Source organism: Rhabdobacter roseus (genome assembly GCF_014202275.1).
In the GTDB taxonomy this organism is placed as follows: Bacteria; Bacteroidota; Bacteroidia; order Cytophagales; family Spirosomataceae; genus Rhabdobacter; species Rhabdobacter roseus.
The window spans coordinates 1-230,686 of record NZ_JACHGF010000008.1 but is presented as its reverse complement, the minus strand read 5'-3'; the positions used below and the strand labels follow the sequence as shown (position 1 = coordinate 230,686).

The window sequence follows — 230,686 nt, the reverse complement described above, 5'->3', positions numbered from 1 at the left end:
CACTGGATGGCACGCTCTGGGTAGATACCGACGGCAAACCCTACCTGGTTTATTGCTACGAATGGCTCCAGAACCTGAACGGTACCATCGAAAAAATGGAGCTAAAACCGGATCTGAGCGGCACGGTGGGTACCGCCAAGCTCTTGTTCCGGGCCAGCGACTCACCCTGAAGCCGGGAAAAAGACGAAAACGGCCAGGATCGTCCCAACAAGGTAACGGACGGGGCCTACCTCTTCAAGACCTACACGGGGCGGCTGGGTATGATCTGGACCAGTTGGATCTACGATGTATACGTGCAGGGCGTAGCCTACTCGGAAAGCGGTACGCTTGACGGCCCCTGGATACAGGAGAAAGACCCCATTACACCGCTTAACTTTGGGCACGGCATGTTGTTCCGCACCCTGGAGGGCAAGCTGCTGATGTCCATCCATAGCCACAAAAGCATCAACGGCCGCTACCGCCGCATCCCGCACCTGTTCGAAGCAGACCTGTCGGGCGATAAGCTGGTGGTCGGGAAGCCGTATGTACCTTGACGGGGTGTCAGATGGTTGTTCTTAGGGCGGGCCTATTGCCTTTGTCGGTGCGATGAAAGTACCCCTTAACCTCTTATACCCTTAATCTACTTACAGAACCGGGAGATACATGAAGCCTGAGTACTCCAACTTGGAAACTACAGTATTGGAAGTATAATTACCGAGCCCTTAGCCAAGGGAAGCTTAGGGATTGTATATAAATAAAAGAGAGAGAGAAAAAATACAAATAAAGCAGTAAAAACCATTCAATAAAGATAGAGCAATCATAAAACCTGGACTTTAACAATGGAACCCGGCAAAAACGAACAGAAACCAAGCGGACAAGGCTCCACACCCTTTGCTCAAACCTATTTTCACGGAACCAGGGCGGACTTACAAGTAGGCGACCTGATTGAAGTGGGATACAACTCAAACTACGGACAAAAGAAGCATGCAAAATACATTTTCCTAACGGCCACCCTGGACGCGGCTATCTGGGGGGCGGAATTGGCATTTGGGGACGGACGAGAAAGAATTTATTTAGTTGAACCCACGGGAGCTATCGAAGATGATCCTGACCTAACGGATAAAAAATTCCCCGGCAACCCAACAAAATCGTATCGTTCGACCCACCCGTTCAGAGTGGTTGGCGAAGTAACGAGCTGGCAAGGACATCCAATCGAGCATGTGAACATGATGAAAGAGCACCTTGAACGGCTCAAAGAACAGGGCATTAATTCGTTGAATGACGAGTAAACAAACAGTTCACTGCTTTGGAAATAGAAATACAACTATTGCAACCCAAAAACCGGCAAGAACTGGATGAACTCATTTCAGTTTTTGAGCGTGTGTTTGAAATGATCCATTTCACGCGGCCAAGTCAGGTACACTTAGAAACCCTATTGAATAAAGAAAACTTCATGGCGGTTACGGCAAAGTGCGAACAAAAAGTTATTGCAGGGCTCACCGTGTATGTGCTCGATCAATACTACTCAGAAAAGCCACTCGCCTATATTTACGACCTTGCTGTATTAAATGAATACCAAAGAATGGGCGTTGGACGAAAATTGATAGCGTTTATCAGGGAGCTTTGTAGACAAAAAGGATTTGAAGAAGTTTTTGTTCAGGCGGATAAAGTGGACGATTACGCTATTGACTTTTACCGCTCCACCCAACCGACAGATGAAGAACAGGTCGTGCATTTTTACTACAAGCTATAAAGCGATAAAATGAAATTTGAATAGTAAGAACAAGGCTGCGGCCACTGCGTGTAAGCGGCCGCAGCGGTTAAAATGATAAAATAGAAGGCTTGCGCGTTTATAGGTATGTAATTTAGTTCAGAAAGTATTCTCGCTCGGCATCTGCTCCTGGAAGGAGCGCCCCCCGCCTCAGCGCGTGTAAGGCGTACGGCATCTACTGCTTAATAAAATAGCTACAAACTGGCTCCCCCATCCTTATTGCTTCATGAAGTAACCTATAAAGTCTGGTAGGTAGCAAAATTCCTTCATTTAATTTGGGGAGAAGAGATAGCTATAGGGTACTTCCCGCTCTCATTCACTCAATAATAAGATACTATATACTAAACGGAGAGAGCATTTGAGCATCTATGCTCGTCGCACCGGTTCACCATATCCGAAACGATAACTTTGGCTTTCTGAAGTACTTTAGGTGTGATTATTGGGCAATGGCTAAACTGTTTTCTGTAAAATCTCCTACAACGGCGGGGATTAGCCCATAAATGACACTTCAACCTTCATTTTACACAGTTCATCCATAAGGCACAAACGCCATACATGCTTAAATCAGTACATTTATGACCGTTCTGAATAGATGACCTAGTTTATAAACTTCTCCGAAGCGGTGTCCGCTCTCAGAAGGAGAGATTGAGGAAGCGGACGCCTCGCGGGTGCAAAGCGCGCAAACGCTACATTACATGATGCAGCTACTGGCTTATTTACTCAGCAATAATACAAAAATTTATTGAAGGTTTGAAATAGTAAAACATGTAAAAACCTTGACGATTTGTTTGCATCTTGGACTTAAAAGGAACAAAAAAATGACCGCTATAAAGATTACAGAAACAAATTGGTATCCTGAAAAAAGATTGATTGTAACACGTATCAGTGGGAATCTGGATAAAAATGATATTGAACAATGGGAAAAAGGCTTTAAATATGTATTGGGCAAAGTTGAGAACAATACATTATTTAAAATCTTTGTGGATATGCATGGATTTAATGCGATGAGCCTTGACGCACATAAAAGATTTAGAAGCGTTATTCCTTTAACACTCGCTGACTATGGCTGGAAAACTGGTTATGTGGACTTATTTGAAGAAGAAGCCAAAGCTATACGTTACAAAAACACAAGGGGGATTCAATGTGTTGGAGCCGCCCATGCCCATCAAGATGAAACCAAAATGGCCTTGTACGAATCGAAATTTAGTAGCGAAAGAGAACATTTTTTTCTAGACCCTATGCAGGCAATGCAATGGATAGAAAATTTGGAAATAACCAAGGTGCATTCCTGATGCTTCTATGTTAGATAAGACGGGCCTCATAGGTAGCTTTTTTGGGCTAACCAAGTTTTTCTTTATTAGTATAACTTATTTAAAAAGAAATAAAAAATAGTTAAATCAATAACAAATCATGGCAAATAAACTCTTTCTCCTACTGACGATCTTTGTATACAGCATTATTGTCAGTCAGTCGTTTATGTATATCCTCGCGCTAAAGCATGTTCAGCTAAATCTAGATGCCAACTCATATACCGAAGTAAGAAAACTAATTGATGTGAGCATGGAAAGCAACTTTAAGTATGTAATTTATGCTGCTTTACTTTCAAACCTTATCCTTGTAATGTTGACAGTAAAAAATCCTGGTAGTTTATTATTTATAACGGCTGCTGTTGCTTTTGTCGCTTTAATTTTGGACACATTGATAGCAGTAAAAGGCAACATTCCAATTAATGAGGCAATTAATTCATGGTCATCAGGTAGTTACCCAACAAATTGGACAGAATACCGAACTAAATGGCTTCATTTTTTTAAATACCGCCAAATTATCAACATATCAGGCTTTGTTATTTTGTTGATTGGTGCGGTATTTGGGTCAAAGTACTAGGAGGTTTGGACGAAGGGGGAAATTCTCTACTATTTAAATTGACAGAACGTTAGACGGGAAGAGCTTTTATTGGCTAGATTTGTTGGTGATAACACCAACAAATCTAGCCCCCTTATTTTCCACAAATCCCTTTACTTCTTCAGCTCCTCGGCGGTGAAGGCTTTTTCGCGGGCGGCGAGCTTTTGACGGACAGTCGCGACCTCCTCCTTCGTGATGGGAGAGGCGTTGTTTTGCCAGGATTTCCGGATAAAGCTCAGGAGTTCGGCAATGTCTTCGTTGGGCAGCGTTTTGTCGTAGCCAATGCCCGGCATGTCGCCGTTGATCTCCGGCGACTCGTACCGGTGGCCACCTACCTCCACGGGACCGGTGAGCCCAAAAAGTACCACCGAAATCAGCGTTTCTTTATTGCCCGTCACCCACTCCGACTTGTTCAGTGGCGGCGCCAGGGCCTTCACGCCGTTGCCGTCGGCGCCGTGGCACATCTGGCAGCTGGAACTAAACATGGCAGCTCCTTTGGGGTAGGCGCGCGTGAGCACGGCCGGGTCGCGGTTGGCGAGGGTGTTTCGGATGTACGTAATGACTTGCTGCAGCCGACGGTCAAAGGCCTGGTTACTACCGGGCGTCGAGGCCAGTACTTCATTCTGGAAGGTACTTTCGCGATCTTGCAGGTTACTGATCACGGCGTCGGCCACGTAGCGGTCGTTGGGGTACTTGGCCACGAGTTTCTGCAACAGGTTGTCGGCCCCTTTTTCGTCAAAGGACCGCAGGGAGTACGCCAAAAAAGCCACGTAGGGAGCCGCCAGCGTATCGTTTTGGGCCAGGAGCTGGTTCAGAGCGGCGGTATACTGGGCGTGGTTGGCCGCACTCAGTACCGAGGGCAGTGCGCTCAGCGCCTGCATCCGGAGGGGCCAGGCAGGCTGCTGGAGCAACGCCAGTACCTCGTCGGTGCGGAGGGCGCTGAGGCCTTCCAGGGTCCAGAGGGCGTGAAGTACCTTCAGAGGATTTTCGGTTTCTTTCAGCGCCTGGCGCAGCAAAGGCACCGCTTCGGGGTACTTGCCGTCCACCAGCATCTGCTGCGCCTGGTCGCGCACCCAGCCGTTGGCGTGGCCCAGGCGGGCCACCAGCTCGGTGGGCGCGTTGGGGAGCGTCACAGCCTGGGGTACTTTCCCCTTCGGAACTACCTTATAGATACGCCCGTAGCTAAGTGGCTGGGTGAGGTTGCGCCGCCCGATCTCCTCCTTGAGGTAAGGCGTCAGGTAGGTTTTGTGCTGGATAATGCCCCGGTACATGTCCACCACGTAGAGCGCGCCGTCGGGGCCGTTGTAGAGGCTCACGGGCCGGAAGCGCTCGTCGGTACTGGCCAGAAATTCGCGGCCCGCGTAGGCCTGCTCGCCCTGGACCAGGTACCCGTTTTCGTCCAGAGTATTCCGCTTAATGAGGTTGGCCGAAGGCTCCGCCACGAAGACGTTGGAGCGGTAAGTAGCCGGAAACAAATCACCGCGGTACACCAAGGGCCCGCAGGCGGCCGTGAAGTTGCGCAGCCGCAGGCTGTCGTCCAAAGTACCCTTCATGTACCCCCGGTTAACACCCGGCGTGGGGCGCGCGGGGTATACCTTGTTGTCGCCCACTACCTTTTCGTTGTAGCCCGCCACGCCGCGCTGGTTGCGGTTGGTAGCGCCAAAGCCCGGCGCGAAGTAGTCGCCCAGCAGGTTTTGGGAGTTGTTGTTGTAATAAAGCCGTCCGTAGTCATCCTGCGAGATCCCCCACTGGCCGCGGCTGTGGGTGCGCTCGATCAGCCAGCGATCGCCCTGTTTGCGGTAGCGTTTGTTGGCTTTGGCATTATAGATCCAGTTGTCCAGGGCACGCAGCAGGCCGTTGGGCTGGTGCTCCACGTTGCCGCCCTCGGTGTAGGCGGGGTCTACCAGTACCCGTTTGCCGGGCCGGTCGTTCACGATCTCGTAGTACCACAGGTTGGTAGGCTCGCCCACGAGCAGGCCGTTTTCGATGAGGCAAATGGCCCGGGGCAGCACCAGCGAATCCAGAAAGACCGTCCGGCGGTCGGCCACGCCGTCGTGGTCGGTGTCGTCCAGAATCACGATCTTGCCGTTGGGAATGTCCTCACCCGCACCCAGGGTATCCTGCATGTAACCGTTCATTTCTACGACCCATATCCGCCCCTGCGCGTCAAAGGTGAGCGCCACGGGCGTATTTACCAGCGGCTCACTGGCCACTAGCTTTACCTCAAAGCCTTCTTCTACCTGCATTCGCCGCAGAGACTCCCGCGCCGAAAGTACCGGCGAAACGCTGAAATCCGGCGGCGCCAGGGCTTCTTCGACCTCGGCCGCACTGGGCTGGGTGCCAGGTTGCCGGGTCGTTTTACAATAAAATAAAACAGACGAAATAAGGAGCAAAAGCAATGGATAAAGTACCTTTTTCATTTTTTGTATAAGGACCGTCGGATGAAGTACCCGCCTGTTTTCTAACTGTTTAAAGAAAAGCTATTCGGTTAATAACGAAGGATCGATCGGTTTCATGCGTGTGGTGAGCCAATGGATGATCAGCCAGGCCAGCATGTAGGCGCAGCCGCAGATAATAAACAGGATGTTGTACCCGGCCCCGATGTTGTCGGCGGCCTTGTAGTAGTCCAGCAAGGTACCTACCAGCAGCGGAAAGAGCGTGGAACCAATGGAACCGGCCATCCCACCCACGCCCACCACCGAGCTGACGGCCCGCTTGGGCACCAGGTCCGACACGATGGTGAAAATATTGGCACTCCAGGCCTGGTGCGCTGCCGCCGCCAGGCTAATGATCCCGACCGCCACCCAAATGTCCGTGGCGAAGCGGGCCAGGATGATCGGCAGTACCGTAAACGCCACGATGAGCAAAGTTGTTTTGCGGGCTTTCAAAACCGGCCAACCGCGCTTGATGAGGTAGGACGACAGGTACCCGCCGCCAATGCTACCGAAGGTAGTGGCCGTATAGACCACCGCCAGGTGGAGGCTGGGCTTTTTGAGGTCCAGGTTGAACATGGTGGAAAAGTAGGACGGCAACCAGAACAGAAAAAACCACCAGATCGGGTCGGTAAGTACTTTACCCACAATAAAAACCCAGGTTTGGCGCAGGCCGAGGAGCTTACTCCACCGGATAGACCCCGCCGTAGCCGAGGTAGCGGCGTCGTGGTCGCTGTGGATGTAGTCGAACTCCTGGCGGGTAATTTTTTTGTGTCGGGAAGGAATCTCGTACAGCAGCCACCAGAAGATCAGCCACACAAAGCCCAGCGCCCCGGTGATGATAAACGCCTCTTGCCAGCCGTAGGCCCCCAGCAGCCAGGGTACCATCAGGGGCGCCGCTACCGCGCCGATGCTCGTGCCGGAGTTAAATATACCCGTAGCCAGGGCGCGTTCTTTTTTGGGAAACCACTCCGCTACGGCCTTTACCGCCGCCGGGAAGTTGCCCGCTTCGCCCAGTCCCAGCAAGCCCCGCACCACGCCAAACCCAAAGGTACTTTTGACCGCCGCGTGCAGCATGGCCGCCACGCTCCACACAATGATGGAAATGCTGTAGCCGAGCTTGGAGCCGATCCGGTCGATAAAATTACCGAAGATAATGTACCCCAGCGCGTAGCAGGCGGCAAAAACCGTCACGATGTTGGCGTAGTCGGTTTCGGTCCAGCCAAATTCCAGCTCCAGGGTAGGTTTCAGCAGACCGATGATTTGCCGGTCTACGTAGTTGATAGTGGTTGCAAAAAAAAGTAAAGCACAAATGACCCAACGGTAATTTCCAATTCCAGTATTCTTCATGAGTAGCGGTAAAATGCGTGCAGCGGGTTTAGGCGTTTTGATTCGTAGGTACTTTTTTTAAAAGACGGCGAATTTACTTTACGATTTTACAAAAAAGGAAAGTACCCCCTCAAAACATGATTTTTATTTTGACAAATATGAAAAATACAAAATTCAGAGAAAAGTAGATTTTAAAATTAGTCCGGATTTTTACCCCAACCTCCCCGTACTTTCCCGCCGGGCCGCGCGCTTCGATGCGCCTTATCGGGCAGCGAGGGTACTTATCGCGCCTTTTGGCGTACTATGTTTTTGACGTGCATTTGAAAAGCTCGCGCTTAGTACCGTACTTTAGAACGCATACGCCCTCTACTCCCCTACCCCCATGACGCAGGAAACCCATCTTCAGCGCACGCTCACCCCTACCCTGCTGTGGGGCCTGGGCGTTGGCTACGTGATCTCAGGTATGTACTTTGGCTGGAACCTCGGCCTGGCCGAAGGTGGCACGCTGGGTATGGCGGTGGCCACGGGCCTGGTGGTGGTCATGTACGTGTGCTTCACCCTCAGCTACGCCGAGCTCGCCTGCGCCATCCCCAAAGCGGGCGGCGCCTTCGACTACGCCGGGCGCGCCCTGGGGCCCAGCGGCGGCTTTCTGGCGGGCATGGCCCAAAACATCGAGTTTCTATTTGCGCCACCGGCCATTGCGGCGGGCATCGGGGCTTACCTGCACTTGTTTCTGCCGCAGTTTTCGACTACGAGCCTGGCGCTGGGCGTATACGTACTTTTTACGCTGCTCAACGTGCTAGGCACCCATCTGGCGGCTACCTTCGAGCTCTTCGTGACGGTGGTGGCCGTGGCGGGGCTGCTGCTTTTTGCGGGCATTGGCCTGCCCGAATTTTCCGTAGCCAATCTGCAAGCCAACGCCCTGCCCCACGGCTGGGGGGGTACTTTTGCGGCCATTCCTTTCGCCATCTGGTTTTTTCTCGGAATCGAAGGCCTGGCCAACGTCGCCGAAGAAAGCATTCATCCGCAGCGCGATCTTACGCGCGGTTTCCTGTCGGCCATGCTCACACTGGTGGTACTTTGCGGGCTCACCTTCGTAGCCGCCGTGGGCGTAGGTGGCTGGGAGGCCGTGGTGTACGATACCACCGGCCAACCCTCCGACTCGCCCCTGCCCCTGGCGCTCGGCAAGCTCCTGGGTGAGGAAAGTACCCTGTACACGCTCGTGATTGTGTTTGGGTTGTTCGGGCTGGTGGCTTCGTTTCACGGCCTGTTGCTGGCGGCCGGGCGCTCTACCTACGAGTTTTGCCGCATGGGCAACGGCCCCGCCTGGCTGGGCCGGGTGCAGCCCCGCTACCGTACCCCCGCCAACGCCCTGCTCGTAAACATGCTCATCGGCATGGTAGCGCTGGCTACCCAAAGTACGGCGGAGATCATCATTTTGTCGGCCTTTGGGGCACTTACCATGTACAGCCTGTCGGTCCTTTCGTTTTTTCGGCTGCGCCACCAAGAGCCTCGGCTCGAGCGGCCCTTCCGCACGCCGGGCTACCCGCTGGTACCGGCGCTGGCGCTGCTAATTGCGCTCGGCTCGCTGGTGGCGCTGACGGTTTTCAATCAGCGCTCAGCCTTACTTTTCGCGGGGGTGATGGCCGTCAGCTTTGGGGCTTATTGGATTTTGCGTAAATTGAAGGTCGGATAACGTTTATACCTTTCGGCCACCATGAACCTCATCATTGGCGCCGGGCCCTCGGGCCTGGCCATCGCCGGACAACTCGCTGCGCGCGGCCTCCCGTACCTGCTGCTCGAAAAAGGAACGCGGGTAGGCGAAGCCTGGCACGCCCACTACGACCGGCTTCACCTGCACACCGACCGCCGCTTTTCGGGCCTGCCACTGCGGCCCATTCCGGAGAAGTACCCGGTATTTGTGCCCAAAAACGACCTGCTCACCTACTGGGAAGACTACGCCCGGCACTACCAGATCAGCCCGCGCTTCGGCCAGGAAGTAACGCGCGTGTACCGACGGGCCGACCGCTGGTGGGTCGAAACCGCCATAAGTACCTACGAAGCCCAGCACGTGTTTGTGTGCACCGGCTACAACCGCGTGCCGCTGATCCCGCACTGGCCGGGGCAGGCTGCTTTTACCGGCTCCATAGTCCACAGCAGTACCTACCGCAACGCCCAACCCTACCGCGGCCAGCGGGTGCTGGTGGTAGGAATGGGCAACAGCGGCTCGGAAATAGCGCTGGACCTGAGCGAAAACGGTGTAGACACCTACCTCTCGCTGCGCAGCCCGGTGAATATCGTCACGCGGGACGTTGGCGGCAAGCCCACGCAGCTTTCGGCCATTGTGCTCAGTACCCTGCTGCCCAACTGGGCCTACGATCGGCTGTCGCGCTTTGTGCAGAAAAAAGTGATCGGCGACTTGTCGGCCTACGGCATCACTACGCCCGACTACGCCCCCACGAAGGGAATCCGGATGGGGCGCATTCCGGTGCTGGACATCGGCACCGTGGCGCAAATCCGGGCCGGGAAGATAAAAGTACGGCGAGCCATCGAGCATTTTACACCCACGGGTGTACAGCTGGTGGACGGTACCCGCCTGGAGCTGGACGCCGTGATCCTGGCCACGGGCTACCGCGCCCTGCTGGGGCAGATCATCGAAGGCATCGACGACATTCTGGACGAGCGCGGTCGGCCCGAAAAGCTGTGGTATGACGCCTTTCCGGGGCTGTACTTCCTGGGCTTCAAAACCCCACTAACGGGCATTTTGCGGGGAATCAAGCTGGACTCGGAGAAAATAGTGAAGCAGGTGGCCAAAAATTAATTACAAAATTCAAGCCCAAAAATGTTGCTAAATTAAGAGGTTCTTATTTATTTTTGTGACGATTTTCCGCCCGAAAACCCCTCTGTCTTTCGGATAAATCACTAGCTATAAAACTTATAACCCTGCTCAGTGTATGTCGGCTTTGTTAGAATCGAAGGAGCTCTATTTAGTACTTTTATTAGCCTCTAAATTTATCTGGCTGTATTTTTCGGGTAAGTACACCATTTCTTTTCTGGTTGAATTTTCTTCCACCCGCATGTTGGGCATCCGGGCCTCTTCGCTGCAGCCTTTGATTTGGGCCCTGCTCTGGGTTTGTTTCCTTTTTGCCTGCTAGGTACCCACAGCGGGTACTTTTAAGGTACCTCAAAAAAGCTTCCATTCCGTTGCCTCAATTGCATTGCGGCAATCCCCGGCCCTTTCTCCTGCACACCAACGGAGCCAGGCAAGGTACTTTTAAAGTACCCCCTACTCTTTGCCTCACACCCAAAGTACCTCCTGCTCTCAACGGAAAATCCCCCCATTTGCTCACTTCGGCTAGCCACAGTACCAATTCATCGAAATTAGTTACAAAAACAATCGAATAAGGGGTAGTTTTACAACGAATTCAGAACCTAATCCTTCTATCTGTTTACCCTAACTGCCCAATCATTCCGTGAAACAATTTTCCTACTTCATTTTACTCAGCGTTCTTTGTGGGCTACAAAGCTGTCTGCCCAAAGTAACTCCCGACCCTACGACGCCTACTTCCATCGAGGATTTGCGCGTCAGTGGTTCTTTTGACTACCGCTCCACCCGCGACATCCAGCTCAATGTAAAAAGTACCTCGGCACTGATTGCCGGCGAAAAGCTGCGGATTAACGTCTACGACAACTTCCCGACCATTGGTAGCCTGATCACCACGGGCTTTACCACCACCGATGGGAGCGCCAAGCTGGAGTTTCGGGTACCGGCGAGTCTGGAAACTATTTATGTAGAGAAAGTACGTTTTACGGGTGCCAGCACCGTCACCAAGGTAGCGGTGGCGTCCTATGTTTCGGCTGATTTTAAGCAAACTACCCCTTCGGTAAGCCTCCGTACCCAGGCGGGCTCGGGCATGAATTGCAGCGACAACTGCAAAACAACCGTAACCAACTCTACCAAGACCATCGAAGTCAACGCGGGTGAGGTCGTGTGTGTGACGGGTACTACCAACGCCAATATTTCGGTAAAGGGTGGGATTGTGAGCGTAGCGGGTACTTACAACGGAAGTATCACCATGAACGGCGGTACGCTCAAATTTTGTGCGACGTCAACGGACCTGAGCATCAGCGTCAACAACGACCAGTGCCAGGTGTACTTTCTGGAAAGTGCCAACGTAAAGTTAACCTCGCTGAGCGGCAACGCCAAGAGCGCCAAATTTTACAACTACTCCGAAGCCCTCACGCTGCTGGGCAATGCCTCGCTGGGGGGGTACTTTGAAAACAACGGCAGCCTTGTAGCCGAGCAAAACCTGAACCTCAACAGCAACTGCCAACTGGTAAACAACGGCCAGCTGCGCGTGAAGGGTACTTTGAACAACAGCAACTCGGTCATTAACAACAACTACATCCTGGTAGATGGCAAGTACCAGTCGAACGGCAGCGCCGTCAACTTCAACTACTGCCGCCTGGAAGTGGTGGATGAATTTACGGTCAATAAAAATTTCAAAAACTTTGGCTTCATCAAAGTACGTAACCAAACCCGCATCGACGGCGGCTCGAACCTGATCCAGTACGACGGAGCGCTACTCAGTACCAAAAACATGGTACTCAACGGCGAGATTCAGGGCGAAGCCGGTGCGAAGTCGATCGTAAAAGTGGAAGGCCAATCCGAAATCAACGGGGGTGCCTCGCTGATAGGGTACCTCAGCTACTGCGATGTCAATGGTATCGAAAAAAATAACTCCAAGATACCGGCCTCATTCTTTGGCTGCACGGGTACCTACCTCCCGGTTTCGAGCTGCAATCCCGAAGGCTTTGGCGAAGCCCCCAAGCCGCCCATCAAAGACCGTGACGGGGACACCATCGCTGACGAACTGGACGACTACCCCGACGACAAAGACCGGGCTACCAATACGTTCTATCCTTCCAGCAATACCTATAATTCCTACGCTTTCGAAGATCTATGGCCCGCCGCTGGCGACTACGACTTCAACGACCTGGTGGTTGACTTCCGCGTCACCAAAGTACTCAACGCCAGCAACAAGGTAGTGGATATGAAGTACAAGGTCGTCATTCGGGCCATCGGAGCATCCTACCTCAACGGCTTCGGCATCCAGCTCGACGACGTGTTTAGCAGTGAAGTAGCCAAAGTGAGCGGGCTGAAACTTTCCAAAGGTACCATCAACCTCACCAGTGCCAACCTGGAAGCGGGCCACAGCAAGGCGGTATTCATTGTCTACGACGACCCTACGCCGCTTATTAACCGCACCACGGGTTCGTTTTTCAATACCATCAAAGCAAATCCGCTAGGTACCTCTACCCCGCTGGAAGTAGTGCTGAACTTCAAAACGCCCCTGGAGCCCTCCAAGGTGACGCAGAACAAGATCAATCCGTTTATTTTCATCAACGGCGACCGCAAAAGGGAAGTACACTTGAGCGATTTTGCTCCTACCGCCCAGGCCGACGCGTCGCTGCTGGGTACTTTGAAAGACACCTCCAAACCTAGCGAAGGCCGCTACTACAAAAGCACCAACAACCTACCCTGGGCGCTGGAAGTATCCAACTCCTTTGCGTATCCAGTTGAGAAAGAATCCATCATGGGCGTTTACCTGAATTTTGCCAGCTGGGCCCTCAGCGGAGGTACTTCCCACACCGACTGGTACACGACCAACCCCGGCAACCGGGTTAACGAAAAAATTTACTAGCGTTCCTTCCTTCTATCCTACCCGCCACTTCCACCTGGGAGTGGCGGCGTAGCTTTAGAGGTACCTGGAACGAGCTCGCTAACTTCCCCTAAATCACGGGGCTATCCATCCATTTGATCCCGATATTTTTTATATTGCCCCGGCGCTGCACCCGAGCGCCTCCTACTGCCCCTACCCTATGACACACATGCCCAGGGGAGTCATCGATAAACTAGATGCTCTGCTCGAGGAAGATCTTGAAAATTTAATGTTGCCGCTGGAGCAAATCTGCCAGCGAGTGGGCCTGAGTCGCTCGCAGTTGCACCGCATCCTCAAAGAAAAAACGCAGCTCTCCCTGACGCTATACCTTCGGCAAAAAAAACTGGAAAAAGCCAAATCCCTGCTCACCAATACGGACGACTTACGCGTTTCGGAAGTGGCCTACCTGGTGGGGATCAACAGTCCGCAAAATTTCAGCAAGTACTTCACCGATGCCTTTGGGCTGAACCCTACCGAGTACCGCAAAGAGGTACTTAGCCGCCAAGAAACACCCCGGCCCGCCCCAACCCCGCAGGTATCCATCGCCGTGCTGCCTTTTGTCAACATGAGCAACGATGAGGAGCAGGAGTACTTTACCGACGGCGTAACCGAGGAAATCATCAACGTGCTTAGCCACGTTCCAAACCTAAAAGTAGCCGGGCGTACTTCTTCCTTTACTTTTAAGGGGAAGAATCAGGATATTAGGCTCATTGGTGAGCAGCTGAATGTGGATCATATTCTGGAAGGAAGCGTGCGGAAGTCCGATCAAAAGCTGCGCATTACGGCGCAGTTGATCAACGTAAAGGATGGGTACCATCTGTGGTCCGAACGATACGACCGAACGCTGAAGGATATTTTTGATATTCAGGATGAACTGGCCCTGGCCATTTTGAAAGAAATCAAAATTCAGCTGCTGGGCGAAGACAAGGAGACGGTACTGAAACGATATACCAACAACCACAGCGCGTACCAGCTGTACTTGCACGGGCGCTACTACCACAACAAATTTGACGGTGCCGACGCCTTTACCAAGGCCATTGGGTACTACCAGGCGGCCATTGACGTAGAGCCCACCTACGCCATCGCGTACGCTGGCATGGCTTCCTGCTACCTGTATATGTGGTTTTATCGCCACCTGCCGTCCGAGCAGTCCCTGCCGTCGATGAAGCTAGCCACCGAGCGGGCACTCCAGCTGGACGACGGCATCGCCGAGAGCTACCTGGCGACGGCCCGGATGCAGCTACTGTACGCCTGGGATTTCGAGCGGGCGGCGGCCTCGTTCAGAAAAGCTCTTGAATTTAGCTGGAATATCGGTGAGGTCTACGGACAATACGCTTTGTACTGGAGTATCCGGGAAAACCACGCCAAAGCGGAAGAGATGGCGGCCTTGTCTCTTTTGGAAGAGCCGTTCTCGCTAATCAACAATTACTACGCGGGCTACGTATACTGGGCGGCCGGTCATTTTGAACAAGCCATAGCCCAGGGCCAGCGGCTTATGGCCCTCGAGCCTGCCTTCTGGGGTGGGCACAGCATCGTGGGGCTAAACTTAATTACGTTAAAAAGATACGCCGAGGCCGCCCTCGCGCTCCAAACGGCGCTCGACCTCAATTACACGGGGCTTACGCTGAGTGCCTGCGGGGTGTTGTACGGGCTGTCGGGCGAGGACGCCAAGGCGCGCGGGATCATCGGGCAGTTGGAAGCGCTCCACCAGCAACAGCCCGTGGCCCACTACGACATAGGCATCGTTCATGCAGCCGCGGGTGATCTCACTACCGCCTGCGTGTATTTTGAGGCGGCCATCGAAAACCACGAACCACCCATGCTGTTTTTTAAGTCCATCGTGCGCGACTGGCTCGTAGGTTTCGAGGCCGATGAACGCTACAAAAAGCTCATCGCCCGCATCTTCCGCTAAGTCTTCTTTCTTTACCAACGAGTATTTAAATTCTTCAATTAAAGCATCTTATGTTTTAATGCTTGCTTGCGTGCAACAATAAACTACCGCTGCGCAACAATACGCCATTCCTTTGACCATATAGGCCAATTCCTGCAACAAGCGGCCCTCTACTTTTGATGTATCGTTTCGGATGTGAGATCAACCCCGGTTGAAATCCTCCTGGAAACGACCGGTTATGATTTTTCACCCCTAACGCATCAAAACTATGAAAACGCTCAAAAATTCCGGAATGGCCCTGATGGTAGCCTTAGTAGCCTCCGCCTCTGTATTGGCGCAAAACGAAACGAACCAGCCCTTGGAAAACCAAGCGGTCACCAGCGCCCCGATAAGCCACTACCAGCAACCGGTGGCCCAGCGCATCACGGGCCCCGATTCGTACGCCGACCTGCGCCGCAAGAAATTCGGACAGGGCACCAACTACCTCAACGTACATAAGCTGCCCGCTACTGCGCTCCTGAGCGCGATGCAAAAGCCCAAAGCAAACGAGCTCACAACCCACGGAAACCCACCGGCCGGTACCTTTGATTTCAGCATGTACCGGATTCAGCAATCCATGAGAATACAGCTGATGGTGGAGAAAAAAGCGGGCGAAAAGGTAGTTGTAAGGCTGCTGAACCAGCACGGCGACATACTGCACGAAGAACTGATAGGCCGCCTCACCCAGCGTTACGCCCGCAGCTTCGATTTCTCACAACTACAGGACGGCCAGTATTCGGTGCAGGTAAAAAACGGCAAAGAAGTGAAGCAAAAAGCCATCAACCTCAACACTACCCCGGCCGAAGCGACGCCCGCCCGCTCATTGCCTTTAACTAAATGCCAGGGATGACACCCGGCTTCCGGATACCAGGAGCCTAGCTACCAGGCATCCGGAAGCCCGCGGGGTGGCGCTCTTAAAGTACCTGGTGTTTCATCCCAACCACGTTCCGCCATTTCTTCTTCACCCGTACTTTATTTCCTTTTTTTTCATCAAACCCCAACTACTTCGTATGAAAACAATCATGAAGCCCGGCCTCGCGCTGTGGATGACCCTTTGCTCTTTTGGCTCTTTGGTCTACGGCCAGGCAGCCCCCACGTCACAGTTGCTCTACATTCACGAAGATCCGGTGTACCCCGGCATGGTAGACGCCTACGAAAACGTTTCGAAGGAGCTGCTGACCCAGCTTAAAAAGCACAAAATTGAGGATAACTACACGGTCATTCAAAGTGAAGATTTCAAGTACTTTACCATCGTACCCATTGAAAACATGGCCTCCCTCGACCGCGACCCGCTGGAACCCCTGGTAGAAAAAATGGGTAAAGAAGCCTTTCAGGAGCTATTTACGGCTTTTAATAAATGCTACCCCAGCCACCGCGATTACCTGCTGGTACGCAGCCAATCGCTCTCCTACATGCCCGAAGGGGTGGCCTTTATGCCGCAGGAAAAGCCCTACCGCAAGTACAGCTATTTTTACTATGCCCCCCACGAGCAGGACGCCGTAAGAGCGGTGGTTGAAAAAATTAAAAAGCTGTACGTAGAGAAAAGTTCGAAGCTATACTACAACATTTACATCAGCCGGTTCGGGGCGGGCGAGAACTACTTCCTGGTGGAAGAAGCCGCCAAGGACGCCCAGGAGTTCGTCCAGCTCCAAAGCCAGAATAATACCTTGCTGGCCGCGCAGTGGCCAGCCCTCTGGGCCGAGCTTACGAAAAAAATCATTCGCGTGGAAGAGAAAACGGCGCACCTCCGCTCCGACCTGTCTTATACGTATTCCAACTAACCCACGGGTCGCCTGGAGCGACCTTACCCCAACTACCCCCTAATCATGAGAAAGTCAATCCTACTCAGTACCCTGGCCGCCGCCCTACTTTTGGCTTCCTGTGAGCCCAAGGCCAAGCCAGAAACTCCCCCCCAAACCACCGCGCAACAGACAGCCCAGATCCTGACGGACATCGAGGACGTAGAAACCCAGTGGGCCGCCGCCCTGAACGCCAAAGATATTGACGCCCTCATGGCCCTGTACGCCGATGATGCCGTAAGCATGCCCGACGGCGCTCCCGCCCTGACGGGCAAAGCGGCCATCCGGGCCGCACAGGAGCAGGAATTTGCCGAAACCCAGGCGTACTCCCACGTGTATTTTGAAACCAAGGATGTTTTTTCGGAAGGAAATACGGTCACGGAGGTAGGTACTTCCACGTTTACCGACGCGGCGGGCACGGTGGTCCTGACGGGAAAGTACATGGTGGTATTTGAAAAACAAAGCGACAAGTACCTCTGCATCAGGGAAATTTATAACAAAGACAAAAACTAGGTACAGGTACCTACGGCCCCGGCTCACCGGATGATTTAAATACAAAGGAAACCCAAACTGCCAAGTACTTTCCAGCGGTAGCCGGGCCTTTTCGCCAAGTACCTCCACCTTTTTTCACCCCTGGCGAAACGACCTCCGCCGGGGGTACTTTGGTTTTCGCGGGTTTGACCAGACTACCTTCTGCGCACCAAAATGCGGTAGCTTGTGTATGTTTCGGCGCATTTTTTTACTTTTACACAATTCGTAGTCAGCCCGTTTCGGCGGCCGGGTGCGAATGGCTATCTTTCGTACTAAAACCGCTAATCCAGACCGAATGACCAAGACGACACCGAAGTTCATCTCCATTAGTGAGAATATCATCGAAAGGATCAAGTCCGGCGAATTGCAGCCCGGCGATCAAATCCCTTCTGAAAACGAGCTCATTAAGAACTTCAAGGTGAGTAACACCACGGCCCGGAAAAGCCTGCTTGACATCGAGTCTAAGGGCTGGGCGCGGCGCATCAAGGGCAAGGGTACTTTCGTGCTCAACCGCACCAGCGACCACCATCTCATTCGGACGCTCGGCTCCATCTACGCCACGCGGCGCGGCTTCCACGAAAGCCTCATTGCCGAAGGCTTCAAGCCCAAAAATCTGGTGTTGGAAAAGACCATTTTGCAGGATGGTATCTCGTCCGAGATTGGCGGCAAGCATTTTATCATCGACGGGCCGGTGCTGAAGATTCACCAGCTCCGCTACGCCGACGACGAGATCATCAAGGACGAGATCAAGTACATTTCGCTCACGCTCTGCCCGCGGATCAATAAAATGCCCACTGAGATTTCGTATTTTAAAGTATACGAAAGTACCTACCACCTCAAGATCGACGAGGTGAAGCAGACCCTGAGCGTGGAGATCATGCCGCCGCACGCCTCGGAAAACAACTTTGAGCTCACCGAAGCCACGGCCATGTTTATTCTGGACAGCGCGGTGGTGTGCCAGGGCCACGAGGTGGTGGAGGTGGAGCGCTCTTACTACCGCGGCGACAAATACAAGTTTGCGATCATCGCCAATCCCGACTACAACGACAGCACCACCGAAGGGTAGTTCAGGGGGTACTTTCCAAGGTACTTTCGCCCGAGGGAGGTACTTACGGAGGTACTTTCGTCAAGGCCCCACCAACCATTTCAGTAGTTCCTCCGCGATGATGGCGTGCCCGGCTTCGTTGGGATGATTCACGTGCGACATGTACGCTTTCAGCTTTCCGGCGCGGGCCACTTCTCGAAACCGCTCGTACGGATCGGCCAGGCCCGTGTGGTACTTAGCGGCCAGCGCCCGGGTCTGCTGTACGTGCGGCTCCAGCGCATTGGCGGGGTCGAGGAGGTCGAGGCGCTGGTCGGGCGAGGGCGTCAGCAGCACTACTTTCACCTGTTGGTCCAGCGCTTGTTTGACCATACTCTCCCAGGCGGCACTGGCTTTGTCCAACCCGGCGAAGCGGTCATTGAGGGCGTAATCGATAAACAGGACGTCGGGCCGGTGGCTCAGTACCTGCTCGGCAAAGCGCGCTTCGCCTTTAACGGCATTTTCGCCCCCAATGGCCGTCACGATCACGTTGATAACCGCATAGGGGTACTTTTCCTTGAGCTTTTTCAGCACCAAATTCGGGTACGACTCCAGCGTATGTACCTCGTGGTCGTGCCAGTACCCAGCCGGTACCGAGTGCCCGTGAAACACCAGGTTGATGGTCCGGTTTTTGGGCCAGACGGTCGTGAGCTCTTTTTTCACCTCGGCCAGGTACTTAGCGGGCTCGGCCACCTGGGCCCCGGCAGGTACCATCAGGCCCAGCGTGAGGAGCAGGATCAGGGGAAGTTTCATGGTTGATGTAGGGAAATAGTTTGCAACGTCACCGGCCCCAGCAGCCCCGATTTCTTCAGGGGTACTTCGCCCCAGGGCGTCAGCGATAGTAGCCCTGATGGTAGATAGGTACGACAAATCATTTTGACAGAATTAATCGTTAACTTTGATAAAAACAAAAATGCAATTACCCATGGAAATACTCACCATCGAGATCAAAGACCCAAAAGCTAAAAAGCTTATTGACGACTTAATTGATCTGGGAATCATTTCCCTTAAAGCCAATCCGCCCACCTGGCGCGACTTGTGGGACAAAATGGATAGCCAACTACCCCATTCCGAGCCCGAAATCACGGAGGAGGAAATCATGGCAGAAATAAAGGCTTACCGGCGCGAAAAACAAAATCAATAACTAGTAGATACTGCATGAAAATTGTAGTTGATACCAACGATTTTATCAGTGCCTTGATTGGTAAAAAACACCGGGACAAACTAAAACTGGTGTTAGATCATCCTGATATTGAACTATTTGCCGATCAAACACTACTTACAGAACTAAGCGAAGTAGCCTACCGGGAGAAATTCAGAAAGTACGTCACACCAACGGACATTGCCATTTTTCTGGATGTACTCAAAGCACGTATGACCATCATTGTTCCAACGACTGTGGTCACGGATAGTCCCGATCCAAACGACAACTATTTATTATCTCTAGCCATCGATGCCCAGGCTCAATACTTGATCACCGGCAACAAAAACGACCTATTAGCCCTCAGCCCTTACAGAGGTATCCAAATCCTGAGATTGCAGGCATTTATAGATCTGCTCTTCCCTTCATAGATACATCCCTTTTCTAATACCGAGCATCAACCCTATTCAGCCCGCGGCGAAAACGTTTTAACCCCCTGCAACGTCACCGGCCCCAGCAGTCCCGATTTCTTCAGGGGTACTTCGCCCCAGGGCGTCAGGTTTTTGTTGGCTTTCACGATGTTGGTTTTGGTGAATTGCGTGCCGGTGAGGGCGTCGCCGGTGAGGCGGTTCGACTCCGTATTGGCCACCTCCACCCGAAGCTGGTTGGTGCCCTCCCGAAGCAGCGCCGTGACGTCGAAGCGGTGCGGCGGCGCCCAGGAGGTACCTACCCGCTGGCCGTTTAGCCACAGCGTAGCGACCTCGGCTACGTCGCCCAGATCCAGGTAGGTACGTTGGCCCGGCGGGGTACTTTTCCCGTCAAACGTTTTCTGGTAGGTACCTGTGCCCGCAAAGTACTTGATGTCCGGCGCGTCGAAGTCGGTCCAGGATTGCAGCGTCGTGGCGGCCACGGAGTCAGCCGGGAAGCGCAGGCTCCAGGTACCTTCCAGCGGTTGTACGGTGGGGGTACTTTCCAGGCTTTCTTCCTGGTTTCCTTTTTTAAGTGTAACTACCCCTTTTTCCAAAAACTGAACCCCCTCCGGCGTATAGCGCAGCAACGGCGGATGCGCACCCGCGCCCCCAACGGCCGTGTAGTGCGCGGGTACTTTTTGTTTACTAAACACCACGAAGTACGCCTCAAAGGGAGCCAACGTCAGGGGTACCTGGATGTGTTTTTCGCGTTGGTCAAAAATAGAAACAGGTACCACCTGGCCCGACGTGGGGTCCCAGAGCTCAGGTACTTTACCGACCTGCCGGAAGCCTACCTCCCGCGACACCCAGGCGTCGGTCGTGTTGCGGACGAGGTAGAAATCGGCCTCGTGGGTGGCGTAGTGAATGTAGTCCAAAGTACCCTTGTCGGCATCCTGGTAACTAAAATCAGGCGGTACACTCAGCGAAGCCCGGATGTCATCGCCCGCCACGATGCCCCCTTTGGCCTGCAAGGCTTTGATTTTGGCGGCAGCCTGCGGGTTGGCGCGGTGGCCTTTGCCCAGGCTAAGTACCTGGTAGCGCCCCACGCCCGGCAGTACCCATTCGCCATTTTCGACGGTAAGGTCACGAAGCAGGATTTCCGTATTGACAATCTCGTAATCGTAGCCGTCGCCTACCTTGAAGCGCGTGTTTTTGGGCGGCACCAGGTTCGGGATGTCGTCGCCGTAGTAGTATAGCACGTCGGCCTGAAACTGCGCCTGCTGCAAAAGGTACGAAATACGCGCCAGGTAGTCGTTGAAGGGCTTCACCTGCGGCCACCACACGCGGCGGTCGTTGTAGTGGGTGCCCGCAAAGTAGGCAATCCCCGGAAAGCCCATCTCCCTGGGGTTGTGAGTGAAGCCGTGGATCACGAGGCGGTTCATGCCTTCGCAAAAGGCGCGGTCGGCAAAAACCTTCAGGTCGGCGGGGGCTTCCTGCCAGTCCCAGTAGCTGGTAAAAGCTTCCTCCTCCACAATCCCCCGCTTATAAATGTGCGAGGCGGCGGCGATTTCCTTCACGAGCCACACCATATCCACGCTGTCTTTGTCGTAGTAGGGGCGTTTGTACCAAAACTCACCCCGGGGTACATCCAGGGAGCCCAGCGCCTTCAGCGTCTCGACCGGGATGTGGTGCATGTGGCCCGGCCCGCCCGACTCCGAGATGATCTGCAAGCCGTGCTGGTTGCAGATTTCCTTGGCTTTGCGGTAATGATTCTGAATCATCAGCTCGGAGTAGGTTTTGGCAAAATCGTAGTTAAAGCGCTCGGTGGTGGGGGTGCTGAACACTTCCTGATCGTACACGGCCGGAAGGTACTTGTAGATGTCGTAGCCGTGCAGCTCCCGGAACTTGGCGGGCAGGGTGGGCGTCCAGGCAAAGTCCTTGGCCTCGTAGCTGGCCAGGTAGAGGTACTTCAGGGCGCTTGTTTTAAAATCCCCCACGAGCGGCTGGAGCCGGTCCAGGAAGTACGTGACATGCATGCGCGTAGCCGACGAATCGAAGTGGTCCAGGATGGGCCCGGCCGACCGCGGCGACGGGCGCAGCAATTGCTCGCCCGAGTTGGAGCACACGTAGCGGTAAATATCCCAAGTCCCCGCCGGAGCTTGCCACGAAAGCGTTTCGGTTTTAGGATTAAAGTAGTTTGAGATATTTTGAATGCCACTGGTATCGGCCAGGTTTCGGGCACCGGCCGGTACGGCGATCACGGCCACTTCTTCGTAGTAAGCAGGCTTGCCGTCAGGCCCGTATACAATGGCCCGCGGACGCCCCTGGCGGTCGGGCGGGATGGTCGGGAACGGCAGCGACAAGGTACCTTGGACAGTCGGCGTCAGGGTCGTTTTGGAGAAGTACAGCGTTTTGGCGGCGTGCTTAGGCTCCACCCAGCTACCTCCGGCGTTCCAGCTACTAGCCAGGTTGAAACCCACCTCCAGATCCAGCTTTTTGGCCTCCCGGAGCGCAAACGCAATGGCCCGCAGCGACGAGTCGCTCATGAAGGCGGGCCCGGCCGGAATGAGCTGATTGGGGTCGCTGGCGGGCGGCAGGCCAATCTCGAACAGATCCACGCCCCCCAGCCCGGCCTCCTTGATGGCATGCAGCTCTTCGCGGAGCCGCAGGGTGTCGGTGTAGCCATTGAGCCACCACCAGTATACCTTGGCGCGAGCCGTGCCCGTGGGGTTCAGGAAACCTTTCTTCAGCTCCGCCAACGAAGCCTTTTTCTCGGTCGACGTACGACTGCACGAGGCGACTACCAGTCCGGCCAGGGCCAGTACATACGCGCAGGAAAAGATCTTTTTTTTCAGGAATAAACTCATTGGACTGGCTGAATGGTTTGTAGCGTCACGGGCCCCAACAGCCCCGACCGGATAAGGGGCGTTTCGGTCCAGAGCAGCTCCCGGGAGCCCCGCTCTTTGACGTTGGTGTTGGTGTACTTTTGGGTACTTGTAAGGTCGCCGATGATGCGGTTGGCCCAGGTGTTGATCACCTCCACGCGCAGGCTATTCTCGCCGGGGCGCAGGTACGGCGTGAGGTCGAAGCGGTGCGGGCGGGTCCAGCTGATACCGAGCGGCTGGTCATTGAGCCACACTTCGGCTACTTTTTCTACCTCGCCCAGGTCCAGGTACACGCGCTCATTTTTAGCCGGAGGTACCGGGTAGCTGAACGTCTGGCGGTAGGTAGCTGCGCCCGAGTAGTGGCGAATGCGCTCGTCGGCGGAGGTAGTCCAGGAGATCAGTTTAGGGAAATCGGTCGTTTCGGGCCCACCCCAGGCTGGATCAAACGACACCTGCCAGGTACCTTCCAGCAGCTGCGCGCGCGGGGTACTTTGTACGCTCCTGGCTTGTCCGTTTTGGTATAGGGCAAAAGTACCTTGCTCCAGAAACTCCACCCCGGCGGGCGTATAGCGCAGCCGTGGTGGATGCGGCTGGCCCGCCACCGCGCTGTAAGGTACCTTCGGCTGGGCCTCGTTGGTAAACACCACAAAGTACGAGCCGTAGGGCGGCAGCGTAAGGGGTACCTGCGTGTGGGTACCTTGCGTCTGAAAAATCGGGATCGTCAGGATCTGGCCCGTCACGGGGTCCCAGAGCTGAGGTACCTTGCCCACCTGCCGAAACGAGCACAGCCGCGACACCCAGTCCGGCCGCGTATTACGGACAAAGTAAAAGTCCAATGCTCCGCTACGGTGGTGAATGTAGTCCAGCACGGGCTGACTGTGGCGCTGGTAGTCCAGGCGCTCCGACTGCTTGTCGGGGTAGTCGAAGTCGGGGGTACTTCCCAGCGCGGCCAGGATCTGCGGCACGGGCGCGCTGAAGATTTTTCCCTGCTTTATTTGCTCTTTGGTAAAAGTACCTCCCGGCTGCCAGAGCGCATCGGCCAGCGCCTGGCTGGTACCTGGCAGGGCCGTGGGCTTGGCACCGGTTATGATGGCCCCGGCCCGCGCCAGTTCTTCGAGCTTTTTCAGGAGTGCGGGATTTTTTCCCGTGATTTCCCCCAGCGCCAGTACCTTAAACTGCGCTCCGTAGGGCAGCGTCAGTAGGCCGTCCTTCACGCGAAGGTCCCGCAGCAGGATCTCGGTGTTGATCAGTTCGTAGTCGTAGCCCGCGCCCGCCGTGAAGCGGGTATTTTTGGGCGTACCAAAATTAGGTACCTGCTCGCCGTAGTAGTAGAGTACGTCGGCTACGAAGTCGGTTTCCTGAAGTACGTACGACACCCGCGCCAGGTAGTCGTTGAAGGGCTTGACTTTGGGCCACCAGGTGGTTTTGTCGTTGTAGTGGGTACCCGCGTAGTACACAATCCCCGGCGAGCCCATCCCCGGCGGATTGTGCGTAAAACCGTGGATGACGGGCCGGTTCATGCCTTCGCAAAAGGCGCGGTCGCCGATGGGCTTCATGTCGCCGGGGCCTTCCCACCAGTTCTGAAAACTCGTGAAGGCCTCCAGCTCGGTGATCTTGCGCTGGTAGGTATGCGAGGCCGCCGCAATTTCTTTTACCAACATTAACAAATCAATGCTATCGGGGGTGTTGTCGTAACGTGCATGGTTGATCCAAAACTCTCCCCGGGGTACATCCAGCGCGCCCAGGGCTTTGATGGCCTCCACGGGTACGTTGTGCAGCGGCGGCCCCGGTCCGCCCGACTCCGAAATCAGATTGAGCCCGTAGCTATTGGCAATTTCTTTGCCTTTTCGGTAATGATTATTGATCATGAGCTCCGAAATGGTGAGGTCAAAGTCGCGCTTGAACTGGGCCGCCACCGCCGGTTCAAAAGCGGTTTGGTCAAAAAGGTACGGCAGGAATTTATGTACGTCGTAGCCGTTGATTTTCCGGAACTCCGCCTCCAGCGTGGGCGTCCAGATGGTACCTGTGGCCTCGAAGCTCGCCAGGTAGAAGTTTTTCAGGGCGGTTTTGCGGAAATCGCCCAGCCGGGGCTGGAGGCGGTTGATGAAGTGCATGAAGTGCGCCCGCGTGGCGGAAGAATCGAAATGGTCGATGATGGGCCCCACCGAGTTGGGACTGGGTAGTTTGAGCTGCTCGCCCGAGCTGGAGCACACGTACCGCTGAATCTCCCACGCGCCCGCGGGTACTTGCCAGCGGAGTTCGTCGCGCGTGGCGTCGAGGTACCTGGATACGTCGATGATCCGGGTGGTGTCCAGAAAAGTACCCCCGCCTACCGGCACGGCCAGCACGGCAATCTCCTGCCGGTACACGGGCTTGCCGTCCGCGGCCCATTCCACCAGCCTGGCTTTGCCTTTGTCATCCACTTTAGGTACCTCGGGAAAAGGTACCTGGATCGTGGCATTGCTTCCGCCTTTCACGCGGGTTTTGGCTACGTACAAAGACTTGGACGAATGCTCCGCGCTGATCCAGCTTCCGCCCGCGTTCCAGCTACTGGCCAGGTTCAGCCCTACCTCCAGGCCCAGCCGCGTGGCTTCGTTGATGGCCAGTACGATATGGTTCAGCGACGAGTCGCCCATAAAAGCCGGACCGGCCGGTACCACGCCGTCGGGCCGGAAGCCGATCTCGAAAATATCTACCCCGCCCAGCCCGGCTTCCTTGATGGCCCGCAGCTCTTCGACGATCCGGGTGGAGTCGGTAAAGCCATTGAGCCACCACCAATACACCTTGGCGCGGGCCGTTCCCGTGGGGTTTTGGAAGCCCTCCTGGAGCGTTTTCAGGCTGTGGGTACCGTCGGTAGGAGCCGTTTGGGTACAGGAGGCCAGCCAACCTCCCAGCAGCAGCGCGCTCAGACCTATTTTAGCAAAAGGTACTTTCATGAGTTTCAGGGTTTAGGAAAAAGGTACTTGGGTTTCAAGGGGTACTTTGAAAGTACCTACCACGACACCACCAGGGTGCCCGTTACGTTCTCGACCACGAAGTGCTTGCCCAGCTTTTCGTCGCCCGGCTTGAAAGGTACCTGGCCGGTTTTCCAGGGGTAGCCCGCGTTGACGTAGGCATGAAACGTCTCGGCCGTCACGTGGTCTTCGGCGTAGATGCGCACGGTGGCGTTTTTGAGACCGGAGACCTGATAGCGCTTGGTGATGCCCTTCTGCCCCGAATGCAGCTCCTTGAACGACACCATGCCGTCGTTTTGCTCCACGAAGACGCGGCACTCACGGTTCCAGGCGGTGGGCAGTACGTAGGACGAGTGCCCGCGGTCGAGGCGCGTTTCCAGCCCGAGCAGCAGCGGCGCGCCCGGCGGCATCCGAAAGCGCAGCTTCACGGTACTGTTAGGTTGGTAGCCCGAAAAAACAAAGGCATTGTGGGAGCGCGCCACCGTCAGTACCGGATTTTTGACGCTCGGATCTTGCTTGTCTACGGCGATATGGATTCCAAACTCCTGCAACACGTAGCGAAGGTACAGCGGTCCTATAAAGACCTTGGTGGGGTCGTCGGGCGTGAGCAGGCGACCGCCCGTGAAGCTGCTGGAGTTGGTACCGCGCAGGTACACTACTTTGCCGCCGTTCCACTGCGGCTGGCTTCGCACCCAGGCGGCGTCGCGCAAGGTACCCTTCTGCTCCAGCTGCACGAGTAGCTTCGTGGCCGGGTCCCGGCGGTTCTGGAGGGTAGTACGCAGACCGCCGCCGTTGAAAAGCGCGCGGTGCGTCAGCACGGTTGGGTACGCTTGCTCGAGTACATCGGGCAGGTAGTTGGTTTTAATCTTAAAATCGCCTTCGAGTGGAGCGCTATTTTGTAGATTCAGAAATTGCATGAACGCTTCGCTGGAATGATCCACCGGACCGAACACGATGAGCTTACCGCCTTTTTCCACAAAGGTCATCAGCGCTTTCTCCAGCGCCGACTCCGCCTCGGGCGCAATCGTCATCAGCACCGACTCTTTGAATAATTCGGGTTTTTGCGCAAAAACGGTTTGGAAAGAGGTCGTAGAAATAACCGTATTCAATGGCAAACCGCTGTTGATCGCCTGCCGCACAAACCAGTCGCCGTAGTAGATCTCGGGCAGGCGGTCTTTGTGCTCGTGCGCCCAGGCGTGGTACTCGTCGAAGGGGTACACCCACACCAGCGGCCCCGGCGCGGTGGGCAGGTCGTAGCGGGCTTTCAGGATGTGGGGCGTCACTTCGTCGGGTACCTGGGTGGGCATGTTGCCGTACGAATCGTCGACGGTCAGGAAGTTCAGGTGTGTAGGTACCCCGATGTTCCCCTGGGCGTCGATTCTACTAACCGCCATCGGCAGGTAGATGTCGTGCGGTTCGCGGCCGTAGCGGTCGAGCCAGGGGCTGTTGAGCCACCAGGGGTCGTGGGTGTAGTACCGAAACGGAAAGCGGTTGTCGGGCAGCTCGGCCACGCGCGACATATAACCCACCATTTCCAGGCCAAAGTCGCCGTCGAGCGCCGCCCAGGGTGAGTTGGGTGGCGGCAGCATGTTGAAGTTGCCCCGGTAGATGTTCTTCAGGTCCACGGCGTCGCGGGCCAGGTCTGCCCCGACCGACAGGTTGGTACCCCGCGTCTGGATCTGGAAATCGGGGCATTCCTGCCGAAAAAGCCGCCAGAACGCCCCGATCTTGGCCGTGGCGTCGTCGAGTTTTTCTTGTTCAAAATTCTTGCCCGTAAAAATAGCGCCCGTCGCCGACCAGCCCTCAGCCCCAAAGCCAAAGCCGTTGCTGAACCAGATGTAGTCGAAGCCCAGGTCGGTCAGGAAATGCTGGCTCTGCCGCCCGAAGAAGGTACCAAAGGGGGTGTTGGCCGGAATGCCGCCCGGAAAACCCGCGTAGGCTTCTTGGTCGGCTTTCAGTACCGAGTAGCAGCTCACGAAGGTTTTGTGGCCCATGGCGTTGCCGCCCAGGATCTCAGGGTGTTTTTTGTACTTAAACTCCGACTTGGCAAATTCCGGCCCCGGATCAAAGGTAGCGCCCACCAGAATAGGCTTGCCCGTTACTTTACGCCCAGCCTCTTTTAGGGCCTGTACAATAAATTTCAGATCGCCGTAGTTGAACACCGGCGGATTTTCCAGGTACAAGTACGCGCGCTCGTGGATCGAGAGCTCCTCCGGTCCCGAGCCTACCTCGTGGTTGGTATTGGGGTTGCCGAGGTACCGGGCCCACTCCAGCGGCTGCTCCAAGGTACCTTTGTAGTCCAGGATTTCGGAGCCATCGCTGGTCCAGAGCATGACGGATACCGTATCGGTATGGCGCAGCAGCGAATGCCACTGCGTAAACAGCTCCGTGGCTACCTCCCGGATGTACGCCCTGTCATTTTTACGAAAGGGTTTGAGCGACGCCTCCAGCGTAATATTATTAAAATTTTTACCCTTCAAAGGCGAATCCACGGGCTGGGCAAATACGGGCAGGCCGAGCGCCAGCAGCAGCAGAACGGAAACGATACGGGGCAGTAGGTAAGGCAAACGCATAGGGAATAGGATGTTCGGGTAAAATATGAAGTACCTAAGGACGGCGGCACGGTGGCACAACCGCCCTCAGGTTGGGCTATTGAAGTACTTCCTTGGCATACAAAAGTACCTTTCGCTCATCATCTCCGCTGGTCAGTGGCCCGGATTCTGCACCAGGGCCGGATTTAGCTCAATTTCGGCCAGCGGAATCGGGAACAGCAGCTCGTATTCGGCCACCGAAAAGTTGAGGTTCTGGCTGGTGTAGAAGGCGTTAATGACTTCGCGGGCGCGGCCCGTGCGCAGCAGATCGAACCAGCGATGGCCTTCAAACGCAAACTCGACCCGCCGCTCGCGTTCGAGGGCCAGGCGAAGCTGCGATTGGCTCAGGCCCGTCAGGGCGGGCAAAGCGGCGCGTTGCCGCACCTGGTTGATATACGGCAGGGCGGCGGTGGTTTGCCCCAGCTCGTTGAGCGCCTCGGCGTACATCAGCAGCACGTCGGCGTAGCGAAGTACCGTGAAGGTGACACTCCCGTCCGAAAGCGCAATGGCGTTCCAGTCCACAAATTTCAGCGCGTGGCGGGCGTAGGTGCGGCCGCCGTTGATGAGCGCCACCGAGTCCCGCACCGACACCGCCTTGCGGGCGTCGCCGGGTTCGTAGGCATTGAGGAGGCTGAGCGTGGGCGTAATGCGGCCCGAGCCTTGCAGGTTGTTGGGAAAAATGGCCATGCTGGTAATGGCGGGCGTAAACAGCGCCGAGAAGTTATTGCCCAAATTCATACCCCGCACAAACTGGATCTCCAGGATGGACTCGGCGCGGTTGTTATTGCCCGCCGAAAACAAACTCCCGTAGCTGGGCACGAGCGAGTACTGGTTCACGTCGATCACCTCTTTGAGCTTGGCGGCGGCCTGCTCGTAGTTGCGCATGGTCAAATGTACCTTGCCGAGTAGCGCTTTTACCGTGGCCTGCGAAGCCTTAGTCTTGTCGGAATTCAGGGCCGTGGGCAGCAGGCTTTCGGCACTCGTCAGGTCGCTAAGGATGACCTGGTATACGTCCGCGGCGGGCTTCAGGGACAGGTCGGTGGCGTTGATTTGGCCCGGACTGGTAAATTCCTGGTCGGTCACGGGAGCACCTCCGTACAGCCGCACCAGGTAGAAATAGCTGAAGGCCCGCAGGAACTTTGTTTCCCCGATGATTTTATTTTTTACCGTTTCGTCAAACGACACCCCCTCGATCCGGCTCAAAATGGTATTGCATCGTGAAATGGTGTACAAGCAGGTATTCCAAATCCCCCGCACGGTTCCGTTGGTGGATGTAAGGCTATTCTGTTCAAACTGCATTTCGTCTACTGAGGGCGAAGACCAGTGGATCTCGGCATTGTCGGAGGTGAGCTCGGCCGCGTAGATAGCGGCACTATTGCTGTAGAGTCCGCGTATGTTGCTATAGGCCCCGAGCAGCGCTCGTTCAAAATCGTTTTGATTTTTATAGAAGCTGTTGTTATTGATCAGGTGCTCCGGGCTCAGCTCCAGGAAATCGCTGCACGATGACAAGGTACCTATCATCAGTAGTACCGCTATGATTTTATTTTTCATGATCGTATGATTTGAAGGTAGGTATCATCATTAGAAGGTTACGCGCAGGCCCGCCGTATAGGTACGTGGATTGGGGTAGGCAAAGAAGTCCACGCCCGTGCGGCCGATGTTATCCCCACCGGTGCTTCCTTCCGGATCGTAGCCGGGGTACTTGGTGAAGGTGAAGAGGTTGGTACCGTCGGCGTACACGGCCAGCCCCTGTAGCTTGAGCTTGTCGGTGACCGTCCGCGGGAACGCGTAGGAAAGGTTCACGTTCCGGATGCGCACAAACGAGCCGTCGAAGAGGTACTTGGTGGTACCCGCGCTGAAGCCGAAGGCGTAGTCGTTGCGGATGGCGCGGGAAATCACCCCGGCCCCGGGCTCTTCCGGTGAGCGCCAGCGGTCGGCTACCATCGCCAGCTGGTTTTGTACACCCGCCCCGTTGAGCGACACCTCTCCCCCCTGGAAGTACATGTCGTTGCCCTGCGAGCCGTAGATATTCACGCTCAGCGTCAGGTTTTTGAACGAGAAACGATTGCCCATCCCCCAGGTAAATTTGGGCCACGGATTGCCCACGATGGTGCGGTCGGCCTGGGTGATGGTCCCGTTGCCGTCGGCATCCTGGAAGCGGTAGTCGCCGGGCTGTACCCGCGGGTGCTGGATCGGGTTGGCCCGGATTTCCTCCTGCGTTTGGAATACCCCCAGAATATTCAGGAGCCGGAAGCTGGAAATGGGGTACCCTACCTGCGCCACCTGGTAGTCGGAGGTATTGATCCGGGCGTTTTCGGCGTTCAGGGCCAGTACCTTGTTGCGGTTAAAGCTCAGGTTGGCGTCGGTACTCCAGCGAAAACTACCCTTGGCGATGTTCTCGGTATTGAGGGTAAATTCCAGGCCTTTGTTTTCCAGCTCCCCGATGTTCTGCAGGGAGGTAGAGAAGCCCGAAGCCGCCGGGAGCGTGACCGTCAGCAGCAGGTCTTTCTTGTGCGTGCGGTAGGCATCAACCGTGAGCGAGACGCGGTTTTGGAACAGCGCCAGGTCCAGGCCCAGGTTGGTCTGGAACGATTTCTCCCAATTGAGCTGGTCGTTGGCCAGGCTGGAAGGCGTAATGCCCGACACCACCTGTCCGTTCACCACCGTGCGCGCAATACCTAGCAAGCCCTGGCTGGCGTAGTTGCCAATGAGGTTATTGCCGGAAATACCGTAGCTGGCTCTTATTTTTAAATCGCTCACCGCCGAAATCCCCTTCATGAAATTCTCTTCCGAAACCCGGTAGGCGGCAGACAGGGAAGGGAAAGTACCCCACTTGTTTTGCGCCCCGAAGCGGGAGCTGCCGTCGCGGCGAATGGTGGCCGTGAGCAGGTACTTATCGCCAAAGGAGTAGTTGATCCGGGCCAGCCACGAAAGCATGGACCACTCGCTCATGTAGTCGGTGCCGGTAGAAACTACCCCCGCCGCCAGGTAAGGTACATCGTCGGTCGGGAAGTCGGACGCCCCGGCCTGCAAAATATCGTCGGTGTTTTTCTGGGCCGTAAACCCTACCAGCGCGTCGAAGTCGTGCTTTTCATTCACCCGCCGCCGGTAGTTGAGCGTGTTTTCGTTCAGCCAGTTCAGGCTGTTGATCTTGGTGACGCCCGCAATGGCCGCACCCGTGCGGCTGGTGGCGATTCCGATTCTCGACGATTTCCAGAGCCGGGTCTGGTTGCTGTTGTAGTTCACGCCCACCGACGATTTCAGGACCAGCCCGTTGGCGATTTCGTATTCAACGTAGTTGTTCATGAATACGTTGGAATTTTTACGCTTGTCGGAAAACTCATCCGCGATCAGCAGCACGTGCTCCACGGGAATGCCCGTGGGGCTCGAAAATTCGGAGTAGTAGTTGCCGTTGGCGTCGTAGATCGGAATGGTGGGGTCACTCGCGACCGCCGCCGAGAGCAATCCCCGGTGCTGGAGGTGGCCTTCGGCCCGGGCAAAGTCGCCGTACGAATGCGTACCGGCCACGGAGGCACCCAGCTTCAGCCGGGGGGTCAGGTTTACGTCCAGGTTGGTACGAAGGTTGAATTTCTTAAAGGTAGAACCAATGATGATCCCGTCCTGATCCAGAAAACCACCCGACACGAAGTAGTTCATATCGCCTTTATTGCCCATGGCCGAGAGTTGGTAGTTTTGTATCACGGCCTTCCGGAAAATCACGTCCTGCCAGTCGGTACCGTAGCCTTCGTTGGCAAACTGGTCCAGGTTCCGGAATTCGGGCTTCACCTGCGTGGCCGTGCTGCGCACGCTGTTGGGGTCGGAGGCATTGCCCCCCGCAAACACCCAGGCGTTGTCGCGGCCGTCGGCCACAAACTGCGCGTATTGCCGGGGCGTCATCAGGTCCAGCTTTTTGGCCACTTCCTGAATACCCGTCGAATGCTCAAAGTTGATGCTGGACCGCCCCTGCCGCCCCCGCTTGGTGTTGATAATCACCACGCCGTTGGCCCCACGGGAGCCATAGATGGCCGTGGCCGAAGCGTCCTTAAGTACCTGAATGGACTCGATGTCGGCGGGATTGATGGTACTGAGCGGGTTCACGCGGTTGACCCCGCTGCTGTTGACGATGCCACTGGTGGAGTAGGAGCCCGAGCTGTAGTTGGTCAGGTCCGAGCCGCCGCCGCCGGAGCCAATGGCGTAGCCATCCACCACGTACAGCGGTTGGTTGCCCCCGGTGATGGAATTGACCCCGCGAATGAGCACGTTGACGTTGCCGCCCGGTGCGCCGGAGGTCTGGGTGATCTGCACCCCCGCTACTTTCCCCTGCATCATCTGGTCGAAGCTGTTGGCCGAAGGAATGGGTACCAGGTCTTTGGTCGTCAGGTTCACGATGGAGCCCGTGACGTCTTTCTTGCGCTGGGTACCGTAGCCCACCACCACCACGTCTTGCAGCTGCTGCTGGTCGGCCTTCAGGATCACGTTGAGGGTAGTTCGGTTTTCAACCCGGATCTCCTGGGCATCGTAACCGATAAAACTAAACACCAGCGTACCGTTAGAGGCTACGTCCAGCCGGAAGTTGCCGTTTACGTCCGTGGTCGTGCCGTTGGTGGTTCCTTTTTCGGTGATCGTCGCCCCAATCAGCGCCCCCCCGTCTTCTTCCGAAGTTACTCGGCCGCTCACCGTACTTTTCGTCTGGGCCGAAAGCTCCCCAACGCTTAGCAAAAGACTCAACAGGGCACAGATCAGATGCAGCGCCGACTGGTTCCTACATGTATGTTTCATGGGGTTAAGGATTTAGTATAAATAGTACGTGTATAAACTACGGGTTATTGAGCAATGATGACCGACTCCAGGTTGAGGTAGTTGGCTATTTTCTGGATGGTAGCGGCGTGGTGCCCTACCCCCAGTGCAAAGTGGTGCGTGGGCCCTTCTTTCATCCAGCGTTTGAGGAACGTCCGTACGTCGGGCTTGAAAAAGCCGCGCGTGTTGGTGTTGCCCGTGGGCGGTATGGCCCCTTCGATGGACTCCCCTTCGGCAATGATGAACTTGAACTTCCCGTCGTAGGTGGAGTTGATACTCAGCATCGTGATGGGCCCCTCCTTGATCTTGAACTCCACACCCGCCCCGAAGCCGGGCTTCCCGTGGTACTTTTTGAGGCTGCGCAGGACGGGTCTTCCTTCGGCAATGGCCACGTTGTGCGGACCGTCGTGGCCCACCAGCACAAAGTCTTCCACAAAGTCGACCGGATGGAACTCGGCGAAGCTACCGCCTATGCCTAAACGTTCCATAATCAGCATCGCAAAGCAGGTTTTCAGGTCCGACTCGCCGCACATCGGGAAGCCCGCGCCCGTCAGCAGTGAATTCCCCACAATGAGGTTGGACATCACGGTGCGCGTCACGCTGTTGTCCGGCCCTTCGTAGTAGTAGGCCAGACCGTCCAGGCCACGCTCGTGGATGAATTTTTCCAGCGCCACGGTCACCCGCGCCGCTACTTCCAAGTCGGTATCGCGGAGTTTTTCCGAAATCGGGTCCGAAACAGGATCGGGCGTGTCGAAAAAATCCAGGATGCGTTCTTTCACGGGTTCTATTTCTTCGGGCGTTGATTGCTCGTACTGCGTCACGATCTCGTGCGCCTCGCACTGTACGATGTGCGCCCCAAAGTGCGCCGTGAGCATGGTGGAGTCGGAGTGCATGTCCAGCATGGACTCGATGGGGTGCCCAATGTGGCCGATGCGGGCCGTTTTGAGGTCGTGCAGCACGGCCGCGATCCGGCAGTACTCTTCAATTTCTGCCTCGGCGGCCGCGTCATCGTGCAGGGTACCGATGATCATTTCGGGGACGGGCTTACCCATTCGTACCGCTACGCCTGCAAATTCGGGCAGAGCGCAGATGTCGTCGTTGTAGAGCTGCATGTAGGTCGAGGCCCGCGAGTAGTCCATGGCTTTGTCGGGTTGCAGTGCTACGAGTACTATCGGAATATTACTATTTTTGATCACTACACCGAAGGTATTGGAGGTAGCGTAGGTAAGCATATCGCAAAATACCAGGTCCAGATTAGCGGCATTGAGCCGGGGTACCAGCTCGTAGGCTTTCTGTACCGTATCTACCAGCCCAAAATCCACGATTTCGGCTTCGGCGTTTCGTTGAATCTTTTCGATAAAGACCGTCTGCTTGGCCAGCATGGCGTCCAGTAGCCCGTCGAACTGGCTCCAGTACTTAAAGTACCCTACCCCAAATACCCCAATCCGGGGGCGGGTGGTTTTTCGTTTCTGGAGGGTAGACTGACTTTCCGACGCCACTTCGTTCAGATACTCATTTTTCATTTTCGTAGATTTAGTTGTCAAGTTATCTATCTTAGTGCACTAAGTTTGAAACGCTAAAATTTTTTAAAGTACCCCTGTTACACCCGCAAAGGCCGCACGGTATCGCCGTCGCCGTCGATGGGTACTGGCTTGGTTTCGTCAAAAAAGGGTTTGATGGTAGGGATAAAAAGCAGCAGCACCACAAACGCCAGCGGGTACATGAGTCCGGAGGCAATCCAGAGCGGCTGGTACGAGTAGTTCTGGATGATGAGGCCCATGAGCGGGTTGAGGATCAGGCCCGAAACGGCACCCGCCGTGCCCGAAAGCCCCACCACGGTGGAGGTAGCGCGCTCGCCAAAAATATCCGAGATGGAGGTAATGTAGTTGGTGATCCAGAAGCCGTGCGCAAACATGAACCCCGCCATGAGCGCGATGGCCACCCCCACCGAGCCGACCCATTCGATGAGCGGCGCGACCAGCGTCAGGGCCGCCGCGATCCCCATCACGGTCTTGCGGGCTTTGCCCACCGAAAAGCCTCTTTTGATTAATCCATCAGAAAACCAACCGCCCAGAATATTGGCAATACCCAGCGCCAAAAACGGAATCCAGAACAAGCCCCCGATGCGCTCGAAGGACACGTTGCGGACCTCGCTGAGGTACTTGGGAATCCAGAACATCATGAAGTAAAATACGGGGTCGAGTAGGAAGCGGATCAGGATAAACACCCAGGTGTACTTGTTTTTGAGAATGGTCAGGAAAGGAATGCTGGCTTTTTTCTCTTCCGGAACCCTTACTTCAATGGGCGCCGGGGTACTTTTTTTCCAAGGGACGAGCAGCCACACCACCACCCACCCAATACCCACCAGGCCGGGAATGATGAAGCCGCCGCGCCAGCCGTAGGTACTGGCCAGCCAGATGGTGAGCGGCGGCGCTACCACGGCCCCGATGGCCGAACCGCCGATGGCGATGCCGTTGGCCAGGGCGCGTTCTTTTTTATCAAACCACTCGTACACGGCCTTGGCCGCGCCCGGAAAGCAACCGCCCTCGCCCATGCCCAGCAAAAACCGAAACGTGATCAGCTGCGTGAAGTTGGTCATGACACCGTGCAGGCTGTTGGCCACCGACCACAATCCTACCGACACCGCCAGGCCGGTGCGGCTGCCTACCTTGTCGATGAGCCGACCACCCAGCGTAAACATCAGCGCGTAGCTTACCAGAAAGCTGGTGTTCACCCAGCCGTACTGGACGTCCGAAATATGAAACTCCTCCTGGATTTTGATAATCGCAATGGAAAGTACCTGCCGGTCTAAAAAACTAAGACCGGTGGCGACAAACAGCAAACCAACGATAAACCAACGGGTAGAGGTGTTTTTCATTTCTTACTTAACGCACTAAGTTTAACACTACAAAACTAGATGGCTTTCAAACAAAAATCAAGACCTATGGTACTTTTTTTTTAATTTATAGAAATAAATCAAATTTAAGAAAGAAGCAAAGTACCTGACCAAGTACCCCTTCGGTGGCGAAAAAGTACCCCTCGGGGGCTTTTTTTCTTTCTTCGCATCGGCACGGTCCAGTTGGTCGTACCGGCCCAAATCCTAAAAAAGTACCTGGTTTCTGTGGAAGCTTTTTGCTAAAGCGGCGGGTTTTTTATAGACTTGTTTTTAAAACGGACCCTCCATGGCGCTCAACTATATTTTTATTGGCTTTTTTGCCATTGCTTTTCTGATTGCCCTGGCCAAGTTTTTCGTATCCGGCGACACCCAGACCCTCAAACTAGTCGTAGAAGGCATCTTGGATATGTCCAAAATTGCCGTCATGGACATTGCGCTACCGCTGGCAGGCGTCATGACCTTCTTCTTGGGCATTCTGAATGTAGGCGAGCGCGCGGGAGCCATCAACCTGCTGGCGCGCGCCATTGGCCCTTTTTTCCATAAACTCTTTCCGGAAGTACCCCGCGACCACCCCGCCAACGGCCAGATGATCATGAACTTCGCGGCCAACATGCTGGGCCTTGACAACGCCGCCACGCCGTTCGGGCTCAAAGCCATGCAGAGCTTGCAAGAGCTTAATCCCAGCAAGGATACCGCCTCCAACGCCCAGATCATGTTCCTGGTGCTGCATACCTCGGGGTTGCAGATCATCCCGCTCACCATCATTGCGCAGCGGGCCATTCTGGGCGCTACGAGCCCGTCCGACGTCTTCATTCCCTGCGTGGTAGGTACCTACGTCACCACCATCGCCAGTATGTTCATCACGGCGGCCTGGCAGCGCTCCAACCTCTTCAACCGCACGGTACTTTTAGGAGTGGGCGGCGTCACGGCCGTCATCGCGCTGGCGCTATGGTACCTCTCCCAACTACCCAAGGAGCAGATCGAAACCGTGTCCATCGTGACGGGCAACGCCATCCTGCTCCTCATCATCACCAGCTTCCTGGTGGGCGGCCTGTACCGGAAGGTCGACGTCTTCGGGGCTTTCATCGAGGGGGCCAAGGGCGGCTTCGAAACCTCCGTGAAGATCATCCCCTACCTGGTGGGGATGCTGGTAGCGATCAGCGCGTTCCGCAACTGCGGCGCCATGGACTACCTCGTGGGGGGCCTCAAGTACCTCTTTTCATTTTTTAGCTTCAATACCGACTTCACCGATGCCCTGCCCGTGGCGCTCATGAAGCCCCTCAGCGGCAGCGGCGCGCGCGCGCTCATGATCGACGCCATGAAGGAGTTCGGGCCCGACTCGTTCGTGGGGCGGCTGGTGTGTATTTTTCAAGGCTCAGCCGACACCACGCTCTACATTGTGGCGCTGTACTTTGGCTCGGTGGGCATCAAGAATACTCGCTACGCCATCACCGCGGGCCTCATCGCCGACCTCATCGGCGTGCTGGCGGGGATCTGGCTGGGGTACTTGTTTTTTCACTGAGTAAGTAACCCGGCTCGCTACTCGACGTTGCCCCGAACTTTAAGGCCGCTGGGTACGCGGTCGGGTACGGTCTTGTCGAAGTTATCGTCGTTGAGGGTACCTAAAAACTCCACGATGCGGGAAATATCCCTGAAATTGACCTTCAGCTCCTTCACGAGCGGGTCCATCTGGTCGGGCCTGACGTGCGGGTTGACGATTTTACCACCCGAAAGATCTTCGTAAAATTGAAGTACCTGCTCCAGGGTCGCGAATTTCCCGCTGTGCATGTAGGGGGCACTGTAGCGGAGGTTGCGCAGCGTGGGCGTCCGGAAGGCGTAGTCGTTCCGAATGCCCGCATCCGGCTCCCGGTTATTCGGCGAATCAGGTACCCCCAGCGTGTGGAGTTGATAGTCGGACAGCATGGGGCCCGCGTGGCACTTGGCGCAGCCCGCTTTCAAGAACAGCTGCAACCCCTCCTTCTCGCTGGTAGACAGCGCCGCGCTATCGCCCCGCAGGTACTGGTCGAACCGGGAATTGTTGGCTACCAAGGTACGTTCGTAGGCCGCCAGGGCTTTGGCTACGTTGGTGGCGTTGATGGGTTTCGGCTCACCCGCGAAGGCTTCCGTGAACAGCATTTCGTATTCAGCGATGCTTCGTATCCGCGCAAGTACCTCGTCCAGAATGGTTTCTTCCGCGTAGCCGTGGCCTCGCATTTCCTCCAGCGTCCGGATCGGCAGCAGCGCCTGCGCTTCCAGGCCTTTGGCGCGCAGATCCCAAAACATGGGGGCCAGCTCCGGCCGGTAGGTACCCTGGTTCTGGATGCCGTTGAAGGCGGCATTCAGGATACTCTGCGAATTGCGTTTGACAAACGGGATGTCGTTGGGTACCTTGAAGCGCCGCTTACTCCCGCTCCCCAGGCCGTTCACGCCGATGGACGTTTCCAAAAATTCGGCGTAGTTGAACTCCGGCTGGTGGCAGGTCGCGCAGGCCACGTCGCGGTTGCCGGACAGGATCGGGTCGTAAAACAGCAACCTTCCCAGCGTTACTTTGAAGGGGCTGCTGGGGTTGTCGGGCGGATCGGTGACGTACTGGGGCAAAGCCCCCAGCACCGCCAGGGTTTCGATGGGCTTTTTCTCCTTCTTTTGGGTACTTTGCGCTTCTTGCCGTCCGCACGCCAGTACGGCAAGTACCCCCAGAAATGATAAAAAGAAGAGAGTCAATGGCTTCATTCAAATAAAATCCAAGTACCTCGCAATCGGTAGGTAGCCGCCCCTACTCGCGAAAAATCCCAGCGCCGCGGCAACGAACCCCGACTCGATCTTGTCTATACTTAACTAAAGACGTTACTGTCCGTTTTTTCCTCATCTAGGGCGATAAAGATCCGGGCGAAGGTACCTATGTCTTTGTTACAGAATTAAGTACCTTTGAAAAAGTCATCAGCTTGCTTAGACCTCATTCGTGTTTTATCCGAGCTGGATTTTTAAAGTACCTACTCCCAGGCCAATTACCCACACTGGCAATTTGACGAAACACGTGAACTGAGCCATGGGCTTTTTTTTTGATGTCGCTAGTTCCTTCCCACGTATCTGACAACCCCCTCATTTATACTAAAAGAGATGATTGAATCAATCCTGAAGTACCTGCCATGTATGAAAACCCTACTTGCCGCCCTCTTCATACTGCTTTTTACAAACTGCCAGGCGCAGCCCGCAGAGCATTCCCTTCTAAAGGAACTCAAAGAAAAAGTGGTGGATAAAACCTACCCTAAGATCGACGCGATCGTCGTTAAACGCGGTGATACCATGATTATTGAAGACTATTTTAACGGATTCAAAAAAGACACTCCACACGACATGCGCTCGTCTTTCAAATCCATTACCAGTCTTTTGGCCGGCATCGCCATCGACAAAAAGCTGATGGCGCTGGATGACAATCTGGGGCGTTTTTTTCCGGAACTTAAAGACGAGGGCAAACGAAAAATCAGCGTTCGGAACTTATTAGAAATGCGGTCGGGATTAGGCTGCGAAGAGTTTTACGACATAGGCCCCGAATGCGAAGAGGAAATGGTTAAAACCCAGGACTGGGTAGCCTACTGCCTGGGGGTTGACCGCATCAGGGAGCCGGGATTAAACTGGTCTTATAATTCCAACGAGCCCATGCTTGTCGGCGAAATCATAGCGCGCGCCAGTGGAATGAGCGTGATGGATTTTGCCAAAGAGAACCTTTTTCAACCGCTCGGCATCAAAGATTACAAATGGACCGTTTCTCCCAAAGGCCAGGGCATGACGGCGGGCTCCTTTTACATGAAGCCCCTAGATATGCTCAAAATCATGGATTTGGTTAGAAACAAAGGCCGCTGGAAAGGTACACAAATCGTGAGTGCCGACTGGATAGAAGCTTCCACGAATGGCCAGATCGTGATTGATTTTTCGTTTACCCGCTATTCCAAAATTCCCAATGCCCAATACGAAAGTGCGCGGTATGGTTTCTTTTGGTACAAAGAGCAATTGAACTACAAAGACATCAGTACAGAAGTGCTCTTTGCTTCTGGCAACGGCGGACAATATATGATGTTGCTTCCTGAATACAACGTAACGGCGGTGTTTACTGGTAGCAATTACGGCAACTGGCGGGGTAAGCTCCCTTTCGAAATGCTGCTGAAGTACATTCTTCCCGCCCTTGAAAAAGAAAACAACAGGTAACACCGCAAGGCTGAAATTTACCGTTTTCGGCCAGGCCAGAACTACTCCCTGAACACTTTAACGGCCAGGTACTTTATACTTTATACTAAGTCCGTTCGGTAAAGTACCCCCTATTCACACCACTAGCTCCCGCAAAAAACGACTTCCTCTAGCCGCCGCCGAGCCCGGAAAAGGTACTTTGCCCGAACTGAAAGAGTGAATTCTTTAGAGGTAGCAAATGCTGGATAAACTGTAAATCAAGGTACTTGGTCAGGCTACGCTTCGAAGCGTAACCTGACCAAGTACCTGCGGCAGTGGATAAGGCTCTGCCCTAAATTTAAAGGCTCCGAAAGTACTGATAGAGCGAGGCCAGCTCTTTTTGCTCGTACTGGGCGGTCATTTTCCAGGGCATATTTTCGTTGTTCATCTGGTGTCCGGCGGGCGTTTTACCCGTACGGAGCGTTTGGATGAATTGTTCCTGCGTCCATTTTCCTATATGGCCCGCGCTGGTTAGGTCCGGCACCGGAGGCTGGCCCGGCACTACGGGCTCACCGCCTTTGAAGTCGGGGCGGTGGCAGCCGCTGCACGACACCGCCAGGTACTTGCCCATCGCTACGCCCTCGGTGGTGTCGGCCCGGGCGAGCATTGGCTGGGTATGATCGATCTTTTCTACCGAGAGCAGCGGGATTTTGTCAAAGTGGGTCAAAAGTACCCCCAGCGGACCCAGGCTATTGGCGGGCAGGGGGTTGTCTACGGCAGGTACCTGCTGGCAGTACGCAATCACCGCCCCCAGGTCTTCGGCCGACAGCAGCGTTGTTTCCTGCGAAGGCATCAGCAGCAGCGGTCGGCCCGTTTTGTCCACGCCGTGCCGCAGCGCCCGCACCCAATCATCGGTGGTATAATCCTGCGCCAGGCCGCCTTTTCCGGAGGTAATATTCGTGGCTACCAGGCGGCCCAGAGCGCCGTCGTCGTTCAGGACTTTCCCCGCCAAATCCTGCCCGTGGCAGTCCTGGCAGCCCTTGATCGCCACCAGGTGCCGCCCCCGCGCCAGGGTGGCGCTGTCGGACGGTACGTGTAGACGTTCGGTGGCGAAAGCGTACTTTTGGGTGGTGCGGTTGTGGACGCTGCGCTTTACCAGGAAGTACCCGCCCAGCAGCAGCGCTAGGACCGCCAGCAGCCCTAGTCCGATGTACTTAAAAATCTTACGTTTCATGGCTATTTGAGTAAAAAAGAACGGTCGGACGGCGTAAAGTACCAGCCCGGCCGTGAAGGGTACTTTATTTTTTTGTTCCAACCAGCTTGAGGTGCAGGTCGATGAGCGGCTCGATGTAGCTCTCGGCCGGTAGGGCGGGGTCGGTGGCGTAGGTCATGCCCCACTTGGTGCGGTCGATCTGGAGCTTGGCTTCGATGTCTATCTTGTCATCAACGAACTTAATTCTGGCAGGAAAAACCACGGGATTCGTTTTCCCCAGCAGGCTCAAAGTACCCCGCACCTGGTAGTTGGCTCCGGTTATGGCCCCGGCCTGGGTACCTGTATAAGGCGCTACTTCCAACAATTCGAAGGTAACATTGGGGTGCAGGGCCATGTTGAAGAAATCGGCACTTTGCAGGTGATGTACCAGCTGCTGCTTCACCTCTTCGGTAGGTAGGTTAAAATTGACGATGGACGAAACCGGCAGCCTAAAAGTACCCCCCGTCACTTGGCCGTCCCGCACTTCCAGGTTTTCGCTCTGCACGGCCATCGAGCCTTCGTTGAAGTACCCCGTCTTGAGGTGGCCTTTCCATTCGGCTACCGAGCGCTCGGCGTCCAGCGCGTAAGTAGTGGTAGCTACCTCTACCTTCCGATCGGTGCAGTTCCACACCAGGGGTACCAGGGCGAGCCATACAAGCATTTTCTTTTTCATAGCTAAAGTTTGTTTTTTGGGTGATTGAATTAAATTGTAGTGAACATTGATGCTGCAAAATTCAGGGAAAGAAGGCGAGTCTCACCTACGCCAAACGGAGGATGATCTACGCCAAACGGATTTTCGGGAAGTCTGAGTAACTAGGCGGGAGACAGGGTACTTAGGATCTGGCCTCAGCAACTAATCACGAAAAAAAGCCACTTATCATTTTATGCACCGCTGGAGGGGGTACTGTGCTTTATTTTTGGCACGAAATCTATTAGCGCCATTGAAATACCCCTTGACTTTTTTGCCATGCCCATCGTTCTGCACGCCTCAGACATTGCTTCTTTTCAGCCCCGGCCCAAGGCCCCATTTATAGCCAACAAGCCCGCCGCGGCTATCGACGAGGCCATGTACTTTCATCCATCGGTGGGGAGTATCTACTCCAAACCCCTCTTTACTCCCTACATGAAGGCAACTACCATGCGCTGTGAAACCCTCGATGACATGGAGCTACACAACGTGGAGACGCCCGATTCCGTGAACATCAACTTTTTTATGGCCGGGCATCTGGATACTCACTTTTCAGGATTGGGCCACGACCTCAACATGCGCCCCGGCTACCATAACCTGGTGTATTCTCCCAGCGGGCAGAGCATCAACTGGATCGGCCGGAAGCAAACCATGGAGATGCTACACATTAGCCTGGACAAAGATTTTTACCTTTCCTGCCTCAGTATTCAGGACGCCTGGAGCGAGCGCATCGCCAACGACCTCTCCCGCAGCCGCCCGTGCTCCGGTCGCCGGGAAACGTTGCCAAGTACCCCGCACATGCTGCGGCTGATCGACAGTATCCGGCATGACCAAACGGCCCGTCCTATCCAAAACCTGCTGGTGCAATCCAGGGTACTGGAACTGGTAGCGCTGCAAATGGAGCAGTTTGGCACGCCTACCCCCACGCACGAAGAGATGCGCCCCGACGAAGCCGAAAAACTACATGAACTGAGAAAGTACCTCGACGCAAATTTCCTTTCCGAGCTCAGCCTGACGCAGCTCAGCCGGATTTGCCTGCTGAATGAGTTCAAAGTAAAGCGGGGCTTTAAGCTGCTCTTTGGCACGACGGTCTTTAACTACCTGCGGAAGCTACGCATGGAGTACGCCGGGAATCTCCTGCGCCACGGCGGCTACTCCGTAGATGAAGTGGCGGCGGTGCTGGGCTATGAGCATGCGCAGCATTTTTCGGTGGCTTTCAAAAAATACACGGGCGTGAGCCCTTCGCAGTACCAGCGTTCGTCAAAAGCCCTTTCGGTAAGGCCGTAAAGTACCTTCCTACTCCTCTACCAGCACCAAAAACCGGCCGTACTGCACGGCCTTTTTCTGGCGGCTGACGCGGTTGTAGTTGTCGTCCGAGATCAGGACCAGCGTGCGCTGCCCGGCGGGTGTGCGCGGGCCCCAGCACATGCCTTCGAGGTTGTCGGGGTTGAAAGGTACCTGCCCGTAGTGCGCGTCCAACAGCGGGCGCAGCTCGGCCGCCACTTCCTTTTGGCCCCGCCGGGTACCCGTGAGGTAGAAGCGGTAAAGTACCACGGTATTTTTGAGAACCGGCTCGGCCAGGTTGGTACAGCGCTCCAGCACCAGGAAAGTCGAGTCCGTATCGCGCAGGATCTCCGAAATCCCGTTGCCGTTGCTGGGGCCCGCCGGGGCGCAGGAGTTGACGTCCAGCGGGTACCGCAGCGAGTCGAGTGGGGTACCTTTTTCGTCCCAGTGCAGCAGGTACACGGGCTCCCCAGTCTGCTCGGGCCGCTCCTGGCCGGGCCGCTCCTGGCCGGGCCGCTCCCGGATGGACCAGAGCGCGCCGTCCGGCTCCACGATGAGCGACTCGAAGCCGCGGTCGCGCAGGTAGGTACTTTGGATCGCGAGGGCGGAGAAAGTACCCTGGCCGTCCCGACGAAAAAACGATTCGTGCGGACTTTTGTCGTCTTCGACGGTAAAATACAAAGTACCTCCGCTGTACCGCACCGACTCCGCCGACTGGATGGGTAGTTTAGCCTTTTGCCCCGACCGCCAGTCGGGAAACCCGGAGGTACTTTCGGAGCTGAAGGTATAAAGGTAGCTGAAGCGGTCGCCCGCCGCGTTTTTCTCGCCATCCGTCACCAGGTACCACACCCGCGCCAGGCGGTCGTACTCCAGGCCGGAGATTCCCCCGAAGTCCGGATCATCCGCAAAACGTTCGTTGAGATCGGCCACCGACCCCGCCGGTAGGTAGGTAAAGGCAGGTACCTTGGGTTGAGCCAGCGCGCCAAAGCCGACTAAGCTCAACAACAGGATCAACGGCCACGAAACGGAGCAGCGCATAACTTTTGAGGTGGGTTAATACAATCAGTCTTTTTTCCTTCAACAGCCGGGCGGGGTACTTGCTCGCGCGCCAGGTACCGGCGGCAGGGTACTTTCGCGGCGGCTGTTGGTACTGCAATGATAAGCAGCTATTGGCAATCAACCCTTCATTTTGGATTAAATCGGCATTAAAACCCGGCTCTTCGGCAGTTTGGCATTCGCTACGCGGACAGAGAAAGTACTTTGATTACGTATTTTATAATAAAAATACAACTCGTAAAACTGGATTCTTGGAAAATTACCGAGAATAGCCGTAGCAAACAACTAACGACTTGTTGTACTTTTTAAATAAACATGGTACTTTTCAAATATTATCATAGGATCGTGGTAGGAACTTTTAGGTAGACTGGCCCAGCTATTGACTTAATATTAATATCTTATGTAAGTTTGTAGCGTCAATGAAGCAAAAAATAAGGTAGTTCTTAAAGCAACGCTTCTCCTGATCCAATTGAGTATTAATTATTAAAATTATACAATTTATTAACACACAATTAAATTTGAATTAATCATGAAAAAGACATTTTTAGCAGTAGCCCTTTTGTTGAGCGCATCAGCCGTCAACTTTGCCGTAGCCAACAACGACAAGAAAGCTTCCGAAGTACGGGAAGGCAGCAACCTGGAATTGAACCTGGAAACGCTGAACAACCTGAAGTTCAAGCTGTCGATCAATAACTTGCCTAACCGCTCGTACATCGCCATCAAAAATGCCGACGGCAACGTCCTTTACAGCGAATACGCGGGCAAATCGGAGCAATTCACGAAGGTATTTGATCTCTCCAACCTCCTGGATGGCAACTACACCTTCGTAGTAGATACCACCAATGGCCACGTAGAGAAGCCTTTCGAGATCAAAACCGAAGTAACGCGCGTAGTAACGGCGGTGAAATAAGGTACCTCTGGCATAGCCCTACTTTGGCGAGCCACTCCCCGCGAGTGGCTCGCTTTGTTTTGTTCCGCCCGTAAAGTACCCCCGAAAGTACCTGGCGGCAACCGGCAAGCCAAACAAAGTACCCTGGATCAATTTTTGTGCTGGTAGACTTTATTCACCAATCGTAAGTACACCATGGCATTTAGTTTTGATATTCCGTTAACGAGCAGCGCCGATACTTTTCTGGACCAGGCGCAGAAGAAAATCGAGGAGGCTAAGGGTGCTTTTCACCGGTCGGGCACGGGGGGTAGTTTCAAAGTACCCGCCGGGGTTAGCGACGTAGAGGGTAGTTTCCTGGTGGAGCAGGGTTCGCTGCGGGTAACCATCGCGAAAAAGCCTTTCTATGCCACCGAAAACATGATCAAGGAAGTAATGAAAAGGCACTTGCCGAGTTAAGAAGTTGTTTAAGTTAGTTTCTTTGAGCTGCAACTTTGTCTTTTCGGCTGCAACCGCTCGGCGGTCCGATTCGTTACTTTTTCAGTCCGTAGCCTCCGGCTATGCGCTGAAAAAGTGCCTCGTTTCGCTCGAAAATCCTTTGTTTCGCTATCAAATTAATAACTCAAACACCTTCTAAGCCAAACGCTTTTTAAAACCAGCGGTGTGGTTGGGTAGTTATAGCCGGGTACTTCCTTTCCGCCGGACGCATGGTGCATCCGGGGGGATTTAGGTACCTTTACGGCTATGGCTATCCAAACGCACCCAAGTACAATCACCAAATTCCGGGCGGGCGAAGCCCTGGTGCTCACCGACACCCTGGCCGTGGAAGAACCGCTGGGGATTGCTCTGCTGCACGGCCCCGCCCGGCAGCGCAAAAACCTCTCGGTCACCATGCGTACGCCCGGCCAGGACGAAGAGCTGGCGCTGGGCTTTTTGTTTACGGAGGGGATTATCCGGCGGTACGACGAGGTGCAGGAGCTTCGCCACGACGACCACCACCAGCTCACCGTGATCCTGCGCGAGGACGTCAGCCTGGACCTACCTACCCTGGAGCGCAATTTCTACACCAGTTCCAGCTGCGGCATTTGCAGCAAAGCGTCGGTAGACGCGGTACGTACCCTAAGTACCTTTTCGCTCCCGGCTGATGCCCCAAGTACCTGGACCGTAACGCCCGACTGGCTGCACCAACTCCCCGAACGCCTGCGGCAACAGCAGGCTCTTTTTGCCCAAACGGGCGGCATACACGCCGGGGCGCTCTTTGAGCCCGGCGGCTCCCTGCTCCTGCTCCGCGAAGATGTTGGTCGGCACAATGCCCTAGACAAGCTCGTGGGCAACGCCCTGCAAGCGGGGCAATTACCCTTACAAAATCAGGTACTTTTGCTCAGCGGCCGGGCCAGCTTCGAGCTCATCCAGAAGGCCGCGATGGCGGGCATTCGCTTCGTGGCGGCGGTGGGTGCGCCCTCGAGCCTGGCCGTGGAGCTGGCGCAGGAAATGGACCTCACCCTGGTGGGCTTTCTGCGGGAAGATCAGTTTAACGTGTACCACGGCCTCGAACGCATCCAACCCGCCCTAACGACCTAAACCCCATGGAAGAAACCAAGTACCCCAACCCCGAAAACCCGGAAAAATTAACCGGCCTGCGGCTGGAAAAACCCCGCCTGGTAGCGGCGGGCGTCAAGGCCGTGGCCGTAAGTCTGCGGCATATCGTGGAAGAAGCGGGCGTCGTGCGCGGCAACCAAGCCCTGCTCAAACTGAACCAGAAAGGCGGTTTTGACTGCCCCAGCTGCGCCTGGCCCGACCCCGACGGCCACCGCTCGCCCGTGGCCGAGTACTGCGAAAACGGGGCCAAGGCCGTGGCCGAAGAAGCCACCGAGCGGAGCATCGGGCTGGATTTCTTTGCCGAGCATTCGGTGTTTGAGCTGGCCGAACTTTCCGATCTGGAGATCGGCAAAAAGGGACGACTCGCCCACCCCATGTACCTGCCCAAAGGTAGTTCCTACTACCAGCCCATCAGTTGGGAAGGGGCCTTTGCCAAACTCGCTCAGCACCTCAACGCCCTCGACTCGCCCGACGAGGCCGTTTTTTATACCTCCGGCCGCACCAGCAACGAGGCGGCCTTTCTCTACCAGCTTTTTGTGCGGGAATACGGCACAAATAATCTGCCCGACTGCTCCAACCTTTGCCACGAATCTACGTCGGTGGCGCTGTCGGAAGCGCTGGGGATTGGGAAAGGTAGCATCAAGCTGGAGGATTTGTACGAAGCCGAGGTGATCATGATCATGGGGCAAAACCCCGGCACCAACCACCCCCGGATGCTCACGGCCCTCCAAAAAGCCAAGCGCAACGGGGCCACGATCATCTCGGTGAACCCGCTGCAGGAAGCGGGCCTGCTGGGCTTTAACAATCCGCAAACGGTGCGGGGGGTACTTAACCTCGACCACCAGCTCACGGATATTTTCCTGCAGGTACGTCCCAACGGCGACCTGGCTCTGCTGCAAGCGCTGGCCAAGCTCCTGCTCCAGGCCGAAGCCAAAGCACCCGGCTCGGTATTGGATCAGGAGTTTATCCGGAATAAAACCGCGGGCTACGAAGGGTACCTGGAGCACCTCCAACGACAAAACCTCGCCCCACTCGCCGAACAGAGCGGGGTACCTCTACCCAAAATCCACCAAGCTGCCGACGTACTGGCCCGAAAGAAAAAAATCATCATTTGCTGGGCCATGGGCCTCACCCAGCACGCCAACGCCGTCGACACCATTCGGGAGGTTGTCAACCTGCTTTTGCTCAAAGGCAGCATCGGCAAGCCGGGTGCAGGTACCTGCCCGGTGCGCGGCCACAGCAACGTCCAGGGCGACCGCACCGTGGGTATTTGGGAAAAAGTACGGCCCGAGTGGCGCGAAAACATCCGGAAGGTGTACGGCTTTGAGGTACCTGAGCGCCACGGCTACGACGTCGTGAACGCCATCCGGGCCATGCACGCGGGCCGGGCCAAGGTATTCCTGGCCATGGGCGGGAATTTTCTCTCGGCCACGCCCGACACACTCTATACCGCGCAGGCGCTCCGGCAGTGCCGCCTTACGGTACACGTATCCACCAAGCTCAACCGCAGCCACCTGGTCCACGGTGAGGAGGCGCTGATCCTGCCCACGTTGGGCCGCAGCGACCGCGACCTGACGGGCGGTGCCGAGCAGTTTGTAAGCTGCGAGAATTCCACGGGGGTGGTGCAGGCTTCGCGGGGGGTACTTACGCCCGTCTCCGACCAGCTCCTCAGCGAAGTAGCCATCGTGTGTCGGCTGGCGCAGGCCACCCTTGCCCACCGCACCAAGGTAGACTGGACGCTTTACGAGCAGCATTACGACCACATCCGCAACGACATCGCCCGCGTGATTCCGGGCTTTGAAAACTACAACGAAAAGGTACGCCGCCCGGCGGGCTTCTACCTCCCCAACCCGGCCCGCGAGGGTACTTTCAATACCCCGGCCGGCAAGGCGCTCTTCCACGTAGCCGAGGCCCACGCCCCCGCGCCCGCGCCCGGCGAGTACCTGCTGATGACCCTCCGCAGCCACGACCAGTTCAACACCACCATCTACGGCCTCGACGACCGCTACCGCGGCGTACACAACGAGCGGCGGGTGGTTTTTATGAACATCCAGAACATCCTGGAAGACGGCCTGCAGTCGGGCGAGGTCGTGGATCTGTACAACACGCACGGGGGCCGCGAGCGCGTGGCCCGTACCTTTGTGGTGGTGGCCTACGACATTCCCTACGGGTACCTGGCTACCTACTTCCCCGAAGCCAACGTGCTGGTACCCATCGACACCACCGCCCGCGGCAGCAATACGCCCGTGTTCAAGACCGTGGCCGTGAAGGTGCAGAAGGTTATAAGCTAACTTTCGGCTAGTTGTAGGAGTCTTAGAATATCATTTTTCTCTTTCTTCAAAAAGGAAAATCCCTGTGCGTTATGCTTTTGGTCGGTAATTGGTATATTTGACACCCAGCCGCAGGTACTTTGCTTATCGCTTTTACGCTACTACTAGTTACAAACGTATCAAAAACAATTGTAGTCGCTTGTAAACGATTGCAAAGGGTTCGGATACACAATTATTACAGGCAATTTAATAGACATCCAAAATCATAAAAATGACGAATAATATCTTTTTAAGTTGGTCAGGAACATTAAGCAACGCAGTTGCTTATGCTTTTCATCAATATCTTCCTGTAATTTTGCAGAATTCGGCATCTTTTTTTTCTCCTGAAAGCATTGCTAAAGATGCAGACTGGTTTAATAAGATTAAGACCGAACTTGTTAGTGTAAAAACCGGAATAATTTTTTTGACGAAGGAGAATATAAATTCAGAGTGGATAATACTCGAGGCTGGTGGCATTTTATCCAAAGGAAGTATTTGTGTTCTTCTTTGTGATCTTGACATTTCAGACTTGAAAGATAGCAAAAGTTTTTTCCAGTATCTGAACGTTACTAAGCTAAATAACAAACCGGACCTGCTGAAATTTTTTGTAACCTTAAAGAATGTAATTTCTCCTGATGTTAGCGATGATGTAATAAAATTGACGTTTGATAAATTTTATGAGGATTTGAAAGACGAAGTGGAAAATAATAGAACAAAGGCTATCAACATGACGCCAGAGACTTCCACGTTTGCAAAATTGACTGGAAGATGGAAATTGGAGTATAAAAAAATGGACGGTACTTTTAGGGGACAAGAGTTTCTGAGAATTGATGATAGCGGAAAGTATTATCTTTCCGTAGCTGGAGACGAGAAATATTATTTTCAATTAAATGTTCTTTCTTCAGACGCCTCAAGATTTGTATGGCAAAAAATACAGACGATTGATGAAAAACCATCAGAACTAGTTCATTCAATTGAAGACTTGACGCTTGAGAATGGTGTGCTTCTAAGAGGTTCAGATACTTCCGGGTTTAAATTAACGTATACAAAAATTGAGTAAAATTGCCTGTAACATCGGTTTACTGCTAGCCGGGTAGACGGGTAAAGTGGTGTTCAGCTTTCTAAGTAATTTTTATCACGGCAAGACGGTTTACGTTTCCAGACTCCCGTCCATCAGTAAGTCATGCCGTTAGCGGGCATAAAAAAACTCACCAAATAAAAAATCATTATGGTAGAACCTTACAAATTTTACTTTGAAGAATCTATTTATAAAGAGTACTCATATACGGAAGAAAATTTAGAAGAACTATATAAGCTCATTTACTTTTCTGGAAAAGTAGATAGTTATTGCCCATATTGTAAAAAGGAATCTATTTTCAAAGCATACCCTAAGTTTCCTGAAGCAAAAGATCAATCTCAATTTTCATATTCTAAAAACCTCTTAGGAAGCTTTGAAAAATTTAAGGAAGAAAAGGACATTAGCCATTTTCATAATTCTGAATTCACAATTTCATTTAAATGTGAAAGAATAGAATATAGCGATCATATAATCCGATTTTATATTAAATTTATAACTGAAGATTATATCAAATACAAATTCTTCAAAATTGGGCAATACCCAACCCTCGCTGAATTAAAAGATTATAAGACGCAACCATACAAAAAGGTATTAGGGAATGTAAAGTACTCTGAATTAAACAAAGGGATTGGTTTAGCAAGTCATGGAATTGGAATTGGATCGTTCGTTTATTTTAGAAGAATATTTGAACATCTAATTTTTGAAAGCTATGAGGCGAATAAAGAAATTATGGACGCAAGTATTGAAAAGGGCGATTTCACAAGACTTTCAATGGATAAGAAAATAAGTTTCTTAAAACCATTCTTGCCAAAATTTCTATTTGACAACAAAGATATTTATGGAATTCTAAGTACTGGAATTCATAAACTAGAGGAAAAAAAATGCTTAGAATTATATCCTACTATAGAACTTGGAATAAAACTCATTTTGGAAGAGAAGCTTGCAGAAATCAAGAAAACTGAAATGGAGAAGGAATACAAATTAAATAGGAGTAGATTATAACCCCATCTAACAAGTGATATGAGACTAGACTTGCTATCGCTGCGTCTGCTCCATATCACAAAACCTTTAGCCCGTAAATCTGCTTTGGATTATAAATAATTTAAATAAGGGGAAAGCCGCAAGGTACTTTACAAACCTATCCACTCGTCAAGAAGTGTTTTGTACCCCTAAATGGTAAAGGATTTTAACCTTGCTTCTGACATAGCCCACTCCCCTTTAGTTAGCTCACTCCCTGGCACCTGGGATCGCTGATCATTAGCATTTTAAACGCTGGGTGATTTAACCCCCATGGCATATTGGGGTTAGCCAGTATAACAATGCATCTGTTTATCTTTGCATTGCTACCAATACCACGCTTAACACCAATGCTTTCACGTTGTACATTAAAAGAACAGAAAATGCCAATAAATATTTACATATTGGATTCGGGAGAGAAATTGGATTGGCTTTGTGATGAAGCTTGGGATCTACCATTTCAGATTTATGCCCTTGAAACTTGGTTAATGCAAAAAGGCAAAGATTTAGAGCCCGGTAATTATGTTGCTGACATTGGCTTTGATATAAGAAAAGACGCTGCCGGTGGTGGTGGAGTTTTGAGCTCTGAATCAATGGCAATTATGGGAAAAATTGGAATGGATTTATATTTTTCGGAATATCCTTCAGTGCAATAATGCAAAATAAACATGAGCAGCGAGTATAAAATTGTATTCCCAAATCAGTGCCATAGGCACGACATGTTTATAGCTAAAACGGCTATCCAAACCGACCGCGTGGAGACTGTAAACTGAACTGTGTCACCTCCTTGTGAGGTAAAAATAACTAAATTCAAAAACGTTATCAGACACAGACATGGAAACAGACAAAAACTTTGATTTTGAAAAATTTAAGAAAGAGGCGATGCAGGGCCTGTCCGAGGGCAAAAAACAAGGCGGTGCCGATGGGGTTTTCCGCCCCATGATTAAATATCTGCTGGAATCTATGCTTGAAGGTGAACTGACTAATCACTTGGAAGAGAGCAAGGCATCCGGGGTGGCCAACCGCCGTAACGCGGGGTACCCCGTGGCGCAAGACCAAAAAGACGGTAAGGAACTGGGGCGACCGTCGCACGGTTTGACCATGTCGCAGCTTTACATTAAATTCAGGAACAGAATCCAGCCAGACAGAGAGCCATTTATTGGCCGCTGAAAGAAAATGACATCGTTCAATTTACACTCCAACTTGGAATTAAAATGTCCACTTATTATTTTCAGGATTAATGTCAACGTCGTAAGCATTTCCTAACACCAACTGTTTAACTTTCATCTTTGCTTTGAATTTTAAGTTGATTGGCTTTCTACCATTTGCCCAGCAAGATATATCTTTAGTGATTGTCTCTTTAGAACCGTTTTCGTAAATAATGGTAAGATGTATAGGAACTGCTAATGTACCGGGACTAGAAATATCAATCGAATAATTAAGTTTACGATTGTTTACATTACTTATAGCAAGGTCAGGAACATTTTTTTCAAAAAACCAATTATTCCAAAACCAATTTAAATTTATACCACTTCCAGCATTTATACTGTTGAAAAAATCAAAAGGTGTGGGGTGCTTTCCTGCCCACCTTGTGATGTATAATTGTAAAGCTTTCAGAAATTGAGATTCTCCAAGCATTTCCTGAAGATATAGATATGCCAAAGCAGGCTTTAAGTCTTTGTTCGCAAACCTAGCCTTGCCATATAATTGAGGGGTAGGTGTCATAACAGGCATATCTTCATCTGTGCCCGCAGATAGGTTTACAGGGCTGATGTCATAATTTAAAGGAATAGTTGAATCGATAAGAGGATGGAACATAAATTCTGTTAATGTCGCCAAGCCTTCATCCATAAAAGAATACTTTGTTTCGTTATTGGCTACATAAAAAGGGAATAATGAATGAAAAACTTCATGTGCTGTAAGTTCCATGGCATCAGCCGGATCTTTGAAAGGTAAAATGTTTACCATCATAGGATATTCCATTGCATCCAACCCTTCAAATACAGTCAGGTGAGAATATGGGAATGGTATCTTAGGAAAATAATAACTGATAAGCTCCACTGTTTTTCGTGCATAAGAAATAACAGGTAAAAAAGCTTCATGATTGGGATTAAATACAGCATCAACCCCGGCACGTCTTTTTGATGTGGAATCTACTATTACACTGGTGGATTTCCATTCATAATGATTACTTATGCAAAATGAAAAATCAATAACGTTTTTAGCATCAAAAATCCAAGTATTTACAGAATCCTTGTTTTTATTTGTAACATGTCCATTTTGTAAATCTCCGGTTGTAATTATGTTTATAATACTGTCACTTTGTTGAGCAAGTTCAAGTCTATATACTATTTCATTAGTAAAAACTTCATGCTTATTTTTAAGTTCTCCTGTTGCCCAAACCTGATAATAGTCAGGAACTGTAATCTCAACATGAAAATCCCCAAAATCATTATAAAATTCTTCTTTACCTAAATATGGATGTTCACTCCAACCATCTATATCATCATATACGGCAACTCTTGGAAAAAAATACGCGATAAAGAACGCTCCGGTATCTATTTGACCAGTTCTGATAAAAGATCCTGCGTTTAAGATATAACTATAATTTACAGTAATATGTACTTTTTGCTTTGGCAAAATGATTTTATTATCAACATACATATTTGTCCCTATTATTTTATACCTGGCGCTATCAAAATATTCGTTATCAATTATAAAGGACTCGATTTGAACTCCGGCTCCTAAATCTTTAAGAGCAATATACATATTACGAATAGCATCCGTTTTATACAAGTTTGGATACAATTTAAACACAAGTTGAGCTAAAGTATCATTGCTGTTGTTAGTGTATTCAATATCTACTGTGCCATTTAATAATCGGGTGGCAGAATCAAATTTTATTTTAATATTATAATCACCGGTGTTTTGCCAGTATAATTTACCGGGAGCACCGCTTATATCTCTTGTACCTACCCTATAGGCTTCTTTTACATTTTTAGTAATTGGCAGATCCTGCCCAAAAGAACTATTTGAGAAAACTAATAAGATAATAAAAATTTGTAATAGTATATTTTTCAAGGTTGATGGGTTTTCAGGCATCAGCGAAGCTTCAATTGATAACTGTTGACAATTACACACTAACCGACATATTCAACACCCCATTTATACAATTCATTAATAATTGGCTCTAACTTTTCCCCTTTTGTTGTTAAGGTGTATTCAACGGTTGGCGGAACGGTTGCAAAAACTTCTCTGACAACAATTCCATTTGCTTCCATATTCTTCAATTCTTTGACCAACATTCGGGTATTTATGTTTGGTATAATCCTTTCTAATTCGCTAAACCGCTTTTTGCCTGTAAATAAAGCATAGATAATGGACATAGACCATTTTCCGCCTATTACACCTAAAATTTCTTGAAGCGTGCATTTTTCTTCGGGCTTTTGTAATTTTTTTTTGCTTAAAGACATAGATTCTGCTCAAAACTTTACTTAGTGTTACTACTATACATTGATGTACCTACTTGCAAATGTAAAGTATTTAATTTTGCTTTGCAACTCACTTTTAAAAAAATAGTATGGACAATTCATTAAAAGGACAAGTTGCCTTAGTAACAGGCGGAACAAAGGGCATAGGCAAAGCCATTGTTGACAAATTAAGCAATGCAGGTGTGCAAGTAATTGTAACGGCACGAACTGCAGCAAAAGAAATCACAAACGGGCAGCATTTCATTTCGGCAGACCTTACCCAACGCGAAAGTGCAGAAACTCTCGCAAAAGAAATTTTGGGAAAATATGGCAGAATAGACATTATTGTAAACAATGCAGGCGCTAATTTAAGTCCCGGTGGCGGTTTCAGTGCTCTTTCGGACGAACATTGGATCAACGATTGGCAACTGAATTTTATGTCTGTTGTTCGTATTAACAAAGCGTTATTACCGACAATGATTGAACAGAAAAGCGGTGTAATCATCAACATTTCTACGGGTGCTGCAAAACAACCGATTTGGGAAATGACAATGTCTTATTCTTCTGCAAAAGCAGCGTTGAATGTTTACAGCAAAGCATTGGCAAACGAAGTTGGCTCTAAAGGCATACGAGTAAATGTTGTTTCACCGGGCGTTGTAAAAACACCGCTAATGTTGGAATTTATTGACAACATCGCAGAGTCGTCAAATATTACCTCAGACGAAGCATTTAAAGCTGTAATGGACAAAGTGGGTGTTCCATTAGGCAGAATGGCTGAACCCGAAGAAGTTGCTAACCTTGTTGCATTTCTTGTTTCTACCGAAGCAAAATACATCAACGGAACAAACTATTCGGTGGACGGTGGAGCTTTGCCAACAATCTAACAAGTAGACAGAAAAAACGGCTGGTAACAACTAGGTTTTCGTGCGGCTTGCAAAGCCAAGCATGAAACCGCTGTTGCACTGCCTGCCCCGATTATTTCGGGGAAACCAGTGAGGTTCTTATGGGGATTGAATCGGAATTTTTGGAGGCAAACGAGGAATCCATTTAGATTGAATAGTGCACCCTGCTATCAGATTCAGCATTGAGTCTAAAAAATCAGCTAATTTCCAGCCCTGTTTTGGATTGGCTTTGTGATGAAGCATGGGATCTGCCATCTCAAATTGATGCCCTTGAGACTTGGTTAATGCAAAAAGGCAAAGATTTAGAGCCTAGTAATTATGTTGCTGACATTGGTTTTGATATAAGAAAAGAGGCTACAGGTGGTGGTGGGGTTTTGAGCTCTAAATCAATGGCCATTATGGGGCAAATTGGAATGGATGTATATTTTTCGGAATATCCTTCAGCGCAATAACGCAAAATAAACATGAACAGCAAGTATAGAATTCTATTTCCAAATCAGTGCCGTAGGCACGACATGTTTATAGCTAAAACGGCCATCTAAATCCGCCCTCGTGCCGTTAGCTACTTAACCCACAGCTTGTTACGTACCTAACGGCACGAGGGTTCCCTCCCTGAGCCCTCTTCCCTATAAACATTCAACCGCTACGCGGCCATGAAGGCGTGTTAGTGGTATGTACGTTCGTTTGTAAACACTTCTGAATCGTAAAATAAATACAATAAAAGGTACCTTAAGGCTAAACTTATAAAGTCTGGATCATTTGCTTCAGACGTACTTGATCCGAAGGCCTAGGGGCATTGACCGAAAATAATCGGCCGCTTTTGTTGAGTAAAATGTACTTGGGAATACCCTTGTCGGCCCCGAAAAAGTGGGTAAACACATGGGTTGTCCAATGAGAACTACCCCTATCAAGCAGGTATTGCCCCGACATAACGCCGTATTTCTTGCTGGCTTTGATCCATTTCTCTTGGTTATCATCTAAAGAAATATAGATTCTCCGGACGGGTAGTCCCTCCCAGTTTACCGCCCGAGCTGCCTCCATTTCTCCGATGCACGGCCCGCACCAACTCGCCCAAAAATCAAGGTAGATGCCTTTTCCGGGTACTGTGTTCGAGTCCAAGATTTCCCTAAAAGTCAGCACATTTCCTTCGGGGTCATAAAACTTCTGGTTTTCGATATAATCCGGAAGCTGGTCTGAGTAGGAGCTGAACCTAGCATAGGCGTCTTTCGTCAGGTGCTGCACCAGGCTGTCTTTTAAACGGGAGGCAGCATAGGTTTGATAGAACTCTTCCAAAACGGGCCTCGCATAAAATTCTTTGGCATTGGCCCTAAATTGCTCCAATAGCATAGTCATCAGTACTGGCTGCTGGTATTCAGTAGGAAAGTACCTTGCTAAGGAGTCGGCGTAGGCCCTGATTTCCCGGTCACTTTTAAATTTTCTATTTTGATACTGGAATAACTCGCTTAAGAATCCCCAGTATTGACGAGGAATGACCGGCGTACTGCAAAGCGGGAACCTATCCATAGGAATAGCCGACAAGAAGCCTTTCTCAAATTCCAGGGAATCTTTTTTTTGGTTGTAGTAGCTCAGGAGACTTTGCCAATAGACATATTGGTACTTATCCTTAAAAAAAGCGGCACTCTCCGGGGTTAGTTGTAGCCGTTCAACGGCCTGGAGCCTTCTTCGATGAAGTTCTTGAAACTCAGATTTAAACTTGATTGGATCGTTTCCGTTGAACGTAGTTTCATTCAAATGGCCCAGCTGCGAGATGACCTCCGACACCCGGTAGTTGTCGCTACGGGCTCCGCTTGCCGACCTGATATACATTAGATCGGTTTCCAGATAAACGCTGTCTCCCGGGGTAATAAACACCTCCGATTCAGAACCAAGCAGGCAAGCGTTTATTGGTTTGTTCAAATAGAGGGTCATAGAAAAGGTACTATCCAGCGCATTCGTATTTCCCGAAGCCAGGTGTATCATTTCTTCCAAAGAAAAGATATACCTGGTTAGCGAGATTTGTTTTAATAACGGCATCTCCTCGGCTACAAGATGCTTAAACATTGCTGGCCTACCCAAGTATTTACCCGAAATATGGGTGGCAATCAAAGGCTCGTCAGCTTGTTCTGCGCGCTGGCAAGAAACAGTCAGTGTCATCAGTAGGGTCGGGACACACAAGATCCCGACGGTGAAACGTCGTAGCAGAGCAAAAGAAGAAAATAGCTTTGGGTATAGAGCCATCTTTTGTTTTATAAAATGAATATTCCCGTTTTTGCAAACTACCTCTCTGACTTAACCACCCATGCTACGCTACTACTGGATTATTAATGAAGCGTCCAAGTAAATATACTCCCTATTTTCCAACCAAAAAAGGGTAGCGAACCCGCAGGCCCGCTACCCTTTTTCTAGCTCGATCCCACGTACCTGGGATCGCTGATCCTTAGCGTTTCAAACGCTGGGTGATTCAACCCCAAGGACTTAGTGAAGTTAGCCTGTCCCCTACTTCGCCGAAAACTTGAACATGGTACTGGACGTATACGTCTCGTCGGGGCGCAGCACCACCGACGGAAACTGCCGCTGGTTGGGGGAGTCGGGGTAGTGCTGGGTTTCGAGGCAGAAGCCGAAGCGTTTGCTGTAGGTAGCGCCTTTGCCGCTTAGGGAGCCATCCAGGAAATTGCCCGTGTAAAACTGCACGCCGGGCTCCGACGTATATACTTCCATGATACGGCCGCTCTGGGGCTCCCGCACGGTAGCGAAGCGCAGTAGGGCCTGGTCGGCGCGGTTGATGGCCCAGCAGTGGTCGTAGCCGCCGCCATTTTTGATCTGCTCGTGGTCGGTCTGGTCGATGCGCTGGCCGATGGGCGTCGGTTTGGTGAAATCGAAGGGGGTACCTTCCACCGCCATGAGCTTGCCCGTGGGGATGAGCCGGGTATTGACCGGCACGATGCTATCCGCCTGGAGCATGAGCTCGTGCGCCAGTATATCGCGTTTCAGGCCCGTGAGGTTAAAGTAGGAATGGTTGGTCAGGTTAACGATGGTGGGCTTGTCGGTCGTAGCCTTGTAGTCGATCCGGAGCGAATTGTCGTTTTGGAGCGTGTAAACCACTTCCACGTTTAAAGTACCCGGAAAGCCTTCGTCCATGTCAGGACTCACGTGCGTGAGCCGCAGACCTACCGTGGTGTCAGCCCGGATTTCTTCGGCATTCCAGAGTGCCTTATCAAAGCCTTTTTTGCCGCCGTGCAGGCTGTTGGGACCATTGTTGGCCGCCAGGCTATACGATTTCCCGTCCAACGTAAAGCGCGCCTGCCCAATGCGGTTGCCGTAGCGGCCTACCAGCGCGCCAAAAAACGGGTGCCCTTTGAGGTAGTCGGCCAGTGAGTCGAAACCCAAAACGACATCTTCGTAGTTATCCTCGCGGTCGGGGGCGGTCAGGTGGGTAATGATCCCTCCGTAGTTGGTAATTTTCACGGTCATGCCGTTGCTGTTGGTCAGCGTGTAGAGGTCGGCCGTTTGCCCGTCTTCCAGTTTTCCGAAGGGGGTCTTTACAATGGTAGCTTCCATAGTTTGGGTTTTTTCTTTACTTTGACACCCAACCAGAGATGAGCCAAGCAGCGCGGCAAAGAAGAGAGCGTTTTTCATAAGAATTAAAAGAAAAGGTTAGGACTTGGATGGCATAAAGGTATTAAAGTATTTCGCCGGTACCGTCGGTGATTCGGACCCGATAGCAGGGCAACGGAATGCCGTAGGCCTGAAAGTAGGCTTTTTTCTGGTAGGTTTCAAATTCTTCCACCGCATCCGCCCGCACCAGGTTGATCGTACAGCCACCAAAGCCCCCGCCCATCATGCGGGCACCGAGGACGTTCGAATCGGCGCGGGTTTGCTCTACCAGAAAATCCAATTCCTCACAGCTTACCTCGTACTCGTGCTGGAGGCCATCGTGGGTTTGGTACATCTTGGCCCCAAAACCCACCAAATCGCCCCGGAGCAGCAACTCGCAAGCTTCCTGTACACGCCGAATCTCCTCGGTCATGTACTTGCAGCGGCGGTAGATTACCTCGCCCAGTTCCTCGCGGTGGGCTTCCACCAGGGCCGGAGTAGCATCGCGCAGGCTTTGGATGTCGGGCTGGTACTTTTGTAGAATCGCTACGCCGGCTTCGCACTCCTGCCGCCGGGTATTGTACTCGGAGCTGGCCAGCGAGTGCTTCACGGACGTGTCGCAAAGTACCAGCAGGTATTCGTTCATGGCAAAGGGAAAGTACTCGTACTCCAGCGAGCGGCAGTCCAGCCGGATCACCGATTCGGCCTTTCCAAATACCGACGCAAACTGATCCATGATGCCGCAGTTGACCCCCACGTACTCGTTTTCGGCGCGTTGGGCCATTTTTACGATGGCGAGTCGATCCAACCCCAGCACAAACAGCTCATTAAGCGCAAAAAGCAAACAACACTCCAGCGCCGCCGACGACGACATGCCCGCACCTACCGGCAGATCACTGCCAAACGCAGCCTGAAACCCGCCGATGCGGTAGCCGTTTTTTTGGAGCTGATCCAATATCCCCAGCTGGTAGTACGGCCAGCTGTCGGCGGGCTTGGCGAGGTCGTGGAGGTCAAAGGCGTAGGTAGCTCCCAGGTCCACGGCGTGCAGGATCACGCGCGCGTCGGAGCGCGGACTCAGCGCAAAGTACACGGCTTTATCCACGCTGGCGGGTAGCACAAAGCCCTGGTTGTAGTCGGTATGTTCACCAATCAGATTAATGCGGCCCGGCGAGCGGAACAAGCGGGTCGCGGCTTGTCCGAAGTGTTCTGCGTAGGCCTCCCGGATGCGGTCGGCGGTACTTATCTCTATTTTCTCCATCATCATACTCATCAAACAAAAGTAATAGCCCCCCCTTCATTCACCTACCGGCTGGCGGGTTATTTCGCAAACGTAAAGTACCTTTTGCCCTAAGTACACCTAGGTATCCCTAAGGTACCTAGCTTAGTACCCTCGTTGCAGGTCCACGGCGCTTTCTAGGGTTTCGCCTTGCGAAAAGCGATTTACGTTCCGGATAAACAACGCTACTTTCCCGTCGTTCTCACGCGCCTGGCCACCGCCGGTATGCTGGGTCAGGACTACGCGCGGCATCTGCCACAGGGGGCTGTCGGCGGGGAGTGGCTCTACTTCGGTGACGTCCAGTACGGCGCCGTAGAGGTGGCCTGATTCCAGCGCCCGCCGGAGGGCGGCTTCATCGGTGGTGTTGCCCCGGCCTACGTTGGCGTAGACACTGCCCTTTTTCATGGCCGAGAGGAACTCTTCATCCACCAGGCGCTGGGCTGTGCCGGGCAGGGTATTAAAAACGACATCGGTGGTAGCCAGCTCCGCGAGCAGCTCCTCCCGGCTGTGGAGCTCGGCCTCGGGCGAGGTACGGGCCATGCTTTTGACTTCGCAATTAAAGCCTTCCAGGATTTTCCGAACGGCCGTGCCGATGGTACCTACACCCAGCACCACGGCCTTTTGCTGGTTGAGCGTGTAGAGCTGGGGGCGCAGGCTTGCGCCTACCCATTCGGCCTTTTCTTTGAGCAACGTGAGGGTATCCAGCCCCCGGTAGAGCGCCAGTACCCCGCCCACGATGGTCTCGGCGCAGGGCCGCGCAAACCAGTCGCCCATGTTGGCTACCCGTACCTTTTCGTCCAGCTGTACTTCTTTATACTGATCAAACCCCGCCGAATCCAGCTGCCAGAATTGCAGCGAGGCCGGTACCTGCTCAAACCAATCAGCGGGCGGATTGCCCAGAATGAGCTCCGCTTTTTCGAAAGCCTGCCGGGCTTCGTCCTCCGCTTCGGCCCGAAACGTCAAAATATGGTCGGCGGCCAGCGCCTCCCGCAGTCGCTCGATGGAGGCTTCGCCCAGCGCTGAATGTATGTACGCGTTCATGGTGGTAAAAATAAAGTACGTAAGAGCGGCTTTTAATTACACTTGCGTGCAACCTGATGACGATTCATTCGGGGCCAAAGATAGAGGAAAGATGCTTTGGCGGCTGATTATTTTACTAAATAGGGCCTCGCTCCTTTCGAAAATCCTACGGAATATCGCCCAGGCCTTCCCAAAAAGAAAGTCCAGCGCCGAGCGCTGGACTTTCGTATCAAGGTACTTTGAGGCAGGTACCTACTTCTTTTTGGCCTTGGCCGCGGGCTTCCCTTTGGCTACGGGCTCGGCGCTCAGGTCTTTGACGCGGATATTCCGAAACCGCAGGTAGTTGCCGTGGCCCAGGAAGCCAATGTGGCCCGTTTCGCGCTTCAGACCGGGGTGGTCACGCTGGTCGAGGGTACCGTTCTTGCTGGCTTCGGCCAGGTCGCCGTCCAGGATCACGGTCCCGTTCAGGATCACTTTTATTTTTGATCCTTGCACGATCACCTCCTCGTAGTTCCACTCGCCGACGGGCTTCAGGTACCCCCGCTTGGCCGGAATCACCCCGTACACCGAGCCGTGGTACTGGTGCTCCTTGAGGTTGCGGTAGATGTCGGCACCGTCGTCCAGGATCTGGATTTCCATGCCCACGTAGGCGGCATCGCCTTCGAGCGGTGCCCGGATACCCAGGCCGTTGTTGGCTCCCGGCGTGAGCTGAAACTCAAAGCGGAACGCAAAGTCGCTGTATTGGTCTTTGGTGTACAGATTTCCTTTTCCGCCTTTATCAGGATAAAGGACCAGGTCGCCGTCTTCGGTCACGTAATCGGTGGTGTTGCCGATCCACTCGTGCATGTTCGTGCCGTCGAAAAGTACCTTGAAGCCCTCCTTCTTTTCCGCTTCGGACAGCTCGAAAGGCTTCGGCCGGGGTAGTTCGCGCACGTAAATATCGCGGTAAGCCACCAAGGTACCGTGCGCCTGGAGCTCCAGCTGCTCCTCGGGAAAGATGGGGAGTTTGCGGTCCCAGTAGTTTTCCAGGATCACGTTGTCTACCACCAGCTCGCCGTTGAGCTTCACCGTCACGCGGTCGCCCTGCATCTTGATGTAGAACGTATTCCAGTCGCCGATGGCGTTGTCGGCCAGTTTGAGGGGTTTGCTGGGATGCTTTTGGTTGTTGTAAAGCCCACCCGAGCCCACCTGCGCACCAACGTCCACCCGCGACGTATCCCAGACCTGCACCTGCGGGGTACCTCGCAGGTAGATCCCTGCGTCGCCCTTGGGCTCGATTTTCCAGTCGACGTACATTTCAAAATCGCCGTACTTTTTCACGGTACAGAGGTTGTCACCTTTGCCACTGAATACCAGCTCTCCGTCCTTGGCAAACCAGCCCGTCCGCATTTTTTCGTCGGCTTTGGCCTGCTTGGCGGCCAGCGTATCCGGGTGCATGGTGGCCCGTTTGATGGGATTATCTACCAGCCCTTTCCAGCCAGTAAGGTCCTGGCCGTTAAACAACGACACGAAACCCTCGCCCGACGGCATATCGGCCAGATGCTTCCGGACGGCCTCCTTCTGGTACTCGCTGTCCTGCCCCTTCAGCAGGGCGCTGGCTTTGTTCAGTAAGTCCCGCACGGCGTCGCCCTGGTAGGCTTTGTTGGCCAGGGCAATGCTCGTCACGGCCTGGGCGGCGGCGGCCTGCACGGGTACTTCATCCAGGTACTTGCCGGCCAGGATCAGCGCGTTGAAGGTTTTGTATTTAATTAATTCTTTTAAAATCAACTCTTTTTGCGCGGGTGTTTGGGCAAGCGTCATCGCTTTGCGCAGCATCAGTACTTTATTCTCCGGCGTGGCCGAAAATTTCCCGACGCTTTGCACGTAGCCCCGCAGGGCCAGGTCCACGTAGGCGCTGTTGGTACTTTGGGAGGCCAGGGTGTATAGCTCCGGCCCGGCGCTGGCATCCGCCCAAGCCGCCAGTGAAGTCAGGGCCGCTTTTTGGGAGGCTTCGTCGCCGGTATTGAAGGTACTCACCACGGCATTCAGCGCTTTTTTGCCGCCAATGCCCCCCAGCACGCGCAGGTACCTGGCCTTTTGAGCGGCGTTGGCCGCGTTCATCTTTTCAAGTACCTGGGCCGTTTGCCGGGCTTCGTCACCGGTACCTTTGAGGGCCGCCACGAGGGCATCCTGCACGGCTTCTACTTCTTTCCCGTCGGTGGTGGTGTGCAGGAGGTTGAACAGCGGCGGCAGGTCGTTCGCGGTGGCGATGGGCTTCAGCGCCGCAAAGGCCGCCTGACGCACGGCCAGGTCGGCACTACCCAGCCGATCCAGCACCAGGTTCATGGAGGTACTGGCCGCGCGGGCTGCCAGTACGTCGAGCAGGGCGGCTTGCGCCGGGGCGGGCATGGCGGGCAGCGCGGTGGCAACCTGCTCGGTTACACCCGGTCCTTTTAGGGTAAGCAGAGTCTGGCGTACGGCTGCTACCTCGTCGGGCTTGCCTTTTTGCATCGTAGCCAGTAGGGGCTTCAGCGCGTTGGCTTGGCCCAAGGTACCTGCCGCCCGGATGGCCGCCAGCCTCACGCCAGCATCTTTGCTGTTGAGGGCCTTAAGTACCGCCGGTAGCGCCTCCGTGGCGTTGGCCCGGCCCAGCATGGCGATGATCTCCGCCTGCACCTCGGGCTTGGCTTTGTTCAATTTCTTCACCCAAAGCGCCGTTGTCGCGGCGTTGATCGAGGGCTGAGCCCACTTCAGCGCCGCCGCCCGGTAGGCCGCTTCGGGAGCATCCATCGCCTCGATGAGCGTAGGTACTCCGGCTTCGCCCTGGCTGTCGGTGAGGAGCTTGAGCGCCGCCGTGCGGGTAGGCACCTGAGCCGCGCCGGAGGTACTTTTCAGCAACGCCTGGGCCGCTTTCGTGACGGCGGCCTTATCGCCGGCTTGCAGGCGGGCCTGGAGATAACGTATATAGGAAGCCGTAGCGTTGGTGGGGTCGTAGCCGTAGGCAGCTTTTTGGGCGGCCGTGGCCAGGGTACTTTCCGACGAAGGTACCCCCAGGCTGGCCAGCGTGTAGAGTGCTACTTTCCGTACCTGCTGGTCCGAAGTACCCGCCACGAGTGCCTCCACCACCGGCGCGGCCTCGGCGTAGCGGCTGTCGCCCAGGGCTTCCAGCAGATGTACCTGACAAGTACCCGTGGCTTTGGTCAGGCTTTGGGTCAGGGCTTTCCCCGCCTCGGGCGTAGCGATTCGGGCCAGCGCCCGCGCGGCCGAACCGCACAGGTCTTTGTCGCCCAGGTAGGTACTTAGGACCGGCACCGACTCCGCCTTACCTACCTGCTGAAGCTGAAAAATGAGGAAGTTCTTGCTGGCGGCATCGCTCACCTTCGCCAGGGCCTGGCCGTAGGCCGTAGCGGCCAGTTTTCGCCAGTCTTCCCGGCCCGGCTGCGTGACGTAGTACGTAAAGCCGCCCAGGGCGTACTCAATACGGGCGTTGTCGCCCTGGCCGGGCGGGCGAAGCCGGGAGGCCAGTAGCACGAGGCCATCCTGGCCCAGCGCGGCCATGTCCTCCATGTTTTTTTGGAGCTGCTGGCTATTCGGGGTCGGTACCTTCACCAGCAGGTCGGTAACCCGGTCGGCCAGGGCCTGCGGACGAGCCTGCTGGGCCAGCGCCTGGGTCAGGGCGAGGCAAAGTACCAGGATTGAAAGATAAATTCGTTTCATAATGTTGGTATCAAAATAAGATCGTCGGATTGCTCATGAATGTAAAAGTACCCTGGGGGTGGTTTTAAAAAGGCACCTTCGCTAGAGGGTCCAGGGGCCGCGCATGGGCTGGTCAATGAGGCGGTTGGCCCCTTCGTCGTCCACAAATACCTGCCGCACGGGGTCAAACTTCAGCGAGCGTCCCAGCCGCAGGGCCGTCAGTCCCATATTCACGAGCGTGCAGGAGCGGTGGCCGTTTTCTTCGTTGAGCGCAAATTTCTGCCGCTTTTTTACCGCCTCCACAAAGTCCGTCACCTGGGGTTCGGGATCGGGGAAGGCGGCCAGTTTCCGCTCCAGGTCCGGAATATCCGACCGGAAGTTGGGATAAAGCTTGCCTTTGGGGCCCTCGATGTAGGGTAATTTATCGTCTTTGGCTTCGCCATCCAGCACAATCTTACAGCCGTCGGCGTAGGTGTACTCGATGCGCCGCCAGGTACCTACGGCGTCGGTATGCTGCTGCGGGGCGTCGATCTCCACGCTGATCGGACTGGTGTCGTCTTTGCCCAGAAAGTACTGGATGGGGTCGAGGTAATGCTGGCCCATGTCGCCCAGGCCACCGCCGTCGTAGTCCCAGTAGCCCCGGAAGGTGTTGTGCACCCGGTGCGCGTTGTAGGGTTTGTAGGGCGCGGGGCCGAGCCACATCTCGTAGTCGAGCTCGGCGGGTACGGGCTCGGGGGCCAGGTCGGTTTTGCCTACCCAGTAAAACTTCCAGTCGAAGCCCGTGTGGCGGCTCACGGTCACTTTCAGCGGCCAGCCCAGCAGCCCGCTTTCCACCAGCTTCTTGATGGGCTTCACGGGGGTACCCATGCCGTAAAAATTGGTATCGAACCGAAACCAGGTATTGAGTCGAAAAATCCGTCCGTGCTGCTGCACGGCCTCCACCAGGCGCTTGCCTTCGCCGATGGTGCGCGTCATGGGCTTTTCGCACCACACGTCCTTGCCCGCCCGCGCCGCGTCGGCCGCGATGATGCCGTGCCAGTGCGGGGGCGTCGCTACGTGCACGATGTCCACCTCGGGTAGCTGGATGAGTTCGCGGTAGTCGGTGAAGGTTTTGGGACCGGGGCCCGTGATGTCGAGGGCTTTCTGAATGTGGCGTTTATCCACGTCGCACACGGCCACCACCTTGGTACCGGCGTAGGGAATGTGCCCACGCCCCATGCCGCCTACGCCAATGATCCCCTTCGTGAGCTGGTCGGAGGGCGCCAGGTACCCTTGGCCCAGCACGTGTCGGGGTACGATCGTGAAAGCCGCCAGCGCAGCCGCGGTACCTTTGATGAATTCGCGCCGGGTGGGTTGGTTTTTCGTTTTTTCTTGCATAAAAAATAAATCAAACTGGTAGGTTAGGAAGGCGTGTCCGGTATCGTACCCGCAGGTACCTTGCAATATCCGTAGATTCCGTTTTAATTTAAAAAATATAAAAACAAAGAGGCTTTCTTTTCGGGAAAGCCTCTTGGTCGGGTAGGTACCTTTATCTCCGGGTCCGGAGGTACTTGGGCTACTTCGTCAGTTTCAGATCGGCCACTACGGGCAGGTGATCCGAGGCGTATTGTTCGTCGATGACGCGGGTCGAAACGACCTGGAAGCGATCGGCGGGTTTTACCATAATAAAATCAATGGTGCGGTTGGGATTCCGCACCGGAATGGTAGCCTGGCAGTCCTGCTGGCAGCTGCGCACAAAGTGCTCGTCCAGGTAATTGATCACCGCACTGCCCGGCTGGGCGTTGAAGTCGCCGCCCAGAATCATGGGGTAAGGGGCATCCTTGAAACGCTCCACGATGATCCGCGCCTGCGACAGCCGGTTTTGCTCCTTCAGGTCCAGGTGGGTACTGCCAAAAAGTACCTTGCGACCGCCGGGTAGTTGCACCGTTACCACCGCAATGGTACGGGGCTCGCCGCCAATGGCGGGATCGATCGGCAGGGCGTACCGCACCGAGTCCACGATGGGGTACTTGGAAAGCACCGCCACGCCGTAGTCGCCGCCCCGGTAGTCGATGCCCTTCGAGAAATAGTAGTACATGCCCGTGAGCCGGGCCAACTCCCGCGCCTGGTGCAGCTCCTTGCCCGAGCGCTCGTTATGTACGTCGATTTCCTGCAACGCCACCAGGTCGGGCTTCTCGCGGTTGATCACCGCCGCCGTGGTTTCGACTTCAATCTTGCCGTTCGTCGACGGCGGACTACAATGAAAAACGTTGTAGGTCATCACGCGCAGGCTGATTTCCTGGCCCGGCCGGGTACTTGGGGTCCCTTTCGGGCCGCAAGCCAGCAAGGTACCTACCAGTATCAGCGCGGTTATGGTATTTTTTAATAAGTACATTGATTAAAAAAATCAAGGTTAAAAATAGTACCCCAAACTAGCCCAAGGGGACTAGTCGGGGGTACCTATAAATCTTGTTACCTGGCCTTTTTTTTGAAGGCTGCCTGGCCCCACCCGGCTGGTAGCCAAGTCAAAGACTTGCATTTTTCCTCCCCACCAGTTGCAAACTGGCGGGAGCAAAGGACTAGTCGGGGTACCTATAAATCTTGTTACCTGGCCTTTTTTTGAAGGCTGACTGGCCCCACCCGGCTGGTAGCCAAGTCAAAGACTTGCATTTTTCCTCCCCACCAGTTGCAAACTGGCGGTAGCAAAGGGGTGGACGCCGCGCGGTGAGGTAGGAACGAGCTTACTCCCAGCCGGGGTTTTGGCCCAGGGCGGGGTTGCGCTGGAGCTGCACCAGCGGTACGGGCCACCGGTAGTTTTTGTTGGTAAAGGTACGTCCCGTAAAGGCCACGATGTACCCCTCGGCGTTGGTACGGAGGTTGGCCACGTGCGAAGGTACCTGCGCCCATTCTTTTTTCATGCCGAGCACATCCTGCGCCAGCAGGGCTCCCTGCTCCCACCGCAGCATATCAAAGTACCGTTGGCCTTCCAGCGCCAGCTCCACGCGGCGCTCGCGGCGCACTTCGTCGCGCAGATTCATGCCGTTGGCGGCCAGCTCCGTGATGATCATGTGCTTCATACCCACGCGGTCGCGGATTTTGTTGATGGTCAGGTCAAGGTCGGCCTGCGTGAGGGTACCTTGCTCCAGCCGGGCCTCGGCGTAGGTCAAAAGTACCTCGGCAAAGCGAATCAGGTGGATGTCGTTGGCGTCGCGGCCTACCTGCCCTACCGTCGAGAGCTCCACGTACTTGGTAAAGTAGTAACCCGTGGTCGTGACGGAGCCCCGGCGGTCGGAGAGGAACTTGGGGGCGGTGTAAATCTCCGGGTTGGTGTTGGCAGGATTGCCGTCGTAGCGCCCGCCCCAGCGCGCGCCGGGCTTCAGGATGGTCTGCGTCATGCGCGGGTCGCGGTTGGTAAACACATCCAGGTAGCTTTCCTCTTTGTACAGCGGTGATTTGTCAATGGGCAAGCCGTCCACGGCCAGGTAGGCATCCACCAGCGACTTGGTGGGGCTCCAGCGCGAGTTCTGATCAGGTACCTGGATTTCGCGGCTCAGGTTGTGGAAGTTGATCTCCTCCAGGTGCGGCCGGGCCAGGATGGTTTCCCGGTTGCGGCCGCGCGAAAGCTTGCCGTTGTAAGTAAACAAATCGTTGTAGCTGGTGGCGGGGTTGCCGTTGCTGTAGAGCGTGTACACGTTCAGGTCCATCACATCCTTGGCGGCTTTTTCGGCTACGGCGTAGCGTTTGTTGTAGAGCGCCACCCGGGCTTTCAGCGCCAGCGCCGCGCCCTTGTTGATACGGCCCAGGTTAGCGCCGGTGGGGATGGCCGTCGGCAGGTGCGTCGCTGATTCTTCGAGTTCTTGTAAAATAAAATCGATGATCTGCTCCTTGGGGTCGCGCGGGCCGTAGAGCTCGTCGATGTTGAGCGACTTCGTGATCAAAGGTACATCGCCGTAGAAGGCCGTCAGGTAGCTGTACAGGTAGGCCCGAATCACGCGTACTTCGGCGGCCAGGGCCTCCTTCCGCGCCGTCGAAATAGCGGCGGCCTGGTAGTTTTCCATGAAGGTATTACACTGCCGAATGCCCGCGTACATGTTGCGCCACTCGTCGTTCACGGTAGGCAGGTCGATCCCGAAGTTGCCGCTTCCGATCTGCTGGTAGGCCGTGGTGGAAGGCCACAGGGTGTTGTCGCCCATGTTTTCCATGTCCACGGTATTTTTGGCCTTCAGGTTGCCATAGCAGGCATTGACGGCCAGCACCAGCTGATCCTCCGTTTTCCAGAAGGTTTCGTCGGCGATCTGGTCCAGGGGTACCCGGTCCAGGAAGTCGTCCGAGCAGCTACTCAGCAGTAGCGTCAGGGCAGCGGTTAGGTATATAAGGTTCTTTTTCATGTCTTTATAGGTAGTTTAAAAACAATCCCACTCTCTTATTTAAGGTTGACGTTCAGCCCGAATACCACCGTTTTCACCTGCGGATAAAACCCTCCCGTGCTCACGGGCGTCTCGGGATCGTAGCCGTAGAAGAAGTTCGTTTTGGTAAAGAGGTTGTCAGCCGAGGCGTACACGCGCAAGCGGCTCACGCGTACCTTCTGCGTGAAACTAGCCGGTAGTGTGTAGCCCAGCTGGATGTTTTTCAGGCGCAGGTAGGCGGCGTTTTCCAGCCAGTAGGTCGAGAGCCGCTGGTTGTACGACTGCTGGTAGGTCAGGCGCGGGTAGCTGGCGTTGGTATTTTCGGGCGTCCAGCGGTCCAGGTGGATTTCCTGCGGCAGGGAGCCCTCGTTGATGAGCGCGTGGCGCGAGGCACCCGCCAGGTACCCGTCGACCTGGCCTACACCTTGCAGGAAGAAGCTGAAGTCGAGCCCCTTCCAGCCCAAATCGCCCCGGAAGCCGTAGGTATAGCGCGGGATGGGACTGCCGATGACGGTCCGGTCTTTATCCAGCGACACCACGCCGTCGCCGTCCAGGTCTTTGTAAATGATGTCGCCGGGCGCTACGGGGTCCCCCGCGATGGTCGGAAACTTTGGCGTGTAGCGGCCCGTTTCGGCGTTGTAGTCGAAGTCCGACTCCTGCGCCAGGCGCTCGGCCACCAGCCCGTAGAAAGCACCGATGGGCTCACCCACCATCCGGACCTGATCGCCAATGGTGGGCGGTACGTCGCCCAGGCTCACGACCTTGTTGCGCACGTCGGAGATATTGAAGTTGGCTCCGTAGCGGAAATCCTTCACCTGGTCGCGCCACGATAGCTGCAGCTCCCAGCCGCGGTTTTCTACTTTCCCGGCGTTTTGCGGCGGGTACGAAGTACCTACGCCGAGTACGTCGGGCAGCGGTACCGACAGCAGGATGTCGTTGGTGTTGTTGATGAAGAAATCGGCCGTGACGCCCAGGCGTCCGCGCAGCATCGCCAGGTCAATCCCCGCGTTTTGCTTCACCACCGACTCCCACGTAAGCAGACGGTTGGGGATACCTACCTGCCGGTAGCCAATGGTGAGCGAGTTACCAATGGGAAAGGTATTATTCACCGGCCCCAGCGTGGCCAGGTAGGCGTAGTCGCTTCCTACCTTGTCGTTGCCCTGCGAGCCGTACGACAGCCGCACCTTACCCGACTCGATCACGCTCGTGATGCCCCGCAGGAAATTCTCTTCGGTAAATACCCAGCCCAGCGAGGCCGACGTAAACCAGTTCCAGCGCACATCGGGCGCGAAGCGCGAGGAGCCGTCGTTGCGAAAGTTGAACTCGGCCAGGTACTTGTTGTTGAAGGCGTAGTTGACGCGCCCAAAAAACGACCGCAGCGCGTTATGGGTCGCATCGCCGCCGTTGAGCTGGTTTTCGGTACCCAGGTTAATGGATTCTACCTCCTGCGTAGCCAGGTTGGTACGGGTGGCGAAGAAGTAGTTGGAGCGGTAGGATTCCTGCGAGGCCGCCAGCATGGCTTTCACTTCGTGCTTCTCAGCCAGTACCTTATCGTATTCCAGGAAACCCAGGAAGGTTTGGTAGTTGGTAAAGTAATCGCGCACGTCGATCTTATTGACCGGGTTGGTCTGGTAGATCAGTGAGCCGTCGTCGGGACTGTAGTAGTTGATGGTTTTGGAGAAAATCGAACGAAACGAGTTTGATTTGATCAGCCCGTACTGGCCACGCAGGCGCAGCCCGTCGACGATGTCCAGCGTGGCGCTGAGGTTGGTGGTAATTTCTTGCGAGCTGAAGGTATTGGTACCGCCGTCGGTGGTGACAGCTATAGGGTTGCGCTGCCCGCCAATGTACCCCCAGCCCCCGGTCGTGAAGCGCACCGGTACCAGCGGCAGGATCTGGTGCGCGGCGTAGATGGGCCCCGAGCCCGAGCCTACGCCCTCCGAGGAGCCCGAGTAGGCGCGGTCGATGTACCCCACGTTGGCGTCCAGGTGCAGGCGGTCGAGCAGGGTGGTATTCAGCCGCAAGCGGATGTTGTGGCGGTTGGCTTTGTAGTTATCTCCCGTAATAAGACCGCCCTCGTGCAGGTACCCGTACGACACGTAATAGTTCAGGTTTTGGGCCCCGCCGTTGATGTTCAGGTTGTGGTTTTGCTGGGGCGCTCGGGGCTTGTAAATCTCGTCGATCCAGTTGGTATTGGCGTAGTAGTTGGGGTTGGAACCATTGCGGGCAATCTCGATTTCCTGCGCCGTGTAGGTAGGGTTGCGGCCCACGTTGCGCTGCGACTCGTTGAGCAGCTCCATGTACTGCGGCGAGCCCAGAAAGCGCGGCAGGGCCGTGGGCGTCTGGAAGCCCGCGTAGCCGTTGTAGCTGATGTTGGGCTGGGCGTCCTGCTGGCCTTTTTTGGTGGTAATCACGATAACCCCGTTGGCCCCACGCACCCCGTAGATGGACGACGAAGCCGCGTCTTTCAGCACCGAAATGCTCTCGATGTCATCGGGGTTCAGGATGTTCAGGTTCCCGCCCGGTATGCCGTCGATCACGATCAGCGGGTTGGAGTCACCCAAGGTACCTACGCCCCGAATCCGGATACTACCGGCATTCTGGCCGGGCAGCGCGGTCGAGTTGATTACCGTCACGCCGGGCATGAGGCCCTGCAGCGCTGAGCCTAAGGAAGTCACAGGGCGGCTCTCGATGTCCTTGGCGGTGATGCTGCTCACGGCTCCCGTCACGTTGATCTTCTTCTGGGTACCGTAGCCTACCACCACGAGCTCCTCCAACCCAGCTATATCTTCCTGCAGCTGAATGCTCAGCGTAGTCTGGCTGCCCACGGGTACTTCCTTGCTCAGGTACCCAATGAACGAAACGACGAGAATGTCTCCGGTCTCTACGTTCAGCGTAAAACGCCCGTCAGCATCCGACACGGTCCCCCGGCTGCTGCCTTTGATCACCACGCTGGCCCCCGGCAGGGCCGCCCCTTTGCCGTCGCGGATGGTACCCGTGAGCTCCCGCACCGGCGGGATTGCTACGGGCCCGACCGCCGGGAGCACCAGGCGGCCGGGCGGCGTGGCCAGTGCCTGCTCCGGGCCGCTTTTTTTCACGATGGCGATCTGCCGCCCCGACAGCTTGTAGCTGAGGCTGGTACCAGCCAGGGCTTTTTTCAAAATGACCGACACCTCGGCGTTTTTCAGATCCAGGTTCAGGCTGGTTTCCCGGGTGCTCTGGAGCAGGTCGTCCTTGTAAAAAATGCGGTAGTCGGTCTTTTCCTGAATTTGCTGGAAAAGCATCGCCAGGCTGCCGTTCCGGATGTGAACATCCATGCGGTCGCTCTGCGAATAACCCGCGGCGTGGACGCTCATCAAGCCTATCCACATCCATACTGCGGTCAACTTCATAATCCGTGCTACATGTTGAAAGCGCCGTCGGCTGGACCAACAGCGCGCCAGGTGGTCAAATTTTTTCATACATTTGATTGACTTTTGTGATACATAAGTTCAGGGCTCTACCGCTTGCCGGCGGGGGGAGCTACTCCGCGGGAGGCGTTGCCGCGCCTTCCGCTTTTTATTCAAAAACTACTCTTGCTGGGGAATGCTTTTTTCCAGTAGAAACCTCCTTTCGTTTTGGTGATAACTGAGTGACGTGGTGGCGCAGATGATGTCGATCACGCTGGTAAAGTCGTCTTGCAGGTCGAGCCGTCCGGAAAAGGTCTCCTGCCCCAGCGCGGCCTCCTGCAACCGAATATCCAACTTGTAGTAGCGCGCGAGTTTTTTCAGGATGTCGGCCAGGGGCGCGCTCCGCAGGATCAGGTACCCGTCTTTCCAGGACGTATACTCCTCTACGGGCACCTGACTGAGGCGTACCTCGCCCACCGCCGGGTCGTACACGGCCTTGGTACCGGGCGTTATTTTCTTTTCTATTTTGCCAAAAAGTGCGGTTTTATTGGCCGTAAAAGCAACGCTTCCCCGCGCCAGTACGGCGTAGGCCTGGGCGTCGTCGTCGTAGGCGCTCACGTCAAACTCCGTCCCAAGTACCTCGATCTGGGTACTTTTGGTGTGGACAAAAAACGGCTGTTGGGCCTGGTGTTGCACCGCAAAGTACCCCTCGCCTTCCAGGTACACTTCGCGCTTTTTGCCCCCAAACACCGCCGGATACACCAGCCGGGAGCCCGAGTTGAGCCAGACTTTGGTACCGTCGTGCAGCGTAAGCGTGGCGCGCTTGCCGTAAGGTACCACCAGGGTATTATACACTACCTCTTCCGAGCCAAGTACCTGATCCACCGTACCGGCGTCGAGCCGGATGCGGGCACCGTCGTAGGCAATCGTCGACTCTTCCCGGTCGAGCTCGATGGTGCGGTTGTCGGAGAGGTGTAGCTGCGTGGAGGAAGAGGTAGGTGCGCGCGCGGCGGCCAGGCGCATGGCGTCGTCGGAGCCGGGCCGGGCCAGGAAGTAGTAGCCCAGGCCCACGCTCGTGAGCAGCAAGGCCACCGCCGCCGCCATCCTTAGCCAGCCCAGGCGGCGGGCGGGCCGCTCTTCGTCGGGAGCTACCGCTCCGGGAGCCGCCGCCAGGGTACTTTGCTCGAGCCTTTCCCAAAGCTGCTCTTTATCCCGGCTCGCCAGTTTTTCATCCTCCACCGACTGCATCAGCGTCCGCAGGCGTTCGGCCATTTCCCGCTGCTCGGGGGGTAGGTCCTGCTCCTTTCCCACCGGAGTCTCGTCGCTCAGGTAGTCTTCCAGCCGGTAGGGTTTCTTTCCTTTCATGTTGTGTCGTTTCTTGCTAAGAGTAGCCAAGTACCCCGGCATAGACACCGCCCGCGATTTTTTTTTCGATTTTTTTCAAAGTACCCCTCCTATAAGTACCCTTTGCCCGGTCCAAACAAGTACCCAAAGGTGAGGTACCTTCAGCAAAGTACCTTTTGTAGAATTTGATTTACGATTCAGAAGCATTGACAAACGAACGTACATACCAAGAACGCGCCTTCGTGGCCGCGTAGCGGTCGAATGTTTATAGAGAAGAGAATGTAGGGAGGGAACCCGCGTGCCGTTAAGTACGCAACGTGCGGTGGGTTGCGTACCTAACGGCACAGAATCGGCTCATCATGCAGGGATGGATGAATTCATAAAGTTTCCCGCCGCGGGGAGGGCACAAGCGTCATATCTTGAAGAAAACTAGTTACAGACTCACTCCTCCATAAAGTACCCAAAGGGGAGGTACCTTCAGCAAAGTACCTTTTGGCAAGTCAGCGGCATGTAAAGTGCAAAAGGTACTTGGTAAGGTACCTAGGCGAGGAGAATCAGGCAAAAAGCAGGAGAAACAGGTACGCCACCGAAAAGCCTTCCAGCCGGGTGCGGAGCTGCTTCACGGCGCGGTACACGAAGGTACGGCAGGTAGGTACCGAGATCTGCATGATGGCCGCAATTTCGTCGTAGTCGAGCTCGTGCTTGAACTTCAGGTACAGGATTTCGCGCTGGCGGGCGGGTAGTTCGTTCAGCTCGCGGGCCAGCGCGTGCAGGGCTTCGCGCTGCTTTTCGTCGGCCACGATTTCTTCTTCAATGCCGTAGCTAAAAGTACCCATCGGCAGGGTGGGATCGGTGGAGATCCAGCGGTCGAGCGAGAGCGGGGCGGGTTTCTTCAGCGCCAGGTGCAGCTTTCGCCGGAACGATTTGAGCAAATAAAAGCGCACGTTTACCTCCAGAGCCAGGCCCGCCCGGTAGGTGTGCAGGTCCAGGAAAAGGTCATGCATACAGTCTTTGACCAGCTCCGAGTCGGACGTGTACCGCCGCCCAAATGCGTAAAGTACCTCCGCGTAGCGGTCATAAAGCGCCCGGAAAGCCTCCTGGCTCCCCCGCGTAAACTCCCGCCACAGGTCCTGCTCGAGCTTTGTGTTCATGTCAACCAGTGCCTGCTTCATGTGTTGTGTCTTTCCAAACTTCCGGTTGAAGTCCTTGGCGTGCGACGCGCGACCTGCGAGGCCCGGCGTGCGACGCCCGACCTTTTTCTTTACAAGTACCTTATTAAAACGCGAATTACCAATTTTAGATCGTAATTTATACAATTGTTCATTTAACCAAACTGTTAAGATATTTTTTGTCCCCGTCGGGAACGAAGTACTTATAAGGTAGGCATGAGGATTCCCCTTGCGGGCAGGCCAGAGATTCTCGGGCTATTATTATTGCATAAACAACCGATTGTACGCTACTTTGCAAAAAAAACGTGACTATGGAACAAGCATTGCTGGATGAGGTACCTTCGCTCGACCTGGCCGACTTCACCGCCGGTGATCCGGCGCGCAAGCAGCAGTTTGTGCAGGAGCTGGGCGCGGCTTTCAATACCATTGGTTTTGTGGCCATCAAAAACCACGGGCTTTCCGAAGCCCTGCGGCACGATCTGTACCAGGCCGTGCAGCGCTTTTTTACCCTGCCCGAGGCCGAAAAGAAGAAATACGAGCACGAGGAGTTGCACGGGCAGCGCGGCTACGTAGGCAAGGGCAAAGAAAAAGCCAAGGGCTTTACCGTGGCGGATCTCAAGGAGTTTTATCACGTGGGCCAGCCCGAGCCCGTGGGCGATATGCCGCACAATATTTTCCCCGAAGAGGTACCTGAGTTTGGTGAGTTTACCCTTGAGGTGTATAAAACCTTCGAGCAAACCGGCAAAACCCTGCTGCGGGCCATTGCGCTGTACCTGGGCCTGCCGGAGGAGTACTTTGAGGATAAAGTCAAAAACGGTGACAGCATTCTGCGGGCGCTGCACTATTTCCCTATCGAAAACCCCGACCTGGTACCTGAAGGGGCCGTGCGGGCCGCCGCCCACGGCGACATCAACCTCATTACGCTGCTCATGGGGGCCAGCGCCGAGGGCCTGGAGGTACTTCGCCGCGACGGTAAGTGGATCGCCATCACGGCCCTGCCCGACCAGATCGTGGTGAACGTGGGCGACATGCTCGACCGCCTCACCAACCACAAGCTCAAGTCGACGATCCACCGCGTGGTGAATCCGCCCCGCGAGAAGATGGGTACTTCGCGCTACTCGATTCCGTTTTTTATGCACCCCCGCGCCGACATGAACCTCAGCTGCCTGGAAAGCTGCGTGGATGCCGAGTACCCCAGGCTGTACACCGACATGACCGCCGGTGAATTCCTGGACGAGCGCCTGCGCGAGCTGGGCCTGAAAAAATAGGATGGTCCGAGGTAGTTTTAGAAGGTGTTTGAGTTATTAATTTAATAGCGAAACGAAGGATTTTCGCGCGAAACGAGGCACTTTTTTGGACGGGGGGTGCCCTCGACCGTAGCCGGAGGCTACGGGCTGAAAAAGTAACGAATCGGACCGCCGAGCGGTTGCAGCCGAAAAGACAAAGTTGTAGTTTAAAGAAACTAACTCAAGCACCTTCTTAGCTAGGTACCTTTGGTCTTTTTAAAAATTAAAAAGTACTAATTATCGACCTAAAACTACCTCAGCCTGCTATCTATTCCCAAAATGTAAGTACCTTCCTTTTGAATTGCAATACCTCCACTATCTCCTGAAAACGGCTCACTAAAAAGATGCGGCGATTCCGGTACATCATTTACCTGAAAGACGTTCTGCTGCTGGCGTGTACGGCGTTCGGCGGTCCTCAGGTACATTTGATGCTCATGCTGGAGCGCCTCGTACAGAAGCGCCGATACCTTACCGAAGAGGAGCTCCTGGAGCTACAGGCCCTCTGCCAGATCCTGCCCGGCCCCACCTCTACCCAGACCGTCACGGCCCTGGGCTTCAAAATAGGCGGCCCCAGCCTGGCCTACCTCACGCTGCTGGTGTGGTCGCTGCCCGCGCTCACGCTCATGACGCTGGCCGCCATCGGGGTACATTACCTCGAGCGCAAAAATATCTCCCTGGGTTTTACGCGCTTCGTAGGCCCCATGGCCGTAGCTTTTCTGATTTTCGGGGCCTACCGCATTGCCCGCAAGGTGATCCGTAACGTGCAGGGCTGGGCGCTGATGCTGGTTTCGACGGCCATCGTGTACCTCTTCCCGTCGCCCTTCGTGACGCCCATCGTCATTGTGCTCGGCGGCGTGGTGGCCTCGCTGAACTTCAAGCAGCACGAGGTGATGGAAAAGCAGCCCCTGCGCATCAAGTGGGGCAATTTTATCCTGTGGGGGGCCGTGCTGGTGGTAGCTGCCACGCTGGGGGCCATCACCAAGTCGCTGCCCGTGCGGCTCTTCGAGAACTTCTACCGCAACGGCAGCCTGGTATTCGGGGGCGGGCAGGTACTTATCCCGATGCTCTACAACGAGTTTGTGGTGTTTAAGCACTACCTCACGCGGCAGGAGTTTTTGTCGGGCATGGCGCTGACGCAGCTGGTACCGGGGCCGGTGTTTTCCATTGCCACCTACGTGGGCAGTATGTCCATGCAGCAGTACGGCGTCAGCGGGCAGATCCTCGGGGCCGTCGTGGCCACGGTCGGGATTTTCCTGCCGGGTACCTTCCTGATCTTCTTTGTGTACCGCTTCTGGGACCAGCTCAAAAAGTACCGGGGTGTGCGGGCGTCCTTGCAGGGGGTGCACGCCACCAGTTGCGGACTTACCATCGCGGCGGCCATCATCCTGTTCCAGCCCATGGCTACCCAGTGGCAACCACTGCTCACGGTAGTAGGTACTTTGCTGATCCTGTACTTCACGCGGGTCCCTTCTTATCTCATTATTTTGGGGGGAATTCTGCTGGGACTTATTTTTTGAGATTTAAAGTATTTCGTATTTAGGCTAGAGACCGTGTGACGCAGCGGCGTAGCGGAATGCCGCCCAGTTAAAACTACGCCCGGCGAGAGAATACCAACAACGGATTAAAAATCTCTAATTTTGTCATAATCCACTAATCAATAAAATTCTTTCCATTTTGTCAAAGTAGAAGAAATGACTCTTTTTCTTTTGAAGAAAAACATGTTACAATGGGTCTAATATATATATATCGATAAAAGTACACCAACAATATTGCTTTTAATCTTAGCTATCGACTATATACCCATCGAAGGTAATCTTTACGAATCAACTTACGCATTAATAGGTAAAATATATCAATTAAGCATACTAATTATTTGATAAAATGAACGAAAAATATTTTCCAGCTATACGTTATTTTATTTATATATCTATTGCGATTTTCTTATTTATAGCATTATTTATTTTACACAAAAGGCGCTCTGATCCTTTAAAAGCCACAAATTTACATTTGAGATCAATTCCACTAACGCATGAAGAAATATCTGGAAAATATACTGGCAAAGACACAAAATATGTTGGCTCTGAGAAGTATATATTTGTGGAGAATTTAGAAATAATGAAAGATGGGACATATAAGTGGAAATTTTTTACTGATGGTGATTTAGATCCTCTTAAAGAAGGCACATATAAAGTCACTATATCCAAAAAAATTGATGATAAATCAATGAAGACGACATATCAGCATGAATTAGTATTAGTATCTTCTGTACCACATCAATATACTGTAAAATATGAAATAATTTACAAAAAAGGGGATTTTACGCTATTGCCAAAAGATAAGGAGTTAAATAGAATATCATTGCATCGAATTGATGTCTCTGGTATTGCTAAGTCCAATGTACCTACTATATGTGATTGTATGTATAATTATAATATCTATCAACGCAATCGCGCGGACCTTAACCATGATCCAGAAACGACTATGCTCTTTTTCAAATGTATAGATTTATATTCAAAACAGTATTATAGTGGTTATATTAAAGGATGTACGGCTAATGAAAACATATCAAATGTAATGAATGATCCATCAACACCAACTTTCCAACAATATGAAGATGGCGATACTATATTAGTCGATGTAGTAACTGATTCGGAAGCTCCCGTAATCGAAAGTTCCATTGAGAATCGAATAGGAGTTACAGAAGTCCTTTCATTCATTATATCAAAAAATAAAAAAAAGGTAACGCTTTCTGTAACAAATGACAAAAGACTAAAATATAAAATTGTCAGGAAAGATGGCGAACAAGAATTTCAATTTCCGACGAGCGACAATTCAAGTTCCTCGTTTAGATTCATAAAGGAGCGTGAAGATGTATATTCATTAATCTTTCAAAACACATCGGCCACCTATAGAATATACGAAATAGATAATAAAATAGGAATAGTAGTTAAAACCGACGGAAAAACTTACAATTTAGTTGGGGACATTAATACAAAAGAAGGCAGTTTACAAAGATTAAAAGAATTGCTTTTAATAAACGTTGTTGAAGACAGTGCCCTGGATAACTAAATAAAGCCTTCTGCTACCGCGATTTGCAATCATGCGCCGTCCAGCGGTGTCAAAATAGAATACCCGTTGAGCGTAGTCTGTGACTACGTTTGTGCGTTGTCGGTCTCTGACCGAAGAAAGCCCCCAGGTATTTTCCGAGCTAGGAAATCTAAAATTGCTGCGCAACCAGCCCTACATGAAGAGCTAAGTACCCGCAACGGACAGGCTTACTTCAGCGCTTCAATGGATGTAATGTTCAGGGGAATGTAGGAAATAATGGGAATCACTGATTGCATATTGTGCATATCAAAAGCCGAAGGGCACGGCTTTCCCTCTAGCCCCGAGATAACGTAGTAGTAAGGATCTTGCGGACTAGATACGACCCAGGTACTATCCTGCTGACAGGCCATAAAAAACCGAAAGGGATTTTTAGTCAAATCACGAGGGATAAATACCTGATTGCCGTAATACTGAACCACTACGGAATCAACGGGCTGCGAAAAGGTACCTTCACAGCCGCAGTCGGGTGCGGGTTCCTTTTTCTCGCAAGCCAGCATGGCGCCCACAATTACTACCAAAGCATAGACCGGGCGCAAGAAAAAATGGTGTAGCTTTCTACGAATTCGTTTCATAGGTGCGTGGTTTAGATTCTTTACTGTTAGATCTGGTGTTTCTTTTCCTTTTAAAGGTAGTTGATAAAACTGTTTACTTTGGCGGTCCAGAAAAAATAGTAATTTGAGCTGGTCGAAAGTACCTTAGATCCTGCTTCCTGCTAAGTACCTTTGTATCTAGCTTTCCGGGCTACTACACGGACTTTAACGACCTTTTTCCGACCATTAAAGTAAACGATTTTTGTAATGATTACTAGACTGCCCCTTGTTCTATTGGTACTTGCGTTAGCTGGCTGCTGGCGGCGAGACCTTCGAGAAAAGCACGTGATTACGAATTTGTCTCAGCCCTATAACCTGGTATATAAAGTCAAACGCAACGCTGGGGTAACCTGGAAGATCAACGGAACGATGGACGGAACGTTATCTTATATTAGCTGTTATTGTGAGGTTAGCTCTAATTGCGCATCGCTTGAAAGGAATAGTGTTGTATATACCGATTCTATCCATATTGATTGGACAGTAGGAAGCGTTAAGCCGGATACATATATGTGTTTGGTTTTCTTTCCGGGCACGGCCAGAAAGAGTCGAATAGAGGTTGAATTTTTAGAAAAAGGCAGTAGATAGTAGAGAACTAAACCTGTTTGAAGATACGATCTGAAAACCCCACTCCATCCTTTATAACGGTTATGCCAATGATTACTAGAGTCATCCTTATCTTATTGGTACTTGCGTTAGCTGGCTGCTGGCGGCGAGACCTTCGAGAAAAGCACGTGATTGGAAATTTGTCACAGCCCTATAACTTGGTATACCAAGTCAAACGGGATGACGGCGTGCTGAGCTGGAAGGTACACGGAACCATGGATGGTACTCTATCACTTACGATCTGTGATTGTGAGGTTAGTGCCAATTGCGCAGAAGTAGAAAGGGCCAGTGTGGTCTATACCGATTCCATCTATAGAAAAGATGGAGAAGAAGGTACCCACGCGGGAAGATATAAGTGCTTAGTCTTTAAGCCCGGTACAGCCCGAAAGGGCCGAATAGAGATTGAGTTTTTGGAAAGAGGCTGGGGCTGGTAAGAAGTGCTAAAAGAGTTGGGCTTACATCCAACTCTTTTTTTGATCTAGGCTAGTAAAGGTACTTTGCCCGTAAATAGACACCTACTCCACCGCCACGCCCGTTGGGTCAGGTAGGCGGGCCTTGAGGCCCCAGCCGCCGAAGTTTTCCGAGACGGCGATCCAGAGTTCGTTCGGGCCTTTTTTCAGGTCCAAGTAGAGCTCGTCAAAGTACCCCACGGTACCCAGGTAGCGGTAGTCGCGCGACATGAACTCATCCCGGCCCGCGTAGAGCAGCTTTCCGTTGAGGTACACCCGCGCCCGGTCGCTGAACCCCAGCAGCAACCGCTTGATCTGCGCCCGGTCGGCGGTGATAACCACCTTGGCAAAGGCGGTGTTCTGCGCCTCGCTGAGCCCCGACAGCTGAGCCAGGTTGAGCAGGCCCGAAGGCTCGGTGGGTACCTGGGTCCAGCGCAGGCTTTGGGTGAGGCTGGCCGGTACCTGGAAGGTACTTTCCAGCTGCTTTTCGTCAAAGGTACCCGACACCCGCCAGCGCAGCAAAGTACCCGGCTCCGGGGCGGCCTCGGGCTTGAAGGTAGCCGGGAGGGGTACTTCGTCCTGGCTCGTGTAGCTAAAGTTGGCAAAACGAGCGGCCACCGGCGCGCCGTTACTCAGGCTGATGCTCCCCGCCTGGGGCGCTCGCTTGAGCTGGTGAATCACCAGGGCGGGTTGGTCCTGGTTGTCGACGTAGACCAGCGCCTGGCGGTCGCGCACCACGATCCGCAGGTGCATCCAGGCGTCGAGGGGGTACCGGATGGCGTTGGAGTAGCCCTCGCCGTGGTAGAGCTGCCAGGCCGCCTGGCCGTGGTAAACCGGCTGATACTGGATGGCGTCGGGGTTGCCCAGCTGGTGCGGCCGCACGTAGACGTTTTCCATGTTCTGCGCATCCTGCACCCGGAAACCCAGGCCGGGAAAGTACCTGCCGGGGCTCAGCGCCACGTCTACCTCAATGACGCCGTTCTTGAAGGTACGGTCTTTCAGGTGCATATCGCCGTCGGTGAGCCGGATGCATTCTTTTCCCAGGTAGTTTTCTTTTGTTACCTTGCCGGTGATATCCCAATGCGAGGCTTCCAGGGGCACGGGCGTTTGGGCCGGAGCCCAGGTACCTACCAGGCCGAGGGCAAACAAGAGGGCGAGTTGTTTTTTCATGAATGGCTTTCTTTTTAATTTTAGAGAACTAAATTCGGGAAGACGAAAGCAAAGCTGCGGGCTAGGTACCCCAAAAGCCATTCAAGGCCGTGCAAATACGGGGCAAGTTTGTGCAAGACAACTAAGTAGCTGAATGACAGGCATTAAATCGAAACACCAGACCGACCTGGCCCGTTGCCGCCAGCAGATCGAAACCAAGCTCGGCTGGGGCGATAGCCAAGGCTGGTCTACGCAGGATTTCGACCGGCTCAGCGAGGAAATCGCCGCCCACACCGGCGTGGCACTCAGCGTAACGACCCTGAAACGCGTGTGGGGGCGCGTCCGGTACAGCTCCGCCCCTACCCAAACGACCCTCAACGCCCTGGCCGTCTTTGCGGGCTACGAGAGCTGGCGCGCCTGGCAGCAGGTACCTCCAGAACCGCCTATGGGCGTAGAAGTACCTTCCGCGCCGGTGGGCCGTCCCACGGTTTCCCCTACCCGCCGTCGGCGGCCCTGGCTGCTGGCCGTGGGCGTAGGCGCAGCGCTGGTAATGGTGGTACTTTTTTTTCAAAACCATACCGCCTCCCGGGTACTTTCGCCCGACGACTTCGCCTTCAGCAGCGAGCCCGTGACGCAGGGTATTCCCAACTCGGTGTTGTTTCGATACGACGCCACGGCCTCCCCCACCGACTCCGTGTTTATTCAGCAGTCGTGGGACCCCACCCGCCGCCAGCAAGTACCTAAGAACGGCCACGAGCATACGTCGGTCTACTACCTGCCGGGGTACTTTCGGGCCAAGCTGGTGGTGGGCGGCCAGATCGTGCGCGAACACGACCTCTTCATTCCGTCTGACGGCTGGGTGGTGGTGGCGGAGCAAGAGCCCGTGCCCGTGTACTTCAAGTCGTCGGAGGTGATCCGGGACGGGGCGCTATCGGTATCGGCGGCGGCACTCCAACGAAAGAATATCCCCCTGCAACCCTTGCTACCCAAGGTCATTTACCGCAACATCCTGACCTCCCTGGGCCTTTCCAACGACAACTTCACCTTCGAAACCCGCCTCAAGGTCGACTACGCCGAAGGCTCCGCGGCCTGTCAGCAAGTCCGTATTTTGCTCTTCTGCCGCAACGATATGTTCATTTTTCCGCTGAGCGCCAAAGGCTGCGTAGGTACTTTGGGGCTGTTTTTGGCGGGCCACTCGGCCACCAGCGCCCACGCCGACCTGTCGGCCCTGGGCCGCGACCTCAGCCAGTGGGTAGCGGTACGTTATGAGGTAGTGAACAAACGCGTGCGTATATGGCTGGACGACGAGCTCGCCTACGACACTACCTTCCCCAACGACCCCACCGACCTCCTCGGAGCAGGCTTCAGCTTTGAGGGTACCGGCTCGGTGGATTACGTACGTTTCCGAAAGCCCGACGGGGCAGTTGTGTACGCTGATGAGTTCGAGACACTCTAGAGGTACCTGGCTAAGCACGCTCCTTCCCAAATAATACGCAGCAGGTACCTGCACAAGCCCTTTCACGTTAGCTTTTAACCCGCCCGGGCACGCTTCGTCCCGTAGTGCACCGGTTGCTTGCGGCGCAGGCAGCGGGGAGGTACTTTGCGCGAAGTACCATCCGTTAACCCTTTCGTAAAGAGCTTCCAAGCCATTCTAAAATGCAATAATAGTACCAGATTTAGTAACTTGTTAGGCACTTCGTGTATACCAAATCTTCTCTTCGTATATACCTTTTCCATAGCCTCCAAACACCAATTTTATTCTTTTCTAACTTCAAAAAGAATAGTAATAAAAGTAAAATTACCATTTATTAAGGTCATTTTTTAACACTATTGAAGTAGGAATGGATAAAATAGCACTATATAGTTAAGAGAAAAAGCTCACTCTTTTGCACTATTAATGGTAACTAAAATCCTACTACATGATGTTGAAAAAATTACTGGTATTGATGTGCTTTCTGCTCGGAGGGGCTGGTTTTATCCAAGCTCAAACCCGAACTATAAGCGGTTCGGTCACCGACGAAGGCGGGCAGGGGCTTCCGGGTGTGAGTATTATGGTGAAAGGTACCACAACCGGTACTACCACGGGCATTGACGGAAACTTTTCCCTGAGCTTAGCCAACGACGCTAAAATTCTGGTGGTGAGCTTTGTGGGTAAAAATACACAGGAGGTCGAAATCGGTAATCGCTCCGTGGTGGCGATCACGATGCAGTCTGACAGCCGCGCGCTGGAAGAGGTGGTGGTGATCGGCTACGGTACGGCCAAACGCGCCGATGTGACGTCTTCCATCACCACCGTGAAAGGGACCGAGCTGAAAGACATGCCCGTAGCCGGGGTAGATCAAATGCTCCAGGGCAAAGCCGCCGGGGTGACCGTCACCAGCAACGGCGGTCAGCCGGGGGGCGGGGTGTCGATCAAGGTACGTGGGGTAACGTCCATCAACAGCAATGACCCGCTGTTTGTGATCGACGGAGTACCTTTTGTGAATGGCAATACGGCCTCCAGCAACGGTTTTGCGGGCCTGGGCGGAGGTGACGGCCAAACCGGCAACAGCGTCATGGCGAGCCTCAACCCCAACGACATCGAGTCCATCGACGTACTGAAAGACGCCTCGGCGCAGGCCATCTACGGCTCGCAGGCCGCCAACGGGGTGATCCTGATCACGACCAAAAAAGGAAAGGCGGGCGAGGGCAAGATCAACTACGAAACCTACTACGGGGTGTCGGAAGTAGCCAACCGCCTCGACCTGATGAACCTGCGGGAGTTTGCCAAGTACCAAAACGAGGTACTTCCGATCATCGGCAACGCGCCGTCCGACGAATTCCGCGACCCATCGATCCTGGGCGAAGGTACCGACTGGCAGCAGGCGATGTTCCGCCACGGCCGTACCCAAAACCACCAGCTGAGCTTCTCAGGTGGCCGCGAGCGCACTACCTACTACCTTTCGGCCAACTACTACGAAAACGAGGGGATTCTGCTGGGCTCGGATTTTAAGCGGTACTCCACCCGCTTTAGCCTCGATAACCAGCTAAAAACCTGGATGAAAGTAGGCGTGAGTGCCAACGTATCGCGCAGCATCCAGAACATTTCCCTGGCCGATGCCGCCGAAAGTACCATCTGGTGGGGGGCCGTTACGAGTCCGCTGATTCCGGTTAAAAACCTGGATGGTACCTGGGGCGGTGGCCAAACCGTGGGTGGCGTACGCTACAGCAACTCCAACCCCGTGGGCAACGCCCAGTACCGGGGCAATAACCGCACGGCCAACAATATCTTTGGGAGTGTCTACGCCGACCTGCAGATCTTCAAAGACCTGAGCCTGCGCAACGAGGTATCCTACTCGCTGAACAACGACAGCAATACGGCCTTTCAGCAAGCGGGTACCATCGGGGGCGAGTCGTTTCGCAGCAAGCTCATCGACCGCCGCTCGGATAGCTACTACTGGTCTTTGACCAACTACCTTAACTACAACAAGTGGTTTGGCAAGCACGGCATTCAGGCTACGGTAGGTCACCAGGCCCAAAATTCCTACTACCAGTCTATTTCGGGTACGAAGGTGGACCTCCAGGCCAACATCTTTGACCTCAATACCGGCAGCGCCGACCAAATGACCTGGGGCCTGAGCGGGGGCAAAGGACAGTGGGCCATGGAGTCGTGGTTTGCGCGGGCCAACTATACCTACGACGAGCGCTTCTCCTTTTCGGCCAGCTTCCGGGCCGACGGCTCCTCCAACTTTGGCCCTAACAACCGCTGGGGGTACTTTCCGGGGGTATCGGCCGGTTGGACCATCTCCAACGAGAAATTTATGCAGAACGGCCCCATCGCCAGCGTACTTACCTACGCCAAGCTAAGAGTGGGCTACGGAGAAGTAGGCAATCAGAACTTCCCCAACGGGGCCCCCAACCCCGCCTACGTGGGAGCGGTGCAGTTTTTCAGCGGGCCGGTGGGTTTTGGCTCGTCCAACATGATCCAGGGAATTCCTAACCCGAACCTGAAATGGGAGTCCGTCAAAACCACCAACGTCGGGCTGGACCTGGGCTTCTTCAACGGCCGCCTCGACGCCACCATCGACGCCTACAAGAAAGTAACTTCCGACATGATCATCTTCCTGACGGGCCCCAACCTCATCGGCGTGGGTGACCAGTGGGACGACCTGAAAGCGCCCCTGGGCAACGCCGGACAAATGACCAACACCGGAGTGGACATTGGCATTACGTCCACCAACATCAAAGCCAACGACCTGACCTGGCGCACCAACGTAGTATTTACGCATTTTACCAATACCTACGACCGCGCCGCCAGCGCCGCCTCGGCCCTGGATGGGAAGGTGTATTATAGCAACTACCTCGTGACGCACACCACGCCGGGCCGCCCCGTGGGTTCTTTCTGGGGGCTGGTGACGGATGGTCTCTACCGCAACCAGGCCGACCTCGACAACAGCATTCCGCAGTTTGGCTACATCGTTGATCCTTCACAAACCTGGCTGGGCGACATCCGCTTCAAGGACATCAACAACGACGGCAAAATTGACGCCGAAGACATGACCTTCATTGGTAGTCCGCTGCCTAAATTCAGCTGGGGCCTTACCAATACCCTCACCTACAAGGGCTTTGACTTCACGCTGTTCTTGCAGGGTAGCCAGGGAGCCAAGGCGTTCAACTTCCTGCGCTGGCAGCTGGAAGGCCTGAACAGCGCCTGGTCCAACCAGCTGCGTACCGTCATGGACCGCTACACCGACGAAAACCCCGACGGCAGCCTGCCCCGCTTTACGAATACCAACAAAAACAACACGGCCATGTCGGACCGCTACGTGGAAGACGCCTCCTACGCGCGCATTCAGAACATCACGCTGGGCTACCGCCTGCCGAAGGCATTCATCAGCAAGGCCAAAATCAACAACCTGCGCTTTTATGCCTCCATCCAAAACCTGAAAACCTTTACCAAGTACTCAGGCTACGATCCGGAAATTGGCTCGCTGAACAACAGCATCAAACTCACCAACGTAGACACGGGCCACTACCCCAACCCCCGTACTTTCACCATCGGGGCCAACGTGGAGTTTTAAGCGTCGCCATCCTTTACAAGTGCATTAGAAAACCGTCAATTGTCAATATGAAAAAGATCCTATATACCGCGCTCTTGGTGCCCGCTTTGCTGGTGGCCTCGTGCAGTCCTGACTTCATTGAACGCCCCTCGCTGTCGGGTACCACTACCGGCAACTACTACAACAACGCCGAAGAAGTACGGGCCGCCACCAGTACCTTGTACAGTGGCTTGCCCTGGCGCAACTTCGAAAGCCGGGCGCAGGACGCCATCGGCGACGTGATGTCCGGCAACATGTTCAGCTACACCGACATCGAGTTCTCCGAATTTACGTACTCCTCCGCCTCCGAGCGCGTAGGAGCCGCCTGGGGGGCTTTTTACAAGATCATCGGCTACGCCAACGTGCTGATCAACACCTTTGAAGAGAAGAAAACGCAGGGCGGCAATGCGGCCTACCTGGACCCCGCCATTGCCGAGTGTAACTTCATCCGGGGTACGATCTACTTCTACATTGCCCGCACCTGGGGCGATGCGCCCATCATCACCGATCCGGGCGCAGTGGCGCTCTCGGGCAACTTCAACATTCCGAGGTACTTTCAGAAAGACGTACTTCGCTTTGCCCTCGAAGACCTGCAAAAAGCCGAAGCCGGACTGCCCGAGTCGGACGTACCCGGTCGGCTTACCAAGTACTCGGCTAAGGGCATGATGGCGAAATTGTATTTGTATAATAAAGACTACGCCAACGCCAAAGCCAAGGCCCAGGAAGTGATCCAGTCGGGTAAGTACAGCCTGGTGAGCGACTACTACGGCATGTTTACCAAAGCTTCGATGAACAACAACGCCGAGAGCCTGTTCTCGATCCAGCACCAATTTTCGCAAGATCCCTGGGGTACCGGCAACCTCAAAAACCCCGACCGCGGCCCCAGCAACCTCAACACCTCCGAAGCCTCGGCCTGGGAAATGTACGTACCTTCGCTCGACATGCTCAGCGAGTACGAGTTTGGCGACCTGCGCCGCCGGTGGTCGGTGATGGAGCACGGCTGGAGCAAGCCCGAGTGGAAACCCCAACGCGCCAACGCCCCCAAGTACAACGAGTTTATGGCCAATGGGTACGTCTATGACACCACCCGCGCCACCGACGAAGGCGGTGCCCAAAACGCTACCCGCGCCAACATTGCCAAGTACTTTGCGGGCCCCGGCAAAGCCTACGGTGGCGAGCCCGTACTGGGCCAAAACTCCGGCAACAACGTAGTGCTGCTGCGCTACGCCGACATCCTGCTCATCTACGCCGAAGCCACCCTGGCCGACGCCGCCTCTACCTCCGATGCCAGCGCGTTGGCGGCCTTTAACCTCGTCCGGAACCGGGCCGGGCTACCCGCCAAAACGTCCATCACCCTGGCCGACGTCATGCACGAGCGGCGGGTGGAGTTTGCCTTTGAGGGCGACTACTGGTACGACATCCAGCGGCAGGGCTTTGCCAAAGCCAAGGCGATCATTGAAAAGCAAAACCGCGGCTCGGTAGAGGGTGGCCCCAAGTACATCACGACCTTTACCGAGAGCAAAATGTACCTGCCCATTCCGGCGGGAGAGATCGTCCAGGACCCCGAGCTCAACAAGCCCGCCGTTCCGTACTACAACTAAGCGATCGTTATTAGTAGAGATTTAATCCTTTTATTTAATAGGAACCAACGAATGAAAAAACTATTTCAGCCGCTAGCCGGGGCAGGCCTCATTGCCCTGCTATTGAATGTCTCCCTCAGCTCCTGCACCCAAGACACCGACGGCAGCCCCCAGATCGGGCCGGGTAATTTGACGGTCTCGGAGATCCGGCCCGACTCGGCCGCGGGGGGTACTTTGCTCACCGTCATGGGCTCCGGCATGGGCGCGATTCGCTCCATTGTGTTTGAGAAAGACAACGTGCCGGCGGGCTTCTACTCTACCCTCAACACCGACGACGCCATCCTGTTCCGGGTACCGGAGGAGGCCATTGGCGGCGAGCAGAAGATTATTTTCACCAACAGTGCGGGCAAAACCGCCTCGACGACCTTCCGGGTGCTGGCGTACCCGTCGGTGGCCTCGGCCTCAAACTACAACTTCACGAAAGGTACCCGGATCACCCTCACCGGCAACAACTTCGACGACGTGACCGCCGTTACGCTCACGGGTACTTCCGACGCCGCCACCATCGTGTCGCAGACGAAAAAAGAACTCGTGCTGGAATTTCCGGCCACGACGGTCAACCGCGCTACGCTCGACATCGTGAATGGCACCGGCAAAATAACCACGACGCAGGAATTTGTGGCCATCGACAACGCCCTCAAAATCTTTGGCGATGCGTACGGCCCAGGCTTCGGCGACGGCTCCTGGGGCGACGCCGCCCTGATCTCGAAAACGGAGTTCAAGTCGGGTACGGCTTCCATCGGCAAAAACTACCAGAAAGGAAACTGGCACCTGATCGGCTTCTCGAACTGGTCGCCCTCGGTACCTTACTCGGCGCAGTACCAGTACCTGACCGTCTGGATCAAAGGCGCTTCGGAAGACTACTCGCTCTACATCACCACCGACGCCAGCGCGGGCGGTTTTGGCAACTACATCGAAGCCAACAAGCTCAACGTCAAGGCCGGGGTCTGGAACTACTTCAAGGTGAAGCTCTCCGACATCGACTTCTGGTCGTCGGGCAAAACGCTGGCGCAGCTGGGCTTCCGCATCCAGGGCCCCGACAAGCAGGACGAGGTGTTCTACTTCGACGATCTGATGTTGGTCAAATAGCGACAGTACGGGTCGTTTGACCCATCAAACTCCTAACCGCCCCCAGGTGCCTTACTCCTACAAGAAGGTACCTGGGGCCGGTTTTTCGTACGGATACCTAGCTTTTCTTTTTGCACAGCTACCCTTTTTTTCTCTTCTCACCTAACCCATACAAGGTACTTGAGGTACTTAAAAAGAATGGGACGGCTAGCCTGGGCCAGGAAGTACCCCTCAAGGGTACTTGGCACCGCAGGTACTTTACCGCCTACTCCGCTTCGTCCCGGCAAAATCCAAAACTTTTCGTTTCTTTGGGAAAAGATTCAATCTGAAAGTCCTGCATGAAAGCTAAAGTTCTGGCCTCGCTGTTTTTTCTGTGTTCTCTGGGCATACTTTCTCCTGCCTTGGCCCAAACAAGTACCCCTCCTGCCTTCCTGAACACCCACCGCGCCTGGGTCGACTCGGTGTTTGCCACCCTCACACCCGACGAGCGCATTGCGCAGCTGATCATGGTAGCGGCTACTTCGGATACCAAGCGGTCGCTGATCGACACCACCAAGAGCCGCCCGGCCTTTGTCGAAAAGCTGATCCGCGAAAACAAGGTAGGCGGCGTGGTATTTTTCCAGGGTGGTCCCGTGCCGCAGGCCCGGCTGACCAACTACTACCAGTCCATCAGCAAGGTACCTTTGCTCGTGGCCATGGACGCCGAGTGGGGCCTGGCCATGCGCATCGACAGCACCGTGCGCTACCCCTACCAAATGACGCTGGGCGCTATTCAAGGCCACGACGAGCTCCTCTACGACATGGGTACGCAGCTGGCCGCACAGGCCCGGCGGCTGGGGGTACACGTCAACTTTGCGCCCGTGGCCGACGTCAACAACAACCCCAACAACCCGGTCATCAACTTTCGCTCGTTTGGGGAAAATAAGTACCAGGTAGCGCAGAAAGCCCTGGCCTACATGAAAGGCATGCAGGACCACGGCCTGCTCACCAGCGCCAAGCACTTCCCCGGCCACGGCGACACGGGCGTGGATTCGCACTACGACCTGCCGCTGATTAAAAAATCGACCACTCAGCTCGACACGCTGGAGCTGTACCCCTTTAAGGTATTGATCAACAACGGCCTTAGCGGCATGATGATCGCCCACCTGAGCATTCCGGCCCTGGACGCTACGCCCAACCTCCCCTCTACGCTTTCCAAACCCATCGTAACCGACCTGCTCCGGCACCAGCTGGGCTTCAGCGGGCTCATCTACTCCGACGCCATGAACATGAAGGGCGTCACGAAGTACTTCTCCGACGGCAAGGCTGACGCCCTGGGCCTGGAGGCCGGTATGGATTTGTTGGAATTTACGGAAGATGTACCCAAAGCCATTGCCGAAATCAAAAAATCACTGGCGGCGGGCCGGATCACGCAGGCCGAGATCGACTTCCGCTGCCGCAAGGTACTTGAAGCCAAAGCCTGGGTGGGCCTGGCGCAGTACCGCCCCGTTGTAATGGAAAACCTGGTGGAAGATTTGAACCCCAAACAAGCCGAACTGACCAACCGCCTGCTCACCGAAAAGGCGCTGACGGTACTAAAAAACGACCAAGACCTGCTGCCGCTGCGCGCACTCGACACGCTCCGGATCGCGGCCGTGTCGCTGGGTGCCGAAGGTACCACCACCTTCCAGCAAACGCTGGGCCTGTACACCGCCGTGGATACGTACTCGCTGTCGTCCAAGGCGACCAACGCCCAGGTACAAGAGCTGCTCGCCAAGCTCGGCGACTACAACCTGCTGCTGGTGGGGGTACACCTGGGCAGTATCTCGCCCCGCCTCAACTTTGGCCTCACCGACCCCATGAACGCCGCCCTGCAACAACTCATGGCCACCAACAAGGCCGTCGTGGCGCTCTTCGGCAACCCCTACGTACTGAACAAGATCCGGCAGCCGGAGCAGGCCCGCGCGCTGCTGATGGCCTACCAGCTCACGCCCTACACGGAGGATTTGTCGGCCCAGCTGATCTTCGGGGCCATTCCGGCGGAGGGCAAACTACCCGTTACGGTCAACGAGCGCTTTGCCTACGGCGCGGGGCTAAGTACCCCGGCGTTGGGACGGCTCAAGTACACCATTCCCGAGGAGGTGGGCCTCGACTCGCGCATCATTACCGCCAAGATCGACTCCATTGCCAACCTGGCCATTCGGCAAAAGGCCACCCCCGGCTGCGTGGTGGAGCTGGCGCGGGCGGGCAAGGTATTTTTCCGCAAGGCGTACGGTACGCATACCTACGAAAGTACCAAACCCACGCAGCTCGGCGACCTCTACGACCTGGCGTCGGTAACGAAAGTGACGGCCTCCACGCTGGCCCTCATGAGCCTCTGGGGCCAGGGCAAATTTGACCTCGACGCCACCATGAAAGACTACCTGCCCGGCTACCAGCGCTCCAACAAGGCCGACCTGACCTGGCGGCGGGTCCTGACACACAGCGCCCGGCTCAAGTCCTGGATTCAGTTCTGGCGCGATGCTCAAAACCCCGACGGTACCTGGAAGAAGAACACCTTCAGTACCGAGCAGTCCGACAAGTACCCTACGTCGGTGGTAGGAGATAGCCTTTTTATTCATAAAAATTACGACAAGCAAATCTTCAAGTCCATCCGGGATTCGCCGCTCAACCCGCAGGAAGGCTACGTATACAGCGATCTGTCGTTTATCTTGTACCCGCAGATCGTAGAAAGCCTCGCCGAAGAGCCCTTTGAAGACTACCTTAAAAATCATTTTTACAAAAAACTCGGTGCCACCAGCCTCACCTACAACCCGCTGCGCTTCTACGGCCTCGACCAGATCGTCCCCAGCGAGCGGGATACGTTCTTCCGGAAAACGGTCATTCACGGGCAGGTACACGACGAAGGCGCGGCCATGCTGGGCGGGCTTAGCGGCCACGCGGGCCTCTTTGGCAACGCCAACGACCTCATGAAGGTGATGCAGATGTACCTGCAAAACGGGTACTTTGGCGGACAGCAGCTGCTGACTAGCAACGCCCTGCTGGAGTTTACCCGCTACCAGTACCCCGAGCAGGGAAGCCGCCGCGGCCTGGGCTTCGACAAGCCGACCTTCAAGTACACCGGCAACGCGCCCCGCTACGCCAGCCCGATGAGCTTCGGGCACACGGGCTTTACGGGGATCATGGTTTGGATGGACCCTTCCTTCGAGCTATCGTACGTGTTTTTGTCCAACCGCGTGTACCCCACCCGCGACAACAACAAGCTCTCGCAACTCAACATCCGCACGGCCATCATGGATGTAGTGTATGAGCAGTTATTGAACCAGATTCACTAGAGGGCATGGGGTTCGGGGCATGGGGCAAAGGGTACTTTGCAGCAGAGGATTCGGGGCGGTCCGCCGCGCGGCAGGGAGTAGTTTAAGCAAGGGGTACTTTTCCTAAAAGTACCTTAGAGAAGCTCCCTTTCCCCGCGGGAGAAAGGGCTGGGGATTGCCGCAATGGAATTGCCACAATGGAATTGCCGCAATGGAATTGAGGCTTTTTTGTAGAAGGCAAAGGGTGCTTTTCGAGTAGAAGGTTTTTGTTCTTTTCTTTTTTATTCCAATTCGATTCAGAAAAGAACACGTAACTAATACCCAAAGTACCCCTTTGCCCCTACCCCTATGCCCTCTGCCATCCGGTGTACCCTACTGCTTTTACTATTCTCTTTTTCCTGTACCAAATCCGGAGGTACCTACGGGCCTAAGGCCGACCAAAAGCACGCAGTCCTGCGGCAGGAAGTGAGCCAGTACGGCATCACCTGGACCTTCGACAAGCCCGCCCTGACGGGGCAGTTTGTCACCGGCGACTGGTGGGTGGTAGGCCCGGTGCAGGTGGTGAAAATTACGCCCGAGCCCGGCCCGGCGGCGGTAGATACGTCGGCCATCCGGATCAACCACTGGAACGACACCAGCCTCAAGCCGGACACCCGCATGCGCAACGGCTCCATGATCGTGCTCAAAGCGGGCTACAGCCAGGGCTACGACTCGCGCAGTGGGTCGTTTCGGGAGAAAGACGCCGTCCAACTACCCCTGGAGCTGGCCCCGAACCGCTCGCTCATTTCCTCCATCAGCAACACGACCCTGCCCGTCGATCATTTTATAAAAGACCTGATGTGGGACAACGAAAAGCAGTGCCAGGTGGTGATGAAAACCGCCGCCGTGCTGACCTGCCTGGACCAGGTACCCCCGCGGGACGCGTTCCGTCCGCCCTACGCCGGTACCGAAAAGCCCCTCTTCCGGGCGCAGGATGTACAGTGGGAGCAGCTCCCCCGGCTGCAACCCGCCGGGGAAATACCCTCCTGGACGGAGGCCGAACGGTACTTTCAGCGCCCCTGGATCGACCACATCCTGAGCTGGTCGCAACAGGAGCTGGTGCCCAACGAAAACCAGCCCAACTACGGCCGCGAGTACGCCCGCCTGGTGTCGCTGGCTAGCCTCATGGTGCTACTGGATGTGCCCCGTGCGCGCAAAGAAAAGCTCACGCTGCAACTGATCCAGCGCGGGATCGACCTGCACGGTCTGGCGCGGGTGGGGGGCTACTGGAACGAAGGCGGCGGGCACTCCAGCGGCCGCAAGTGGCCCATCCTCTTTGCGAGTATCATGCTAAATAACCCAGAGCTGGCGCAACTACCCGAAACGGCGGTTTTTCACGAAGACACCCAGACCTACTACGGCACGGGCTGGTTTGGGCAAAAGGTACTTTGGCAGATGATCATCCACCATGGCAACCGCACGCCTTACGAAGAAAAACACCCCAGCCAGTGGGAGAAGTGGGACAAAACCTCCGAGGGCTACCGTACCTGCTGCAACGCCTCCGCCTGGGCGGGTACCGCCCTGGCCGCCCGCTACCTGAAAGCCATCAAACTTTGGAACCACGACGCGCATTTCGACTACCTGGAGCGCTGGATGCGGGAGAACGATCCCTACGCCGACGCGCGAGGTACCTACCCCCGCCCCAAAGCCGAAACCACCACCTACGATCCGTTCGTCACGGCCATGTGGCGCGCCCACCGCCCGCAAGCGCCCGCCCAGGAAAGGGCGGGCAACCCGCGTAAGTGGGTGTTGCGGGGTAATCAATGGGGCTGGGAGGCCAATCCGCAGTAGGGTACTTATAGAGATTCCTCCTTTCGGATCGGTCCGGCTTCGCAGCCGAACATCCCAAGTACCTGATTTACCTTGTCGAGTCGAAGGGTGGTTTTTCCTTGCTCTAATTCACGCAAAAAGCGGAGCCCGACGCCGGATTTCTCCGCCAAATCGACCTGCGTAAGTTTCAGCATTTTTCGTTCCCGAAAAGGTATACATTTTAAATGAAGGTGGTCTTAATCGCCAAAATCAGGTAGTGCTTATAAGTAATAATAGGGCTAATCTATTTTTTAAATTCATAACTACCTACATCGCGTTCATGGCTTTACCTCCTCGCTTCACTACCCATACCATGCCCGTGGGGGTAGTGGGTCTTGGCCTCATGGGCTGCAGCATCACTACCTGCCTGCTCATGGCGGGGCACCCGGTGGTGGCCGTAGCACCCATCCCTTCCGATGTCCCCACGGCCTGGCCCCGCATCCAGCACCACCTCACCGACCTGGCCGAGCGGCAGCTCATTGCCGAGCCGCCCGCCCACTACCTCGCAAGCCTCACCCTCACCGAAAACTACGCCGACCTGCGGGATTGCCAGTTGGTACTGGAATGTACCCTGGAAGACCTGGACATCAAGAAGCGCGTTTTTGCGCAAATGGAAGCCGTCGTGAACGACGAGTGTGTTATTGCCTCCAATACGTCGGCCATTCCCATCACCCAGCTGCAAAGCCTTACTCGTCGCCCGCAGCGCTTCATTGGGCTGCACTGGGCGGAGCCCTCGCACACCACGCGGTTTCTGGAGGTGATCTGCGGGGAGCAAACCGAAGTACCCTACGCCGAATTCTTCTACGCGCTGTCGCACCAGTGGGGCAAGGAACCTACCCTGGTGCGGAAGGATATCCGGGGCTTCATTACCAACCGGATTATGTACGCTATGTACCGCGAGGCCTTCGACCTGGTGGAGAAAGGCTATGCCAGCATCGAAGACGTAGACCGCGCCTGCCGCAACAACGCGGGCTACTGGATGACCCTCGTGGGCCTTTTCCGCTGGATGGACCTGACGGGCGTACCCGCCTACGCCAACGTGATGAAGGACCTCTGGCCCACCCTCAGCAACCGCACCGACGTACCGAGGCTCATTCAGGACATCGTGGACCGGGGCGGCCGGGGCGTCGCCAACGCCGACGGCTTCTACGACTACACGCCCGAAGAAGCCCAGGCCTGGCGCGAAACCTTTGAGCGCTTCAGCTACGAAATCCGGGAGCTGGCCTTGAAGTACCCCGCCGACGTGGTGAAACGATCGTTGGAAAAGTAGTCAGGTACCGGCTTATTCCCGTACTGTAGTAGGGCAGGACAAGCCATTAGACTTCTTCTGATGGATGCCCCGTGTTCAGCTCTATTAAATTCAAATTGAAAGCCCATGCCAAGTCATAGCATAAAATTTGAAAAAGTACCTCCTCAAACTACGCCAGGACGCGGTGTGGTGAGCCGTCGGCAATTCCTGGCTGAGGCCAGCGTACGCACGCTAGGTACCTCGCTGCTTGCTGCCTCCGGAGGTAGTGCTTACGCAAGGGTGCTTTCAGACGCCCGCGCCAAGTCCATCAAAGTACGGCAGGATTTTCCCGGCGGTGGGGGCGTCATGGAGCGGATCGATGAGGTCCGGCGGGCCATTCGTTTTCGGGCTCATAACGAGCAGGGCGGCGGTTGGGGACAGGTGTGGTGGTACTTTCAGGTAGACGGATTAACACCGGGCACTTTGATTACCCTGGAGCTTAACTACGGCCACCCACCCGGCTCGGGGGTAGCTCCGCAAGCTTACTTCAGTACTGACCAGAAAACCTGGCAGCTGACAGCAGCCGGGCAGGAAGCAGCCGACGGCCCCACTCAACTGATGGTGTATAATCAAAGGGTACTTAGCGCCCGGATGTGGTTTGCGTACAACCTCCCCTACCTCCCGGAGCATTTGCACGAATTACGAACCCTGGCCGAAAAATCAGGGACAGCCGCCAGCGTATATGACTTGTGCCGCAGCCGGAACCACCGGCCCGTCCTGGCGCTACGCCTGGCCGAAACACCCAGGGCTGGCACACAACGCTACGGCATTTGGCTCCAGGCTCGGGCGCACGCCTTTGAGTCGGGCACGAGCTGGGTACTGCACGAGCTGGCACGCTGGCTCATGTCGTCCGATCCGGAAGCGAGACAGCTGCGCGCCTGTGCCGACCTCACCCTTGTTCCGATCGTAGACGTAGACGGCGTGGTGGAGGGGCGAACCGGCAAGAACCAACCGCCCTATGACCACAACCGCGGCTGGGATGAAAGCGCCAGCCACTGGCCCGAAGTACGGGCTATTCAGGCCCAACTGACCGAGCTAACCCGGCAGAACGCCTTGGATTTATTCATCGACATCCACGGCCCGGGCAACGGCGCGCATCCATACTTTATTTGTCCTACTCCCTCAGCACTCCCCACCGACCTCCGGCGCCAAAATCAGGCGGCCTTTCTGGCCTGTCTGGAGGCCCAGGAGCAAACCAAAGAAACCCGCAAGGCACTTTCGATGGAGCGCTTTTTCTTTAGCCCTCGGCAGATCAACTACCAATCGTCGGCCGGATGGGTAAGCGCCCACACGACCCCCTCGGTGGTGGCCCTGACGCTGGAGACAAACATGAGCTCGCCCCTTAGTACGCCCGAAGGCTACCAGGCGGAAGGTCGGGCATTGGGGCGGGGCATTGCCCGGTACTTTACCGGAAACCGGCATTTGCGTTAGCATGGCTGGTATAACTAAAACTACCTTGAATAACCCTTATTTCCATACAATTTTTCGCCCGTATGTTCTATTCTAAAAATGTACTTTCCCTCCTTTTAGCAAGTACCTTGTGCGCCTTGCCAGTCATGGCGCAGCAAAAGCAAACCAAAAGAAACGCCGCCACGGAGCCTGACGCTCCGCACCCCGTCACCAATCCATCCTCTCCGCTGATGCTTGCTGGTGACTGGCTCCCGGCGGATACGCACAAAATTGATTACGACAAACTCCCGCGCGTACCCGGCGAGCACATGGTGGTGAGCGATGTCCGGTTTCAGATGGGCGTAAACCAGCACAACTACCTGGCTTACCACCACGGGAAGTTCTGGGTTATGTGGAGCGATGGTCCGGGCGTGGAAGACCGCGTAGGGCAACGCGTCAAGTACGCCACCAGCCCGGATGGCTTAATCTGGAGCCAACCTCAGTACCTCACACCCGAGCCGCCCAAATCACAGGCCCGACACTACTATGGTACCCGCTCTTCGAAGGGCTTTCGTTACATTGCGCGGGGTTTCTGGCAGCGCGACAATGAATTACTAGCCCTGGCGTCGTTGGACGAAGCCGCCGACTTCTTTGGTCCCAGCCTGGAGCTCAGGGGATTCCGCTACAACGAAACGCTAGACCGATGGGAGGAGCTGGGGGTGGTTTACCCCAATGCCATCAATAATTTTGCTCCCAAGAAAATTCCAACCGGCGAATGGATGATGTCTCGTCGCAAGCACGATTATACCACGTCAGGCGTCGAATTCCTGATTGGGGGCGTGGATAAGCTCACCGAGTGGCAGTCCTTTCCCGTTTTTGGCTCGGCCAATACCGAGCTCGCCGCCGAAGAACCCTACTGGTGGGTACTTCCTGACAACAACCTGGTGGCTCTGTTTCGCAACAACAAGGGAAGTGGCTTTTTACACCGCTCTTTCTCCACCGACCACGGACGTACCTGGAGCACGCCCATCCGGACCAATTTCCCGGACGCCCGCTCCAAATTCAGCGGTACCCGCCTGAAAGACGGCCGCTACGTACTGGTGTCCAACGCCAATCCTGCCAAGCGTGATCCCCTCGTGCTCTCCGTGAGCGATGACGGCATCGTTTTCAACAAAATGTACTACCTGGTCGGCGGGCGGCACGTTGACTATCCGCACGTCATTGAGCACGAGGGCCATTTGCTAGTAGCCTTTGCGGGTGGAAAGCAGAGCGTGGAGGTCATCAAAATCCGCCTTTCAGACCTGGATAGCCTACAAATGATTCCCCAAAACAAGTAAGTACCTGCCATGAACCGCCGATATTTTATCAAATTGGGGGCGTTCGGGACAATGCTCTCCACCGCCACCTTTGGTGCCTGTACCAGAAAAGACAAAACTACCCCCGATACCGACATCGTGGTTGTGGGCGGAAGTCCCGCCGGGATTATGGCTGCTATCGCCGCCGCTCGCTTGGGAGCCACGGTTACGCTGGTTGAATACCATAACCACATCGGCGGATTATCCTCGAGCGGCCTGGGCAAAAGTGACATCGAAAACAAAGATGCCATTGCGGGCTTATTCAAAGAATTTACGCAACGGATTTACCAATACTACCGGGATACCTACGGGGAGCATTCTGAAAATGCCACCAAATGCAAGCAGGGGTACTACTACGAACCCTCGGTGGCTGAGCAGGTTTTTAACCAGATGGTAGCCCAAGAAAAAAACATTTCGCTCCTCCTAAACCATCAGATCGAGCAAGTAGTCACCCAGGCAGATCAGGTGCAGGAAGTCGTATTTACGAACCGAGCCGAAGGTACCTCCTATGCGCTCAAAGCCCGCGTGTTTGTGGATGCTACTTACGAAGGCGATCTGTACGCACTGGCCGGAGCGGCCTACCGACTTGGCCGGGAAAGCCGGGAAGAGTTTGGTGAACTACACGCGGGAAAAATCTTTTTTGATTATAACGAAAATAAATTTCTGGAAGGAAGTACCGGCGCGGGCGACCAGAAAATACCGGCTTACACCTACCGCTTGTGCCTTACCGACGACCCGACCAATAGCTACGTCATGCAGGAGCCGCCCCCGGGCTACGACCGTACTAACTACCTAAAGTACTTTGATGACCTGAAAGAGGGGCGACTGGGCGGTCCCAAGGTATTTAAAGAAGGGCACGGCTACTACCAGGCTCACTTTGACACGATGGTCCGGGTATTTTCTTTTGCCGAAATCCCCAACCGTAAATACGATGTAAACACCAATCCAAGGCCGCTGGGCTTTCCGTTTCCGGAAGAAAACGCCACCTACCTGGAGGCAAGCTGGCAAGAACGCGAGAAGGTATTCCGGCGGCACCGCGAACTAGCCATGGGCCTGCTGTACTTCATCCAGAATGATCCGGAAGTACCCCAAGCGCACCGTACCATGGCACAGCAGTACCACTGGCCGCTGGATGAATTTACGGACAATAACCATTTTCCCTGGCAACTCTACGTACGGGAAGCCCGGCGCCTCAAAGGTGAATACACCCTTACGGAAAATGACGTAACCCTCCGGGACGGAGCAGCTCGTACTACCATTTTTAAGGATACCATCATTGCCGGAGAATTTCCGATTGACAGCTTTCCTGCCTCCAAGGAGCCCTCGCCGGACAAAAAAGTACTGGAAGGCTACATCGGGATGCTGCCCATTGCCCCCTATCAGATTCCGTACCGAGTCCTGGTACCCGAAAAAATCAACGGGCTGATTGTCCCCGTAGCCGCTTCTACCACCCACGTGGCCTACTCTACCCTGCGCATGGAGCCCTTGTGGATGGGGATCGGCCAGGCGGCGGGTACGGCGGCCTATCTTTCGGTAAAAAACAACCTTCCGATCCGGAAAGTACCTATCCCGGCTCTGCAAAAACTCCTCCTGAAAAACAACCAGATTCTTACTTATTTCGAGGATCTGGACATCAAAGATAAAGCCGCCCAGGCGGCTCAGTTTTGGGGTACCAAGGGATTTTTTGACTCCTATAAGGCTAATCTCCACCAACCGATTTCGGGCCGGGAATTAACCCGTTGGCTTACCTTATTTAACGATACGCGAGGCCTTGAAGAAAGTACCTTTGCCTTCGACAAACAGGAAACCGTTAGCTTGGCTGATTTTATCAGGCTATTGGACCTACTAAGCCAATCGGCTGACGCACCTCCACGCTCCGGCGCTGCCGCCTGGCAATATGCCAAAAGAGACTCCCAACTACCCGTTCAAAGAGGAGAAGTGTGCCAGGCTTTGTATTTAAGATTGGGCAAAAATACCTGATTAAAAGCAGGTTATTGGTAGTCTATTATTTCCAGTCCGTTTAGGAAAGGAGGTACTTCAAACGGGCCAAAACATGCGTACTCAGTGAATTCTGACATAAACCAGAAACGTGTGCAAGTTGTGAAAAATCAGAAATACCACTGAAACAAAAATAAAGTACCCCGGCCGGTAAGGTACCTGGAAGTAAAACGAACGCCCCACCAGCGCCATACCGACCAGCCAACCCAAGGGCGTGTAGGCCGGAGCCATAAAACCCAGCAGGCTGGTGCTCCAGGTACTTGCCGGGAAATAAAGGAGGGGAATCCAGGACAAGCCATAAACTACCACCCCTACTGTATATACGTACAGGCCCATCCGCTGGCGGTGGGTCAGGATGTGGAGCGGCATGAGTGCGGCCAGCAGGAACACGAGCAGCCGGGCGATCGTTTCTCCGTACGTAATCAGGGCCGGAATCTTGTCTGAAAAGATAGCGGGCTGAAAGGCTGCGGGTAGTTTGGGGGTCAAGAAGATATTCCAGGCCATCACGGGGAGGGTCAGCAGAAAGCAATTGCAGAGGTACTTTCGTAGGGGAGTATGGCGCATGGATGGCAACTTGTCAATCGGGTTTTATACTTCAAAAGTACCTAAAAAATCCTGGCTTCCGGCTTTGGGTTTTCCATGAGCATAGTAGATTCTGACGGTAAATGACTTATGCAGGAAGTAATTCATGGTCTACCATCTATGCTAACCCGCTGCGTCTTCTTGCTCTGGCTGGTACTGGCCTTCGCCGCCTGCCGCCCCGAACTATCCGACGAGGTAGCGGCCGCCTACGAGGAGCTCCCCGAAGCGCTGGACTTCAACCAGCACGTCAAGCCCATCTTATCGGATCGTTGCTACGCCTGCCACGGGCCCGACAAAGCCAAGCAGCAGGCCGACCTGCGGCTCGACCTGTCCGAGTTTGCCTACGCCGAACTACCCAAGTCGCCCGGCAAGCGGGCCATCGTGCCGGGTAGTTTGCGCCGCAGCGAGGTCTTTCACCGCATCTGCTCCACCGACCCCGACTACGTCATGCCCACGCCCGAGTCGCACCTGACGCTCACGCCCCACGAGAAAGCCGTGCTCATCAAGTGGATCGAGGATGGGGCCGAATACAAAGACCACTGGGCCTTTATCAAACCCGAAAAGCCCAAAGTACCTACCCCCAAACGGAAAGACTGGGCCAGGAACCCCATCGATGCCTTTGTGCTGAAACGCCTGGAAGCCGAGAGGCTGGAGCCCTCGCCCGAGGCCGACCGCGAAACGCTGCTGCGCCGCCTAAGCCTGGACCTGACGGGCCTGCCGCCGACGCCGCGCGAAATACGTACCTTCGTCAACGACCCAGCGCCCAACGCCTACGAAAAGCAGGTAGACCGCCTGCTGGCTTCGCCCCACTACGGCGAAAAAATGGCCGTGGACTGGCTCGACCTGGCCCGCTTCGCCGATTCCCACGGCTACACCGTAGACCGCCTCCGCGACATGTCGCCCTACCGCGACTGGGTCATTTCGGCTTTTAACCAAAATCTTCCCTACGACACCTTCATCACCTGGCAGCTGGCCGGGGACCTACTACCCAACCCTACCCGCGCGCAGCGCATCGCCACGGCCTTTAACCGCAACCATCCGCAAAACATGGAGGGCGGTATCGTGCCCGAAGAATTTCGGGTGGAGTACGTCGCCGACCGTACCAATACCTTCGGCTCGGCCTTCATGGCGCTCACGATGGGCTGCGCCCGCTGCCACGACCACAAGTACGACCCCATTTCGCAGAAAGAATACTACCAGCTCTATAGCTACTTCAACAACGTCAAGGAGGCCGGGCAAATCTCCTGGGACGACGCCATGCCCGCCCCTACGCTGCTCCTGACCGACACCCGGCAGGAAAGGGTACTTGGGGACCTGCGGCAGAAGGTACTTGCCCAGGAAAAAGCCGTAGCCCAAACGACCTCCAGCGAGCAGGTACCTTTTGAGCAATGGCTGCGGCAGGGTACGTACCGCTCCCTGTCCGCCCGCCCCTATCCCGACAACCTAGTGGCACATTTCCCGCTTACAGAGTCTAATTTGAAAAACCGGGTAGGTACCGAATTGGGCTTCATGAAGCAAAACGACAGCCCGCCCGAAGCCGCCCTCTGGGCCGAAGGCCGGGCCGGAAAAGCGCTGCTCCTCAACGGCGACGCTTGGCTGGACCTGGGCCAGATCGGCAACTACGAGCGCCACGAGCCGTTCAGCGTGGGGCTGTGGGTGAACCTGCCGCAGGCGCTCAAGGAGGGGGTTATTTTTCACAAAGGCGTGGGCGAAGCCATCTACAATTTTCGGGGGTACCACCTGATGCTTCGCAACAACCGGCTCGAACTCATGATGGCCCACAGCGCGCCCTACAACGCCATTACGCGTATTTCTAAAACCGACGTCCCGCGCGATACCTGGATTCAGCTCACCGTCACCTACGACGGCTCCAGCTCCGCCCGGGGCTACCGCCTGTACCTCAACGGCCGCGAACTACCTACCGTCGTGGACCAGGACAAGCTCAACAAGGGCATTGCCGAAACCGGCAAAAACAACCCCGGCCTGGCCGTGGGCGCCTGGTGGCGCGGCAAGGGCATACCGGGGGCGCGGGTCAATGACGTGCTGGTGTTTGACCGCAACCTCAGCCCGCTGGAAGTAGGACTCCTCCACAACCCCGCTACCTGGCGGCAGGTACTTTCCAAAGTACCCGAGCAGCTTTCGGAAGCCGACAAAAAAGCGTTAAAAAACTACTACCTGTCCACGGTTTCGGCACCGCGAAAAGCCGCTTTACGGGCCTTGCAAGAAGCGCGCAAAACCCTGAACGACTCGCTGGAAAAGGTACCTGAGCTGATGGTAATGGAAGAGATGCCCCGCCGCCGCCCCGCCTACCTGCTCGAACGCGGCCAGTACGACGCCCGCGGCGAGGAGGTATTTCCGGAGGTACCCGGCCGAATACTGCCCATGCCCAACCACCTGCCCCGCACCCGCCTGGGCCTGGCGCAGTGGCTCACCGATCCAGCCCACCCGCTCACGGCCCGCGTGGCGGTGAATCGCTACTGGCAAAATTACTTTGAGCGCGGGCTGGTCAAAACCTCCGAGGACTTCGGCAACCAGGGCGAACTACCCTCCCACCCCGAGCTGCTCGACTGGCTGGCGGTGACCTTCCGGGAGTCGGGCTGGGACGTCAAAGCGCTACAGAAGCTGCTGGTGATGTCGGCTACGTACCGGCAAAGCTCCCGCTTTACCGAAAAACTAAAACAGCTTGACCCCGAGAACGTACTTCTGGCTCGCGGCCCCGCCCGCCGCCTGACGGCCGAGATGATCCGGGACAACGTACTGGCGGCGAGTGGCTTGTTGAACAAAAAAATCGGTGGCCCCAGCGTGAAGCCCTACCAGCCGGAAGGTCTATGGAGAATTAACAACGCTACTTACGTGCAGGACACCGGCAGCAACCTCTACCGCCGCAGCCTCTACACCGTCTGGAAGCGGTCGGTGCCGCACCCCACGCAAGGTACCTTCGACGCCCCCGACCGCAGCGAATGTACCTCCCGTCGCCAGAAAACCAACACGCCCCTGCAAGCGCTCGTCACGCTCAACGACCCTACCTTTGTGGAAGCGGCCAAGGTACTTGGGCAGGAAATGGCCCGAACCAACGACCTGAAACGCGGCGTTGAAAGTACCTTTCTGAAACTGACCGGCCGCCGCCCTGCTCCGGCCGAACTCCGGCTGCTGCTCGATTTGTACCAGCAGGAGTACCGCAAGTTTCGGCAAAGTACCCACAAAACCACCGGCTGGCTGCAAGCCGGAAACTACCCGGTACCTCCCGACCAGGCCGACCAGTACCCTCACATCGCCGCCTGCGCGGTGGTGGCCAGTACCATCCTCAACGCCGACGCCACCCTTACTAAACGCTAACGACTATGTGCGATCACCACCACGACGACGAAATACGGTCGGACAACGAGGACTTCCGGCAATTGGAACGGCAGATCGACCGCCGCCGCTTCCTGACCAAAACGACCCTGGGCCTGGGCGCGCTGGCGCTAGGCTCGCTCGTGGGGGGACAAAAACTACTGAGCGCCAAGGTACCTGAGCTCGCGACCGAGCCGAGCGACGAGCTGCTCCGGATGCCGCACTTTGCGCCCAAAGCCAAGCGCATGGTGTACCTGTTTCAGAGCGGGGGGCCCTCGCAGCTGGACCTCTACGACTACAAGCCCGAGCTCGCTAAGTACCAGGCGCAGGAACTACCCGACTCCGTACGGAAGGGCCAGCGCCTCACCGGCATGAGCGCCGACCAGAGCTCCCTGCCCGTGGCTTCTTCGTTGTTCAAATTTCAGCAGTACGGCCAGAGCCGCGCCTGGGTCAGTGAGCTGATGCCCTACACGGCGCAGGTCGTGGATGAGCTTTGTTTTATCAAATCCATCCATACCGACGCCATCAACCACGACCCGGCCATTACGTTCTTCCAAACCGGTAACCAACTACCCGGTCGGCCCAGCATTGGCTCCTGGATCAGCTACGGGCTGGGCTCCGAAAACGAAAATATGCCCACCTTTGTGGTACTGGTATCCAAAAGCGCGGGTGACCAGCCGCTCTACGCCCGGCTGTGGGGAAACGGTTTTCTGCCCTCGCAGCACCAAGGGGTGCAGTTTCGCTCGGGCAAGGACCCCGTGCTGTACCTCAATGACCCCGAGGGCTACGACGGGGCCGACCGCCGCGAAATGCTCGACTACCTCAAAAAGCTCAACGAGATTCAGTACCACACCTACGGCGATCCGGAAATCAATACGCGTATTTCGCAGTACGAAATGGCCTACCGGATGCAAACGTCCATTCCGGGCATCATGGACCTCTCCGACGAGCCCGACTGGGTCTTTGATCTCTACGGTCCCGACAGCCGCGACCCCGGTACCTACGCCGCCAACTGCCTCATGGCCCGCCGCCTGCTGGAGCGCGACGTGCGCTTCGTGCAGCTCTACCACCAGGGCTGGGACCAGCATCTGTTCCTGCCCAGCGGCCTGCGCGCCCAGTGCGCCAAGACCGACCAGGCCACGGCGGCCCTGGTGCAGGACCTGAAACAGCGCGGCTTGCTCGACGACACGCTGGTGGTGTGGGGCGGGGAATTTGGCCGCACCGTGTACTCGCAGGGCAAGCTCACGCCCGACAACTACGGCCGCGACCACCACCCGCGCTGCTTCACCATGTGGGCCGCCGGGGCGGGCGTCAAGCCGGGTATGACCTACGGCGAAACCGACGATTTCGGATATAATATCACCAAAGATCCCGTGCACGTACATGACTTTCAGGCTACGCTGCTGCACCTCTTCGGCATCGACCACGAGAAGCTGACTTTCAAGCATCAGGGCCGCCGCTACCGCCTTACCGACGTGCACGGCCACGTCGTACCGGGTATTCTGAGTTAAGCCCAAGGTACCTTTGTTGGCTAAACGGTTAAAAATCGAAGGTACTTGGGGTACTTGGGCAAAATCCAAATTTCTGGTTTGGATCAGGTACAGCCTAACGCTCCGCGTCCTACCTTTGGGTTTTTAATTCAAATGAGCAGCCATGAAAATCCTCGTTAGCTTTCTTTTAAGTACCCTTTTTATCCCCAGCTTTGGCCAAGCGCCCGCTCCTTCTCCCGCCCGCATTACCCAGCACGTACAAAAACTCGCCTCCGACCGCATGAAAGGCCGAGGTACCGGCAGCAAGGAAAACGACCGCGCCGCGGCCTACGTCCGGCGTCACTTCAAAAAGTACGGCCTCGCGCCCAAAGGTACCCAGGGCTACCGCCAGCCGTTCGTCGCCCGCGTGCGGCGGGTCAAGACGGCCGACAGCCTCCGCCGGGCCCACAACGTCCTTGGCTTCCTGGACAACGGCGCGCCCCATACCATCGTCATCGGGGCGCATTACGACCACCTCGGCCTGGGTACCCAGGGCGGCTCGCGCGACGAAAACCCCGCCGGGCAAATCCATAACGGTGCCGACGACAACGCCTCGGGCGTAGCCGGACTGCTGGAGCTGGCGCGGTATTTTACCCAAAACGACGTCAAAGAACCCTACAATTTCCTTTTCATTGCCTTCGGAGCCGAAGAGCTGGGCTTGCAGGGTTCTCGGCATTTTGTCAATAACCCCACGGTGCCGCTCAGTACCATTCATTTCATGACCAATATGGACATGATCGGCCGCTACGACCCCAGCCGCGGCGTGGGCATAGGTGGCTACGGCACCAGCGACGCCTGGCCGGAGGTTTTCAAGGGAGTGGAAGGTACCGTGAAGTACTTCACCGACCGCGCCGGAAGCGGCGGCTCCGACCACGGCTCGTTCTACGCCAAGCAAATCCCGGTACTTTTCTTTCATACCGGCGGCCACGACGACTACCACAAACCCACCGACGACCCGGACAAGGTAGATGCCGAAGCCGAGGCGGGTATCCTGGCCATCGAGGTGCAACTCATCGAAAACGCCATGAAGCTCCCCAAGCTGAACTTTACGGAAGTGAAGTAGGGAAACTAGCGCTAACCCCCAATTTGCAATGGGGGTTGTGTCTAATTGCGTTTTAAACGCAATAGTAATCCCAACCCAGGCTGACAACCCTTAATATGTCCTCGCCATGCACGACTTCAAACAGCTCACCTCGGCCATTGAGCAGGCACATAACCAGCTGCAAGCCAAAGCCGCCAGCGCGGTGAATCAGGCCCTGACCCTACGCAACTGGCTGATTGGCTACTACATCGTGGAGTTTGAACAGCGTGGTAAAGATCGGGCGGCTTATGGAGATGGGCTTATTGATTCCCTAAACAGCAAATTAAACCATATCAAAGGGATCGACCGCAGGTCTTTATTCCGGTTCCGCCTATTTTATCTTACCTACCCCCAGCTGGGCTTTTCTGTAGCCGATCAATTTTTCCTACAGGATAGTACTTTGTTCCCATCCCAAAAAGTGGGGACAGTGACCCCACAATTCATAGACAAGCTACAGGTACCTGCGGAGAAGATTTTTTCCAGGCTATCTTATTCGCACATCGAGCTGCTGCTAAATATCGACGATCCGCTCAAACGTACCTTCTACGAGTTGGAATGCATCAAAGGTACCTGGAGCGTTCGGGAGCTGAAGCGCCAGATCAACAGCCTGTACTACGAGCGGAGCGGTTTATCCGCCCAACCAGAAAAACTCGCTGAGCGGGTTCGTCAGCAAAGCAAGCTGTCGGTACCGACGGACATCATCAAGAATATCTACGCCTTCGAATTCCTCGACCTCAAAACCCGCGAGCTGGTCGAAGAATCCGATCTAGAAACGGCCCTGATCGATCATATCCAGGAATTCATCATTGAGCTGGGCAATGGATTTTGCTTTGAAGCGCGCCAAAGGCGTATACTCATCGGAAGTACCTACTACTTCATCGACCTCGTTTTTTACCACCGCATCCTGAAATGTCACGTGTTGATTGAGCTTAAAATGGGCGCTTTTGAGCACGGTGATATAGGTCAGCTCAATACCTATCTGAACTACTTCAAACAAGAAATCAGCGAGAAAAATGATAATCCGCCCGTGGGGATCTTATTAGTAGCCGAGAAAGACCACGCGCTGGTCAAGTACGCCACGGCGGGTATGGATGAAAACCTGTTCGTAAAGCAGTACCTTATCCAACTACCCAGCGCCGAGCAGCTACAACAGTACATGGAAAAAGAACTGAGGGAATTGCGCTAGTATCGCTAACACTGAGGTAGCCTAGATTCAAGTAGCTTTTCCAACACAAAAAAGTCGCGAATAAAAAGAAGGCCGGGCGCTGGTGAAGGTACCTGTTTTTTAGTAGCTTGAGCAACGATTGGAAAAGTACCTTCCACGAATCCGTGGCCGGGGTATAATCCGTGGCCGGCGGCCGGCGCTCCCACCGGAGCGCCGACCACGCATAAACTCCGTGGCTGGTGTCCCCACCGGCCACCAGCCAATAATCCTCCAACTTCAAACCCCCAACTCCTCATGAACTCAGCCCTCAACCTCTCCGAAAAGCTACACTGGCTGGCTGGTACTATTTATTTTTTCAAAAAACACCTAGTGGTCATCGGTAGTTTGGGCCTCGTGGCCGGGCTGGGCCGGGTGATCCAACTGGGCGGCTTCGGGGCGATCAGCACCTGGCAGCACGTGGCGCTGGAAGTCGTGATCGAAGCGGCGCGGCTGGGTGTGTTTCTGTACGTACTGGGGCTGGCGAGCATCCGCCACGGCGCTTTACGCCTCAAGTACCTCTTTACCGACCGGCAACGCCGCCTGGACCACTGGGCGGCGGCCCGGCAGAAGATGCGCCGCCAGTGGTTTTCGATCCTGCTCAACCTGGTGGCGTTTCTGGGCGTTGCCTGGGGTCTCAACTACCTCATCGACTTGCTGGCCTACCAAACCTGCCTGTACCTTAAACTAAAACAAGGCGGTATATTAGCCCCTACTTCTTCGGAATGGACCATCCTGCTCTTTTTCAAAAATCTTTCAACCATTCCGCTGACGATCGCTTTCAACGCGGCTTTCCTGCTCTGGATTACCAACAAATTTCAACTTCGACCCCAGGCCTAACCGGGGCCGGTGGTTCCCGAATCCCGTGGTCGGTGTCCCCACCGGCCACAAACTACCTTACGAATATAGTCCGTCACCATAACATACCTGAACCCATGCCTTTGAAAGTACCCCGAATCCCGTGGCCGGTGTCCTCACCGGCCACAAACTACCTTACGAACATAGTCCGTCACCATAACGTACCTGAACCCATGCCTTTGAAAGTACCCTTTCTGCTACTTTTCGGATATTTGCTAAGCCCGGCCCTCTCCGCCCAGACCCGGCCGCAATCCGTACCTTCCAAGATCGAAAACGTAACCCTCTTTACCAGCGGTGCGCAGGTACTTCGCTCGGCCCCGCTGACGATCCCCGCCGGAAAATCCGAGCTGGTTTTTTCGGGTATTTCGCCCCAGCTCGACAAGCAAAGCATCCAGGTAAAGGGCGAGGGGCCCTTCACGATTTTGTCGGTTACGCACCAGACCAACTACCTCCAGGAGCAAAAACGCCAGGAAGAAACCAGCCTGCTGGCGGGCCAGAAGGAGGTACTTCAGACCAAGCTAACCGTGGAGCGAAGTATGCTGGCGGTTTTTAAAAACGAAGAAAATATGCTCACCAAAAATCAGTCGATTGGGGGAGCGAATACCGGTTTCAAAACCGCCGACCTGAAAGAGGCCATCGACTTCCAGCGCAGCCGCCTCACGGAGGTACTTTTGAAGCAAGTAGAACTACAAAAAAACATTCAAAAGCTGGACAGCAGCTTCCGAAAGGTAGATCAGCAGCTTAGGGTACTTAACCAACGCCAGGACTTCGCCACCAGCGATATTCTGGTGACGGTCCTGGCCAAAGAACCCGTCAAAACCACTTTTGAAGTAAGCTACTTTGTGAAAAATGCGGGCTGGTTTGCGACCTACGATGTACGCGTACAAGACATCGCCCAACCGCTGGGGCTGGCTTTTAAGGCCAACGTGTTTCAGAGCTCCGGCGAAGACTGGAAAGACGTCAAGCTCACGATTTCCAACGGCAACCCGACCGAAAGTGGCGTAGCACCTCGGCTGCAGGCCTGGTACGTACAGCTGGGCTACCCGCCGCCTTCCATTCAGAGCGCCTTACAGGGCCGGGCAGCGGGTATCACGGTGAGCGGAAGCCCCGGCTCCGAAGTCACGGGCCGGGTAGTGGATCAAGCAACGGGCGAAGCCATTCCTGGCGTAAGTATAGCCGTAAAAGGTACCACCCTCGGTACCGCTACGAGCGCCGAAGGTACCTATTCCCTGAAGCTTCCTCAAAATGCTCAGGTCCTGGTTTATTCCTTCGTGGGGTACAAAAGCGTTGAGGTACCCATCAGCGGGAGCCAGATCAACGTAGCCCTGGAGACTGACGCAGCCGCGCTGGAAGAGATCGTGGTAGCAGGCTATGGCGGGCCCGCCAGCAGAAGCCGCAAAAGTAACGCTTCCCTCCCCTTGCCCACGACCGAAAAGTACCAGCCCACTACCTTTACGTTCGACATCGAAGTACCCTACACCATCCTGAACGACGGTAAAGTATATACGGTAGACATCAAAACGTATTCGGTTCCGGCCTTGTACGAGTACTACGCGGCTCCCAAGCTGGAAAAAGAGGCGTTCCTGACCGCCCAAATCATCGACTGGCAGGACCTGAACCTGCTGGATGGTGAAGCGAATCTGTTCTTTGAAGGGGCTTACCTGGGCAAATCCATCCTGGACGTCCAGCAGGCGGGCGATACGCTTTCCATTTCTTTAGGCAGGGACAAAGCCGTAGTGGTGGAGCGAAAAAAGCTGAAAGAATTCAGCAACCGGCAGTTTTTAGGGACCAACAAAACCGAAAGTCGGGCCTACGAAATCCGGATCAAAAACAACAAACCGCAGCCGATCCAGATCGTGGTGCAGGATCAGTTTCCAATCTCCACCACCAAAGACATCACCATTGAAGAGCAGGAATACAAAGAAGCCCAGCTCCATAAAGACACCAAAATACTCACCTGGCGCTACGAACTACCCGCCCGCCAGGAAAAGAAGCACGTGTTGCGGTACAGTGTCAAGTACCCTAAAAATCAGGTCGTTTTGCTGAAGTAAAGTCTTAACCGTGGCCGGTGTCCCCACCGGCCCAACGGACCACTAGAACCAGAAGAGTTTCTAACAGTTCATGATTAAAGGTAACAGTAAAATAAAGCGTTTTAGGCCTATTCGTTTCTTGCAGATGAAACGTACTTTTTCATGTTTACTTGTTTTTATCTTCATGACTACAACTTGCTTCAGCCAAGAAATAGCGTGGTCTAAAAATAAATTTTATATCCCAAAAAACATTGACGAATGCAACCAAGAGCTGAGTAAATTTCTAACCAAAAAAAGCAAAGCTAATTTTAAATCGATACATGAAAGTTCCTTAAACAACGTACATGGCATCTTTGTATTCAGCGAGTGGCTCTCAACGGACACTTCCAGATTAGTTAGGCATTTTTCCACCTACTTTATAGACAATGATGAGGATCAAAGATATCTACTTACTTTAGCTTATCACAGATCATTGAACAACAAACTATTTGATTTAGCTTTTGAAGCAAAAAAAATAACGCAAAGGCAAGATTCAATAGAGGCAATCAGAGAACTTGACTATAAGAAAAACATAATTTCAGATTCCATTGATGGTATATATATCCCAGAAGATATTTATTCTTGCTTCTCCCAACTTGACTTACTACTATGTGATTCAACTAAGCAAGAATTGAAGTCAAAAGCATCCAGCAACGAAATGACAGATTATCATATGGGGCTCGGAAGATGGATGAGAAACCGTTGGCAATTATGGAGCAGTTCGCGCCTTAAGGCCTATTTTCACAATAAAGGCATTACTCATCCCGACAATATATCAGGCATCATTTTGGCCAGTTATTGGATGTACTTGAACCAAAAAGATATAGATATTGATCAAATCATTTATGAGGATTTAAATCAAGAACCAGCGATTTTAGTACCTCCTATATTATTCAACAAAAAGAAATTTTACACTAAAGAGTATCGAAGATTTTTAAGGACAAGAAAAATAAGAAGAATTCATCTTAGCAGTTAATTTAGATCAATCCTGGTGATCCCGTGACCGTTGTCCCTATCGGACCCATAGCACCAAGAAGTAGCATTGATTTATTTTTATCACCTTGTGAATTGACTAGTATTTAATTCACAAATTAAAAAATTAATTTTACATACAACGAAGTTAGACTATTTATTTAAGAATTACACATTAATTGATGGGCAAATTTCCTCAATAAAAGTAAATTTGGATTATAAAAACATAAGTAAATCTCACGCTACTCTTATCTTAATGGTAAGAAAGTCATCTGAAAATAAAAAATGCTTTATAACATTACATTTCAATGAGGTAGTCAAAGTTATTCTGTATGAGGATTACGGAACCGTGTACTATTCCGATATAATTCTAGTAAAACAAGAAGATGGTTTGTATTACTTATCATTATATCCTGCCGGGAATACCTGTCAGCCGAGCGAAGAGGATGATCTTGTTATCATTGCCAAACGGTTGAAAATTAAAGAGAAGGAATAGTTCGAAAAGCTAGTAGAACTAGGCGGTTTATACAAAGGTTCATGAACCGCGTGCCCGGTCTCCCCAAGACCTCTGGACCACAAAGGTACCTGCAAACCAAAAACAAGTCAGTAACTGGTAGAGTACATAAAAAACTTATTTCCCTGATCCGATCTAATAGTATTCATAGGTATAGAATCCGCGGCAGGCATTTCTGGATCATTTGAAATTCACGACTCTATTTTCTGCTTATTAACATTTACCAATACACCAACAAAATGGCAATTTATAATATAATTTTAAATGCATTAATAATTTTGTGTGCATCACATTTCACATATGCACAGTCTGATTCATCTGGATTTGATGAGTTAATTAGTTTTAGTGTTGAATCGATGCCTCAATACAACGGCAGCGAAGAAGGCATGTTGAGATTTATAAAAAGTCAAATCAACTATAGTGCTATTTATAAAATTGAGAAAGAACAAACAGTGATTATTTCTTTTTTGGTTGACACATTAGGCAATACCTCCTCTCATTTCGTTTTAAAAGGGATTAGAGGAGACTTAGACAAAGAAGCATTGCGAGTTGTACGTATGATCAAATTTGAAGTACCAGCTAAACAGAAAGGAAAACCTATACAAGTACAATACTTTATTCCAGTAAAGTTTTTACCACGCTAACTGATCGCGCGTGGCCAGTGTCCCAACCGGAGCGCCGGACCGCCAGCGCCAGAAGAGTTCCAAACAGTTCCTAGTTAAAGGTAGTAGTAAGCGTTTTATTGACCCATGGGCTAACCTGTACCCTTTTCTAAGATGGCTGTTCGAATTCAGATAAGGCAACTACGATAAGAAATGGGCCCTGTTTATTCATAGATCAATCAGGGTATTCTATTCAACACCACCAAATAGATAGGAACCGTAGGATACCATTTTCTTTTTCTTTTCTAAAGGAAAAGGCCGGGGATTTACGCTTTTAATAAGACAAAGGGTATATTTAATACGCAGCTGTAGGTACTTTTGCCTATCAACTATTAGTTACAAACGTACTAGAGATAGTTGTAGTCGTTAGTAAATAGCTACTGCTATAGCGGATACACACGAAAGTAGGTTCGTACATACAAATATTGTGGAGCATTCAAGAAAACAGACCATGAGTGACAATTACATAACTATTACTACAGTTGGCGAAATAGTAAAGCCGGTCGAAGTTATGGAGAAGGTGATTCTCTGGATGCAATCAAAAGAGTTTGTAGAAAGTGAGCTCACTGATTGCATTATAAGTTCGAAGAGGAAGGGTTATAAGCCAGGGAAAAATCATGTTGCAGCAATCGGTTATGATGAAAATATCTTAAAATGGAAAGTCTGTGGAGTAGAGACAAAGGCTGAACGCGAAGTGTTTAACGCATGTGCATTTACCGCAATGACAAAAATGGAATGCCCGAACTGCGGCAGAAATCGATTTGAAGGGATTACTCCACTGGATTTCTTTACAGACAATTGCACAAAAGAACAATTGGAACTCTATGACAACGTATTTCCAGAATTTGACAAGTGGACTAACTACGAAAATGCTACTTTAACCTGTCCTCACTGTGTTACTATTTCAAAAATCGATGATTATAAAATTGATAGTAGCATTTCATTCTCTAACTTCGGTTTAACATTTTGGAACTGGCCTGACTTGACTGTTGATTTTCTTGAAAATATGAAGCATGTTATTGGAAGGGAAATAAATCGAATTAACGGACACATTTGAAATTCCCTTTTCCTCACTAAAGGAAAATGCCGGGGATGTACGCTTTTAGTAGGACAAAGGGTATATTTGATAAACAGCTACGGATATAGGGGATATACACGAAAGTAGGTTCGTATATACAATTGTTACCTGCAAGCTAAAAAAGACCTGTAACAATCATCAAAAAAGAGCTATGTTATTATGGACACTAATTCAAAAATAAAGCGATTAACAATATTCATTACAAGTATCGTACTATCAACAGTATCTTATGGACAGACATCTATAAAAGAAATAAACCTTAAAGCTGGAGAATACAAAGTAGGTTTCAACCATTATACAATCAATGATAGCACGAGAACCTACCGAATTCATAATGAGTTTAATAACCAACTTATCGAGAGACCAATTCCCGTCAGTATTTGGTATCCTGCGAAAATCAAAGATAATGATTCCGAGCAATTAACGGTTTTAAATTATTTGGAGATTTTAAAAGAAGAAGAAGAATGGGAAAATTTACCGAATTACTTTCTATTGGATTGGTTTCCTTATTTATGGAACACACCACAAAACAAGGCTCATCTTTCTGAAAAATTAAATGCTTTTTCCAATCCAATATTTTTAGACGGGAGTTTTCCAGTTGTAATTTATGCCCCAAGTTATCAATCCTCTTCAATTGAGAACTTCGCATTATTCGAATATTTAGCCAGTTACGGTTTTGTAGTGATATCGAGTCCTTCAAGAGGAACAGATACGCGCTGGTTAGAAGGCGGAACTACCAAAGATATGGAAACACAATCGAGAGATGTAGAATTCCTTCTAAAAGAAATTCACAGGTACAAGAATATTGATTCAGGAAAGGTGGCATTAATGGGATTTAGTTTTGGTGGGTTAGCGAACGCTTTAACTGTTATGAAAAATAAGAATATTAGTGCAATTGTAAGTTTGGATGGAACTGAAAGATACAATTACGCTGTCTTAGAAAAGTCACCTTATTTTAATTTAGATAGGTTTTCCATTCCATATATCCATTTTGCTCAAAAAGAGATTCCGAAAGAAATTCTAACTAAAGACAAAATCCCTGAAGAGTTGAATTATAAATTCCAATTGTACGATTCTTTGAAATATAGCAATATCTACAGATATAGATTACATGACCTAACACATTCCTATTTTAGTTCTTTCGGTGTCTTGTTCGCCAACAGAGATACAAGGCAAGATAAAAGTGATGAAAAGTTAATGACTTCCTATAGTGTGCTTTGTCAACATACCTTACAGTTTTTAAATGCAACATTAAGGGATGAAAAAACGGCTATTAAATTCATTGAAAATAATACTGATGAAAATGGCTTTTCCAAAACTTTGATTTCTAAAAAAAGAAAAAAGGCTATTGAGAAATATTTTACCTATAAAGATTTCAATGATTTAGCACTTGAACAAGACTATCAAAATTTAATCCCATTGTATGAGAAAACAATTGCCGAGCATCCAAATCTTGAGCTCCAAGAAGGAATGTTAAACACTTTAGGATTGCGATTGTCTTTTAATTCTAAAAAGAAAGAACAGGGAGTTAATGTCTTTTTGTTGGGTTTGTATCTATATCCAAAATCAGCAAATCTATATGATAGTTTAGCTGAAGCTTACTATTACAATAACGATTTTAAAAATGCTATTTCTAATTACAAAAAGTCGTTGGAATTAAATCCTGAAAACCAAAACGCAATTGACAGATTGAAACAAATGAATAAAGACAGCAGGTAACAATGTATATAAAAAATAGGCGAAATACTGGTAAAATTAAGGATTTTGGTTAGAATCAAACTTTGTACCTAACTAAAAAATAAGCCCTTCGAAATCGCCTGCTTTTTATATACTAAACGTTGCGGTCGGGCTGATCTCGTGGCCGGTGTCCCATCGCAGCGCCGGACCACCGGACCACCACCAAGAAGTACTTCCCAAAAGGCATCGCTTTATTCATTCTTTCAAAAAACAAAACACCACTCCCCATAACCATAGATCCAGCGCAGCAGTACCGGTGGGTACAGGAATAATCTACCCCCCCTACGATTAGATCTAAATAAAATAAAGGGTAGGTTTTACCTAAAAAAAGCCCTACACACACACGGCAGTAGGGCTTTTGCTGCGTTTATTTAGGCTCGATTACTTCTTTTCGCTTAACTGTTTCACCTCTTTCTGAAGGTCGAAGAGTAGTTGACGAATGGCCTGGTTCTCGGCCTCAAGCTGCTGCAACTTCTCGCTTTTTTCTTCAAGTACCTTATTCTTCTTTTCCAGTTCTACCAGATACAGCGTTTGCTCCTCAATCTTTTCCATCTGCATAGCTAGCATGGTGGCTACATCCACGCCTTTTTCGGTTAGCTCCTGTGCTGAAGGTACCCCCGGCAGGTGTTTATGCTGTTGCATGTATTGCTCCACTTCGCTCAACGACCGCAACCGGTACCCCGGCTCAAACACCCGGTCGGCCCACTCATGGGCTGAGGTAAGCTTCACCACGGGTCGGTCCAGACGGGAGCTCAGGCCTGCCAGTAGTCCGTTCTGCTGCCCCAGCTGGCTTTGCTGCTCCTGCACGGCTTTTACCAGAGGTACTACAAACTCAGCGTAACGGAGGCTGTACGGCGTCTTTTCATTGGCCGGAGCCACTACCCCACTGAAATCATACCCTACCGACTGAGCCGCCGCTTCTACTTCCTGCGCCAGAAAACCGGTGTAGGTAATACTTTGCTGAGTGACTATACCCGCCTGGGCGACAGAATCTGCAAAGAGCGAATCAGTCCTGTCTCCGTAGATAAAGCGGTTGAGGCTGTGAATGTCCCAGTGGTAGGTAACCGGCCGTAGTTTCAGGATGAAGTCCAGCCCCTTGACGTTCTCCTGCACATCGACCTTGAAGCGCTGGTCGGAGGTATTGGACCAGGCTACCTGCCCGCTGATATTCGTAACGAGAGTATTGCCGAGGCGAATGTGGTTACTGGCCGTAGGTACAGCCGAAGCCCCCAGGGCACTCGTGTTGCTAAGGTCTGCGGTTGTAGGTCCGGAAGCTCTGCCGACAGCGGTATTGTTACTACCCGTAATATTTTGTAAAAGTGCACCATTTCCCATAGCAACATTATCACTACCCGTGGTATTGCTCCAAAGGGCGGACTTGCCCACAACGGAGTTAGAGTGGCCCGTGGTGTTGCTCCAGAGGGCGTTGTCGCCTATTACAGAGTTAGAGTAACCAGTTGTGTTCCTGAAAAGAGCAGAAGCGCCCATAGCGGTGTTACTACTACCCGTGGTGGTGTAGTAAAGGGCGCCATTGCCCATAGCGGTGTTACTACTACCTGTGATGTTGCTGTAAAGGGCGCCATTGCCCATAGCGGAGTTAGCGCCCCCCGTGGTGTTGCTCCAAAGGGCGCTACTACCCATGGCGGAGTTCTGGTTACCCAAGGTATTGCTGTAAAGGGCTAAGCTGCCTATGGCGGAGTTCTCATAACCCGTGGTGTTGCTGTAAAGGGCGAAACTGCCAATAGCAGAGTTAAAGTCACCCGTGGTGTTTTGTGAAAGTCCCCTATATCCTATGGCTACATTATTATTACCTGTGGTGTTGCTTCTAAGAGCGGAACCACCTATGGCGGAGTTATAGATACCCGTAGTGTTGCTAGAAAGAGCGAAACCGCCCATGGCGGTGTTATTATAGCCAGTAGTATTGTTGGAAAGGGCTAAACTGCCTATAGCGGAGTTCCCATAACCCGTGGTATTATGTTGAAGAGCGAAAGTACCCATAGCGGAATTATAGTAGCCCGTGGTGTTGCTGTAAAGGACGTTGTTACCTATGGCAGTGTTCTCATAACCCATGGTGTTGCTGAAAAGGGCATTGTTACCTATGGCGGAGTTATGATTACCCGTAGTGTTGCTAAAGAGGGCAAAAGTACCCATAGCAGAGTTACTACCACCCATGGTGTTGCTGTAAAGGGCGTTGTTCCCTATGGCGGTGTTCTGGTTTCCTGTGGTGTTGCTGTAAAGGGCAAAATTACCCATGGCAGAGTTATTACTACCCGTGGTATTGTCGGAAAGGACGCTACTACCCATGGCTACATTATTATTACCCGAGGTGTTGCTGAAAAGGGCGTTGTTACCTATGGCGAAGTTCTGGTTACCTGTGGTATTGCTATAAAGGGCTTTATAGCCTATGGCGGAGTTCTGGTTACCTGTGGTATTGCTAAAAAGGGCGTCACTACCCATGGCGGAGTTAGCGACACCCGTGGTGTTGCTGTATAGGGCATTGTTACCTATGGCGGAATTATAGTAGCCCGTGGTGTTGCTGTAAAGGGCGCGATAGCCCATAGCGGAGTTCTGGTTACCCGTGGTATTGCTGTAAAGGGCATTGTTACCTATGGCGGAGTTATAGTAGCCTGTGATGTTGCTATAAAGGGCGTCATTACCTATGGCGGAGTTAGCGGCTCCCGTGGTGTTGCTGTATAGAGCATTGTTACCTATGGCGGAGTTAGCAACACCCGTGGTGTTGCTGTAAAGGGCGCGATTGCCCATAGCGGAGTTAGAATCCCCTGTGGTGTTGTTAGAAAGGGCTAAACGGCCCACAGCCGAATTATAACTACCTGTGGTGTTGCCCCAAAGGGCGAAACTTCCCATAGCGGAATTCTCATAACCCGTGGTGTTGCTATGAAGTGTGTAGCTACCTGTTGCGGAGTTAGAGTGTCCCGTTGTATTGCTGAAAAGGGCTAAACTGCCCATAGCGGAGTTAAGATAACCCGTTGTATTGCTGAAAAGGGCTAAACTGCCTATGGCGGAGTTAAGATAACCCGTGGTATTGCTGTAAAGGGCAGAGCTACCTATGGCGGAGTTATCATAACCCGTAGTGTTGCTCCAAAGGGCACCGGTGCCCATGGCGGAGTTACTACTACCCGTGGTGTTGCTTTGAAGGGCACCACTGCCCATAGCGGTGTTATAATAACCCGTGGTGTTGTTGAGCAGGGCTTGATAGCCCAGTAATAGATTAGCATCCGCGGCAGAAGAAATAAATCCTGACTGCTGCCCATTGACTTTCAGTACCAGAGGCTGATTGTCTGCGGTACCCAGAAAATGAGTGGCCGGGTTGGTACCGCTGTTTCCCGCCAGGCTCCAACCTTCCGGGACGGTAGCCGCCTGGGTGAGTAGTCGCTGCCAGCCGCTGCCCGTCCAGTAGTAGTAGCCAGGAACCACCTCGTTCGGGGCCGTCCCCGCCGTGGCCGTATTGTAGACCAGCAAGGAGGTGGCCGGGGAGGTAACAGGGTCCGCGACGTGGGTCGCCGTCAGAGCTACTCGGGGGATAAGTACCCCCTGGTTGGTAGCACTCACATCCAGCGCGGCCGAGGGGTCTGCCGCCGCGCCCGTACTATTGATACCTAGGCTCTGGCTGAAAAGGGGGGTAAAAGAAGTGAAGAGGATAACGAGAAAGAGAGGGGTTAAACGTAGTTTTTGATTCATAAAATCACTAAATAAGTAAAGTGGATAGTTATTGAAAATCGGACAGGTTAATGCTAGTTTAGGGGCGCGAATTCAAGAACAACACACCCCTCGTAGCGTCCGCCCTGTTCGACACGGTAAAAGTAGATACGGAAACCCCATACTTGTATTTGATCACTGACAATATTCTCAAAGCCTCATCCGGGATGAGGTACCCGCCGGAGCGCGGGACCGCTGATCCCGTGGCCGGTATCCCCACCGGAACGCCGGACCGCCGGACAACCGGAGCGCTAGCACCAGAAGAGCTTCAAACAGTTCATAGTAAAAGGCAGCAGTAAAAATAAAGCGTTTTATTGATCCGTGGGCTAGAAGGAAAATGCTGGGGATTTACGCTTTTAGTAGGACAAAGAGTATATTTGATACGCAGCCGTAGGCACTTTTGCTTATCAACTACTAGTTACAAACGTACTTGGGGTAGTTGTAGTCGTTTGTAAATGGCTACGACTATAGCGGATATACACGAAACTAGGTTCGTATATACAAATGTTAGCACCAATTTTAACAAACAGTACTATGTTACGACATCTATTTAATGGAACTATATTTCTCGCCTTTACTTTTGGTTTGAATACCTGTAACGGGCAGACAAATACAGATATACAAAAAGATAAGGTAAGTGAATCAAAAAAAACAACTAACAGTCAACCCCAATTTTTAAAAACTCAAAATTCTCAACCAGGAGACAATGTAAATTGTAGTTTACAGGATAAGGCAGGCAACCTTTGGTTTGGCACTACTGCTGAAGGTCTCTACAAATATGACGGAAAATCATTTATTTAATTTACATCAACAAATGGACTCAATAGTAATGCGGTTGGGTCAATTTTGGAAGATAAGAATGGAAAAATTTGGATTGGAACGGACGCTGGCATCAGTGTTTATGATGGTAAAAAATTTACTAAAATTCATATCCCTTTACCCAAAAATATGCCTGCTAATAAAATTTCCAACAAACAGCATTCTGTTTTCGATATAAAGCAGGACAAAAGCGGACAACTATGGTTCGCCACGATTAATGGCGTTTTTATATACGATGGCAAATCATTTACACATTTTAAAATTAGTGAAAGCGAAGGTGGTTTTTTAAGTAGTAATCATAACATAGAAAAAATACTTGTAGATAATGCAGGTAATATTTGGTTTGGTGGACGGACAAATAAAGGGGTATTTCGGTATGATGGTAAAATTTTAACCAGTCTTAAACATAATGGTGACGATTGGGCATGGCCTGCTTTACATGACAACAAAGGAAATATTTGGTTTAGCAGTTGGCAAGGTGCTTATCGTTATGATGGAAAAACTTTTACAAAAATTGAAGCCTTGTCTACTGGGACTATCAGTCCTATTACTCGAATTGTCGAAGACAAAAAAGGTAATCTTTGGTTTGGTGGTGGTGGTCGTGGCATTTGCCGATTCGATGGAAAATCTTACGCTTGTTTTACTACCAAAGATGGACTTAGAAACAACGATGTGTGGAATATTTTTGAAGATAAATCAGGAAACATATGGATAGGATCAAGAAATACTGAATTGTGCATGTACGATGGAAAAACTTTTACATGTTTTTAGGAAATAGCCAATAATTCAAAGTTGACAAGCAGACAATTAGAGAAACTGGTGCTAACATGGTATTTGTTAAAGCAGGGCTGACGTAAGTAATTAAACATTTGTACTTCTATCAGCTTCTGTGCATAAATTCGGCAGACGTATTTCAAATGCCCTGCCTTCACAAATACCCCAGCCGTTATGTGCCATTTTAATGGCAACTTTCGAGACCAAATGACATATCGAAATTGACGAATACGGCTGTATCACAACTCAACATTTAAGTGCTGTTTATTGCGGTGAGACAAAAACAATAATCAATGACTTAATTTTACACGAAATAGAATACCAGATCCGTGGCCGGTGTCCCCACCGGACCCGAGGCATCAAGGTACTTACAAGCAGCCATTAGCCAACAACCAGTATTTTTATATTGGCAAAAAACTAAACCCTACTTCCCCATGACCATCGATCCAGCGCAGCAGTACGAGTGGGTACAAGAATCGCGGCAGGTACTTTTGGACTATTGCGGTACCCTGGCCCCGGCGGATTTCGTACAAGAAAACAGCACCTTTGGCCGGGGGAGCATCCGGAATTTGCTCGTCCACGTGGCCAATGTATACGAATTCTGGATCGGGAAGCACGGCCTAAAAAAAGACCTGGCCTTTACGCCCTACGAAGCCGTCACTACCATGGCCGACGTAACGCTGGTGTACGCGTCGGTGGATGCCCTGGTTTCGGAGTTTTTGAGGTACCTGGACGAACAGGCCGTCACTGAAATCAGCTTCGACCGCGACGGAAGTACCCATTGGGTGCCGCCGCTGAAACTGTTTACGCACGTCGTCACGCACGAGTTTCACCACAAGGGGCAGGTACTTTCGCTCAGCCGCCACCTGGGGTACCTGCCCGTCGACACGGACGTGATCCGGTGATTGCCTTGTCAAATAAGGTACTTCATCGGCCTCCCGGCTACAACCTGACGCGTTTTTTAGTACCTTGGAGGTACTTTACCGACAAAACGACCATTTCCCCAACGACGCTTCGTATGCATTCTTTCCGCTGCTCCAGGTACCTGTTTCTGCTTTTTCTGAGTCTGATTGCCCAAGGTACCTTGGCTCAAAGTACCCCGCCGCTCCGCCAGATCGACGCCTTCATCCAGCAGCAGTACCCTAGCCTGGGTACGTTGTACAAAGAGCTGCACCAGCAGCCGGAGTTGTCGTTGCAGGAAGAAAAAACGGCCGCCCGCATGGCCGCGGAGCTGAAAAGTCTGGGTTTTACGGTAAAAGAAAAAATGGGCGCGCACGGCGTGGTAGGGGTACTTAAAAACGGCCCCGGCCCCACGGTCCTCATCCGAACCGACATGGACGCGCTGCCGCTCGAAGAAAAAACGGGCCTGCCCTACGCCAGCCGCGCGCGCGGCATCAACGCCGCCGGGAATGAGGTGAACATCATGCACGCCTGCGGCCACGACATCCACATGACGGTTTTTGTGGGGACGGCCCGGATGCTCGTGGAGCTCAAAAACCAGTGGAAAGGTACCCTGGTGATGGTGGCGCAGTCGGCGGAGGAAAACGGCTTCGGGGCCGACCTCATGCTCAAGGCCGGGCTGTTCGACTTCGCGCCCCAGCCCGACTTCGCCATTGCCCTGCACGACAACTCCTTCCTGCCCGCCGGTACCTTGGGCTACCGCGCGGGGGCTTTTATGGCCAGCGTGGACATGATGGACATCACCGTGCGGGGGCAGGGTGGCCATGGGGCCGCGCCGCATACCACCATCGACCCGGTGGTGCTGAGCGCCCAGCTGATCCTGGCTTACCAGACCATCGTGAGCCGCAGCCTCAACCCCATCGAGCCCGCCGTGGTGACGGTCGGGTCCATCCACGGCGGTACCGTGCACAACATCATTCCGGACGAGGTGAAACTCCAGCTCACGCTCCGCTCCTACTCCGACGAAGTACGCCAAAAAACCCACCAGACCATTCGTCGCCTCAGCGACAACCTGGCCCGCGCCGCCGGACTACCCGACGACAAACTACCTATCATTTCCCTACGTGACCCCATGACGCCCGCCACCGTCAACGACCCCGCGCTCACGCAGCGGCTGGTGGGGGTATTTAAAAGTACCTTCGGCGAAGACAAGGTCGTGGAGATGGAGCCCTACATGGTAGGTGAAGACTTCAGCCGCTTTGCGCTCGACAACCAGGTACCTATCTGTATGTTCTGGCTGGGTACTTTGGCCGAAGAAACCATCCGAAACGCGAAGGAAAAAAACGAGCAACTACCTTCCCTACACTCACCCTACTTTGCTCCCGTGCCCGAGCCTACCATCAAAACCGGCGTAAAAGCCATGAGCGTAGCAGCGCTGAATTTATTCAGTAAATAGAAAGGTACTTTTATACGATATAATATTTATTTGTCATACATTTACCAAATACAATATACTTATATCATTCATTTGGTAAATAGCGCTACATGATCAATCAGGAAGCCAACGACCGCTTTGAGAAAGGGCGCGGGGCGCAGTACAACCCCAAGAACCGGTTTCTGGCCGGGGAATACGTGCAGGAGCACGTGGAGGGCATCGACGACTGGGAGCAGGAAGTACGCCAGACGGCCTACATCTACGACGACAGCCGTACGCTCGTCAACAAGGTGAAGAGCCCCGACGTGGGCATGGCCTACTCGGCCAATCCGTACCAGGGCTGCGAGCACGGCTGCATCTACTGCTACGCCCGCCCCACCCACGAGTACTGGGGCTACAGCGCCGGGCTCGACTTCGAGAGCCGGATCGTGGTGAAGAAAAATGCGCCCGAGCTGCTGCGCAAGTTCTTCGACAACAAAAACTGGCAACCGGCTTCCATTTCGCTCTCGGGTAATACCGACTGCTACCAGCCCATCGAGCGCGAGATGGGCATCACGCGCAAGCTGCTCGAAATTTGCCTGGAGTACCGCAATCCGGTCGGGATCATTAGCAAGAATGCCCTCATCCTGCGCGACCTCGATTTGTTGCAGGAGCTGGCCGCCCGGCGGCTGGTGTGCGTGTTTTCGTCCATCACCTCGCTCGACGAAACCCTGCGCCTCAAGCTCGAACCCCGCACCGCCACCTACCGCAAGCGGCTAAAGGTACTTGAAACCCTGGCCGGCCAGGGCGTGCCGGTGGGGCTCATGAACGCGCCCATCATTCCCGGCCTCAACGACACCCACAGCCACGACGTGCTAAAAGCCGCCGCCGAAGCGGGCGCGCAGTGGGCGGGCTACACCATCGTCCGGCTCAACGGCGCACTGGAGCCCCTCTTCCACGACTGGCTGCACAAGGCCTTCCCCGACCGGGCCAAGAAAGTCTGGAACCAGATCAGCGAGTGCCACGGCGGCCAGGTGGGCGACAGCCGCTTTGGTACGCGCATGGCGGGCGAAGGCCCGAGGGCCGACATCATTCGGAACCAGTTCCGGCTTTTCTGCCACAAGTTTGGCCTCAATAAAGTACCCCTGGAGCTGAATACCCAGGATTTTCGCCGCGTCAAAAACGGACAACTACCCCTGTTTTAACTACCTGCTTTCCGACTTATCATCCGCATCATCCCGGCTCGGGGTACTTTCAAGCAGGGGTTTGAAGGGTACCTGTACGTTCAAATCCTGCTTAAAAGCGCCATTATTAAATAACTTTATATGTACATACACGTTTTTATAGGAGTTAGTGTATGTTTGTTGGAAAGTATGTTTGATTAAAAACCTCCTGATTTGTACGGATCATTCGCCTCTCATGTCTCGCTGGGTCAGTCGTTAAGTTCACCCGACGACCTTTTCGGTACTTTTTTTAAGGATGTTCAGATGGCGGTCATTTTTCCCGATTCCAAGACCTTTGCCGATAGCGTACCGATCTCCGACCCGGCCCTGATCATTGAAAAGTACTTTCACGAAAAGTACCAGCCCGACTTCGACCTGAAGCAGTTTGTCAAGAGCCATTTTGAAATCCCCCTCGAAACCAAGGCCGAGTTTGAGCCCCAGGGAAACGTCCCGACCGCCGAAGAGTACATCCGGCAGCTGTGGCCCTTCCTGACGCGCCGTCCCGAAAATCAGGTGCGGGGTGGCTCGCTGCTGCCGCTACCGGAGCCTTACGTGGTGCCGGGGGGGCGGTTTCGGGAAATTTACTACTGGGACAGCTACTTTACCATGCTGGGGCTCAAAGAGTGCGGGCGCGTGGACCTGATCGAAAACATGATCCGCAACTTTGCGTACCTCATCGACCAGTTTGGGCACGTACCTACCGGCAACCGCACCTACTACCTCAGCCGCTCGCAGCCGCCGTTTTTTTCCATGATGGTGCGTTTGTTTAGCGAAATGGAGGGTACCAAAGTACTGGTGAAGTACCTTCCCCAAATGCAGCAGGAATACAACTACTGGATGGAAGGCTTCGACCGCCTCACCGAGGACGCCCCCGCCCACCGCCGGGTGGTGCGCCTGGCCGAAGGTACCTACCTCAACCGCTACTGGGACGACAAACCCCTGCCCCGGCCGGAGTCGTACCACGAAGACGTGGAGCTGGCGCAGGAAGCGCAGGAAAAGTACGGCACCCCGCCCGAGGTACTTTACCGACACATCCGGGCCGCGGCCGAGTCGGGCTGGGACTTCAGCAGCCGCTGGTACGCCGAAGGCAAAGATTTTGCCTCGACCCACACCACGGATATTTTGCCCGTGGATCTCAACTGCCTCCTGTACCACCTGGAGTACACCCTGGCCGAAACCTACCAGCTCAGCGAGCAGTACGATCTTTTTCACCACTACGAAAAAAAAGCCAGCGACCGCAGCGAAGCCATCCAGAAGTACTTCTGGGACCCGGCCCGAAACTACTTCATGGACTACGATTTCGTGGTCCGGAAACCTACGCACCACTTTACCCTGGCGGGTACTTTTCCCCTTTTCTTCCGGCTGGCCAAGCCCCGGCAGGCGCGTTTTGTCAACGCCTACCTGCGGCTAAACTTCATGCGGTCGGGCGGGCTCATGACTACCCTCACCCACACGGGCCAGCAGTGGGACCTTCCCAACGGCTGGGCACCCCTGCAGTGGATTGCCTACAAAGGGCTGCGCAACTACCACTTTGCACGCTCGGCCTATCGGCTCCGTACCAACTGGCTTTCGTTGATCGAAAAAGAATTTAAGCATACGGGAAAAATAATGGAAAAATACAATGTAGCCAACACCTACCTGGAAGCAACCGGTGGCGAATACGAAGTGCAGGAAGGCTTTGGCTGGACCAACGGGGTTTATTTGCGCATGAAACGCCACACCTAATAAAAATAGTTGCACCTCCCTGGCTCTTATTTTCTTCTTATTTGTTCTAAAGAAATAGTCGACTTTTCATCCTATGCTTTACGTACTGCACGCCTACGACTTCACCGACGAGCAAGCCCTGGACCGACGCCTGGCGGCCCGCCCGCACCACTTCGAAGGAGCCCGCCAGCTCAAAGCCAACGGCCACTTTGTGATGGGCGGTGCCCTGCTCAGTCCCGAAGGTACCATGATCGGCTCCATGATGGTGGTGGACTTTGAGCACGAGCAGGCGCTCCGGCAATGGCTCGACGCCGAGCCTTACGTCACCGGTCAAGTATGGGAGAAAATAGACATAAAACCGTTTCGACAAGCCGATATTTAGATGAAAATACAAGCCGCACTATTTGATATGGACGGCCTCCTGGTCGACTCCGAGCCCATCTGGCGGGAGGTAGCCATTGAAGTGTTCGCTCCGCTGGGCATTGCGCTCACCGACGAAATTTGCCAGGCCTATACCGGCCTGGGTACCGCCGCCTTTGTGCGGTCATTCTACGAAAAGAGCCCCTGGCCAGGAAAAAGTACCCAGCAGGTAGAGCACGAAATCATTGAGCTGGCCCACGAGCGCATCGGAAGCCGCGCGCTCGCCATGCCCGGTGCGGTGGAGGTCGTTCGTTTTTTTCATAAGCGCCGCCTTCCCTTGGCCGTGGCCTCAGCTTCGCCCATGGAAATCATTGAAACCGTACTGCGCCGCCTGGATCTGTTACCGTACTTCACGCTTTGGCACTCGGCCGTACTGGAAGCCCGTAGCAAACCCTTTCCGGATGTATACCTCGGCGCGGCGCGCCAGCTCCGGGTAGCTCCCGAAAACTGCCTGGCCTTTGAAGACTCGGGCAACGGCCTGCGGTCCGCTCATGCCGCCCGCATGCTCACGGTGGCCATTCCGGCGGCTTACGAGTACCATGATCCAAAATTTGATCTGGCCGACATAAAAATTTCGTCTTTAATTGAATTTAACGAAGATATTTTTGATAACTTAGAGAAAAAACCTTCCCTAGCGTAGCTCGTATATGAAACTCCCTATATATCAACTGGATGCTTTTACGGATAAGCTTTTTGCCGGCAATCCCGCCGCGGTAGTTCCGCTGGAAAGCTGGCTTCCGGACTTCGTGATGCAGCAAATCGCAGCCGAAAATAATTTGGCCGAAACGGCTTTTTTTGTCCCGACTGAAACGGGCTTTCACATCCGGTGGTTTACGCCCAGCACCGAGGTGGATCTCTGCGGCCACGCAACCCTGGCAGCCGCGTATGTACTTTTCAAGATCCATAACTACGACCAACCCGAAGTAGCCTTCGACTCGCGCAGCGGTATCCTGAAGGTGTCTCTGGAAAACGACTGGTTTACGCTGGACTTCCCCGTAGACCACTACCAGGTAGCCGTGCCACCACCCGCGCTCCACGAAAGTATGATGACGGTAGTGCCGGTTGAGGTTTTTAAAGGCAAAACCGACTACCTGGTGGTACTTGAGAGCGAAACCGAAGTACGGGAGCTCGATCCGGATATTATTGTGCTGTCGACGGTACCGGCGCGTGGCATCATTGTGACGGCCCCCGGCGACGAGGTGGACTTCGTTTCACGCTTTTTTGCGCCCCAGTCGGGCATTGACGAAGATCCCGTCACGGGCTCGGCCCACACTACGCTGGTACCTTACTGGGCCAAACGCCTGGAAAAAACGCAATTGACGGCCCTACAAGTATCCAAGCGGGGCGGGTACCTCCGCTGCAAGCTCAGCGACGACCGCGTTTGCATCAGCGGACAGGTGCGGCTATTTATGGTGGGCGAAATCGAAACGGACTAGGTACTTTCTTCTTTATCTTCTTTAAGGTACTTTTTCGGGACGTACCTCATGATTCACTACGAACTTCATACCGGCCAGGTACCTACCGACCGGCTCGATGCGCTATTTGATCTTCACTTTCAGCTATTTTCCGGCGACCGCCGCGAAGACCTGGAGGCAGAGATGGCGGCCATGCCCCAACTGCTGGTACTATTAGCGCTGGACAAAGAACTACTGGTAGGCTACAAGCTGGGCCACCCGCGCAAACCGGGCCACTTTTACAGCTGGCTGGGCGGGGTACATCCCAACTACCGCCAGCGGGGCATTGCCTCTACCCTGATGCAGCGGCAGCACGCCTGGTGTAGGGAGCAAGGCTACCATACCATCCGTACCCAAACCATGAATCGCTGGCGCGCAATGCTCATCCTCAACCTGCGCCACGGCTTCGACATCGTAGGGCTTATTTCCCGCGCGGAACCCGTCCTGATTCTTGAAAAAAAACTACTTTCTACCGGTGCTTAAGGTACTTTTTCCGGGCCGGGCCAGGGTGAGCCCTCCCACTACCAGCACCGTACCGGCCAAGGTATAGCCGGTTATGGGCTCATCGAGCAGCCACCAGGCAAAGAAAAACCCGAACAGCGGGCACAAAAACAACCACATCGAAGCGCGTACGGTATCTGCTTGGAGGAGGTAAAACCAGCACAGCAAGCTCACCACCGACACCGGGATGCTCAGCCACAACACCGACCACCAGAAGCGGGCGTCCCAGTGCGACTGGCTAAAGTCACTCATCGTCAACGTAAAAGGCAGCAGCAGCAGTCCGCCCAGGGCGATTTGCCAGCCGTTGATGAGCATGGTGGGTAGTTGCCAGCGCACGGTAGCGTAGTACACGCTGGCCGCCGAAATGGCCAGCATACTCAGCGAAAGCAGCACAATCCCCGTCAGGCTGGTGGTGCTTCCCTCCAAGAGCGGGTAGGTGGCGATGCCCACGCCCGTCATACCCAAAAGTACCCCTAGCAGTTCCTGCTTCGAGGGCTTTCGCCCGATCCACCAGGCCGAAAGCAGGATAATCATGAGCGGGTTGGTACAGGTAGCCAAACTACCCAGCCCCGCCGCCGCAAACTTCATCGAGAATACGAACAGCCCCAGGTAGAGCGTTGTGTTAAGGAAGGCAAACAAGGCTAGCTGGCGCCATTCGACCCCTTGCGGCAGCCGATACGAGGCATCGGGACGAACCAGATACGCGGCACCCAGTAGTAACACACTGGCTATAAAGAATCTAATGTTGGCTAATACGAGCGGTTCTACCGACAAAACCCCGAACTTCGTAGCGACCGATGCCGAGGCCCATAGCATGGAAAACAGCAACCCAATACTTATATTTTTCAACCGGATACCAAACGTTTCCCAAAATTACCCCAAAAGCCTTCATGAACCAATCTTCCTTTTTTATATTTTTGGACATGAATTTTGTGAATAAATGGCTTCTGGTTTTTTTGGGTCTTTGGTTAGGGTGTTCTTTGAGCGCGTCGGCCCAGCGGCGCCTGACGTATGACTTCAGCCATGGCCTGGCCTGCACCGAGGGCGACGGCCCCGCTTTACAACCGCTGGGAACGCCGGGAAAAATCATGGACGAGTTTATTCCGGCCCTGGACAGCGCCCGCCGGACGGTCTACGCCTTTGAAGCCAACAGCGGGCTACAATTCAACAATAAAGAGGCCAAAGGTTTTCTGGACAAATCTTATACCGTAGAAATGTACTTCCGCCTGGCCGAGCTCGACAGCTGGAAGCGGGTACTTGACTTCAAGAACCGCAAGTCCGACAACGGGCCCTACGTCTACCATGCCAAGCTCAATTTCTTCAACTTTGCCACCGGCGAAAACGCGCCCTTCAAACCCGGTGAGTACGCCCACTACGTTTTCTCGCGTGACATCGTGACGCGCAACATCAAGATGTACGTCAACGGTGAATCCAAGGTTGAGTTCATCGACCCCAACCAGGAAGCCGTGCTGGACCTGGACCAGGTACTTAATTTTTTTCAGGATGACCTCATTGCGGGCAACGAAGCCAGCGCCGGGGCGGTGGCTTACATCCGGCTTTACGACGAAGTAAAGGACCCCGTTTTTGTGCAGGGTAGTTACCGGCGCATTGCCCAGAACCTCAAAGAACTAAAAACGCCCCCGCCGCCCCCAACGAAAGTTCAGGCGGAAACGCCGCCCCCGCCCCCACCCGCCAAGGTACCTGAACCCAGCGGGCTCGTCGAAATCACCGGCAAGGTGTACGACGGCCGCAACCTCAGCTTTCTGCCCAACGCCAACGTGGAGGTACGCCATACCGACGACAACTCCGTGATAGCCCAGGCCCGCGCCGTCAACGGCCTGTATACCGTGCAGGTACCTCCGGCCCACCGCTACCGCATCACGGCGCTCTCGCCCGGCTACGAGCCGCGGAGTATTTACGTGGATCTTAAGCAGGTTTCTTCCAAAACCGAAACCCTGATTAGCCTGCTGCCGGAGCGCTTCGACAAGCCCCTGGTGAGCCTGCCCTTTCCGCAGAGCAAAGACTCCCTGGACCAGGCCACCAAAACCAAGCTCGACGCGCTGGTGGTACTTCTCAAGGAGCGCCCTGACCTGCACATTCAGCTCCAGGGCCATACCGACAACGTGGGCGATTTTGAAAAAAACGTGCTGCTGTCGTGGCAGCGGGTAGTGATGGTCAAAAACTACCTCATTGAGCGGGGGATTGACGCCAACCGCATCGACGGGCAAGGCTACGGCTCGGTGCGGCCCATTGCCACCAGCCAGTCGGAGATCAGCCGACAAACCAACCGGCGCGTAGAAGTATGGGGCGTACCCACCAAAAGATAGAGCCACCTCATGAGAGATGGCTCTATACTGACTATTCCTAAACCCTTAACCTTTTCTACTTAAAATAAACTAACTTCTCGTTTTACAAATTGCTTTCTGCTGCTAAACCCGGCATGGGAAGTACCTCAGTAACAATGGGTGTCAAACTGTTAAAATCAAAGTTCCAGACGAAGCGAATGGCCTGAGCCGTCTTGTCAAGATTGAGCTGCCACTGCTGGGCTTCCAGCGTATTGCGGCCTTTCAGTTGCGTATTCAAATCAGCGATGGCTGCGTTGAACACCTGCTGCTCCTGAACTTTGATTTTCGTTAGTGCCGATGGCTTTTCGTTGTACAACGTCACCATCTTCTCAATCACTTCCCAATTTTCGTTTTGCGCAAAAACCGGAAACTCACTCTTAATATACGCCGCAAACTGCTTTTCGGTTCCTTTTACTAGGGCACGCGTGGGTGCTTTTACGTCTTCGTTTTTTGCCTGGGAAGTTCCCGTTCCGGGGATAAGACCAAGTACTACTCCGAATACAACTGCAAATATAATACTTCTTCTGTTACTTTTCATGGTTTTATTCAATTTTTATTTTCTCTTTATCAACGCACAAATATCCATGTAAAGTTTCATATTGCAAAGTACCTGGTGGAGCTTATTCAGAATATAATTCTGAATTAAATTCTTAAAAAGCGCTGTTTTTCGATTTTTAAAGAATCTTGAGGTTATTTAGCAAAATTATATTTGGCAATAGATTCTTCTTTGCATTAGAAGATAGCAGTCCCTCAAAACCTCAAAATTCTTTATTTAATACAATCATTGATTGAAAATATTCATGGTTTGCTGTATCCCCAAAGTACAAAAAGAAAGGACCATCTCACCGGCCCGATCCAGAATGGCGGGAAGTTCCGTCATTTCCGGGTTGGAGAAGGCATTCAGGACGTAGTCTACCTGCCGCCCGCGCGGAAAGTTATTGCCGATGCCGAAGCGCAGGCGGGGGTACTGCGAAGTACCCAGCGTCTCCTCGATGTGCCGCAGGCCGTTGTGCCCGCCGTGCGAGCCTTTGGGTTTGATGCGCAGGGTACCTAGCTCCAGTTGTAGCTCATCCACCACCACCAGCAGGTTTTCGGTAGGTACTTTAAAGGCGTCCAGGTAGTAGCGCACGGCCCGTCCGCTCAGATTCATGTAGGTAGTAGGCTTGATGAAGTAGATTTGACGACCTTTGTGCTTCCATTCGGCCACGTAGGCCAGCCGCTCAAACGAAAACCGGAAGTCGTGCTCAGCCGCCAGGCGATCCAAAACCATAAAACCGGCATTGTGGCGGGTTAGGGCGTACTCAGGACCGATGTTGCCCAGCCCGGCAATGAGGTATTTCATAAAAAATTTCGTAATTAGTGAATGGGAGTTTAATTTAAACCCAAATTTCGGGAAATATTCAAATGGCCCAAAAACGACTTATCCTTAGCAGTCCGCTCCTGGAGATCATGACCAGCCGGCTGTGCCAGCAACTTATCGAAAACCACCAGGACTTTGCGCAGTCGGTGATCATGGGCCTGCAACCCCGTGGCATCTACTTTGCCGAGCGCGTAGCCAGCGAGCTCCGCACCCGGACCGGCCGCGAAATTCCCCTGGGGCACCTGGATGCCACCTTTTACCGCGACGACTTCCGCCGCCGTGACTCGCCGCTGGTACCTAACAAAACCCGCATTCCGTTTTTGATCGAAAACCGCAACGTGATCCTGATCGACGACGTGGTGTCGACGGGCCGCATGGTGCGCGCCGCGCTGGACGCCATGACGTCCTTTGGCCGCCCCGCCAAGGTGGAGCTGCTGGTACTCATCGACCGCATCTATAACCGCGACCTGCCCATCAAGCCCGACTACGTGGGCATGAAGGTGAATACCCTGGAGAGCCAACGGGTACTGGTGGAGTGGCGCGAGCAGGATTTTGAAGCCGACCGGATTTGGCTGGTGGATTAGGTAGCTGGGCCGCACCTTCTTTAACTACTACTAGAAAAGGTACCCCTGAGCGAGGTACCTTTTCTACTTGGAAGCGATAAAGTAACCAGGTACTTTGCTCAAAGTACCCCCATGCCCTGGCCGTCGATGAGGTTGGCGATGAGCGCCGTCCAGCCAGTTTGGTGGGAAGCGCCCAGGCCGTGGCCGTCGTCGCCGTGGAAGTACTCGTGAAAGAACAGGTAGTCGCGAAAGGCCGGATCTTGCTGAAACTTTTCGTACGGCCCCCATACGGCCCTCCGGTTGTTTTCGTCGAGCCGGAAAATCCCCACCAGGCGGCCGCGCAACGCAGCGGCGATTTCGCGCAGCGCGTACGACTGCCCGGAGCCCGTAGGGTACTCCACCCTAAACTCATCGCCGTAGTACTGCTGAAACTTCAGCAGGGAGTCGATGAGCAGGTAGTTTACCGGCAGCCAAACCGGCCCGCGCCAGTTGGAATTTCCGCCGTACAGGCTGTCGTCCGACTCGCCCGGTATGTAGTGGACATCGTAGGTGGTTCCATTCAGTTCAATTTCGTAGGGATGGTCGCGGTGGTACTTGGACAACGCCCGGATGCCGTGCTCCGACAGGAACTCGTCGCTGTCGAGCATACGCTTCAGGAGCATGTGGGTGCGGTGGCCGCGCAGCAACGAAAGGAGCCGAAACTCGCCTTTGCCCGGCACGTGCCAGCGCGAGATGAGCTCGGCCAGGTCGGGCCGCTCCTGAATAAACTTCTCAACGTGCTCCTTAAAGTAGGGCAGTTTTTCGAGCATAACGGGATCAAGTACCTCCACCGCCGCGAGCGGGATGAGCCCCACCAGCGAGCGGACCCGCAGCCGGAGGTTATCGCCGTTGGGAAAGTGAATTTTGTCGTAATAAAATTCATCCTCCTCGTCCCAGAGGTTGATGCCCGTGTTGCCGATGTCGCGCATAGCCCCGGCGATGTACAGAAAATGCTCGAAGAATTTCCGGGCAAACTCCTGGTAGTGGGGCTTTTCCAGGGAAAGCTCGCAGGCGATCCGGAGCATGTTGAGACAGTACATGGCCATCCAACTGGTGGCGTCGGCCTGTTCCAGCCGGACGTTGGCGGGTAGTTCGCTGCGGTCGAAAACACCGATGTTGTCCAGGCCCAGAAAGCCCCCTTCGAACAGGTTGCTGCCGGTGGTGTCTTTCCGGTTTACCCACCACGTAAAGTTGAGCAGGAGCTTTTGAAATACCCGCTCAAGAAACTCCAGATCTCCCTTGCCGTTCTTCTTCTCTACGGCGTAAACTTTCAGGGCCGCCCAGGCGTGTACGGGCGGATTGGCATCCGAAAAGTGCCATTCGTAGGCCGGGATCTGCCCGTTGGGGTGCATGGCGCAGGCCCGCAGCAGGATCTCGAGCTGGTACTTGGCAAAATCCGGGTCAAGGCGGGCCAGTACTACCGCCTGAAAGGCCAGGTCCCAGGCCGCAAACCACGGAAACTCCCAGCCGTCGGGCATGGACATGATGTCGGCCGTATGGAAGTAGGGCCAAGTCGCGTTACGCCCCGTTTTGCGACTTTCCGGGGGCGAGGGTTGGCCGGGGTCCCCGTTGAGCCACCGGTTGACGTCGTAGTAATAAAACTGCTTGGTCCACAGCATCCCGGCAAAGGCCTGGCGCTGAATGGACCGTTCGTCGTCGGTTTGGGTATGGGCCTGAAGTACCTCATAAAAGGCGTCGGCCTCGGACTGGCGCTGCGCAAAAAGCGCGTCGAAATCAGCAAAGGCATTCTTCAGGGCTTTTTTGGACAACCGCAGGCGTATCGTCCGGCGTTCGTTGGGCGGAAGCGTGAGCGTGTATAGCGCGGCGGCTTTGGTACCCGTTTGGCCTTGGTTGAGGGTGTCGGTACCTGCAATAACAAAATCGTTGATGCCGTCTTTGCAGGACGCCGCCTCGTTGGGTACCTGGTACAGGCGTTGCTGGTTGGTTTCATTCTCACAAAAAAGGAGTTGCTCAGCCTCCTCCAGGTACCAGTGGTAGGTACCCAGCTCCGGGTGCGAGGCCTGCACGTGGCCTTCCGGGCTGGTTGTCAGGGCGGGTATTTTTTCTTTGGCCCCGCACCAGGTATTTCTAAACCACAAGGTAGGTAGTACCGTCAGGGGCGCGGCTTCCGGGCCCTGATTGTGTACCGTAAGCTTGATGAGGATGTCCTCTTCCGACGCCTTGGCGTACTCCATCCAGAGGTCGAAGTACCGGTTCTCGTCGAAAATACCCGTTTCCACGAGTTCGTATTCCGGCTCTTTTTTGCCTCTGTTGCGGCTATGCTCGATGAGTTTTTCGTACGGAAAAGCCTGCTGGGGGTACTTGTACAGCATTTTCTGGTACGAATGCGTGGGCGTAGCATCCAGGTAGTAGTAGATCTCCTTCACGTCCTCGCCGTGGTTGGATTCCTGGCCCGTCAGGCCAAAGTAGCGCTCTTTGAGGATGGGGTCCTGGTGGTTCCAGAAGGCCCACGCGAAGCACAGAAACTGCTGGTCGTCGGAAAAGCCCCCGATGCCCTCTTCGCCCCAGCGGTAGGCTTTGGAGCGGGCCTTGTCGTGCGTGAGGTAGTTCCAGGCGTCGCCGCTGCTACTATAGTCTTCCCGGACGGTGCCCCATTGGCGGTCGGCGACGTAGGGCCCCCATTTTTTCCAGTTTGGCTTGGCTAATCGTTTTCTTTCGGGGTCTTTGGGTGTTTTTTTGCTCATAGGTAGGTACCCTCACCCCTGGTTTGTGAGTTGTGTAAGGTAAGCGATGAGGGCTTTCCTAATAACTACCGTCGCAGCGAGTTGTTTATAAAATGCAGACGGTCCGGTACCCATCCCAAAAGTACCTAACTTTGGGCCGCAGCTAGTATATTTACCCCCCACGAAACGAACTACTCCATGTCACCTACCCTGGGCAAGTACCTCATCCTTATTGGCGCGCTGGTGATCCTGGCGGGGCTGGTGGTGTATTTTCTGGGCGACAAGCTCCACTGGCTGGGCCGCCTACCGGGCGACATCCGCGTGGAGAAAGAAAACTTCCGCTTCTACTTCCCGCTCACCACCATGCTGCTGCTGAGCCTGCTGCTCAACCTCCTCATCGTTTTGATCCGGAAGTTTTTCGGGTAGAGGCTTCGCCGGTAGAGGCGGGCTTGGGCTGGCCGATGTCCTCGGTTTTGTAGGCAAGTTTATTGATATAAAATACCTCCCGGGGGGTACCCGTCAACAAGGAGCGGTCGGTGCCGACGCGCTGGATGCCGTAGGCCAGGAAGTACTTGCCGTACCAGGCGGCCAGGTTGGCGTTGTCGTTGAAAAGTACCTTTTCGGTGTCGTTTTTGGACTCCAGCTGGTACTTTTCGTTTTCTACCACCACTTTTTCGCGGTGAATCACCTCGGTATGAATGTTACCTTCCTGCGGGTAGGCCAGCACAAAGTAATCATCCACGCGCGAGAGCTGCACCATTTCCTGCAACTCGTAGCTCACCAGGTCTTTGATGGCAAAGCTGTTGTCCCACTTGTAGCGTCCGTCGCGGTCGAAGCCGCACACAATGGCGTGGGTGTAGCGGAAGCCGTCCATCGAGCGGGTGTAGGCGCGGTTGAGGCCGTTGGTCATCAGGGGCGTGCTGCTGCGGTAGTTGGGGTAGTAGACCTCCGCCACCAGGATGATCTCGTCTTCGGTCTGGATCAGCGGATGCACCAGCAGCCGGTACCGGAAGCGGTTTTCCTTGCCGAGCGACTTCCGCTTGCCGATGCGGTCCAGCATCCGTTGCTTGCGCTTGGGCTTCATGTAGTTAAAGAAATTCTGCAATTCCGAAAACTCAATAAACTGCGGATCGCTGGGTTCGTTGTCCTGGATGTGCGTAATAAAAAGCCCCTGCGAGAAAGGCGTACAGCCCACCGAGTAGTTGCCAATGAGGTAGGAGTCGTCCACGTTGAGCGGCACGATCTGCCCGGAAATGAAGCTGTTGCGGTCGTTGCTGAGCACGGTACTTTTCAGCAGCTTGCCGTCGTAGTTGTAAGTTTTGATGTTAAACTGGCAGCTGCGCTTGCGGTAGGCGTAGGTAATGACGTTGATCATCCCCTCGCTTTCGTTGATGTCCACGTTGTTGATTTCCGTATTGCGCTCGTAGAGCCCCGGCAACACGCGGGTGGTATGGTCAAAGAAAGAATGGACCAGTACCACCGGCCGGTTGTGGTAGTAGCCCGCCACCAGCGCCTTGCTGCCGATGACCTTGAACTGGTGCACATCGACCCCCGAGAGCAAATCGCCCTTGTGTACGTCCAGCTCGCCGCGGGCCAGGTCCAATTGCAGGAACAGGAAATGGTCCGTGTCGGGCTCCGCAAAAAGCCAGTAAATGTAGTAGTCGCTCTGGTAGGCCATGATGGGCACGTAGCGGTAGTCGAGCTTGTAGGGCCGCGTCCAGAGGGGATTCAGGTCCGTATCGTAGCGGGTAAAGTGCCAGTACTCGTTGCGCGTGCCCGTAAATTCGTTTCGGCGTACCACCGACAACGCTCCGTTTTCGCCCAGCGAAAACACGTCGTAGCTTTCGTTAAAAGAAGAATTGACCGGAATTTCGATCCGTTGGGCCTGTTCAAACTGCGCCAGTGCCGGTAGCTGAAAGCTCAGCCCCAAGTACCCCAGCAGCAACGCCCGTAGTGTATAGTTAAAAATCTTTTTCATTAGCCTGACTGGTTCATGACTCCGAAAAAACGGAGTCGCTTCTATCCTCACCCTCGCTCCTATCCGAAAGATACAAAAAACTCGCTGACTCCTAAACGTCAAATTATGAATAAGGTTGTGATTCGATAAGGCTCCCTCCGAAATTTGCCCTAATTTTGCACGCCAGTACCCCTGGCCGGGCGCTCATTTCTATTTAATTATACTCAAAATTCGTTTGCATGAATATTGAAACTACGCTGAAAGAAGATATTCGGGTAGCGATCCGGCAGTGCTTTGACACGGCCGTCGAAGAAATCATCCTTCAGCCCACCAAAAAAGAGTTTGAAGGCTTTTATACGTTTGTCACCTTTGCCCTTACCAAAGCCCTCCGCCGCTCCCCCGCCGACATCGGCCAGGCCATCGGTACCTACCTGGCTGAGCATTCGTCGGTAGTAAGTACCTTCAACGTGGTGCAGGGCTTTCTTAATATAAGTTTAAAAGATTCCACCTGGCTGGAACTACTCCGTGCCATGCGCGCCGAAGGTACTTTTGGTACCCAGCCCGCCAACGGGCAGTCGGTGATGGTGGAGTTTTCGTCGCCCAATACCAATAAGCCCCTGCACCTGGGCCACCTCCGCAACAACTTCCTGGGCGACTCCGTGGCGCGTATCCTGACCGCCAACGGCTACGAAGTAGTAAAGACCTGCCTCGTCAACGACCGCGGGATTCACATCTGCAAGTCCATGCTGGCCTACCGGGAGCTGGGCCGGGGCGAAACACCGGAGAGCTCGGGAATTAAAGGCGACCACCTGGCCGGCAAGTACTACGTGGAGTTTGACAAAACCTACAAAAAGCAAATCGCCGAGCTGGTAGCCCAGGGCACGAGCGAAGACGAAGCCGCCAAAAAAGCGCCCTGGATGCAGGAAGCGCAGCAGCTGCTTCTTAAATGGGAACAGGGCGACCCCGAGACGGTGGCGCTCTGGCACAAAATGAACGGCTGGGTGTACGAAGGTTTTGAGCAAACCTACCGGAAAATTGGCGTAAGCTTCGACAAAACCTACTACGAATCCGACACCTACCTGCTGGGCAAGGATATTATCGAGGAAGGCTTACGGCAGGGCGTTTTTTACCGCAAAGAAGACGGCTCGGTCTGGATCGACCTCACCGAAGAAGGCCTGGACCAGAAGCTGGTCCTGCGCGGCGACGGGACGTCGGTGTACATTACGCAGGACCTGGGCACCACGGAGCTGAAGTACAGCGACTACGGCAACGACCGCTACATCTGGGTAGTGGGCAACGAGCAAGACTACCACTTCAACGTACTTTTTGCCATTTTGAAGCGCCTGGGCCGCGCCTACGCCGACGGCTGCTACCACCTCAGCTACGGCATGGTGGATTTGCCTTCGGGCAAAATGAAGTCACGCGAGGGTACCGTGGTAGACGCCGACGATCTTATCGAAACGATGCGGCAGACGGCCGAAACCCGCACCCGCGACCTGGGCAAGATCGAGGATTTTGCCAGCGAGGAGGCCCAGCAACTGTACAACACCCTGGCGCTGGGAGCGCTCAAGTACTTCCTGCTGAAGGTAGACCCCAAGAAGCGGATGCTTTTCAATCCCGAAGAGTCCATTGACTTTCAGGGACATACGGGACCTTTCATTCAGTATACCCACGCACGTATCTGCTCCATTCTGCGCAAGGCGGAGCAGCTGGCTATTGCGGCCGAAGTACCTTCGCACGAACGCCCACTGCACGCGGCCGAGCAGGATCTGATCTTTTATCTCTCGCTGTACCCGTCGCGGGTGCAGGCCGCCGGGCAGGAACTCGCGCCTTCGCTCATCTCGCTGTACGCTTTCGAGCTGGCTAAGGTCTACAACCAGTTTTACGCCGAGGTGTCGATCTTCGCCGACCCCGACCCGCAGGCCGTGCAGCTGCGGGTGGCGCTATCGGCGGTGGTGGCCAAAACAATCAAGCATAGCATGGAGTTATTAGGCATAGAAGTACCCGAACGCATGTGATTTTAAACGTCAATGATCTTTTAAAAACCCTCGCCAGGGTACTTTACCGAACTCCTATGAAAACGATTCTCTTGCTTATGCTCAGTACACTCTTCGGTATTTTTGCCGACAAAAAAGAAATTAAAATGAAACCCGACGGAGAACTCAACGCCCAAGGTACCTTGTATGACTTCAAACTAAAATCGCTCATCGGCAACGATGAGATTGATTTCAGCCAATACAAAGGCAAAAAAGTAGTGCTGCTGAACGTGGCCTCTAAGTGTGGCTTCACACCTCAGTACGCCGACTGGCAGGCTTTTCACGAAAAATACGGCGACAAGGTAGTGGTACTGGGTTTTCCGGCCAATAACTTCGGGGGCCAGGAGCCGGGCAGTGACGAAGAAATCGCCACTTTTTGTCAGAAAAACTACGGCGTTACCTTTCAGCTTTTCGACAAGATCGACGTGGTAGGTACCGACCAGCACCCGCTGTACAAATGGCTCTCCACCAAGGAGCTCAACGGCTGGAACGACACGGCCCCCAGCTGGAATTTTTGCAAGTACGTGGTGGACGAAGAAGGAAAGCTGACGCATTTCTTTGCTTCCAAAATTACGCCCAAAGATCCTGAGTTTCAAAAAGCCGTAGGCCTGTAAGCCGCTTGAGTACTGCCCCGCCAGGTACCTGGTGGGGTACTTTTTCAAGATGTCATGCTATCACCCTCTCTATTCCTCTGATGTCTCGCTGGATTGACGCCGCCCGTCCGCGCACCCTACCCCTGGCGCTTTCGTGTATCCTGATGGGTAGTTTTATGGCGGCCGCCCACGGGCAATTCAGCGCGCCGATCGCCCTGCTGAGCGCGCTGACGACCATCTTCTTACAGGTACTTTCCAACTTCGCCAACGACTACGGTGACGCCGTCAACGGCAAAGATACCGAGCTGCGGCAAGGGCCACGCCGCGCCGTACATTCGGGACAAATCACGCCAAAGACCATGCTCCGCGCCATCGGTCTGTTTTCGGTGCTGGCGCTGGCATCGGGCCTGAGCTTACTTTACCTGGCGTTGCAAAAGGCCCCGGCGGGTACTTTCTGGGTCTTTTTGGGGCTGGGGCTGGCGTGCATTTTTGCGGCCATTACCTACACGGCAGGCAAGCGCCCCTACGGGTACTTGGGCTTGGGCGATTTGTCGGTGCTGATCTTTTTTGGCTGGGTGGGGGTACTTGGTAGTTACTACCTGCACACGCTCGTCTGGAACTGGGATTTGCTGCTTCCGGCCACCAGCTGTGGGCTTTTTGCCGTAGCCGTGCTCAACATCAACAACATCCGCGACATCGAGTCCGACCGGGCCACGGGCAAAAACTCCATCCCCGTGCGGCTGGGCCGCGCCCGCGCCGTGAAGTACCACTGGTTGATCCTGAGCGTAGGGATGCTCGGTATTTTGCTTTACACCCTGATCCACTTCACGCACGTGAGCCAATGGCTGTTTTTGCTGAGCTTCCCCTTATTTATTCGCAACGGATGGGCCGTCTCGCGGCTGCAAAAGCCCGCCGAACTCGATCCCTACCTGAAGCAAATGGCCCTTTCTACGCTGCTTTTTGTGGTACTTTTTGGGCTGGGGCTGGTGCTGTAAAGTACCCCGGCACGGGCGTCACCCAGGCGAGCGCTCTGGTTTTTCTTCTTCTTCTCCAAAGTACCTAGCTATCCGTATACGCTGGCAGGTACATCGGGATTATCCCCAAATCTTAATCCTTGGTTATTCTCCTTTTACCCACGTATGCAACCGCCCGTCCTAAATGCGTGGGCGTTTGTTTTGAGAAAGCCTTAATATTGATTCAGATCATCCAAAATGAATCTGGAAACCCCCGGATAGCCCTATGCTTCATTCACTACGAAAAAACTTAGTCTGGATCGGCCTGGCGAGTCTCTGGCTGCTCAGCACGGCGGCCCTGGCCCAGGTAACAGTTCAAGGCCAAACCAACACGCTCCCGGACGGCCCCCTGGACCTGGAAGAGGCCATTGGCATCGCCTTACGCAACAATCCGCAGATCAAGCAGGCGGAACTGCAGGTACAAGCCAGCGGCTACAACTACGACCAGGCCAAGTGGCAGCGCTGGCCCAGCCTGATTTTTAACGCCTCGCAAGGCTTCAACTCGGGCCGTAACATCGACCCCTTCACCAACCAGTTTGTGCAGCAGAACGTAACGTTCAACAACTACCAGCTGAGCTCGAGCGTAAACATCTTCAACGGGTTTCAGACCCAAAATACCATCAAGCAAAACAAGCTGAACCTGGACGCCAGCCAGAAGGAGCTCGAAGCGACCCGCAACGACGTGATGCTCAACGTGGCGCTGTCCTACCTCCAGGTACTGAGCAGCCAGGAGCTGATCGAAGTAGCCCGCCAGCAGGTGGGCGCTACCCAGCTGCAGCTAGACCGCACTCAACGGCTCGTGGATGCAGGTACCTTGGCCGAAAGTAACGTGTACGACCTGCGGGCGCAGCTGGCCAACGACGAGCTGACGCTCGTAAACGCCCAGAATGACCTGGAGCTGGCCAAGCTGAATCTGAAGCAGTTTATGAATGTACCCGCCAATCAACAAGTGGAGGTAGCGGCCATCAACGCCGCCGACCCTTCGCTGCGGGCCTACGACGCCACCGTGCAGGAAGTCTATGACACCGCCATTCGGAACCTGCCCCAGGCCCAGGCTGCCAGCCTGCGGGTACAAGCCGCCGAGCGCGGCATCGAGGTAGCCAAAGGTACCCGCCTGCCCTCGCTGTTCCTGAGTGGTAGCTTTAGCACGGCCTATTCCAGCGCGGCTCCCAAACAACGCTACATAGCCACCGGCACGGGAGCTACCACGACCGAAGTACCTTCCCAGTCGCGGTTTGTGCAGATAGACGGGGTACGCGTACCGTTGATCGAGACCATTTCGACGCCCAACGGAGCCTTCCGGGATTTCAGGTACTTTGACCAGCTCGACTTCAACCGCAATGCTTCTGTAAACCTGGGGCTTCGTATTCCTATTTTTAATAACTACCAGGCCCGGTACCAGATTTCCAACGCCATCATTCAGCAGAAAAACGTTCAGTTCCAGGGGCAAATCGTGGACCAGCAGGTACGTCAGAACGTGGAGCAGGCCTACATCAACATGAGCAATTCGGCCAAGCGCTACACCGCCACCACCAACCAGGTAGCGGCCCTGCAGGAAGCCTTCCGGGTGGCCGAAAGCCGTTTTAGCGTGGGGGCCATCAACTCCGTAGAGTACAACATTGCCAAGGCTAACCTCGACCGCGCGCGGGCCAACCTGATCCAGACGAAATACGATTACCTGTTTCGTACCAAGATTCTGGATTTTTACATGAACCGTCCGCTGGTGACCGAATAGCGAACCCGAATTTTTAATACACGGATCAACAGCGGCCTTAACCAACGACCAGGCCAACGCATCCCTTACTTTTTCATACTCCCTAACTGTTACATACAATATGGCTCGTAAATCTTCTAATCGCACCTGGTGGATCCTTGGTGGTGTACTGGTACTGCTAGTGGGGGGCCTGGTGGTGGCCAAGCAAGCCGGCTGGGTCGGCCAGACCAAACCTACCGAGGTAGAGTTTGCCAACGTTAAACGTACAGATATTATCGAGCGCGTCAGCGCCTCGGGACGCGTGCAGCCCGAAGTAGAGGTAAAGATCAGCCCCGATGTATCAGGCGAAATCACCGAACTGAACGTCCAGGAGGGCGACTCGGTAGTGAAAGGACAGCTTCTATTAAAAATCCGGCCCGACAACTACGAGTCGCAGCTGGCGCGGGCTCAGGCTACCGTCAACGCCAACAAAGCCGCCCTGGAGCAAGCCAAGGCGCAGCAGGCCCAAACCGAAGCCCGCCTCATCCGGGCCAAGGCCGACTTCGACCGGAACCAGAAACTCTTCAACGACAAGGTAGTATCGGCCGCGGATCTAGAGCAAATCCGGGCCAACTACGACGTGGCCCAGCAAGACATCGAAGCGGCCAAAGCCAACGTACAGGCCGCTCAGTTCAACATCCGAAGCGCCGAAGCCGGCCTGCGCGACGCGGCCGAAAACCTGCGCAAGACCACCATCTTCGCCCCCGTGAGTGGGATTATCTCCAAACTTAACGTAGAGGTAGGAGAACGGGTAGTAGGTACCAGCCAGATGGCCGGTACCGAGCTGATGCGCCTGGCCAACCTCAACAACATGGAAGTACGGGTGAACGTCAACGAGAACGACATCATCCGGGTAGCGCTGGGCGATACGGCCGAGATCGACGTGGACGCCTACAGCTCCACCGGCCGTAAGTTCCGGGGGATTGTGCGCGAGATCGCCAACACCGCCGAGGGCCTTACCACCGCCACCGGAGCGTCCGTGTCGGCCGACGCCGTGACGGAGTTTGAGGTAAAAATCAAAATTCTGAATAGCTCGTTCAGTGACCTCATGGCCAACCGCAACAAAAAATCGTATCCGTTTAAGCCCGGCATGACGGCCTCCGTAGACGTGATCACGGAGCGCAAGCAGAATACGCTTTCGGTACCGATCTCGGCCGTGACTACCCGTAGCAACAAAGGAACGGAGAACAAGGAAGAGAAGCCCGCCGAAAACAACAACGCCAGTAGCGGCGAACCGGCTAAGGCCGCCAAGGAAGAACCCGTCAAAGAAGTGGTGTTTGTCAATAACGGCGGCAAAGCGCAGCTGCGCGAAGTCAAAACCGGCATCAGTGATTTTGAAAATATAGAAATTGTATCCGGCCTCAAGGAAGGCGATCAGATTGTGTCTGGTCCGTTCATCGTGGTATCCAAACGGCTCAACGATGGGGATATGATTGCGGTGAAAAAAGAGGAAGCCAAAAAAGATGAGAAAAAATCAAAAGAAAATTAGAATTGATGCGTTTTAACTATGTATTAATTCGATTTAGTTTAGGTTAAGAAGATGGAAATCCTGGTGGCTATGCCGCGAGGATTTCTTGTTTCCGGGCCTATGTAGTTATTCCTCAGTAAAGTACCTCTCCCGCTGCTTCTTTTTCTGCCTGTGTATTTCTTAAAATGAAATTTTAGGCTTAACTAGCCATTCGCTATTCAATAAATGTGTACGTACTAATATGACTACTTTGCCAACGGAGAAAGTGGCCGTTATAGGCGGTGGAAGCTGGGCTACCGCCCTCGTGAAGATACTCTGCGAACAACCCCAGGTACAGGTGCGGTGGTGGCTCCGCAACGCCGAAGACATTGCCCACATCCGAACCTACCACCACAACCCCAGCTACCTCAGCGACGTGTACCTACCCCCCCGAAAAGTAAAGGTGTGCGAACGGCTCAAAGAATCCATCCGGGGGGCTCAATACGTCATACTGGCCATACCGGCTGCCTACGTGCAGGAGCCGCTGCGCGAAATCAATGCCACGCACCTCCGCGACAAACGCATCGTGTCGGCCATTAAAGGCATGGTACCTACTACCAACCAGCTCGTGACCGACTGGATGCAGGATACCTACCAGGTACCCCTGAGCCACATGTGCGTGATTGCCGGGCCCTGCCACGCCGAGGAGGTGGCGCTGGAGAAGCAGTCGTACCTGACCATTGCTTCCACCGACCAGGCCTGCGCCGCCGACTTCGCGCGGCTGATGACCTGCCGCTTCGTGACGGCGCATCCGCTGGCCGATCTGTACGGCGTAGAGTACGCCGCCGTGATGAAGAACATCGTGGCCCTGGCCAGCGGCATTACGCACGGCATTGGCTACGGCGACAACTTCCAGGCCGTACTAGTAGCCAACGCCATGCAGGAAATCCGGCGCTTCGTGACGGCCGTGGACCCGCGCGAGCGCGACCTGAGTGCCTCCGCCTACCTGGGAGATTTGCTCGTCACGGCCTACTCGCAGTTCAGCCGCAACCGGCTTTTTGGCAATATGATCGGCCGGGGATACAGCGTGAAGGCGGCCCAGCTCGAAATGAAAATGGTGGCCGAGGGGTACTTTGCGGCCAAGAGTATCTATACCATGAACCAGCGCTACCAAGTACCCATGCCCATCACCAACGCCGTCTACCGCATCCTCTACGAAGGTGCCGCGCCCGTACACGAAATGGAAGAATTAAAGAAACATCTGAAGTAAAGGTACCCCTTAATTTTAGTGAAAAAGTAAAGTACCTGCCCCAAGCAGCCACGAGAGCCGCTTTGGAGCAGGTACTTTACGTAGGTTAAGGTACCTCATTCGCCGTAGCAACGTACTTCAAAAATTGCCGCCGGGCTTGTTCCGGAAGGATGCTCCACCCGGATCGTCAGGCTGCTGGTGTGGATGGCCTCCTCCCACCGAATGCTGTTGCGGGTTTGGTGGTTGGCGGTTTGTTCATACACTACCTTTCCGCGGTCATCGAGAAGCTGATACTTCCGCACGCAAAAGGGCGAGACGTCTTCGGGATGGATCATCAGCACGTTTTCGGCCGGGTGGTCGTAGTCGGTATCGAAGAAAAGCTCCACCCGCCGGATGGACCGTTTCTCCGGCCAGCGCAGCGTGAGCGCGGGAGCCGGATCGGCCCAGTCGGCCACCCAGGCGTTGGGCTGGTGGGTGGGGCGTTGCAGGCCGTTGCGGACGTGCTGCGCGCTAAACCGGTGCGCTCCCTCCCCTAGCTTCAAGGCCAGGTTTTTGCCTTTGGGACGGCGCTGCGGGCACCAGAACTCAAAGGCATCGACGCCGATGTCTTCGGTGGGTTCCTGCTTGCCGTAGTTGGATACGGCCGGATTGATGGAATTAAAAACCGAAAGTACCCCCGTAACGCGTTGGGGCGAAAATTTCAGGCGTACGTCGGGGTTATTGGCCAGCATCAGAAAGGCGTAGGTAGGTTCCGTCAGGGTCGTTTGAAAATCCAGGTGAAGGCAATTGCGCCCCGGCTGGAGCGCCACCGTTTTCTTTTCCAGCGTGAGGTCCGGCGAGTGGCTGTCCTGGCGGCTACAGATGCGGAGCTCTACTTCCAGGGTAGTGGGCTGCGTAGCGTAGGGATGAATGATGATCGTAGGTACCTTGCCGGCCCGCACGGGAATCATCTGGGCCGTGGCAAACTCCATGGGTTGCGGCTCGGCCTCTTCCCGTAGCTCCGAGAGCACCAACTCACTGGTAGCGCTGATGGTAGCCTGCTGCACCCAATCGTCTTCGTCCTGCAAGTGCCGCTGCGGGATGTGCTGCCCGTTTTGTAGCAAGGCCTTTTGTAGTTTCCCCAGGTACCCTTGTTCAGCCAGTTGGCGGGGCCGTAGGCCCAGTTCTGCACAAAGGGCCGCCGCCTGCCCTACCGCCTGGGCACCGTGGGCCGAGGTAGCCATGACCCGCGACGAGCCAAACGCCACGTGCGAGGCCGAAATAATGCGCCCCGCCAGGAAGAGATTAGTAATATTTTGGGAATAAAAACAACGGTACGGAATGCCGTAAGTACCCTTGCTGTGCCACTGGTTGCAGCCGGGCTTTTCGCTAAAGACGCCGTCGGCCGGGTGGAGGTCGATGCTCCAGCCGCCGAAGGCTACGGCGTCGTCGTGCGTGCGCTGCTCCACGATGTCCAGCTGCGTCAGCATGTAGTCGCCCTCAAAGCGGCGGCTCTCGCGCTTGCCCGGAATGGTACCGACCCACTCCAGCGTGAGGTTCTGGGCTTCGGGAAACTGGCCGGAATTTTTAATGTGGTTCCAGACGCCGTAGATCACCTTCCAGAGCTCCCACTTGATGGTCTCGGTTTCGTGGACCGTATCCAGCCGCCCCCCGTACTCCAGCCACCAGAGCTTACAGCCAAAATCCTGGGCGTTGAAGCTGCGGAAGCGGGGGATCTGTGTGATGTCCATCAGGGCAAAGCTGGGCGGCACAAACTTCACCGGACGCCCCACGTCTTTGGAATAAAAGTACATGGAATGCCCCAGGAGCTCGCCGTACTCCTGGCTGGGCGCGAATTTCTCGCCGAATTCCTCTTTCGACTCCGCGCCCATCCGGAAAGCCGCGCCGGACAGAAAGCCCACGATGCCATCGCCGGAGGCGTCGCAAAAGAGCGGGGCGCTGAGCTCGTAGCGGGTGGAGTTCTGACTACAGAAGCCTATGACCTTCGCAATGCTATCGGGATCGCCGGGTACTTTTTCTACCTCGTAGACGGCGGTATTGAGCAGCAGCGTAATGTTGGGCTCCGTCACTACTTTTTCCAGCAAAAGGGTATCGAAAATCAGCGGATTACTGTCCGGATTGCGGTACAGGTTCTCGACCAGGATCTCGTCGATCACGCCGCCTTCGCGGGCCCAGCGGTTGTTATTGCCCATGTGCGAGGTTGCCCCCAGTACCCACAGGCGCACCTCCGAGGAGGCGTTTCCGCCCAGGACGGGCCGATCCTGCACCAGAATCACCCGGCTCCCCGCGCGGGCTGCCGTAATGGCACAGCAGGTACCTGCGAGCCCTCCTCCTACGACCACCAGGTCGGCCGACAACGTACGGGTGTGGGGCGTTCTTTTGTCAACAGCGCTCGATTGAATCATCTCTTTTTTTTTTGATAATAAAAAATAGTCTTTTATTTCAATTCCAAGGTCTCCGTTAGCACCACAAAGCCCGTCGGTTTTACTACCTTCAGGAGCAGGGATTTTTCAAAACCGCTGACGGACAGGCTCAGTTCCCGGCTTTGGCCGGGCTGCAGATCCGGCAGGGGTACTTGGCCCTGGGGCGTTTCCAAGAAGTACCCCCGCAGCGGATAAGCCGGGAAGTCGTTCCGGGCCGTGACCTTCAGCCGCAGCTGATGTACCCCCTGTCCGCCCGGCTGGAAGCCTACTTTCTCCACCGTCAGAGGAGCCATTTCTTGCTGGTGCGTAGCGTAGCCCAAACGCGGCGTACGGTCGGGCCCCACGAGCCCCCAGGGGCGGTAACCGTTGGGGTTGGTGAGGTAGTAGCGGCTTTGGTAGTCGTTGTAGGTCCACCAGGCGGCTCCTACCACGTAGGGGCGCTTCCGGATTTCCTTCATGACCTCGCTGATGTGTTGTGCCTGTCCGGCTTCGCCCGCGGCGGCATCGGCCCGCACGCCCCACTCACTGATCAGGATGGGCTTGTCGGGATAGAGCTGGTGAATGTGGTCCAGAGAGCGGGCGTGGTTGCCGTAGGTATTGGTACACACAAAATCGACGTACTGGCTGGCTTCGTCCTCCGGCTTTTTGGGCAGCGTATTGAGCCGCATCGACGCGAAGGTATACAGCCGCGTGGGGTCCAGCTCCCGCGCGTAGGCAATCATGTCCTTGGTCCAGCGCTGGCCCGCGGGCTGCTCGGAAAGGTACTCGTTCCCCACGCTGTAGGCGATCACGCTCGGGTGGTTCCAGTCGCGCTCCACCATTTCGCGAAACTGCTGCCGGAACTTCGTCCGGATGGTGTCGTTGTCGAGCTGGTTGGGCGTAAGCTGCCAGTTGCCCGCTTCGGTGATGATCAACATACCGTACTGGTCGGCCAGGTCGTAGAAGTACTCCGAAGGCGTGTAGTGCGTGAGGCGTTGAAATTCCATGCCCGCCTCCTTCATGAGCCGAAAATCCTTCTCAATGAGCCAGTCGGGCTCCAGTGATCCCATACCAGGGTAGTCAATGACGCGGTTGCCACCGCCCAGCCGCAGCGGCTGACCGTTGAGCAGCAGCTGGGCGTTCCGCACTTCCACTTTCCGAATCCCGAAGCGCGTAGCCATCGTATCGGTCCCCACGGCTACCTGGAGCTGATACAACGTAGGCGAATCCAGGCCCCAGAGCCGGGTTTGGGCCGCCGTCAGGGTAGTCTCGGCCTCCAGGACGAGCGTCTGCCCGGCCGATACGCTCACTGCTTTCGTTTTCCAGTTCAGCGAAAGTACCTTCCCGTCCAGCCGTACCTGGTAGTTGGCCTTGGGCGAAGCCGCCTGTTTGGAGGCATTGCGCACCCGCACTTGGGCGCGGAGCGTAGAGGTACCTTTGGCCAGGTCGGGCGTGGCTTCTATTTTCAGATTCTCCACGTATACCTCGGGCTCCACGGTCAGGTATACGGGCCGGGTCAGGCCGCCGTAGTTGATCCAGGCCGGAAACGAGCCGTTGATGTCGTCGTTGTCCTTCACCGCGGGCACGGTGTTGAGCTTCCAGGCGTTGTTATTGACCGACACCGCCAGCAGGTTTTCGCCCGCCTGGAGGTAGTCGGTAACATCAAACTGAAAAGGCGTGTAGCCTCCCTCGTGGGTACCTACGGGCTGGCCGTTGAGCCACACCTGCGTCAGGTAGTAGGCAGCATCGAAGTGCAGCAGTACCCGCTGGCCGGGTGCGGGTTTCCAGGCAAACGTCTTACGGTACCAGGCCGTGCCCGTATAAAAGAGGTACCGGGGGTCGGCCGAGAAGCAGTGTGGCACCGTCACTTTATCCTGCCGGTTGTTTTGGGTAATGTTGGCGCGGTACCAGCCACCGGCCACGCCCCGGTCGGCCAGGTCGAGGGCGAACGTCCACTCGCCGTGCAGCGGAATGGCGTCGGGGTACTTGATGTGGTACTGGGCCTGTACCGATAGGGTGAGAAATACTAAGGCTAAGCAGAGAAGGGTCCCTGGTTTTTTCATGTGGTGATTTGATTGAAATAATAAAGAAAAAGTTGTTCATAGGGTCAGGCTTCGGTTCTTTCCGGCCTGTGGGTACTTTGGGGTACTTGGCGTCCCCGCGCCGACCAGCCGACCCAACCCGCCACGAGCAAAATCACCAGCCCCACGCCCACGATGAGGCCCACATCCCGGCCCGCGTGAATACCCAACCCCGCAATGCCCAGCCCCGTGAGGCCAAAGCTGATGGCGATGGCGCGCAGGGCAAAGGTATTTTGGGAAGGTACCTGTCCGGTGGGCTCGGCCCTCGCCACTGCTTCGTCGGCGGCTTGTTGGCCTGCGCGCCACTGCTCGAAGCGCTCGTACTGCACATCCGTAGTTTTGGCCCTATAAAGTACCCATTCGAAAAGAGCCAATAAAGCAAAAGGCAGCCCCACGCCCACGAGCATTTCGGCGGCCCGGCTGAGTTTATAATCAAAAGCCAGGGGCGTCACGAATTTGAAAAACAGCCCCACGGCCAGGCTTACCAGCGACACCAGCAGGATGGAGCGGGCGTTTTGGCGACGGGAAAAGAGCGTCCACACCACCGGCAGCAGCAGCGAACCGCCCGAAATGGCCCCAATGCTCAGCACCAGATTGACCAGCCCGCCGATGTGCGGCACGGCCAGGGCAATCCCGATCGATACTAAGCCGAAAACGACCGTCATGCCGCGCCCTACCCGCACCATCGCCTGGTCCGTCGCCTGCGGACGTATTAATTTTTTGTACACATCGTTGGTAAAAACCGCCGCCAGCATGTTCAGCAGCGTGTTGGCGGTACTGGCCGTGGCCGACACCATCGCTGCCAGCATAAGCCCCACCAGACCCGCCGGAAGTACCGTCTGGGCCATGAGCATGTAGGCGCCTTCGGTCTCCAGCCCTTGCAAAGACGGGTTGAGCGCCCGAAAGACCATCGGCGGCAGCATCCACAAAAACGGGCTCACCAGGTACAGGCCCGCAAACAGGTACGCTACCCGCTTCGACTCCCGTGGGGTCTTGACGCTCGTGTAGCGCTGTACGAAGGCCCAGCTCCCGCCAATGTAGATGATGTGGTAGAGCGTAAAGGCCAGCGTGAAGCCCAGCGTGTATTCGCCATTGAAAACGTTGAAAAAATCAGCGGGTACTTTTTGAACAAAAGAGCCAATGCCCTCGGCCCGCTCGAACGCCAGCGGCACCACGATGAGCACCGCCGCCAGCAGAATCACGAACTGAAGTACGTCGGTCACCAGTACCGCCCACAGACCGCCCATGGCCGTATAGAGAATCACCATGAGCCCCAGGGTAATGATGCAGGCCTCCAGCGAAAAGGGCGTGGCCACGTACACCAGCTTCCCCACCGGATAAAGTACCCCCCCCGTGATAAACAGCGACACCACCGTGAGCAGGTAGGTAAACAGCTGCTGCACACCCGTACCCAGCCGACGGCCAATGTAGTCGGCGGCGGTGAGGGTGCGGGTTTGTTTCCAACGGGCGGCGATGAAGTAGGCCGTGATGAGCCCGCCGATGCACATGGTGAGCTGAATGGTGATGGCCACAAAACCCAGATTGTAGGCAATAGACCCCCACACTACAAAGGTACCCGCCGACAAAAAACTCATGAACAGCGAGAGCCCGCTCACCCACCAGGGGGCCGCCTCGCCCGCCGCAAAGAAGGATTTGGCGTTGGTACCCGTGCGGGAAAAGGCCAGACCAACCAGCATCTGGAAGACCGCAAAAACGGCCATGACTATGAAATCGAGTTGTTGCATGAAAGCGACTGATTGAGCGGGTAGTTTGGGTTAAAAATCGACGGCCAGTACCTGAATCCCGAAGGCGGGTAGCTCTACGGCTAGCGGAGCCTGGGCACCGGGAGTGCTGGCCTCTGAGGTCAGCCATTTCATACTCTTTATGATTTTGCTTTTTCCCTCACCTAGCTTCTCGGGCTGGAGCTGCAGGGTCGTTTGGGTAGGCTGGGCGCGGTTGTTGAGCAGCACTACGTACAGGCGCTGGGTACTTTCCGAGCGCGCCAGCAGGTAGTCTACCACGGGGCTTTGAACTTCTACCAGCCCATCGCGCACGATGAGGTGGGCCTTCTCGCCGTACAAGGTACCCGGCGCAAAACCGTACGTCTGGTGCGGACCTACCTTGGGCGTGACAAAGCCGCGCGGAAACGACACCTTTCCGCCCGAGCGTAACTCGGCCTCGGCCAGGAGGTAGTCGGTGATCCAGCCCACCTGCCACCAGGCGTGGTGCGGGTACGGCCCCGCGCCGCGGTTCATGGCGTTCCAGTAGTAGGAAGCCACGCTGGTTTTGGCATCCACGAAGGCGTCGCGCCCGATGGCCGCCTCCCGGGCCATGTCGGCAAAAAGGGCCTCGCCCGTGAGCTGGTGCATCCGCACAAAAAGCCCCGCGTGGCTAGCCAGCTGAATGGGCCCGTGCCGCGTAGCCGAGCCAAAGATACCGCCGTGCTCGAAGCTCAGTCCGGCCTGGGCTATTTCCCAGTCTTCGCGCGGGGTACCGTTCACCGTTTTGGGCGCACGGCTTGGGATAGGGTGGGTATAGATGGAGCCCACGTAAATCTTGGCCGCCGTCACGGCCGCTTCCTGGTAGCGTTTGTTTTTGGTCAGATCATACAAATCCAGCAGGGCCTGCGCCGACTGCCCCGTGGCGAAGTCGGGGGCGTAGCGGGCGTCGCCGCATACCCCCAGGAAAGCGCCCGTTTCCACGGCGTTTTTGACAAACCAGTCGGCTCCCTTCTGGGCCGCTTTGAGGTACTTTTCGTCCTTCAGGATGCGGTAGGCCACAATCAGGCCGTAGAAAGTCGGGCGCAGGTCTTTGATGTCTTTAAAGGTTTCCTGCTCGGTGTGGCGATCGTAGGCCACGGCCCAGCTCCCGTCGGGCTTCTGCCAACTCAGCAGCCGCTCGGCCCCCAGGCGCAGACGCTCTTTTAATGCTTCGTTGGTAGGTTCGAAGAGCAGCATGTTGCCTACGTCCAGCATCACGTAGTAGGTCAGAGCCATGGGTTCCACCACTTCGCCCCATTCCTCCACAAACTTTTTCTTTTTGGCCAAATAGTATTGTCCTTCTACCGAGCCCTGAAAGTACCCCGCGTCGGTTTGCTGCTGCACCAGTTTGAAGTTTTCGGCGGGCGGAAGTACCTTTTGCGTCAATTCAGGGTCCTGAGTGGCGTGGGCCAGCATCCACATCGCGCCGTAGTCGGAGTTTTTCATGGCGTCCTTATCCGACCCCACGACCCCACCTAGGTACGACTGCGCCCCGATCTGCCGCCCCTTGTATTCTTCAATATTCCACAGCGACGTCTTCGGGTCGGTGAGGTACTTGTGCATTTGCTCGATGCGGTCGGTGAGCGACTGGGTACTTTGGCGCAGCGCCAGGCCTTCCTTAAATTGATAAATATCATAAATGGCGTGCTTCAGGGCCGTGAACCAGTCGCCGTCGATGAGGCTGTACCGAAAGCCGTAGCTCAGTTCCTGCCCCGCCGCGCGCTCCGACTCGTACTCACCCAGCACGGGGTAGTAGAGCGTGGGCGAAAGCTGCGCCTTGCGGCTCATGTGCGAGAGGCCCAGGTGCCAGTCTACCTGCGTGATTTTGTCCTTGGCCCAAGGGTCGCGCGCCAGGCCCGGCTCGGCGATGATGGCCAGCGTAATGCCCCCGCGGGTACTTACCAGCGGAGCCAGGGTACTGGCGCAGCGCTCGCGGTAGACCACCGGGCGGTTCGGGATGCCGTGCCCGTAGGCGTAGGCCAGCGCGAAGTTTTTCTGGATAAAATTCCCCTGAAAGTACCCCGGCACCGACGCCCAGGCCAGCTTCGGCTCGTCGAGCGTGGCCAGGGCCGGGCTTGCCAGCGAAAAGTACCCCTTCCGCTTCGGGATGAGCCGCTGCTCCACCCGAATGTCGGTAGGGTACTTTTCGTCCAGTTTCCAGTCCGAAACCACCGTGGCGACCTCCGTCTCGTGCCGAAATTGCAGGTGGTTTTTCGCTATTATTTTCACAGATTTTGGAAAAAAATGGTAGGCCTGTCCCGCCGTGTTCAAGGCCACGGCGGTGGTACTTTCCTTCCACTGCTCCCGCTGGTAGTGGTAGTTGTCTTCGGGGAATTTCCCGCCGGTGATTTTCTCAAACGTCTCGGCGGCCTCGGTAGAGGGTTTGGTGTCGGTGAAAAGCAGCGTGTACTCGCCCGAGGGCGTGAGTTCTTCCACCCAGCGGGTACCTTTCTTCACCGCCACCTTCTGAATCCGCCAGCCCTGGGGCGAATCCTTCCAAACTACTTGTAGGCGCTCATTGCTTAGGCTCGTGGCGGTGCCCGTTTGGGCCAGGGCGGGCAGGAGCCCGAGCAGCCAGCAAAACAGAAACAAAGAAGTTTTCATGCCAGAATATTTTTTACAAAAATGAATTAATAATCGCGAATGCATCATCGGAATCAGGGCTTTAACAAAAGGGGTTTACTCGTACGCAGCTGCCCGTCGGGGGCTTCTACGGTGATGGAAAAAGAAAAGGGTTGGGTAGGTGCTACCTGCGGAATGGTGAACTCGTAGGGGTAGCTCGTGTCGGTGAGCGTCACGGATTTTCCATCGGGGGCCAGGTACGTCAAAAGTACCTTCCGCACCGTTTGTTCGTCGGCCACGCAGTAGGTATACACGGTGGCCGGGGCCTTTCCAAAGCTAAGTACCATGCTGTGGGTGCCGGTGGTTTCGTCTTCGAGGTAGCCCGTTTGCCAGGTACGTCCCTGCGCCTGCACGAAGTCGCGCTGGAAGGTAGGCGCCACGGGTACTTCCCGGATCACGCAGGCCGTCAGGCCCTTGGCCGGTACCTGCACGCTGAATTGATGGCCCCGTAGCCGCTGGCTCTCCCGCTTTTGGTTGTTTTCCCAAAGCTCCAGCACGTAGGTTTTGGCGGGATGTAGGGGTACTTTGGTGGTGTTGAGCGTAATCTCCGACGTCACGGCTTCCGATGCCTGGTTGCTAAAAGCCAGGTAGAGGCTGTTGTTGCCGTAGGCCGAAAGGTAGTTGAGCTCCTCCGAGAAGGTCGTGAGCAGGCCGTCGGGCAGCCAGAGCCACACGTTTTTTTCGCCGTAAAAAGTACCCGGCAGGTGCCCGTAAAACTTGCTTTGCAGGTAGGCGTAGCCTTCAATAAACTCCGAAGGAAAATCCACGTTCCCCGCCGAGCGCACGTAGGCGTCCGTCACGAGGTAGTCGACCAGCAACGAAAGTTGCGGCCAGATGTGGTTGAAGTGGAACGAATTCACGCTCAGCTCCTTGAACGGGCGCAGGGGGTAGTCGGGCTTTTCGTAGACGGTAGTACGGGCGGTGTTGATGTGGTAGCCGGGAAAATTGGCGTAGCGCCCCACCACCGCCGCGCGGGCTACATCCTGTAAAAAAGTATCCTGGGTCAGGTATCCGATGCGCAGCATCCAGGGCGCGTAGTTGGTCATGAAAATGCCCCGGTGCCCGCTGGCCGTCCCGGAGCTTTCGGGCGTAAGGCCAATCTCGGACACGCGCCAGGCGGGTACTTTCTCTTCCGCCGCGGGCATGGGCTGGTGGCCCTTGCTGGCCAGGTACCAGTACACCGGCGCTTTTCCGCCTTTGTTTACTACGATGTCTTGCGCCGGAATACGCGGTGCAAACCACGCAAACTGCGCGTATTGCCGCGCGCCCCGGCGGGCCGCATCCAGGAAGTCGGCCCGGCCCGTTAGCTCGTAGAGCTGGAAGAGACTAATCCAGTCGGGCGTGAAGCCGGTCCAGAAAAAGTACTCGGCACCTGCTTCGTCAAAACCCGTCATGGGCTGGTTCACGCGCCCGGCCAGGTACTTTTCGGCCTCCGTGACGGCGCGAGCGAGGTAGGTCGTTTGGCCCGTGGCCCGGTACAGCGCCAGGGCGTTTTGCCAGCGGTTGCCTACCTCCAGTTTTTCCAAATTACGCGCCCGGCTGCGGCCAAACTCCCGCTCGGCCAGCTGCCGAAAACCAGGCGACTGCCGCTGGGAAATGTTGTAAAGCGCCGTGAGCTCGCTAATGGGCGCGGCCGGCCCGCGCATGGCCCGGCTGGGGTGTTGGATTTTTTGTTTGGGATCGAGGGAAAAAAGAAATTTCTCGCGCGAGAGTAAAAACTCCATGATGGGGTACGCGCGCTGCTCGTAAATGTCCCGGCGGTCGGTGAGCAGGGCCAGTTCCAGCGGGTTCAGCGCCGATACGTTCTTGACGGCCCCGGCCACGTCGGTGGAGTAGGCGCAGCCCTTGAGGCTATCCACAAACCAGCTGTAATCGCTCATGCCGTAGCTGATCATGTTTTCGATGGTGCGGTTCAAGGTACCTACCCCGGCATTGCTCCGGTACTCTTTAAAATCGTAGAGCTCACGGGCAATCTGCTCAAACGCATCCGGACAGCTACCCGCGCCCACGTAGAGGTAGTGCCGAAACGCAAAGCGGTCGCCCGGCTGGCGCGCCGACTCCTTCCCGCCCAGCACCGGAGCTACCAGCTGCGGCTGGGCCTGCCCCTGCGCGTTGCGCAGCATGACGCCAAAGCGGCTGTTGTCCAGCAGGGGCAACGGCTGAAACGGAAACTCGTCCGGGTGTGCCACCACGCCCACGGCCGTACCCTGGCTACTTACCAGCGTGGTGGGCAGCGGGCACTGAAAGGCCGCCGTGAGGTAAGGACGATCCGGAAAACGCTTTTCCTGCCAGATCAGCGGCTGCCAAATATCCGTGAGCGCGTCGGGCGCGAAGGCGGGTGCACCCTCATAAACCACCGAAAAGTACCCCTGCTTTTTGGGCGTGAGCTCGTAGCGCAGCAGCGGGTAGGCTTTGCCGGGAGCCAGCGACAGCTCCGCCGTCAGGGTGTAGTTGGGCTGCGCGGGAAAATGAAGTACCCAGCCACCGGCCTTCTTTTCGATCCGGCGGGGCTGTAGCAAGGTACCTTGGGCGGCCTGCGTTAGCTGCACGGTGCGGGCTTCTTGCCGGGCGCTCAGGATGCGGTCGTCGAAGCCGTCGCCCTGCTGCTGGTCGTTGCGCTCCACGGCCTGCAAAAGCTCGCCGGAGGTACTTGCCTGCCAGCTCAGGACGTTGTACTGCACGTTGGGAATACCCGCCGGCCGCAGGGCCATGCCGGGATCATCCGGCCGATAAAGTACCCTATAAGTACCCGAAAAAGTCGCCGATTGCTTACTCTCCAGCGCCGTCACCACAAAGTACCCCTCCGCGCTCCGCCGGATGCTGAAGCGTTCGTTGGTTTCGGTTTCCGCAAAATCCGCCCGGGGTACTTCGGCCTTCAGGACCGTGAGCATTCCTACCAGAACGGCTACTAGCCGCATTTTCATTTTTTATACTTTAGTCAAATTTACCTAGGAACCTTCTCGTAGGTACCTGGTCGTTTAGTTCTTGGTTTCCCGGATCAGATCGTGCAGAGCCGGACTCGTCCAGGAATCATACAGGATTGTATTGATGAAAACTATTTTTCAACGTCTAATGAGGCTGTTAGTCTGCGCGTACCAAACGGCTATTTTGGATAAAGCCACTTTGGATAAAGCCACTCTTATTTTCTTTCATCAAGAGGGCGGTTGATTTAATGGACAAGTCCATTTCGGGGATCTTAGCGGTGAAAGAAAATCAATGGCGAAACGCATGGCCTTTTTGTTTTATATTTTTTCCAAAGCTTCAATTCCCGCTACTCGGGCTTTTTGCAGCAACTGGTAGTTGGCTTCTGAGATTTTGATTTTGGATTGGATCAAATGTTCGATCATTCTTTGCAGGGTATCCTGATCGTTGTTCTGGATGATCAACGTGATGATCTTTTGATTTTGGATACTGTTCCGGTCGCTGATGTGGGTGAGCAGCTTAGTACTCAGTTCGTTTTTCAAAGGTACCTGTTGCAGTTTATTCAGCGCTGCTACCTGGGTATAGTAGGAAAGCGAATCGTACTGCTGAACCAGAAAATCCTGCATCTCCTGACGGCCAAATAGTTTTTCGGGTATTTTCTCGATTGCGTTTTTGGGAAAGTACCCCTTCCCGTTTTTTACTAGTCCGAGGATTTCCGTCAGATTCTGCGCAAACTGGGCCTCCGACATATGCTCGATGAGGTAGTAGTGTGCCTGGGAGGTATTGTACCCGATGATCTTCGCAATCATCGGCTTGTCGAGTTGCCGCTGGGTGTGCCGACGGATCGAATCCACGACGGGCCCGTTGGCGATGTGCCAGAGCGTGTAGCACGTATACAGCGCCCCTTCGATCACTTCGTCCCGGATGGCCTCGACCGTCGCCCCGGAGTAGCCGTCCACGGTTTCCTCGGCTTTCACCACTAGTTTTTCGGGAGATAGTCCCGTAAATACCAGGTCATGGCTGGTCAGGATGCGCTGAAGTTTGGCATAATCGGCCAGCGTGAACGGCTTGTGGTCCAGCTTCGTCAGCGGGTTGTAGGGCTGGGTCTGGTAGTTGATGAACTCGCCGATCAGATTCCAGTTAAAAATCACATGGACGTTGTAGCAGATTCCCTCTTCGCAAACGGGGGCCATGATGTTGGCCGAGTATTTTTCTAACCGATCGCCCCAGCGCACTTCCTGTACCTCGAAAGATCCACCATTTTTCGTTAGTATTTCAAAGGCAGGGCCCGGCTTGCTCACCAGATACGTGAGCAGGCCGGACAGTCCCATCAACACAAAAACGACAAACTTCATTTTGTTACTTCCATCAGGGTTCCCCCCAAATTATACGTCTGTACATTGGGCAGGTTCGGTTTACCTACCCCTTCGATCATCATCGCTTCCAGCTTGGGGAAATGATTCTGGTACAGGCCCCTCGGGGTCGTTTTTTCTTCCTTACAAATGGCCGCCGCCATGCCCAGCACTTCGCCCATCATGCCGGTGGTGCGCATCAGACGCACGGTCCCTAAGGCCACGTGCGATACGCTGATGTCGCGTCCCGCCATCATCAGATTGTCAATGTTTTTGGAATACAGGCAGCGAAACGGAATGGGGTAGGGATAAATTTTGATGTGCTTGGCGATGGACTTGAAGGCCGCGCCGGGGAACAGCCGGGAGTTCTCGGGGTCAGGGTAGTGCAGATCGATGGTCCAGGAGGTGGGCGCGGTGCCGTCGGGGTAGACGCGCTGTTCCATCAGGTCCTGCTCAATGAGTACATAATCTCCTTTCAATCGCCTTGATTCACGCTTTCCCGCCACGTAAGCGACCCATTTGAGGGCGGCATTGGCAAATTTTTCCTTGTTGGCAGCTCGGTTTTTCAGGTACGACCAGTTGGAATAAACCGCCAGCATCCCATAATCGCGGATCTGCTCGAAATCCAAGGTCATATCCAGTCCCATCCCCGTTTCCCACTCCCAGTCGCCCTTGGTGATTTCCTCGGCTTTCTCTTCGTCCCAGGGTAGCCCCCATTGTATATCGGGAAAAGAAACCGGATGATCTTTCTTTTCCGAAAACCATTGCACCGAGGCCCCCATCGTCAGGTTGTCGGCTACTTCGGGAGCGGTTTCTTCACCATAGGTAGCGCGGCTTTCGCGGCCGGTCATGTACTCAGCGCCCGCCAGGAAACCAATCGTGCCGTCGCCCGTACAATCGGCAAAAAGTGGGGCTTCAAAAAACACCTTTTCGCCCGTTTCGATGTTGGTGGCGTACACTTTTTCAATTTTACCCCCTTTGGTTTCCACTTTGTTGGCGTGGTAGCTCAGGAAGAGCGAAATGTTGGGTTCGGCCAGTACGGCTTTCATTTTCTTCTCGTCCTCGTAGTACTCCTTGGGCTGGGCATTTCCCCCTTCCGAAGGGCCGATTTCATTCACGAGATTACCCAGCGCCGGGTAGGGTTCGAGGTTGATCCGGCCACCCAGGTGCACCCGCACTTCGGAGCTATTGTTGCCGCCCAGCACCGGACGGTCCTGGATCAGGGCTACCTTCACCCCTTTCCGGGCGGCCGAAATGGCCGAACAGGTACCCGCCATGCCGCCGCCGACTACCACAAAATCAAACGTGCCCGCGTTCTTCGGATTCTTGTCAAAGCCGAAATACGCGTTGCGGAAATCCGTCAGTTTTTCCTTATCTTCAATGGGCTTGAAATTGGCGTCGCTGGTGAACAGGATGGCATCGCAGCGGCCGTTGAAGCCCGTCAGGTCTTTGAGGGTGATTTTCGTTTCTTTCTTCGTGATTTTGACCGTTCCTCCGTCTGACCAACTCCAATTTTCGTTGTCTTTGCCGAAGGTTTTTCCGAGGGGTTTATCATTGACCAGCAACTGAAACTGTCCGGCCGCATCTTTGTCGGACCACCGGGCGGTCCAGTTGCGGGTGCGTACGTACACGCGGTACGTCCCGGTTTGGGGGAACGTGACGATCGTGCTGGCGTCCTCCACGGGGGTACCCATGCCGTGGGCCATCAGGAAGGAGGAGCCCATCACGTCCATAAACTGCTGATCTACTGACCAGCCGCCCTTCTTCTCGAAACTTTCGGCTTCGACCAACACCTGCTGCTGGGCCCGGAGCGGCAGGGCCAGCCAACAAAAAAGTACGGTTTTAAGTAGGATTCTCATACTAGGGTTAGGTTAGGTTCTTTGATTCGGTTTTTAGTAGGTACTTATTGGTTTTTGCACCGTCAGTAACCTCTTTTTTTGAGGAGATTCCTCCTACGCGTCACATCCTATTTACGAGGGCAAAGTACCTATGGCCTAAGGAAGGGTACTTTGAAGAACAATAGCCATTCCCGCTTTTTACGGCGGGAATGGCCGATGAAATCATCCAGGTACCTTACCGCCAGTCGGGATTTTGCTGGAGCTGCGGGTTGGCGTTGACTTCGTCCTGCGGAATGGGGAAGTACTTGTGCTTGGCCAGGACGGGGCGGTTGGGGTACACGTCGTTCACGGCCTTGGGGATTTCGGTCAGGAATTTGCCGGTACGGGTGAGGTCATACCAGCGGTCGCCCTCGGCAAAAAACTCCCAGTGCCGCTCCAGCAGCACCGCGTCGATGAAGGCATCCTTGCTCAGGCCCGGTGTGAGGTCAGGCAGTCCGGCCCGCTTCCGGATCGTGTTCACGTGGGCGTAGGCTTTGGCGGTAGCGCCGTTGAGGCGCGCTTCGGCTTCGGCGGCAATGAGGTACATGTCCGGCAGGCGCAGGATCGGGATGTTCACGATGGTACCCGTGGTCGAGATGGGATCACGGTACTTCTTCACAAGTACCCCCTGGGTGGTGATGGGCGTGATGCTGCGCTGAGGTACCCACTGGCCGGCCCGGTTGAGGTAGGTGGTGTCCAATAGCTGGCGGCGCTTATCCTGCGGATTGAAGGAATTAAAAAAGCTCATGTACGCAAACATAGAGCCAAAGGAAGTACGGGCGTACTCCGCTCCCGCACTGCCCGAAGGCCCCGCCAGCCCCACCAACTGGTGGCTGTTGCCGGGCGAAATGGGGTCGGCTTCATAGGCCCACATGTTCTCGGCTCGGGCGGCGTTTTCGGTCAGGTGGCTATACACATCCATCACGTTGGGCAGCAGGGAGTACTTGCCCGAGTTGATCACCGACTCGGCTTTGGCCAGGGCCGTGGCCCAGTCTTCGTTGTAAAGCGCCGCCTTGGCGTAGAGCGCGTTCACTACTTCGTTGGACGGACGCCCCCGCTCCACGGCCGGGTACGACGGCAAGCCCGCCGCGGCGGCCTGGTCCAGGTCGCTGTAGATCTGCCGGTATACATCTGCCTTGGGGCTGCTGCCCACGTAGGCCTTGGCCTCCGAGGTACTTGGCTCGATCTTCACGGGTACATCGCCGAAGTTTTTGGTGAGCATCCAGTGAAAAAAAGCGCGCAGGTAGTACGCCTCGCCGATGATCTGTTTCTTGCGGGTTTCGTCCATCGTCGCGTCAGGTACCTTGGCAATAATCCAGTTGGCCTTTTCGATTCCACTGTAGGCGGCCGACCAGATCTGCTGGGGAGACTCGTTGGTACGCCCGGCACTGCGCTGGGTGGTGTAGGTGGGCTCTACGGTAAAGAGGGTGAGCGTGTTGCGCCCCACCACGGCCCGCGGATACACCTGGTCGGCGCTGTAGTCAGGTACCATGGTGGCGGCTGGGCCACCGTACATGCTGCTGATGGCGTCGTACACCCCGATCAGCGCCTTTTCGGCGTCGGAGCCGGTTTTGTAAAAATTGTCCGTAAAAATGGAGGAGTATACCGTCTCTTCCAGTTCGCAGGAGGTAGTTCCCAGGCAGAGAAGTACCAGCGGCGCGGCTTTATATAGAGATTTGAGAGAAATCATGGTCAAATGCGTTTTTATATTCAATTAAAAAGTAAGCTGAATACCCCCCAGGAACGATTTGGCCTGCGGGTACACCAGGTTGTCGATCCCGATTTGGGTATTGGAGCTGGCGTAGGTATTTACTTCCGGGTCAAAGCCTGAGTACTTGGTGAGCGTAAACAGGTTGTTGGCACTGACGTAGAGGCGCAGCCGGTTAAATACCTTGTTGGCAGGCAGCGTGTAGCCCAGCGTGATGTTTTTGCAGCGCAGGTAGGAGCCGTCTTCCATGGCGTAGTCGGTAATGGGCAGGCGGCCCGCTACAAACGCACTCACGTACTGATCGCTCGGGTTAGTAGGCGTCCAGCGATCTACCACGCCCCGGAACAGGTTGCGCTGCCCGAGCGGGTTCTCGAACGAAAGCCGAGCCACGTTGTAGATGTCGTTGCCCTGGGTACCCGAGAAAAACGCGCTGAAATCGAAGCGTTTGTAGTTTAGGTTGGTTGAGAAACCAAAGATAAAGTTGGGGTTAGGATCGCCGGTGATGATCTGGTCTTTGGCGTCGATCACGCCGTCGTTGTTCAGGTCTTTTACTTTGTGCCCCCCCACGCGTCCGTCGTAACCCGGAATGATGGCGTCGCCGGTTTGGTTGATGCCGTCGAAGACGTAGGTTTTAAATACCCCCAGCGGCTCCCCTACTTTCAGCAGGCTGTAGTTGTTGGCGAAGCGTTCCTGCGTGGTACCTCCGTCCAGGTCCAGGAGCGTGTTGCGGTTGAAAGTGATATTGCCCGACACCGTCCAGCGGACCGGACCGTCCAGAATGGTGGCGTTGGTAGCCAGCTCAATCCCTTTGTTTTCGAGCGCGGCGTAGTTGCCGGTAATGCTCCCGTAGCCCGACGAAAGCGGCAGCGTTTTCACAAACAGCAGGTCGTTGGTCCGTTTGTGGTAGGCATCCAGGATGAGCGAGATGCGGTTGTTAAGCAAGCTCAGGTCCAGTCCCACGTTGCTTTGCGCCGAGCGCTCCCAGCGCAGGTCGGGGTTGGCAATGCCCGAGGGCCGGATGGCCGTTTGGTACGTATTGTTCAGGTTGTAGCCGCCGCCCGAGCCCACCGTCGCCAGCGACTGGTAGGGATCGATGCCCCCGGCGTTGCCGGTGATGCCGTAGCTGGCGCGCAGCTTTAGGTCCGACAGCCAGCGCACGTTTTGCAAAAACGGCTCCTCAATGACGCGCCAGGCCGCCGATATAGCCGGGAAGAACCCGTACTTGTGGTTGGCCCCAAACTTACTCGAGCCGTCCACGCGGGCCGTCAGGTCCAGGAAGAACTTGTCGCGGAAGCCGTAGTTGACCCGGCCCATGTAGGAGTCGAGGCGTTGCTTGCTCCGGCCGCTGCTTACGGTGCGGTTCAGGGCCAGCTGTAGCGCTTCGTTGCGGGTGGCGTCGTTGGGGAAGCCCGTGGCGTTGATCGAGTTGCTGTTTGAATTCTCTACCTGCGAGGCAAATACTCCCGTAAAGCGCAGGCTGTGGTTGTCGGCAAACTTGGTGCTGTAGGTCACGATGCTTTCGTGCAGCAGCCCCAGGAAATTGCCGTTGGTTTTAGAGGCCGTACCCGAATTGTCGTTAATATCGGCGCGGTTGATGATCGAGATCGGCGAGTAGGTGTCAATCAGCCGGTTCTCAAGGTCGGAGTTGAACGACGCCCGGTAGGTCAGTCCCGGCAAGATGTTAAACTCACCGTAAAGGTTGATCAGGGTGCGCTTGATGGAGCGCTGTAAAAGTACCTCCGTAAAGTTGAGGGGGTTTACTACTTCGCGGTACTGGCCGTTACCCTGCTCTCCGAAAGGAAAAATGGAGCCGTCGGGGCGGTAGGGCTGCAAGGTCGGGGGCGCTCCCACGGCCGCTCCCAGCACGCTACCCGTCACCACGCCCGCGTCACCAATGGTGGTACTGCCCGCGTTGATGCCGTTGTTGATGTTGTAACTACCCATGATACTGGTCCCTACCTTGAAGCGGTCGCTGATCTTGTGGTCCACGTTCAGGCGGTACGAGTAGCGCTTGAAGTTAGAATTGATGATAATCCCGTCCTGATCAAAGTAGTTGGCCGAGAGCGCCAGCTGCGTTTTTTCGTTCCCGCCGTTGATGGAAAGCTGGTGGCTCTGGATGGGGGCCTGCTGAAAAATCAGGTTCTGCCAGTTGACGCCTTCGCCCAGGGAGGCGGGGTTGGGGTAGGCGTTGTTTTTAAATACTTCGTTTTCCAGTTGGGCAAATTCCGCCGCGTTTAGTACGTCCAGGGTTTTGTTTACCTGCTGCACGCCGTAGTAGCTATCCAGCGACACCCGCGTAGCGCCCGCTCTACCACGCTTGGTGGTGATCAGGACCACGCCGTTGGCGGCCCGGGCGCCGTAAATGGCCGACGCCGAGGCATCCTTAAGTACCTCCACCGACTCAATGTCGTTGGGGTTGATGGTCGAGAGCGGACTCACGTCGTTGATGCCGCCGCCGTTGGAGATCTGGATGCCGTCGATGACGTACAGTGGCTCGGCATTGCCGTTGATGGAGTTGGTACCCCGAATCCGGACGCTGATGTTCCCACCCGGCGAGCCGGAGTTCTGGTTGATCTGCACGCCCGATACCCGCGCCTGTAGGCCCTGGGCCACGTTGGTGACGGGGAGCTGCGTGAGCTCTTCGGCTTTTACCGAAGCAATGGAGCCCGTGGTTTCGATTTTCCGCTGGGTACCGTACCCTACCACCACTACTTCTTCCAGCGCTTTGGTGTCGGAGGCCAGGGTGATGTCGATCCTCGCGCGGTTATTAACGGGTACTTCCTGTTTAAGGTACCCCACAAACGAAAAAACCAGGGTGGCGGTAGGGGCCGCCGAAAGCGTATAACTTCCGTCTACGTTGGTGATACTACCGCGCTGGGTCCCTTTGACGGTCACGCTGACGCCGGGCACAGTTTCGCCGGTTTCGTCCGTCACTTTTCCGGTGATGGTCAGGTCCTGCGCCCGTAGCCCTTCGGCCGTGGCCAGCAGGCCCAACAGCAGAAAACAAGCTTTGCATAAAGTTTTTAACATGATGATAGAATTTAAGGATTTAGAAGTACTCAATACAAAAAATACAATTTTTCGTGCATCTTTCCCGCTTTTGTTTTAGTGAGGCAAATAGTACAAAAAACCAGGTTTTTGGGTCTTACCTTGGATTTTATAGTTAAATATAGCCAAGAAGAAACAGCCTCCAAAAGCCCCATAAAGCCAAAATAAGCTTGTTTAAATCAAAAAATATCGGAAACGTTTGCGGATACGTTACCGATATATGAAAATACGCATTATTAATAGAATATTTTTTTATCTTCGTCCGTCCGTTATTTTGGGGAAACTGCCCATTCATTTTCGGGATTTTATCAAAAAAATACAACAAACTACCCATGATTGAGTGTAGCAAATGCCAGCGGGTCGAGAGCATTATGAAGGCGGGCTTTGTGCGGGGCAAGCAAAGGTACCTCTGCAAGGATTGCAACTACTTCTTTACGCTCCCCAGCGCCCAAGTACCCACCAAGCGTAAAAGGCACCAAACCACCATCATCGACATCGCCCGGGAGCTGGGCGTGTCTAACTCCACGGTATCGCGGGCGCTGCACGGGCACCCCGATATCAGCCCCGACACCAAAAAGGCGATTTTGGAAGCGGCCATCCAGCTCGACTACCAGCCCAATCAGCTCGCCTACAGCCTGGTGAAAAGCCGCTCCAACACGGTGGGGATCATTGTACCGGAGTTTCTGACACAGTTTTTTCCGAACGTGATCGTGGGCGCGCAGGGGGTACTTTCGCGGGCAGGCTACCACCTGATGATCATGCAGTCGGACGAGTCGTACGAGACCGAAGTGGGCAACACCCGGGCGCTGCTGGCTAACCGCGTCGACGGGCTGATTGTATCCATGAGCCACGAGACTAATAACTACGAGCATTTTCAGGCCTTCGAGAAGCGGGGCGTGCCGGTGGTGTACTTCAACCGCGTGTGCCGGGAAATAGGTACTTATAAAGTGGTGGTCAACGACTACCAGGGGGCGTTCCGGGCGGTGGAGCATCTGATCGCTAACGGCTACCGGCGCATTGCGCACCTGGCCGGCCCGCGCAACCTGGTGATTAGCCAGGAGCGGCTGCGCGGCTACACCGAAGCCCTCCAGAAATACGGCCTGCCGGTGCTGCCCGAGCTCACCATCCACGGCGACCTGACCGTCGAGAAAGCCCGGATTTACGGCAGGTACCTTCTCGAGTTGGACCACCCGCCCGACGCCATTTTTGCCGTCAATGACCCCACGGCCATCGAGATCCTGCTACTGGCCCGGGCCAAGGGGCTGCGGGTACCCGAGCAACTGGGGGTAGTGGGCTTCAGCGACGACTCCATCGCGATGCACATCGGCAATGGCCTCACCACCGTGAAGCAACCCACCAACCTGATGGGCCAAACCGCCGCCGAACTGATCCTGAAGCTCATAAGTGAGGACGAAGACACCTACCCCGCCGAAACCCAGGTACTGGAAACGGAACTGATCATCCGGGGGTCGTCGGTACGGGGAGGGAGGTAGCCAGGCCTACGCTCCGCTTTTTTTCATTTGCCCCGGGTACCTTGCAAAAAACGGAAGCAGGAAAGGGAGTAAAAGCACCCGCCAGGTACCCTTTCTAGCATACAAAGTACCTTTTCAAAACCCGTATGAACTATACCCGTATTGCCGCGTTCGTCCTGCTCTTTTCTTCGCAGTTGTACGCCCAAAACTACGACGAAGCCCAGGTAGGTACCTACACCCTGCCGGAGGTACTTCAAGCCAACAACCAACAGAAAATCACAACGAAAAAACAATGGGAAACGACCCGGCGACCGGAGGTACTTGCGCTTTTTGAGGAGCACGTGTACGGCCAGTTTCCGAAAAAGTACGAGCGGCTCGAGTATTCCCTAAAAAATGAAAACCCCAAAGCCATGAACGGCAAAGCCCACCTCAAGGAGGTGGAGATCGTGGTGTACAACAACAGCAAGCCCGTCCGGATCAACCTGGTTCTTTTTGTGCCAAACCATGCTCAAAAACCCGTCCCGGCCTTTCTGTTGATCAACAACCGCAGTGCCCGAAACACGGCCCCCGAGCGCGATACGCTGAGCGGCTTTTGGCCCGCCGAGCTAGCCATCGACGCGGGCTACGCCATGGCGGCCTTCCAGGTAGGTGACGCCGCGCCCGACAACAAAAGTACCTACCAAAACGGCGTGCTGCAGCTCTACCCCGAGCAGATCGAGGCCGACAACGGCATGCGCGCCATCGGGGCCTGGGCCTGGGCCGCCAGCCGGGTGATGGACTATTTTGAAAAAGACAAGACCATCAACGCCAGGCAGGTAGGGGTAGTGGGGCATTCGCGGGGTGGCAAGGCCTCGCTCTGGGCGGCAGCGCAGGATCAGCGCTTCGCCTTTTGTGCTTCCAACTGCTCCGGCAACACGGGGGCCTCGCTGGCGCGCCGGGATTTTGGCGAGCGCGTGGAGCGGATCAATACGTCATTTCCGCACTGGTTTGCCACCAATTACAAAAAATACAACCACAACGAAGCCGCCCTGCCCGTGGACCAGCACATGCTGCTGGCGCTCATCGCCCCCCGCCCGCTGTACGTCACCAATGCCTCCAAAGACCTCTGGGCCGACCCGACGGGTACCTACCTGGCCCTCCAGGCCGCCCAGCCGGTCTATGAACTCTACGGGCTTCGCTCGGCCCTGCCAGGTACCCCGCCGCCCATCAATACGCCGATTAAAAATGGCCCGCTGGGCTACCACAACCGCGAGGGCATCCATGACCTGACCGAGTATGACTGGGCCCGGTTTATCGACTTTGCCAATGGGCATTACCAGAAAAAATAGACGTTTTGGATTCAGCGTGGGAGGGGCCGTTTTGCGTACGCCCCCTCCCCTTTTTGATTTTACGGTGGTGAGAATGACCGATTTTTACCACCAAAGTACCCCGCCCGTAGGCCAATTTTGCATAACAAGCTAAACGCAACTAGGTTATGCAACGCAGAAAATTCTTATCTTCGGCCACGATGGCCTCTACGGTAGCCGTAACGGCCGCCTTGGGTACCGCTTCGTCAGAAGCAAAAGCCCACGACCGAACGGAAAAAGGGTTTGTGGTCAAAGCGGGTCAGAGCCGGTTCGGCGAAACAACGAGGCTGGGCGGTATCAATCCGAATGACATCAAAATCTCGGCCCGGGATACCGATGGCCTCCTGACCGTTTTTGAGTACCTGGGAAACGAAAAGGGAGGGCCGCCGCTGCACCTGCATCCCCACCAGGACGAGATTTTCTGCGTCATCGAAGGCAGGTACCTGTTTGAAGTAGGTGGTGAAAAACATCAGCTCGCGGCGGGGGACACCATTTTTCTGCCCCGCCAGGTACCCCACACCTTTGCCCAACTCACCGAGCACGGCAAGATGATTTTCTTTTTTCAACCTTCGGGAAAAATGGAGGAATTCTTCCGAAAGCTAGGTACCTTGAAGTCGGAGCCCTCCCCGCCGGAAGGCGCTCAACTCTTTGCCGACCACGACATGCAGGTGGTCGGCCCGCCGCTGAATGTAGATTGATCGTTGGTACAAATCCATCAAGGCCCATGATTTACGAGTACCGCCTACCCAGCCCGCCCTTGCGGGAGTACGTGCGTCTACTGCAGATCATCCATCTGGACTTCTCGAAGGTACCCGTGGTGCCTTTCAAGCCCTATTGGCCGCGCCCAGACCACTGCCTGGCCTTCTACCCGCGTGACCACGAAACGGTGGAGTACGTCGATAGCGGCCGGCAGGAAGCCAAGCCGCGCTCGGCCCTGATCGGCCAGCCTACGGTGGTGACGAATCGGTACGTCGGGCGCGACTTCTTTGTTTTTCAGGTGGTGTTTCAGCCGGGGGCTTTGTTTCGGCTCACGGGCCTGCCCGCTCACGCCCTCACCAATACGTTTCTGGACGCCGAAGCGGTCTTTTCTCCGGAAATCAAGCGGGTTAACGACCGCCTGGGCAGCACCGACCGGTACCCTGATATGATCCAGATCGTGGAGCAGTTTCTGCACTACCTGATTCGGAAATCAAAACGAGACCGGTTACCCATCGACAAAGTGAGCCATTGGATGCTGCATGCGCCCCAGGGTACTTCTCCTCTCCTGCGCTCGGTAGACTGGCTCGCCAAAGAGGCCTGCCTGAGTCCCAAGCAGTTTTACCGTCAGAGCGTCGAGCGGCTGGGCGTCAGCCCCAAGCTTTTCGACCGCATCATTCGCTTTGACCAGGCCGTGAAATACAACAATGCCCAGCCCCGGAAAGATTGGCTGAGTATCGCGCTGGAGACTGGCTACCATGACTACCAGCACCTGGTGCGGGACTTCCGGACCTTTACCACGCTAACGCCGCCGCAGTTTGCGCAGCAAGACAGCAAAGCCCCCGAAAGATCCTTCGGAATTGCGGAGAAGTAGAAGCGGTTTGAGGTACTTTCATTTGAGGTACTTTGTCGTTCTACCAAGGTACCTTACGAATTCTTCCAATCAGCTTGTGGGTACTTTCACGGGCTCCCGCAAAATCGTTTTTAGTTTTTCGGGGGGCGTTTTGGTAAAATCCGACAGGTAAATTTCGTGGTGCGGGCCGTTCTTGGCGAGCCGGTGTTCCTGGGCGAAGCGAAGTATCTGCTGCAAGCTCTCGGGCTCGGTGGCAAAGGGGCCCAGGTGCAGCATTTGGATACAAGTACCTTCGGCCATTTCGTGCAGCGTAACGGCCTCGGCCAGGGGTACTTTCTTTTTGGCAAGTACTACCCGTCGGGCCGCTTCCAGGTCTTCGGCCGTCACGAAGTCGGGCATCCGGATCAAAAGCCGGTACTTCCAGTCGCTCCGACTTACGCGTAGGGGTACTTGCTGCCCTGAAACTTCAAGGTACTTTTCTTCGTCAAACCACCACTGGCCTTCCAGCTTGGGTACCCCAAAATCCTGGCCCTGGGCTTTTAACGCAAATTTCAGGGTATAAGCCGTGCTGTACAAAGCCTGAATGTGTTCGGCAAAAGCCGGTTCGGACGGGTCTCCCTCACCCAAAATCGACAAAAACCGCGCGGGTTCTACCTCCACCAGCTCGGGGATAGGCTTGGCGGTGTAGTAACTTTTATAGTATTTGGTTAAATCTAACTTATTCATTCTAAATATATTTTAAGATTGTTTTCGTAAAAAAGCACCATTTAGCTGACAACCCTATGGCAGGAAGAATGAAAAATATTCCCTACTTTCACCATTATCTAGCCAAAGTACCCCCAGCTTATGAATATTTCCCTAGTTCTGGAAAAACCCACGTCGTCGCTCGTCATTCGCCTTTTTACAAGCGGCCAGGAGCCCGGCGATCAACCTTTTTTTAAAGCCGAAAAAAACGAACTATGGTGGCCCGGCGAGCAGGAGCTTTGGCTCGGCCTGGGCAAGGTACCTTCGACTATAACCTACCTCAAGGTACTTCGGCTGCTGTTTCATAAGCGCAAAGACCGCTGGCCCAGCCGCCTCACACTCGACGCCCGCGCGCTCAGCGCCGAGCAACTCGGCGCGGCCTTGAATGGCATTTTGCTGGGCGGCTATAATGTACAACTTTATAAGTCGGACCCCAAGCCCGTAAGTACCTTTTTCGGGGAGCGGGGCGAGCTGTTCGTCTGGACCAGCGAGGTACTTCCGGAAGGGCAGCGGGCCGTAGACAAAGCCCGGCACACGGCCGAGGTACAGGCGCGGGTGATGGATCTGATGAATGCGCCGGGCAACAAAAAGCCGCCGCGCGTGCTGGCGGAGTGGGCGCTGGAGTCGGGCCGGCAGCACAAGTACCGCGTCACGGTACTGGACCAGGCCGCCTTAAAAGCCATGGGAATGCACGCGTTGCTGTCGGTGAGTCGGGGTAGCGCCGAGCCGCCCGTCATGATCCTGACCGAACACACGCCCGAAAGCTACCAGAAAACCGTGGTGCTGGTGGGCAAGGGCGTCACCTTCGATACGGGCGGGATTTCCATTAAACCCTCCGCCAACATGCACCTCATGAAGAGCGACATGGGCGGCGCAGCGGCCGTGCTGGGTACCGTGGAGCTGGCCGCGCGCCTGCAACTCCCCGTGCGGGTGGTAGGGGTGATTCCAGCCACCGAAAACTGCGTGGACGGCGACAGTACCAAACCGGGCGACGTGATCGACTCCTACGCCGGGAAGACCATCGAGGTGATCGACACCGACGCCGAAGGGCGGCTCATCCTGGCCGACGGCCTCAGCTACGGTGCCCAAACCTACCAACCCGACGTACTCATTGACCTGGCCACGCTGACGGGCAGCGTGGTGCAAACCCTCGGCTACGCTGCCGCGGGGCTTTTTACGGCCAACGACGACTTGGCCGCGCAGCTCCGGCAAGCCGCCGAGCGTACCGGCGAAAAACTCTGGCCACTCCCCCTCTGGGACGACTACAAGGAGGAAATCGCCTCCGACATCGCCGACGTACGCAACTACCACGGCAAGCCGCTGGCCGGGGCCATTGTGGCCGCTAAGTTTTTGGAGGTATTTACCAACGAGCACCCCACTTGGGCGCACCTGGACATCGCGGGCGTGGCCTTCGGCGACACCGAATTTACCCCCAACCGCGCCGGAACGGCCTTTGGCGTACGGTTATTGACCGATTTTTTAGAAAATTTATAGGGTACTTGGGCTTTGGGGCTGGATTAAATGCCCAATTTTTCGTAAATCACACACCGTACCAACCCGCAACTACCCGATGGCTCAGCCGCTGACGTTCCTCTGCGTATCTACTTTTTTCAAAGGCAATGATTTCATGCGTGCCTGTAAAGAAGCCGGTAATACGGTGTACCTACTCACCGCCAAAAAGCTCGAAGGCAAGCCCTGGGTACGGGAGCACATCGACGAGTTTTTTTTCGTGGAAGAAGATAGCAACGGCGAATACAACCTCAAAGACCTGATCGTGGGCCTGGCCTACGCCATGCGCAGCCGCCCGGTGGATCGGCTGGTGGCGCTGGACGACTTCGACGTTGAGAAAGCTGCCCTGCTGCGGGAGCACTTCCGCATACCCGGCATGGGCCAAACCACCGCCCGCTACTTCCGCGACAAGCTGGCCATGCGCGCCAAGGCCACCGAAGCGGGCATCAAAGTACCGGCCTTTTCGGCGCTCTTCAACGACGACGCCATCAATCGCTTCATCCACGAAAAGCCCGGCCCCTGGATGATCAAGCCGCGCTCGGAAGCCTCGGCCACGGGCATCAAAAAGCTCCACACGGCCGAGGAGCTTTGGGAGGCCATTCATAGCTTGGGTGACAAACGCCACGAGTACCTGGTGGAGCAGTACAAGCCCGGCCACGTGTACCACGTCGACTCCCTCTCGCTGGACGGCCGCGTGATCTTCACCTGGTCGAGCCAGTACATTGCTCCGCCCTTTGACGTAGCCCACGGCGGGGGGATCTTCCGGTCGGTGACGGTACCCTTCGACACGGCCGAGTCGCGTGCGCTTGAAACCCTCACCGTGGATGTGCTGAAGGCCTTCGGGATGCAGCACAGCGCCTCGCACACGGAAGTAATCAAAAGCCAGGAAGACGGCCAGTACTACTTCCTGGAGACCTCCTCGCGCGTGGGCGGTGCGCACCTGTCTGACATGGTCGAGGCGGCGTCGGGCTTGAATCTCTGGCGCGAATGGGCCCGCCTGGAAACCGCCGTGGCCCGCGGCGAAACCTACAAACTACCCCCCATCCGGCAGGAGTACTCGGGGATCATCATCTCACTGGCCCGCCAGCAGTGGCCCGACCCCGCGCCCTTTAACGCACCTGAGGTAGTTTGGCGCATGAACGAAGAGTACCACGTCGGCTGCGTGCTGCGCTCCACCCAGCGCGAGCGTATCCTGGAGCTGCTCGACCAGTACGCCGAGCTGATCCGAAACGACTACCACGCGTCGGCTCCTTCGCCCGAGAAACCTACGCATTAAAGGGAAACGGGAGGTAGTTTGTATTATTTTTGGACTTTCGAACCAAAATGAACGCTCTGCTAGAGCCGTAGTACCCATGTTTGGACTCAAACCGGCCCACATCGACGCCATCAACCAGTGCTTTGCCCATTACCCGGCCATCGAGCGAGTGGTGGTGTACGGCTCGCGCGCCAAAGGAAACTACCGGCCCGGCTCCGACATCGACCTCACGATTGTCGATAACGGCCTAAGCTTTGGTGAACTGATGCGGCTCGAAAACGAACTGGACGATTTGCTCCTGCCCTACAAGATAGATTTGTCCCTAAAACGCCAAATCAGCAATCCGGACCTGCTGGCGCACATCGAGCGCGTCGGGCAGCTTTTTTATGATCAGGAAAAATGGCTTGACAAAGCCTCTAAAAACTAGATTTCTTCTACACATAATTTATCCGTAGCTTATAACGCTACCCATGCTAAAATCCATTCTACTCCTGCTTAGTACCCTCCTGCCCGCGGCGCTCTATGGCCAAGCCCTCTCCAAGGCGGATGTACTCACCGACCTAAAGTACCTCAACCAAGCCATACTTCATGGACACCCAACCAATTTTCAACCCGCCCAAACCACCGACCTGGGTACTTTGGTGGCCCAAACGGAGGCCTTGCCCCAGGACAGCCTCACGGCTTTTCAGTACCTGCTCCTGCTAGGGGAAGCCTTGCAAAAAGTGGGTTGCGTGCACACCTCCCTCAACAATCCCTGGGCCAACCGCCCCCGGCCCGCCCGCTACGTTCCGTTTCCGCTGGTAGCTGATCAGGGCAAACTGTACCTGCAAAGCTTGGCGGGGGACACGATCCGGCACGAGGAGGTCGTGGCGATCAATGGCGTGCGGGCCGAACGGCTCCTGACGGACCTGCTCAAGCTCCGGGCAAGCGACGGGGGTACCCAGGCCTTTGCCCTTGAGTACTTCAATCGCTTTGCTTCTTCGCTCATCGCCACTTACCTGGACTACCCTACCCAGTACGAGCTTCAGTTCAATAGCCGTACCTCCACCCACCCAGCCGCCGAGAAAGTCGTCCCGGTGCTACGGCCTAAAGGTACTTATGAAATAATACTGGCTAGGGACGATAACACTTTTTCGGTACTTGATACACTGGGAGTACTTAGGGTAAGTACCTTCGGGAAAGCAGACGCTGCTTTTTTCAGGTCTGTCTTTAGTAGCATTCGCGAGAAGCCGCTCAAGTACCTGGTGCTGGATCTGCGCGGGAATCTGGGCGGCAACCGGAAAGCGGCGATCGTACTTACTCAACAGCTCGTAGGTACCTCTTTTTCGTACGCCATTCTACAACCCAGGCTTACTCCCGCCAGGTACCTCAACGGTCGGGGGAAATTGTATCTGGGGCTTTCCAAAATCAAATACAACCTGGGTGATTTTTACAGAAGCAAAAGGACGCCCCTCGGACGTACTTTCACCTACCGGTACAAGCCCGACCGAAATCCGTACCGGGGAGAGCTGTTCGTGCTCACGGATGGTTTCACGGCTTCGGCCTCTACCATGGTTACTTCCTGGTTAAAGCAACACACGCAGGCCAGGTTTATCGGCCAGCAGGCCAGCGGCGGCTACAACGGCAATAACGGGGGTAGTTTTCCGATGCTTACCCTCCCGAAATCCAAAGCAGAAATCAGGTTTCCGGCTTATCGATTAATCCTGGACCCTCGGTCCGACTTCCGGGCGGGCATTCTTCCCGACTACCACCTCGGGGTTGCTCCTACGCCCATTCATCAAGACCCGGCGCTGCAGTTGGTTATTAGACTCTTGGCTCGTTCAAAAGCCGCTCCGTGACAGTATACAAAAATCCCTACGTACTGGCTCAAGGTACCTTTTGGCCCAGTACGTAGGGAAATTGTTTACTTCGTTGTTCACACGGTCACTGTGTTTTTTTTGTTCTGTACAAAGGCCTCCCACTCCCGGAAAGCCTCTTCCTTCATGACGCGGGGCATTTTTACCTGGCCGCCTTTGTGCTTGGTGGCCTCGTTCCAATCCACAAATACCTGGCAAGGCACTACGGTCGTCACCACGCCTTTGAGCGCTTTGCTGCGGGCTACCTTGTAGTTTTTGTTGTTGTCGCACAGGGCCTGGTCAAGTACCTCCGCCACGCGCGCGTCGTCCAGCGGGTCGTCGCAGCCCAGGTACCAGTGGTGGATGTACTCGCCGTCGCTTTCGCGGCGCACCGCCGCTACCGTAAACTCCTTGATGGCCACGTCGAAGTGCTCGCTGACCTGCTTCAGTCCGTCTTCCATTTTATTCACCGACAGCTGCGAACCTACCACGTTGAGGTAAAACTTGGTCCGGCCCGTGATTTCGATTTCGGAGCGGGCTTTGTCCGTAAACTGAATCGTGTCGCCGATCATGTAGCGCCAGGCACCCGTTACGGTGGAAATCAGCAGCACGTACTCCTGGCCCTCGGTTACCTGGTCCAGCGTAAGCACCTCGGCATCGGGCCGGACGGTACCGTCGTCCTGCATGTTTTTTTCCTCAAAGGGCACAAACTCGAAGTAGATGCCGTTGTCGAGCACCAGCTGCATGGCCTGGGTACCGGGCCGCCCCTGAAACGCCAGGAAACCTTCCGAAGCCAGGTAGGTGTCGATGTAGATAATTGGTCGGGCCAAGAGCTTCTCCAGGCTTTTTTTGTAGGGCTCAATGGCCACGCCCCCCGAGGTATACACCGAGAGGTTGGGCCAGATGTCGTGAATGGTTTTGAGCTGGTGGTAGTCGATCACACGCCGGAGCATGAGCTCGATCCAGGACGGAATCCCCGACAAACTACCTACGTCCCAGTGGGGCGCTTCCTGCGCAATGCGCTCGATGCGCGCGTCCCAGTCGTTGATGGAGGCGATTTCTTTCCCCGGTTTGTAGTAAATATCGAACCAGAACGGAATGTTGCTGGCGCTGATGCCGCTGATCTCGCCTTCCAGGTGCCCGTTTTTTTCCTGCAAATCGGTACTGGAGCCCAGCATCAAAATTTCTTTTTCGAAGAATTCGGGCGGCAGGTCAAACTCCGCCAGGGCCAGTACCTGCCGAATCCCGGCGTTCCGGATGCTGGCGATCATCTCGTCGGTGACGGGAATGTGCTTGCTGTTGCTGGTCGTGCCGGAGCTTACGGCAAAGTACTCAGGCTTGCCGGGCCAGGTGATGTCTTCTTCGCCATCCAGCGTGCGGTGCCACCACTCGGAGGCGATCTTGTCGTAGTCGTGGGGCGGTACACGGCGCGCAAATTCCCCGGCGATGTCCTCACTATCCAGGATTTCTTCGAATCCGTAGTGTTGGCCAAAGGCGGTATCTTTAGCTTTTTTGAGTAGCTGCTTAAGTACCTTGTGTTGTGCTTCGGCGGGTGAGTCGACGGACGTCAGGGTATGACCCAGGTCGATGCCCTTTTTTATAATAGAACCCAGTAGTGGCATGTGAAGTGAGGTTGAAAAATCGGTCGTTTTATTTCAACCTCACTTCTAAAAAAGTATGCCCGAATTCCTTACAAATTCTCCTCCACAAACTTCGTCATCTTCCGGTAGAGGTGGTAGCGCGTGTTGCCGCCGTAGATACTGTGGTTGCGGTTGGGGTAATAAAAGGTCTCAAACTCGCGGTTGGCCCCAATGAGCGCTTCCACAAAATCCACCGAATTCTGGAAATGCACGTTGTCGTCGCCCGTGCCGTGGATGAGCAAAAACTTCCCTTTCAGCTTTTCGGCGTGGTTGATGGGCGAGTTTTCGTCGTAGCCCGCGGCGTTGTCCTGCGGGCGCTTGAGGTACCTTTCGGTGTAAATGGTGTCGTAGTAGCGCCAGGTTGTGACGGGCGCCACCGCGATACCCGCCTTGAAGTAGTCGGCGCCGAGGGTCATGCAGAGGGAAGTCATGTAGCCGCCGTAGCTCCAGCCCCAGATCCCGATGCGGCTTTTATCCACGTAGGGCAACGTACCCAGGTACTTCGCGCCCTCGATCTGGTCTTCGGTTTCCAGCTTGCCCAGCTGCGCGTAGGTAGCCGCCCGAAAGGCCTTGCCGCGCGCGCCCGTACCGCGGTTATCGACCGACACCACCAGGTACCCCTTGTCGACCAGCGTTTGGTACCAATAAAAATCCCGACTACCCCAGCCGTCGGTGACGGTTTGGGAGCCCGGCCCGCCGTACACGAACATCAGCACGGGGTACTTTTTGGCGGGATCAAAGTTGGCAGGTTTCAGCATCCAGCCGTTGAGCGAAGTACCCTGGGTGGTCGTAAACTGAAAGAATTCCGGCTTCACGATCCGGTACTCGGCCAGGGTACTTTGGAGGCGGGCGTTGGTTTCAAGTACCCGCACCACCTCACCCGTGGGAGCCTGACGCAGCGTCACCTGCAAGGGGCTGTCGGCGGAGCTGTTGTATTCGAGGTAGTACCGGAAGTCGGGGCTGAGGTTGATGCTGTTCATGCCGCGCTTTTCGGTGAGGCGCACGGGCTGCGGGGCCTTGTAGTTGCGCGGGGTACGTTTGGGTACCGCGATGCTGAGCCGGTAGAGGTGGCGCTCCAGCGGCGACACTTCGGTAGACGTGAAGTAAAGGGTATTGGTAGTTTCGTCGACGCCCAAAAACTCAGAGACCTCCCAGCCGCCCGTCGTGAGCTGGCGAAGCAGCTGGCCGTTCATATCGTAGAGGTACAGGTGCTTGTAGCCGCTGCGCTCGCTGGAGTGGATAAACTGCGTGCCGTTGGCGAGGTACTTGAGGTCGTCGGTAAATTCCAGGTCCACGTAGGTATCGCTTTCTTCGGTCAGGACTACCCGCGAAGTACCCGTAGTGGCGTCGGCGTGCAGCAGGTCCAGGCGGTTTTGCAGGCGGTTCATCCGCCGGATCGACAGCAGGTTGGGGTCGCGGGTCCAGTTGATGCGGGGTATGTACATATCCGTTTCGGTGCCAATATCCATCGGCGTGGTTTTCTGCTGCTCCAGGTCGTGTACCAGGATCTGGAGCGTGGAGTTGGGATCACCGGCTTTGGGGTACTTGAAGCGGTAGTCGATGGGATACTGCGCACCCCACACCTGCATGTTGTACTCGGGTACGGCGCGCTCGTCGAAGCGGTAGAAGGCAATCTTGCGGCCGTCGGGGCTCCATTCAAAGGCCTTCGCAAAGCTAAATTCTTCCTCATAGACCCAGTCGGCCCCGCCGTAGATCACCTCGTTGAACTTGCCGTCGGTGGTGATGGCCCTTTCCTGGCGGGTAGTGAGGTCCGTCACGAAGAGGTTATTGTCGCGCACGAAAGCCACCCGGCGGCCATCGGGCGAGAAGGTCGCGTACTGCTGCTTGCCCTGGGTCGAGAGGCGCGTCAGTTTCTGGGTAGCGAGGTCATACACGAAGTACTCGGCCTTGGTCGAGTGGCGGTAGATGGGCTCCTCGTCGGTGGTCAGGAGCAGCTTCCGTTCGTCGGCGCTGAGCTGGTAGTCGTCGATCTCGATCTTTTGGGAGTTACCTTCCACGCTCACGGTGCGCTGGTCGAAAAGTACCTCCACGGCCTCGCCCGTCGCAATGCTGTACTTCACCACCCGACCCGGCCCCAGCGAGCTATAAAAGCCGCCTTGCTTCATCCAGTTCACGCCCTGTACGGTGGCGGCGGTAAAGGTACCCGCGCGCGCGCCGTAGATTTCGTCCAGGGTGACGGGTTTCTGGGTCTGGGCTAAAGCGGCGGTCGCAACCAGCAGGAGCAACAAGGTTATTCTTTTCACAGATTTTTGAGGAATGATTGGCTAAACAACGATTTGAAATAAGGCTACGAAAATAGATTTTTTACCCCAGAGCACCAAATGCCAAAAGCCCGGCACGGGCCGGGCTTCTGCTTGCTTCTTTTTTCAAGGTACCTGGCAGGTACTTTGTACTTAGGCTTTGATCAGCTCCTTTTGTTTCAGGATGCGGTCAAAGACCTTCATGTCGTGCTCGGAGTTGAAGATGTTGTACGGCAGGTAGATAAACTGTCCGCGCGAGATCACCAGCACGTAGGCTTCCTTGTCTTTGTAGGCTTCCTTGATTTGCTCCCACTTCATCACGCCGCCTTCCTTCTGGTTCATCTTCATGAGGATCTGGCGGTTGTCGATCTCGTACATAAACTTCTCGAACATGGGCTTGTACTGCTCCAGCTGCGTGATGCCCGTGAATTGGATGACCCAAAACAGCAGGTAAAGTACCACCCCGACCAGGATCGTAACGTAGATCCAGATGTTGGGATACAGGCCCGTCAGGCTCACGATGGCGTTGATCAGGATGAGCGCCAGGGGGATCAGCCCCCACTTGAGCTGCGACTTCAGGAAGTGCCGCATCGCCAGGCTGATGTACTTTTTGGTGCCGAGCGCGTACTTTTTGGTGCGAACCGCCGCCGGATTGGACGGCATTTGGTACACGGGTTGGTGTTTATTAACCGAAACTTTGGCCATACTAAATACTATAAATTATTAAATTACAACTGGATTCTCGTCGTCCGTACTTCACAAAGCCCGCTGGTAGGTGATCCCCTCCCGGCTTTTTCGAAAAAGTGAACACAAAGTTAGGAAAAAGCCGCCGACTTCGCAGAAACCCTTCCGAAATAAAAGCAGTTAAGAAGGTGTTTGCGTTCGTTTCTTTGAGCTGCAACGTTGTCTTTTCGGCTGCAACCGCTCGGCGGTCCGATTCGTTACTTTTTCATCTTGTAGCTTCCAGCTACGGTCAAGGGCGCCCCCCGTCCAAAAAAGTACCTCGTTTCGCTATTAAATTAATAACTCAAACACCTTCTAAGCGTTTTTGGTGTAATTTGTGAAATAAATTCCCGTTAAAGACTAAGACCTGGCGGTTTTCGGAGACGAAGATGGTCTATTATCCAAACCCAACTACCTCATAATGAGTTTTCTTTTTCCATCTTTTTTGTGGGGGCTTCTGGCCGTTTCGATCCCCATTGCCATACATTTCTTCAATTTCCGCCGTACCAAGCGGGTTTATTTTACCAACGTCGCTTTTCTCAAAGCCGTCGATACCCAAACGAGCTCCTTCCGCCAGATCAAGCATTGGCTGGTACTGGCGGCGCGGGTGCTGGCCATTGCCTGCCTGGCGCTGGCCTTTGCGCAGCCCTTTTTGCCCAGCCAAAGCGAGAGCGGCATCGACCGCCGGGGCGTCACGAGCCTGTACCTGGACAACTCGTACAGCATGCAAAACGAGCAAAACAACAAAAGGTACCTCGACATCGCCACCGGACGGCTCAGCGACCTGATGGGGATCTTCCGCAACGCGACCTCGCTGCAGCTGGTTACCAACGATTTCTCGGCGGCGGAGCAAGCGCTGCACCCGTCTGATAAAATTCGCGACCGCCTCACCACCATTGGCCTCTCGCACACGCCCCGCAGCTTCGAGCAGGTGTATCGCCGCCAGCAAAACCTCATGGACCGCTACCGCACGGCCGCGCCCAACCAGCTGTTCTGGTTTTCGGATTTTCAGAAAAGTACCTCCGGCGATCTGTCGGCCCTGGAGCTCGACTCCACCGACCGGCTCTTTCTGGTGCCGGTGCAGGCCGCGCCCGAGAAGAACGTTTACGTGGATTCCGTTTGGCTCAATACGCCCTTTATCCGGGAGCTACAGAACAACATTCTGTTTGTGAAAGTGAGTAACTCGGGGACCGAGGCGGCCAAAGATCTGGTGGTGAAGCTCTACCTCGACAACGCCCAGGTATCGACGGCCTCCGTGACGGTACCCGCCAACGGCGCGGCTACGGCCAAGTTTAACTTCAGCCTGAAAGGCCGCGGCTACAAGACGGGCCGCATCACCTTCGACGACTTCCCCGTCACCTTCGACAACGACCACTTCTTTGTCCTGAACGCCTCGCCCGTGATCCGGATCATGCACCTCTACGGTCAGAAAACCGGTGCCAACTACATCGAAAACGTTTTCCAGAACGACAGCCTCTTTCGTACGCAGAGCTTCAACGCTCAGAACGCCGACGTGGGCCTGCTCAGCTCCGCCGACTTGGTGGTACTGGAAGGCCTGGTGCAGCCGTCGGGCTCGCTGCGAAGTACCCTGGAGGAGTTCGTGCGGAAGGGCGGCAGCCTGATCGTCATCCCGCCCGGCACGCCCGACGCGGCGGCTTACAATGGTTTTCTGGGTAGTTTGGGTATTCGCGGCATCATCACCAAGGGCGAAGGTACCCCCGCGGCCATTCCCCTCAGCGCGCCCGACCGCGCCAATCCCTTTTTCAGCGATGTGTTTGAAGAATCCGTCCGGCAGGAAACCAACCTGAGCTTACCTTCGGCGGCCCCCGTATGGCAGTGGAGCGGCGCAGGAAGCACCCTATTGACGCTCCGCAGCGGGCAGCCGTACCTGACGCAGTCGTCGGCCGGGCTGGGCAAGCTGTACCTCTTCGGCGCGCCGCTGGAAGGTACCTACGGCAACATGGCCCAGCACGCACTCTTCGTGCCCGTCATGTACAAGATCGCCGCCATGAGCGTGCGGGCGCAGCGCACGGCTTACTCGTTCGACGAAAGTACCCTGGCCCTCACCATAACCAACCCCGCGCCCAACGCCGTGTATAAGCTACGCCGCGATAAGACGGAGATTATCCCCGTGCAGCGGCTCAACGGCAACCAGCTCCTGCTCGAACTACCCACCAGCAGCCAGCTCAGCGAAGACCAAACCGTCGACGCCGGGTACTACGAACTTGTAAATGACGGCAACGTGGAGCAACTCCTGGCCCTCAACCACGACAACAGCGAGTCGCAGCTCGACTACTACACGCCCGACGAACTGCGGGCGATCTTCTCGGGCCGGAAAAACGTGCAGGTCTTTGACAAGATCGACGACGCGGCCTTTGCCCGGGAGTTTGAGCAGCAAAACGTAGGTACCAGCCTCTGGAAGTACTTCCTGTACGCCGCCCTGGCCTTCCTCCTGATCGAGATCCTGCTGATCCGGTTCATGAAGGGGTAGTTTAGCCACAAAAAAAGTACCCGGCGCGCGGCCAGGTACTTTGCTCATAAGGTACTTTAAAATCAGAATACTAAGGTACTTTACTTCTTCTTTTTGCCGTACTCGCAGAGGCTGTTATCGGCCTGCTGGTAGTGAGCGCGGTAGTTGGTGGCCTTGGGGTCCATGCAACCCTTGAGGTTCAATACTTCTACGTTTCGGAAGTGGATGGGGTGGCTCTCGGCCTGGAGCGCAATGTACCCCTCCTTGAGCGGCGTACCCGCCAGCTTGTCCCAGGCGGCGGCGTGGGCTTCGTCAAATCCCCCCTCCTTCCAGTTGTGATTTCTGCTCACGAAACCGCCGCCCACCAGCGGCCGGGTGTAGGTAAGTACCGTGTCGCCCCCGATGAGGTGGTGAATGATGGAGTCGCCCCGCACCACGATCTCGGCCTGTACCCACTGGTCGCCGTGGTAGGTCTGGGAGCGGGAGTCGATGCAGTGGTTGTCATTGAGCTTGTTGTCGATATATACCTGTGTGCCGGGCGTGCAGAGGTTGCCGGTATGGCGCGTCCCGGCGTTGAGCCCACCCAGGGTCTGAAACTCCAGCGACACCGGGAACGTCTGGTTCATACCCAGGCTCGCGGCCGACTGCGAGTGAAACATCACGCCGCTGTTACGGACATTCCACGAAGCCCCACCCGGCGTTTGGTCGCCCACAAAACGGTACTCAAACCGCAGGATGTAGTGCGAATACGGCTTGTGGTAGTAGATGTGTCCGAACTTTTCGTCGAAGGTTTGGTACTGGTCGTACTCGATCTTCAGGATGCCGTCTTCTACCCGAAAAGTATTTTTGTAGTTGGCGTTCAGCGGCTCACCCGCGATCTTGATGTCCCAGCCGCTGAGATCTTTGCCGTTAAAAATCCGTTCCCATTCGGGCTTTTGGGCTTTTTTTTGGGCCAGCAGCGGCGAGCCCATCAGCAGGCCCACGCTCAGCCAGGCCAGAAACAATCGAGTAGCTATTCTCATGCAATCAAAAGGTAGTTAATGTAAAGGTACCCCTCTTAAAGTATCTACCCACCCTCTTTTTAACTACCTCCCGGCCCAAAGATTAGTCGGCTTTTTTGAAAAAGTACTTCATCAGCGCAAAGTACAGCAGGAAACCCACCCCCGCCAGCAGGGCGATGATCCCGAAAATGAGGGACGAATTGTGGTACATGTCCAGGTCCTGAATCAGCACGAAGCCCGCGCCCAGGCACAGCAAAATGATCCCGTACTTCAGGTTGGCGTAGGTATCGTTGGCTTGCTGTCTTTTCTCCAGAATCCACTGTTTCTCCGTCTCCAGGTGGCCCAGCTCGATGAGCCGACTCCGGATTTTGGCTTCTTTCAGGGTACTGATGATGGCGTGAATCCCCCAGAATATGATGGCTAGGGTACCGATGGGAACAAGGATGCCGGTTAGATCACTCATGGCTTTACGTTGGTTTGGTTTTGGTGAAATTGGTTTACTTGCCCGTTGGATGAAAGCCCCTGAAAAAAGGTTGCAGGTTGGGCCGAAGATTTTTTTCGCAGGGCTAAAAAAATCTTCGTAGCTCCTTGTATATTTATGGCTACTTTTCATCCAAATTATCTTCTTTTACCCATCAAACCACCCATTTATGTACCTACCTCTATCGCTCGGCCGTGTTTCACGCTGCCTGCTCTTGTTATTGCTTATCCGCACCGTTCCCTCCGCCCTTGGCCAAAGCCTGGGTATCAACAGCAACGGCGCGGCACCCCACCCATCGGCGGCCCTGGATGTCGCCGCACCTAACCTGGGGCTGCTCATTCCGCGCGTAGCGCTCACCGCCACCAACGCTGCCGGACCCATTACTAGCCCTGCCACTTCGCTACTGGTCTACAACACCGCCACCACGGGTACTGCTCCCTACGAAGTAATGCCCGGCTACTACTACTGGAGCGGCAGCCAGTGGGTACGTTTGGTAAGCGGAAGCTTATCCTCGGGCTGGAGCCTGACGGGCAACGCTGGTACGGACCCCGCCACCAACTTCATCGGTACTACCGACGAAAAACCACTCGTCTTTAGGGTGAATGGGCAACGCGCGGGGATAATTCCTGCTAACGATTATGGAAGCTTATTTTTAGGATACAATACAGGAACATTTAATACAGGAATTAATAACAGCAGTTTTGGCAATTTGAGCCTGTTTAAAAATACAGTTGGGTACAGTAATTCAGCTATGGGTTATACTGCTCTCTTTAATAACACAACAGGATTTTTTAATACTGCATTTGGTTACTCTTCATTATATGCTAACACTACAGGATATGGCAATACAGCCATTGGAATAAGCACTCTTGGCCTAAATACAACTGGAGACTTAAATGCGGCTATTGGGGCGCAAGCACTCTATAGTAATTTTACGGGACATAACAATACCGCAATAGGAGCCCAAGCATTGCGCACTAATACAACGGGCCACAGTAATGTGGCTATTGGCGCAAGTGCCTTATACCATAACGCCTCCCGACACAATCTGGTAGCCATTGGCGATAGCGCTCTCTTTTTTAATGGATCTGAAGCTACCGAAAGTTGGCAAGCGGTAGATAACACAGCCGTGGGTTCAAAAGCACTCTATAGCAACACGACAGGATATCAAAACACTGCATTAGGAAAAAGGTCTCTTTATTCAAATGTAATAGGCTGTTATAATGTAGCGATTGGATGGGAATCATTATTCAATAACACAGGGGGACTTGGTAATATTGCTGTTGGTCTACACGCCCTTTTTAATAATACTCAAGGATCAGGTAACATTGCTATTGGCTCCCGAGCTCTTATAAATAATAGCATGGGGTATAATAATACGGCCTTAGGCAATCAAGCGGGAACTACTGGCTATGATTTTTCCAATACCACAACACTAGGTTTTAATACCACCACTACCACTAGTAACCAGATACGCCTAGGCAACTCATTCGTCACCCAGATCGGCGGGCAGGTGGGTTGGTCCAATTTCTCCGACCAGCGCTTCAAACGGCAGGTACAGGAAAACGTCGCGGGTCTAGACTTCATCCTCAAGCTACGTCCCGTCACCTACCACTGGGACATCGACCACCTCAACCGCTTCATCCACGGCTCCGCCGCCGACACCCTCTTCGCCGACTCGATCGCCCGCTCGGGCATTGCCAGCCAGCAGCGCATTGCTTACTCGGGCTTTTTGGCCCAGGAGGTAGAGGCCGCCGCTCGGTCGGTGGGTTACGACTTCAGCGGCGTGGTGGCCCCGGCCAACGAGCGCACGCCCTACAGCCTGCGCTACGGCGAGTTTGTGGTGCCGCTGGTGAAAGCCGTGCAGGAGCAACAAAGCCAGCTGGGGCAGCAAAGCCAGGTACTGGCCGGGCTCAACGCCCGCCTGGAGCGGCCCGTGGTGCGGCTGACCTCCGCCGACGAGTGGGCCGACCGCGTCTTTGAACCGGGCTACCGCCTGCGCCCCCTGGCCGAGGTAGAAAGCTACCTGCGTCAGCACCGGCACCTGCCGGGCGTTCCTTCGGCGCAGGTCCTGGCCCAGCAGGGCGTGGACGTGTCGGGGATGCTAGCCAAGCAGATGGAAAAGATCGAGGAGTTGACGCTCTACGTCCTGGAGCTGGAAAAGAAAAATACCGAGCTGGAGAAAACAACGGAGCGCCTGGAGCAACTGGAGGCCATCGTCTCCGGCCTGCAAAGGGCCATGCAGCAGCAAACGAAGTAAAGTACCTCGCCAGGTACGCTTTTCTGAACCCGGCCTTCAGCGGCTGGGTTCTTTTTTTTGGTGGTTGAGGTAGTGAGGGTTGGTTCGCGTTTGCAGGTTAGTTCGCGTTTGCAACGCGAATTCCCGCACCAAGCGTTTACAACGCGCCTCTTTCCAAGTACCTTTTCCTACTTTTATTAAAAAAAGTGCAACCTTGGCGGGGGTAGGTACATCTAACCCCCAAACAACCCATACATGGTAGACGACGCGACGCTCATACGCCGGGTACTGGCCGGCGACCGCCACGCTTTCCAATGGCTCATCCGGGCCAACGAAAGGCTGGTGTACAGCGTGGTGTGGAAAATTGTGCAGAACAAGCAGGATACGGAAGACATCTGTCAGGACGTTTTCCTGAAAGTGTACCAAAAACTACCTACGTTTAAGTTTGAGTCGCAGCTCTCGACCTGGATCGCGCGCATCGCCTACAACGAGGCCCTGGGCAAGCTCCGCAAGCGGGACATCCTGGCCCAGGCCGCCGATGCCGACGAGGAGCACTTCCAGGAACGCTTCGTGGAGCTGGCCGCCACGCCCGCCGAAGAGCTGGAGGCCCGCGAAACGAAGGAGGTACTTCAGCGGGCCATCGAGCAGTTGCCGGTGCACTACCGCACGCTGCTGACCATGTACCACCTCGAAGAGCTAAGCTACGACGAAATGACGGAGGTGAGTGGCCTGCCCCTGGGTACGGTCAAAAACTACCTGTACCGGGCCCGGCATTTACTAAAAGAGTTACTTCAAAAAAACCACGCCTTGACTGAGCGCTACGGCAAGCGCACCGAAGCTAACCAAGCAAGATCATGAACAAGAAATGGACCGAGCAGGCATTGCAGGAGCTCTACGAAACCGACCGCGCGGCCTTTGAAAAACTGGCCTCGGAAAACGAAGACGCGCGCTTTTACCAGCTCCTTTTCACTACCCTCCCGCAGCTGGAAACGGCTGAAGTACCCGCCACGCTGGCGGAGTCGGTTCTAAACCGGCTGGAAGTCAAAGAAGCCAAATCGAACCGGCGGCAGGCTATTGGGCTGGCGCTGCTCCTGGGCCTATTGGTACTGGCGGGCCTGGGTTTGGTGCTGGCGCTCGCCCCGCAGGTACTTGTAGCCCTCGGTGGACTCACGCCCTACCTGGCGCTCATGGGTAGTTCGGTGGTGGTGTTCTTCGGCATCGAGTGGCTGGACCAGCGGGTCGTGTGGCGGCAGTGGGAGGAGGGGTAGTTGGGGGTACTTTCAGCAGGTACCTACATGGCTAAGCCCAGCCGGACTCCGCCCCAGCGGTGGTTCCGGCCCGTTTCAAACTCCCGGCTGAGCAGCGTCAGGTAGTACTCCAGCAGGAGTTTTTTATACTGAAAAACCCCGCCCAGGTTGTACTGCAAGGTACTTCGGGTTAGGTCGGCGGCGCTCAGGATGTAGGTGCTTTTTCGGTTAAAAAGTCCCCCTTGCAGCGTGGCGTCGTGGCCCACCAGGCTCACCAACGGCTGGCCGTAGATATAGAGCTGGAAAGGCTTTTTCTGCATCACGCTTGCGTTTCCAAAAGGTCCGTTGAATTTCCCCAACATCATCGTAAAGCCCGCCTGCGCCCGGGTACTTAGGGTACCAGCCCGGAGCTGAAGGAGCGAATGCAGGGTCAGGAAGCGGGCCAGGGAGTAGAGCTCCCGCTCGTAGTTCAGCTCGTAGTTTAGCACCAGGTCGTTCCGGATCTGGTGCTTCCAGCCCAGGGGCTCGGCCCCGCCCAGCCAGCGGTGTAGGGTACTTTGCATGCCTTCGCCAAAAGCCACCGGTCCTAGCACGCCCGTGCTCAGCCCCGCCGACACCCGCACGCGCTGCACCGTATCCGTGCTGACAGTAAACGATTTGATGAAAATAGCCGCCGCAAAGGGCCGGTCGCCGCGAAGTACTTCCGGGCGGTCAATATGCGTAGGCGTAAATCCGATGTGCTCCAGCGCCAGGCCGTAGCGCGTGGCACTACCCGGCAGCCGCACCAGTACCTTCGTCAGGGGATTTTTCTTCAGCACCGGGTGCACCGCCTCCAGCTGGTAGCCCTGGGTGTAGTAGTAGTCGGAGGCCGTAAAATAGTCGTTGTCGTAGTGCAGGCGCAGGTACCTGTCGGTACCCGGATCGCGGAAAGCCGCCAGGTTGTCGATCCGTTGCCCCAGGGCACTGCCCGGCCATACACTCAGCACAAGAAGGTACTTGGCCCATCGGCGCAGGGTACCTGGGGGTAGGTTCTTCATATTTTGAAAAAACACGAAGGTACCTTTAGGACTAAGAGTACCTTCGCTAAAAATAGTTACTACCTCAAAAAACTACCCGTAGATCTCGTTGAGCAGCCCGGCCAGGTGAATCCCCGCCTGCATGAGGCAGCGCTCCACGGTGGGAAAATTGTCGTAAGAGTAGTTGTAGCCCAGGCGGCCGTTGGCTGGCAGGGTGTACACCTGCGGCTGGAGGCCCGTCGACACCGCCGCCCATTCCCGCACGCTCATGGCCTGCCAGGTTTTGATTTCCGCTGGAGTAGGCTCGTCCAAAAAACCCGCCAGGTCGGAGTAGCTGAGGTTTTTGCCGTCGATCATGTCGCTGTCCCACACGCGGTGCAGGTTGGAGGGCTGCCCAAACCACTGTACCTTCACGGCGTTGCCGCCCTGGTCGTCTTTGCTGCCTACGTGCAGCGGCTGGTGGAGGTCGCCCACCAGGTGTACGAGGTACTTGAGGTACTCTTCCTCTTTTTGGGGAGTGAGTCCTCCGGCTTTGAGCGCAGCTACCAGTTCCTCAATCTTCATGATCAGATCGCCGTTCGGATTTTTCGGCATTTGCTCGTAGGTACTTCCCTCCAGGACGGTCACCCAGTGCCAGTCGTGGGTGTGGTTATAGGCCGTGTCGGACTTGATGTCGTCCATCCAGTTAGAGACCTCGGCCAGGGAGTTTCCGCGCAAGATGAGGTTCACTTTACGCTGGACTTTCTTTTTGGCGTGATGCTGCGCGACCAGCCCCACCACCCGGTGGCCGGTCTGGCCCCAGGCCCAGGCTTTGCCCATCAAAAACGGCACGAGCAAAAAAAGGCAAATGATTTTTTTCATTACAAAAAATAAAGCTTTGTGGGTTGACGTACAATTGATGGCCGCGCGAGGGGTACTTTGGCCGTACCTCATTTTACTAAAAAGTACCTTTGGGTACCTCAAAACTACCCCGGCCCGCGGTTGCCGCTGCGAAGGTACGGAATTTCGGCCCGTGCCGAAACCGCCTTAACCATAACTTAACGTACCTCCCAGCGCTTAAAAGCCTCGAGCGCTTCCTGGCGGCTCATCTGGGTCATGGGGATGGCGCGTTCAGAAAGCGGCAAAGGTACCTCGTCGTAGATGAAGGCGTCGTCGAAGCCAATGGCGGCGGCGTCCTGGCGGGTGTTGGCGTAATAAATTTTCTCGATCTTGGCCCAATAAATTGCCCCCAGGCACATGGGGCAGGGCTCGCAGGACGTGTACAGCTCGCAGCCCGCGAGCTCGTAAGTACCCAGGGTAGTACACGCCTGCCGGATCGCCACCACCTCGGCGTGGGCCGTCGGGTCCAGGTTATGGTACACCTGGTTGTACCCCTCGCCCACCACCTGCCCGTCGCGCACCACCACGGCCCCAAAGGGGTACCCTTTTCCTTCGGCACTGCCCCGCATCGACAGATCGATGGCCCGCTGCATGTAGTATTGCTTGTCGTTTTCCATTTTATTTAAGAAGGTGTTTGAATTAGTTTCTTTAAGCTGCAACGTTGGCTTTTTGGCTGCAACTTTAGTACTTTTTCGGCGCGTAGCTTCCAGCTACGCGCCGAAAAAGTACCTCGTTTCGCTCAAAAATCCTTCGTTTCGCTATTAAATTAATAACTCAAACACCTTCTAAAAGTCCAGAGCACCCTTCAGGCGGGGTTCTTCGTACAGCTGCTGATTGGCTCGTTCCACGGCGGCAGACTGCCCCAGCCGCGCGCTCTTGCGGGCGGGCAAAGTACCCGTGCGCAGGTAGTTCAGCACATCCGCCAGGCAGGCTTCCTGCGGGTCGCCGAAGTCGTGCGTGAGGTCGTCGAATTGCTCTTTGTCCACCGGAATTCCCTCAAAGTAATCGCCATCCCCGTTGGCGTTGACGGTCCGGAAGCTAATCGGGAAAATGATGTGCTGCCCGATGGTACCTCCCACCATGCCGACGGGCTTGCCGTGGGTACGGGTACCTACCGTGATGGTTTTGAGGTAAGGCTGCAAGCCGTTGATGAGCATTTCGCTGGCCGAAGCCGTGCCAACGGTGGTGATAAAAAATACCCGGCTGAGTCCCCAGCTCGTAGCGCCGCCGTTGACGGGGCTGAGGTTTACGGTGGTGTTACGCTTGGTATTTTTGTCGTTATACACGTACTCAAAAAATTTCTTGTTCAGCGCGCTCGGCGGAGCTATGATACTCGCCAGCTGCGTAGCCGACTTGATGGTACCGCCGCCGTTGTAGCGTAGGTCCACCACCAGGTCACTGATGCCGCCCTGGTCTTTGAAGGCCTGAAACACCGTCAGGATGTCGGTTTCGAGCTTATTGGTAAATTCATTGACGGCCACGTACCCCAGCTTCCGGCCGTTGACCTCAAGTACCCGGTAGGTCAGGATGGGGCTGGTGGTGAAATCGGCGCGGGCGAGGCTGCTGGTCTGGGAAGTACCATCGGGCCGCACAAAGCGGAACTCGACCGCCTGGCTCTCGGCCAGCGCCGCCGTGACGCGCGGGGCGTTGGCCACCGTAGCCGCTATGCCATTGACCGAGTAGATGCGCCAGCCGCGCTTTACCCCGGCCAGGTCGAGCGGCGAGCCGGGCAGCACAAAGCGCACGTAGGTGAGGGTGTCGGTGAGGTAGCTATACCCAAAACCAAAGCGCCCCGTGACCTTGCCCTGCTGCTGGTTCTGGTAGTTTTGGGTGGTAGTGACGTAGCTCCAGCGGTCTACGTGGGCGCCAGAGGTCGTGAGTGGGCTGTAGGTGCGTACCTTAGCCACCAGCGCGTTGGGGTCAGCCAGGGAGCGCGGTGCCAGCTCGGCGGCGCTGGGCAGGCGGTCGTACCAGATGTAAAGGTCCTGCACGTAGCTGTACATTTGGTCCAGGGCCTCTTCGGGGGTAGGTTCTACTTCCGGTCTTTGGCAGGCTGCCAGGCTGAGTAGCAAGAATAAAAAACCAGGAAGGGTGATTTTTTGGCGCGTCGTATTCATGCCCGGCTTGGTGAATGAGGTTAGCTTATTGACGGTGAATATACTGTTTTTGGAATTAGAAAGTTCAGAAGCTACGTTGAGAAATAAATCGTAGCTTATCTTTGTCCTGTACACCATCCCCCCTACCCATGCGCTACGCCACGCTCCTGCTCCTAAGTACCCTTGCGCTGTCGTCCTGCCGCCGCGCCGCCAGCACCGTCGAAGACGCCCAGGCCCGGCTCCTCGCCCCCGACCACTGGCAGATCAGCGAAGTGTACATCAACGACGCCCTGAGCTACAAGGACGGCAAAACGCGCGAGCACTTTGGGGGCGTGAACTTCAACCGCTACATGGAAAAGGTCTACTTCCGGCCCGAGGGTACTTTTGAGGGCTACTACAAAGGCGAGACCGAAGCCAAGGTACTTCGCTGGAGCGCCCAGACCGACCAGATCCTGGTTGCCGCCCCCGACGACAGCACCCAGGCCGGCGCGTGGTCCATCCGGCCCGGCGATGTGTACGACGATTCGTTTGAAATGAAGGTTCAAAGTACCGCCTACGACTACCCCAACCTAACCCGCATCGCGCTGAAATTTGTCAAAGCCGAGCGTTAACCGGCGTCAAGTACCTTTCTGAGAGGTACCTTAGCTTGTACAAAAAAATCCGCCGCCAGCGCCTCTTACGAGCCAAAGTACCTTCTTGCTCCCAAAAAAAGAGTACCCTTTCCAACCTTTTCAGGTACTTGGGAATCTATACGAATACATGCATGTACGTCGTATTTATTTTTATAATCCTAACCAACCTACATTGCTTATGAGAAAGGTAAAGTCATGGGGATGGGCCCTGGCCGGATTGGTACTTTTCCTCTCCTCTTGCCAGGACAAAGAACCCACCCCAAGTGCCATGTCCCCCGAGCGGATTCAGGCCATGCGCACCAGCTTCCAAACGCTGGAAGGGCAGTGGGTGCTAAAAAACTTTGAGAAGAATCCGTTGCCTTCGTCGCTGGAAAACAAGGCCACCCTCATTTTTGAGAAGCAGTCGGATAATACCTACCAGCTGGGCGGGCGGAGTTTTGTCAACTGGTTTGGGGGTACTTTCACGCTGGACGAAGAAAAAGGCCTGCTGGTGGCGCACAACAACGTGATCTCGACCCTGATCGGCGGCCCGCCCGCCGAGTCTCAGGCCGAAAGCCGCTACTACGAGGCGCTCCAGAAAGCCCAGTTTTTCGAGCTCACCGACAACGGCACGCTTAAGATCTACGCGGGTGAGCCGGGCAAAGCCAGCACCGAAGTAATGATTTTTGTAAAACCGTAAGGAGCCTAGTCCGCGGCGTCAATCAGCTCCATTATTTCTTCCGGCGACAGGTACAGTCGCCGGATTTTTGCTTTGTAGCGGGCGGGTAGTTGGGCGTGGTCCAGGATGTAGTTCTTGGTAGCTACTATTTTATTGCCCAGCCCGTGCTGAATGGCGTAGGTATCGGCCACGCGCTCGGCCTTACGAAAGTACTTCCGCGACACCAGGTACCCCACCCCAAAGCGCGCCAGTCCCCAGGTACTTCGGTGCAGGTAGTCCATGATGTGGCCCAGCTCATGCCCCAGCCAGCCCACCAGGATGTCGGCCGGGAGGGTTTCAATTTTGGTGCGCTCGCCGGGTACTTTGAAGTACCTACTGATTTTGATCACGTAGCCCCGCTGCCCGGCGCCCCGCAGCAGGGTACTTAGCTTGGGCTGGGCCAGCATCACCGAGCGCTTGATATTTTCGCTCAGCACAAAGTCAATTTCCGTTTCTTTCAGCTCCGGGTAGTACGAGAGCGCCTCCAGGATTTCATTCCGCAGGATGGCCGGCATTTGCTTGTTTTGAGCAAAGGCCTTTACATTCAGTCGGTGGTGGATGGAAGCGGGATCGGGCGCGGACTTCTTTGGGGGTAGGGTCGATTTCATGGCTACTGAGGTACTTGGCTGGGTACCTACTTAAAATTACCGTACCAGCCCGTAAACTACCTTTTATAAAAAATGTAATCCGTCGGAAGGGGCTCCAGGCCCTGCTCGCGGAAATCGGTGGCGATCTGCGCCCGGTGGTAGGTGGAGTGATTCACGATATGAAACAGGATGTCCTGAACCGTATTTCGAAAGGCCTCCCCTTTGCTGTTGGTGTAGCTGATGGGCTCCCAAAAATAAAACGTCTCCAGGATGGCCTCCGTCTGCGCGTGGTTGGCTTCGTCGGTAGCAAGCATGATTTCCGGCGCAAGTACCCCCCATATTTCAAGGGTACTTGGCTGGCTCAGCATCCGGTGGTTCCACACGTGGTGGGCATTCAAGATGTGGCTGAGCAGCCGGTGTGACTTCTCCGGTGGAGTCAGCTCCAGTACGCGTTGGATCAGGGCCTGATTGGAGTGGGTATTGTACTCAAACAGATTTTTGAAAAAGCTTTTCATGGGCTAAATAAATTACAAGTAGTCAAGCGCCGGAATGGTATCAAATATACATCAAGCAGCTATACTTTAGATTGTTTCTATCGGCTAAAATGATCAATCTATCGGTAAGAATGACCCGTTGGTAGATTAGCGCGCTCCCCTCGGTATGGCGACGTTAAACTTTTCGTTTGTCCCCTCCTCTAAGCACCAGTCAACTAAGCACTGAAATCATGAATAAATTCCCGAACCTGCTACTCCTAACGGCTTGCCTGCTACTATCTCTGGCCGCTCAGGCCCAACAATCCGCCCGGATCACCGGAATCGTAGTCGACAGCACCGATCGCTCTCCTGTAGTAGGAGCCTACGTGGCGCTCACGAAGGCCGGACAAACCGAAGACCCCAAATATACAACCACGGACGCCAACGGCCGGTTTGAATTTTCTGCCGCGCCCCGCCAACGGTACGACATCAAGGTTACCTACCTCAGCTACCAGGACGCCACACGTACCGTCAACCTGGGCGAATCGGGTACGGATATGGGTACCTTTCTGTTGACTGAATCGGCCACGAATCTTAAAGAAGTAACCGTTGCGGGAAAAATACCTATTTCTGTACAAAAAGGAGATACCACGCAGTTTAATGCCGACGCCTTCAAGACCAACCCTGACGCCACTACCGAAGATCTGATCCAGAAAATGCCGGGCATTACGCTGGAAAATGGTACCGTGAAAGCGCAGGGCGAAACCGTGCAACGGGTATTTGTGGACGGCAAGCCTTTTTTCGGCGACGACGCCACGCTGGCCCTCCGCAACCTCCCGGCCGAGATCGTTGACAAGATCGAGGTCTTTGACCGGCTCACCGACCAGGCTCAGTTTACGGGCTTTGACGACGGCAACGCGCAAAAAACCATCAACATCGTAACCAAGGCCAACCGCAACACCGGCCAGTTTGGCAAGGTATACGCGGGTGCCGGGCTCGACGAACGGTACTCGGCGGGCGGAAATATCAACATTTTTAATAAGAATAAGCGGATTTCGATCATCGGCCTCAGTAACAACATCAACCAGCAAAACTTTGCTTCGGAAGACCTCCTCGGCGTAGTAGGCGGAAGCGGCGGTCCGGGTGGCCGGGGTGGCCGGGGCGGTGGCGGAGGCGGTGGTGGCAACCGGGGCGGTGGCGGCGGTGGTGGCGGAGGAGCCAACAACTTCCTCATCGGCCAGCAAAATGGCATTACGGGTACCAACTCCTTTGGCCTCAACTACACCGATAAGTGGGGCGAGAAAGTGGACGTAACGGGTAGCTATTTTTTCAACCGCTCCGCCAACGTAAACTCCCAGAACATCAGCCGTCAGTCGTTTTTGAGCAATGCAACCGGCAACCAGCTGTACCAGGAGCAGGGCGACTACCGCAACACCAACTACAACCACCGGGTCAATTTCCGGATTGAATACAACGTGGATAAAAACAACTCCCTGATCTTTACGCCCCGCGTAAGCTGGCAGGGCAACAATGCCTCCACCATGCGGCTGGGACTAACCCGCCTCACCACCGGCACGCTGCTCAACAGTACCTCCAACCAGCAGGGCAGCCAGTCGTCGGGCTATAATCTCAACAATGACGTTCTGTGGCGCCACCGCTTTGCCAAGGCGGGCCGTACTTTCTCCGTGAATGTATCCACGAGCGTGAACGACCAGAACGGTAACAACAACCTCTACGCCCTGAACCAGTACTTTACGGAAAGCCGCTTCCCCAGCGACACCATCAACCAGGAAACCCAGACTTCGTCCAACGGCCTGCGCCTGGGTACCCGCATCGAATATACCGAGCCGCTGAGCCAAAAAAGCCAGTTACAGTTTAACTACGACGGTTCGATCAGCAACAGTAATTCCGTTCGGGAAACCTACAACCTGGGTACCTTTGAGAATAGCTTCCCAACGCTGGATACGTTGCTTTCCAACAACTTCGACAACCGCTACATCACCAACCGCGCCGGGCTGGGGTACCGGTTCCGCAACAAGGGCCTGATGTTGATGGCCGGGCTTAACTACCAAAACGCGGGCCTGTACAGCAACCAGCTGTTCCCGCGGGAGTCTACGGTGGATCAGACCTTCAATAACATTCTTCCCAACGCCATGCTGTCGTACCGGGCCGAAGGAGGAAATCAAATCCGGGTCTTTTACCGTACCGGCACGAATCAGCCGTCGATCAACCAACTGCAAAATGTCGTCAACAACACCAATCCGTTGTTCCTGACGGCCGGAAATCCGAATCTGAAACAAGAGTACTCCCACACGGTCACGATCCGGTACTCGTCGTCCAACGTAGAAAGAGCCAGTAACTTCTTTACGTTTCTGTACCTGTCGCAGACCAGCAACGCCATCAGCAACTCCACCTTCATTGCCCAGCAACCTACCCAGCTCCCCAACGGGCTCTTCCTGGAACAAGGTGCACAGCTGACCTCGCCGGTCAACCTGGACGGGAACTGGAACCTACGCTCCATGATTACATACGGCTTGCCCATCAAACCCTTGAAAGTGAACATCAACTCCTCAACGGGTTTCAACTACGTACGTACTCCCGGCTTGATCAACAACCGCATAAACCTTTCCAACAACTACTCCATCAGCCAGGGCATTGTGCTGAGCAGCAATGTCAGCGAAAAACTAGACTTTACGCTTTCTTTTACGGGTAATTACAACATCGTGCAGAATACCATTCAGCCCCAGCTGGACAACAACTTCTTTACCCAAACCACCCGCGCTCAACTCAACTGGCTGTTTGGCAAAGGCTTTGTGTTCCAAACCAGCCTGGCCAACCAGTCGTACCGGGGCCTGGAAGCGGGTTTCAACCAGAACTTTACCCTCCTGAACGCCAGCATGGGTAAGAAATTCCTGAAAAACAACGCCGGGGAACTGAAGCTGATGTTCTTCGATATCCTGAATCAGAACAACAGCATCAGCCGTAACATCACCGAAACCTACGTTGAGGACGTAAACAGCCGCGTACTGACGCAGTACGGCATGCTTACCTTCACCTATACCCTGCGGAATTTTGGCAAAGCTCCCGCGCCCCAGCAGCGCCGCCGCGAGTTTGGTGACGGCCCCGGTGGTGGTCCGGGCGGATTCCGAGGCCCAGGCGGGCCCGGTGGACCGGGTGGCTTTTAACCCAAGTACCTCACGCACGAAAAAAGCGCGCCTTGCAGAAAGGCGCGCTTTTTTCGTTGATTCCGTTTTTGCTTTTTATTTTTTCTCCGGGAAAGGAATCACCAGTTTTTCGCCGCGTTGGGCAAAATCCCGGCTCTTGCCGTTGGCCTGCATGAGGAGCTCTTTGCTGATACCGTATTTGCTCGCTACGACGCGTAGCACGTCACCCGGCCCAACGGTATGCACCGACTGCACCCGCACGTTGAGTTTTGTAACACCCGACTTTAGATCGGTGCTGAAATCTTTGATGTTCGGGTTGAGGGCTTTTAACGTTTCGGGCTTTAGGTTGTAGCGGTTGGCTATGCCGAAGAGGGTTTCGCCGGCCTGAACGGTATGCGTGTAGGAGGTACCTCCCACGTCGGCCTTCTTCGGCTCTGGCTTGGCTGGCTCTGGTTTAGCCGGTTCTGGCTTGGGAGCTTCGGCCCTGGGCGTTTCCACGGCCGGAGTTTCTACCGGCGGTGGTAGCGGCAGCGTCGTCTCGGGCAGGTCCGACACCTCTCCCGAATCAATCATTTCGGGTTCGGCCAGGATCGGATTAGCCTCCGACTCGAACAGTACGATGTTACTGCTCGTGTCGGGTACGATGCTCGTGAGCTCCTCGGCACCGGAGGTGTCGTCGGCAATGTACTCGTAGCCAACGTACAGCATTCCTAGTACCAAAAGTACCAATACCGTCAGGGTGATGAGCGGCAAATTGGAGGTTTCGGTAGGCCGAATGTTACGTTTCTTTGGAATTTCGTCTTCCATGGGTGCTTGCTTATGTGTAGTAGCTTGTGGTTCAACCTGGATACTTATCTTCTTAAACGAACGCAGGGGGGTACTTGTGCAAAATGATTTATTTTTTCAGCTCGGCATTCATCTCGGCCACCTTTACTTTGAGCTGCTGCTTGTAAGCCAGCAGCCGCTCGGCCAGCTCCTGGTCGAAGGCACCTACGATCTGCGCCGCCAGGATACCGGCATTTTTGGCCCCGTTGAGCGCCACCGTGGCCACAGGTACCCCACCGGGCATTTGCAAGATGGAAAGGACCGAGTCCCAGCCGTCGATGGAGTTGCTGGACAAAATAGGTACCCCAATAACGGGTAGCGTGGTCAGGGAGGCTACCATGCCCGGCAGGTGCGCGGCTCCGCCCGCTCCGGCGATGATGACCTTCAGGCCCCGGTCGCGGGCGCTCTGGGCGTAATCAAACATGCGGTCGGGCGTGCGGTGCGCCGACACGATTTCCAGCTCAAAAGGTACCTGCAACTCCGTAAGTACGTCGGCGGCTTCCTGCATGATCTTGCGGTCCGACAAACTACCCATTATTATTCCAACCATAACTAGCGTATATGTTCTTTTGGTGAAGCGAGAAAAAAGTACCCAAAGTACTTCGAGGTACCCCGCTCCCCGTTGCTTTTCTTTCTTTTTACTTACTAATGACGCGTATTGTTTCTTTCACCCAGGTCGTTTTTTCTTTCAGGGCGGGTAGTTCCTGATCCATCACGGTTACGTGGCCCATTTTGCGGAAGGGGCGCGTCTGCGCTTTGCCGTACAAAAACGGAAACACCTCCGCGGCGGCCAGCAGGCTTTCCATGCCTTCGTAGTAGGCCGGGCCCGCGTAGCCTTCTTCGCCCAGCAGGTTCACCATGGCGGCGGGGCCGTAGGCGTGGGTACTTCCCAGGGGTAGGCCCAGGATGGCCCGCCAGTGCTGCTCAAACTGCGAGGTGGCGTTGGCCCGGATGGTATGGTGGCCGCTGTTGTGGGGCCGGGGCGCTACTTCGTTAATAAGTACCTCGCCCGCGTCGGTCACGAAAAGCTCCACCGCCAGCAGCCCCACGATGCCCAGCGCCTCGGCCGTTTGGCGGGCCAGCTGCTGTGCTTTATCTTCTACCGCCGCGTCAATAGCGGCGGGGGCGTAAAGGTACTCTACCAGGTTATGCTCGGGATGAAACACCATCTCGACCGTCGGGAAAGTACGTACCTCACCCGAAGTACCTCTAGCCACAATCACGCCAATTTCTTTGGCAAAGGGTACCGCTTTTTCAAGTACCCCCGGCGCGTCGAAGGCTTTGTCGAAGTCGGCCTCGGAGGCAATCCGCTGCACGCCGCGGCCGTCGTAGCCGTCTTTGCCCAGCTTATGAAAGGCCGGGAGCAACGCCGGGTGCTTTTGTACGTCGGCCTTGTTTTCCGTTAACACAAAATCAGCCGTAGGCAGATTATTTTCGCGGTAAAACTGCTTCTGGACGCGTTTGTCCTGAATGAGGCGGATCACCGCGGGCTGCGGGTACACGCGCTTTCCTTCGCGCTCCAAGGCCTCCAGCGCTTCCACGTTCACCTTCTCGATCTCGATGGTGATGACGTCCAGCGCCTGCCCAAACCGGTACACGGTGTCGTAGTCTTGCAGCGAACCTACCTCAAAATGCGCGGCGATCCGGCTGCACGGGGCGTCCGGGTCGGGGTCGAGTATACTAATATTTAAATTCCAGTCGACGGCAGCCTGCAAGAGCATCAGACCGAGCTGACCGCCGCCCAAAATACCAATTCGGGATGAAAGCATGGGGTAAATACGTGGCTTTGTGCAAAGTTGGCAGAAAAACCGAAAACATAAAACCGCCGCGTGCTATTTCGCTCCGTCGAAGTTCGTATCCTTCTTCCCGGAAAGTACCCTTTATTTATTCACGAAAGCTTTACAACGCCGTAAAGTACCTTGGGTCTAACTTCGCCATTTTTGCACCCATGCCTACGCCAAGTACCTTTAAAGTACCTACGGCACGAAGAATTTCCGGGCGTCGTAGCGGTATATTCCATTATTTATACCACTTTACGTACCAAGTACCTAACTACCCTCTTCATGAAACGCTTAGCTCCCCTCTCTTTGCTCCTGCTGCTGGCACTGAGCCTGCACGCCCAGCCCGGCCACGTGATTGTTATCGGAGTCGATGGCCTTAGCCCCGACGGCATCCGAAAAGCCCAGACGCCCGTCCTGGATTCGCTCATGCGCGCGGGCAGCTACTCGCTGAACGCCAAGGCCGTGTACCCATCGTCGAGTAGCCCCAACTGGGCCTCCATGATCACGGGTACTTCGCCCGCCCACCACGAGATCTGGTCCAACAAATGGCAACGCACCGACATCGCCGACAAAAGCTACTGCGGTGGTGCCAAGGGGCAGCTCTTCCCGACCATCTTCCGGGTGGTTAAAGAGCAGCTCCCTAAGGCCAGTATTGCCTGCTTTTACGACTGGGACGACTTCGGGCGGTTGCTCGAAGACGACGTTTGTACCGTAAAAGAAGACCGCCAGGGCGAGGACGACACCGCCCGCCGCGCCGCCGAGTACATCCGGGCCAACGCGCCTACGTTCAGCTTCGTGCACTTCGACCACGTAGACCACGTCGGGCACGAGATCGGCCACGGTACACCCGCCTACTACGCGTCGGTGAGCAAGGCGGACTCGCTGATCGGCCAGGTACTGAACGCCCTGCGGGCCAGCGGCAAAGCCAACGACGCGGTGATACTCGTCACGGCCGACCACGGTGGCGTCGAGAAAGGCCACGGGGGTACCAGCGCCGCCGAAATGACCATCCCCTGGATCATCGCGGGCAAGGGCATCAAGCCCAATCACCAACTCAAAACGCCCATTGACACCTTCGATACGGCCGTCACCGTGGCGCGACTCTTCCGCGTGCGGCCGCCCATCTGCTGGACAGGCAAGGCCATCCTGGAGGCAATGGTGGAGTAGGTACTTGGTAATGAGTATACTTACGAGCTGCTATGCTTTTAATGCAAATGTCACCCTTTACTCCACGAACTCATGTACTGGTCTCTACTGCTCAGCATCCTGCTCTTCTTCGGAATACTCATCGTGGTAAACATCCCCGCGCCCTTCCTAGGCCTCAACTTCGAGAGCGACGCCAAGCCCCGGCTCTGGTTTCAACCGCCCGGTTTCGTGATTCCCATCGTGTGGTTTGTGCTTTTTACGCTGCTGGGCATCGCGCGCTATAATTTGCTACAGGCCCAACAAAACGGGTACCAGGGCTGGCTCCTTGGGCTCGCCGTCCTGTGCGCTACGTATGCGTACTATACGCTGGGCCTGGCCAAGTGGATGGGTATTTCAGCCCTGTGGTACGGCCTCATCGGAAACCTGATCGTGATCGCCTTCGCCGCGCTCGTGGTGTATAAGTTGTATCCCGTTTCCAAAGTAGCCTCTTTCCTCACGCTGCCCGTCATTCTCTGGACCGCCTTCGCCAGCCTCATCGTGGTGGGCGAAATGAAGCTGGAGAAGTTGATTTAGGGAGTAGAAGCTATTTTGCAGAAGTTTTTCCACCGATAAAGCTAAAATAGCCGTTCGCCCCCCATCGGGGTCGCATGTTTATAGAAATACGGTTTAGCTATATACCTTCGACCCCGATGGGGGGCGCACAGGCCGTAGTAAGTGATTCTTTAAAAATGACATAACTAATCATTACTTCCCAAAAATGCCCTACCCTACTCAAGAAACCCTGCGCGAGATCCGCGAACTCTTTGATCAGTTTGGCCGGGAGCCCTACTACGGCGAGGAGGTGTCGCAGTTTGAACATGCCGCCCAGGCCGCCGAGCTGGCCCGCCGCGACGGCTACGACGAAGAAGTGCAGCTGGCGGCCTTTCTGCACGACATCGGCCACATGCTGCCCGTCACCGATCCCGCCGACCTCATGGAGGAGTACGGCCGCCGCGACCACGAAAGCGCCGCCTCCGACTGGCTGCAGGAGCGGGGCTTCTCCCAGAAAGTAGGTACCTTGATCGAGAACCACGTCAACGCCAAAAGGTACCTTACCTACAAGTACCCCGAGTACCTGCGGGCACTCTCGCACGCCAGCCTCCAGACGCTCCGCTTCCAGGGCGGGCCCATGCCCGAAGCCGAGGCCACGGCCTTTGAACAAAACCCGCACTTTGGGCTCATCATCCGGATGCGCCGCTGGGACGAGGCCGCCAAAATGACCGACTACCCCACCCCCGACCTGGGCCATTACCTGGCCATGGCGGAAAGGTACCTGGAGGCGTAGCGAGTACTTAGCGCTTAGGACGGCGTTTGAGCAGGGTAATCTGGGACAGGCTCTTCCCCTCGTTACGACCAAAAAGCAGGTGCTTGGGGCTGCCGACGATCTGCGAGGAGTAGATACCCGAGTGCCCCGAGAAAAGGTAGGCCGTAACGCAGGCAATGGCCACAAAGACGCCACTCTCGGCCCCGAAGAGCTCGATGCCCATGATGGTACAGGCGATGGGCGTGTTGGTAGCCCCCGAAAACACCGCCACGAAGCCCATACCCGCCAGCAGCGCCACGGGCAGCGGCATGAAGTAGGCCAGCGCGTTGCCCAGGGTAGCACCGATAAAAAACAGCGGCGTCACTTCGCCCCCCTTGAAGCCCGCGCCCAGGGTAAAGGTTGTGAGCAGTAGCTTGAGCGCAAAATCGTAGAAAGGCAAGGGGCCCTCAAAAGCCGCCAGGATGGTAGGTACCCCCAGCCCGATGTACTTGGTAGTACCCAGCAGGTAAACCACCACGGCCAGCACCGTCCCCCCCACCACGGGCCGAAGGGGTGGGTACTTGAGGGTACTCTTAAATACATTTCCGAAGTAATGCACCACCACCGAAAAGCACAGCGCCGCCAGCCCGAACACAATCCCCGCGGCCACGGCCCAGATAAAAAAGGTGGGTTGCATGGCCGGAATGTCGGGTATGGCGTAGTGGGTGTGGCCTACCTCCCACCAGTGGCAGGTGTAGTCGGCCACGACGGCCGTGAGCAGGCTGGGCAGCAGGGCCTCGTAGCGCACGCGCCCAATCATAAGTACCTCCAGCGCAAACACCGCCCCCGCCAGGGGCGTGCCAAACACCGCCGCAAAGCCCGCACTGATGCCCGTCGTGAGCAGGATCTTACGGTCGCGGGGTTTGAGGCGCAGCCACCGGGTAAACTGGTCGGCGATGGCGCCGCCCATCTGGACGGCGGTACCTTCACGCCCCGCCGAGCCGCCAAAAAAGTGCGTCACCAGGGTGCCGAACAGGACCAGCGGAGCCATTTTGAGGGGGATGATCTGCCGGGGTGTGTGGAGCTCCTCGAGCAGCTGATTGTTACCCTTGACCACGTCCTGCCCCCAGTAATGGTAGCTTAGGCCCACGATGAGCCCGCCCAGCGGCAACAGCCCAATGATCCAGAGGTGGGCTTCGCGCCACCGCGTGGCCCAGTCGAGCGAGACGAGGAAAAAAGCGGAGGCCGAGCCCACCAGGATTCCCACGCCCAGGGCGATCAGAACCCATTTTGCCACAAAAAGAAAATAGGTAGTTTGCTCGATCGAGCGGAAGCGCTGGCCCTGGGAATGCATAAAATTGCTTGGTTGTTTGAAGTACATAGCTGATCTACGTTGACGATTGTCAATGCGTAGGCGCCATCATTCCCAAGCAGTGCGGGACGGTTCGAGGCAGACACCATTGCCTTCGTGGCAAAAGTACTAAAAAAACAGAAACGCCAAAGTACCCCCAAGGCTGACGGGGTACTTTTCCTGCCTATATTTGGTCATTCGTTGTTCTATACCCGCTAGGCTCCCATGTCCCTTCTCCAAAACCTCCGGCAACGCAACGCCATCCTGTACTACCTGGGCGTCGTGAACCTGGCCGCAGCGCTCGTCCTGCTGCCTTTTCTGTGGCTTGACGAGCAGCCGCTTCTGGGGATCAATCGCTGGGTCAAACCGTTCAAATTCTTCGTATCCATTGGCATTTACGCGTTTACCCTCGCCTGGCTCACCGGCGACCTGGAAAATCAGCGCTACGTGCGGCGCTTTTCGTGGCTCGTTTGTCTTTGTATGGCGGTAGAAATGGTGATCATTACCTTACAGGCTTTCCGGGGGCAAAAATCCCACTACCACCAGGAGTCGCTGGAGGGTATGATCCTGTACAATGTGATGGGAGGCTTTATCGTCTTTAATACCATCCTGGTGGGTACTTTGGCCTATCGTTTTTGGAAAAATCGTTTTCCGCAACTCCCGGCGGCCTACCTTTGGGGCATACGGCTTGGCCTGCTTTTGTTCTTGCTAGCTAGCCTGGAAGGGCTGTACATGGCGCAGCAGCCGGGCCATACCGTGGGTGGCCCCGACGGCGGCGCGGGCCTGCCGCTGCTCAACTGGAGTACCCGCTTCGGCGACCTGCGCGTGGCGCATTTTGTGGGGCTGCACGGCCTGCAAATCCTGCCGCTGCTGGGCGCGGCCCTGAGCCGCGGAAAGGTACCTTTCCGGGTGGGCTGGGTGGTGGTGACTTTTGTCTTCCTGCTGCTGCTCACGCTGGGTACCTACGTTCAGGCTATCCAAAAAGTACCCCTCTGGGCCACGTACTAAACTCTCTGGTGAAAATTTTCCCACCTTCGTCCGTGTAGAAATACCGTGGGGTAGTCTTCTACTGTATACAATCTAATGGTACTTTGAATTATGCGTTTGCAGCGACTCAACCTATTCTTTACGATTTTTCTCTTTTTTGCCGCATTCCACGCCCATGCCCAATCTGTCTCTACGGCCAAACCCTGGACCCTCTGGTGGTGGATGGGCAGCGCCGTCACGCCCGAAGATATCACGCACGAGATGGAGCAGTTTGCCAAAGCGGGCTTGGGCGGCGTGAACATCATTCCCATTTATGGTACCAAAGGGTACGAGTCGCAATTTTTGCCGTTTTTGAGCGAAAAATGGCTGGCGGCGATGGAGCATACCGTGCGCGAGGGAAAACGCCTCGGCCTGGGCGTAGATATGTCCAACGGTACCGGCTGGCCCTTCGGTGGCCCCAACGTAACCCAGGAAATGGCCGCCCAGAAGTGGAAGTACCTGGACGGGAAATTTGTGGCCGAGCCCACCCGGCAGCAGGTGAAGCGCGCCGCGCCGGGCGGTGTGGGGCTGGTGCTGGACCCTTTTCAGGATCAAGCCATGCGCAAGTACCTGGCGCGTTTCGACTCAGCCTTTGCCAAAACCACCCTGCGCCCCCGCGCCATGTACAACGACTCCTACGAAGTGTACGGGGCCAACTGGACCACCGATTTTTTGCAAGAATTTGAAAAAAGACGCGGCTACGATCTGCAAAAAGTAGGGTCGCTGCTTCAGGACACGGCAGGTACCTTACCCAGTACCCTGGTACGCATCGACTACCAGCAAACGCTCTCGGAGCTGTTGCTGGAGCGCTACGCCAATCCCTGGACTAGCTGGAGCCGCGAACACGGCTTCCTGACCCGCTACCAGGCTCACGGCTCCCCCGGCAACCTACTCGACCTCTACGAAAGCGCCGACGTACCCGAAACGGAGTCGTTCGGGACGAGCCGGTTCAAAATCCCCGGCCTGCGCATCGACCCCGACTACGAGGTAGATCGCTTCGGGACGCCCCACCCGCTGGCGATGAAGTTTGCGTCGTCGGCGGCGCATTTTTCGGGCAAAAAAATGGTCAGCTCCGAAACCGCCACCTGGCTCGCCAACCACTTCAAGGTGTCGCTGTCGCAGGTCAAACCCCAGGTCGATGAGCTCTTTACGGGCGGTATCAACCACATTTTTTACCACGGCACTACCTACACGCCCGCCCAAGAGGCCTTCCCCGGCTGGCTGTTTTACGCCTCCACCAACTTCGGCCTGCGCTCGCACTTCTGGGAGCACCTACCCCTGCTGAACAGGTACATTGAGCGCTGCCAGACGTTGCTGCAAAACAGCCAGCCCCACCACGACGTGCTGCTGTACTTCCCCATCCAGGATCTCTGGGCCAAGCCGTCTGCGTCGGGCATTCACCTGCTGGAGGTACACCACGTAGACCGCTGGCTGCTCCAACTACCCTTCGGGCAGCTGGCCGAGCAGCTCTGGCAAAAAGGCTACGCCTTCGACTTCGCCTCCGACGCGCAGCTGAAACGCCTGCAAAGTACCCCCGCCGGGCAGCTCAGCTCCGGCTCTACCGAGTACAAAACGCTGCTGATTCCGGCCACTACCTACCTGTCTGAAAGTACCCTGGCGGAGCTGCTTCGCCTGGCGCGGGCCGGGGCACGGATCGTTTTTGCCGGGGAGCTTCCCAAGTACCCCATGGGCTACCACCAGCACGCGCAGCGGCAGGCGGCTTTTGCCGAACAACTCAACGCATTACAAGCGTTCAAGAATGTTTCTACCGGCGCTGACTGGCAGCGGGTACTTTCGCAGCAGGCTCCGCCCGAAACCTGGGCCGAGCAGGGGCTTACCTTTATTCGTAAAAAACACCAAGGTACCTCGCTGTACTTCGTAGCCAACCTGGCCGACCAATTCAGCGAAGGCTGGGTGTCGCTGGCGGCGCTGCCGGGTGCCGTAGAAAAATACGACCCGCTCACTGACCAAAGTACCCTGCTACCGAGCCGACGCACCGGCGGACGCGAGGAGGTACTTTTGCACCTGCTGCCGGGCCAGTCGTGCTTTTTGCGCCCGGCCAAAAATCAGAAGCTACCCCCAGCGCCCGTCGCTGCCCGCCAAAAGTACCCCCTGACGGGTACCTGGCAGCTGGCTTCGACGAAAGGTACCTCCAGCCTACCCGCCACCAGCCTGCCGCAGCTGACCTCCTGGACTACCCTCTCCGACTCGGCGGGGTACTTTTCGGGCACGGCCCGCTACACGCTCCGCTTCGACGCGCCCGCCCAGGTACTTAAAAGCAAAACGCTCACCCTGGACCTGGGTGACGTGCGCGAGGTAGCCCACGTGCGGCTCAACGGCAAAGAGGTAGGTACGGCCTGGGCGCTGCCCTTTCAACTGGCGCTCAACGGGGGTACTTTACAAGCGAAAGACAACGTGCTCGAAATTGAGGTCACGAACCTCTCGGCCAACCACATGCGGCTGGTGGACCGGCAGAACCCCGGTTGGAAGAAATTCTACGACGCCAATATCGTGGACATCACCTACCGGCCCTTCGACGCCACCCGCTGGGAGCCTATGCCCTCCGGCCTGCTGGGGCCGGTGCAGTTGCTGCACTGAGTTTTATGGGTACCTTTGTAGGTACTTCTAAACCTGGAATACAAAGTGAGTAAGTCGATTTAACTACACCTGTATTTTACTAAATCTATATACTAAAAGGATTCAACTATGAAAGATTATAAAGTAGAATCGCTCATTTATTACAGCAAACTAACCCTGGATTCGGAGCATATCGTAAAAAAATCCAAGGAAGAAATTCAACAGAAACTGGACGAATACGCCGCTAACGGCTACAACTTAACGTCAACCACGTCAACGAGTTTTGGGACGGCTATTTACATTTATTTATTCTTTGAAAAAGAGGTATAAATACTCATTTAGTGAACTGTGCGCTGGGTTCATGACCATCCGTTAAGTGCCGTAGGTACGATCTATGTATAGTCAAGCTGACCACCCGAATCCATCCTCGTGCCTTTAGGTACGGAACCAGCGGTAGTCGTTGCGTACCTAAAGGCACGCCTAACCTATTTTAAAGTATACCTGTTCCTATAAATATTCGACCGCTACGCGGCCAATAAGCGCCCAGTTCACGTTAAAATACTCTTTTTTCTATTCCAAAAATGCTCTCGGACTTCGGTATCATCCTGCTTTTTATTCTGGCGGCCATCGTGCTGATCATGGTTGTGCTGGGGGCCTCGCGCCTGCTCCGGCCCAATCGCCCCAACGAAGAAAAACTCACGACCTACGAGTCGGGCGAGGAGCCGCTGGGCAACGCCAACGTGCAGTTCAACGTGCGGTTTTACGTGGTGGCGCTGGTGTTTGTGCTCTTTGAGGTAGAGCTGATCTTTCTGTTTCCGTGGGCGGTGGTGTTTGGCAACGTCGACCTCATCGAGCAGACCGACGGCCGCTGGGGCTGGTTTGCCCTGGCCGAAATGCTCGTCTTCGTGGGCATGCTCACGCTCGGCCTGGCCTACGCCTGGCGCAAGGGGTACCTCGACTGGGTGCGACCCACGCCCCAGGTACCCCACACGCCCTCGCCGGTACCTCCCGCGCTCTACGAGCAGCTCAATGAAAAGTACGCGCCTAAAGTTAAAGTACCTTAGCCGGGGTACTTGGGAAAAGGTACCTGCAAGTACCTTCGGGATACAAAGTACCTTCGCGCTTTATCCTTTGTACTTACAACCTTACGGCTAGCATCAGCACCAAAGAAGTACTACTTTTGTTTTCAGTACGGATTACCCCAAGAAGGAGAAAGGTACTTTGGCTTTATCCCTTTGGGCGTTACCCTCTTTTTCAAAAGCGAAGGCCGGGACAAGTCGCTCTGTTTTTTTCTTTTTAGTAGCTGTTTCTAAAACTACCCACTCGGTGGGTAGGTACCTATACTTATGCAAGACCGCATCAAAACCGGCGACGGGGGCATTATCCTCACCAGCGCCGAGGATTTACTGAACTGGGCGCGGCTGTCGTCGCTTTGGCCGATGGGCTTCGGGCTGGCGTGCTGCGCCATCGAGATGATCGCCACCTACGCTTCGCACTATGACCTGGAACGCTTCGGGATTTTCCCGCGGCCCTCGCCCCGGCAGTCGGACGTGATGATCGTAGCGGGTACCGTTACCTTCAAAATGGCCGACCGCCTGCGCCGTCTCTACGAGCAAATGCCCGAGCCCCGCTACGTGATTTCGATGGGTAGCTGCTCCAACTGTGGCGGCCCCTACTGGGAGCACGGCTACCACGTGGTGAAGGGCGTGGACCGCATTGTACCGGTAGATGTGTACGTGCCGGGCTGTCCGCCCCGGCCGGAGGCGCTCATTGGGGGCTTCATGCGCTTGCAGGAGAAAATCCGGCGCGAACACCCGCTGGCCCCGCAGATGCTCCTCGACATGGAGGCCAAAGCGGCCGAAGCGGTATAATTTTATTTTCCCAAACAGGATAGGTACTTTGGCGGTTTGATAAAGTACCCACCAGGCCCACGGAAAGTCCATCAGTAGTTACGAATATGCATTTTACGGACATACAAGCCATACTGGCCGGGCAGTTTGGCGAAGCCATTCAGCCCGACGCCCCGGAAAATCTGCTGCAACCCGCGCTTTCGATCCAAACCGAACGCCTGGCGGATGTCTGTGCTTTTCTGCACCGCGACGAGCGGCTCTACTTCGACCACCTGGCCTGTGTCACGGCCCTCGACAACGGCCCCGGCCTGGGTACGATGGAGGTAATTTATAACCTGACTTCCATTCCTTACGGCCACAACCTGATGCTTAAAGTAAAGCTGCTGCGCAACCAGCCCGGCGAGCCGCTGCCCCAGGTACCTACCGTGAGCCATATCTGGCGCACCGCCGACTGGCACGAGCGCGAAGCATACGACCTGGTGGGTATCCATTTTGAGGGGCACCCCGACCTGCGCCGCATCCTGCTGCCACTCGACTGGGAAGGCCACCCGCTGCGCCGCGACTACGAGGTGCAAGAGGTATACCACGGCATCCGGGTCAGATACGAAGACCGCAACGTACCTACGGCCGAAGGTTGATCAAGCAACTTCTTCGTCCGCTTTCTGGCTTTTACCCGCTACCTGACTTATGACATTCAAACGCTTTTTTTTCGCTTTTTCCCTGCTGTACCTGGCTGACTCGTCCGGTAGCTACGCCCAGACCGACTCCGTCATCATCACCGGCCGCATCCTGAACCTGACGGCCCCGCTGTACCGCTCGGCCCCGGCCATTACTTTCTCGCGCAACAACCTGCTCCAGCTGCAGACGGAGCTCACCCGACAGGCCCCTTTACAGGCCGACGGCAGCTTCCGGGTGTCGCTGCCGCTGATTTTTTCGCAAGAAGAAATCTACCTCGACTACGGCGGGCTGGTATTCACGACCTTCCTGGCGTCGCCGGGCCAGGTGCAGATTTCCTTTGACGCCGACTCCATGTTCAAGGCCCGCAAGCTCTTTTACTTTGCTGGTGTGCAGGCCGAAGCTAACAACCAGTACTCGCAGTACGTCATGGAAGAAACCCGGCTCATGCAGGCCGACAAGCGGTACGGGGCCAACTTCTTCGAGTACTTCTGGGAGCAGAGCTCCACCGGTGCCCGACGCGACTTGCAGCGCCGCACCGAGCTGCGCCTTTCGGCCCTCAAACCCCTCGAAAGCCAGGGGAACGTAGCACCCGGCCTCCTGAGCTGGGTACAGGCCCTGGCCAACGACGAGCAGCTGGCGTTGCTCTACGAGCACGCCCTGTCCAATGACCTCAACCTCGAACAGGGCCTCTTGGATAGCCTGGCGCGCCTGGCCGCGCCGCCACTGACCTTTCAGCACGTAACCTGGGCCACGCGCACCTCCCACTACCTGGAGCGCCAGATACGCCAATGGAGCGCTACCAACCCGAGCCGCGCGCGTGCGCTGCCGGTAGATCAACTAGCCAGCCTGATTCTGCGGTACGTAAGCCCGCTATCGGCCACCGAGCGCCTGCAGCTAACCCAGATCCGCGAGGAGAAAAGTACCCAAAACAGCGGCGTGGAATTCATGAGCAAGCTCTACATGCGCAACCGCCGGGCCATGGACCTCATCACGGGTTTTGAAAAAAGCTACCGCATTTGTCAGGATTTGTTTGGGACCAATGCCGCCGACTTTTTTGCGGCCTACTACCCCGTTTCGACGCTTCACCTACTTACCCTGGACGACCAGAACCTGCTGTATAATCACGTCAAGGACCAGATCCAACAACCGCAGTTCCGGGCCTCACTGGACGAGCTCTTCCGGCTCGAAACCAAAGATAGCGCGGCCATCCGTACCGTCCTGAACCGCCGCGACCTGGGGTCGGAACCCAAAGAAGTGCAGCCGGGAATCTGGCTGGCGCAGTCGGAGATCGGGGGGACGGCCTGGTTCCGGCAGATTCAGAATTTGTACAAAGGGAAAACGCTGTACCTGATCAAGTGGAGCCTCGACGACGACGTGAGCCGCCGCGAGCTGGCTTTTGCCCCGGCCCTGCGCGCTCAACTACCCAACGACGTCGAGTTTCTGTACATCCACCTCTCCGACGACGACTCCGGTACGCTTCAGGATCTGTGGAAGCAATATACCATCCGCCACCAGCTACGCGGTGTGCACCTTTACCTGAACTACAGCCAGGCCCTGGCGCTTTCGTTCCGGCTCAACCCGCTGTCGTCGCCTTCATTTGCCATTCTTAAACCCAACGGAAAGTACTATACCCGCAAAGCCCCCCCGCTCAGCGACGCCGAAAAAGTCCGTAGCGCGCTTTTAGACGCGCGCCGTTCACGCTAGCTTTTTCACGTTGTACTTGTACTCATGAAGTACCTGGTTGCCCAACACCTCGCGCTGGGGGTACTTCGAGAGCTGGCGTACGCGACAAAACACCTTTATTCGTTCTTACTTGATAAGGTCCGGCCATCCGTATGGCTACTTTCAAGTTGAGCGAAGCAGGGAAATGTACGATTTTTAAACAGCCTACGCTTCCGGCGTGTTTAGTGTTTGTTTCCAATCGAGCTATGTTCCGGTACTTGCTTCTCCTGCTGTTTTTATTGGGAGCCTATTCGGTGTCTGCTCAAAATCTCGATAGCCTCCAGGCCATCCGTTACCAGCAAGACAGCATTCGCTATACCAAGCTTAAAGAGCGGATGTCGCGAAGTAAGTTTTCCCGGCAGGTGTACCGGCTCCTCTTTCGGGACGTATACAACAAAAGTACCCAAGGCGAAGTAAACGCCATCGACAACAACCCCTTCCTGCCCTTCGAGGGCCTCACCATTGATACCATCCGGATTCGGCAGCTGGATATTTTGGGCCAATCGGTGTATGACACCAACCGCACCGGCAACCGCCTCGAGGGATTTGTGAGCCGGAACTTTCACACCAACACCCGCGAACGGATCATCCGGAAATCTTTTTTGCTGTTCAAAGAAGGGGACCTCATCGACCCGAAGGTACTGCTGGACAACGAGCGGCTCCTGCGGGCCAACCCCATTATTCTGGATGCCCGGATTCTGGTTATCCCGCGCGATGAGCCCGAAGGAAGCGCCGAGCTCCTCATCCTGATCCAGGATGTCTTTTCGTTCAACGTGTCGGGTTCTTTCAGCGGATTTACTAATTTTCGGCTGGGCCTGGACAACATCAATGTAGCGGGCAATGCGCACTCGCACTACAACGCCATCCGTTGGGACGCCCGCGATACCCTCCAGCGCTTTCAGTTTCGAAGCGTCTACACGATTCCCTACATCGGCAAAACGTTTATTACCGGTCAGGCGAGTTTTATCTGGGAGCGCGATCTGAAGCAGCAATCCCTCCGCTTTGCGCGCCCCTTTATCACCTCCGAGACCCAGTACGCCGGAGCTTTTGAGATGGGCCACTACCGCATTCAAGAGTACAAGCGGCTCGTTAACGACGCCGATACCCAGTTTAGCTATCCCGTGGCCTTCAATTTCTACGACCTGTGGCTGGGTCGCTCGTTCAAGATTCCATTTAAGAAATGGCTCTCCGACGAAAAAACGCGTCTGGTGGTTGCCTTTCGTACCAATAACTACAGCTACCGGGAGCGCCCCGTAGTACGCTCCGATACCAACCGAATCTACTGGAACCGGCAGGCCAACTACCTCAGCCTGGGGTACTCCAACCGCAACTACAAGCGCGACGTACTCATCTACGGCTTTGGCCGTACCGAGGACGTACCCATCGGGAGCCTCTTTGCCATGACGCTAGGACAGGAAACGACCCAGTTTGGCGAGCGCGGCTACGGCGGCGTGCAGTACGCCATTGGCAGGTACCTACCCAAGGAACGGGGGTACGTGTACGCCCTGGCCAACTTCGGCAGCTACTTTCAGTCGGGCCGGGCACAACAAGGGGTACTAAGCGGGCAGCTCAACTACTTCAGTCACTTGCTGCCGGTGGGCCTGAGTAACTTCCGGCAGTTTGTGACCCTCCGCTATACCTACGGCATCCAGCGCGACCCGCTCGAATACCTCAACATTAGCAACCTACAGGGTATCCGCGGAATTAACAACGACCTCCTGATTGGCACCAAACGACTGACCCTAGGGCTGGAGACGGTTTTATTTTCCTGGAAAAGTATTCTGGGTTTCCGGGTAGCTCATTTTGTTTTTGCCGACCTGGGCCTCGTCAACAGTACCCGCTCGCTATGGAGCGGTCCGCTCTACCAGGGCTACGGCCTGGGTGTGCGGCTACGCAACGAAAGCCTCACCTTCAACACCTTTCAGATCCAGTTTGGCTTCTACCCCAACCTACCCGACGCCAGCTCGGCCTGGCGCTTCCGCCTCGACGGCGTAGCTCCGCTGCGCTTGCCGGACTTCGATATTTCGGCCCCATCCATCGTGCCGCTACGCTAAAAACCTGCCGCCAGCGGAGAATTTACTACACACTGTCGGAAAAATTCTTCACGCCCGGTTGCCAGCTACCAGTGCTGTTGCCCTGGCCTGGCCTAATTTGTTGGCTCATTCGGCTCCCGTTTCCCCTATTTCCGGAGCATCCCCCAAAGAAATACTTCATCATTTCATTACTTAAGGGTACTTATTTCAATTAACTAATTAAATTTCAACCACTTAGTTAATAAAATCTCAAAAAACAAGTACTTCAATTTACCGGTAGTTGCTGAACAGGCTAGCCTATAGGCATGATTTTGACGGCCTATTCCTAGCAGAAGTAGTGAAAACAAATCGACAAATTCATGCAAGACGGCAGAAAACGAGTAGTCATATCAAATGTTTCTCCCCAGATTGAAGCCGGACAGTACCCCGCAAAAGGCGTAGTAGAGGAAGGGATTGTGCTGTCGGCCGATGTGTTCTCCGACGGCCACGACGTAGTCAGGGCCAGTGTACTGATCAAACACGAATCCGAGCAGCAGTGGCAGGAACTACCGATGGAGTTTGTCATCAACGATCGTTGGGAAGTATACTGGCGACCCGAGCAACCCGGTTTTTACCAATTCCAGGTACAAGGCTGGATCGATCACTTTACGACCTGGAAAAAAGGATTAGTCAAGAAATACGACGCCCACCAGGACATAGCGGTGGAGCTGGAAATTGGCGTGGCACTGGTGCAGGAGGTACTTTCCTTGGCCAATCCTCAGGACAAGCCCCTACTGGACCAATGGATTGAAGCGATAAAAGCCGTAGAAGACCCGGCGCAGGCGATGCCGCTGGTACTGAGCGATGCGCTAAGCCGGGCGCTGAATTTGGTGAAGCAAGAAGCGCTGACAACGCGCTCGCCGTCGGTATATCCTTTAGAAATAGAGCGAAAAAAAGCAGGCTTCAGCGCCTGGTACGAGCTATTTCCCCGCTCGGCCGCCGCGGAGCCCGGCAAGCATGGTACCTTCAAGGACGTCAAGAAATTGGTACCGATGGTAGCCAAAATGGGCTTCGACACGCTGTACTTCCCCCCCATTCACCCCATCGGGGAGCTCAAACGAAAAGGTAAAAACAACTCCCTGACGCCCTCCCCCACCGATCCCGGCTCGCCCTGGGCCATCGGCAACCGGCTGGGTGGGCATAAAGCGATCCATCCCGAGCTGGGTACGCTGAAAGACTTCCGGGACCTTATCAAGGAGGCTAAAAAGTTCAATATTGAGCTGGCCATGGACATTGCCTACCAGTGTGCGCCGGATCATCCGTACGTGAAGGAACACCCGCAATGGTTTGTTTGGCGACCCGACGGCACCGTGCAGTACGCCGAAAATCCACCCAAAAAATACGAGGACATTCTGCCGTTTAATTTCGAAACCGACGACTGGGAAAACCTGTGGCAGGAGCTCAAGAGCGTCATCGACTACTGGATCGAGCAGGGTATCCGGGTGTTTAGAATCGATAACCCGCACACCAAAGCCTTTGCGTTCTGGGAGTGGATGATCCGGGAAGTGCGTAAGGTACATCCGGAGGTACTTTTCCTGGCCGAGGCCTTCACGCGTCCGCGGGTGATGGAAAAGCTGGCCAAAATCGGCTTTAACCAATCCTACACCTACTTTACCTGGCGCAATACCAAATGGGAGTTTGAGCAGTACCTCACGGAGCTTACCCAAACCGATCTGCAGTACTACTTCCGACCCAACTTCTGGCCCAACACGCCCGATATACTACCCCACCACTTGGTAGTGGGCGGCGAAAACGCCCACATCATGCGCCTTATTCTGGCCGCCACGATGTCGTCCAACTACGGCTTGTACGGTCCGGTGTATGAGTACGGCGTGAATACGCCGCACCCGGGTAAGGAAGAATATACCGATAACGAAAAGTACGAAATCAAGCATTGGAACTGGGAGCAGTACAGCCGCACCCGTGAGATCATCACGCTGGTAAATAAAATCCGGCGCGAAAATCCGGCGCTTCAGGCCACGCGCAACATCCGGTTTACGGACACCGACAACGAGCAGATTATCTGCTACACCAAAACGGAGCCCGCTACGGCCAACGCCGTGATTGTGGCCGTGAACCTGGATGTACATAATACCCAGGGCGGGCACATCAAAGTACCCTTGCACCAGCTGGGCCTGCACCCCGACCAGCCCTACCTGGTGCGAGATATGCTCAGTGGCGAAAAGTACCGCTGGCGGGGCGAATACAACTACGTGCAGCTCAATCCGTACGAAATGCCGGCCCATATTTTTAAAGTTGAACCCTATAACCAATGATGTAATATGAAAACGGAAGGAAAGAAAACAGCGCTTGATGACAATCTGCATTGGTACAAGGATGCCATTATTTATGAGCTCCACATCAAAGCTTTTAAGGACGGCAATAGCGACGGAATCGGTGATTTCAAAGGGCTCATGGAGCAGCTCGACTACCTCCAGGACTTGGGTGTTACGGCCATTTGGCTACTGCCTTTTTACCCCTCGCCCCTGCGCGACGACGGCTACGACATTGCCGACTACTACACCATCAATCCTTCCTACGGCGACATTAAGGAATTTAAGGCTTTTCTTAAAGAAGCTCATCGACGGGGATTAAAAGTCATTACCGAGCTGGTAATTAACCATACCTCTGACCAACATCCCTGGTTTCAGCGGGCGCGCAAGGCCCCCAAGGGCTCCAACCACCGTAACTTTTACGTCTGGACCGACGACCCCAACCAGTTCAAAGACGCCCGGATTATTTTTCAGGATTACGAAAAATCCAACTGGACCTGGGACAGCGAAGCCCAGCAGTACTATTGGCACCGCTTCTTTCACCACCAACCCGACCTCAACTACGACAATCCGAACGTACAGGAAGAGATTTTCAAGATCATCAATTTCTGGTGCAAACTGGGCGTAGATGGCTTCCGGCTGGACGCCGTACCGTACCTCTTTGAGCGCGACGGCACCAATTGCGAAAACCTGCCCGAAACCCACGAGTACCTGAAAAAGCTCCGTAAGTACGTTGACGACCGCTACCCAGGTACCTTGCTCCTGGCCGAGGCCAACATGTGGCCCGAAGATTCGGCAGCCTACTTTGGCGACGGCGACGAGTGCCAGATGAACTACCACTTCCCGATCATGCCGCGCATGTTTATGTCGCTGCAAATGGAAGACCGGTACCCCATCACGGATATTTTTGACCAGACCCCGGAGATCCCCGAAACCTGCCAGTGGGGTATTTTTCTGCGCAACCATGACGAGCTAACGCTGGAAATGGTGACCGACGAAGAGCGCGACTACATGTACAAAGTGTACGTCAAAGACCCCAAGGCGCGCATCAACCTGGGAATCCGGCACCGGCTGGCCCCTTTGATGGAAAATAACCGTAAGAAAATCGAGCTGCTTAACGCGCTGCTCTTTACCTTCCCCGGCACGCCCATCCTCTACTACGGCGATGAGATTGGCATGGGTGACAACTTTTACCTGGGAGACCGCGACGGCGTACGTACCCCCATGCAATGGACGCCCGACCGCAACGCGGGCTTTTCGCAGGCCAATCCGCAACGGCTCTACCTACCCCTGATCCTGGACCCCCAGTACCACTACGAGTCGGTGAACGTAGAGCTGCAAACCCGCAACACCTCCTCGCTGCTGTGGTGGATGAAACGCATGATCAGCACCCGTAAAAAGTACAAAGCCTTTAGCCGGGGTGACATCAAATTCCTGAATTCGGAAAACTCGAAGGTACTGGCCTTTACCCGTACTTACGAAGACGAAACCATGCTGGTGGTTGCCAACCTTTCCCGCTTTCCCCAGCCCCTGGAGCTGGATCTGGACCAATTCAAAGGGTACCAGCCGGTAGAGATATTCAGCAAAAACAAATTTCCGGCTTTCAAGGAAGATACCCCCTATTTCTTTACGCTGGAAGCCTACGCCTGCCAGTGCTTTGTGCTTGAGAAAACGCACCCGGAAATTGACGAAAGCCTGGAACTACCCCTCATTGAGCTTAGCAAATGGAACAGCTTGCTGGAGCCCGCCATGCTGGAAAAACTGGAAACGCACTTTTTACCCAACTACCTGATGCGCGTACGCTGGTTTGGGGGGAAAGGCAAAGGAATTCTGGGGATCAAAGTGATTACGCACGCGCCCATTCCGCTGGGTAGTAATCCGCCTGCGTTCATATTCCTCCTGGAGGTATCGTATCAAGACGGCTTGCCAGAGATGTACCAGCTACCCGTGGCTTATGGCAAAGAGCCGTTTGCGTACCGCGTCAAAGAGAACTGCCCGCAGGCGGTAATAGCCCGGATCAAAGTAGGGAACGAAGAAGAAGGGGTACTCTTCGATGCCATTTACGGGCTCGAGTTGCAGCAGGCGCTGTTTGAGAATATGAGCAAAAGCCAGATACTACCCGCTAAAAACAGCGAGATCCACTTCCTGGGTAATAAAGAACTCAAAAAACACCTTGCCGAAACCGACAAGATAAAGCCGCGGGTACTTTCCGGCGAGCAAAGCAATACCTCCATCACCTACGACGGAAAGTACTTCTTTAAGCTGTACCGGAAGGTCGATCGGGCTATCAATCCGGACGTGGAGATTACGCATTTCCTGAGCCAAAAAGCCAAGTTCCCCAACATTCCGGCTTTTGTGGGGTCCGTAGAATGGAAGTACCAAAACGACTCCATGGTACTAGGCATGATGCAGGAACTAGTCAGTAACAGTACCGACGCCTGGGCCATGCTGCTGGACCGCCTGAATGATTTTAACGATAAAATCCTGTCGGATAATTCCATCCAGCCGCCCGCCGAGCTGCGGGGTAGTTTGATAGACTCAGTACCGTACGAAGACATTCCCGAGTCGCTCAAAGAGCTGATGGATCTTACGGTGGCCGAGCAGATTTCGCTCCTGGGCGTCAGGACCGGCGAAATGCACCTGGCTCTGGCCTCCGGCAGCAACTTGCCCGATTTCAAATCGGAGGATTTCTCCCTGCACTACCAGCGTTCGATTTTCTCTTCGTTGCAGTCGCTGGTGCGGGGTACTTTCCAGAGCCTGAGCCGAAATATCAAGAAGCTCCCCGAAGAAGTGCGGCACGAAGCCGAGGAGATTCTGGGCATGAAAGAACAACTCCTGACGACGATGAAAAGAATCCACGCCCGGAAAATCGACACCTCCAAGATCCGGATTCACGGCGACTACCACCTTGGGCAGGTACTTTTCACCGGCAAAGACTTCGTCATTCTGGACTTTGAAGGAGAGCCCGCGCTGAGCTACAGCGAGCGGCGCCTGAAGCGTTCGGCCCTGCGCGATGTAGCCGGTATGCTCCGCTCCCTACACTACGCTGCCTACGGTAGTTTGTTTTTGGATAATCAGATCCGGGAGGAAGACATCCACAAACTGCTGCCTTTCGTGGAGCAGTGGTACCACTACATGAGTGGATTCTTCATGAAAGCCTACCTGGAAACGGTCAAAGGAAACGCCATCATTCCGCAGGGAAAAGAGGATCTCAACACGCTCTTACAAACATTCCTGCTGCAAAAGGCCGTGTACGAGCTAAACTACGAGCTTAATAACCGACCGGGCTGGGTGATGGTACCGCTCCGGGGGATTAAAGCAATCATGAAGTCAGCCGACAAGCCGTTGGCCGAACTTCAAACCGTTTAAACAACTGGACATGGCAAAGAGCATAGAGCAAAATAAAAAGCCAAAAAAATCAAAAAAGGACGCGTTGGTAGAGGAGCTACCAACGACCTCGCCTCCCTTTACCCTGTTTTCCGACTTTGATATCAACCTGTTCAGGTCCGGTACGCACTACCACTTGTACCATAAGCTGGGGGCGCACCCGGTACAGCACCAGGGGGTAGCAGGTACCTACTTTGCCGTGTGGGCTCCTAACGCGGCGTTTGTGTCTGTGGTGGGAAACTTCAACGGCTGGAACCGCCAAAGTACCCCTCTCACCGCCCGTAGCGACAGCTCCGGCATTTGGGAAGGCTTTGTGCCGGGTATTGGGCAAGAAGCGTACTACAAGTACTTTATCCGCTCCACCAACGGCTACGAGGTTGAAAAAGGCGACCCCGCCGCCTACCACTGGGAAACCCCGCCCCACACGGCCACGGTAGTTTGGGGGCTGGACTTTGCGTGGACGGATGACCAATGGATTCAAAGTCGGAAGGCGGCCCACCCGCTCACCAAGCCCATTTCGGTCTACGAGGTACATTTGGGCTCCTGGCGGCGCATCCAGGAAGAAGACGGGCGCTTCATGACCTACCGCGAGCTGGCCGCCCAGCTACCCGAGTACTGTACCTACATGGGCTTCACGCACGTGGAGTTCATGCCCGTGATGGAGCACCCGTTCTACGGCTCCTGGGGCTACCAGCTTACGGGGTACTTTGCGCCGTCGAGCCGCTTTGGTACTCCGCAGGACTTCATGTACCTCATCGACGCCCTCCACAACGCGGGCATTGGGGTGATCCTGGACTGGGTACCTTCGCATTTTCCCACCGACGAGCACGGCCTGGGGTACTTTGACGGCACGCACCTCTTCGAGCACGCTGATCCCCGCAAGGGCTTCCACCCCGACTGGAAGAGTTTTATCTTCAACTTTGGCAGAAACGAAGTACGGGCGTTCCTGATCTCCAATGCTTTGTATTGGCTGGACAAGTTTCACATCGACGCTCTGCGCGTCGATGGCGTGGCCTCCATGTTGTACCTGGACTACTCCCGCAACGAAGGCGAGTGGATTCCCAACGAGTACGGCGGCCGCGAAAACCTGGAAGCCGTGCGTTTCTTGCAGGAGTTCAACCAGGCGGTTCACCAGTACTTTCCGGACGTGTTTACCGTGGCCGAAGAGTCCACCTCCTGGCCGGGCGTGACGCACCTGGTGAGCAGCGGCGGGCTAGGCTTTGACATGAAATGGATGATGGGCTGGATGCACGATACCCTGCAGTACCTTGAGCGGCCACCCGTGTACCGCTCCTACCACCAGGGGCAGCTTACGTTCAGCCTGCACTACGCTTTTTCGGAGAAATTCACGCTCCCGCTCTCGCACGACGAGGTCGTGTACGGCAAACATTCGTTGATCAACAAAATGCCGGGCGATACCTGGCAGCAGTTTGCCAACCTGCGGCTGCTGTACGGCTACATGTACGGCCATCCGGGGGCCAAACTACTCTTCATGGGGGGCGATTTTGCGCAGCGGCACGAGTGGCGGCACGACTTCAGCCTCGATTGGAACGAGAACAACAACCCCGACCACCAGGGCATCCAGAAGCTCCTCAAAGACCTCAATACGTTGTATAAGGAAGAACCCGCGCTGTACGAGCTCAACTTTGCGCCAGAGGGCTTCGAGTGGATTGATAGCCAGGATGGTACCAACTCCGTTTTGAGCTGGGTCAGAAAAGGGAAAGATCCGCAGGACGAACTGATCTTCGTCGCCAACTTTACGCCGCTGGTGCGGGAAAACTACCGGATCGGTGTATCGAAGGCAGGTACCTATCGGGAGGTACTTAACTCCGACAACCTCCGGTACGGCGGCTCCGACGTTCTCAACGACCCCGAACTGGCCTCCTACCCCATCCCGCGGCACGGCCGTACGCACTCCATTCCGCTGGTACTGCCGCCGCTGGGCGTTGTGGTGCTGAAGTACGTGCAGCCGCACGCGTGGTTGTAGGTTTCTGAGTCTCTTAAAACGCGAAGTACCTGTCACCTAAGTGGTGGCGGGTACTTCGCGTTTGACTCCTTTTTATCCCAGTAGGTACTTATCGGTTATACGCATACGTCCATTCGCTCACGTACTCGCGGGGATCAGTGCCGTCGGTATAGGTAGCGGTTTGTCGAGTCAAACGCCCGTCGGGAGCGTACTCGTAGGCGTAGGTAGTTTCGCCTGGGATAAAATCGGCGGGTTGGGAAACACCAAGTACCCACCTCCCGTTTGTATATAGGTACCTTCGATCATTCTCCGTAAAGGCTATTTTTTTACTGAGCTCTCCGCGGTTGTTGTACTGAAAGGTCGTCGTATTGGTGTAAAGGTACTTTGGAGGCGCCTCGACAAGTAACATCCCTACCATGTCGTGCTTGATAAATACGGAGTCTTTAATATCACTTACACGCCCATGACTACCATAGTTGTAGTATCGCTTTGAAATCCACATGGGCCATCCTGTAACCATCGTTGGCGGCGCTTGAAAAGTATAGTCATGATGTATTAGCTGGATCAACCGTCCATTTTCATATATCGAGGAGTCTGACTCATATAGTTGCCAGCCCATATTAGAACGATAATGTTTAACCAAAAGGGGTTGATTTTGCTCATTGTACGTAATGAGGACGTAGGCTCCATTACCATACCAGCCTAGCTTTTCCATTTTCTCAATAGCCCGGATCTTAAAGGTTCTACCCTCCTGTATTCGGTGCTCTAAAAGAAGTTTTCCTTCCTCATTGTACTGGTACATCACGATAAGGCTATCGGTGGGTAGGTACCTAGCCTCCCGGACACTTTTTAAGTAAATAGGCTCTGGCAGTTGGGGATCTTGGCATCCTGCGCAAAATAGGGCGATGCCTGCCACGAAGAAGAACGTACCGGGTACTTTCATGAATAGTATATGGTTAGGTGGATAAAAGGAACCAAGGAGCTGGAACTCAAATTTAACGCAAACAAATTATCTTTTTCGTAGTGGCAATTGACTTTTTTTATAAAAGTAGTGTTAAAAAGTCGATTTTAGGAAATCAGACTACCCTTTTCCATCTATCTACATTAACTTTGTGGAATTTTTGGGCGTACCCCTCGAAAAAGTCCCTTTGCAAAGGATAAAGGGAGGCAGCACGGGAGGGTACTTTCTTCAAAAATTGAAAAAATCAATTCCCTACATTTCCAAAATTTTCTACTACTGTGCCAAAAAATCCGAACATCAAGTCCATTCTCATCATTGGTTCAGGGCCTATAGTCATCGGCCAGGCGTGCGAGTTCGACTACGCCGGTTCGCAGGCCGCCCGGTCGCTCCGTGAGGAAGGGATTGAAGTAATCCTGATCAACTCCAACCCGGCCACGATCATGACCGACCCCATCAACGCCGATCATGTGTACCTAAGGCCGCTGGAAAAAAAGTACATTATTGAAATTCTGGAAAAACACAAAATAGACGCCGTTTTGCCAACCATGGGAGGCCAGACGGCGTTAAATTTAGCGATCGATTGCGATAAGGCGGGCATTTGGAAGAAGTACGACGTGCAGATCATCGGGGTGGACATCAAGGCCATCGAAACCACCGAAGACCGCGAGAAATTTCGTCTGAAAATGCTGGAATTGGGTGCCAATGTGTGCAAAGGCCGCACCGCCCGCTCCTTCCTCGAAGGCAAAGAAATTGCCCAGGAGATTGGCTTTCCGCTCGTGATTCGCCCATCCTACACCCTGGGAGGTACCGGCGGTGGCTTCGTGGAAAAGCCCGAGGATTTTGACAAAGCCCTCACCAACGGTCTGCACGCTTCCCCCGTACACGAGGTACTGGTAGAGCAGAGCGTGATGGGCTGGAAAGAGTACGAGCTCGAGCTCCTGCGCGACGGCAACGGCAACTTCATCATCATCTGTTCCATCGAAAACTTCGACCCCATGGGGGTACATACCGGCGACAGCATCACGGTAGCTCCCGCCATGACGCTGCCCGATACGCTCTACCAGCAAATGCGTGACCTGGCCATTCGCTGCATGGCCGGCATTGGCGAGTTTGCCGGGGGCTGTAACATTCAGTTTTCGGTCAATCCCGAAAACGACCAGATCATCGTCATCGAAATCAACCCGCGCGTGTCGCGCTCGTCGGCGCTGGCCTCCAAGGCTACGGGTTACCCCATTGCCAAAATCGCCGCCAAAATGGCCATTGGCTACAACCTCGACGAACTCATTAACCCCATTACAGGTACTACCTCCGCCTTCTTCGAGCCCAGCATCGACTACGTGATCGTGAAAGTACCCCGCTGGAACTTCGACAAATTCCAGGGTGCGGACCGCTCACTGGGCCTTCAAATGAAATCGGTGGGCGAAGCGATGGGCATCGGCCGGAACTTCCAGGAAGCGTTGCAGAAAGCCTGCCAGTCGCTGGAGATCCGGCGCAACGGCCTGGGGGCCGACGGCCGCGAGCTGCTCAACCAGGAAGCCATCAAGCACAGCCTGGCGCATCCGAGCTGGGACCGCCTCTTTCACATTTACGACGCCTTCAAGATCGGGCTTTCGTTCAAGACCATCCAGAACCTCACCAAGATCGACGCCTGGTTCCTGCGCCAGATTGAAGAGCTCATTGAGCTGGAACATAAAATTGAAAAGTACGAGCTCGAAGACCTACCCTACGAACTCATGCTCACGGCCAAGCAGAAAGGCTACGCTGACCGCCAGATTGCGCACCTGCTGGGCGTGAAGGAAAGCAAGGTGTACGCCCGCCGCAAAGAAATGGGCATCAAGCGCGTGTACAAATGCGTGGATACCTGCGCGGCGGAGTTTGAAGCCCGCACGCCTTACTACTACTCTACGTTCAATACCTCGCAGGACAACCCCGACAACGAGTCGATCGTCTCCGATAAAAAGAAAGTGGTCGTACTGGGCTCGGGTCCTAACCGCATCGGGCAGGGCATCGAGTTTGACTACTCCTGCGTACACGGCGTACTGGCCGCCAAAGAATGCGGCTACGAAACCATCATGATCAACTGCAACCCCGAGACGGTTTCTACCGACCCAGACATTTCGGACAAGCTGTATTTTGAGCCCGTGTTCTGGGAGCACGTCTTCGACATCATCGAGCACGAAAAACCCGAGGGGGTCATTGTGCAGCTGGGTGGACAAACGGCCCTCAAGATGGCCGAGAAACTGGACAAGTACGGCATCAAGATCATCGGTACCAGCTACCACTCCCTGGACTGGGCCGAAGACCGCGGGCGCTTCTCGGCACTCCTCCACGACCTGGACATCCCCTACCCCAAGTTCGGGACGGTTCGTACCTCCGACGCCGCCGTGGAGCTCTCGCGCGGGCTGGGCTTCCCGCTGCTGGTGCGCCCCAGCTACGTACTGGGCGGACAAAGCATGAAGATCGTCATCAACGAGCGGGAACTGGAACAACACGTGGTGAAGATCCTGCACGACATCCCGGACAACAACATCCTGCTGGATCACTTCCTCGAAGGAGCCATTGAGGCCGAGGCCGACGCCATCTGCGACGGCGAAGACGCCTACATCATCGGGGTAATGGAGCACATCGAGCCCGCCGGTATCCACTCTGGTGACTCCCACGCGGCCCTGCCTCCCTTTGACCTCACCGACGACGAGATCCGGCAAATCGAAGAGTACACCCGCAAGATAGCCCTGGCCATGGAAGTAAAAGGCCTCATCAACGTGCAGTTTGCGGTCAAGAACGGCAAGGTGTACGTGATCGAAGCCAACCCCAGGGCCTCGCGCACGGTACCTTTCATTTGCAAAGCCTACCAGGAGCCCTACGTCAACTACGCCACCAAGCTCATGCTGGGCGAAAAGAAAGTGAAGGACTTTGACTTCAAGCCCGTCAAAAAGGGCTGGGCCATCAAGATTCCGGTTTTCTCGTTCAATAAATTCCCGAACGTAAACAAAGAGCTCGGGCCCGAAATGAAATCCACCGGCGAGGCCATCTACTTCATTGATGACCTCCAGGACGATTTCTTCCAGCGCATCTACGGCGAACGGAACCTGTACCTAAGCCGCTAGGTACTTCCGGCGAATCACTTCCAGTCTCCGCGCAGCAATGCCTGCGCGGAGATTTTTTGTGAGCGGATCATTTCTATTCAGGCCAAATTTCGGGTACTTTACGCACGTTTTACGCTTATCGGCTCCCTACTCCATGGCAACCTTCGCGACCCGCGGCTTGATCCTCATTTTTTCGCTGACCATCGTCTTTCATCTCCTCGTTCTGACGGGAATTATTCCCTACGACATCGTCTGGGGCGGCCGGATACAGACCCAAGCGGACATGTACCGCTTCGAATCCCTATCTCTGGTCGTAAATGCCTTCTTTCTGTTAATCGTCCTCATCAACGCCCGGCTCCTGCCCATCCAGCTTCCTGCCCGCCTCGTGGGCTTTGTGCTGTGGTTCATGGCCTTCCTGTTCCTGCTCAATACCGTCGGTAATTTGCTCTCGACCAACGACACCGAGAAGCTGATTTTTACGCCCCTGACCGCGATCATTTTCGGGCTGACGGTGGTGCTGCTACGCCACCGCAACCAACCGAAACGCCCCACGGCGGACTAACCCACAAAACGGGGAGGTACCCGCCCAGGTACCTTGGCCCGGCGAGTACCTTCCTGACGGATACCTTAGGCCACCATCCGTACGTTCGGCGTGCCCTCTGGTCGCCCTACCTCCTCAATTTTAAAGGCCACAATTTCGGTTACTTTTACCGTTTGGTTCTCCTTGTTGAGGTACTGGCGGTAGTTAAGCTTACCCTCCACCGCCACCAGCTTGCCTTTGGCCAGCAGCTGCTCGCACTGCTGCGCCAGCTTGCCCCAGGCTACTACCGTGTGCCAGGCCGTATTGGTGACCTCCTGCTGCTGGCGGTTGGTGTAGGTTTCGTTGGTGGCCAGGCTAAACGTAGCCAGCTTGCCGCCTTCAAATTCTTTGACCAGGATCTCACGTCCTACGTTCCCGATGAGTTTTACCGTGTTCATGTTGTTTCTTGTTTTAAAAGTACCTAACTAGCTATTGCGTTACCGTAACTGGCTGACACCAGCGACGATACAAAGGTGGTACCTGGCCCGGCTCCCATTCGGTAATTAAGTATTTACAGTCGATTGAAAGCGTTTGTAGTCGTTTGCAAACGGATAGGTAGTGCCTATATTAGGGGTATATACGAAAGGGGGTTCGTGTATACAGATGTTGGCAGCAATTTTAAAAAGAACCACAATATGATATTTCCATTTGACATTAATATAAATCTAAATCAATCAGGAATAACTGGTATTCAAAACCCGACAATTAAAATTTACGGAGGAATAACTACATTTCTTGGTCCAAATGGAGCAGGCAAAACTCAGCTTCTAAGAGGATTAAAACATTCTCTAAGTGCACACTTAAACGGAAAGAAAATAAGATATGTTTCTGCTGGTAGACTTGGTCCTATGGAAAACTATAGGTCTGATTATGACGGGCAGCGAGGACAACCAAGGTTTGACAGTGCAACGTTTGGAGACAAATCTGCTACAGCAAGAAGACATCAAACGGAAACCATTCTTGGTGATTTTGCAACTCTTTCTGAAAGAGCAGATGTATTAATTAAAGTACAAGAGAGATTACGTAAGCTTTTTAAAAGAGATATTGTCGTGGATTGGGACGGAGGAAATTTAAAAATCTTCTTTTCAAGAGTTGACCAAACAACGAGTAAAAATTATTCGTCTGCTCGGGAGGCAAGTGGTTTATTACATTTAGCTGCGATATTAGCATCACTTTATGATGATGAAGTTGGTTGTCTATTAATTGATGAACCTGAAGTATCATTACACCCACAACTTCAATCATTTCTTTTGAACGAAATCAAAAAAGTCGCAGGGAGTAATACAGATAAAGGAAAAAAATTAATTTTTATATCAACACATTCAACTGAATTTATTGAAGTCAATTCTGTAACTCAACTGGCTTCAATTGTGTTTTGCAAAGACATTCAAGAAAGCCCAATTCAAATTGACCCTTCTCTTGGCGACTTCCAGAGTAAAAAATTGCAAGCATTACTTACAAGACTTGGGCAAGAACATAAATTGGCACTTTTTTGCCATACACCATTATTAGTTGAAGGGCCTAGCGATGAAATCATTTGCTCGGCATTAAGTAGAAAACTCTCTTTGAATTTGGAGGCAGCTGGTTCTCAAATATTACCAGTAACAGGTAAAGGACAATTTCCAGTAGTAATTAAACTTTTTCGTTTAATAGGAAAAGTTCCTGCTCTCCTTGCAGACGCAGATGCAATTACAGATGACTTGGATATTATTGGTGTATTCACAAACCTATCTCAAGCTACAGAATTAGCAGCTGGACTTGGACATAGAGATGCAGCTAAATTTGCAAAAGACATTTATAATGATTTCTGTCAGATAGTTTCTACTAAATGGGACGATATTAAAAATCAGGCAGAGTTACATTATTATTGGATAAATAGAGACAAAGGAAAAGATGAACTAATTGCTAAAAGAAGAAGTGCGTTCTGTTGGTTATTCAACACTTCGGATGAAGAAATACAAAAAGTATCTAATGGAGCTGAATGGTTAACGTTAAAAGTCCGTTTATCATCACTTTTAAATTTTTTAGAAAAACTTGGGTGTTTCATACTTAGGAAAGGAACAATTGAAGCATATTATCAGCATTCAGCTACTTTAACAGTCGATGAAAAGCCCAACGCAGCATCGTATGAAGTTAATGGACTGTTGGAGGAAAATTCTGAAAAAGTAAAAGAGATTTATAGCGATATAATTCGTGCTATGACCTTTTGTTCAAACGTAAAGGAAATAAACGAAGCTGAAGCAATTCGAGATTTGCTATTAGCAATGGTTTCACCTGCACTCGCATCTTTAAAGAAAGAGACAACAGATACTGAGTTGAAAATATTTTCCAACAATCTTTTTGGTGCTAAATCAAGCTTATTTACACTTACCAAACATATAGACGGTGAAGACATTTATCTTGACGTCAATCTTTCAACGGATATTCTTGAAGTAACTGGTTTTCCAATTAGAATAAAAAAGGGAGCAAATCCAATAGAAGTGGTAAATAATTCACTTAAACTAAAATGAAAACTACTGCCAACAGCACCTACCCAAAAGGCGGGGTTTCGTGTTCCAAAGACAGTTTTGTGGTTAATCAAACATTAGTTTTTCAAATCAAGTTTTGTGGTAAAAGTCCCGCCCTTCGGGTAGCTGCAAAACGTTGTGCCCTATTTTAAAATGACAGACACGATAGAAAAATATACAGCAGAAGAAATTCTTGAAATATTCAAGGAACAACACAGACTTTGTAGTCCACTTGACCCAGAAGCAGACCCTTGGACTGATATTACTGCTGAAATGACAATTAGAGAATGGAGATGGGCTAATGACTTATTAAGTTGGAAAGATCTGAGTAATTTTTTAATCAAGAATTCCGAATTAACATTGTACTAGCCCCCTAAAAACCTGGAACTGGATTCTACTAATTAAACCCCTTAAATTAGTAGGATTATGTCAAGGAGAAAATTTTCAGTCGAAGAGAAGCTGGCAATCCTGAAAGAGGCCGAGGCCACTGGAATTGCCCAGACCATCCGTCGCCACGGAATTTACGCCAAAATGATCTACCGCTGGCGGGACCAGTTGGAGACCGGCGGCCGGGATGGGCTCAAAGCCTACCAGCGCGTTGATCCCGAACTGCGGCGTCTACAGCTAGAAAATCTGGCGTTGAAGAAGCTAGTGGCTGAGAAGGAGTTGGCGCTTGCCGTAAAGGAAGAACTGCTAAAAAAAACGCAATCCAGAAACAAGACCGGCTGATGGTGGCCTCTCAGTTCATCACTCAGGGTTACCAAACCAGGCAGATTTTGAATCTCTTGCAGATTCCTACCAGCAGCTGGTACTATCAGAGCACGGGCGGCAAGCAGGGACTTAGGCCCAGCACCCATACCCGAACGTTGGACGGTAGGCTGCTTTCCAATCAGGAGATCGTCAGGCGGATCGAGGAGCTCTTACAGCAGGATTTCGTCGACTATGGCTATATAAAGGTGACTCACTGGCTGCGCCAGAACTTGGACTTGATCATCAATTTCAAGAAGGTGTACCGGCTTATGAAGGAAAGTAAACTGCTTTACAATCAGCAACGAAGGGATAAGAAGGGCAAAACGTTCATCAAATTCAGAGTACCCAAA

General features: G+C 54.6%; 170 protein-coding genes, 1 pseudogene and 1 riboswitch (1 of these 172 cut by a window edge). Of the genes and pseudogenes, 107 read left to right on the top strand and 64 right to left on the bottom strand.

Annotated features, from left to right (window positions below; all coding sequences use genetic code 11):
* From HNQ92_RS28730 to HNQ92_RS21255, 6 genes are all read left to right on the top strand, one after another.
* A protein-coding gene (locus tag HNQ92_RS28730) for a family 43 glycosylhydrolase (RefSeq protein WP_246440572.1) crosses the window boundary here: on the top strand, positions 1-170 show its final stretch. Its footprint begins 475 nt before the window's first position; 170 of the gene's 645 nt are visible here — the last part of the coding sequence; its start codon lies beyond the left edge, outside the window; its stop codon occupies positions 168-170.
* 90 nt (positions 171-260) lie between these two features.
* Positions 261-533 (top strand): glycoside hydrolase family protein, encoded by a 273-nt coding sequence (locus HNQ92_RS28725; RefSeq protein ID WP_246440570.1) that lies wholly within the window; start codon positions 261-263, stop codon positions 531-533.
* A gap of 285 nt (positions 534-818) precedes the next feature.
* Positions 819-1,268, top strand: coding sequence for an NAD(+)--rifampin ADP-ribosyltransferase (arr, locus tag HNQ92_RS21270; protein WP_184177060.1), 450 nt, complete (start codon positions 819-821; stop codon positions 1,266-1,268).
* Between the two features lie 17 nt (positions 1,269-1,285).
* Positions 1,286-1,732, top strand: coding sequence for a GNAT family N-acetyltransferase (locus HNQ92_RS21265; RefSeq protein ID WP_246440567.1), 447 nt, complete (start codon positions 1,286-1,288; stop codon positions 1,730-1,732).
* 806 nt (positions 1,733-2,538) lie between these two features.
* Positions 2,539-3,042, top strand: a complete 504-nt coding sequence (locus tag HNQ92_RS21260) for a hypothetical protein (RefSeq protein ID WP_221307511.1) — start codon at positions 2,539-2,541, stop codon at positions 3,040-3,042.
* Between the two features lie 118 nt (positions 3,043-3,160).
* The gene (locus HNQ92_RS21255; protein ID WP_184177058.1) at positions 3,161-3,634 is read left to right on the top strand and encodes an anthrone oxygenase family protein; all 474 of its coding nucleotides are present in this window, start codon (positions 3,161-3,163) and stop codon (positions 3,632-3,634) included.
* A 131-nt stretch (positions 3,635-3,765) separates the two neighbouring features.
* On the opposite strand, the gene HNQ92_RS21250 is transcribed toward HNQ92_RS21255, so the two are convergent.
* Entirely contained in the window at positions 3,766-6,072 is a 2,307-nt protein-coding gene (locus HNQ92_RS21250; protein ID WP_184177056.1) for a DUF7133 domain-containing protein, read from the bottom strand.
* A 60-nt stretch (positions 6,073-6,132) separates the two neighbouring features.
* Positions 6,133-7,434: an MFS transporter gene (locus HNQ92_RS21245; RefSeq protein ID WP_184177054.1), complete on the bottom strand. Its 1,302-nt coding sequence runs from the start codon at positions 7,432-7,434 to the stop codon at positions 6,133-6,135.
* 361 nt (positions 7,435-7,795) lie between these two features.
* On the opposite strand from HNQ92_RS21245, the gene eat reads away from it, so the two are divergent.
* From eat to HNQ92_RS21205, 8 genes are all read left to right on the top strand, one after another.
* Complete coding sequence (gene eat, locus HNQ92_RS21240; protein WP_184177052.1) at positions 7,796-9,109, top strand: ethanolamine permease; 1,314 nt, start codon at positions 7,796-7,798, stop codon at positions 9,107-9,109.
* 21 nt (positions 9,110-9,130) lie between these two features.
* On the top strand, positions 9,131-10,234 hold the full coding sequence (locus tag HNQ92_RS21235; RefSeq protein WP_184177050.1) for a flavin-containing monooxygenase: 1,104 nt from the start codon (positions 9,131-9,133) through the stop codon (positions 10,232-10,234).
* A gap of 652 nt (positions 10,235-10,886) precedes the next feature.
* Complete coding sequence (locus tag HNQ92_RS29075; protein WP_184177048.1) at positions 10,887-13,118, top strand: LruC domain-containing protein; 2,232 nt, start codon at positions 10,887-10,889, stop codon at positions 13,116-13,118.
* Positions 13,119-13,296: 178 nt separating this feature from the next.
* Positions 13,297-15,048 carry a helix-turn-helix domain-containing protein gene (locus tag HNQ92_RS21225; RefSeq protein ID WP_184177045.1) on the top strand — a complete coding sequence of 584 codons (1,752 nt, stop codon included), beginning with the start codon at positions 13,297-13,299 and terminating at the stop codon, positions 15,046-15,048.
* A gap of 247 nt (positions 15,049-15,295) precedes the next feature.
* Positions 15,296-15,916: a hypothetical protein gene (locus HNQ92_RS21220; protein WP_184177043.1), complete on the top strand. Its 621-nt coding sequence runs from the start codon at positions 15,296-15,298 to the stop codon at positions 15,914-15,916.
* Between the two features lie 160 nt (positions 15,917-16,076).
* Positions 16,077-16,847 (top strand): hypothetical protein, encoded by a 771-nt coding sequence (locus tag HNQ92_RS21215; protein ID WP_184177041.1) that lies wholly within the window; start codon positions 16,077-16,079, stop codon positions 16,845-16,847.
* 45 nt (positions 16,848-16,892) lie between these two features.
* A complete protein-coding gene (locus tag HNQ92_RS21210; RefSeq protein WP_184177039.1) occupies positions 16,893-17,378 on the top strand; it encodes a YybH family protein in 486 nt (161 codons plus the stop codon).
* A 313-nt stretch (positions 17,379-17,691) separates the two neighbouring features.
* A complete protein-coding gene (locus HNQ92_RS21205) occupies positions 17,692-18,462 on the top strand; it encodes a GntR family transcriptional regulator (RefSeq protein WP_184177037.1) in 771 nt (256 codons plus the stop codon).
* A 60-nt stretch (positions 18,463-18,522) separates the two neighbouring features.
* On the opposite strand, the gene HNQ92_RS21200 is transcribed toward HNQ92_RS21205, so the two are convergent.
* Entirely contained in the window at positions 18,523-19,230 is a 708-nt protein-coding gene (locus tag HNQ92_RS21200) for an SGNH/GDSL hydrolase family protein (protein ID WP_184177035.1), read from the bottom strand.
* A gap of 172 nt (positions 19,231-19,402) precedes the next feature.
* Between HNQ92_RS21200 and HNQ92_RS21195 the strand changes: the two genes are divergently transcribed.
* Positions 19,403-19,621, top strand: coding sequence for a hypothetical protein (locus HNQ92_RS21195; protein ID WP_184177033.1), 219 nt, complete (start codon positions 19,403-19,405; stop codon positions 19,619-19,621).
* Positions 19,622-19,635: 14 nt separating this feature from the next.
* Positions 19,636-20,049, top strand: a complete 414-nt coding sequence (locus HNQ92_RS21190; RefSeq protein WP_184177031.1) for a putative toxin-antitoxin system toxin component, PIN family — start codon at positions 19,636-19,638, stop codon at positions 20,047-20,049.
* A 32-nt stretch (positions 20,050-20,081) separates the two neighbouring features.
* Here HNQ92_RS21190 and HNQ92_RS21185 read toward each other — a convergent pair whose 3' ends face one another.
* From HNQ92_RS21185 to HNQ92_RS21155, 7 genes are all read right to left on the bottom strand, one after another.
* Positions 20,082-22,895 (bottom strand): glycosyl hydrolase, encoded by a 2,814-nt coding sequence (locus HNQ92_RS21185; RefSeq protein ID WP_184177029.1) that lies wholly within the window; start codon positions 22,893-22,895, stop codon positions 20,082-20,084.
* Positions 22,892-25,849 carry a glycosyl hydrolase gene (locus HNQ92_RS21180; protein ID WP_184177027.1) on the bottom strand — a complete coding sequence of 986 codons (2,958 nt, stop codon included), beginning with the start codon at positions 25,847-25,849 and terminating at the stop codon, positions 22,892-22,894. Before HNQ92_RS21180 ends, HNQ92_RS21185 begins: the two co-directional genes overlap by 4 nt.
* Before the next feature lie 56 nt (positions 25,850-25,905).
* Positions 25,906-28,440, bottom strand: coding sequence for a hypothetical protein (locus HNQ92_RS21175; RefSeq protein WP_184177025.1), 2,535 nt, complete (start codon positions 28,438-28,440; stop codon positions 25,906-25,908).
* A gap of 132 nt (positions 28,441-28,572) precedes the next feature.
* Positions 28,573-30,009, bottom strand: a complete 1,437-nt coding sequence (locus HNQ92_RS21170; protein ID WP_184177022.1) for a RagB/SusD family nutrient uptake outer membrane protein — start codon at positions 30,007-30,009, stop codon at positions 28,573-28,575.
* A gap of 30 nt (positions 30,010-30,039) precedes the next feature.
* The gene (locus HNQ92_RS21165) at positions 30,040-33,237 is read right to left on the bottom strand and encodes a SusC/RagA family TonB-linked outer membrane protein (protein WP_184177020.1); all 3,198 of its coding nucleotides are present in this window, start codon (positions 33,235-33,237) and stop codon (positions 30,040-30,042) included.
* A gap of 44 nt (positions 33,238-33,281) precedes the next feature.
* Complete coding sequence (locus tag HNQ92_RS21160) at positions 33,282-34,778, bottom strand: arabinose isomerase (RefSeq protein ID WP_184177018.1); 1,497 nt, start codon at positions 34,776-34,778, stop codon at positions 33,282-33,284.
* 77 nt (positions 34,779-34,855) lie between these two features.
* Positions 34,856-36,133: an MFS transporter gene (locus tag HNQ92_RS21155; RefSeq protein WP_184177016.1), complete on the bottom strand. Its 1,278-nt coding sequence runs from the start codon at positions 36,131-36,133 to the stop codon at positions 34,856-34,858.
* Positions 36,134-36,437: 304 nt separating this feature from the next.
* On the opposite strand from HNQ92_RS21155, the gene HNQ92_RS21150 reads away from it, so the two are divergent.
* The gene (locus HNQ92_RS21150) at positions 36,438-37,673 is read left to right on the top strand and encodes a nucleoside recognition domain-containing protein (RefSeq protein ID WP_184177014.1); all 1,236 of its coding nucleotides are present in this window, start codon (positions 36,438-36,440) and stop codon (positions 37,671-37,673) included.
* A 17-nt stretch (positions 37,674-37,690) separates the two neighbouring features.
* Here the strand turns inward: HNQ92_RS21150 and HNQ92_RS21145 are convergent, their stop codons facing one another.
* A complete protein-coding gene (locus HNQ92_RS21145) occupies positions 37,691-38,881 on the bottom strand; it encodes a cytochrome-c peroxidase (protein ID WP_184177012.1) in 1,191 nt (396 codons plus the stop codon).
* A 420-nt stretch (positions 38,882-39,301) separates the two neighbouring features.
* Between HNQ92_RS21145 and HNQ92_RS21140 the strand changes: the two genes are divergently transcribed.
* Positions 39,302-40,354: a serine hydrolase domain-containing protein gene (locus tag HNQ92_RS21140; protein ID WP_184177010.1), complete on the top strand. Its 1,053-nt coding sequence runs from the start codon at positions 39,302-39,304 to the stop codon at positions 40,352-40,354.
* 316 nt (positions 40,355-40,670) lie between these two features.
* Here the strand turns inward: HNQ92_RS21140 and HNQ92_RS21135 are convergent, their stop codons facing one another.
* Complete coding sequence (locus tag HNQ92_RS21135; protein ID WP_184177008.1) at positions 40,671-41,546, bottom strand: c-type cytochrome; 876 nt, start codon at positions 41,544-41,546, stop codon at positions 40,671-40,673.
* 64 nt (positions 41,547-41,610) lie between these two features.
* Complete coding sequence (locus HNQ92_RS21130; RefSeq protein WP_184177006.1) at positions 41,611-42,237, bottom strand: YceI family protein; 627 nt, start codon at positions 42,235-42,237, stop codon at positions 41,611-41,613.
* Between the two features lie 294 nt (positions 42,238-42,531).
* Between HNQ92_RS21130 and HNQ92_RS21125 the strand changes: the two genes are divergently transcribed.
* Positions 42,532-43,539: a helix-turn-helix transcriptional regulator gene (locus HNQ92_RS21125; protein ID WP_184177004.1), complete on the top strand. Its 1,008-nt coding sequence runs from the start codon at positions 42,532-42,534 to the stop codon at positions 43,537-43,539.
* A 9-nt stretch (positions 43,540-43,548) separates the two neighbouring features.
* Here the strand turns inward: HNQ92_RS21125 and HNQ92_RS21120 are convergent, their stop codons facing one another.
* Positions 43,549-44,574, bottom strand: a complete 1,026-nt coding sequence (locus HNQ92_RS21120) for an esterase-like activity of phytase family protein (protein ID WP_184177002.1) — start codon at positions 44,572-44,574, stop codon at positions 43,549-43,551.
* A 547-nt stretch (positions 44,575-45,121) separates the two neighbouring features.
* On the opposite strand from HNQ92_RS21120, the gene HNQ92_RS21115 reads away from it, so the two are divergent.
* From HNQ92_RS21115 to HNQ92_RS21080, 8 genes are all read left to right on the top strand, one after another.
* Entirely contained in the window at positions 45,122-45,502 is a 381-nt protein-coding gene (locus HNQ92_RS21115) for an immunoglobulin domain-containing protein (RefSeq protein WP_184177000.1), read from the top strand.
* Between the two features lie 174 nt (positions 45,503-45,676).
* Positions 45,677-45,937 carry a hypothetical protein gene (locus HNQ92_RS21110; protein ID WP_184176998.1) on the top strand — a complete coding sequence of 87 codons (261 nt, stop codon included), beginning with the start codon at positions 45,677-45,679 and terminating at the stop codon, positions 45,935-45,937.
* A gap of 285 nt (positions 45,938-46,222) precedes the next feature.
* Entirely contained in the window at positions 46,223-47,059 is an 837-nt protein-coding gene (fdhD, locus tag HNQ92_RS21105; RefSeq protein WP_184176996.1) for a formate dehydrogenase accessory sulfurtransferase FdhD, read from the top strand.
* Between the two features lie 5 nt (positions 47,060-47,064).
* Positions 47,065-49,368 carry an FdhF/YdeP family oxidoreductase gene (locus HNQ92_RS21100; protein WP_184176994.1) on the top strand — a complete coding sequence of 768 codons (2,304 nt, stop codon included), beginning with the start codon at positions 47,065-47,067 and terminating at the stop codon, positions 49,366-49,368.
* Between the two features lie 250 nt (positions 49,369-49,618).
* The gene (locus tag HNQ92_RS21095) at positions 49,619-50,446 is read left to right on the top strand and encodes a hypothetical protein (RefSeq protein WP_184176992.1); all 828 of its coding nucleotides are present in this window, start codon (positions 49,619-49,621) and stop codon (positions 50,444-50,446) included.
* Between the two features lie 168 nt (positions 50,447-50,614).
* The gene (locus HNQ92_RS21090; RefSeq protein WP_184176990.1) at positions 50,615-51,466 is read left to right on the top strand and encodes a hypothetical protein; all 852 of its coding nucleotides are present in this window, start codon (positions 50,615-50,617) and stop codon (positions 51,464-51,466) included.
* Positions 51,467-51,783: 317 nt separating this feature from the next.
* Complete coding sequence (locus HNQ92_RS21085; RefSeq protein ID WP_221307510.1) at positions 51,784-52,137, top strand: hypothetical protein; 354 nt, start codon at positions 51,784-51,786, stop codon at positions 52,135-52,137.
* Between the two features lie 178 nt (positions 52,138-52,315).
* Positions 52,316-52,651, top strand: coding sequence for a hypothetical protein (locus tag HNQ92_RS21080; protein ID WP_184176988.1), 336 nt, complete (start codon positions 52,316-52,318; stop codon positions 52,649-52,651).
* Positions 52,652-52,690: 39 nt separating this feature from the next.
* Here HNQ92_RS21080 and HNQ92_RS21075 read toward each other — a convergent pair whose 3' ends face one another.
* Together HNQ92_RS21075 and HNQ92_RS21070 are read right to left on the bottom strand one after the other, a co-directional pair.
* Positions 52,691-54,562, bottom strand: a complete 1,872-nt coding sequence (locus tag HNQ92_RS21075; RefSeq protein WP_184176986.1) for a M1 family metallopeptidase — start codon at positions 54,560-54,562, stop codon at positions 52,691-52,693.
* A 59-nt stretch (positions 54,563-54,621) separates the two neighbouring features.
* Positions 54,622-54,954: a winged helix-turn-helix transcriptional regulator gene (locus HNQ92_RS21070; protein WP_184176984.1), complete on the bottom strand. Its 333-nt coding sequence runs from the start codon at positions 54,952-54,954 to the stop codon at positions 54,622-54,624.
* 107 nt (positions 54,955-55,061) lie between these two features.
* Here HNQ92_RS21070 and HNQ92_RS21065 point away from each other — a divergent pair, with 107 nt between their 5' ends.
* Entirely contained in the window at positions 55,062-55,835 is a 774-nt protein-coding gene (locus HNQ92_RS21065; RefSeq protein WP_184176982.1) for an SDR family oxidoreductase, read from the top strand.
* Between the two features lie 200 nt (positions 55,836-56,035).
* Positions 56,036-56,305: a hypothetical protein gene (locus HNQ92_RS21060; RefSeq protein ID WP_184176980.1), complete on the top strand. Its 270-nt coding sequence runs from the start codon at positions 56,036-56,038 to the stop codon at positions 56,303-56,305.
* 289 nt (positions 56,306-56,594) lie between these two features.
* On the opposite strand, the gene HNQ92_RS21055 is transcribed toward HNQ92_RS21060, so the two are convergent.
* The 11 genes from HNQ92_RS21055 to HNQ92_RS21005 form a co-directional block, all read right to left on the bottom strand.
* A complete protein-coding gene (locus HNQ92_RS21055) occupies positions 56,595-58,007 on the bottom strand; it encodes a TlpA family protein disulfide reductase (RefSeq protein WP_184176978.1) in 1,413 nt (470 codons plus the stop codon).
* 342 nt (positions 58,008-58,349) lie between these two features.
* The gene (locus HNQ92_RS21050; protein ID WP_184176976.1) at positions 58,350-59,489 is read right to left on the bottom strand and encodes an aldose epimerase family protein; all 1,140 of its coding nucleotides are present in this window, start codon (positions 59,487-59,489) and stop codon (positions 58,350-58,352) included.
* Between the two features lie 43 nt (positions 59,490-59,532).
* Positions 59,533-60,717: a galactokinase gene (gene galK, locus HNQ92_RS21045; protein ID WP_246440562.1), complete on the bottom strand. Its 1,185-nt coding sequence runs from the start codon at positions 60,715-60,717 to the stop codon at positions 59,533-59,535.
* 111 nt (positions 60,718-60,828) lie between these two features.
* Positions 60,829-61,764: a D-2-hydroxyacid dehydrogenase gene (locus HNQ92_RS21040; RefSeq protein ID WP_184176974.1), complete on the bottom strand. Its 936-nt coding sequence runs from the start codon at positions 61,762-61,764 to the stop codon at positions 60,829-60,831.
* Between the two features lie 231 nt (positions 61,765-61,995).
* Positions 61,996-65,439 carry a 3-keto-alpha-glucoside-1,2-lyase-like domain-containing protein gene (locus tag HNQ92_RS21035; RefSeq protein WP_184176972.1) on the bottom strand — a complete coding sequence of 1,148 codons (3,444 nt, stop codon included), beginning with the start codon at positions 65,437-65,439 and terminating at the stop codon, positions 61,996-61,998.
* An 81-nt stretch (positions 65,440-65,520) separates the two neighbouring features.
* Complete coding sequence (locus tag HNQ92_RS21030; protein ID WP_184176970.1) at positions 65,521-66,795, bottom strand: Gfo/Idh/MocA family oxidoreductase; 1,275 nt, start codon at positions 66,793-66,795, stop codon at positions 65,521-65,523.
* Between the two features lie 178 nt (positions 66,796-66,973).
* Positions 66,974-67,792 carry an endonuclease/exonuclease/phosphatase family protein gene (locus HNQ92_RS21025; protein ID WP_246440560.1) on the bottom strand — a complete coding sequence of 273 codons (819 nt, stop codon included), beginning with the start codon at positions 67,790-67,792 and terminating at the stop codon, positions 66,974-66,976.
* 346 nt (positions 67,793-68,138) lie between these two features.
* Positions 68,139-69,785 (bottom strand): RagB/SusD family nutrient uptake outer membrane protein, encoded by a 1,647-nt coding sequence (locus HNQ92_RS21020; protein WP_184176969.1) that lies wholly within the window; start codon positions 69,783-69,785, stop codon positions 68,139-68,141.
* 35 nt (positions 69,786-69,820) lie between these two features.
* Positions 69,821-73,195, bottom strand: coding sequence for a TonB-dependent receptor (locus HNQ92_RS21015; protein ID WP_184176967.1), 3,375 nt, complete (start codon positions 73,193-73,195; stop codon positions 69,821-69,823).
* Between the two features lie 177 nt (positions 73,196-73,372).
* Entirely contained in the window at positions 73,373-74,557 is a 1,185-nt protein-coding gene (locus tag HNQ92_RS21010; protein WP_184176965.1) for a FecR domain-containing protein, read from the bottom strand.
* A 533-nt stretch (positions 74,558-75,090) separates the two neighbouring features.
* The gene (locus HNQ92_RS21005; protein WP_184176963.1) at positions 75,091-75,852 is read right to left on the bottom strand and encodes an RNA polymerase sigma factor; all 762 of its coding nucleotides are present in this window, start codon (positions 75,850-75,852) and stop codon (positions 75,091-75,093) included.
* A gap of 164 nt (positions 75,853-76,016) precedes the next feature.
* Here HNQ92_RS21005 and HNQ92_RS21000 point away from each other — a divergent pair, with 164 nt between their 5' ends.
* The 3 genes from HNQ92_RS21000 to HNQ92_RS20990 all read left to right on the top strand — a co-directional run bounded on the left by HNQ92_RS21000 (position 76,017) and on the right by HNQ92_RS20990 (position 80,060).
* On the top strand, positions 76,017-76,973 hold the full coding sequence (locus tag HNQ92_RS21000) for an isopenicillin N synthase family dioxygenase (RefSeq protein WP_184176961.1): 957 nt from the start codon (positions 76,017-76,019) through the stop codon (positions 76,971-76,973).
* A 362-nt stretch (positions 76,974-77,335) separates the two neighbouring features.
* Complete coding sequence (chrA, locus tag HNQ92_RS20995; RefSeq protein WP_184176959.1) at positions 77,336-78,508, top strand: chromate efflux transporter; 1,173 nt, start codon at positions 77,336-77,338, stop codon at positions 78,506-78,508.
* A 364-nt stretch (positions 78,509-78,872) separates the two neighbouring features.
* The gene (locus HNQ92_RS20990) at positions 78,873-80,060 is read left to right on the top strand and encodes a hypothetical protein (RefSeq protein WP_184176957.1); all 1,188 of its coding nucleotides are present in this window, start codon (positions 78,873-78,875) and stop codon (positions 80,058-80,060) included.
* 206 nt (positions 80,061-80,266) lie between these two features.
* On the opposite strand, the gene HNQ92_RS20985 is transcribed toward HNQ92_RS20990, so the two are convergent.
* Together HNQ92_RS20985 and HNQ92_RS20980 are read right to left on the bottom strand one after the other, a co-directional pair.
* On the bottom strand, positions 80,267-80,671 hold the full coding sequence (locus HNQ92_RS20985) for a hypothetical protein (RefSeq protein ID WP_184176956.1): 405 nt from the start codon (positions 80,669-80,671) through the stop codon (positions 80,267-80,269).
* A 1,136-nt stretch (positions 80,672-81,807) separates the two neighbouring features.
* The gene (locus HNQ92_RS20980) at positions 81,808-82,911 is read right to left on the bottom strand and encodes a hypothetical protein (protein WP_184176954.1); all 1,104 of its coding nucleotides are present in this window, start codon (positions 82,909-82,911) and stop codon (positions 81,808-81,810) included.
* 133 nt (positions 82,912-83,044) lie between these two features.
* Between HNQ92_RS20980 and HNQ92_RS20975 the strand changes: the two genes are divergently transcribed.
* From HNQ92_RS20975 to HNQ92_RS20950, 6 genes are all read left to right on the top strand, one after another.
* Positions 83,045-84,346: a hypothetical protein gene (locus tag HNQ92_RS20975; RefSeq protein ID WP_184176952.1), complete on the top strand. Its 1,302-nt coding sequence runs from the start codon at positions 83,045-83,047 to the stop codon at positions 84,344-84,346.
* Positions 84,347-84,809: 463 nt separating this feature from the next.
* Entirely contained in the window at positions 84,810-87,950 is a 3,141-nt protein-coding gene (locus HNQ92_RS20970; RefSeq protein ID WP_184176950.1) for a SusC/RagA family TonB-linked outer membrane protein, read from the top strand.
* A 47-nt stretch (positions 87,951-87,997) separates the two neighbouring features.
* The gene (locus tag HNQ92_RS20965; RefSeq protein WP_184176948.1) at positions 87,998-89,569 is read left to right on the top strand and encodes a RagB/SusD family nutrient uptake outer membrane protein; all 1,572 of its coding nucleotides are present in this window, start codon (positions 87,998-88,000) and stop codon (positions 89,567-89,569) included.
* A gap of 51 nt (positions 89,570-89,620) precedes the next feature.
* On the top strand, positions 89,621-90,697 hold the full coding sequence (locus tag HNQ92_RS20960; protein ID WP_184176946.1) for an IPT/TIG domain-containing protein: 1,077 nt from the start codon (positions 89,621-89,623) through the stop codon (positions 90,695-90,697).
* A gap of 317 nt (positions 90,698-91,014) precedes the next feature.
* Positions 91,015-93,990 (top strand): serine hydrolase domain-containing protein, encoded by a 2,976-nt coding sequence (locus tag HNQ92_RS20955; protein ID WP_184176944.1) that lies wholly within the window; start codon positions 91,015-91,017, stop codon positions 93,988-93,990.
* A 327-nt stretch (positions 93,991-94,317) separates the two neighbouring features.
* Entirely contained in the window at positions 94,318-95,799 is a 1,482-nt protein-coding gene (locus tag HNQ92_RS20950) for a hypothetical protein (RefSeq protein WP_184176942.1), read from the top strand.
* 5 nt (positions 95,800-95,804) lie between these two features.
* On the opposite strand, the gene HNQ92_RS20945 is transcribed toward HNQ92_RS20950, so the two are convergent.
* Complete coding sequence (locus HNQ92_RS20945) at positions 95,805-95,972, bottom strand: helix-turn-helix domain-containing protein (protein WP_184176940.1); 168 nt, start codon at positions 95,970-95,972, stop codon at positions 95,805-95,807.
* Between the two features lie 125 nt (positions 95,973-96,097).
* Here HNQ92_RS20945 and HNQ92_RS20940 point away from each other — a divergent pair, with 125 nt between their 5' ends.
* The 4 genes from HNQ92_RS20940 (at position 96,098) to HNQ92_RS20925 (ending at position 101,829) form a co-directional block, all read left to right on the top strand.
* Entirely contained in the window at positions 96,098-97,087 is a 990-nt protein-coding gene (locus HNQ92_RS20940; protein ID WP_184176938.1) for a 3-hydroxyacyl-CoA dehydrogenase family protein, read from the top strand.
* Positions 97,088-97,192: 105 nt separating this feature from the next.
* Complete coding sequence (locus tag HNQ92_RS20935; RefSeq protein ID WP_184176936.1) at positions 97,193-98,536, top strand: M14 family zinc carboxypeptidase; 1,344 nt, start codon at positions 97,193-97,195, stop codon at positions 98,534-98,536.
* 62 nt (positions 98,537-98,598) lie between these two features.
* Positions 98,599-99,831: an exo-alpha-sialidase gene (locus HNQ92_RS20930; protein ID WP_246440558.1), complete on the top strand. Its 1,233-nt coding sequence runs from the start codon at positions 98,599-98,601 to the stop codon at positions 99,829-99,831.
* A gap of 9 nt (positions 99,832-99,840) precedes the next feature.
* Positions 99,841-101,829, top strand: a complete 1,989-nt coding sequence (locus tag HNQ92_RS20925) for an FAD-dependent oxidoreductase (RefSeq protein WP_184176934.1) — start codon at positions 99,841-99,843, stop codon at positions 101,827-101,829.
* Between the two features lie 81 nt (positions 101,830-101,910).
* Here HNQ92_RS20925 and HNQ92_RS20920 read toward each other — a convergent pair whose 3' ends face one another.
* Positions 101,911-102,411 carry a hypothetical protein gene (locus HNQ92_RS20920; RefSeq protein ID WP_184176932.1) on the bottom strand — a complete coding sequence of 167 codons (501 nt, stop codon included), beginning with the start codon at positions 102,409-102,411 and terminating at the stop codon, positions 101,911-101,913.
* Between the two features lie 138 nt (positions 102,412-102,549).
* Here HNQ92_RS20920 and HNQ92_RS20915 point away from each other — a divergent pair, with 138 nt between their 5' ends.
* The 10 genes from HNQ92_RS20915 (at position 102,550) to HNQ92_RS20870 (ending at position 117,445) form a co-directional block, all read left to right on the top strand.
* Positions 102,550-105,765, top strand: coding sequence for a DUF1553 domain-containing protein (locus tag HNQ92_RS20915; protein ID WP_184176930.1), 3,216 nt, complete (start codon positions 102,550-102,552; stop codon positions 105,763-105,765).
* Positions 105,766-105,770: 5 nt separating this feature from the next.
* Positions 105,771-107,273 (top strand): DUF1501 domain-containing protein, encoded by a 1,503-nt coding sequence (locus HNQ92_RS20910; RefSeq protein WP_184176928.1) that lies wholly within the window; start codon positions 105,771-105,773, stop codon positions 107,271-107,273.
* Positions 107,274-107,415: 142 nt separating this feature from the next.
* Positions 107,416-108,354, top strand: coding sequence for a M20/M25/M40 family metallo-hydrolase (locus tag HNQ92_RS20905; RefSeq protein ID WP_184176926.1), 939 nt, complete (start codon positions 107,416-107,418; stop codon positions 108,352-108,354).
* 106 nt (positions 108,355-108,460) lie between these two features.
* Complete coding sequence (locus HNQ92_RS20900; protein WP_184176923.1) at positions 108,461-109,558, top strand: PDDEXK nuclease domain-containing protein; 1,098 nt, start codon at positions 108,461-108,463, stop codon at positions 109,556-109,558.
* Positions 109,559-109,831: 273 nt separating this feature from the next.
* Positions 109,832-110,413 (top strand): hypothetical protein, encoded by a 582-nt coding sequence (locus HNQ92_RS20895; protein WP_184176921.1) that lies wholly within the window; start codon positions 109,832-109,834, stop codon positions 110,411-110,413.
* A gap of 191 nt (positions 110,414-110,604) precedes the next feature.
* Complete coding sequence (locus HNQ92_RS20890; protein ID WP_184176919.1) at positions 110,605-112,482, top strand: mucoidy inhibitor MuiA family protein; 1,878 nt, start codon at positions 110,605-110,607, stop codon at positions 112,480-112,482.
* A gap of 70 nt (positions 112,483-112,552) precedes the next feature.
* A complete protein-coding gene (locus HNQ92_RS20885) occupies positions 112,553-113,476 on the top strand; it encodes a DUF6794 domain-containing protein (RefSeq protein WP_184176917.1) in 924 nt (307 codons plus the stop codon).
* A gap of 749 nt (positions 113,477-114,225) precedes the next feature.
* Positions 114,226-114,630, top strand: coding sequence for a TonB family protein (locus HNQ92_RS20880; RefSeq protein WP_184176915.1), 405 nt, complete (start codon positions 114,226-114,228; stop codon positions 114,628-114,630).
* Positions 114,631-115,099: 469 nt separating this feature from the next.
* On the top strand, positions 115,100-115,705 hold the full coding sequence (locus tag HNQ92_RS20875; RefSeq protein ID WP_184176913.1) for a hypothetical protein: 606 nt from the start codon (positions 115,100-115,102) through the stop codon (positions 115,703-115,705).
* Positions 115,706-115,885: 180 nt separating this feature from the next.
* Positions 115,886-117,445 (top strand): tetratricopeptide repeat protein, encoded by a 1,560-nt coding sequence (locus HNQ92_RS20870; protein ID WP_184176911.1) that lies wholly within the window; start codon positions 115,886-115,888, stop codon positions 117,443-117,445.
* 399 nt (positions 117,446-117,844) lie between these two features.
* On the opposite strand, the gene HNQ92_RS20865 is transcribed toward HNQ92_RS20870, so the two are convergent.
* A complete protein-coding gene (locus HNQ92_RS20865) occupies positions 117,845-121,162 on the bottom strand; it encodes a tail fiber domain-containing protein (protein WP_184176909.1) in 3,318 nt (1,105 codons plus the stop codon).
* Between the two features lie 522 nt (positions 121,163-121,684).
* Between HNQ92_RS20865 and HNQ92_RS20860 the strand changes: the two genes are divergently transcribed.
* The 11 genes and pseudogenes from HNQ92_RS20860 to HNQ92_RS20815 all read left to right on the top strand — a co-directional run bounded on the left by HNQ92_RS20860 (position 121,685) and on the right by HNQ92_RS20815 (position 130,371).
* Positions 121,685-121,981, top strand: coding sequence for a two-component regulator propeller domain-containing protein (locus tag HNQ92_RS20860; RefSeq protein ID WP_184176907.1), 297 nt, complete (start codon positions 121,685-121,687; stop codon positions 121,979-121,981).
* 21 nt (positions 121,982-122,002) lie between these two features.
* Positions 122,003-122,059, top strand: a pseudogene (locus tag HNQ92_RS29220) (two-component regulator propeller domain-containing protein); the annotation flags it as partial.
* Positions 122,060-122,128: 69 nt separating this feature from the next.
* Positions 122,129-122,770: a ligand-binding sensor domain-containing protein gene (locus HNQ92_RS20855; RefSeq protein WP_425504309.1), complete on the top strand. Its 642-nt coding sequence runs from the start codon at positions 122,129-122,131 to the stop codon at positions 122,768-122,770.
* A 437-nt stretch (positions 122,771-123,207) separates the two neighbouring features.
* Complete coding sequence (locus tag HNQ92_RS20850; protein ID WP_184176903.1) at positions 123,208-123,678, top strand: DinB family protein; 471 nt, start codon at positions 123,208-123,210, stop codon at positions 123,676-123,678.
* Entirely contained in the window at positions 123,675-125,129 is a 1,455-nt protein-coding gene (locus HNQ92_RS20845) for an amidohydrolase (RefSeq protein WP_343063029.1), read from the top strand. The genes HNQ92_RS20850 and HNQ92_RS20845 overlap by 4 nt, the downstream gene beginning before the upstream one ends.
* An 89-nt stretch (positions 125,130-125,218) precedes the next feature.
* The gene (locus tag HNQ92_RS20840) at positions 125,219-126,292 is read left to right on the top strand and encodes a PA0069 family radical SAM protein (protein ID WP_184176901.1); all 1,074 of its coding nucleotides are present in this window, start codon (positions 125,219-125,221) and stop codon (positions 126,290-126,292) included.
* Between the two features lie 192 nt (positions 126,293-126,484).
* Positions 126,485-128,035, top strand: a complete 1,551-nt coding sequence (gene treA, locus HNQ92_RS20835; RefSeq protein ID WP_281380774.1) for an alpha,alpha-trehalase TreA — start codon at positions 126,485-126,487, stop codon at positions 128,033-128,035.
* A 73-nt stretch (positions 128,036-128,108) separates the two neighbouring features.
* Complete coding sequence (locus tag HNQ92_RS20830; RefSeq protein WP_184176899.1) at positions 128,109-128,396, top strand: YciI family protein; 288 nt, start codon at positions 128,109-128,111, stop codon at positions 128,394-128,396.
* On the top strand, positions 128,397-129,074 hold the full coding sequence (gene hxpB / locus HNQ92_RS20825) for a hexitol phosphatase HxpB (RefSeq protein WP_184176897.1): 678 nt from the start codon (positions 128,397-128,399) through the stop codon (positions 129,072-129,074).
* Between the two features lie 7 nt (positions 129,075-129,081).
* Positions 129,082-129,870 carry a PhzF family phenazine biosynthesis protein gene (locus tag HNQ92_RS20820; RefSeq protein WP_184176895.1) on the top strand — a complete coding sequence of 263 codons (789 nt, stop codon included), beginning with the start codon at positions 129,082-129,084 and terminating at the stop codon, positions 129,868-129,870.
* 48 nt (positions 129,871-129,918) lie between these two features.
* The gene (locus tag HNQ92_RS20815; RefSeq protein ID WP_184176893.1) at positions 129,919-130,371 is read left to right on the top strand and encodes a GNAT family N-acetyltransferase; all 453 of its coding nucleotides are present in this window, start codon (positions 129,919-129,921) and stop codon (positions 130,369-130,371) included.
* On the opposite strand, the gene HNQ92_RS20810 is transcribed toward HNQ92_RS20815, so the two are convergent.
* Entirely contained in the window at positions 130,351-131,217 is an 867-nt protein-coding gene (locus HNQ92_RS20810; protein ID WP_343063031.1) for a DMT family transporter, read from the bottom strand. The genes HNQ92_RS20815 and HNQ92_RS20810 overlap by 21 nt on opposite strands.
* A 62-nt stretch (positions 131,218-131,279) precedes the next feature.
* Here HNQ92_RS20810 and HNQ92_RS20805 point away from each other — a divergent pair, with 62 nt between their 5' ends.
* Positions 131,280-132,716, top strand: coding sequence for an OmpA family protein (locus tag HNQ92_RS20805; RefSeq protein WP_184176889.1), 1,437 nt, complete (start codon positions 131,280-131,282; stop codon positions 132,714-132,716).
* Between the two features lie 82 nt (positions 132,717-132,798).
* On the opposite strand, the gene HNQ92_RS20800 is transcribed toward HNQ92_RS20805, so the two are convergent.
* Both HNQ92_RS20800 and pth read right to left on the bottom strand, forming a co-directional pair.
* Positions 132,799-133,272, bottom strand: coding sequence for a hypothetical protein (locus HNQ92_RS20800; protein ID WP_184176886.1), 474 nt, complete (start codon positions 133,270-133,272; stop codon positions 132,799-132,801).
* Positions 133,273-133,515: 243 nt separating this feature from the next.
* Positions 133,516-134,076 (bottom strand): aminoacyl-tRNA hydrolase, encoded by a 561-nt coding sequence (pth, locus tag HNQ92_RS20795; protein WP_184176884.1) that lies wholly within the window; start codon positions 134,074-134,076, stop codon positions 133,516-133,518.
* A 62-nt stretch (positions 134,077-134,138) separates the two neighbouring features.
* On the opposite strand from pth, the gene pyrR reads away from it, so the two are divergent.
* Positions 134,139-134,678 carry a bifunctional pyr operon transcriptional regulator/uracil phosphoribosyltransferase PyrR gene (gene pyrR, locus HNQ92_RS20790; protein WP_184176882.1) on the top strand — a complete coding sequence of 180 codons (540 nt, stop codon included), beginning with the start codon at positions 134,139-134,141 and terminating at the stop codon, positions 134,676-134,678.
* A 98-nt stretch (positions 134,679-134,776) separates the two neighbouring features.
* Here pyrR and HNQ92_RS20785 read toward each other — a convergent pair whose 3' ends face one another.
* The gene (locus HNQ92_RS20785; protein ID WP_184176880.1) at positions 134,777-137,401 is read right to left on the bottom strand and encodes an MGH1-like glycoside hydrolase domain-containing protein; all 2,625 of its coding nucleotides are present in this window, start codon (positions 137,399-137,401) and stop codon (positions 134,777-134,779) included.
* A 177-nt stretch (positions 137,402-137,578) separates the two neighbouring features.
* Here HNQ92_RS20785 and HNQ92_RS20780 point away from each other — a divergent pair, with 177 nt between their 5' ends.
* The gene (locus tag HNQ92_RS20780; protein WP_184176878.1) at positions 137,579-137,806 is read left to right on the top strand and encodes a DUF2905 domain-containing protein; all 228 of its coding nucleotides are present in this window, start codon (positions 137,579-137,581) and stop codon (positions 137,804-137,806) included.
* On the opposite strand, the gene HNQ92_RS20775 is transcribed toward HNQ92_RS20780, so the two are convergent.
* On the bottom strand, positions 137,775-139,358 hold the full coding sequence (locus HNQ92_RS20775; RefSeq protein ID WP_246440555.1) for a hypothetical protein: 1,584 nt from the start codon (positions 139,356-139,358) through the stop codon (positions 137,775-137,777). The two genes, HNQ92_RS20780 and HNQ92_RS20775, sit on opposite strands and share 32 nt — an antisense overlap.
* 218 nt (positions 139,359-139,576) lie before the next feature.
* On the opposite strand from HNQ92_RS20775, the gene argS reads away from it, so the two are divergent.
* From argS to HNQ92_RS20745, 6 genes are all read left to right on the top strand, one after another.
* Positions 139,577-141,355: an arginine--tRNA ligase gene (gene argS, locus HNQ92_RS20770; protein ID WP_184176876.1), complete on the top strand. Its 1,779-nt coding sequence runs from the start codon at positions 139,577-139,579 to the stop codon at positions 141,353-141,355.
* Positions 141,356-141,411: 56 nt separating this feature from the next.
* A complete protein-coding gene (locus HNQ92_RS20765) occupies positions 141,412-141,987 on the top strand; it encodes a glutathione peroxidase (RefSeq protein WP_184176874.1) in 576 nt (191 codons plus the stop codon).
* Positions 141,988-142,067: 80 nt separating this feature from the next.
* Positions 142,068-142,961 (top strand): 1,4-dihydroxy-2-naphthoate polyprenyltransferase, encoded by an 894-nt coding sequence (locus HNQ92_RS20760; protein WP_184176872.1) that lies wholly within the window; start codon positions 142,068-142,070, stop codon positions 142,959-142,961.
* A gap of 244 nt (positions 142,962-143,205) precedes the next feature.
* Positions 143,206-144,714: a TolC family protein gene (locus tag HNQ92_RS20755; RefSeq protein ID WP_184176870.1), complete on the top strand. Its 1,509-nt coding sequence runs from the start codon at positions 143,206-143,208 to the stop codon at positions 144,712-144,714.
* Positions 144,715-144,814: 100 nt separating this feature from the next.
* A complete protein-coding gene (locus HNQ92_RS20750) occupies positions 144,815-146,221 on the top strand; it encodes an efflux RND transporter periplasmic adaptor subunit (RefSeq protein ID WP_184176868.1) in 1,407 nt (468 codons plus the stop codon).
* A gap of 220 nt (positions 146,222-146,441) precedes the next feature.
* The gene (locus HNQ92_RS20745; protein WP_184176866.1) at positions 146,442-147,449 is read left to right on the top strand and encodes an NAD(P)H-dependent glycerol-3-phosphate dehydrogenase; all 1,008 of its coding nucleotides are present in this window, start codon (positions 146,442-146,444) and stop codon (positions 147,447-147,449) included.
* A gap of 95 nt (positions 147,450-147,544) precedes the next feature.
* Here HNQ92_RS20745 and HNQ92_RS20740 read toward each other — a convergent pair whose 3' ends face one another.
* The 9 genes from HNQ92_RS20740 to HNQ92_RS20700 form a co-directional block, all read right to left on the bottom strand.
* Positions 147,545-149,833 (bottom strand): FAD-dependent oxidoreductase, encoded by a 2,289-nt coding sequence (locus tag HNQ92_RS20740; RefSeq protein WP_184176864.1) that lies wholly within the window; start codon positions 149,831-149,833, stop codon positions 147,545-147,547.
* A gap of 32 nt (positions 149,834-149,865) precedes the next feature.
* Positions 149,866-151,893, bottom strand: coding sequence for a glycoside hydrolase family 2 protein (locus HNQ92_RS20735; protein ID WP_184176862.1), 2,028 nt, complete (start codon positions 151,891-151,893; stop codon positions 149,866-149,868).
* Between the two features lie 44 nt (positions 151,894-151,937).
* Entirely contained in the window at positions 151,938-153,656 is a 1,719-nt protein-coding gene (locus HNQ92_RS20730; RefSeq protein WP_184176860.1) for a sodium:solute symporter family protein, read from the bottom strand.
* A 30-nt stretch (positions 153,657-153,686) separates the two neighbouring features.
* Entirely contained in the window at positions 153,687-156,275 is a 2,589-nt protein-coding gene (locus HNQ92_RS20725) for a glycerophosphoryl diester phosphodiesterase (RefSeq protein WP_184176858.1), read from the bottom strand.
* A 53-nt stretch (positions 156,276-156,328) separates the two neighbouring features.
* A complete protein-coding gene (locus tag HNQ92_RS20720) occupies positions 156,329-159,217 on the bottom strand; it encodes a glycoside hydrolase family protein (protein WP_184176856.1) in 2,889 nt (962 codons plus the stop codon).
* A 318-nt stretch (positions 159,218-159,535) separates the two neighbouring features.
* Positions 159,536-160,570 (bottom strand): hypothetical protein, encoded by a 1,035-nt coding sequence (locus HNQ92_RS20715; RefSeq protein ID WP_184176854.1) that lies wholly within the window; start codon positions 160,568-160,570, stop codon positions 159,536-159,538.
* Positions 160,567-162,426: an FAD-dependent oxidoreductase gene (locus tag HNQ92_RS20710; protein ID WP_184176852.1), complete on the bottom strand. Its 1,860-nt coding sequence runs from the start codon at positions 162,424-162,426 to the stop codon at positions 160,567-160,569. The genes HNQ92_RS20715 and HNQ92_RS20710 overlap by 4 nt, the downstream gene beginning before the upstream one ends.
* Before the next feature lie 214 nt (positions 162,427-162,640).
* On the bottom strand, positions 162,641-164,134 hold the full coding sequence (locus tag HNQ92_RS20705) for a RagB/SusD family nutrient uptake outer membrane protein (protein ID WP_184176850.1): 1,494 nt from the start codon (positions 164,132-164,134) through the stop codon (positions 162,641-162,643).
* Between the two features lie 24 nt (positions 164,135-164,158).
* Positions 164,159-167,182, bottom strand: a complete 3,024-nt coding sequence (locus HNQ92_RS20700; RefSeq protein WP_184176848.1) for a SusC/RagA family TonB-linked outer membrane protein — start codon at positions 167,180-167,182, stop codon at positions 164,159-164,161.
* A gap of 350 nt (positions 167,183-167,532) precedes the next feature.
* Between HNQ92_RS20700 and HNQ92_RS20695 the strand changes: the two genes are divergently transcribed.
* The 4 genes from HNQ92_RS20695 (at position 167,533) to HNQ92_RS20680 (ending at position 171,588) form a co-directional block, all read left to right on the top strand.
* Complete coding sequence (locus HNQ92_RS20695) at positions 167,533-168,693, top strand: substrate-binding domain-containing protein (protein WP_184176846.1); 1,161 nt, start codon at positions 167,533-167,535, stop codon at positions 168,691-168,693.
* Between the two features lie 125 nt (positions 168,694-168,818).
* Positions 168,819-170,000: a glucuronyl esterase domain-containing protein gene (locus HNQ92_RS20690; RefSeq protein ID WP_184176844.1), complete on the top strand. Its 1,182-nt coding sequence runs from the start codon at positions 168,819-168,821 to the stop codon at positions 169,998-170,000.
* Between the two features lie 146 nt (positions 170,001-170,146).
* Complete coding sequence (locus HNQ92_RS20685; protein WP_184176842.1) at positions 170,147-170,716, top strand: cupin domain-containing protein; 570 nt, start codon at positions 170,147-170,149, stop codon at positions 170,714-170,716.
* 26 nt (positions 170,717-170,742) lie between these two features.
* A complete protein-coding gene (locus HNQ92_RS20680; protein WP_184176840.1) occupies positions 170,743-171,588 on the top strand; it encodes a helix-turn-helix domain-containing protein in 846 nt (281 codons plus the stop codon).
* 69 nt (positions 171,589-171,657) lie between these two features.
* Here HNQ92_RS20680 and HNQ92_RS20675 read toward each other — a convergent pair whose 3' ends face one another.
* The gene (locus HNQ92_RS20675; RefSeq protein ID WP_184176838.1) at positions 171,658-172,293 is read right to left on the bottom strand and encodes a GyrI-like domain-containing protein; all 636 of its coding nucleotides are present in this window, start codon (positions 172,291-172,293) and stop codon (positions 171,658-171,660) included.
* Positions 172,294-172,413: 120 nt separating this feature from the next.
* Here HNQ92_RS20675 and HNQ92_RS20670 point away from each other — a divergent pair, with 120 nt between their 5' ends.
* The 4 genes from HNQ92_RS20670 (at position 172,414) to HNQ92_RS20655 (ending at position 176,913) form a co-directional block, all read left to right on the top strand.
* Positions 172,414-173,805, top strand: a complete 1,392-nt coding sequence (locus tag HNQ92_RS20670; protein ID WP_184176836.1) for a leucyl aminopeptidase family protein — start codon at positions 172,414-172,416, stop codon at positions 173,803-173,805.
* A 133-nt stretch (positions 173,806-173,938) separates the two neighbouring features.
* The gene (locus HNQ92_RS20665; protein WP_425504308.1) at positions 173,939-175,096 is read left to right on the top strand and encodes an ATP-grasp domain-containing protein; all 1,158 of its coding nucleotides are present in this window, start codon (positions 173,939-173,941) and stop codon (positions 175,094-175,096) included.
* 76 nt (positions 175,097-175,172) lie between these two features.
* Positions 175,173-175,502: a nucleotidyltransferase domain-containing protein gene (locus HNQ92_RS20660; RefSeq protein WP_184176832.1), complete on the top strand. Its 330-nt coding sequence runs from the start codon at positions 175,173-175,175 to the stop codon at positions 175,500-175,502.
* 43 nt (positions 175,503-175,545) lie between these two features.
* Positions 175,546-176,913 carry a S41 family peptidase gene (locus tag HNQ92_RS20655; protein WP_184176830.1) on the top strand — a complete coding sequence of 456 codons (1,368 nt, stop codon included), beginning with the start codon at positions 175,546-175,548 and terminating at the stop codon, positions 176,911-176,913.
* Positions 176,914-176,990: 77 nt separating this feature from the next.
* On the opposite strand, the gene HNQ92_RS20650 is transcribed toward HNQ92_RS20655, so the two are convergent.
* The 3 genes from HNQ92_RS20650 to HNQ92_RS20640 all read right to left on the bottom strand — a co-directional run bounded on the left by HNQ92_RS20650 (position 176,991) and on the right by HNQ92_RS20640 (position 181,516).
* Positions 176,991-178,532, bottom strand: a complete 1,542-nt coding sequence (locus HNQ92_RS20650) for a GH3 family acyl-acid amido synthetase (protein ID WP_184176828.1) — start codon at positions 178,530-178,532, stop codon at positions 176,991-176,993.
* Between the two features lie 68 nt (positions 178,533-178,600).
* Positions 178,601-180,814 carry a S9 family peptidase gene (locus tag HNQ92_RS20645; RefSeq protein WP_343063028.1) on the bottom strand — a complete coding sequence of 738 codons (2,214 nt, stop codon included), beginning with the start codon at positions 180,812-180,814 and terminating at the stop codon, positions 178,601-178,603.
* Positions 180,815-180,964: 150 nt separating this feature from the next.
* Entirely contained in the window at positions 180,965-181,516 is a 552-nt protein-coding gene (locus HNQ92_RS20640) for a YcxB family protein (RefSeq protein WP_184176826.1), read from the bottom strand.
* Positions 181,517-181,955: 439 nt separating this feature from the next.
* Here HNQ92_RS20640 and HNQ92_RS20635 point away from each other — a divergent pair, with 439 nt between their 5' ends.
* Positions 181,956-184,025 (top strand): BatA domain-containing protein, encoded by a 2,070-nt coding sequence (locus HNQ92_RS20635; protein ID WP_184176824.1) that lies wholly within the window; start codon positions 181,956-181,958, stop codon positions 184,023-184,025.
* An 80-nt stretch (positions 184,026-184,105) separates the two neighbouring features.
* On the opposite strand, the gene HNQ92_RS20630 is transcribed toward HNQ92_RS20635, so the two are convergent.
* On the bottom strand, positions 184,106-185,026 hold the full coding sequence (locus HNQ92_RS20630; RefSeq protein WP_184176822.1) for a 3-keto-disaccharide hydrolase: 921 nt from the start codon (positions 185,024-185,026) through the stop codon (positions 184,106-184,108).
* A gap of 82 nt (positions 185,027-185,108) precedes the next feature.
* Complete coding sequence (locus HNQ92_RS20625) at positions 185,109-185,468, bottom strand: DUF6249 domain-containing protein (RefSeq protein WP_184176820.1); 360 nt, start codon at positions 185,466-185,468, stop codon at positions 185,109-185,111.
* A gap of 1,381 nt (positions 185,469-186,849) precedes the next feature.
* Here HNQ92_RS20625 and HNQ92_RS20620 point away from each other — a divergent pair.
* From HNQ92_RS20620 to HNQ92_RS20610, 3 genes are all read left to right on the top strand, one after another.
* Positions 186,850-187,746, top strand: coding sequence for a tail fiber domain-containing protein (locus tag HNQ92_RS20620; RefSeq protein ID WP_184176818.1), 897 nt, complete (start codon positions 186,850-186,852; stop codon positions 187,744-187,746).
* A gap of 234 nt (positions 187,747-187,980) precedes the next feature.
* Positions 187,981-188,583 (top strand): RNA polymerase sigma factor, encoded by a 603-nt coding sequence (locus tag HNQ92_RS20615; RefSeq protein ID WP_184176816.1) that lies wholly within the window; start codon positions 187,981-187,983, stop codon positions 188,581-188,583.
* The gene (locus HNQ92_RS20610) at positions 188,580-188,993 is read left to right on the top strand and encodes a hypothetical protein (protein ID WP_184176814.1); all 414 of its coding nucleotides are present in this window, start codon (positions 188,580-188,582) and stop codon (positions 188,991-188,993) included. Before HNQ92_RS20615 ends, HNQ92_RS20610 begins: the two co-directional genes overlap by 4 nt.
* 23 nt (positions 188,994-189,016) lie before the next feature.
* On the opposite strand, the gene HNQ92_RS20605 is transcribed toward HNQ92_RS20610, so the two are convergent.
* From HNQ92_RS20605 to HNQ92_RS20590, 4 genes are all read right to left on the bottom strand, one after another.
* The gene (locus tag HNQ92_RS20605) at positions 189,017-190,009 is read right to left on the bottom strand and encodes a lipid A deacylase LpxR family protein (protein WP_184176812.1); all 993 of its coding nucleotides are present in this window, start codon (positions 190,007-190,009) and stop codon (positions 189,017-189,019) included.
* 72 nt (positions 190,010-190,081) lie between these two features.
* Positions 190,082-190,849, bottom strand: coding sequence for a S1/P1 nuclease (locus HNQ92_RS20600; RefSeq protein ID WP_184176810.1), 768 nt, complete (start codon positions 190,847-190,849; stop codon positions 190,082-190,084).
* 176 nt (positions 190,850-191,025) lie between these two features.
* Positions 191,026-191,484, bottom strand: a complete 459-nt coding sequence (locus HNQ92_RS20595; RefSeq protein WP_221307509.1) for a nucleoside deaminase — start codon at positions 191,482-191,484, stop codon at positions 191,026-191,028.
* Positions 191,485-191,652: 168 nt separating this feature from the next.
* Complete coding sequence (locus HNQ92_RS20590) at positions 191,653-192,984, bottom strand: S41 family peptidase (RefSeq protein WP_184176808.1); 1,332 nt, start codon at positions 192,982-192,984, stop codon at positions 191,653-191,655.
* 128 nt (positions 192,985-193,112) lie between these two features.
* On the opposite strand from HNQ92_RS20590, the gene HNQ92_RS20585 reads away from it, so the two are divergent.
* Both HNQ92_RS20585 and HNQ92_RS20580 read left to right on the top strand, forming a co-directional pair.
* Positions 193,113-193,574, top strand: a complete 462-nt coding sequence (locus HNQ92_RS20585; protein WP_184176806.1) for a hypothetical protein — start codon at positions 193,113-193,115, stop codon at positions 193,572-193,574.
* 199 nt (positions 193,575-193,773) lie between these two features.
* Entirely contained in the window at positions 193,774-194,274 is a 501-nt protein-coding gene (locus HNQ92_RS20580; RefSeq protein WP_184176804.1) for an META domain-containing protein, read from the top strand.
* Positions 194,275-194,279: 5 nt separating this feature from the next.
* Here HNQ92_RS20580 and HNQ92_RS20575 read toward each other — a convergent pair whose 3' ends face one another.
* Both HNQ92_RS20575 and HNQ92_RS20570 read right to left on the bottom strand, forming a co-directional pair.
* Complete coding sequence (locus HNQ92_RS20575) at positions 194,280-194,900, bottom strand: hypothetical protein (RefSeq protein WP_246440553.1); 621 nt, start codon at positions 194,898-194,900, stop codon at positions 194,280-194,282.
* 56 nt (positions 194,901-194,956) lie between these two features.
* On the bottom strand, positions 194,957-195,394 hold the full coding sequence (locus HNQ92_RS20570; RefSeq protein ID WP_184176802.1) for a DinB family protein: 438 nt from the start codon (positions 195,392-195,394) through the stop codon (positions 194,957-194,959).
* 209 nt (positions 195,395-195,603) lie between these two features.
* On the opposite strand from HNQ92_RS20570, the gene HNQ92_RS20565 reads away from it, so the two are divergent.
* Positions 195,604-198,537: a TonB-dependent receptor gene (locus HNQ92_RS20565; RefSeq protein ID WP_184176800.1), complete on the top strand. Its 2,934-nt coding sequence runs from the start codon at positions 195,604-195,606 to the stop codon at positions 198,535-198,537.
* A 75-nt stretch (positions 198,538-198,612) separates the two neighbouring features.
* On the opposite strand, the gene HNQ92_RS20560 is transcribed toward HNQ92_RS20565, so the two are convergent.
* The 3 genes from HNQ92_RS20560 to HNQ92_RS20550 form a co-directional block, all read right to left on the bottom strand.
* Complete coding sequence (locus HNQ92_RS20560; protein WP_184176798.1) at positions 198,613-199,323, bottom strand: LysM peptidoglycan-binding domain-containing protein; 711 nt, start codon at positions 199,321-199,323, stop codon at positions 198,613-198,615.
* A gap of 88 nt (positions 199,324-199,411) precedes the next feature.
* The gene (gene purE, locus HNQ92_RS20555; protein WP_184176796.1) at positions 199,412-199,891 is read right to left on the bottom strand and encodes a 5-(carboxyamino)imidazole ribonucleotide mutase; all 480 of its coding nucleotides are present in this window, start codon (positions 199,889-199,891) and stop codon (positions 199,412-199,414) included.
* 88 nt (positions 199,892-199,979) lie between these two features.
* Positions 199,980-201,110, bottom strand: a complete 1,131-nt coding sequence (locus tag HNQ92_RS20550; RefSeq protein WP_184176794.1) for a 5-(carboxyamino)imidazole ribonucleotide synthase — start codon at positions 201,108-201,110, stop codon at positions 199,980-199,982.
* A gap of 294 nt (positions 201,111-201,404) precedes the next feature.
* On the opposite strand from HNQ92_RS20550, the gene HNQ92_RS20545 reads away from it, so the two are divergent.
* From HNQ92_RS20545 to HNQ92_RS20535, 3 genes are all read left to right on the top strand, one after another.
* Positions 201,405-202,289: an alkaline phosphatase family protein gene (locus HNQ92_RS20545; protein ID WP_184176792.1), complete on the top strand. Its 885-nt coding sequence runs from the start codon at positions 201,405-201,407 to the stop codon at positions 202,287-202,289.
* Positions 202,290-202,361: 72 nt separating this feature from the next.
* The gene (locus HNQ92_RS20540) at positions 202,362-202,841 is read left to right on the top strand and encodes a TspO/MBR family protein (protein ID WP_184176790.1); all 480 of its coding nucleotides are present in this window, start codon (positions 202,362-202,364) and stop codon (positions 202,839-202,841) included.
* Positions 202,842-203,025: 184 nt separating this feature from the next.
* A complete protein-coding gene (locus HNQ92_RS20535) occupies positions 203,026-203,592 on the top strand; it encodes an HD domain-containing protein (RefSeq protein ID WP_184176788.1) in 567 nt (188 codons plus the stop codon).
* Between the two features lie 7 nt (positions 203,593-203,599).
* On the opposite strand, the gene HNQ92_RS20530 is transcribed toward HNQ92_RS20535, so the two are convergent.
* A complete protein-coding gene (locus HNQ92_RS20530) occupies positions 203,600-204,904 on the bottom strand; it encodes a voltage-gated chloride channel family protein (RefSeq protein ID WP_184176786.1) in 1,305 nt (434 codons plus the stop codon).
* A gap of 50 nt (positions 204,905-204,954) precedes the next feature.
* Positions 204,955-205,024, bottom strand: a riboswitch (Fluoride riboswitch).
* 102 nt (positions 205,025-205,126) lie between these two features.
* Here HNQ92_RS20530 and HNQ92_RS20525 point away from each other — a divergent pair.
* From HNQ92_RS20525 to glgB, 11 genes are all read left to right on the top strand, one after another.
* Positions 205,127-205,909 carry a hypothetical protein gene (locus tag HNQ92_RS20525; protein WP_184176784.1) on the top strand — a complete coding sequence of 261 codons (783 nt, stop codon included), beginning with the start codon at positions 205,127-205,129 and terminating at the stop codon, positions 205,907-205,909.
* A 90-nt stretch (positions 205,910-205,999) separates the two neighbouring features.
* Positions 206,000-208,525 (top strand): glycosyl hydrolase, encoded by a 2,526-nt coding sequence (locus HNQ92_RS20520; protein WP_184176782.1) that lies wholly within the window; start codon positions 206,000-206,002, stop codon positions 208,523-208,525.
* A gap of 108 nt (positions 208,526-208,633) precedes the next feature.
* On the top strand, positions 208,634-208,834 hold the full coding sequence (locus HNQ92_RS20515; RefSeq protein WP_184176780.1) for a DUF4177 domain-containing protein: 201 nt from the start codon (positions 208,634-208,636) through the stop codon (positions 208,832-208,834).
* Between the two features lie 251 nt (positions 208,835-209,085).
* On the top strand, positions 209,086-209,568 hold the full coding sequence (locus HNQ92_RS20510; protein WP_184176778.1) for an NADH-quinone oxidoreductase subunit A: 483 nt from the start codon (positions 209,086-209,088) through the stop codon (positions 209,566-209,568).
* 282 nt (positions 209,569-209,850) lie between these two features.
* Complete coding sequence (gene nuoB / locus HNQ92_RS20505; protein WP_184176776.1) at positions 209,851-210,375, top strand: NADH-quinone oxidoreductase subunit NuoB; 525 nt, start codon at positions 209,851-209,853, stop codon at positions 210,373-210,375.
* 86 nt (positions 210,376-210,461) lie between these two features.
* Positions 210,462-210,992: an NADH-quinone oxidoreductase subunit C gene (locus tag HNQ92_RS20500; protein WP_184176774.1), complete on the top strand. Its 531-nt coding sequence runs from the start codon at positions 210,462-210,464 to the stop codon at positions 210,990-210,992.
* Between the two features lie 49 nt (positions 210,993-211,041).
* Complete coding sequence (locus tag HNQ92_RS20495) at positions 211,042-212,736, top strand: hypothetical protein (protein WP_184176772.1); 1,695 nt, start codon at positions 211,042-211,044, stop codon at positions 212,734-212,736.
* A gap of 224 nt (positions 212,737-212,960) precedes the next feature.
* Positions 212,961-214,808, top strand: a complete 1,848-nt coding sequence (locus HNQ92_RS20490) for a hypothetical protein (protein WP_184176770.1) — start codon at positions 212,961-212,963, stop codon at positions 214,806-214,808.
* Between the two features lie 338 nt (positions 214,809-215,146).
* The gene (locus HNQ92_RS20485) at positions 215,147-217,102 is read left to right on the top strand and encodes an alpha-1,4-glucan--maltose-1-phosphate maltosyltransferase (RefSeq protein WP_184176768.1); all 1,956 of its coding nucleotides are present in this window, start codon (positions 215,147-215,149) and stop codon (positions 217,100-217,102) included.
* 6 nt (positions 217,103-217,108) lie between these two features.
* Positions 217,109-220,468, top strand: a complete 3,360-nt coding sequence (gene treS / locus HNQ92_RS20480) for a maltose alpha-D-glucosyltransferase (protein ID WP_184176766.1) — start codon at positions 217,109-217,111, stop codon at positions 220,466-220,468.
* A 10-nt stretch (positions 220,469-220,478) separates the two neighbouring features.
* Positions 220,479-222,473: a 1,4-alpha-glucan branching protein GlgB gene (gene glgB / locus HNQ92_RS20475; protein WP_184176764.1), complete on the top strand. Its 1,995-nt coding sequence runs from the start codon at positions 220,479-220,481 to the stop codon at positions 222,471-222,473.
* An 88-nt stretch (positions 222,474-222,561) separates the two neighbouring features.
* Here glgB and HNQ92_RS20470 read toward each other — a convergent pair whose 3' ends face one another.
* Positions 222,562-222,861 (bottom strand): hypothetical protein, encoded by a 300-nt coding sequence (locus HNQ92_RS20470; protein ID WP_184176762.1) that lies wholly within the window; start codon positions 222,859-222,861, stop codon positions 222,562-222,564.
* A gap of 830 nt (positions 222,862-223,691) precedes the next feature.
* Here HNQ92_RS20470 and carB point away from each other — a divergent pair.
* Together carB and HNQ92_RS20460 are read left to right on the top strand one after the other, a co-directional pair.
* Entirely contained in the window at positions 223,692-226,520 is a 2,829-nt protein-coding gene (gene carB, locus HNQ92_RS20465; protein ID WP_184176760.1) for a carbamoyl-phosphate synthase large subunit, read from the top strand.
* Between the two features lie 133 nt (positions 226,521-226,653).
* Positions 226,654-227,061: a hypothetical protein gene (locus HNQ92_RS20460; RefSeq protein WP_184176758.1), complete on the top strand. Its 408-nt coding sequence runs from the start codon at positions 226,654-226,656 to the stop codon at positions 227,059-227,061.
* 65 nt (positions 227,062-227,126) lie between these two features.
* Here the strand turns inward: HNQ92_RS20460 and HNQ92_RS20455 are convergent, their stop codons facing one another.
* Positions 227,127-227,477, bottom strand: a complete 351-nt coding sequence (locus HNQ92_RS20455) for a single-stranded DNA-binding protein (protein ID WP_184176756.1) — start codon at positions 227,475-227,477, stop codon at positions 227,127-227,129.
* A 195-nt stretch (positions 227,478-227,672) separates the two neighbouring features.
* Here HNQ92_RS20455 and HNQ92_RS20450 point away from each other — a divergent pair, with 195 nt between their 5' ends.
* From HNQ92_RS20450 to HNQ92_RS20435, 4 genes are all read left to right on the top strand, one after another.
* Complete coding sequence (locus HNQ92_RS20450) at positions 227,673-229,589, top strand: AAA family ATPase (RefSeq protein ID WP_221307508.1); 1,917 nt, start codon at positions 227,673-227,675, stop codon at positions 229,587-229,589.
* 150 nt (positions 229,590-229,739) lie between these two features.
* On the top strand, positions 229,740-229,955 hold the full coding sequence (locus HNQ92_RS20445; protein WP_184177240.1) for a hypothetical protein: 216 nt from the start codon (positions 229,740-229,742) through the stop codon (positions 229,953-229,955).
* A gap of 57 nt (positions 229,956-230,012) precedes the next feature.
* Positions 230,013-230,315: a transposase gene (locus HNQ92_RS20440; protein WP_184176754.1), complete on the top strand. Its 303-nt coding sequence runs from the start codon at positions 230,013-230,015 to the stop codon at positions 230,313-230,315.
* Positions 230,316-230,362: 47 nt separating this feature from the next.
* The coding region (locus HNQ92_RS20435; protein WP_184176752.1) for an IS3 family transposase at positions 230,363-230,686 on the top strand (324 nt) is incomplete at its 3' end.

Coding starts and splice junctions, on each gene's coding strand:
- HNQ92_RS28725 (WP_246440570.1), top strand. CDS start 261: ATGATCTGGACCAGTTGGATCTACGATGTATACGTGCAGGGCGTAGCC.
- arr (WP_184177060.1), top strand. CDS start 819: ATGGAACCCGGCAAAAACGAACAGAAACCAAGCGGACAAGGCTCCACA.
- HNQ92_RS21255 (WP_184177058.1), top strand. CDS start 3,161: ATGGCAAATAAACTCTTTCTCCTACTGACGATCTTTGTATACAGCATT.
- HNQ92_RS21250 (WP_184177056.1), bottom strand. CDS start 6,072: ATGAAAAAGGTACTTTATCCATTGCTTTTGCTCCTTATTTCGTCTGTT.
- HNQ92_RS21245 (WP_184177054.1), bottom strand. CDS start 7,434: ATGAAGAATACTGGAATTGGAAATTACCGTTGGGTCATTTGTGCTTTA.
- eat (WP_184177052.1), top strand. CDS start 7,796: ATGACGCAGGAAACCCATCTTCAGCGCACGCTCACCCCTACCCTGCTG.
- HNQ92_RS21235 (WP_184177050.1), top strand. CDS start 9,131: ATGAACCTCATCATTGGCGCCGGGCCCTCGGGCCTGGCCATCGCCGGA.
- HNQ92_RS21225 (WP_184177045.1), top strand. CDS start 13,297: ATGACACACATGCCCAGGGGAGTCATCGATAAACTAGATGCTCTGCTC.
- HNQ92_RS21220 (WP_184177043.1), top strand. CDS start 15,296: ATGAAAACGCTCAAAAATTCCGGAATGGCCCTGATGGTAGCCTTAGTA.
- HNQ92_RS21215 (WP_184177041.1), top strand. CDS start 16,077: ATGAAAACAATCATGAAGCCCGGCCTCGCGCTGTGGATGACCCTTTGC.
- HNQ92_RS21210 (WP_184177039.1), top strand. CDS start 16,893: ATGAGAAAGTCAATCCTACTCAGTACCCTGGCCGCCGCCCTACTTTTG.
- HNQ92_RS21205 (WP_184177037.1), top strand. CDS start 17,692: ATGACCAAGACGACACCGAAGTTCATCTCCATTAGTGAGAATATCATC.
- HNQ92_RS21200 (WP_184177035.1), bottom strand. CDS start 19,230: ATGAAACTTCCCCTGATCCTGCTCCTCACGCTGGGCCTGATGGTACCT.
- HNQ92_RS21195 (WP_184177033.1), top strand. CDS start 19,403: ATGGAAATACTCACCATCGAGATCAAAGACCCAAAAGCTAAAAAGCTT.
- HNQ92_RS21190 (WP_184177031.1), top strand. CDS start 19,636: ATGAAAATTGTAGTTGATACCAACGATTTTATCAGTGCCTTGATTGGT.
- HNQ92_RS21185 (WP_184177029.1), bottom strand. CDS start 22,895: ATGAGTTTATTCCTGAAAAAAAAGATCTTTTCCTGCGCGTATGTACTG.
- HNQ92_RS21180 (WP_184177027.1), bottom strand. CDS start 25,849: ATGAAAGTACCTTTTGCTAAAATAGGTCTGAGCGCGCTGCTGCTGGGA.
- HNQ92_RS21175 (WP_184177025.1), bottom strand. CDS start 28,440: ATGCGTTTGCCTTACCTACTGCCCCGTATCGTTTCCGTTCTGCTGCTG.
- HNQ92_RS21170 (WP_184177022.1), bottom strand. CDS start 30,009: ATGAAAAATAAAATCATAGCGGTACTACTGATGATAGGTACCTTGTCA.
- HNQ92_RS21165 (WP_184177020.1), bottom strand. CDS start 33,237: ATGAAACATACATGTAGGAACCAGTCGGCGCTGCATCTGATCTGTGCC.
- HNQ92_RS21160 (WP_184177018.1), bottom strand. CDS start 34,778: ATGAAAAATGAGTATCTGAACGAAGTGGCGTCGGAAAGTCAGTCTACC.
- HNQ92_RS21155 (WP_184177016.1), bottom strand. CDS start 36,133: ATGAAAAACACCTCTACCCGTTGGTTTATCGTTGGTTTGCTGTTTGTC.
- HNQ92_RS21150 (WP_184177014.1), top strand. CDS start 36,438: ATGGCGCTCAACTATATTTTTATTGGCTTTTTTGCCATTGCTTTTCTG.
- HNQ92_RS21145 (WP_184177012.1), bottom strand. CDS start 38,881: ATGAAGCCATTGACTCTCTTCTTTTTATCATTTCTGGGGGTACTTGCC.
- HNQ92_RS21140 (WP_184177010.1), top strand. CDS start 39,302: ATGAAAACCCTACTTGCCGCCCTCTTCATACTGCTTTTTACAAACTGC.
- HNQ92_RS21135 (WP_184177008.1), bottom strand. CDS start 41,546: ATGAAACGTAAGATTTTTAAGTACATCGGACTAGGGCTGCTGGCGGTC.
- HNQ92_RS21130 (WP_184177006.1), bottom strand. CDS start 42,237: ATGAAAAAGAAAATGCTTGTATGGCTCGCCCTGGTACCCCTGGTGTGG.
- HNQ92_RS21125 (WP_184177004.1), top strand. CDS start 42,532: ATGCCCATCGTTCTGCACGCCTCAGACATTGCTTCTTTTCAGCCCCGG.
- HNQ92_RS21120 (WP_184177002.1), bottom strand. CDS start 44,574: ATGCGCTGCTCCGTTTCGTGGCCGTTGATCCTGTTGTTGAGCTTAGTC.
- HNQ92_RS21115 (WP_184177000.1), top strand. CDS start 45,122: ATGAAAAAGACATTTTTAGCAGTAGCCCTTTTGTTGAGCGCATCAGCC.
- HNQ92_RS21110 (WP_184176998.1), top strand. CDS start 45,677: ATGGCATTTAGTTTTGATATTCCGTTAACGAGCAGCGCCGATACTTTT.
- fdhD (WP_184176996.1), top strand. CDS start 46,223: ATGGCTATCCAAACGCACCCAAGTACAATCACCAAATTCCGGGCGGGC.
- HNQ92_RS21100 (WP_184176994.1), top strand. CDS start 47,065: ATGGAAGAAACCAAGTACCCCAACCCCGAAAACCCGGAAAAATTAACC.
- HNQ92_RS21095 (WP_184176992.1), top strand. CDS start 49,619: ATGACGAATAATATCTTTTTAAGTTGGTCAGGAACATTAAGCAACGCA.
- HNQ92_RS21090 (WP_184176990.1), top strand. CDS start 50,615: ATGGTAGAACCTTACAAATTTTACTTTGAAGAATCTATTTATAAAGAG.
- HNQ92_RS21085 (WP_221307510.1), top strand. CDS start 51,784: ATGCATCTGTTTATCTTTGCATTGCTACCAATACCACGCTTAACACCA.
- HNQ92_RS21080 (WP_184176988.1), top strand. CDS start 52,316: ATGGAAACAGACAAAAACTTTGATTTTGAAAAATTTAAGAAAGAGGCG.
- HNQ92_RS21070 (WP_184176984.1), bottom strand. CDS start 54,954: ATGTCTTTAAGCAAAAAAAAATTACAAAAGCCCGAAGAAAAATGCACG.
- HNQ92_RS21065 (WP_184176982.1), top strand. CDS start 55,062: ATGGACAATTCATTAAAAGGACAAGTTGCCTTAGTAACAGGCGGAACA.
- HNQ92_RS21055 (WP_184176978.1), bottom strand. CDS start 58,007: ATGACACTGACTGTTTCTTGCCAGCGCGCAGAACAAGCTGACGAGCCT.
- HNQ92_RS21050 (WP_184176976.1), bottom strand. CDS start 59,489: ATGAAAAACGCTCTCTTCTTTGCCGCGCTGCTTGGCTCATCTCTGGTT.
- galK (WP_246440562.1), bottom strand. CDS start 60,717: ATGAGTATGATGATGGAGAAAATAGAGATAAGTACCGCCGACCGCATC.
- HNQ92_RS21040 (WP_184176974.1), bottom strand. CDS start 61,764: ATGAACGCGTACATACATTCAGCGCTGGGCGAAGCCTCCATCGAGCGA.
- HNQ92_RS21035 (WP_184176972.1), bottom strand. CDS start 65,439: ATGAAACGAATTTATCTTTCAATCCTGGTACTTTGCCTCGCCCTGACC.
- HNQ92_RS21030 (WP_184176970.1), bottom strand. CDS start 66,795: ATGCAAGAAAAAACGAAAAACCAACCCACCCGGCGCGAATTCATCAAA.
- HNQ92_RS21025 (WP_246440560.1), bottom strand. CDS start 67,792: ATGTACTTATTAAAAAATACCATAACCGCGCTGATACTGGTAGGTACC.
- HNQ92_RS21020 (WP_184176969.1), bottom strand. CDS start 69,785: ATGAAAAAGAACCTTATATACCTAACCGCTGCCCTGACGCTACTGCTG.
- HNQ92_RS21015 (WP_184176967.1), bottom strand. CDS start 73,195: ATGAAGTTGACCGCAGTATGGATGTGGATAGGCTTGATGAGCGTCCAC.
- HNQ92_RS21010 (WP_184176965.1), bottom strand. CDS start 74,557: ATGAAAGGAAAGAAACCCTACCGGCTGGAAGACTACCTGAGCGACGAG.
- HNQ92_RS21000 (WP_184176961.1), top strand. CDS start 76,017: ATGGAACAAGCATTGCTGGATGAGGTACCTTCGCTCGACCTGGCCGAC.
- chrA (WP_184176959.1), top strand. CDS start 77,336: ATGCGGCGATTCCGGTACATCATTTACCTGAAAGACGTTCTGCTGCTG.
- HNQ92_RS20990 (WP_184176957.1), top strand. CDS start 78,873: ATGAACGAAAAATATTTTCCAGCTATACGTTATTTTATTTATATATCT.
- HNQ92_RS20985 (WP_184176956.1), bottom strand. CDS start 80,671: ATGAAACGAATTCGTAGAAAGCTACACCATTTTTTCTTGCGCCCGGTC.
- HNQ92_RS20980 (WP_184176954.1), bottom strand. CDS start 82,911: ATGAAAAAACAACTCGCCCTCTTGTTTGCCCTCGGCCTGGTAGGTACC.
- HNQ92_RS20975 (WP_184176952.1), top strand. CDS start 83,045: ATGACAGGCATTAAATCGAAACACCAGACCGACCTGGCCCGTTGCCGC.
- HNQ92_RS20970 (WP_184176950.1), top strand. CDS start 84,810: ATGATGTTGAAAAAATTACTGGTATTGATGTGCTTTCTGCTCGGAGGG.
- HNQ92_RS20965 (WP_184176948.1), top strand. CDS start 87,998: ATGAAAAAGATCCTATATACCGCGCTCTTGGTGCCCGCTTTGCTGGTG.
- HNQ92_RS20960 (WP_184176946.1), top strand. CDS start 89,621: ATGAAAAAACTATTTCAGCCGCTAGCCGGGGCAGGCCTCATTGCCCTG.
- HNQ92_RS20955 (WP_184176944.1), top strand. CDS start 91,015: ATGAAAGCTAAAGTTCTGGCCTCGCTGTTTTTTCTGTGTTCTCTGGGC.
- HNQ92_RS20950 (WP_184176942.1), top strand. CDS start 94,318: ATGCCCTCTGCCATCCGGTGTACCCTACTGCTTTTACTATTCTCTTTT.
- HNQ92_RS20945 (WP_184176940.1), bottom strand. CDS start 95,972: ATGCTGAAACTTACGCAGGTCGATTTGGCGGAGAAATCCGGCGTCGGG.
- HNQ92_RS20940 (WP_184176938.1), top strand. CDS start 96,098: ATGGCTTTACCTCCTCGCTTCACTACCCATACCATGCCCGTGGGGGTA.
- HNQ92_RS20935 (WP_184176936.1), top strand. CDS start 97,193: ATGCCAAGTCATAGCATAAAATTTGAAAAAGTACCTCCTCAAACTACG.
- HNQ92_RS20930 (WP_246440558.1), top strand. CDS start 98,599: ATGTTCTATTCTAAAAATGTACTTTCCCTCCTTTTAGCAAGTACCTTG.
- HNQ92_RS20925 (WP_184176934.1), top strand. CDS start 99,841: ATGAACCGCCGATATTTTATCAAATTGGGGGCGTTCGGGACAATGCTC.
- HNQ92_RS20920 (WP_184176932.1), bottom strand. CDS start 102,411: ATGCGCCATACTCCCCTACGAAAGTACCTCTGCAATTGCTTTCTGCTG.
- HNQ92_RS20915 (WP_184176930.1), top strand. CDS start 102,550: ATGCTAACCCGCTGCGTCTTCTTGCTCTGGCTGGTACTGGCCTTCGCC.
- HNQ92_RS20910 (WP_184176928.1), top strand. CDS start 105,771: ATGTGCGATCACCACCACGACGACGAAATACGGTCGGACAACGAGGAC.
- HNQ92_RS20905 (WP_184176926.1), top strand. CDS start 107,416: ATGAAAATCCTCGTTAGCTTTCTTTTAAGTACCCTTTTTATCCCCAGC.
- HNQ92_RS20900 (WP_184176923.1), top strand. CDS start 108,461: ATGCACGACTTCAAACAGCTCACCTCGGCCATTGAGCAGGCACATAAC.
- HNQ92_RS20895 (WP_184176921.1), top strand. CDS start 109,832: ATGAACTCAGCCCTCAACCTCTCCGAAAAGCTACACTGGCTGGCTGGT.
- HNQ92_RS20890 (WP_184176919.1), top strand. CDS start 110,605: ATGCCTTTGAAAGTACCCTTTCTGCTACTTTTCGGATATTTGCTAAGC.
- HNQ92_RS20885 (WP_184176917.1), top strand. CDS start 112,553: ATGATTAAAGGTAACAGTAAAATAAAGCGTTTTAGGCCTATTCGTTTC.
- HNQ92_RS20880 (WP_184176915.1), top strand. CDS start 114,226: ATGGCAATTTATAATATAATTTTAAATGCATTAATAATTTTGTGTGCA.
- HNQ92_RS20875 (WP_184176913.1), top strand. CDS start 115,100: ATGAGTGACAATTACATAACTATTACTACAGTTGGCGAAATAGTAAAG.
- HNQ92_RS20870 (WP_184176911.1), top strand. CDS start 115,886: ATGGACACTAATTCAAAAATAAAGCGATTAACAATATTCATTACAAGT.
- HNQ92_RS20865 (WP_184176909.1), bottom strand. CDS start 121,162: ATGAATCAAAAACTACGTTTAACCCCTCTCTTTCTCGTTATCCTCTTC.
- HNQ92_RS20860 (WP_184176907.1), top strand. CDS start 121,685: ATGTTAGCACCAATTTTAACAAACAGTACTATGTTACGACATCTATTT.
- HNQ92_RS20855 (WP_425504309.1), top strand. CDS start 122,129: ATGCCTGCTAATAAAATTTCCAACAAACAGCATTCTGTTTTCGATATA.
- HNQ92_RS20850 (WP_184176903.1), top strand. CDS start 123,208: ATGACCATCGATCCAGCGCAGCAGTACGAGTGGGTACAAGAATCGCGG.
- HNQ92_RS20840 (WP_184176901.1), top strand. CDS start 125,219: ATGATCAATCAGGAAGCCAACGACCGCTTTGAGAAAGGGCGCGGGGCG.
- HNQ92_RS20830 (WP_184176899.1), top strand. CDS start 128,109: ATGCTTTACGTACTGCACGCCTACGACTTCACCGACGAGCAAGCCCTG.
- hxpB (WP_184176897.1), top strand. CDS start 128,397: ATGAAAATACAAGCCGCACTATTTGATATGGACGGCCTCCTGGTCGAC.
- HNQ92_RS20820 (WP_184176895.1), top strand. CDS start 129,082: ATGAAACTCCCTATATATCAACTGGATGCTTTTACGGATAAGCTTTTT.
- HNQ92_RS20815 (WP_184176893.1), top strand. CDS start 129,919: ATGATTCACTACGAACTTCATACCGGCCAGGTACCTACCGACCGGCTC.
- HNQ92_RS20805 (WP_184176889.1), top strand. CDS start 131,280: ATGAACCAATCTTCCTTTTTTATATTTTTGGACATGAATTTTGTGAAT.
- HNQ92_RS20800 (WP_184176886.1), bottom strand. CDS start 133,272: ATGAAAAGTAACAGAAGAAGTATTATATTTGCAGTTGTATTCGGAGTA.
- pth (WP_184176884.1), bottom strand. CDS start 134,076: ATGAAATACCTCATTGCCGGGCTGGGCAACATCGGTCCTGAGTACGCC.
- pyrR (WP_184176882.1), top strand. CDS start 134,139: ATGGCCCAAAAACGACTTATCCTTAGCAGTCCGCTCCTGGAGATCATG.
- HNQ92_RS20785 (WP_184176880.1), bottom strand. CDS start 137,401: ATGAGCAAAAAAACACCCAAAGACCCCGAAAGAAAACGATTAGCCAAG.
- HNQ92_RS20780 (WP_184176878.1), top strand. CDS start 137,579: ATGTCACCTACCCTGGGCAAGTACCTCATCCTTATTGGCGCGCTGGTG.
- HNQ92_RS20775 (WP_246440555.1), bottom strand. CDS start 139,358: ATGAAAAAGATTTTTAACTATACACTACGGGCGTTGCTGCTGGGGTAC.
- argS (WP_184176876.1), top strand. CDS start 139,577: ATGAATATTGAAACTACGCTGAAAGAAGATATTCGGGTAGCGATCCGG.
- HNQ92_RS20765 (WP_184176874.1), top strand. CDS start 141,412: ATGAAAACGATTCTCTTGCTTATGCTCAGTACACTCTTCGGTATTTTT.
- HNQ92_RS20760 (WP_184176872.1), top strand. CDS start 142,068: ATGTCTCGCTGGATTGACGCCGCCCGTCCGCGCACCCTACCCCTGGCG.
- HNQ92_RS20755 (WP_184176870.1), top strand. CDS start 143,206: ATGCTTCATTCACTACGAAAAAACTTAGTCTGGATCGGCCTGGCGAGT.
- HNQ92_RS20750 (WP_184176868.1), top strand. CDS start 144,815: ATGGCTCGTAAATCTTCTAATCGCACCTGGTGGATCCTTGGTGGTGTA.
- HNQ92_RS20745 (WP_184176866.1), top strand. CDS start 146,442: ATGACTACTTTGCCAACGGAGAAAGTGGCCGTTATAGGCGGTGGAAGC.
- HNQ92_RS20740 (WP_184176864.1), bottom strand. CDS start 149,833: ATGATTCAATCGAGCGCTGTTGACAAAAGAACGCCCCACACCCGTACG.
- HNQ92_RS20735 (WP_184176862.1), bottom strand. CDS start 151,893: ATGAAAAAACCAGGGACCCTTCTCTGCTTAGCCTTAGTATTTCTCACC.
- HNQ92_RS20730 (WP_184176860.1), bottom strand. CDS start 153,656: ATGCAACAACTCGATTTCATAGTCATGGCCGTTTTTGCGGTCTTCCAG.
- HNQ92_RS20725 (WP_184176858.1), bottom strand. CDS start 156,275: ATGAAAACTTCTTTGTTTCTGTTTTGCTGGCTGCTCGGGCTCCTGCCC.
- HNQ92_RS20720 (WP_184176856.1), bottom strand. CDS start 159,217: ATGAAAATGCGGCTAGTAGCCGTTCTGGTAGGAATGCTCACGGTCCTG.
- HNQ92_RS20715 (WP_184176854.1), bottom strand. CDS start 160,570: ATGAAGTTTGTCGTTTTTGTGTTGATGGGACTGTCCGGCCTGCTCACG.
- HNQ92_RS20710 (WP_184176852.1), bottom strand. CDS start 162,426: ATGAGAATCCTACTTAAAACCGTACTTTTTTGTTGGCTGGCCCTGCCG.
- HNQ92_RS20705 (WP_184176850.1), bottom strand. CDS start 164,134: ATGATTTCTCTCAAATCTCTATATAAAGCCGCGCCGCTGGTACTTCTC.
- HNQ92_RS20700 (WP_184176848.1), bottom strand. CDS start 167,182: ATGTTAAAAACTTTATGCAAAGCTTGTTTTCTGCTGTTGGGCCTGCTG.
- HNQ92_RS20695 (WP_184176846.1), top strand. CDS start 167,533: ATGATTGAGTGTAGCAAATGCCAGCGGGTCGAGAGCATTATGAAGGCG.
- HNQ92_RS20690 (WP_184176844.1), top strand. CDS start 168,819: ATGAACTATACCCGTATTGCCGCGTTCGTCCTGCTCTTTTCTTCGCAG.
- HNQ92_RS20685 (WP_184176842.1), top strand. CDS start 170,147: ATGCAACGCAGAAAATTCTTATCTTCGGCCACGATGGCCTCTACGGTA.
- HNQ92_RS20680 (WP_184176840.1), top strand. CDS start 170,743: ATGATTTACGAGTACCGCCTACCCAGCCCGCCCTTGCGGGAGTACGTG.
- HNQ92_RS20675 (WP_184176838.1), bottom strand. CDS start 172,293: ATGAATAAGTTAGATTTAACCAAATACTATAAAAGTTACTACACCGCC.
- HNQ92_RS20670 (WP_184176836.1), top strand. CDS start 172,414: ATGAATATTTCCCTAGTTCTGGAAAAACCCACGTCGTCGCTCGTCATT.
- HNQ92_RS20665 (WP_425504308.1), top strand. CDS start 173,939: ATGCGTGCCTGTAAAGAAGCCGGTAATACGGTGTACCTACTCACCGCC.
- HNQ92_RS20660 (WP_184176832.1), top strand. CDS start 175,173: ATGTTTGGACTCAAACCGGCCCACATCGACGCCATCAACCAGTGCTTT.
- HNQ92_RS20655 (WP_184176830.1), top strand. CDS start 175,546: ATGCTAAAATCCATTCTACTCCTGCTTAGTACCCTCCTGCCCGCGGCG.
- HNQ92_RS20650 (WP_184176828.1), bottom strand. CDS start 178,532: ATGCCACTACTGGGTTCTATTATAAAAAAGGGCATCGACCTGGGTCAT.
- HNQ92_RS20640 (WP_184176826.1), bottom strand. CDS start 181,516: ATGGCCAAAGTTTCGGTTAATAAACACCAACCCGTGTACCAAATGCCG.
- HNQ92_RS20635 (WP_184176824.1), top strand. CDS start 181,956: ATGAGTTTTCTTTTTCCATCTTTTTTGTGGGGGCTTCTGGCCGTTTCG.
- HNQ92_RS20630 (WP_184176822.1), bottom strand. CDS start 185,026: ATGAGAATAGCTACTCGATTGTTTCTGGCCTGGCTGAGCGTGGGCCTG.
- HNQ92_RS20625 (WP_184176820.1), bottom strand. CDS start 185,468: ATGAGTGATCTAACCGGCATCCTTGTTCCCATCGGTACCCTAGCCATC.
- HNQ92_RS20620 (WP_184176818.1), top strand. CDS start 186,850: ATGGGGTATAATAATACGGCCTTAGGCAATCAAGCGGGAACTACTGGC.
- HNQ92_RS20615 (WP_184176816.1), top strand. CDS start 187,981: ATGGTAGACGACGCGACGCTCATACGCCGGGTACTGGCCGGCGACCGC.
- HNQ92_RS20610 (WP_184176814.1), top strand. CDS start 188,580: ATGAACAAGAAATGGACCGAGCAGGCATTGCAGGAGCTCTACGAAACC.
- HNQ92_RS20605 (WP_184176812.1), bottom strand. CDS start 190,009: ATGAAGAACCTACCCCCAGGTACCCTGCGCCGATGGGCCAAGTACCTT.
- HNQ92_RS20600 (WP_184176810.1), bottom strand. CDS start 190,849: ATGAAAAAAATCATTTGCCTTTTTTTGCTCGTGCCGTTTTTGATGGGC.
- HNQ92_RS20595 (WP_221307509.1), bottom strand. CDS start 191,484: ATGGAAAACGACAAGCAATACTACATGCAGCGGGCCATCGATCTGTCG.
- HNQ92_RS20590 (WP_184176808.1), bottom strand. CDS start 192,984: ATGAATACGACGCGCCAAAAAATCACCCTTCCTGGTTTTTTATTCTTG.
- HNQ92_RS20585 (WP_184176806.1), top strand. CDS start 193,113: ATGCGCTACGCCACGCTCCTGCTCCTAAGTACCCTTGCGCTGTCGTCC.
- HNQ92_RS20580 (WP_184176804.1), top strand. CDS start 193,774: ATGAGAAAGGTAAAGTCATGGGGATGGGCCCTGGCCGGATTGGTACTT.
- HNQ92_RS20575 (WP_246440553.1), bottom strand. CDS start 194,900: ATGAAATCGACCCTACCCCCAAAGAAGTCCGCGCCCGATCCCGCTTCC.
- HNQ92_RS20570 (WP_184176802.1), bottom strand. CDS start 195,394: ATGAAAAGCTTTTTCAAAAATCTGTTTGAGTACAATACCCACTCCAAT.
- HNQ92_RS20565 (WP_184176800.1), top strand. CDS start 195,604: ATGAATAAATTCCCGAACCTGCTACTCCTAACGGCTTGCCTGCTACTA.
- HNQ92_RS20560 (WP_184176798.1), bottom strand. CDS start 199,323: ATGGAAGACGAAATTCCAAAGAAACGTAACATTCGGCCTACCGAAACC.
- purE (WP_184176796.1), bottom strand. CDS start 199,891: ATGGTTGGAATAATAATGGGTAGTTTGTCGGACCGCAAGATCATGCAG.
- HNQ92_RS20550 (WP_184176794.1), bottom strand. CDS start 201,110: ATGCTTTCATCCCGAATTGGTATTTTGGGCGGCGGTCAGCTCGGTCTG.
- HNQ92_RS20545 (WP_184176792.1), top strand. CDS start 201,405: ATGAAACGCTTAGCTCCCCTCTCTTTGCTCCTGCTGCTGGCACTGAGC.
- HNQ92_RS20540 (WP_184176790.1), top strand. CDS start 202,362: ATGTACTGGTCTCTACTGCTCAGCATCCTGCTCTTCTTCGGAATACTC.
- HNQ92_RS20535 (WP_184176788.1), top strand. CDS start 203,026: ATGCCCTACCCTACTCAAGAAACCCTGCGCGAGATCCGCGAACTCTTT.
- HNQ92_RS20530 (WP_184176786.1), bottom strand. CDS start 204,904: ATGCATTCCCAGGGCCAGCGCTTCCGCTCGATCGAGCAAACTACCTAT.
- HNQ92_RS20525 (WP_184176784.1), top strand. CDS start 205,127: ATGTCCCTTCTCCAAAACCTCCGGCAACGCAACGCCATCCTGTACTAC.
- HNQ92_RS20520 (WP_184176782.1), top strand. CDS start 206,000: ATGCGTTTGCAGCGACTCAACCTATTCTTTACGATTTTTCTCTTTTTT.
- HNQ92_RS20515 (WP_184176780.1), top strand. CDS start 208,634: ATGAAAGATTATAAAGTAGAATCGCTCATTTATTACAGCAAACTAACC.
- HNQ92_RS20510 (WP_184176778.1), top strand. CDS start 209,086: ATGCTCTCGGACTTCGGTATCATCCTGCTTTTTATTCTGGCGGCCATC.
- nuoB (WP_184176776.1), top strand. CDS start 209,851: ATGCAAGACCGCATCAAAACCGGCGACGGGGGCATTATCCTCACCAGC.
- HNQ92_RS20500 (WP_184176774.1), top strand. CDS start 210,462: ATGCATTTTACGGACATACAAGCCATACTGGCCGGGCAGTTTGGCGAA.
- HNQ92_RS20495 (WP_184176772.1), top strand. CDS start 211,042: ATGACATTCAAACGCTTTTTTTTCGCTTTTTCCCTGCTGTACCTGGCT.
- HNQ92_RS20490 (WP_184176770.1), top strand. CDS start 212,961: ATGTTCCGGTACTTGCTTCTCCTGCTGTTTTTATTGGGAGCCTATTCG.
- HNQ92_RS20485 (WP_184176768.1), top strand. CDS start 215,147: ATGCAAGACGGCAGAAAACGAGTAGTCATATCAAATGTTTCTCCCCAG.
- treS (WP_184176766.1), top strand. CDS start 217,109: ATGAAAACGGAAGGAAAGAAAACAGCGCTTGATGACAATCTGCATTGG.
- glgB (WP_184176764.1), top strand. CDS start 220,479: ATGGCAAAGAGCATAGAGCAAAATAAAAAGCCAAAAAAATCAAAAAAG.
- HNQ92_RS20470 (WP_184176762.1), bottom strand. CDS start 222,861: ATGTTACTTGTCGAGGCGCCTCCAAAGTACCTTTACACCAATACGACG.
- HNQ92_RS20460 (WP_184176758.1), top strand. CDS start 226,654: ATGGCAACCTTCGCGACCCGCGGCTTGATCCTCATTTTTTCGCTGACC.
- HNQ92_RS20455 (WP_184176756.1), bottom strand. CDS start 227,477: ATGAACACGGTAAAACTCATCGGGAACGTAGGACGTGAGATCCTGGTC.
- HNQ92_RS20445 (WP_184177240.1), top strand. CDS start 229,740: ATGACAGACACGATAGAAAAATATACAGCAGAAGAAATTCTTGAAATA.
- HNQ92_RS20440 (WP_184176754.1), top strand. CDS start 230,013: ATGTCAAGGAGAAAATTTTCAGTCGAAGAGAAGCTGGCAATCCTGAAA.